The sequence below is a fragment of the Mesorhizobium sp. M1004 genome (assembly GCF_040318795.1).
In the GTDB taxonomy this organism is placed as follows: Bacteria; Pseudomonadota; Alphaproteobacteria; order Rhizobiales; family Rhizobiaceae; genus Mesorhizobium.
The window spans coordinates 111,743-335,314 of record NZ_JAMYNB010000003.1 but is presented as its reverse complement, the minus strand read 5'-3'; the positions used below and the strand labels follow the sequence as shown (position 1 = coordinate 335,314).

The 223,572-nt window shown below is 62.5% G+C and carries 217 protein-coding genes, 1 tRNA gene, 4 pseudogenes and 1 riboswitch (2 of these 223 only partly in view); of the genes and pseudogenes, 95 read left to right on the top strand and 127 right to left on the bottom strand.

Annotation, left to right across the window (positions count from 1 at the left end; genetic code table 11):
* Positions 1–1,048, bottom strand: partial view of a S8 family peptidase gene (locus tag NKH54_RS08550; protein WP_353028034.1) — the 5' portion only. The gene continues 992 nt to the left of window position 1, outside the view; only the first 1,048 of its 2,040 coding nucleotides appear in the window; it begins with the start codon at positions 1,046–1,048; its stop codon lies beyond the left edge, outside the window.
* Positions 1,049–2,082: 1,034 nt separating this feature from the next.
* Between NKH54_RS08550 and NKH54_RS08545 the strand changes: the two genes are divergently transcribed.
* A complete protein-coding gene (locus NKH54_RS08545) occupies positions 2,083–3,240 on the top strand; it encodes a patatin-like phospholipase family protein (RefSeq protein WP_353028033.1) in 1,158 nt (385 codons plus the stop codon).
* A 518-nt stretch (positions 3,241–3,758) separates the two neighbouring features.
* Here NKH54_RS08545 and NKH54_RS08540 read toward each other — a convergent pair.
* The 15 genes from NKH54_RS08540 to NKH54_RS08470 form a co-directional block, all read right to left on the bottom strand.
* Entirely contained in the window at positions 3,759–4,307 is a 549-nt protein-coding gene (locus NKH54_RS08540) for a hypothetical protein (protein WP_353028032.1), read from the bottom strand.
* A gap of 80 nt (positions 4,308–4,387) precedes the next feature.
* Positions 4,388–5,278, bottom strand: coding sequence for a hypothetical protein (locus tag NKH54_RS08535; protein WP_353028031.1), 891 nt, complete (start codon positions 5,276–5,278; stop codon positions 4,388–4,390).
* Positions 5,279–5,323: 45 nt separating this feature from the next.
* The gene (locus NKH54_RS08530) at positions 5,324–6,118 is read right to left on the bottom strand and encodes a M15 family metallopeptidase (RefSeq protein ID WP_353028030.1); all 795 of its coding nucleotides are present in this window, start codon (positions 6,116–6,118) and stop codon (positions 5,324–5,326) included.
* A 42-nt stretch (positions 6,119–6,160) separates the two neighbouring features.
* On the bottom strand, positions 6,161–7,312 hold the full coding sequence (locus NKH54_RS08525; protein WP_353028029.1) for an N-acetylmuramidase domain-containing protein: 1,152 nt from the start codon (positions 7,310–7,312) through the stop codon (positions 6,161–6,163).
* 15 nt (positions 7,313–7,327) lie between these two features.
* Positions 7,328–8,116, bottom strand: a complete 789-nt coding sequence (locus tag NKH54_RS08520) for a hypothetical protein (protein ID WP_353028028.1) — start codon at positions 8,114–8,116, stop codon at positions 7,328–7,330.
* Between the two features lie 184 nt (positions 8,117–8,300).
* Positions 8,301–9,326, bottom strand: coding sequence for a PASTA domain-containing protein (locus NKH54_RS08515; RefSeq protein WP_353028027.1), 1,026 nt, complete (start codon positions 9,324–9,326; stop codon positions 8,301–8,303).
* Positions 9,327–9,473: 147 nt separating this feature from the next.
* The gene (locus tag NKH54_RS08510; RefSeq protein WP_353028025.1) at positions 9,474–10,097 is read right to left on the bottom strand and encodes a glycoside hydrolase family 25 protein; all 624 of its coding nucleotides are present in this window, start codon (positions 10,095–10,097) and stop codon (positions 9,474–9,476) included.
* A gap of 682 nt (positions 10,098–10,779) precedes the next feature.
* Complete coding sequence (locus tag NKH54_RS08505; protein ID WP_353028024.1) at positions 10,780–11,436, bottom strand: acyl-homoserine-lactone synthase; 657 nt, start codon at positions 11,434–11,436, stop codon at positions 10,780–10,782.
* Between the two features lie 83 nt (positions 11,437–11,519).
* A complete protein-coding gene (locus tag NKH54_RS08500) occupies positions 11,520–12,242 on the bottom strand; it encodes a LuxR family transcriptional regulator (RefSeq protein WP_353028023.1) in 723 nt (240 codons plus the stop codon).
* Positions 12,243–12,356: 114 nt separating this feature from the next.
* Complete coding sequence (locus NKH54_RS08495; RefSeq protein ID WP_353028022.1) at positions 12,357–13,178, bottom strand: alkaline phosphatase family protein; 822 nt, start codon at positions 13,176–13,178, stop codon at positions 12,357–12,359.
* A gap of 371 nt (positions 13,179–13,549) precedes the next feature.
* The gene (locus tag NKH54_RS08490) at positions 13,550–13,816 is read right to left on the bottom strand and encodes a hypothetical protein (RefSeq protein ID WP_353028021.1); all 267 of its coding nucleotides are present in this window, start codon (positions 13,814–13,816) and stop codon (positions 13,550–13,552) included.
* 600 nt (positions 13,817–14,416) lie between these two features.
* The gene (locus tag NKH54_RS08485) at positions 14,417–15,670 is read right to left on the bottom strand and encodes an adenylate/guanylate cyclase domain-containing protein (protein WP_353028020.1); all 1,254 of its coding nucleotides are present in this window, start codon (positions 15,668–15,670) and stop codon (positions 14,417–14,419) included.
* Positions 15,667–16,056, bottom strand: a complete 390-nt coding sequence (locus NKH54_RS08480) for a response regulator (RefSeq protein ID WP_353028019.1) — start codon at positions 16,054–16,056, stop codon at positions 15,667–15,669. Before NKH54_RS08480 ends, NKH54_RS08485 begins: the two co-directional genes overlap by 4 nt.
* Positions 16,053–20,150, bottom strand: coding sequence for a GAF domain-containing protein (locus NKH54_RS08475; RefSeq protein ID WP_353028018.1), 4,098 nt, complete (start codon positions 20,148–20,150; stop codon positions 16,053–16,055). Before NKH54_RS08475 ends, NKH54_RS08480 begins: the two co-directional genes overlap by 4 nt.
* Positions 20,151–20,588: 438 nt before the next feature.
* The gene (locus tag NKH54_RS08470; protein ID WP_353028016.1) at positions 20,589–20,852 is read right to left on the bottom strand and encodes a DUF1127 domain-containing protein; all 264 of its coding nucleotides are present in this window, start codon (positions 20,850–20,852) and stop codon (positions 20,589–20,591) included.
* Positions 20,853–21,020: 168 nt separating this feature from the next.
* Here NKH54_RS08470 and NKH54_RS08465 point away from each other — a divergent pair, with 168 nt between their 5' ends.
* The 3 genes from NKH54_RS08465 to NKH54_RS08455 all read left to right on the top strand — a co-directional run bounded on the left by NKH54_RS08465 (position 21,021) and on the right by NKH54_RS08455 (position 24,253).
* Complete coding sequence (locus NKH54_RS08465; protein WP_353028015.1) at positions 21,021–21,725, top strand: winged helix-turn-helix transcriptional regulator; 705 nt, start codon at positions 21,021–21,023, stop codon at positions 21,723–21,725.
* 339 nt (positions 21,726–22,064) lie between these two features.
* Positions 22,065–23,249 (top strand): acyltransferase family protein, encoded by a 1,185-nt coding sequence (locus tag NKH54_RS08460; protein WP_353028014.1) that lies wholly within the window; start codon positions 22,065–22,067, stop codon positions 23,247–23,249.
* 125 nt (positions 23,250–23,374) lie between these two features.
* Positions 23,375–24,253: a YihY/virulence factor BrkB family protein gene (locus NKH54_RS08455; protein WP_023830230.1), complete on the top strand. Its 879-nt coding sequence runs from the start codon at positions 23,375–23,377 to the stop codon at positions 24,251–24,253.
* Positions 24,254–24,447: 194 nt separating this feature from the next.
* On the opposite strand, the gene NKH54_RS08450 is transcribed toward NKH54_RS08455, so the two are convergent.
* The 3 genes and pseudogenes from NKH54_RS08450 to NKH54_RS08440 all read right to left on the bottom strand — a co-directional run bounded on the left by NKH54_RS08450 (position 24,448) and on the right by NKH54_RS08440 (position 26,056).
* A complete protein-coding gene (locus tag NKH54_RS08450) occupies positions 24,448–24,615 on the bottom strand; it encodes a hypothetical protein (protein ID WP_023834013.1) in 168 nt (55 codons plus the stop codon).
* A gap of 527 nt (positions 24,616–25,142) precedes the next feature.
* Complete coding sequence (locus NKH54_RS08445; RefSeq protein ID WP_023731577.1) at positions 25,143–25,460, bottom strand: YMGG-like glycine zipper-containing protein; 318 nt, start codon at positions 25,458–25,460, stop codon at positions 25,143–25,145.
* Between the two features lie 199 nt (positions 25,461–25,659).
* A pseudogene (locus NKH54_RS08440) lies at positions 25,660–26,056 on the bottom strand (type II toxin-antitoxin system HicB family antitoxin).
* Between the two features lie 114 nt (positions 26,057–26,170).
* On the opposite strand from NKH54_RS08440, the gene NKH54_RS08435 reads away from it, so the two are divergent.
* On the top strand, positions 26,171–27,775 hold the full coding sequence (locus NKH54_RS08435; protein WP_353028013.1) for a recombinase family protein: 1,605 nt from the start codon (positions 26,171–26,173) through the stop codon (positions 27,773–27,775).
* Positions 27,769–28,611 (top strand): plasmid partitioning protein RepB C-terminal domain-containing protein, encoded by an 843-nt coding sequence (locus NKH54_RS08430; RefSeq protein WP_353028012.1) that lies wholly within the window; start codon positions 27,769–27,771, stop codon positions 28,609–28,611. Before NKH54_RS08435 ends, NKH54_RS08430 begins: the two co-directional genes overlap by 7 nt.
* Positions 28,612–28,629: 18 nt before the next feature.
* On the opposite strand, the gene NKH54_RS08425 is transcribed toward NKH54_RS08430, so the two are convergent.
* From NKH54_RS08425 to NKH54_RS08410, 4 genes are all read right to left on the bottom strand, one after another.
* A complete protein-coding gene (locus NKH54_RS08425; RefSeq protein ID WP_353028011.1) occupies positions 28,630–29,505 on the bottom strand; it encodes an SOS response-associated peptidase in 876 nt (291 codons plus the stop codon).
* A gap of 239 nt (positions 29,506–29,744) precedes the next feature.
* The gene (locus NKH54_RS08420; protein WP_353028010.1) at positions 29,745–30,578 is read right to left on the bottom strand and encodes a thermonuclease family protein; all 834 of its coding nucleotides are present in this window, start codon (positions 30,576–30,578) and stop codon (positions 29,745–29,747) included.
* Positions 30,579–30,767: 189 nt separating this feature from the next.
* On the bottom strand, positions 30,768–32,270 hold the full coding sequence (locus NKH54_RS08415) for a winged helix-turn-helix domain-containing tetratricopeptide repeat protein (protein WP_353028009.1): 1,503 nt from the start codon (positions 32,268–32,270) through the stop codon (positions 30,768–30,770).
* Between the two features lie 441 nt (positions 32,271–32,711).
* On the bottom strand, positions 32,712–33,620 hold the full coding sequence (locus NKH54_RS08410) for a LysR family transcriptional regulator (RefSeq protein ID WP_353028008.1): 909 nt from the start codon (positions 33,618–33,620) through the stop codon (positions 32,712–32,714).
* Positions 33,621–33,752: 132 nt separating this feature from the next.
* On the opposite strand from NKH54_RS08410, the gene NKH54_RS08405 reads away from it, so the two are divergent.
* Positions 33,753–34,532, top strand: coding sequence for an alpha/beta fold hydrolase (locus NKH54_RS08405; RefSeq protein WP_502898697.1), 780 nt, complete (start codon positions 33,753–33,755; stop codon positions 34,530–34,532).
* Between the two features lie 82 nt (positions 34,533–34,614).
* Positions 34,615–35,172 (top strand): carboxymuconolactone decarboxylase family protein, encoded by a 558-nt coding sequence (locus NKH54_RS08400; RefSeq protein WP_353028007.1) that lies wholly within the window; start codon positions 34,615–34,617, stop codon positions 35,170–35,172.
* 350 nt (positions 35,173–35,522) lie between these two features.
* Here the strand turns inward: NKH54_RS08400 and NKH54_RS08395 are convergent, their stop codons facing one another.
* The 10 genes from NKH54_RS08395 to NKH54_RS08350 form a co-directional block, all read right to left on the bottom strand.
* The gene (locus NKH54_RS08395; RefSeq protein WP_353028006.1) at positions 35,523–36,341 is read right to left on the bottom strand and encodes a DUF5681 domain-containing protein; all 819 of its coding nucleotides are present in this window, start codon (positions 36,339–36,341) and stop codon (positions 35,523–35,525) included.
* Positions 36,338–37,726: a site-specific DNA-methyltransferase gene (locus tag NKH54_RS08390; RefSeq protein ID WP_353028005.1), complete on the bottom strand. Its 1,389-nt coding sequence runs from the start codon at positions 37,724–37,726 to the stop codon at positions 36,338–36,340. Before NKH54_RS08390 ends, NKH54_RS08395 begins: the two co-directional genes overlap by 4 nt.
* 1,247 nt (positions 37,727–38,973) lie before the next feature.
* Entirely contained in the window at positions 38,974–39,384 is a 411-nt protein-coding gene (locus tag NKH54_RS08385; RefSeq protein WP_353028004.1) for a TadE/TadG family type IV pilus assembly protein, read from the bottom strand.
* Positions 39,374–39,814 carry a TadE/TadG family type IV pilus assembly protein gene (locus NKH54_RS08380; protein WP_353028003.1) on the bottom strand — a complete coding sequence of 147 codons (441 nt, stop codon included), beginning with the start codon at positions 39,812–39,814 and terminating at the stop codon, positions 39,374–39,376. Before NKH54_RS08380 ends, NKH54_RS08385 begins: the two co-directional genes overlap by 11 nt.
* Before the next feature lie 4 nt (positions 39,815–39,818).
* Positions 39,819–41,024, bottom strand: coding sequence for a pilus assembly protein TadG-related protein (locus NKH54_RS08375; RefSeq protein ID WP_502907485.1), 1,206 nt, complete (start codon positions 41,022–41,024; stop codon positions 39,819–39,821).
* 375 nt (positions 41,025–41,399) lie between these two features.
* Entirely contained in the window at positions 41,400–42,386 is a 987-nt protein-coding gene (locus tag NKH54_RS08370; RefSeq protein WP_353028001.1) for a methyltransferase, read from the bottom strand.
* Positions 42,387–42,622: 236 nt separating this feature from the next.
* Positions 42,623–44,014: a chromate efflux transporter gene (chrA, locus tag NKH54_RS08365; RefSeq protein WP_023711692.1), complete on the bottom strand. Its 1,392-nt coding sequence runs from the start codon at positions 44,012–44,014 to the stop codon at positions 42,623–42,625.
* On the bottom strand, positions 44,011–44,829 hold the full coding sequence (locus NKH54_RS08360; RefSeq protein ID WP_353028000.1) for a chromate resistance protein ChrB domain-containing protein: 819 nt from the start codon (positions 44,827–44,829) through the stop codon (positions 44,011–44,013). Before NKH54_RS08360 ends, chrA begins: the two co-directional genes overlap by 4 nt.
* Positions 44,830–44,969: 140 nt before the next feature.
* Complete coding sequence (locus NKH54_RS08355; protein WP_023714996.1) at positions 44,970–45,758, bottom strand: 3-hydroxybutyrate dehydrogenase; 789 nt, start codon at positions 45,756–45,758, stop codon at positions 44,970–44,972.
* Between the two features lie 348 nt (positions 45,759–46,106).
* Positions 46,107–46,643 carry a TetR/AcrR family transcriptional regulator gene (locus NKH54_RS08350; protein WP_023693712.1) on the bottom strand — a complete coding sequence of 179 codons (537 nt, stop codon included), beginning with the start codon at positions 46,641–46,643 and terminating at the stop codon, positions 46,107–46,109.
* A gap of 149 nt (positions 46,644–46,792) precedes the next feature.
* On the opposite strand from NKH54_RS08350, the gene NKH54_RS08345 reads away from it, so the two are divergent.
* The gene (locus NKH54_RS08345; protein ID WP_023693711.1) at positions 46,793–48,097 is read left to right on the top strand and encodes an efflux RND transporter periplasmic adaptor subunit; all 1,305 of its coding nucleotides are present in this window, start codon (positions 46,793–46,795) and stop codon (positions 48,095–48,097) included.
* The gene (locus NKH54_RS08340; protein ID WP_353027999.1) at positions 48,094–51,177 is read left to right on the top strand and encodes an efflux RND transporter permease subunit; all 3,084 of its coding nucleotides are present in this window, start codon (positions 48,094–48,096) and stop codon (positions 51,175–51,177) included. The genes NKH54_RS08345 and NKH54_RS08340 overlap by 4 nt, the downstream gene beginning before the upstream one ends.
* A 165-nt stretch (positions 51,178–51,342) precedes the next feature.
* Here the strand turns inward: NKH54_RS08340 and NKH54_RS08335 are convergent, their stop codons facing one another.
* Positions 51,343–51,804 carry a L,D-transpeptidase gene (locus tag NKH54_RS08335; protein ID WP_353027998.1) on the bottom strand — a complete coding sequence of 154 codons (462 nt, stop codon included), beginning with the start codon at positions 51,802–51,804 and terminating at the stop codon, positions 51,343–51,345.
* A gap of 333 nt (positions 51,805–52,137) precedes the next feature.
* Here NKH54_RS08335 and NKH54_RS08330 point away from each other — a divergent pair, with 333 nt between their 5' ends.
* Both NKH54_RS08330 and NKH54_RS08325 read left to right on the top strand, forming a co-directional pair.
* Entirely contained in the window at positions 52,138–52,470 is a 333-nt protein-coding gene (locus NKH54_RS08330) for a hypothetical protein (protein ID WP_023670061.1), read from the top strand.
* 33 nt (positions 52,471–52,503) lie between these two features.
* Positions 52,504–52,674: a hypothetical protein gene (locus NKH54_RS08325; protein ID WP_023670062.1), complete on the top strand. Its 171-nt coding sequence runs from the start codon at positions 52,504–52,506 to the stop codon at positions 52,672–52,674.
* 71 nt (positions 52,675–52,745) lie between these two features.
* On the opposite strand, the gene NKH54_RS08320 is transcribed toward NKH54_RS08325, so the two are convergent.
* On the bottom strand, positions 52,746–53,450 hold the full coding sequence (locus NKH54_RS08320) for a response regulator transcription factor (protein ID WP_023701370.1): 705 nt from the start codon (positions 53,448–53,450) through the stop codon (positions 52,746–52,748).
* Positions 53,451–53,544: 94 nt separating this feature from the next.
* Here NKH54_RS08320 and NKH54_RS08315 point away from each other — a divergent pair, with 94 nt between their 5' ends.
* Both NKH54_RS08315 and NKH54_RS08310 read left to right on the top strand, forming a co-directional pair.
* Positions 53,545–54,273, top strand: a complete 729-nt coding sequence (locus tag NKH54_RS08315) for a response regulator transcription factor (RefSeq protein ID WP_023701369.1) — start codon at positions 53,545–53,547, stop codon at positions 54,271–54,273.
* 225 nt (positions 54,274–54,498) lie between these two features.
* The gene (locus NKH54_RS08310) at positions 54,499–56,589 is read left to right on the top strand and encodes a PAS domain S-box protein (protein WP_352511850.1); all 2,091 of its coding nucleotides are present in this window, start codon (positions 54,499–54,501) and stop codon (positions 56,587–56,589) included.
* Between the two features lie 235 nt (positions 56,590–56,824).
* On the opposite strand, the gene NKH54_RS08305 is transcribed toward NKH54_RS08310, so the two are convergent.
* Complete coding sequence (locus NKH54_RS08305; RefSeq protein ID WP_023683947.1) at positions 56,825–57,205, bottom strand: hypothetical protein; 381 nt, start codon at positions 57,203–57,205, stop codon at positions 56,825–56,827.
* A gap of 503 nt (positions 57,206–57,708) precedes the next feature.
* Here NKH54_RS08305 and NKH54_RS08300 point away from each other — a divergent pair.
* A complete protein-coding gene (locus NKH54_RS08300; RefSeq protein WP_353027997.1) occupies positions 57,709–58,911 on the top strand; it encodes an aromatic ring-hydroxylating oxygenase subunit alpha in 1,203 nt (400 codons plus the stop codon).
* A 15-nt stretch (positions 58,912–58,926) separates the two neighbouring features.
* Here NKH54_RS08300 and NKH54_RS08295 read toward each other — a convergent pair whose 3' ends face one another.
* Positions 58,927–60,339 (bottom strand): aminotransferase, encoded by a 1,413-nt coding sequence (locus tag NKH54_RS08295; protein ID WP_353027996.1) that lies wholly within the window; start codon positions 60,337–60,339, stop codon positions 58,927–58,929.
* 291 nt (positions 60,340–60,630) lie between these two features.
* Here NKH54_RS08295 and NKH54_RS08290 point away from each other — a divergent pair, with 291 nt between their 5' ends.
* The 3 genes from NKH54_RS08290 (at position 60,631) to NKH54_RS08280 (ending at position 63,534) form a co-directional block, all read left to right on the top strand.
* The gene (locus tag NKH54_RS08290) at positions 60,631–61,548 is read left to right on the top strand and encodes an ABC transporter permease (RefSeq protein WP_023701363.1); all 918 of its coding nucleotides are present in this window, start codon (positions 60,631–60,633) and stop codon (positions 61,546–61,548) included.
* The gene (locus NKH54_RS08285) at positions 61,545–62,369 is read left to right on the top strand and encodes an ABC transporter permease (protein ID WP_023670071.1); all 825 of its coding nucleotides are present in this window, start codon (positions 61,545–61,547) and stop codon (positions 62,367–62,369) included. Before NKH54_RS08290 ends, NKH54_RS08285 begins: the two co-directional genes overlap by 4 nt.
* 91 nt (positions 62,370–62,460) lie before the next feature.
* Positions 62,461–63,534, top strand: a complete 1,074-nt coding sequence (locus tag NKH54_RS08280; protein ID WP_023690124.1) for an ABC transporter ATP-binding protein — start codon at positions 62,461–62,463, stop codon at positions 63,532–63,534.
* A 40-nt stretch (positions 63,535–63,574) separates the two neighbouring features.
* Here NKH54_RS08280 and NKH54_RS08275 read toward each other — a convergent pair whose 3' ends face one another.
* The 5 genes from NKH54_RS08275 to NKH54_RS08255 form a co-directional block, all read right to left on the bottom strand.
* Complete coding sequence (locus tag NKH54_RS08275; protein ID WP_353027995.1) at positions 63,575–64,870, bottom strand: flavin monoamine oxidase family protein; 1,296 nt, start codon at positions 64,868–64,870, stop codon at positions 63,575–63,577.
* On the bottom strand, positions 64,867–65,943 hold the full coding sequence (locus tag NKH54_RS08270) for an extracellular solute-binding protein (protein WP_353027994.1): 1,077 nt from the start codon (positions 65,941–65,943) through the stop codon (positions 64,867–64,869). The genes NKH54_RS08275 and NKH54_RS08270 overlap by 4 nt, the downstream gene beginning before the upstream one ends.
* A gap of 116 nt (positions 65,944–66,059) precedes the next feature.
* Positions 66,060–67,142: an ABC transporter substrate-binding protein gene (locus NKH54_RS08265; RefSeq protein ID WP_353027993.1), complete on the bottom strand. Its 1,083-nt coding sequence runs from the start codon at positions 67,140–67,142 to the stop codon at positions 66,060–66,062.
* Between the two features lie 53 nt (positions 67,143–67,195).
* Positions 67,196–67,858 (bottom strand): transcriptional regulator BetI, encoded by a 663-nt coding sequence (gene betI / locus NKH54_RS08260; protein WP_353027992.1) that lies wholly within the window; start codon positions 67,856–67,858, stop codon positions 67,196–67,198.
* A 27-nt stretch (positions 67,859–67,885) separates the two neighbouring features.
* The gene (locus NKH54_RS08255; RefSeq protein WP_353027991.1) at positions 67,886–68,686 is read right to left on the bottom strand and encodes a class I SAM-dependent methyltransferase; all 801 of its coding nucleotides are present in this window, start codon (positions 68,684–68,686) and stop codon (positions 67,886–67,888) included.
* A 201-nt stretch (positions 68,687–68,887) separates the two neighbouring features.
* Between NKH54_RS08255 and NKH54_RS08250 the strand changes: the two genes are divergently transcribed.
* The 4 genes from NKH54_RS08250 to NKH54_RS08235 are packed head-to-tail and all read left to right on the top strand — an operon-like array spanning position 68,888 to position 73,585.
* Positions 68,888–70,507: a phytoene desaturase family protein gene (locus NKH54_RS08250; protein WP_353027990.1), complete on the top strand. Its 1,620-nt coding sequence runs from the start codon at positions 68,888–68,890 to the stop codon at positions 70,505–70,507.
* Positions 70,494–72,059 carry a phytoene desaturase family protein gene (locus NKH54_RS08245; RefSeq protein ID WP_353027989.1) on the top strand — a complete coding sequence of 522 codons (1,566 nt, stop codon included), beginning with the start codon at positions 70,494–70,496 and terminating at the stop codon, positions 72,057–72,059. The genes NKH54_RS08250 and NKH54_RS08245 overlap by 14 nt, the downstream gene beginning before the upstream one ends.
* Positions 72,060–72,110: 51 nt before the next feature.
* Positions 72,111–73,337: an aminomethyl transferase family protein gene (locus tag NKH54_RS08240; RefSeq protein ID WP_353027988.1), complete on the top strand. Its 1,227-nt coding sequence runs from the start codon at positions 72,111–72,113 to the stop codon at positions 73,335–73,337.
* A gap of 2 nt (positions 73,338–73,339) precedes the next feature.
* The gene (locus tag NKH54_RS08235) at positions 73,340–73,585 is read left to right on the top strand and encodes a hypothetical protein (RefSeq protein ID WP_023690115.1); all 246 of its coding nucleotides are present in this window, start codon (positions 73,340–73,342) and stop codon (positions 73,583–73,585) included.
* Positions 73,586–73,588: 3 nt separating this feature from the next.
* Here the strand turns inward: NKH54_RS08235 and NKH54_RS08230 are convergent, their stop codons facing one another.
* From NKH54_RS08230 to NKH54_RS08215, 4 genes are all read right to left on the bottom strand, one after another.
* Positions 73,589–74,647, bottom strand: a complete 1,059-nt coding sequence (locus tag NKH54_RS08230; RefSeq protein WP_352498123.1) for a dipeptidase — start codon at positions 74,645–74,647, stop codon at positions 73,589–73,591.
* Between the two features lie 249 nt (positions 74,648–74,896).
* Complete coding sequence (locus tag NKH54_RS08225) at positions 74,897–75,196, bottom strand: GNAT family N-acetyltransferase (protein WP_023730787.1); 300 nt, start codon at positions 75,194–75,196, stop codon at positions 74,897–74,899.
* Entirely contained in the window at positions 75,189–75,821 is a 633-nt protein-coding gene (locus NKH54_RS08220; RefSeq protein ID WP_023730788.1) for an alpha/beta hydrolase, read from the bottom strand. Before NKH54_RS08220 ends, NKH54_RS08225 begins: the two co-directional genes overlap by 8 nt.
* 4 nt (positions 75,822–75,825) lie before the next feature.
* The gene (locus tag NKH54_RS08215; protein ID WP_352712581.1) at positions 75,826–76,758 is read right to left on the bottom strand and encodes a VOC family protein; all 933 of its coding nucleotides are present in this window, start codon (positions 76,756–76,758) and stop codon (positions 75,826–75,828) included.
* A 217-nt stretch (positions 76,759–76,975) separates the two neighbouring features.
* Here NKH54_RS08215 and NKH54_RS08210 point away from each other — a divergent pair, with 217 nt between their 5' ends.
* Positions 76,976–78,514: an alkaline phosphatase family protein gene (locus NKH54_RS08210; protein WP_031197104.1), complete on the top strand. Its 1,539-nt coding sequence runs from the start codon at positions 76,976–76,978 to the stop codon at positions 78,512–78,514.
* Positions 78,515–78,632: 118 nt separating this feature from the next.
* On the opposite strand, the gene NKH54_RS08205 is transcribed toward NKH54_RS08210, so the two are convergent.
* The gene (locus tag NKH54_RS08205; protein WP_023715017.1) at positions 78,633–79,937 is read right to left on the bottom strand and encodes a PRC-barrel domain-containing protein; all 1,305 of its coding nucleotides are present in this window, start codon (positions 79,935–79,937) and stop codon (positions 78,633–78,635) included.
* Positions 79,938–80,193: 256 nt separating this feature from the next.
* Here NKH54_RS08205 and NKH54_RS08200 point away from each other — a divergent pair, with 256 nt between their 5' ends.
* Positions 80,194–81,114 (top strand): diacylglycerol/lipid kinase family protein, encoded by a 921-nt coding sequence (locus NKH54_RS08200; RefSeq protein WP_023701350.1) that lies wholly within the window; start codon positions 80,194–80,196, stop codon positions 81,112–81,114.
* Positions 81,115–81,140: 26 nt separating this feature from the next.
* Here the strand turns inward: NKH54_RS08200 and NKH54_RS08195 are convergent, their stop codons facing one another.
* Complete coding sequence (locus tag NKH54_RS08195) at positions 81,141–81,368, bottom strand: hypothetical protein (RefSeq protein WP_023683960.1); 228 nt, start codon at positions 81,366–81,368, stop codon at positions 81,141–81,143.
* A gap of 112 nt (positions 81,369–81,480) precedes the next feature.
* Here NKH54_RS08195 and NKH54_RS08190 point away from each other — a divergent pair, with 112 nt between their 5' ends.
* Positions 81,481–83,040: a sensor histidine kinase gene (locus tag NKH54_RS08190; RefSeq protein WP_353027987.1), complete on the top strand. Its 1,560-nt coding sequence runs from the start codon at positions 81,481–81,483 to the stop codon at positions 83,038–83,040.
* A 57-nt stretch (positions 83,041–83,097) separates the two neighbouring features.
* Here the strand turns inward: NKH54_RS08190 and NKH54_RS08185 are convergent, their stop codons facing one another.
* The 3 genes from NKH54_RS08185 to NKH54_RS08175 all read right to left on the bottom strand — a co-directional run bounded on the left by NKH54_RS08185 (position 83,098) and on the right by NKH54_RS08175 (position 84,783).
* Complete coding sequence (locus tag NKH54_RS08185) at positions 83,098–83,559, bottom strand: hypothetical protein (RefSeq protein WP_353027986.1); 462 nt, start codon at positions 83,557–83,559, stop codon at positions 83,098–83,100.
* A gap of 11 nt (positions 83,560–83,570) precedes the next feature.
* Positions 83,571–83,897, bottom strand: a complete 327-nt coding sequence (locus NKH54_RS08180) for an ElaB/YgaM/YqjD family protein (protein WP_023670092.1) — start codon at positions 83,895–83,897, stop codon at positions 83,571–83,573.
* Positions 83,898–84,021: 124 nt separating this feature from the next.
* The gene (locus NKH54_RS08175; RefSeq protein ID WP_023670093.1) at positions 84,022–84,783 is read right to left on the bottom strand and encodes a Crp/Fnr family transcriptional regulator; all 762 of its coding nucleotides are present in this window, start codon (positions 84,781–84,783) and stop codon (positions 84,022–84,024) included.
* Between the two features lie 279 nt (positions 84,784–85,062).
* Here NKH54_RS08175 and NKH54_RS08170 point away from each other — a divergent pair, with 279 nt between their 5' ends.
* Positions 85,063–85,440, top strand: coding sequence for a response regulator (locus NKH54_RS08170; RefSeq protein ID WP_023693686.1), 378 nt, complete (start codon positions 85,063–85,065; stop codon positions 85,438–85,440).
* 56 nt (positions 85,441–85,496) lie between these two features.
* Here NKH54_RS08170 and NKH54_RS08165 read toward each other — a convergent pair whose 3' ends face one another.
* Together NKH54_RS08165 and NKH54_RS08160 are read right to left on the bottom strand one after the other, a co-directional pair.
* On the bottom strand, positions 85,497–86,048 hold the full coding sequence (locus NKH54_RS08165) for a sigma-70 family RNA polymerase sigma factor (protein WP_023670095.1): 552 nt from the start codon (positions 86,046–86,048) through the stop codon (positions 85,497–85,499).
* 3 nt (positions 86,049–86,051) lie between these two features.
* Positions 86,052–86,255 carry a NepR family anti-sigma factor gene (locus tag NKH54_RS08160; protein ID WP_023670096.1) on the bottom strand — a complete coding sequence of 68 codons (204 nt, stop codon included), beginning with the start codon at positions 86,253–86,255 and terminating at the stop codon, positions 86,052–86,054.
* A 212-nt stretch (positions 86,256–86,467) separates the two neighbouring features.
* On the opposite strand from NKH54_RS08160, the gene NKH54_RS08155 reads away from it, so the two are divergent.
* From NKH54_RS08155 to NKH54_RS08130, 6 genes are all read left to right on the top strand, one after another.
* On the top strand, positions 86,468–87,262 hold the full coding sequence (locus NKH54_RS08155) for a response regulator (protein ID WP_023670097.1): 795 nt from the start codon (positions 86,468–86,470) through the stop codon (positions 87,260–87,262).
* A gap of 219 nt (positions 87,263–87,481) precedes the next feature.
* Positions 87,482–87,649: a DUF1328 domain-containing protein gene (locus tag NKH54_RS08150; protein ID WP_023670098.1), complete on the top strand. Its 168-nt coding sequence runs from the start codon at positions 87,482–87,484 to the stop codon at positions 87,647–87,649.
* A gap of 160 nt (positions 87,650–87,809) precedes the next feature.
* Positions 87,810–88,844, top strand: coding sequence for a sensor histidine kinase (locus NKH54_RS08145; RefSeq protein WP_023711673.1), 1,035 nt, complete (start codon positions 87,810–87,812; stop codon positions 88,842–88,844).
* A 129-nt stretch (positions 88,845–88,973) separates the two neighbouring features.
* Positions 88,974–89,150, top strand: coding sequence for a hypothetical protein (locus NKH54_RS08140; protein ID WP_023683964.1), 177 nt, complete (start codon positions 88,974–88,976; stop codon positions 89,148–89,150).
* A 142-nt stretch (positions 89,151–89,292) separates the two neighbouring features.
* A complete protein-coding gene (locus tag NKH54_RS08135) occupies positions 89,293–89,619 on the top strand; it encodes a hypothetical protein (protein WP_023670101.1) in 327 nt (108 codons plus the stop codon).
* An 82-nt stretch (positions 89,620–89,701) separates the two neighbouring features.
* The gene (locus NKH54_RS08130) at positions 89,702–89,944 is read left to right on the top strand and encodes a YMGG-like glycine zipper-containing protein (protein ID WP_023670102.1); all 243 of its coding nucleotides are present in this window, start codon (positions 89,702–89,704) and stop codon (positions 89,942–89,944) included.
* Positions 89,945–89,983: 39 nt separating this feature from the next.
* Here NKH54_RS08130 and NKH54_RS08125 read toward each other — a convergent pair whose 3' ends face one another.
* The 4 genes from NKH54_RS08125 to xylF all read right to left on the bottom strand — a co-directional run bounded on the left by NKH54_RS08125 (position 89,984) and on the right by xylF (position 95,097).
* On the bottom strand, positions 89,984–91,630 hold the full coding sequence (locus NKH54_RS08125; RefSeq protein WP_352762175.1) for a CHASE domain-containing protein: 1,647 nt from the start codon (positions 91,628–91,630) through the stop codon (positions 89,984–89,986).
* 155 nt (positions 91,631–91,785) lie between these two features.
* Complete coding sequence (locus NKH54_RS08120; protein ID WP_023683966.1) at positions 91,786–92,583, bottom strand: ATP-binding cassette domain-containing protein; 798 nt, start codon at positions 92,581–92,583, stop codon at positions 91,786–91,788.
* A 12-nt stretch (positions 92,584–92,595) separates the two neighbouring features.
* On the bottom strand, positions 92,596–93,912 hold the full coding sequence (locus NKH54_RS08115; RefSeq protein WP_353027985.1) for a sugar ABC transporter permease: 1,317 nt from the start codon (positions 93,910–93,912) through the stop codon (positions 92,596–92,598).
* Between the two features lie 144 nt (positions 93,913–94,056).
* On the bottom strand, positions 94,057–95,097 hold the full coding sequence (gene xylF / locus NKH54_RS08110; RefSeq protein WP_353027984.1) for a D-xylose ABC transporter substrate-binding protein: 1,041 nt from the start codon (positions 95,095–95,097) through the stop codon (positions 94,057–94,059).
* Positions 95,098–95,363: 266 nt separating this feature from the next.
* On the opposite strand from xylF, the gene NKH54_RS08105 reads away from it, so the two are divergent.
* On the top strand, positions 95,364–96,599 hold the full coding sequence (locus tag NKH54_RS08105) for an ROK family protein (RefSeq protein ID WP_023683969.1): 1,236 nt from the start codon (positions 95,364–95,366) through the stop codon (positions 96,597–96,599).
* A gap of 30 nt (positions 96,600–96,629) precedes the next feature.
* Here the strand turns inward: NKH54_RS08105 and phoB are convergent, their stop codons facing one another.
* From phoB to NKH54_RS08070, 7 genes are all read right to left on the bottom strand, one after another.
* Positions 96,630–97,319, bottom strand: coding sequence for a phosphate regulon transcriptional regulator PhoB (gene phoB / locus NKH54_RS08100; RefSeq protein WP_031193203.1), 690 nt, complete (start codon positions 97,317–97,319; stop codon positions 96,630–96,632).
* A 16-nt stretch (positions 97,320–97,335) separates the two neighbouring features.
* The gene (gene phoU, locus NKH54_RS08095; protein ID WP_023670109.1) at positions 97,336–98,040 is read right to left on the bottom strand and encodes a phosphate signaling complex protein PhoU; all 705 of its coding nucleotides are present in this window, start codon (positions 98,038–98,040) and stop codon (positions 97,336–97,338) included.
* A 41-nt stretch (positions 98,041–98,081) separates the two neighbouring features.
* On the bottom strand, positions 98,082–98,906 hold the full coding sequence (gene pstB, locus NKH54_RS08090) for a phosphate ABC transporter ATP-binding protein PstB (protein ID WP_023670110.1): 825 nt from the start codon (positions 98,904–98,906) through the stop codon (positions 98,082–98,084).
* 17 nt (positions 98,907–98,923) lie between these two features.
* Positions 98,924–100,240, bottom strand: a complete 1,317-nt coding sequence (gene pstA / locus NKH54_RS08085) for a phosphate ABC transporter permease PstA (protein ID WP_023683971.1) — start codon at positions 100,238–100,240, stop codon at positions 98,924–98,926.
* Positions 100,237–101,697, bottom strand: coding sequence for a phosphate ABC transporter permease subunit PstC (pstC, locus tag NKH54_RS08080; RefSeq protein ID WP_023701343.1), 1,461 nt, complete (start codon positions 101,695–101,697; stop codon positions 100,237–100,239). The genes pstA and pstC overlap by 4 nt, the downstream gene beginning before the upstream one ends.
* 96 nt (positions 101,698–101,793) lie before the next feature.
* Positions 101,794–102,822 (bottom strand): substrate-binding domain-containing protein, encoded by a 1,029-nt coding sequence (locus NKH54_RS08075; RefSeq protein WP_023670113.1) that lies wholly within the window; start codon positions 102,820–102,822, stop codon positions 101,794–101,796.
* Positions 102,823–103,319: 497 nt separating this feature from the next.
* Complete coding sequence (locus tag NKH54_RS08070; RefSeq protein ID WP_198025491.1) at positions 103,320–107,882, bottom strand: PAS domain-containing hybrid sensor histidine kinase/response regulator; 4,563 nt, start codon at positions 107,880–107,882, stop codon at positions 103,320–103,322.
* A 188-nt stretch (positions 107,883–108,070) separates the two neighbouring features.
* Here NKH54_RS08070 and NKH54_RS08065 point away from each other — a divergent pair, with 188 nt between their 5' ends.
* Positions 108,071–108,427 carry a hypothetical protein gene (locus NKH54_RS08065; RefSeq protein WP_353027982.1) on the top strand — a complete coding sequence of 119 codons (357 nt, stop codon included), beginning with the start codon at positions 108,071–108,073 and terminating at the stop codon, positions 108,425–108,427.
* 118 nt (positions 108,428–108,545) lie between these two features.
* Here NKH54_RS08065 and NKH54_RS08060 read toward each other — a convergent pair whose 3' ends face one another.
* Positions 108,546–109,457, bottom strand: a complete 912-nt coding sequence (locus tag NKH54_RS08060; protein ID WP_023754145.1) for a DUF2865 domain-containing protein — start codon at positions 109,455–109,457, stop codon at positions 108,546–108,548.
* A gap of 292 nt (positions 109,458–109,749) precedes the next feature.
* On the opposite strand from NKH54_RS08060, the gene NKH54_RS08055 reads away from it, so the two are divergent.
* Positions 109,750–109,965: a hypothetical protein gene (locus NKH54_RS08055; protein WP_023696431.1), complete on the top strand. Its 216-nt coding sequence runs from the start codon at positions 109,750–109,752 to the stop codon at positions 109,963–109,965.
* Between the two features lie 135 nt (positions 109,966–110,100).
* Here NKH54_RS08055 and NKH54_RS08050 read toward each other — a convergent pair whose 3' ends face one another.
* From NKH54_RS08050 to NKH54_RS08025, 6 genes are all read right to left on the bottom strand, one after another.
* Entirely contained in the window at positions 110,101–110,361 is a 261-nt protein-coding gene (locus NKH54_RS08050; protein WP_032887139.1) for a UCP034077 family protein, read from the bottom strand.
* A gap of 55 nt (positions 110,362–110,416) precedes the next feature.
* Complete coding sequence (locus NKH54_RS08045; RefSeq protein ID WP_023670119.1) at positions 110,417–111,292, bottom strand: glutathione S-transferase family protein; 876 nt, start codon at positions 111,290–111,292, stop codon at positions 110,417–110,419.
* A gap of 25 nt (positions 111,293–111,317) precedes the next feature.
* Positions 111,318–111,899, bottom strand: coding sequence for a VOC family protein (locus NKH54_RS08040; RefSeq protein WP_023670120.1), 582 nt, complete (start codon positions 111,897–111,899; stop codon positions 111,318–111,320).
* 595 nt (positions 111,900–112,494) lie between these two features.
* Positions 112,495–112,569: transfer RNA gene (locus tag NKH54_RS08035), tRNA-Glu, on the bottom strand.
* Between the two features lie 92 nt (positions 112,570–112,661).
* Positions 112,662–113,069 (bottom strand): VOC family protein, encoded by a 408-nt coding sequence (locus tag NKH54_RS08030; protein WP_353027981.1) that lies wholly within the window; start codon positions 113,067–113,069, stop codon positions 112,662–112,664.
* Positions 113,070–113,082: 13 nt separating this feature from the next.
* Positions 113,083–113,463 carry a fimbrial protein gene (locus NKH54_RS08025; RefSeq protein WP_353002787.1) on the bottom strand — a complete coding sequence of 127 codons (381 nt, stop codon included), beginning with the start codon at positions 113,461–113,463 and terminating at the stop codon, positions 113,083–113,085.
* A 26-nt stretch (positions 113,464–113,489) separates the two neighbouring features.
* Here NKH54_RS08025 and NKH54_RS08020 point away from each other — a divergent pair, with 26 nt between their 5' ends.
* The gene (locus NKH54_RS08020) at positions 113,490–114,509 is read left to right on the top strand and encodes an RluA family pseudouridine synthase (protein WP_353027980.1); all 1,020 of its coding nucleotides are present in this window, start codon (positions 113,490–113,492) and stop codon (positions 114,507–114,509) included.
* A 188-nt stretch (positions 114,510–114,697) separates the two neighbouring features.
* Entirely contained in the window at positions 114,698–115,609 is a 912-nt protein-coding gene (gene rpoH, locus NKH54_RS08015; protein WP_023670124.1) for an RNA polymerase sigma factor RpoH, read from the top strand.
* A gap of 303 nt (positions 115,610–115,912) precedes the next feature.
* On the opposite strand, the gene NKH54_RS08010 is transcribed toward rpoH, so the two are convergent.
* The 4 genes from NKH54_RS08010 to NKH54_RS07995 all read right to left on the bottom strand — a co-directional run bounded on the left by NKH54_RS08010 (position 115,913) and on the right by NKH54_RS07995 (position 118,430).
* Entirely contained in the window at positions 115,913–116,785 is an 873-nt protein-coding gene (locus NKH54_RS08010; RefSeq protein ID WP_502907494.1) for an MBL fold metallo-hydrolase, read from the bottom strand.
* A 144-nt stretch (positions 116,786–116,929) separates the two neighbouring features.
* A complete protein-coding gene (locus NKH54_RS08005) occupies positions 116,930–117,589 on the bottom strand; it encodes a peroxiredoxin (protein WP_023670126.1) in 660 nt (219 codons plus the stop codon).
* Positions 117,590–117,779: 190 nt separating this feature from the next.
* Complete coding sequence (locus NKH54_RS08000) at positions 117,780–118,145, bottom strand: cell division protein ZapA (RefSeq protein ID WP_023670127.1); 366 nt, start codon at positions 118,143–118,145, stop codon at positions 117,780–117,782.
* A 12-nt stretch (positions 118,146–118,157) separates the two neighbouring features.
* Positions 118,158–118,430, bottom strand: coding sequence for a DUF4164 domain-containing protein (locus NKH54_RS07995; protein WP_023670128.1), 273 nt, complete (start codon positions 118,428–118,430; stop codon positions 118,158–118,160).
* Between the two features lie 273 nt (positions 118,431–118,703).
* Here NKH54_RS07995 and tkt point away from each other — a divergent pair, with 273 nt between their 5' ends.
* The 8 genes and pseudogenes from tkt (at position 118,704) to NKH54_RS07955 (ending at position 128,484) form a co-directional block, all read left to right on the top strand.
* Entirely contained in the window at positions 118,704–120,695 is a 1,992-nt protein-coding gene (gene tkt / locus NKH54_RS07990; RefSeq protein WP_023715027.1) for a transketolase, read from the top strand.
* Between the two features lie 155 nt (positions 120,696–120,850).
* Complete coding sequence (gene gap, locus NKH54_RS07985; protein WP_023683984.1) at positions 120,851–121,861, top strand: type I glyceraldehyde-3-phosphate dehydrogenase; 1,011 nt, start codon at positions 120,851–120,853, stop codon at positions 121,859–121,861.
* Positions 121,862–122,067: 206 nt separating this feature from the next.
* Positions 122,068–123,954 carry a potassium/proton antiporter gene (locus NKH54_RS07980; RefSeq protein ID WP_353027979.1) on the top strand — a complete coding sequence of 629 codons (1,887 nt, stop codon included), beginning with the start codon at positions 122,068–122,070 and terminating at the stop codon, positions 123,952–123,954.
* 145 nt (positions 123,955–124,099) lie between these two features.
* Positions 124,100–125,302 carry a phosphoglycerate kinase gene (locus tag NKH54_RS07975; RefSeq protein WP_353027978.1) on the top strand — a complete coding sequence of 401 codons (1,203 nt, stop codon included), beginning with the start codon at positions 124,100–124,102 and terminating at the stop codon, positions 125,300–125,302.
* Positions 125,303–125,423: 121 nt separating this feature from the next.
* Positions 125,424–126,449, top strand: a complete 1,026-nt coding sequence (locus tag NKH54_RS07970) for a class I fructose-bisphosphate aldolase (protein ID WP_353027977.1) — start codon at positions 125,424–125,426, stop codon at positions 126,447–126,449.
* Between the two features lie 173 nt (positions 126,450–126,622).
* Positions 126,623–127,361 (top strand): annotated as a pseudogene (locus tag NKH54_RS07965) (DUF899 domain-containing protein).
* Between the two features lie 63 nt (positions 127,362–127,424).
* A complete protein-coding gene (locus tag NKH54_RS07960) occupies positions 127,425–128,138 on the top strand; it encodes an SGNH/GDSL hydrolase family protein (protein ID WP_353027976.1) in 714 nt (237 codons plus the stop codon).
* A gap of 121 nt (positions 128,139–128,259) precedes the next feature.
* Positions 128,260–128,484, top strand: coding sequence for a hypothetical protein (locus NKH54_RS07955; protein WP_156933971.1), 225 nt, complete (start codon positions 128,260–128,262; stop codon positions 128,482–128,484).
* A gap of 9 nt (positions 128,485–128,493) precedes the next feature.
* Here the strand turns inward: NKH54_RS07955 and NKH54_RS07950 are convergent, their stop codons facing one another.
* Positions 128,494–128,655: a hypothetical protein gene (locus NKH54_RS07950; RefSeq protein WP_023683991.1), complete on the bottom strand. Its 162-nt coding sequence runs from the start codon at positions 128,653–128,655 to the stop codon at positions 128,494–128,496.
* A 204-nt stretch (positions 128,656–128,859) separates the two neighbouring features.
* Between NKH54_RS07950 and NKH54_RS07945 the strand changes: the two genes are divergently transcribed.
* The 3 genes from NKH54_RS07945 (at position 128,860) to NKH54_RS07935 (ending at position 130,469) form a co-directional block, all read left to right on the top strand.
* Positions 128,860–129,030: a hypothetical protein gene (locus NKH54_RS07945; RefSeq protein ID WP_023670139.1), complete on the top strand. Its 171-nt coding sequence runs from the start codon at positions 128,860–128,862 to the stop codon at positions 129,028–129,030.
* A 182-nt stretch (positions 129,031–129,212) separates the two neighbouring features.
* Positions 129,213–129,623: a hypothetical protein gene (locus NKH54_RS07940; protein WP_031199867.1), complete on the top strand. Its 411-nt coding sequence runs from the start codon at positions 129,213–129,215 to the stop codon at positions 129,621–129,623.
* A gap of 126 nt (positions 129,624–129,749) precedes the next feature.
* A complete protein-coding gene (locus tag NKH54_RS07935) occupies positions 129,750–130,469 on the top strand; it encodes a helix-turn-helix transcriptional regulator (RefSeq protein WP_023683994.1) in 720 nt (239 codons plus the stop codon).
* A gap of 63 nt (positions 130,470–130,532) precedes the next feature.
* Here the strand turns inward: NKH54_RS07935 and NKH54_RS07930 are convergent, their stop codons facing one another.
* The 3 genes from NKH54_RS07930 to NKH54_RS07920 all read right to left on the bottom strand — a co-directional run bounded on the left by NKH54_RS07930 (position 130,533) and on the right by NKH54_RS07920 (position 133,028).
* Positions 130,533–131,225 (bottom strand): DUF1013 domain-containing protein, encoded by a 693-nt coding sequence (locus NKH54_RS07930; RefSeq protein ID WP_023670142.1) that lies wholly within the window; start codon positions 131,223–131,225, stop codon positions 130,533–130,535.
* 326 nt (positions 131,226–131,551) lie between these two features.
* Positions 131,552–131,692, bottom strand: coding sequence for a DUF1127 domain-containing protein (locus NKH54_RS07925; RefSeq protein WP_023670143.1), 141 nt, complete (start codon positions 131,690–131,692; stop codon positions 131,552–131,554).
* A 325-nt stretch (positions 131,693–132,017) separates the two neighbouring features.
* The gene (locus NKH54_RS07920) at positions 132,018–133,028 is read right to left on the bottom strand and encodes an NAD(P)H-quinone oxidoreductase (RefSeq protein ID WP_032893124.1); all 1,011 of its coding nucleotides are present in this window, start codon (positions 133,026–133,028) and stop codon (positions 132,018–132,020) included.
* A gap of 136 nt (positions 133,029–133,164) precedes the next feature.
* Between NKH54_RS07920 and NKH54_RS07915 the strand changes: the two genes are divergently transcribed.
* From NKH54_RS07915 to NKH54_RS07905, 3 genes are all read left to right on the top strand, one after another.
* Positions 133,165–133,359: a DUF1192 domain-containing protein gene (locus NKH54_RS07915; RefSeq protein WP_023670145.1), complete on the top strand. Its 195-nt coding sequence runs from the start codon at positions 133,165–133,167 to the stop codon at positions 133,357–133,359.
* A gap of 96 nt (positions 133,360–133,455) precedes the next feature.
* Positions 133,456–134,694: an MFS transporter gene (locus NKH54_RS07910; protein WP_023683997.1), complete on the top strand. Its 1,239-nt coding sequence runs from the start codon at positions 133,456–133,458 to the stop codon at positions 134,692–134,694.
* A 32-nt stretch (positions 134,695–134,726) separates the two neighbouring features.
* The gene (locus tag NKH54_RS07905; protein WP_023822283.1) at positions 134,727–134,990 is read left to right on the top strand and encodes an ArsR/SmtB family transcription factor; all 264 of its coding nucleotides are present in this window, start codon (positions 134,727–134,729) and stop codon (positions 134,988–134,990) included.
* Positions 134,991–135,019: 29 nt separating this feature from the next.
* On the opposite strand, the gene NKH54_RS07900 is transcribed toward NKH54_RS07905, so the two are convergent.
* The 5 genes from NKH54_RS07900 to NKH54_RS07880 all read right to left on the bottom strand — a co-directional run bounded on the left by NKH54_RS07900 (position 135,020) and on the right by NKH54_RS07880 (position 137,837).
* Positions 135,020–135,484 (bottom strand): SRPBCC family protein, encoded by a 465-nt coding sequence (locus tag NKH54_RS07900; RefSeq protein ID WP_023670148.1) that lies wholly within the window; start codon positions 135,482–135,484, stop codon positions 135,020–135,022.
* Between the two features lie 16 nt (positions 135,485–135,500).
* On the bottom strand, positions 135,501–135,875 hold the full coding sequence (locus tag NKH54_RS07895) for a nuclear transport factor 2 family protein (protein WP_032893136.1): 375 nt from the start codon (positions 135,873–135,875) through the stop codon (positions 135,501–135,503).
* Positions 135,876–135,898: 23 nt separating this feature from the next.
* Positions 135,899–136,225: an ArsR/SmtB family transcription factor gene (locus tag NKH54_RS07890; RefSeq protein WP_023699361.1), complete on the bottom strand. Its 327-nt coding sequence runs from the start codon at positions 136,223–136,225 to the stop codon at positions 135,899–135,901.
* 5 nt (positions 136,226–136,230) lie between these two features.
* Complete coding sequence (locus NKH54_RS07885) at positions 136,231–136,887, bottom strand: glutathione S-transferase family protein (protein ID WP_023683999.1); 657 nt, start codon at positions 136,885–136,887, stop codon at positions 136,231–136,233.
* Positions 136,888–137,003: 116 nt separating this feature from the next.
* Positions 137,004–137,837: an alpha/beta fold hydrolase gene (locus NKH54_RS07880; RefSeq protein ID WP_023727309.1), complete on the bottom strand. Its 834-nt coding sequence runs from the start codon at positions 137,835–137,837 to the stop codon at positions 137,004–137,006.
* A 115-nt stretch (positions 137,838–137,952) separates the two neighbouring features.
* On the opposite strand from NKH54_RS07880, the pseudogene NKH54_RS07875 reads away from it, so the two are divergent.
* The 3 genes and pseudogenes from NKH54_RS07875 (at position 137,953) to NKH54_RS07865 (ending at position 139,399) form a co-directional block, all read left to right on the top strand.
* Positions 137,953–138,479, top strand: a pseudogene (locus tag NKH54_RS07875) (winged helix-turn-helix transcriptional regulator).
* A gap of 79 nt (positions 138,480–138,558) precedes the next feature.
* Complete coding sequence (locus NKH54_RS07870; RefSeq protein WP_023684002.1) at positions 138,559–138,792, top strand: hypothetical protein; 234 nt, start codon at positions 138,559–138,561, stop codon at positions 138,790–138,792.
* 175 nt (positions 138,793–138,967) lie between these two features.
* Positions 138,968–139,399, top strand: coding sequence for a GlcG/HbpS family heme-binding protein (locus NKH54_RS07865; protein ID WP_023690074.1), 432 nt, complete (start codon positions 138,968–138,970; stop codon positions 139,397–139,399).
* Positions 139,400–139,521: 122 nt separating this feature from the next.
* On the opposite strand, the gene NKH54_RS07860 is transcribed toward NKH54_RS07865, so the two are convergent.
* The 4 genes from NKH54_RS07860 to NKH54_RS07845 form a co-directional block, all read right to left on the bottom strand.
* Positions 139,522–139,923 carry a hypothetical protein gene (locus NKH54_RS07860; RefSeq protein ID WP_023670154.1) on the bottom strand — a complete coding sequence of 134 codons (402 nt, stop codon included), beginning with the start codon at positions 139,921–139,923 and terminating at the stop codon, positions 139,522–139,524.
* Between the two features lie 193 nt (positions 139,924–140,116).
* Positions 140,117–141,064 (bottom strand): agmatinase, encoded by a 948-nt coding sequence (locus NKH54_RS07855; RefSeq protein WP_023693659.1) that lies wholly within the window; start codon positions 141,062–141,064, stop codon positions 140,117–140,119.
* 198 nt (positions 141,065–141,262) lie between these two features.
* Positions 141,263–141,445 (bottom strand): 50S ribosomal protein L32, encoded by a 183-nt coding sequence (rpmF, locus tag NKH54_RS07850; protein ID WP_008834724.1) that lies wholly within the window; start codon positions 141,443–141,445, stop codon positions 141,263–141,265.
* A 153-nt stretch (positions 141,446–141,598) separates the two neighbouring features.
* Positions 141,599–142,306, bottom strand: a complete 708-nt coding sequence (locus tag NKH54_RS07845; protein ID WP_050587122.1) for a biosynthetic peptidoglycan transglycosylase — start codon at positions 142,304–142,306, stop codon at positions 141,599–141,601.
* Between the two features lie 132 nt (positions 142,307–142,438).
* On the opposite strand from NKH54_RS07845, the gene NKH54_RS07840 reads away from it, so the two are divergent.
* A complete protein-coding gene (locus NKH54_RS07840; protein ID WP_023693656.1) occupies positions 142,439–143,356 on the top strand; it encodes a polyprenyl synthetase family protein in 918 nt (305 codons plus the stop codon).
* Between the two features lie 97 nt (positions 143,357–143,453).
* On the opposite strand, the gene NKH54_RS07835 is transcribed toward NKH54_RS07840, so the two are convergent.
* Positions 143,454–144,455: an NADP-dependent oxidoreductase gene (locus NKH54_RS07835; RefSeq protein ID WP_023702756.1), complete on the bottom strand. Its 1,002-nt coding sequence runs from the start codon at positions 144,453–144,455 to the stop codon at positions 143,454–143,456.
* A gap of 68 nt (positions 144,456–144,523) precedes the next feature.
* Entirely contained in the window at positions 144,524–145,339 is an 816-nt protein-coding gene (locus NKH54_RS07830) for an oxidoreductase (RefSeq protein WP_353027974.1), read from the bottom strand.
* A 102-nt stretch (positions 145,340–145,441) separates the two neighbouring features.
* On the opposite strand from NKH54_RS07830, the gene NKH54_RS07825 reads away from it, so the two are divergent.
* Positions 145,442–146,026, top strand: coding sequence for a TetR/AcrR family transcriptional regulator (locus NKH54_RS07825; protein WP_023702758.1), 585 nt, complete (start codon positions 145,442–145,444; stop codon positions 146,024–146,026).
* Between the two features lie 114 nt (positions 146,027–146,140).
* Here the strand turns inward: NKH54_RS07825 and NKH54_RS07820 are convergent, their stop codons facing one another.
* From NKH54_RS07820 to NKH54_RS07795, 6 genes are all read right to left on the bottom strand, one after another.
* The gene (locus tag NKH54_RS07820; RefSeq protein WP_023702759.1) at positions 146,141–146,998 is read right to left on the bottom strand and encodes a sigma-70 family RNA polymerase sigma factor; all 858 of its coding nucleotides are present in this window, start codon (positions 146,996–146,998) and stop codon (positions 146,141–146,143) included.
* Positions 146,998–147,471, bottom strand: coding sequence for a carboxymuconolactone decarboxylase family protein (locus NKH54_RS07815; protein ID WP_023673089.1), 474 nt, complete (start codon positions 147,469–147,471; stop codon positions 146,998–147,000). The genes NKH54_RS07820 and NKH54_RS07815 overlap by 1 nt, the downstream gene beginning before the upstream one ends.
* A 98-nt stretch (positions 147,472–147,569) precedes the next feature.
* Positions 147,570–148,628, bottom strand: a complete 1,059-nt coding sequence (locus NKH54_RS07810) for an ABC transporter ATP-binding protein (protein WP_023754132.1) — start codon at positions 148,626–148,628, stop codon at positions 147,570–147,572.
* 56 nt (positions 148,629–148,684) lie between these two features.
* On the bottom strand, positions 148,685–150,889 hold the full coding sequence (locus tag NKH54_RS07805) for an ABC transporter permease (protein WP_353027973.1): 2,205 nt from the start codon (positions 150,887–150,889) through the stop codon (positions 148,685–148,687).
* 91 nt (positions 150,890–150,980) lie between these two features.
* Positions 150,981–152,006 (bottom strand): ABC transporter substrate-binding protein, encoded by a 1,026-nt coding sequence (locus NKH54_RS07800; protein WP_023748323.1) that lies wholly within the window; start codon positions 152,004–152,006, stop codon positions 150,981–150,983.
* A 61-nt stretch (positions 152,007–152,067) separates the two neighbouring features.
* Positions 152,068–152,901 (bottom strand): inositol monophosphatase family protein, encoded by an 834-nt coding sequence (locus NKH54_RS07795; RefSeq protein ID WP_050588586.1) that lies wholly within the window; start codon positions 152,899–152,901, stop codon positions 152,068–152,070.
* A 218-nt stretch (positions 152,902–153,119) separates the two neighbouring features.
* On the opposite strand from NKH54_RS07795, the gene NKH54_RS07790 reads away from it, so the two are divergent.
* From NKH54_RS07790 to NKH54_RS07780, 3 genes are all read left to right on the top strand, one after another.
* Positions 153,120–154,139 (top strand): LacI family DNA-binding transcriptional regulator, encoded by a 1,020-nt coding sequence (locus NKH54_RS07790; protein ID WP_084569953.1) that lies wholly within the window; start codon positions 153,120–153,122, stop codon positions 154,137–154,139.
* A gap of 36 nt (positions 154,140–154,175) precedes the next feature.
* Positions 154,176–154,361 (top strand): hypothetical protein, encoded by a 186-nt coding sequence (locus NKH54_RS07785; RefSeq protein ID WP_023754130.1) that lies wholly within the window; start codon positions 154,176–154,178, stop codon positions 154,359–154,361.
* 85 nt (positions 154,362–154,446) lie between these two features.
* Entirely contained in the window at positions 154,447–156,789 is a 2,343-nt protein-coding gene (locus NKH54_RS07780; RefSeq protein ID WP_023684019.1) for a response regulator, read from the top strand.
* Here the strand turns inward: NKH54_RS07780 and NKH54_RS07775 are convergent, their stop codons facing one another.
* The 6 genes from NKH54_RS07775 to NKH54_RS07750 all read right to left on the bottom strand — a co-directional run bounded on the left by NKH54_RS07775 (position 156,790) and on the right by NKH54_RS07750 (position 162,073).
* On the bottom strand, positions 156,790–157,542 hold the full coding sequence (locus NKH54_RS07775) for a Stf0 family sulfotransferase (protein WP_023684020.1): 753 nt from the start codon (positions 157,540–157,542) through the stop codon (positions 156,790–156,792).
* A gap of 80 nt (positions 157,543–157,622) precedes the next feature.
* Complete coding sequence (locus NKH54_RS07770; protein ID WP_031199373.1) at positions 157,623–158,753, bottom strand: sterol desaturase family protein; 1,131 nt, start codon at positions 158,751–158,753, stop codon at positions 157,623–157,625.
* Between the two features lie 172 nt (positions 158,754–158,925).
* Positions 158,926–159,477 carry a chloramphenicol phosphotransferase CPT family protein gene (locus NKH54_RS07765; RefSeq protein WP_353027972.1) on the bottom strand — a complete coding sequence of 184 codons (552 nt, stop codon included), beginning with the start codon at positions 159,475–159,477 and terminating at the stop codon, positions 158,926–158,928.
* A 14-nt stretch (positions 159,478–159,491) separates the two neighbouring features.
* Entirely contained in the window at positions 159,492–160,349 is an 858-nt protein-coding gene (locus NKH54_RS07760) for a transglycosylase SLT domain-containing protein (RefSeq protein WP_353027971.1), read from the bottom strand.
* A 3-nt stretch (positions 160,350–160,352) separates the two neighbouring features.
* Positions 160,353–161,606, bottom strand: coding sequence for a flavodoxin-dependent (E)-4-hydroxy-3-methylbut-2-enyl-diphosphate synthase (ispG, locus tag NKH54_RS07755; protein ID WP_353027970.1), 1,254 nt, complete (start codon positions 161,604–161,606; stop codon positions 160,353–160,355).
* A 287-nt stretch (positions 161,607–161,893) separates the two neighbouring features.
* The gene (locus NKH54_RS07750; RefSeq protein ID WP_023684024.1) at positions 161,894–162,073 is read right to left on the bottom strand and encodes a YdcH family protein; all 180 of its coding nucleotides are present in this window, start codon (positions 162,071–162,073) and stop codon (positions 161,894–161,896) included.
* Between the two features lie 239 nt (positions 162,074–162,312).
* Between NKH54_RS07750 and NKH54_RS07745 the strand changes: the two genes are divergently transcribed.
* Positions 162,313–162,516: a YdcH family protein gene (locus NKH54_RS07745; protein ID WP_023673103.1), complete on the top strand. Its 204-nt coding sequence runs from the start codon at positions 162,313–162,315 to the stop codon at positions 162,514–162,516.
* Positions 162,517–162,540: 24 nt separating this feature from the next.
* Here NKH54_RS07745 and NKH54_RS07740 read toward each other — a convergent pair whose 3' ends face one another.
* Positions 162,541–163,356 carry an IclR family transcriptional regulator gene (locus tag NKH54_RS07740; RefSeq protein WP_353027969.1) on the bottom strand — a complete coding sequence of 272 codons (816 nt, stop codon included), beginning with the start codon at positions 163,354–163,356 and terminating at the stop codon, positions 162,541–162,543.
* 155 nt (positions 163,357–163,511) lie between these two features.
* On the opposite strand from NKH54_RS07740, the gene NKH54_RS07735 reads away from it, so the two are divergent.
* The 8 genes from NKH54_RS07735 to NKH54_RS07700 all read left to right on the top strand — a co-directional run bounded on the left by NKH54_RS07735 (position 163,512) and on the right by NKH54_RS07700 (position 169,978).
* Positions 163,512–164,342 (top strand): transporter substrate-binding protein, encoded by an 831-nt coding sequence (locus NKH54_RS07735; RefSeq protein WP_023673105.1) that lies wholly within the window; start codon positions 163,512–163,514, stop codon positions 164,340–164,342.
* Positions 164,343–164,411: 69 nt separating this feature from the next.
* Complete coding sequence (locus tag NKH54_RS07730) at positions 164,412–165,077, top strand: amino acid ABC transporter permease (protein WP_023693641.1); 666 nt, start codon at positions 164,412–164,414, stop codon at positions 165,075–165,077.
* 1 nt (position 165,078) lies between these two features.
* Complete coding sequence (locus NKH54_RS07725) at positions 165,079–165,729, top strand: amino acid ABC transporter permease (RefSeq protein WP_023754124.1); 651 nt, start codon at positions 165,079–165,081, stop codon at positions 165,727–165,729.
* 4 nt (positions 165,730–165,733) lie between these two features.
* Entirely contained in the window at positions 165,734–166,528 is a 795-nt protein-coding gene (locus tag NKH54_RS07720) for an amino acid ABC transporter ATP-binding protein (RefSeq protein WP_353027968.1), read from the top strand.
* A 117-nt stretch (positions 166,529–166,645) separates the two neighbouring features.
* Complete coding sequence (locus NKH54_RS07715) at positions 166,646–167,107, top strand: RidA family protein (protein WP_023673109.1); 462 nt, start codon at positions 166,646–166,648, stop codon at positions 167,105–167,107.
* Between the two features lie 20 nt (positions 167,108–167,127).
* The gene (locus tag NKH54_RS07710) at positions 167,128–168,333 is read left to right on the top strand and encodes an aminotransferase class V-fold PLP-dependent enzyme (RefSeq protein WP_353027967.1); all 1,206 of its coding nucleotides are present in this window, start codon (positions 167,128–167,130) and stop codon (positions 168,331–168,333) included.
* 74 nt (positions 168,334–168,407) lie between these two features.
* The gene (gene purE, locus NKH54_RS07705; protein WP_023706267.1) at positions 168,408–168,905 is read left to right on the top strand and encodes a 5-(carboxyamino)imidazole ribonucleotide mutase; all 498 of its coding nucleotides are present in this window, start codon (positions 168,408–168,410) and stop codon (positions 168,903–168,905) included.
* Positions 168,902–169,978, top strand: coding sequence for a 5-(carboxyamino)imidazole ribonucleotide synthase (locus tag NKH54_RS07700; protein WP_023733032.1), 1,077 nt, complete (start codon positions 168,902–168,904; stop codon positions 169,976–169,978). The genes purE and NKH54_RS07700 overlap by 4 nt, the downstream gene beginning before the upstream one ends.
* 38 nt (positions 169,979–170,016) lie before the next feature.
* Here the strand turns inward: NKH54_RS07700 and NKH54_RS07695 are convergent, their stop codons facing one another.
* On the bottom strand, positions 170,017–170,445 hold the full coding sequence (locus NKH54_RS07695; RefSeq protein ID WP_023806507.1) for a lysozyme inhibitor LprI family protein: 429 nt from the start codon (positions 170,443–170,445) through the stop codon (positions 170,017–170,019).
* A 242-nt stretch (positions 170,446–170,687) separates the two neighbouring features.
* Here NKH54_RS07695 and ykgO point away from each other — a divergent pair, with 242 nt between their 5' ends.
* The 4 genes from ykgO to NKH54_RS07675 all read left to right on the top strand — a co-directional run bounded on the left by ykgO (position 170,688) and on the right by NKH54_RS07675 (position 173,264).
* The gene (ykgO, locus tag NKH54_RS07690) at positions 170,688–170,813 is read left to right on the top strand and encodes a type B 50S ribosomal protein L36 (protein ID WP_006327841.1); all 126 of its coding nucleotides are present in this window, start codon (positions 170,688–170,690) and stop codon (positions 170,811–170,813) included.
* Positions 170,814–170,926: 113 nt separating this feature from the next.
* The gene (locus tag NKH54_RS07685) at positions 170,927–171,508 is read left to right on the top strand and encodes a tetratricopeptide repeat protein (protein WP_023684032.1); all 582 of its coding nucleotides are present in this window, start codon (positions 170,927–170,929) and stop codon (positions 171,506–171,508) included.
* 179 nt (positions 171,509–171,687) lie between these two features.
* Entirely contained in the window at positions 171,688–172,752 is a 1,065-nt protein-coding gene (locus NKH54_RS07680) for an alpha/beta fold hydrolase (protein ID WP_353027966.1), read from the top strand.
* A gap of 5 nt (positions 172,753–172,757) precedes the next feature.
* A complete protein-coding gene (locus NKH54_RS07675) occupies positions 172,758–173,264 on the top strand; it encodes a hypothetical protein (RefSeq protein WP_023822298.1) in 507 nt (168 codons plus the stop codon).
* Here NKH54_RS07675 and pyk read toward each other — a convergent pair.
* Positions 173,222–174,667, bottom strand: a complete 1,446-nt coding sequence (gene pyk, locus NKH54_RS07670) for a pyruvate kinase (protein WP_023690053.1) — start codon at positions 174,665–174,667, stop codon at positions 173,222–173,224. The genes NKH54_RS07675 and pyk overlap by 43 nt on opposite strands.
* A complete protein-coding gene (locus tag NKH54_RS07665; protein ID WP_023737012.1) occupies positions 174,664–175,152 on the bottom strand; it encodes a DUF1036 domain-containing protein in 489 nt (162 codons plus the stop codon). Before NKH54_RS07665 ends, pyk begins: the two co-directional genes overlap by 4 nt.
* Positions 175,153–175,397: 245 nt before the next feature.
* Here NKH54_RS07665 and NKH54_RS07660 point away from each other — a divergent pair, with 245 nt between their 5' ends.
* The 3 genes from NKH54_RS07660 to NKH54_RS07650 all read left to right on the top strand — a co-directional run bounded on the left by NKH54_RS07660 (position 175,398) and on the right by NKH54_RS07650 (position 177,847).
* Entirely contained in the window at positions 175,398–176,195 is a 798-nt protein-coding gene (locus NKH54_RS07660) for an N-formylglutamate amidohydrolase (RefSeq protein ID WP_023737013.1), read from the top strand.
* 12 nt (positions 176,196–176,207) lie between these two features.
* A complete protein-coding gene (locus tag NKH54_RS07655) occupies positions 176,208–176,516 on the top strand; it encodes a DUF1244 domain-containing protein (protein ID WP_023673120.1) in 309 nt (102 codons plus the stop codon).
* 155 nt (positions 176,517–176,671) lie between these two features.
* A complete protein-coding gene (locus NKH54_RS07650; protein WP_023737014.1) occupies positions 176,672–177,847 on the top strand; it encodes an MFS transporter in 1,176 nt (391 codons plus the stop codon).
* On the opposite strand, the gene NKH54_RS07645 is transcribed toward NKH54_RS07650, so the two are convergent.
* Positions 177,811–178,719 (bottom strand): LysR family transcriptional regulator, encoded by a 909-nt coding sequence (locus NKH54_RS07645; RefSeq protein WP_023737015.1) that lies wholly within the window; start codon positions 178,717–178,719, stop codon positions 177,811–177,813. The two genes, NKH54_RS07650 and NKH54_RS07645, sit on opposite strands and share 37 nt — an antisense overlap.
* 94 nt (positions 178,720–178,813) lie before the next feature.
* Here NKH54_RS07645 and NKH54_RS07640 point away from each other — a divergent pair, with 94 nt between their 5' ends.
* The 5 genes from NKH54_RS07640 (at position 178,814) to NKH54_RS07620 (ending at position 183,845) form a co-directional block, all read left to right on the top strand.
* Positions 178,814–179,770 (top strand): SDR family oxidoreductase, encoded by a 957-nt coding sequence (locus NKH54_RS07640; RefSeq protein WP_023826705.1) that lies wholly within the window; start codon positions 178,814–178,816, stop codon positions 179,768–179,770.
* A 177-nt stretch (positions 179,771–179,947) separates the two neighbouring features.
* Positions 179,948–180,808, top strand: a complete 861-nt coding sequence (locus NKH54_RS07635; RefSeq protein ID WP_023822300.1) for an FAD binding domain-containing protein — start codon at positions 179,948–179,950, stop codon at positions 180,806–180,808.
* Positions 180,808–181,290 (top strand): (2Fe-2S)-binding protein, encoded by a 483-nt coding sequence (locus tag NKH54_RS07630; RefSeq protein ID WP_023822301.1) that lies wholly within the window; start codon positions 180,808–180,810, stop codon positions 181,288–181,290. The genes NKH54_RS07635 and NKH54_RS07630 overlap by 1 nt, the downstream gene beginning before the upstream one ends.
* Positions 181,287–183,551: a xanthine dehydrogenase family protein molybdopterin-binding subunit gene (locus NKH54_RS07625; protein WP_353027963.1), complete on the top strand. Its 2,265-nt coding sequence runs from the start codon at positions 181,287–181,289 to the stop codon at positions 183,549–183,551. Before NKH54_RS07630 ends, NKH54_RS07625 begins: the two co-directional genes overlap by 4 nt.
* Before the next feature lie 48 nt (positions 183,552–183,599).
* Positions 183,600–183,845 carry a MoaD/ThiS family protein gene (locus NKH54_RS07620; protein ID WP_023712829.1) on the top strand — a complete coding sequence of 82 codons (246 nt, stop codon included), beginning with the start codon at positions 183,600–183,602 and terminating at the stop codon, positions 183,843–183,845.
* Between the two features lie 276 nt (positions 183,846–184,121).
* On the opposite strand, the gene NKH54_RS07615 is transcribed toward NKH54_RS07620, so the two are convergent.
* The 9 genes from NKH54_RS07615 to NKH54_RS07575 form a co-directional block, all read right to left on the bottom strand.
* Positions 184,122–184,964, bottom strand: a complete 843-nt coding sequence (locus NKH54_RS07615) for a DUF3618 domain-containing protein (RefSeq protein ID WP_023752871.1) — start codon at positions 184,962–184,964, stop codon at positions 184,122–184,124.
* The gene (locus NKH54_RS07610) at positions 184,961–185,353 is read right to left on the bottom strand and encodes a phage holin family protein (protein WP_023693628.1); all 393 of its coding nucleotides are present in this window, start codon (positions 185,351–185,353) and stop codon (positions 184,961–184,963) included. Before NKH54_RS07610 ends, NKH54_RS07615 begins: the two co-directional genes overlap by 4 nt.
* Entirely contained in the window at positions 185,350–185,958 is a 609-nt protein-coding gene (locus NKH54_RS07605) for a hypothetical protein (protein WP_023713683.1), read from the bottom strand. The genes NKH54_RS07610 and NKH54_RS07605 overlap by 4 nt, the downstream gene beginning before the upstream one ends.
* Before the next feature lie 530 nt (positions 185,959–186,488).
* Positions 186,489–186,905 carry a DOPA 4,5-dioxygenase family protein gene (locus NKH54_RS07600; protein ID WP_353027962.1) on the bottom strand — a complete coding sequence of 139 codons (417 nt, stop codon included), beginning with the start codon at positions 186,903–186,905 and terminating at the stop codon, positions 186,489–186,491.
* A 347-nt stretch (positions 186,906–187,252) separates the two neighbouring features.
* Positions 187,253–187,411, bottom strand: a complete 159-nt coding sequence (locus tag NKH54_RS07595; RefSeq protein WP_023702789.1) for a DUF3309 family protein — start codon at positions 187,409–187,411, stop codon at positions 187,253–187,255.
* A 96-nt stretch (positions 187,412–187,507) separates the two neighbouring features.
* Positions 187,508–190,678 (bottom strand): efflux RND transporter permease subunit, encoded by a 3,171-nt coding sequence (locus NKH54_RS07590; RefSeq protein WP_353027961.1) that lies wholly within the window; start codon positions 190,676–190,678, stop codon positions 187,508–187,510.
* A 65-nt stretch (positions 190,679–190,743) separates the two neighbouring features.
* On the bottom strand, positions 190,744–191,922 hold the full coding sequence (locus tag NKH54_RS07585) for an efflux RND transporter periplasmic adaptor subunit (RefSeq protein ID WP_023713273.1): 1,179 nt from the start codon (positions 191,920–191,922) through the stop codon (positions 190,744–190,746).
* 520 nt (positions 191,923–192,442) lie between these two features.
* On the bottom strand, positions 192,443–193,573 hold the full coding sequence (locus tag NKH54_RS07580) for a patatin-like phospholipase family protein (protein WP_023827629.1): 1,131 nt from the start codon (positions 193,571–193,573) through the stop codon (positions 192,443–192,445).
* Positions 193,574–193,946: 373 nt separating this feature from the next.
* A complete protein-coding gene (locus NKH54_RS07575; protein WP_023708562.1) occupies positions 193,947–195,035 on the bottom strand; it encodes a citrate synthase/methylcitrate synthase in 1,089 nt (362 codons plus the stop codon).
* Positions 195,036–195,128: 93 nt separating this feature from the next.
* Between NKH54_RS07575 and NKH54_RS07570 the strand changes: the two genes are divergently transcribed.
* Positions 195,129–196,268, top strand: a complete 1,140-nt coding sequence (locus tag NKH54_RS07570) for a citrate/2-methylcitrate synthase (protein ID WP_353027960.1) — start codon at positions 195,129–195,131, stop codon at positions 196,266–196,268.
* Here NKH54_RS07570 and ftrA read toward each other — a convergent pair.
* The gene (gene ftrA / locus NKH54_RS07565; RefSeq protein ID WP_502907493.1) at positions 196,265–197,257 is read right to left on the bottom strand and encodes a transcriptional regulator FtrA; all 993 of its coding nucleotides are present in this window, start codon (positions 197,255–197,257) and stop codon (positions 196,265–196,267) included. The genes NKH54_RS07570 and ftrA overlap by 4 nt on opposite strands.
* Before the next feature lie 89 nt (positions 197,258–197,346).
* Here ftrA and NKH54_RS07560 point away from each other — a divergent pair, with 89 nt between their 5' ends.
* Both NKH54_RS07560 and NKH54_RS07555 read left to right on the top strand, forming a co-directional pair.
* The gene (locus NKH54_RS07560; RefSeq protein WP_027050807.1) at positions 197,347–197,766 is read left to right on the top strand and encodes a rhodanese-like domain-containing protein; all 420 of its coding nucleotides are present in this window, start codon (positions 197,347–197,349) and stop codon (positions 197,764–197,766) included.
* A 220-nt stretch (positions 197,767–197,986) separates the two neighbouring features.
* Entirely contained in the window at positions 197,987–198,289 is a 303-nt protein-coding gene (locus tag NKH54_RS07555) for a GNAT family N-acetyltransferase (RefSeq protein WP_348530005.1), read from the top strand.
* Positions 198,290–198,338: 49 nt separating this feature from the next.
* Here NKH54_RS07555 and phaR read toward each other — a convergent pair whose 3' ends face one another.
* Positions 198,339–198,953 (bottom strand): polyhydroxyalkanoate synthesis repressor PhaR, encoded by a 615-nt coding sequence (phaR, locus tag NKH54_RS07550; RefSeq protein ID WP_023685813.1) that lies wholly within the window; start codon positions 198,951–198,953, stop codon positions 198,339–198,341.
* 302 nt (positions 198,954–199,255) lie between these two features.
* On the opposite strand from phaR, the gene NKH54_RS07545 reads away from it, so the two are divergent.
* Both NKH54_RS07545 and phbB read left to right on the top strand, forming a co-directional pair.
* On the top strand, positions 199,256–200,440 hold the full coding sequence (locus NKH54_RS07545; RefSeq protein WP_023673832.1) for an acetyl-CoA C-acetyltransferase: 1,185 nt from the start codon (positions 199,256–199,258) through the stop codon (positions 200,438–200,440).
* Positions 200,441–200,568: 128 nt separating this feature from the next.
* Positions 200,569–201,294, top strand: coding sequence for an acetoacetyl-CoA reductase (gene phbB / locus NKH54_RS07540; RefSeq protein WP_353027959.1), 726 nt, complete (start codon positions 200,569–200,571; stop codon positions 201,292–201,294).
* Positions 201,295–201,343: 49 nt separating this feature from the next.
* Here the strand turns inward: phbB and NKH54_RS07535 are convergent, their stop codons facing one another.
* Positions 201,344–202,594: an FAD-dependent oxidoreductase gene (locus tag NKH54_RS07535; protein WP_353027958.1), complete on the bottom strand. Its 1,251-nt coding sequence runs from the start codon at positions 202,592–202,594 to the stop codon at positions 201,344–201,346.
* Positions 202,595–202,676: 82 nt separating this feature from the next.
* Here NKH54_RS07535 and NKH54_RS07530 point away from each other — a divergent pair, with 82 nt between their 5' ends.
* The 5 genes from NKH54_RS07530 (at position 202,677) to NKH54_RS07510 (ending at position 209,456) form a co-directional block, all read left to right on the top strand.
* Positions 202,677–203,258, top strand: a complete 582-nt coding sequence (locus NKH54_RS07530; RefSeq protein ID WP_023693613.1) for a TetR/AcrR family transcriptional regulator — start codon at positions 202,677–202,679, stop codon at positions 203,256–203,258.
* Between the two features lie 635 nt (positions 203,259–203,893).
* A complete protein-coding gene (locus tag NKH54_RS07525; protein WP_353027957.1) occupies positions 203,894–207,394 on the top strand; it encodes a helicase-related protein in 3,501 nt (1,166 codons plus the stop codon).
* A gap of 75 nt (positions 207,395–207,469) precedes the next feature.
* Positions 207,470–207,856: an RNA-binding S4 domain-containing protein gene (locus tag NKH54_RS07520; RefSeq protein ID WP_023673663.1), complete on the top strand. Its 387-nt coding sequence runs from the start codon at positions 207,470–207,472 to the stop codon at positions 207,854–207,856.
* 253 nt (positions 207,857–208,109) lie between these two features.
* Positions 208,110–208,448, top strand: a complete 339-nt coding sequence (gene fdxA, locus NKH54_RS07515; protein WP_353027956.1) for a ferredoxin FdxA — start codon at positions 208,110–208,112, stop codon at positions 208,446–208,448.
* A 426-nt stretch (positions 208,449–208,874) separates the two neighbouring features.
* Positions 208,875–209,456, top strand: a complete 582-nt coding sequence (locus tag NKH54_RS07510; RefSeq protein ID WP_023673664.1) for a CarD family transcriptional regulator — start codon at positions 208,875–208,877, stop codon at positions 209,454–209,456.
* A gap of 197 nt (positions 209,457–209,653) precedes the next feature.
* Here NKH54_RS07510 and NKH54_RS07505 read toward each other — a convergent pair whose 3' ends face one another.
* From NKH54_RS07505 to NKH54_RS07495, 3 genes are all read right to left on the bottom strand, one after another.
* Positions 209,654–210,421, bottom strand: coding sequence for an amino acid ABC transporter ATP-binding protein (locus NKH54_RS07505; RefSeq protein WP_023673665.1), 768 nt, complete (start codon positions 210,419–210,421; stop codon positions 209,654–209,656).
* Positions 210,418–211,098, bottom strand: a complete 681-nt coding sequence (locus NKH54_RS07500; protein WP_023752863.1) for an amino acid ABC transporter permease — start codon at positions 211,096–211,098, stop codon at positions 210,418–210,420. The genes NKH54_RS07505 and NKH54_RS07500 overlap by 4 nt, the downstream gene beginning before the upstream one ends.
* Before the next feature lie 137 nt (positions 211,099–211,235).
* The gene (locus tag NKH54_RS07495) at positions 211,236–212,009 is read right to left on the bottom strand and encodes an amino acid ABC transporter substrate-binding protein (protein ID WP_023707253.1); all 774 of its coding nucleotides are present in this window, start codon (positions 212,007–212,009) and stop codon (positions 211,236–211,238) included.
* Between the two features lie 397 nt (positions 212,010–212,406).
* Here NKH54_RS07495 and NKH54_RS07490 point away from each other — a divergent pair, with 397 nt between their 5' ends.
* Positions 212,407–213,264, top strand: coding sequence for an RNA polymerase factor sigma-32 (locus tag NKH54_RS07490; protein WP_023693606.1), 858 nt, complete (start codon positions 212,407–212,409; stop codon positions 213,262–213,264).
* A gap of 96 nt (positions 213,265–213,360) precedes the next feature.
* Here NKH54_RS07490 and NKH54_RS07485 read toward each other — a convergent pair whose 3' ends face one another.
* The 4 genes from NKH54_RS07485 to thiB form a co-directional block, all read right to left on the bottom strand.
* Positions 213,361–214,767 (bottom strand): M48 family metalloprotease, encoded by a 1,407-nt coding sequence (locus NKH54_RS07485; protein WP_245260137.1) that lies wholly within the window; start codon positions 214,765–214,767, stop codon positions 213,361–213,363.
* 330 nt (positions 214,768–215,097) lie between these two features.
* Positions 215,098–215,862 (bottom strand): thiamine ABC transporter ATP-binding protein, encoded by a 765-nt coding sequence (thiQ, locus tag NKH54_RS07480; RefSeq protein WP_031208755.1) that lies wholly within the window; start codon positions 215,860–215,862, stop codon positions 215,098–215,100.
* The gene (gene thiP, locus NKH54_RS07475; RefSeq protein ID WP_023693604.1) at positions 215,859–217,457 is read right to left on the bottom strand and encodes a thiamine/thiamine pyrophosphate ABC transporter permease; all 1,599 of its coding nucleotides are present in this window, start codon (positions 217,455–217,457) and stop codon (positions 215,859–215,861) included. The genes thiQ and thiP overlap by 4 nt, the downstream gene beginning before the upstream one ends.
* 220 nt (positions 217,458–217,677) lie before the next feature.
* Complete coding sequence (gene thiB / locus NKH54_RS07470) at positions 217,678–218,685, bottom strand: thiamine ABC transporter substrate binding subunit (RefSeq protein WP_023752858.1); 1,008 nt, start codon at positions 218,683–218,685, stop codon at positions 217,678–217,680.
* Positions 218,686–218,728: 43 nt separating this feature from the next.
* Positions 218,729–218,843, bottom strand: a riboswitch (TPP riboswitch).
* A 162-nt stretch (positions 218,844–219,005) separates the two neighbouring features.
* Between thiB and NKH54_RS07465 the strand changes: the two genes are divergently transcribed.
* The 4 genes and pseudogenes from NKH54_RS07465 to NKH54_RS07450 all read left to right on the top strand — a co-directional run.
* Positions 219,006–219,665 (top strand): thiamine diphosphokinase, encoded by a 660-nt coding sequence (locus NKH54_RS07465; RefSeq protein WP_353027955.1) that lies wholly within the window; start codon positions 219,006–219,008, stop codon positions 219,663–219,665.
* A gap of 1 nt (position 219,666) precedes the next feature.
* A complete protein-coding gene (locus NKH54_RS07460; protein ID WP_352765329.1) occupies positions 219,667–221,487 on the top strand; it encodes an ABC-F family ATP-binding cassette domain-containing protein in 1,821 nt (606 codons plus the stop codon).
* Between the two features lie 54 nt (positions 221,488–221,541).
* The gene (locus NKH54_RS07455) at positions 221,542–221,784 is read left to right on the top strand and encodes a type II toxin-antitoxin system CcdA family antitoxin (RefSeq protein ID WP_023709715.1); all 243 of its coding nucleotides are present in this window, start codon (positions 221,542–221,544) and stop codon (positions 221,782–221,784) included.
* A pseudogene (locus NKH54_RS07450) lies at positions 221,784–221,984 on the top strand (CcdB family protein); the annotation flags it as partial. The gene NKH54_RS07455 and the pseudogene NKH54_RS07450, both read left to right, overlap by 1 nt.
* 126 nt (positions 221,985–222,110) lie before the next feature.
* On the opposite strand, the gene NKH54_RS07445 reads toward NKH54_RS07450, so the two are convergent.
* Positions 222,111–223,572: the 3' portion of a hypothetical protein gene (locus NKH54_RS07445; protein WP_353027954.1), read on the bottom strand. Its footprint extends 197 nt past the window's final position; the window shows 1,462 of its 1,659 coding nt (coding positions 198–1,659); the start codon falls outside the window, past its right edge; its stop codon occupies positions 222,111–222,113.

Below are 223,572 nucleotides of genomic sequence, written 5' to 3'. Positions count from 1 at the left end.
AATCGAGCGTTCGCATCACCCGGGAGCGTTTGAGCCGGACGAGCATCTCCGCAGGACCATAGGCCTCCACTGCATGGTTTCCATCGGCGCTGCGGGCCGCGTCCAGTTCAGCCTGCGTTTCAGGTACCGACAAGTCTAGGAAGCCCCTATGCGTGGCATCGATCCCGCCATCGATGATTGCAAAGGTCAAATCGCGAGTCGATATGTCGAAGACGCGTTGCGCCGCGTCGGCCTTTACCGTGCGCCGTGAGTCGAACAACATCGGCTGAGCATTGCGATTCAGGTTGAGTGCGTAGACATGCGGCTCGCGCAGCGCCTTGCGGAGGGTCCGTTCGTCACCGGCCTGGTCGACGTTCTGCGCCGGGTCGCGCTCGAAATCGGCATCGGCCCGCAAATACCCTCCGAGTTCGGCCGAGAAGGCGCGCTCGAACGGCATGAGAAGGAAGAGGAGATCCTGCGCCTTCGGCTCATCGCGGTTGGCCGAAAGTTTCGTAGGAATGTCCGCAGTGCCACCGTCGCTTCCCGGAATGACGTGATCGTCGATGTCTTCGTTGGGCTCCCGCCCCGAAAGCTTGGCGAACCGCTCTACGGTTGCGATCAGCGCGCGGGCCCTCGATATATCGGCTTTGCGCAATCCCTCGGCGAGGCCGGCTATTGCAGCCAGCCTGAAATACTGGATCGCCCAGTTGTGCGACTTCAGGAGGATCGCTGACAGCGGGTCGTTCCTGTCCCGCATTTCGAAATAGGACTGGTAGCTGGTCTCGTGGTTCCAGAAGTCATCGCTGAATTTCTGCCACCAGTCCGTCATGGGGATCACGAGCTCGACGATGGCGGCGAGATTGGCACGGGCGACGACGAACCCGGCGTTGAGCCCGATCCAATCCACACGTACACTCTCCTTGCCCGTACCCTCCCTGAGATAAGCGGCAATCTCGCCCGCCGAGGCACCGCTCCAAGGGGTGAGCAGCACGTCGACCTTATCGTCAGGCGGCTCGCTCTGTTCATAGCCTGCCTTAGCCGTGAGGTAGGCGATGCGGATCAACTTCATCCATACATCAGACGCAACCGGACTATCCTGAGTGCGCCGAGCATGGCCAAACGTCTGCGTTACGAACCGACGGATTGTCTCCTCGCTGAGTGCCGGCCACGAAGCACGCGATGGCCCCGATGCTGGCGGCTCGCCCGGCGGCGTCCCATCGGGCGGTTCAGGTGGCAACGCATCTAGGGCGGGGACGCGCTCGGAGGGCGGCATATATGTGTTGGGTGGCAGATCAGGGCTGGCCGCAGGGACCGCGGGCTCAGGGACGAACTCGGGCGGTAACGTCTCTGGATTCGGCGGCGGCTCAGGATTGGGCAGGGGAGGCGCAGATGCCGAAGGAGGTCCCGGCGAGTCACCCGTTTGTGACTGAGAGTGAGCCGCGCGGCGACGCCTCTTGGCTTTGGTCGCGGCTGATCGCTTGCCTCGTGTCTTCGTTGTCTTGTCGCTTGGCGACTTAGCCATGTCCCCCTCCCATTGCCAAACGCCTCTTCTGACGACCGCGCCACGATCCTGGCTCGACCGGAGTTTGGCGGTGCGTCGTCAGAGCTTCAGCGTCACGTCCTGCACGCCGAGCTTGATCTCCACGTTCTTCGAGGCCTCGGGCGTCTTGCCGCCGCGGTTGAAGAGTGCCGAGCGCATCCTCGGCATTCTCTCCAGCCGTTGTGTTTTCCCGTGCAAGCAGACGCTGTAAATTCGCCAGCTTCGGCGGCCGCCACTGCAATCAATCCTTGATCTATCCTTACAGCTTCATCCAGGAAGCAGCATTTGTAAAGCACAGGAAATTGGTGCAGGCATCGATTTTTTTGAAACAAATGGCGATCGCTTGAACAGTTTTGCCGCACCAAGAATTCCTCGGCGGCTGCTGAAGTCAGGAATCGAGAAGTTTTGAACGGGTTCCCCGGGTTGTCCGGCGATCGCCTGGTGATGCTTGGGGCTTGGAAGCAATGCAGATCCGCCTGGGCAGGCGAGGCTTTTGATCGCGCCTTGCCCTTTCTGGCATCTGCAGGCGATAGTGTCGGTCGCACGTGAGCGAGGGGTACAAAATGTCGGGAATTGTCGGTGGAGCGCCGGGCGTAACCTCGGCCGCGAGGAAGACTCCGATCGACGGCGAGAAGCTGGAGGATCTCGTCGGCCTTTGCATGTCAGGCGGAGGCTATCGCGCCATGCTGTTCCACGCCGGAGCGGTTTTCCGGCTGAACGATCTCGGCCTGCTGCCAAAGCTCAATCGCGTTTCCAGCGTCTCGGGCGGCTCCATGACCGCCGCGGCGTTGGCGCTCGCCTATCCGAAGCTCAGCTTCAACGCGGCCGGCTGCGCCACCAACCTCGCCCAGGAATTCCTCAAGCCGGTGCTGAAGCAGGCCGAGGATTCCATCGACGTCGCGTCCGGTTTCGCCGGCCTCAATCCGTTTGGCTCGGCCTCCGACCAGGCGGCCAAAAGCTATCAGCGGAACTTGACCGGCAGCGCGCGGCTGGCGTCACTGCCGATCGCGCCGACCTTCGTCTTCAACGCCACTAACTTGATGACCGGCAACACCATGCGGTTCCGGCGCGACTATATCGCCGACCATGCCATCGGCCTCTTCGACAACGTCGACTTGCCGTTGTCGCAGGTGGTCGCGGCGTCGGCGTCGTTTCCGCCGTTCTTGTCCCCGACCACGATCGATCTCAAGAGCGGGACGCTGCGGGCCGACAAGCGCGGGGCGCTCGCCTGCCCACCTTTCACCGAAACGGCGGTGCTCACCGACGGCGGCGTCTATGACAATCTCGGTACCGAGACGGTGTGGAAGCGGTGCCGTACCGTGCTCCTGTCCAACGCCGGACGGCCGTTCGACAACCAGCCGGACCCGAAGGAGAACTGGCTGCAGCAGTCGCTACGCGTCGTCGACATTTCGATGGACCAGTCGGAAGACCTGCGCGAGCGCATCATGGTGCATGCCTATCAAGTCGGTGCGCGCAACGGCGCCATGTGGGGTCTGACCACGGGGCTGCTCAAGGCCGAGGACCGACCGGCGCTGCTCACAGAGTCGGAGGCGGAGGAAGCGAGCCGGGTGTCAACCCGCCTGTGGAAGGTACCGAAGAAGACGCAGGCGCTGCTGCTGAAGGCCGGCTATGGGCATGCGGCGTCGCGCATTCGCGCCTATTACGGGCCGGAAAAGGGCGGACCGGCTGACGTTCCCGACGGCCAATGGCCGACTCCGTGATTGGCCGTAGATGAATATCCAACTGAGTGAACAGGTGCAATATGCAGTCCATTCCGGGCGAACGGCCACCCTCAGCCGCCGAATGCGACACGACTTCGTCCCCACAGACACGGTTATAGGGTCATGATGAGAAGTTCGTCGCCCGCCGAGCGCGTTCAAGATGCGTGCGCGGGTTGCGGGCGATAGTCCGCCGGCCGGCGTCCTCCCGTGTTGTTCCATTTCATAGCTGGCCGTGTCCGCAATCGCTAATCGCGTCGGAGTGCTGATCCGTTGAGTATTGTTCAAGGCCCGTCGAAATCAGTGGCCCTCGCGGGTGGCGTTGTGCCGCACCCAAGCGCATGCGCCCCAGTGGCCCATGCAGTTACGGTGAAAATCGTCAGGCGAGTGCCGTTCACCAGCAGTCCCCTGCGCCTCAACAATCCCAGGTGCCTCATAAAGACGCAGCGATGTCTGAGAATGCTGAAGCTGGATCCGCGACCACTGCTCTATTTGCTGCGGCATGAGGACGTCCAAAAGCTTCATTTAGGTCCTGTACACGTGACAAGATCCATTGAATAACCGCATTTATTTCCACCGTACGTATTGTACCTGTTTACCGTGGATGAGTTGCAGCGTGCGCTTGCCCAAGCCCCAACATCGCTATAGCAGTATAGGTAAACATCGTGCTGCTGACACCTGCTTTCGTATTCGCCTGAACACACTTTATACGTTACAGTTGGAAGCACAGGTTGCGGCGGTTCCGGTTTCGGCTGCGGTTGCGGCGTGGCGAGAAGCAAATTTTTTGAGAGACAATCGAACAACTTGAGCGCCACACCACGCTCTGGTGGCGGCATTCGCGCTAAAAAGGGACCTACCGAACTGAAGTCGCTGCGTGTTTCTACGTCGGAATACGTGTCTAGGATAGATTTTGCCAAATCATCGCTGAGCTTGACCTCAGCGATCTGAGCACAGGCTTGTACGATGGCGTCGGCCTGATCAGCGGGCAACTCCTGGGCAACCGCCACCTGGTCGAGCATCGACAGCAACGTCAGAATGGACCAGAACGATGAACTAAATTTTGTACTCATCTGCCTCTCTTGCCTTCTCGACAGGTGCAACACTCTAATTGCGGTTCGGATTCAATTAAGGGAGCAGTTGGCTTTTATGCTTAAGACTTTACGCCCTCATCGGCAGTAGCCAATGGTGGAACTGAAGGTGACGGTCCGTGACCGAACAAACTCTGAACGGCATCCGTCATATGATTTAAGATAAGGATTACAGTCGATGTGCTGAACCCAAGAATAAATGGTGCTAGCAAGAGTACGCCTTGGCCTATTAAATCCAGGCTGGTTTGACTACCTTGCGTCGTGTTGGACTGTATTGGACCAAAAACCAGAAAAGATATGGTATAAAAAAAATTAAATAGACCGTTATAACCAAATGGAAATATGAGAACCAAAGCAAATAACGCCCCGATGATCACGCGAAGCGATAGAAGGGCGTTGTTAGTTATATCAAAGGTAATATCATTCTGAACTGACAAAGCATTCATTCCGATTGATGCAATCGCACCAAGAGATCCGAGAGAACCCGTCCAAAATAAGTAAAAAGCTACATAAACCAGAACCTGCCACGAGAAATTGAATACACCAACAATAGTTATTGCCGATATAACAATCAGGCATAAAAACACGACTGGCAAAATAACTAGATTTCGCGGTGTTTTAATCAAGAGAAATCGTCTTCGTAGCATTGGTGGCAATATACTATAAACAAGCTGAGTCTGCCGTTCAACTTGGTTCCACTCCTCAATTGTCGGCATTCTTCCGTCAGCGTGAAAATAGAGAACATGTAGATTCCCCATCTCTAGCGCTGCTGAAGCTGCGGTCGACATCGGAATAGCCTCTTGATATAAAAAATTCCGAAGACGCTTAAGCCGGTCAACGTATTCAAAGAACGAGGCGTCATTCACTGCAAAGTTGGGATCCCTACCTGTGCAGCTGCTGGGTTCTTTCTGTGACTGTCCGGGTATGGGATCTGCTTGCGTTGTCTCAACCATCGTGGACGTCCCTCGAGATGTCGAAGTAAGAAAAAACAAAACAGGTTAAACGATGCCAGCTAGCTTGTGCTTCCCTTTCGCTGCGAGTTGGGCGGCCATTTCAGGGCGGTACTCCCAATGCCAGGGTTCGCCGCTTACCGTACGAATAAACCCGAATTTTGGGCCGTTCTGACTCAACCAGTCATAAACAGGATTGCCTTGGAAGCCCCCGACGTTTAGGTCGAAGGCCTGACCATGCTGGTGATTAGAAAATCCAGGTCGCGCAGCCGTCGCAAATCCTGCTTTGTGATTTTTGAAACCTTCGTACAGATACGCTTGTTCGGCATAGGTTCGGAAGCCACTCCGCAACGCCACTGTGACCTTGGATTGTTCGGCGGCTGCAACGAGCCTGAGATATGCCGGCAATGTCTCGAGCGTAATCTGTTCCACCTCGAGCGTGCTGTCGACAATGTTCACCAGTTTTTTCTGCCCGACGAAGTTTCCTTTTTCCCAAGCCGCCGTAGTGCCCCTTGGATCATTGTCAGTGGGGTCGACTTCGCCGAGAATTTCATTGACAAACCGGCCCCTCAGATTGCGCGACGACGTCCACCCGATTGTCGTGGGAGGGTTGGCGTCGGTCGCAGCTTGAACATATACAACTCCATTGGGGCCGATGCGGGTTCCAAGCACCCGGATTTTAGTATCAACCGGTATCCGCTTGAAATCTCCGACGTTTCCGCCGGCTAATGCGGCCTCAGAGGCAGACAAAGTGACGAAGCTGAGCAAGTCGTCGTCCCTCCGAATGCGGGCATCTGGGTTTTCCACCACAAACGTCTTGTCAAGATAGCTGCTGGTGGTCATTGCTTCCTCCGATTGCGCATAGGTAGCACCGCACCCGCAATGTCACAGAACTGGTACTGCGGCCCCAACGGCGGCTTGAGCGTCCTTGGACAATGCGGCCATGGTCAGATCATCCAGCTGGTCAGAGGCTGGCAAACCGATCTTGGTCCTGTATTGATTGAGCGCAGACTGAGTACGTTTGCCCCAAATTCCATCAATGGTGCTGGGATCATAGCCAAGATACATCAGGTAAACCTGAGCCGCTCGGACGCGCAGGTCTGGCAAAGCACCCGAAACGAGTTTTGCGTACCAGCTGCGCAGGTGCTCGTCGTAGTTGTTTTTCCAATATGCGGGACCGTTGTAGCCGGTGGCAAAGGACTTCCAGTCATGTGCCGCCAGCGCACCAGCGAGATCGGAGGCGAGGATCTCCCTAACGCCGGCCAGGAGTTGTTCATCCTCTGAATAAAACATCTGCTTGACCATTACTTGTGGTGTGGCGAATCCGAGGCGCTTGAAGTTAGCGCCTAAGGTTTGAGCAATACCCCAGCTGGCGCTTTGCAAGGCCGCAGACTCGTCCAAGGCCGCCGCTTGCTTCAAGCGAGCATATTGATGCGCACCGCTGGCGCCGTAGTTTCCGGCCTCAGGCGAGCTGATGTCCGGATGGGCCACGTCGAATTTGCCTTGTGTCAACCGATGGAAAATGTGCTGCTCGTAAAGAATTTGGGGCGAGCCATTGGCCCAAAAGCCGCAATAGGGTGGATCGGTTTCGGTAAACAGAACAGCCCAGATTTCGGCTGCCTTTACAGCGAGCTTCTGGCAGGCATTTTCCAATCCGGCTTGGGTAAGCGGGATCGCTGCACCGGTCGGAACGATGGGATTGGCGGCCGGCGCCGCTACCGGCCCTGGGGCCACAGGCGCAGACGGCAAACCAACCAGTACAGCTTTCAGGTTTGCTGTAGCTGCCGCAAGAGCGGGCGCCAAGTTTGCGAGGGGTGACGATTTGCCGGAATCTATGACCGCCTGAACGGCAGCCGCAGCATCGCGTACCTTTTTCGCGGCATGCGTCCAATCGTCATCCACTCGCTCCTCGTAGATCGCAAACAGTGCATCGTATTGAGCAATCAGTGCGTCCCTGTCGGGTGGCACTGGCGTTTGGTTGATGCGCTCTTGCAATGCTGCAAGGGCGCGGCTCATCGTGTCGGCCAGTTCGCTCATGTGACCTCCGAGGTATCAAATTCCGCTGCGTCGCAACGCTACGAGGCTCTGTCGCGCGGCGCTCACGTTAGCCTTCAATTGGGCGCTAGCATCGACAAGAGCCGCTAATGTGATGGGATTGCTGGGGCGATCGAAGGCGACGATCAATTGCGAGAAGGTTGAGTCTAGCTTGTCGATCAGAACCACGTAATTCGCGACGGCGACGCGATATTCTTGCAGTCTCTCGTAAGGTGCTCGCGTACGACGCAGATCCAAAGTCAGATATTCGTACATTGCAGGCGCGCCATCCCTGAGCGCGGCGAGAAGATCGTGCACGGCCTTCGCTCCGCCTACCGCCATGTGCCGCGCCTCCGCGACGTTGGCCGCAGCGGTAATCCGATCAAGAACGGGGAGCAAAGCCTTGGCGACGACCGCGACCTCCGGGGCGCCGGCTATGGCCGAAATATTGGCCGCCAACGTCTCAGCCTGGGCGTGAACGGCGTTAATTCCGGAGCCGTCAACCAGACTCTGCAGCAAATTTGCATAATCTTGAAGTACAGTTAGGCCCTTGCGATAATTTAGAGCGGCAGGCGTTTCGCTGATGGTTGAAACATAGTAAGCGTTGTTTAGCTCGAAGACTGGATCCTTTGCGTGGAGCCGCGAATATCGAGCCTTTTCAGCGACATTTATTTCATCAACGAGCGCATCCGCCGCAGAATTTACGGTATTCACTGCAGATACGAACGCCTTTGTCTCCTGAAGAGGCGGCGTCGCGCAGCCCGCTAGGCATAGAACAAGAACAAGAGATGACGCAGCATAGTGCATGCAAAACATTCCCTAGACTCGAAACCCAAAGGTGCCTCGCGTCAGCGAGTGTATAGGCCAACCATTTACTCCGAACAGAAAACCAAACCTCACCGCAGGCCTCAGCGCCCGCATGCGCTAGGCGACAGCTTCAGTACCGCAACCGCATCCGACTGATCATGCCTTTTGTCCTCTCTCGGCAACCTCATTGTATTTGCAGTTCCAATATTTCCTGCGAGGAGCCTTGGGGAGCAGCACTGTCTGTAGCCTTAAATGTGAATTGGGTCCTGGCTAAGGGCACTGTTGGGGTACCACTGATCTTTCCCGCGTTAGCGTCCAATACGATGCCATCTGGCAAGTCGGGAGAAACCGACCATTTAAGTGGCGGCGTTAATCCGGTCGATTCCAAAGTTATGGCCGGATAGGGGATCCCGACGGCGCCTCGCGGTAGCATCATCTTTAGTGCCGATACGCGCTGCTCAGTTGGAGGCTTCTCAGTATCGGGGGTAGAACCAAAGTAAAAACCAACAATCGTTCCCAATACCCCAATCAGAATTGTAAGAATTTGCTTTCCGCGGTCAAATCTCTTGTCTGCATCCGCCGTTTCATTTAACATAATTGTTGAAATTGCGATGATCATGGCAATTCCAACAGTCGCAACTGCTATTAGGAACGTAATTAATCCCCTCGCGAACTCTTTACGTGAAAGATTTGTCAGAAAACTTTCCGACCATATTCCCCATACAAGTAAACCAACTACGATAAGAGTGAGCATCGAAAACAATACAGTAGGTATATATTGAGTAAAATTTGGTTCCGGTCCAGAAGATATCTCAAGCGTGACCACCGATCCCGATGGCGCCGTTGCCCCGGCAGGCGGATTTGTTGCTAAGATACCGCCGGTCGGAACCAGATCAGTGTGTTGATTTTTGACGGCGCCGACTTGTAGACCGATACCTTTCAGAGCTAATTCCGCGGCGGGTCGCGTCAAACCGGACACATCCGGTACGGCGACCTGCGCTGCCGGTCCGGCCGACACTACCAGATCCACGGTCGAACCCGTAGCAACTGACGAGCCCGCAACGGGGTTCATCTTGCTGATCCCGCCGGACGGTACCGTTGAACTGGTCGCGGTCGTCACTGTGCCAACAACCAACCCCGCGCTCGTCAACTGCGCTTCCGCTTCTGCTTGGGTCAAGCCGGACACGTCCGGCACCTGCACGTCAGCCATATTAGTCAAATTCCTCAAAGGTAAGGCTGGAATTGAGATCAACCTTTCGGCGGCGACCAGCTTCCCTGGTAACTGGGTCACTCGTGCCCAAGATTGCAGGCAAGCATTGCAGTTGTAGCCCAATAAGGCCGTTGCAAACTGGAGTCCTTAAGAAGATTCTGTTTCCCAGAATTCCCGCAGTTTTGGTTCATCTCCATTGAACATATCGCGGTCAGAACGACCGATTCCACGAACGGTATGGGGTTCAGGGCCAAACGCGCCATCAGTATACTGCCACATTGTCCAAGCCGGCCAATTTGGAGGAACTACTGGGGTCGGACCGTATTGAGCCAACCAGAACCAACATTGCGCTAAAACAGGGTCAGAATTGGTGCCAAGCAGCTGTTTAATGTAATGGCCGGAATACAAACCGGGGAAGTGGCCAGTCTTTTCACGGACGTGAGTGACAAAGGCTCTGGCCTCTTCCAGGCTCATGCTGGGGCCAGTTGGGTTTGGTTCGAGATCGAGGACCAAAAGTCCTGTGGTTCCAACTACGCCGAGAAAATTCTCTGCTTGCCTGACTCCATCGCTCCCCGTACCGAAGTGGTACGCGCCCCATAGTAAATTGGCAGCCGCCGCCCGCCCGCGATTCCTAGCATAGGTCGGATCGACGCCCGTCTGTCCCTGGGTCGCCTTTTGTATGACTCCAACGATCCCGTCAGTTTGAGCGGTGGCCAAATTGACGTTGCCATTGTGATGCGAAATGTCGATTACGCCGTTGAAATTAGGCATTCTCCCGCTCCCAATTGGCCTAAGCTACTCGTCCGGTTGAATACCGATAACGTTTTAAGGCTCGCCGTCGATAACAACCCAAGCGTTGTCGATAGGTTGTCCGTTATGATGGGGAAAGGCGGTCCCCGCGAATGTTTGGAGGTCAGAGATAGCCGCAATAACTCGATCGCGGCTGTCAACGAAGGGTATGTCAGTATTACCGCTCGCTAGGGCGCGAGTCAGATTGATGCAACCGATACTCGCCAGAAACCCGTGGCCAGGATGGACGAGTATTTCCGAACGGTTTCCCGTCTGGCGCAACTCCAGTCCAGGCTTGGGTGTTTGGTCAGAATCGTTGCTAATCAAGTAGCCCAAAGTGACATAGTGTGAGCCTGCCTGAGTGGCCAAGGGATATGTCCCTGCCTCAACCCTTCGGCCATTTCCTGCCACCTTATTGTCGCCTGGGCCCTTGGTTTCGACCGTAGTGCCTTTGAGCGTCTCTTGGGAAACCCCGTTGTGATAGATTTGGTAAGTGCCAATAGTGCGTCTTCTGCCCTGCCTTTGCTGAACATTCTGTCGGACTATATGTAATTCCCATCCATTTCCTACAATTGGCATATGCTCCTCCCCTCCCTTTGATACTCGCTGCCATTGGTTCCTTTCCGCAGATAGTGGGATTCGAACTGTCGGTTCGCGTGGAGCTCTAGGCAACCTTGCTGAGTTTGTGAGCGGTTTCGATGAACGGCAATTGCAACCCTCGACGAACCAGCAGGGAATGGTCGATCCCAAGGATTCTGCGGACACTGGCGAGAGCCGCCTCATCCACCTCGATGTACGCGACGATGTACCATTCGCCGTTTTCTTCCCGCGCCATGCCCATCGGCTCGGCCCGCCATTTGAGCGCTCCGTGGTGCGGCATGAAATAGGTTTCCTGGATGCCGCCTACTGCGCTGAGGCCCTCGTCGAGCGCATATTCCATCACCGCGCAGCACAGCTGCGTAAGGGTGCCGCGCAGCCCGGTCGAGCGTTTGTCGGTGACCACGTAGGTGCGTGTCCATTCGGCCCAGTCGGGGCGCCTCGGAACGCCCGATTTTTCGCACATATGAGGAAAGACTTCCGAGACCATATGCGGTTCGCTGGTTGGGATCAGCCGCGCGGAGGTGACCACGCGGCCTTCTTCGATACCAAGCAGGTATGTGGCTGCCTCCGTATCAAATTGATCCAGTTCGCGACCATCCGGGCTCTCTGGACGCCAATGTTTTTGATGCACGAAAAAGTCGTGGCGCCGACGCAGGAACTCGTCGAATTCGCTTTCATAGAGATGCTTGTTCAGCGCATTGACGACATGGGCTTCTATCATAGCGCGATCCCCCGATCGTTCTTGGAGGGATAGTCGCAGTCCCGCTAATATACGTCACCTGTCCGATCGGACAGTTGACGCGCTCAGGGATGAATCAAGCGCCTGCGCACCGCTTCAACAACAGCCTGCGTGGTTGTCGCGACCCCAAAAGCTTCCCGAGCTCGCGTAGAATGCCATTTGACGGTGCGCTCAGTCAGGCCAAGAATCTGAGACGTTTCCGACGAGGTCTTGCCGGCCGCGGCCCACAAAAGGACCTCTTTCTCCCGATCGGTCAGGGGACCTTCATCCCCCTCATCGTCATTTGACAAAGCCTGGATCGACATGCCGGCATATACCGCCATGGTAACCAGTTGCACTTGTTGGCGGGACGACAGACTGCATCGCTTCGCGGGAGACGCAAATGACAGCACGGATTGCCAATGGTGGACGCTTAACATCGGTACGGCGAAACCGCTGCAGATGCCAAACTCCGTTGCTTCGCCTGCAACTCGTCGAGAGCCTTCGGTATTAGACCATTTTGCTGGTACGTCAGACCAAAGAAACGGCTTCAAGGTTTTCGCCGAATAGATGCAGACGCCATCGACAGCGGCATGTTCGGCTTCGACATAACGCTCGAACCACCCTGCGGGCCAGCCATTCAGTTCGACCATCGGCGCAAGCTTCTGCCCACCGAGAGGAACGCCGCTCAAGATGAGGTGTTCGAAGCCGAGATTTCGCACGGTCTCCAGTAGGTCGCCCAGCAGCGGCCCCGTTGCCGTGTGGTTTCTGCAGCGCTCGACAAAATCAAAAACGTCTGCATCGATCATGTATGCGATCCCTGCGTGGCACCAACCCATATAAGTCTAGCCTGAATTAGGAGATCCGAATACAGGATTTACAGAAATGTTCTCACGCGTGGAGCACTGCAGCTGCCTTAGAGACTAGTGCCGGCTCCAACCACTGCCGATCGCCTTTCTGACGACGCTGGCGCCTAGAGGAGGTATGCTCTCTATATCTTCGATAGTCCTCAGGACTGTATAGTGGTCGATTAATTCGGAGTAACGCCCGGGATTGACTCCAAACCCATAGAATACAGTAAATATGTGATTTTCATTATGATAATCATCCTCATCGAACGTCACTATCAACAGACTGTTATTTTTCCTCGACCAATTGGCGTAGCCACCCAGGTGATCTTTCAGCCAGGTATCGGCCTGCTTTATCGTGCCATCGTGCATGTCATGTTTGAGATTGGGGATCACGAAGCTAACGGATGGCAGCCTCGCATAGTCGTACGGGAAGTCAGTCAAAGACTTCTCAAATCCCTTTGCGTCTGCAAACGACTCCCAAGGATTGTGTTTTCGCGGCGATCCGGCTTCGATATAACCCGCAAATGTCTTGCCATGGGCACGAAGACGAGCGGCCAAGTTCGGCCCAGCAAAGCTGTGCATGCCATCGTCATGGACCCCATGTGTCAAACCGCTGAAGAGTGCGAAGTAATTGGGTTGGCTGGGATGAGCGACGCCATAGGAGTTCTCAAAAATAGCGCCACCCTTCGCTAGTTTTCCCAAATAGGCAGCCGATCCTGCCTGAGAAATCTGATCAAAGGAGTGGTTCTCCAGGATGACGACGACGACGTGGTCATATTTCGGGGGCCGGCTCGGCGAAGCGACAGCATTACCAGCGGCGCTCAGCGCGATGCTGATCGTTAGGACAACTATAGAGAACCGTTGAAGTGAAGGGTACCCACTCTGCTCGCACATGGAATTCCCTCTCGATGATCCCGGTCGACGAGGCGGAAATGTTGCTATGCATTGCCATTCATCTCGCGGTTCTCTTCGACCGAGCTAGCACGCAAGTAGGCGATTGTTTCCAGCCACTCGCGAAACACTATCCGAATAAGATGTGACCTGGCAATTTTCCTTTCGGCAGCAATGGAGCTGAGGACGCTCTCAGTCGCCGGTTCCAACGGTAAGGCGCCGACATTTCTGGGCAGAGCGCCGATGCCGCGCAATCCGCCCGTCTGGGCTCGCACCAATCTTTCCGGAACTTCGCTCGTGTTTGCAGCGCAACGGCTGTCAGTTCTTTAGCGTCAGTGGATGTGAAAAGATGTTCATGCCAGGTATGCCCTCCATCATTCGAACGCGAAGCCCCGCTCCTCGAAAAACTCTCGTGCGGTTTCATCGAAATGACCGTCGGCAATCGCATCGAGGTCTAGATGGCCGCCTCCCACAGCTGCCTGCAGGTCACGCATCAAGGTAAGCTTCTCCACCGCCCACCCGAGGCTGGGAAAGAGCTGCCCGCGCTTGAATTTCTTACCGAGCTTGCGCCAGGTCGAATACACCTCCTTGAGGAGCCACCGTAGGCGATGGCGAGAATACAGGTCGACCTTGTAAACCATCGGAAAGCCTTAGTCTTGGTGGCAAAGACCGGTTGATCATCCTTGCAATCTCGTAGGCTGCTCCGGATCCCAATCGCGGATCGTCGTTTTTTGGGTTGGGCCTAAACCGCTCATCCAGAGCCGCCTGAAGAATGAAGGCATGCCGATGGTCAACAGTGTCCTGCGTCTGCTTAGCGCTTTCCTCATCGAACGGCCCGATGATGCGTGCGCCGGTCTCGTCGTCGAGGACGATGTCATCGGGGTGCGGTCCTATAATAGGTTCGCTCTCACCGTTTGCCTTTGCATCGGCAATGAGCTCACGGGCAACCCGTTGGTAGGTCCGCCAATAATCGCGAGATTCCCTGATCTCTCGAGCCTTGACTTCGTCGGCCGTTCGCAACCAATCACCCAATAGGCCTTGAGAGCGAGCATCGCCATTTAGGGCGTTTGCATACACCGAGTGTACAAACGCCGCCCGCGCGGGAACTTGCGTGACCTTGCCACCCTCGCGCATAGAGCTGTCTGCCGGAAAAGCGCCTCATGTCGGCCATTGAGGACACCCGTGAAAGCAGACGTTGCCGGCGACGAAGCTTACGGTCGCGGTCGCGACAGGCGCAAAGATCAGTCTAGGCTGATCCGCGTTCCCTTGGCGCCGTTGAGCAGCCGCTTGAGATGGAAGCTGGCGAGCTGGTCGTCCGGACATTTGCCGATCTGCGCGGCGAAAGCCGTAAGCGCGTTTGCATCGCCGGCCTCCAATCTGCCGAAGGCTTCGAGATAGCTCGCCGTCGAAGGATCATCATACTGCTTTGACGACAAAGGCTCGAACGCGCGCAGCGCCTCAGCCCTGCCGCGCAGCATCAGATCGCCGACCGGCCGTCCACGGAAGCCGTCGACCATTGCGGCCGCGCTCCCGCTGACGCAGATACGCGTGCCCAACTGCTTGTTGGCGCTTTCCAGCCGCGCCGCGATATTGATGGTGTCGCCATAGGCCGTGTAGTCGAAGAAGCGGCCTCCGCCGAAATTTCCGACCAGCGCTGGACCTGCATGGACGCCGATGCGGGTCGTACCGACCGCGACGCCCTTGTCGCGCCAGCAATCGCGGAACGATTGCGACAGCGCGTCGAGCTCGAGCGCGCAGGCAACCGCGCGCGCCGCATGGTCCTGCTGCTCGCCAGGCGCGCCGAACAGCACATGCAGCGCATCGCCGACGATCTTGGCGACGGTGCCTTCATGCGCGAACACGACGTCGGTCATGCCGGCCAAATAGTCGTTGAGGAGCGCGCCTAGCGTGGCAGGGTCGATCGTCTCCACAAGCGTGGTGAAGCTGGTAATGTCGGTGAACAGCGAGGCGACCTCGCGCCACTGTCCGGCTAGCGCCAACCCGTCGGCGTCGCCGGCCAGCCGCTCGGCCAGATTGGGCGAGAAGTAGCGCGACAGCGATGCATGCGCGCGCTCCGCGACCGCTTGCCGTCGATGCGCCTCGTGCAGCACCTCGCGATGCTTCAAGGTCTTGGCGATCGTGGTCTCCAGGTCGGCAAAGTCGATCGGCTTAGTGATGAAGTCGAAGGCGCCTCGGTTCATCGCGGTGCGGATGTTGGCCATGTCACCGTAAGCGGAGACGATGACGGTCGAAAGCTGCTGCCCCTCGGCCTGCTGCAGCTTCTCCAGCAGCGACAGGCCATCCATACGGGGCATGTTGATGTCGCACAGCACCATGTCAATGTCGCTGTTGCCGTCGATGACGGACAGGGCGTCCACACCATCGCTGGCGAAGAGAAAAATGACCGCACCATCGCGGATCTGACGCCGGAACTTCTGTACGATCAAGACCTCAAGATCGGGCTCGTCGTCGACCACGAGGATGCGCGCCGTCACGCCACCATTCCCAGCCGCGTTTCGATCTGTTGCCTGAGCGTCGCAAAGTCGATCGGCTTGGTCAGCAGCGCTTCGGCGCCGTTCTCCAACGCCTTGCGCTTGGTTTCGGCGTCGCCATAGGCGGTGATCATGATGACCGGGACGTCGGGCCGCAGCACCTTGATCTTCGGCAGCAGCTCGAGCCCGCTCAGGCCGGGCATGTTGATGTCAGACAGCACCAGGATCAATGTCACCCCTTCGGCGTGGTCGATCTGCTCCAACGCATCGATCGCCGATTGCGCGAACTCCATGGTGAAGCGGCTGGCTCGGATGTCGCGGCGGAACTGCTGGCGAAATAACGGCTCGACGTCGGGCTCGTCGTCGACAACCAGAATGAGGAGGCTCATGCTTCACCTCCCGATTTTGCGAGCGAGGCGGCAGCGCGCGGCAGCACAATCCGGAACTCGGTGAACTCGCCTGGCTGGCTGTCGACGTCGATCGTGCCGGCATGCTGTTTGACGACGATGTCGTGGCTGAGCGACAGGCCGAGCCCGGTGCCCTCGCCGGCTGGCTTGGTCGTGAAGAATGGATTGAACATCTTCTCCTTCACCTCCGGTGGAATGCCGATCCCGTTGTCGCGGATCCTGATTTCGACACGGTCACCGAGACTTCTGGTCACAGCGGAGAGCGTCGGCTCATAGCCCGTACCATTCGTCGCGGCGCTCTGCTTGGCCGTTGCATAAAAGCCGTTGGAGATGAGGTTAAGAAGCACCCGCGTGATCTCCTGCGGGTAGAGATCGACATCTCCCGCCTGCGGGTCGAAATTCCGCGTCAGCGTGATGTTGAATCCTGGCTTTTCGGCGCGCGCCCCGTGATAGGCAAGGTTCAGGCTCTCCTCCACGACGGCATTGATATCGATCGGACGATGATCTCCTGAACCCGCGCGCGAATGCAATAGCATGTTCTTGACGATGGAATCGGCCCGCTTGCCATGCTGGACCACCTTGTCGAGATTGCTCTTGAGCATGCCTGTCAGCTCGGCAACCTCTTCGCGGACGGATGCCTCCAAAGGCGCGCCGGCCAGCACACTGCTCAAATCATCGATGAGTTCGCCGGAGAGCGCTGAGAAGTTGTTGACGAAGTTGAGCGGGTTCTTGATCTCGTGGGCGATACCGGCGGTCAACTGGCCGAGTGAGGCGAGCTTCTCCGTTTGCACGAGGCGGTCCTGCGCGGTCCTCAGATCTTCGAGCGAGCGTGACAATTCGCGGGTACGCGCCTGCACCTCGTCGAACAGCCGGACGTTCTCGATCGCTATGCCGGACTGGTCGGCAAACGTCTCGACGAGCTCGATCTGCCTCGGCGTGAAGTCCCGTACCTGTGACCGCGTCAGCGCGAATACGCCGACCGGCGCGCCTTCGCGCAAGATCGGAACGCATAGAATGGTCCGGTAGCCGCCGAGCTTCTGAAGCTGCGTTGCCCCGTAGTCCGGGTCGGCGAGCACGTCCGAAACGTGGACGGCACGGGCTTCGAGGGCCACCCTTCCAGTGATGCTGTCGCGACTAGGGGCAAAGGGATTGGCTTTGGCGAAAACCGCGGCTTCAGGCAAATTGCCGTACTCGGCCGACCACCGGTAGAGATCGCCGTCGCGTTTGAAGATGACGCTCGTGTCCGCGTCGCACAGCTTGGCCGCTGATTCCACCAGCGTGTCGAGAACCGGCTGCAGGTCGAACGTAGAGCGGCTGATCGCCTTCAGCACGTCGGCCGTCGCCGTCTGCTGCTGCAGCGACTCGCTCAATTCCGCCGTGCGCGTCTGCACCTCCTCGAACAGCCGCGCGTTCTCGATGGCGATGACAGCCTGATCGGCGAAAGTCTCGACTAGCTCAATCTGCTTTGGCGAGAACGGCCCGGGCGCCTTGCGCATGACCAGAAGCAATCCCATCAGCTCCGTGCCGCGCAGGAGCGGAACGCCGAGGATGCAGCGAACGCCGCGCTGCCGCGCCACGTCGGTGAAGGTGAACTCGGGATCGGCTTCGAAATCCGGTACGTGAACGGTTTTCTGTTCCAGCAGAACGCGCCCCGACACGGATCCGCGCCCCGGCTGGCGCATGATCTTGGTATGGGCAGGGGCCGCTTCCGGATCTCGGCTGAAGGTCGTGGTCCACTGAAATCCGTCGTCGACCAGACGATAGAAATCGGCGATGTCCGCGTCGCAGAGGTGCGCGGCGGACTCTGCCAGGGTGTCAAGGACGTTCTGCAGGTCGAAGGCCGACCGGCTGATGACCTTGAGCACGTCTGCTGTCGCTGTCTGCTGCTGAAGCGACTCGCTTAGCTCCGCGGTCCGCGCCTTGACCTCATCAAACAGGCGGACATTTTCGATGGCGATCACGGCCTGGTCGGCGAAGGTCTTCAGAAGTTCGACTTGCTTAGCGGAAAGAAAGCCCGTCTCAGCACGCCCGACTGCTATGCAACCGATGGGCAGGCCGTCACGCAGCATCGGCACGGCGACAGCACTGCGCAGGCCCGAAAAAGCCGCCGCGGCGCGATGCGTGAATTCACTATCCAAGGTGAGGTCAGGGATCTGCGCCACGTCAAGATATAGAATTGCCCTTTCGGCAGCGCTGCCGCGAGTAGGTGCTACGGGAAAGGTATTGCGCACGATCTCAACGCTTTCTTCGGTGATGCCGTGATGCGCGACGAAATGCAGAAGCTTGCCGTCAAATCTGTAGACAAAGCAGAACTGTGCTTCGCACAGACGGGCGGCGCTTTGCGCGATCATATTAAACACTGGCTGCCCATCGGTGGGCGAGCGGCTGATAACGCTAAGCACATCGCTGGTCGCCGTCTGGTACTCCAGCGCCTCTGTGGCCTCCCGTGTCCGCTGCTGCACCTCCTCGAAAAGGCGGACGTTCTCGATCGCAATTACGGCCTGGTCGGCAAAGGTCTGGACAAGTTCGATCTGGCTATCGGTGAAGGGCCCGGGTTCAGGTCGCGTCATTGCGAAGACGCCAATTACCGATCCTCCGCGCATGAGCGGTACACAGAGCACAGCCGAATAACCTCCGAGTCGCGGAGCTTCGGGAAGGCCATGTTCTGTGTCCTTTGTAACATCCGGAATATGGACGACTGCCTTGTCGAGTGCTGTTCGGCCGACCCAGGATTGTCGGCTGATCGGACTCGGATTCGCCTCTTCATACGCGCGATACTGCGGAGTTTGGTCGTAGCCTGCCGCAAGCCGGAAGACATCGCCTTCGCGCATAAATATGCCAGACGTTTTCGCACCGCAGAGCCTCACCGCAGAATCGATAAGTGTCTGCAGGACGCTCTGCAGGTCGAACGCGGAGCGGCTTATGACCTTGAGCACATCCGCGGTCGCGGTCTGCTGCTGTAATGCTTCGCCAAGTTCGGCGGTGCGAGCCCGCACCTCTTCGAAGAGCCGCACATTGCCGATCGCGATGACGGCCTGGTTGGCGAAAGTTTTGAGCAGGCCAATTTGGCTCTCGCTAAAGGGCCGCGCCTCGATGCGCCGGATCATAAGCGCTCCGATTGCTTTTCCTTCCTGCAACAGCGGAGTGGCGAGAATCGCGCGAAAACCAAGACGTTGAGCCATCATTCGGCCGGTTGCAAACTCCTCTCCAGCGATGGTCAAGTCGTGAACGTGGACCGGCACCCGATCCAATACGGCGCGGCCGGTAACGATGTCGCGCGCGACCGGGAAGCCAGCACTGTCAACCGGAATCGGTCCGTGATGCGCTCCCACAGCCAGCCTGTCGGAGCGCAGCAGATAGATCGTTGCGTCATAGGCGTCGCAGAGCCGAGCGGCACTTTCAGCGACGGCGTCCAGCACAGGCTGAATGTCCGTGGGAGACCCGGCGATCACTTGCAATATTGCGCCCGTCGCTGTCTGCTGATCCAGCGACTCGGTCAGCTGACGATTGTGCCCCTCGACTTTCTCGAACAGCCGGGCATTCTCGATGGCGATCACGGCCTGGTCGGCGAAGCTCTCGACCAGTTCGACTTGACGCGGTGAAAATAGCCCGATCGTCCGCCGCGCCATGCCGAATACGCCGATGGTCTCCTGACCCCGCTTCAGCGGGACTGAAAGTACTCCGCGGAAACTGCCGATGATTGCGGCCTCAGGCCTTTCGTATTCCGGGTCTTCAAGCGCGTCCGCCACATGGATCGTCAATCCCTCCAGCGCGGCGCGGCCCTGGAACGTCCCTCGTCCCACGAGATGTGGGTTGGCCCGTTCGTATGCATGCAGCTCAGCAGCCTGCCCGCCGCCTGCCATGAACCGCAACGTATCGCCAACGCGCAACGTGATTGCGCCCATGTCCGCCCCGGCCAGGCGTATAGCCGAGTCGACTAGTGTCTGCAGTACCGGTTGGATGTTGGTCGGCGATGCGGCGATCACCCTGAGGATCGCACTCGTCGCATTCTGCTGTTCAAGGAGATTGGCGACCTCAGCGGTGCGTACCTGATTTTCTTCGCGCGCCGCTGTCAACTCGGATCGGAGCGAGCTGATCGTGATCTCAGAGTCGGAGTCAGGCCCTCCCACTGAGGTGCTCCTGTTTTTTCTCTGCTCAGTGTCGGCTTTGGCCAGCCCAGCGTCAAGTTTGTGACCTGCAACGCCCGTTTGCGATGCAGCGCGGCACCTTGGCAATGCACCTGAGCGCAGGCTTTCGGAGCTATTGCAGATAGGGGATACGTCCGAGATGGGGTCGTAGGCGGAGTGCCAGCTTCTTTGCACCTTGTTCTACAACCAGTCGATCAGCTTTCGGCTCAAAAAATCTACCGGTCAGCAATGCGCTTTAACTCGACCAGAAAGTTCAATTTTGCGGCGGCCCGCGGTTGCGCCTCAAAATCGTTGTTAAAGAATGGCCCCTAATTCGGCTGATAATTGCCGCCCTCAAGCGGCCTCAGCCCGCGGGGCTTTCCCTTCTCACCAATTTCCCGTCTGGTTCTGCGCTGCACTCTTAAGCGCGAAAGAGGCGGATGTATCGAAACTGTCGGCGCAGGCCGCTTCGACGTCCGCTTCGGTCAAGCCAACGTCCCGCAGAAGGAAGTTGGACAGGTGACCGAGCCCACGCTTTATGTTGCGGCGGGTCCTCCACTCACGGACAAGGGCCAGCAGGCGTTCGAGCGGAGGGTCAAGGAAAGTGCCCGGCAAGCGGCGTGCGGTCTGGCCTATTGTCGTTTGCGTCATGTTACGCCAAGTCATGGTGAACCTCCGTTGATCGGGAATGCGAATGACGATGACGTGACGGCAGAAGGCGAGAAGGTACCAGGGCAGCTTCGGAAGCGTTCCGCTTCAGATTGTGAACTGGCCTCAGACCTCCGAAAGGCCTAACCTGCGGCAAAGGAGCGGTCGGCCATGACGCGACGGCCTTACGGACTGGTCTGCCCGATCTCGCACGCCTGCGAGTTCCTGGAGCCACGCTGGACAATCCAAATCCTGACCGAGCTCTGGAACGGCTCGACCCGCTTCAATGACATTCGCAAGGGGGTGGGCAACGTCTCGTCCGCCCTCTTGTCGAGGCGGCTCAAGGAAATGGAAGCGTTGGGCCTAGTCGAGCGCGTCGAGGACGAGGCGACGGGCACCATCAGCTATTTCCGTACCGAAAAGTCGATAAGGCTCGAGCCGGCGATGAACGCGCTGGCGGAATGGGCGCAGTGCAACATCGAGGCGGAGATCGCGCTCGCCGACGTGGATGTTTCGACCCTCATGTGGGCCGTGCGGCGAAAGATTGACCTCGCTGAACTGCCGCGGCGGCGCGTCATCCGCTTCCATTTCCGCGACGATCCCCCACCGAGGTATCCCCATTACTGGTTTGTGGTCGAGCCAGGCTCAGACTTGCCCGAGCTATGCTCGCTCGACCCCGGCCGGGACGTCGATCTTTACGTCGAGACCGGCGTTGTTTCGCTGGGAGCCATCCTGGAGGGCCGCTCCAGCATTGAGCGTGAGAAAGAGAGGGGCGGCCTTTTCCTCATCGGCGACCCCGGCCTCGCGCGAAGCATGGACCGTTGGCTGCGAATCTCGGTCTACGCGGCGCTTGAGGGAATCGTCCAGCTTCCTTGAAAGCCATGTTTGGAGTGCAGCCTTATGCAACCCGGCCCGAAAGAGAAAGCCGTTTGGGCTTGCCTCAAAAGCTATAACGCTATCATCTGTTGTTTATTGCTGTGCACTGAAAGCCGCCAGTCCGCATTCGGCCCCCATTCTAGACCTTTCCTGGCGTCCGCTTTGCGCCTGATTTCGGTCGTTCGGGGCGCGCTGACGGTTTCCTGAAAAGGTGCCTGTCCGTTCAGCCTATTGTCTGGCGAGGAGATCGGCACAATTCGGCATCCGCCATCGTAGCCGTAATTCGTCATCTCTCACCGGGTTGACAATCGCTCCTCAGGCGCCATGCTGCAGTGCAACATGGCTAGCTACGAAACCAGCATCATCAAGTCGTCGCGCATCGTATGCCTGGACGGGCTTCGCGCGCTTGCGGCGATCTGGGTGCTGGTCGGGCACTGCCTGCTTTTGACCGGCTGGCAAATTCCGATCGTCGGCGAGCCGGATCTCGGCGTCGACCTGTTCATCATGCTGTCCGGCTTCCTGATGGTGTTCCACTATCAGCTGCGCCAGGAAAAGGAGCCTTGGCAAAGATCGGAAACCTGGCTCAAATTCTGGACGCGCCGCTATTTCAGGATCGCGCCGCTGTTCTATGTCATGCTTTTCCTGGCGCTGGCGCTTGGCCCCTATCTCTACGATTGCAGGATCATCATCGACGATTTCCTCTCCAGATCGCACCAGGCGCCGGAACGCTACCTCGACGGCAGCCTGAAGAACATCGTCGCTCATCTCACGTTCCTGTTTGGGCTGGTGCCGAACCTCGCCTATCGCACGCCGCTGCCTGACTGGAGCCTGGGGCTGGAGATGCAGTTCTATGCCGTGTTCCCGGCCGTCATGCTGCTGGTGCGCAGGCTGGACTGGATCAGGAGCGCCCTTGTGGTCGCGGCGGCCGGCTGCGTCATCGTGTTTGCGATGCGGCTGTTGTCGATCCATTTTCCGATGCCGTCCTTTCTGCCGCTGAAGATACAGATATTCCTGTGCGGGATGCTGCTGGCCGGAGTCGTGCATCAGAGCCGACCGAGGCCGTTCCTCTATCTGGCATTGGCCATGCTTTTGGCGGCGCTGCCCTTTGGCGGCGACCAGGGGCTGGGCAAGCTTCTGGTGCGTGAAGCGCTTGTGGCGGGCTTCTTTGCGCTGGTTCTCTACCGCATGCTGCCTGGAAGGGCGGGAATGTTGGCGCGAGCGATCGCCGTGACGCTCAGCAGCCGGTTCTTCCACCTGATGGGCGAGCTTTCCTTCAGCATCTACCTGATCCATCTGCTGGTGCTGCAGCCCGTCGCGGCGTTCGTCATCAGTGAGTTCGGCCACGAACTGTCGGCGCCGCTGCGCTTCGCCATCGTCGTTGCCGTTGTGCTGCCGACGGTGACGTTGCTGTCCTGGATCACCTACACTCTGATCGAGGTCCCCGGCCAGAAGGCGGGCCGCTTCGTTGTCCAGCGCTTTGGCCGGAAAATTGCGCAGGTGCTCGAAAAGACCCCGGCGGAGTAGGGCGCCAAGCGCGGCGCATAACCACTGACGTTGCCTGCTCCCCCTGAGGGCGTTAGTAGCCCGCAACCGGAACATCACATGTGCTGGTGCATTGCTAGTGAACGCCAATTCGACTGGGGCGCAAAATGCATCGCGCGATCACAAATGCATGGGCAATGGTGCGAGAAGCCGTCGTTGGGTTCGTCAACGACAATGCTCTCAGCCATGGCGCGGCGATCGCTTTTTATGCCACAACATCGTTGGCGCCAATTCTGCTCATCGTGGTTGCAATTGCGGGTCTCGCATTCGGTCACGAGGCAGCCCAAGCGGCATTGTCCGCCCAAATCACAGGGATGATGGGTACAGAAAGCGCAAATATCCTGCAAACCGCACTGAAGAGCGCATCCGAAAAGCCATCCGGCGGCACCTGGGCGGCGGTGATTGGCATCATCACCTTGCTTGTGAGCGCTTCCGGGGTCTTCGGCGAAATACAGCAGTCCTTGAACATGATATGGAAGGTCGAAGCGCAGGGCAGTTCGTTGTCGCGCCTGGTGCGCGCACGTGCGGTAAGTCTGGGACTGGTCACCGCACTTGGCTTCATGTTGCTCGTCTCTCTAGTCGCGAGCGCGGCGATTTCGGCCCTAGGCAACCTCATCAACGCACAGTTGCCGTTCGGGACACTTGTCCTGGCCGTTATCAACGCGGTCGTTTCTTTTGTCCTCCTCGCAGCTATTTTCGCCGCTATCTTCAAGATCTTGCCTGATCGAACCCTGGAATGGCGGGATGTCTGGATTGGCGCTGTTGTAACCGCTGCCCTGTTCACGCTCGGGAAATCGCTTATCGGTTGGTATATAGGCTCCAGCGCGGTCGCGGCCTCATATGGGGCCGCCGGTGGGCTGCTCGTCATCCTGCTGTGGGCTTACTACTCGGCGGAAATTTTTCTTTTTGGTGCGGAAATCACTCGCGCCTATTCCATTCGACACGGCAGCAGGTCCGATCTGGATGCTGTGCTTCACAGTGCTTGACTGCAACACATGCCACTAACTACCAAATCGACTAGGCGCGCGGCGCACCGGCCGGGGCTTCGCCACATCACCCATCGGCGCCGCATCACCGAGCAGGGCACGCGAGCTGGATACGGTCGACACCATATAATGAGTGCAAGTGCGCTGGTTGGTCAAACCATGAGGGTCACAGTTTGAGTTGCGAAAGACGCGGTTCAGCGGCGACGCGGACGGCGCTTGCGTATCGGCTTTGTACTCGCGCGCCTGCCGTCCGGCGCCTTCTTGGCGGCAGCGGAGCGGTACAGGTTCATGAGGTCAATCAGGAGCCGAACAATGGCAATCGCAGTTGCAGCATCGAGCCAGCCCGCAATGCTTTTGAGCATCGGGATTGTTCTCCAAGCTTACGACGTGAAAGCGGTCGAAGGACCGGGGCGGCAGTGCTCCTTCGCCTGGTTTAGGCGAGGACTGCCACCCATTCGTTGTGGCACTCAGTTGCCAAGCAACATGACATGAAAAAGGCCTCCGAAGGAAGCCTTTGGATGGTGTGAGCGAGAATCTCCACCTAACAAATTATCCCACATTTTGTGCATGCAGCGCAAGCCGTTCGCTTGACCAAGGCGCGCTTGGCGACTTGATGCTGCTTGGCAGCGTGACCGTCACCCCGGCTCTTCGGCCGCAGCCGATGGTCGCTGTCGACACTTTCAGCAGCCGCAATGCGATGTCATTGTTGGCGCCGAAAACCACCGCTTCACGGCGCCTCCGCGAAATGGATACTTGCAAGCACCAAGCGCAAGCTCATGAGGCAGAGGGTGTCGGAGCGGGGTCTCATAGTGTGAAACGCCGAACGGATCCCGGGTCCCTGGAAGGGCGGCAGCAAAGGTTAGAGAGCCGCACTTCCAGGGAGGCTGGATCAATAGTCGTTGTTGTAATAGCGATCATCGCAAGGCGCCGTGTAGATCCGGCCGCGGCGGTCCTGGTAGCGGCAAAGCTGTTCGCCGCGGCGCTGCGGCGTGGTCGACTGGCCGATGACAGCGCCGAGCAAGGCACCGCCGGCGGCACCCACGACCGTGCTTTCGGTGTTGCCGCCCAGTGCTTGGCCGGCGAGGGCGCCGACACCGCCGCCGATGAGTGCGCCTGTGGTTGCCCTCTGCTGCTGTTCGGTCTGGGTCGCGCAGCCTGCAAGTGCTGCAGTCATGAGCACGGCGCCAATAGTTTGTCTGATCATCATCTTGGAACTCCTTTGGAGCCCCAAACGCGGATCGGGGCGAATGGTTGCCAGTTGCTGGCGCAATGCGGCCAAACGGCGGCACGCCCGCTCACGAAATGAGACGTGGTTTCTCGGGCCTTGAAGACAATGGTTGCCAAAGCTGAAACGCCTTGCACGAACCGGGCGATCGCGCCTCGGTTTGAATCCGCTTGAGGAGCAGCTACGCTGCCTCGTTGCGCATCGCCTTTTGCGCGGCGGCGATCAGGAATCCAGATCGGCTGTAGCCATGCCGTTCCGCATATTGATCGATTGAGGACATCTTCCGGGATGGTGACGTTGACGCGCACGACCTTCTTCGCCTCGGCTTTCAGGGCAACCAGGACGGCGACCCGGTTGAGATTGTCCTTGTCCGACATAACATCTTCCAGGGATGATGACTCGGGAATGGCTTCGCCATCCTCGACAAGGCCTTCGAGATGGAAGGCCAGGGCCTCTTCGGCCATGGCGCGGGCGTCGGCCAGGTTGGTGCCGGCGGTGGCCACGCCCGGAAAATCGGGAAAGGATACGCCGAAGTCGCTGTCCGCTTGCTTGTGGATCAGTCCGATATAGTGACGCACGGGTCGGTTCCCCCAAGGAGCGGCTTCGAGGCTCGATCAGACTATCGAGCCATTCGACACAAACTGTCGAGGTATTCCTAATGGGACCGTAGGAAGCTGCCTAGTAGGTTGGGCATGCCCCAGGCAGACATTGCCTGGGCAACGGTCGAGAGTGTGGGGAAAGTGCCAAAGTTAGATGGCGGGAACCAGACTGTGCCTAGAGTTCGCGCCGCGCAGTACGTGCGCATGTCGACGGAACACCAGACCTACTCGATCGACAACCAAGCGGATGCCATTCGCGACTATGCCGATATCATGGCTTACGACATTGTCGCCACTTACGAGGACCTCGGTCGCAGCGGTTTAAACCTTGGAGGGCGCCCCGGTCTTCAGAAGCTGTTGGCCGATGTCGAAAGTGGGCGAGCCGATTTTGAGACGGTTGTGGTCTATGATGTAAGCCGTTGGGGGCGTTTTCAGAACATTGATGAAAGCGCAGCCTACGAATACCGATGCCAGATGGCCGGCGTCCGTATCGAATTTTGCGCCGAGCAATTCGCAAACGACGGCAGCATCGGGTCAGACGTCCTCAAAGCAATCAAACGGAGCATGGCTGCCGAGCAGAGCAGAATGCTCTCGCAAAAAGTCTTCATCGGCCAGGCGAGATTGATCCGGCTGGGCTTCCGGCAGGGCGGGAAGGCCGGCTTTGGCCTGCGGCGCTTGCTTGTCGATCAACACGGCCGCTCAAAAGGCATCCTTTCATCCTACGAATACAAGAGCCAGCAGGCGGATAGAATAGTTCTGGTGCTCGGCCCGCCTGACGAGATTGCGACAGTGAAGTGGATTTTCAGTCACTTTGTCAGAACACGCAAGACAGAGCTGGAGATGGCAAGACTGCTCAACAAGCGCGGCGTGCTCAGCGATTTGGGGCGACCATGGACGCGGGAATCCGTGCACTCGGTGCTGACCAACGAAAATTACATTGGCAACAGCGTCTGGAACAAGCATTCGGCCCGGCTGAGAAGCCATCAAGTCCGAAATCCCCCGGAACAGTGGGTGCGGGTGGAAAACGTCCTGGAGCCGATCGTCGACCGCAAACTGTTCGACCGGGCGCAGATCGTGCTCAAGACCATCTATCGCCACATGACCAACGACGAGATGCTGGCCGATCTTAGGGCACTTCTGGCTCGCCGTGGCGCCTTGTCGTTGGCCATGATCGACGCGGATCCCGGGTGCCCGCCGGCCCAACGCTACCAGTGGCGTTTTGGAACCATTGTCAAAGCCTATGAACTGATCGGATACGAGCCATCCAAAAACTACCGCTTCATCGGCGTGAACCGGCACCTGGAATCAATGAGGCTGCAGATTATCCGGGATCTTGTGGGCGCGATTGATAAGCAGGGCGGGGTTGCTGCCCATGACATGGCGATGGACCTCCTGCGGATAAACGAGGAGATCACGGTGGCGATTACAATGGGCCGATGCAGGGTTTCCGGCTTCGGCTATCCACGCTGGTTTTCCAAGGCCGATAAACGGCCACTACCCGACATTTTCGTCCTGATCCGTATGAATCCCGGCGACCTGACCATTCGGGACTATTTGATTGCGCCTGCCCACGAGATCGCGGGTAAATCGGAACTGCATGCCATCAATGGGATACCGCTGGACAGCTATATTTTTCCCACGCTCGACCCCATTATCAGGTTGGCAGAGCGAGAGCCTGTCGGAGGCGTGGCTTGGTAGTCAAGCGCTTAGCCAAGGACGCCGCCTACCGTGCGTTGGAAAACGGTGGCGACAGACATGCGAGCAATATTGTTGCTGGCGCATTAGGGTCCAAGAAGAGGCTTCGTTCACACGAATTTTTGGCGACCTACGATACGGAATGCAAACGCATGCGCGATTTCGTAACGCAAGCGGCAAAGTCTGAACAGAGCCTAGACCGGATAGTAGCGGCGCTCCACCTGATGATGCGCGACAAGCAATTCTGCGCCACGCTGGTGTCCGAGGGCTTCAGGACAATGCCAAGCCTACTGGCACATAGGTTGCGTGGCGCGACCCGCGAGCCGCAAATGTTCTGCTCTCCCGGAAAACCCGCTTCCGAGACAGGCGAGAACCGGAAAGCCGTTAACGGAATTTGCCCTGATGTCCTCGACCTGCTTCGGGACGCGCCGGTAAAAACAAAAATCTTCGGGTTGCTCCAGAAGGTGCTGCCAGCCAGGCAATTGGAGATTGCCCGGCTGATGGTGGCGATGGACCGGGTCAGGATCACCTACGCGAGACTACTCGTCGCTCTGACACCGCAAGCCCTGCTGGTCGAGGGTTTTAATCTCTCAACGATCACCACACAGGCGGAAGACCAGCGCGGCGCGATGGTGCTCGATGTCGGCGCGGTAAGCCTTGCGGTTCTCAGCGCCGCGGAACGTCATGGCCAGGTGGGCCTGGAGCTTGTCGCAGCCAACCGCTTTTTCGACCAGTTGATGGATAATTCCAGAGTGGTGCGGTATCTCGCCCGGACCTTTCCGGGGCATTTTGAAGAGTTTCACAGCTTCTCGATGCCATGCCTCGAACAGGGGCGCTAGATGGTCGGACGTCAACTCCTATAGAAACCGATAGCCGTCGCCGGGACGCAAACAACAGAACCAATGTGACTTCTGTCTATGCCTCGAAAAGCCAACCCCGCCGAGCTTGCCGCAGCCAGAATGCTCGCAAAGCGATTTTCGATCGGCTCTCGGCCGCGCGGAATCGCTGTCATGTCTTCGGCAAGCCGGCCCGGTTCGTTGCTCATAGCGGGTTGATCGGCCCAAGAGGCCGGGATGGTCGTTGGGCAACTTGTTGACGGCGCTGGTGTTCACCTCACGCCCAACGCGATTGAACTGCAGCTGACCGTCGATGTCGTGGCTGAGAATGTCCTTGAGGCTGTCCTTGGGCGTCGCCGGGTCCAGCCGGGCGTCATAGTAGGCCGGGTCGAGAATGAGAGGCTGCCGATCATGCAACTGCTTCATCGGTTCTGCGGCAGGCTCGGTGATGATGGTGCAGCTGGTTATGTCGAGATTGGAATTGTAAGCCCAAAGCCCGGCGAACGAGAAAGGCGCGTGGCCTGGCTGGTAGATGTGCCAAGGGTCTTTCTTGCCGTCGGCTGGCGATATCGTCCACTCGGAGAAGCCATCGGCAGGGATCAGGCAGCGCTTGGACTTGTAGGCGTCGCGGAAGGCGGGCGCTGTATCGATGCCCTCAATCCTCGCATTGAACATAGCCGCCTTGGGCATTTCCTTTGCCCAGAAAGGGACCAGCCACCAGCGCCCTTCACGGAGCCTGTGGTTGCCATCCTCACCGGCAGTGACGAATGGGACATCCTGAGTCGGCGCGATGTTGTACCGGGGCTCGTCGTTGCGGCCCGTCTCCGCCGGCGCAGTCAGGCGGTAGAGCCGGTGGATTTCCGACCACGACAGATATTTGGTGTAACGTCCGCACATCGCTCTGCCTCAGTTGCGCAGGAGTTCAGGCACGCTGAGCGGGCCAAGGTCGGAATTCTCCTATACTCGTCGCTGCGGCGCCAGACGCCGCGTATCTTGGCGGCGGTGACCGATTGATTGCCTTCGCCAGTAGCCTTGCGGAAGGCTCTGGGCGACCACAGAGTTCCCCTTGGTGTGCGCCGTGGAGGCAAAAAGGGCAAAGTCGACGGCGATCATGCCATGTCCCTCTCACTGCGGACTTAGCAAAGGCTCTCGCAAGGAATGCCGTCCTTGTCGCGGTCGAGCTTGCCGCCCCAAGAGCAGTTGGCCAAATACCAGTTCGCCTCGTTGCATGAGCTGATCTGGGGACAGGTTCGCCGTGGCTGACAAGAATAGCTCTGCGCCACCTGCCCATTACGCATGATACCGAGTGGTTGTTTTGCTGACGGCCTGGTGGTGCCGTTCGCATGCTCTGCGCGCCAATCCCATGGCGCCTGAAACGCTCCAGCCCACAGACCGACCTTCGCCGCCTGGGCCTTCGCCTGCTGTCTTGCGTAGGCTCCGTGGCTGTAGCGCGGCCAATCTAGTGCCAAGCCCCGCTCGACAAGCCAGCTCTGGACGTTGCGACCGTCGGCGCGATCGCAATCCCCAACAAGCCGGCCGTACCGGTCTCGGTTAACAAAGCTGCAATACAACGGACGCGATGCAGCCAGGAACTCGTCCAAGGCTTGGGCAGCATGGCGCCCGCAGGCGTATTCGAAGCCCTTAGCGTCTTCGCAATATTGCTTACTCTCGGGCGCATCGATGCCGTTGAAGCGGATGCGCTGTCCGTGGATCTCGATCGTGTCGCCGTCGATCACAGACGCGACACCGGCGATCGGCGCCGGCTTCGAGCCGAACCAATTCGATGCATTGATCTCTGGCAAACTTTCGCTGTGCTGGATGGCGGTTTGCGCGACCAGAGCGCCAGCCGCTACCGCAGTCACCAAAATCAGGCGCCGCGGCACATTCGCCCATCGGTGCGCACGGCTATGCTTGGCACCGGTTCGCTTTCGCCAGCGATCAGATCGATTGTCGTATCGGTATTTGTCCACGCCCTCATCCCCGCAGAGAGGATGCGACTGTTTCAACGAAGAGTCCAGAAGACGAGACGCGCGGAATGCTAGCCCCGAAGCCGATGCGTGCCGACGCCCCCTCGACTTCGATCTCGGTTAAGGGGGTTCGATGACCTGTTGGGGTGCATTCGGCTGTCGGGCCTGACCGGCGCGCTCCCGAAGGTGCGTTCACGCGGGAAAACCGGCCATTCTGAAGCCTGACGTGAAAAGCTCGAGGTCGACTTGGTGGGCGAACGGGAGACGTGAAATCAGCCGGATAGTCAGGTCGTGTTTCCTTATCAGTGCTTCCTGAACTTCAGCACGCGCCTTCTGCGTCTCGCCCAAATGAGCGTACGCCGCTGCGAGAAAGGCATGAATGAAGAATTGGTCGCCGGCCTTCTGATACGAACCGACGGCCTCCGAGTACCTTCTTAGCAGAAAGAGGGAGCTGCCCTTCACCTCCCAGAACCATATTGGAGGTAACGGGTCGCGCAGCAGCGCAGATTCAAGCACGTTCAGCGCGCTCTCGGCCCGGCCGCCGTAGTTGAGCCAGCTTGCGTAGTCCCCCGCTATGTTCACGTCCAATGGGTTTAATGAGCGCGCTTGCTCGAAATGCACTCCCGCGTCGCTGTGCTGGCGCATGTGCGTAAGCACCAGGCCCATGCTCTGGTGACAGACGCCATCGCTCCTGTCGAGAGCGAGCGCCGTTCGTGCCGAGTCCCAGGCGTTCTGTAGCGTCCGCGGATCGTTGTCGTACCAAAATCTGCCGACGAGCGCCTGCGCGAGGAAGGCGTGGCCTTGAGCGAACGTCGCATCGAGCTCGACACACCGGACGAATAGGGGCTCGGCCATGTCCAGTTCATACCGGTAGAACTGTGCGCGCCCCTGCAGGTAGCAGTCGTATGCATCCCAATCGGCCGGAGGCTTGCGTCTGGTCCTGCTCGTCGAATCGGCCTCCGCCTGGCCTTCGACCATCGAGGCGATGAGAGCCGCAACCTCGTCTTGCAATGCGAAGATGTCGTCGAGGGCCCTGTCGTAGCGTTGGGCCCACAGGTGGGTACCGGTGGAAGCGTCAATCAACTGTGTGGTGATCCGAATGCGATCACCGAGCTTTCGTATGCTGCCTTCGACGAGGTAGCGAACTCCGAGTTTGCGATGGACTTCGGCAATGTCCAATGCCGGATAGCGAAACTGAAAAGATGAATTCCGCGCGATGACAAGGAGGGAGCGGAACCTGGCCAGCTCCGTAATTATGTCCTCGGTTATGCCATCGCTGAGATACTGCTGGTCCTGATCGCCGCTCAAATTGGCAAAAGGCAGGACCGCAATCGACGGCTTGCCGGACCCTGGTATCGGTCTGCGGGATGCGCTCGCCACCGGCTCGACAGTCCCGGTGAAGCGGTAGCCGACGCGAGGCACCGTGGCGATCCACTCGCCGCCGTTGTCAGCCGGACCGAGTGCCTTTCTCAGTGTCGCTATTTGGACCGTAAGGTTGCCTTCCTCAACGGCGGTTCCCGGCCAGGCAGCGTCCATCAGTTCGGCCTTGGTCAGGATCTCGCCGGGCCGGGCCGTAAGCGCAGCAAGCAGCGTCAGCCCACGATGCCCAACAACGATCGGGATCTGCTCTTTCAGGAGCGTCCCGACGTCGGGATCGAGTACGAACGGACCAAAAGCGATGCGTGTCCCCTGCATCTGGGCATATTAGACGTTCCGGCGGTTTTCGGAACAGTGTCGGCACCCCTTTAATCCCGGGGTCGCTTTCGAGGCCTATGCCCAGAACGCGGCCACCTGTCCATCGATTAGAAGATAGCGATCGGGCGCTGGCCGCTGCGCGCGAATGTCCGGAGTGGCTACCCCGACTGCGTATTGGCCTGCGCCGCTGATCAGAGATAGGGAACCGCAGAACTGACCGGAGCAAGGCTGGCGGTAAAGCATCGATATTGCTGTTGTGAATCTAGGGATTTTGGGAGGTACTCCCCAGCTTCGGAGAAAGATGGGCATTCGGAGAGCAGTTTGGGTGGGAACGTTGTGTCCGCTCTCCCCAGCTTTCGGCCGCACATCCCGCAAACGCCGGGCTTCCGGGAAGCCATGAAGGGATCGGAGAATGGTTAGGACCTCGAAGGTGGTAGAGGATCAAGAGTTCGAACCCTCCGACAACATCTGCTTTTTAAAGAAATCAATAAATTTCCGCGTCTTCAGCGGCAGGTAGGCGCGGGAAGGATAAGCGACCCATACGGCACTCTCCTGCGCCCCGACGCTGATCTTCCAACCAGGGAGGAGTTGGACAAGCCTTCCGCTCTTGATGTCCTCATCCACCGACCACTCCGGCAGCAGCGAGATCCCGACGCCGTCGCGTACCAACTGGCGAAGCGCCAGTGTGTTGCTGGTCCTGATCTTCGCCGGCACGGTCAATTCGATATTTTCGAGATCCCGCCTGAACAGCCACAGCGGCATTTGAGGTGAATTCGTGGTCGGCAAACAGACATGCGCACCAATGTCTTCTGGCCGATCGACTGGAGGCACTGAAGACAGATATTCTTTCGACGCCACCAAACGACGCTCGATTGTCTTTAACTTGGAGACGATGAGGTCGCCGGTCGGACGCGGCCCGAGACGCAAGGCGACGTCGACCTGCTGGGCAACGAGGTCCACCAAAGCGTCCGAGAGCAGCAGATCAATTTCAATGCGCGGGTACTGCGCGCAGAATCCGGCCAGCAGTGGCGCGACGACCGCTTCGCCGTAGGCGTTTGAGGCTGTAACGCGCAACATGCCGCTTGGCTGTTCGACGGTGGCAAGCGCTGCTTCGCGGGCCGCCGCAACCTCGTCCACAATAGGCAGGATGCGAGACAGGAAAATCGCTCCGGCCTCCGTCAACGACAGTTTCCGGGTCGTTCGCTGGAACAGTCGTGTCCCAAGCTGTGCTTCCAGTCCAGCTATCCTGCGAGACAATGTCGATGCCTCGCTGGCTTCGGCCCGCGCCGCAGCCGCAATGCTGCCAAGTTGAGCGACGCGGCAGAATGTCTTGAGGTCGTCAACGTCCATTCATGCAAAATTGGCATGAATATCATGCCAAATACAAGCATTATCTCTCAGTCATCATCGTTTATATCGATACAACGACAGATAGCCGAGCCTTCCAAGGAGAGATCTATGAAGTGTGAAATCAAACGTGTCCTGTTCGGCTGGCCGCTGGCGGTGACGGCAGTGGCTGCGTTTTTGCTCGCCTCTGGGGCGACCGAAGCCGCGTCCAGCAAGCCCACCATTGTTCTGGTTCACGGTGCGATGGCAGACAGTTCGTCTTGGAATTCAGTGATCCCGATTCTCTCTCGCGATGGCTACACGGTCGTGGCAGTAGCGGACCCGCTTCGAAGCGTCTCTGGCGATGCCGCAGCCGTTGCCAGCGTGGTGGAGAGCATCGACGGGCCTGTTGTGCTGGTTGGCCATTCCTATGGCGGGTCCGTCATCACAAACGCCGCGCTTAACGGCAAGAATGTCAGGGCGCTGGTCTATGTCGCCGCATTCGCGCCTGACAAGGGCGAGAGCGCCTTCGCTTTGATCAGCAAGTTTCCGGGTAGCGAGCTTGGCGCGGCTCTGGCCAAGCCAATTGCGCTCCCAGATGGCAGCCTTCAGTTGAGCGTTGATCCGGCAAAATTTGCCGGACCCTTTGCCGCCGACCTGCCTATGGAGCAGGTGACGCTGATGGCTATTACGCAGAGACCTGTTGCCGAGACCGCGCTGAAGGAAGCTTCAGGCGCGGCCGCCTGGAAAACCCTTCCGTCGTACTTCGTCTACGGCGCGGCCGACAAAAGCATCCCTCCGGCTCTGCACGACTTCATGGCGAAGCGTGCGCACGCGCGCGAAGTCGTGGTCGTGCAGGGTGCATCGCATGTTGTCATGCTTTCTCATCCGGCAAATGTTGCTGAAGTGATCGAGGAGGCGGCGCAGGCCCATTGAGCGATCACCGTCACCTGAGAATTCAGGTCTCTACCCCATTTGCGGCGCCAAACTGCGCCCAATTGCCATCAAGGACAGACACATGACGAACTTTCCCATTCACTCCATCGAAACGGCGCCCGGACCTTCCAGGCCGGCACTTGAGGCACTGAATTCAGCCTTCGGCTTCATTCCAAATATCGCCGGCACGATGGCAACCTCGCCTGTGCTTATCGGCAGCTTGACCGACCTCTTCGCGCGGGTACATGGCGGGAGCTTCAGCGAAGCGGAGATCCAGATCCTGCTTTTGACAAATGCAGTCACCAACAAGGCAGAGTGGGCTGTGGCCTTTCACTCCTATCTGGCGATTGCCGAGGGGGTCGGCGCTGAATCTGTCACCAGCATCAGAGATGGCGCTCTACCTGTGGACGCCAGGCATGCGGCTCTGGCGAAACTCACGCGTACGCTTATCGAGAGGCGCGGTGGGCTCAGCGAGGTGGAAAAGCGCGAATTCCTCGATGCGGGTTTTGATGAGAGCCGGTTGCTGGAGGTGGTCGCCGTTCTTGCGGCGTCTACGATAACCAACTACACGTCCAACATCACCCAACCGCCGCTGGAGACGCCATTTCAGCCGCATGTCTGGCAGGCAGGTAGGGGCTGATCCGGACAGTAGGCGGTCGTGCCGGGCGCGTTCGACGCGCGCGGAGGCAAAGACCATGTAACGCTAGGACCGAGTAAATTTGCCACGCGGCCGTCATCGAGCTTTCCATGTCGCGTGATCTAATCTCAGCTATGCCCAGGTGGCGTTCATCAATCAGCTGATGGTCGGTTTCAGACGTTCGTCTGCCGACCCTTTCGTCTGCTATCATTCTTCGGCGGCCAAAAGCCGACCTTCCGCTTCCGGCCCCATGCAGCCATTCCAGAACGGTGGCCTAGCACCGCTGGAACGTGCAGAGCAAATGACGGACACGCGGCCTAGCCATGTGCATCCTTAGTCTGAATTGACAGATACTATGACGCCCACGGGAACTTGAGCTCGACCTCTCCCCCCCAAAGATCGCGCGTCTCCACAAACCCCCATGGTCGCACTTTCTCTAACAACTCCTCGGAGCTTCTCTTCAGGTTGTTTATGACTTTGATGTCGTTTTGAATGTTTCTAGTGAGGCGCTTTCGTCGGGTCGGACGGCTTTCGGCTTCAAGCGCTTCCTCAGAGGCCGCAAGTCGGTTCTTGATGAATTGCACCATTTGGCGCGAATCGTCTCGGTATTCTTCATAGGCAGCGATCGATTGGGCTTTTTCCTCCTTGGTCCAAGGGCCAGCAAACCAAATCTGGTTGTTGCGGATATCGATTGTGATCTGGTCGGGATGGGGGATGATTTCCGGTAGGTCTTTTAGGCCAAGTCGAGCACGTCGCTCGAGTTCTTGCTCCGCCCAGATTTTGTAGTCTATGAATCCTGAAAGGTTTTCGCGTTCAATTCGGGCCTGCTCCTGCTGGGCAGCATGCAACAGTTCGGTAGCTCGGCGCTGGGCGTGTACGTTGCCCTTGAGAGCATTGATGCCAATCGCGCGCACTACGGCCCGTGCGACCGATAGCTTGATCGAGCGGCCGCCGTCATTGATCTTGATGGAGCGCTGAGCTTCCTCCAACACGATGGATGTGAGGTCGCTATCCTTCACTTTGTTTTTGGAACCACGCGGGCGACCGGCGGGATTGCCGGACCGACCCGGTTTGAATTTTCTCTCGGCAGGCGGCTTGGCATAGCCGACCTCATAGTGCCGTTCTGGCTTCTGTGAAGAAGGCTCGCCACCTCTGTTGCTTCCCTTCCTCATTGTGCTGCCTCCTGGAATCTAGAACCGGTTGATATGCCATCGATTAGGCGGATTGCTTCGTCCTTAGCGTAGACCTCCCAGCGTCGGATGATGCGCTCGCAATAGATCGGGTCGAGCTCGCACAGAAAGCCGCGCCGGCCAGTCTTCTCGGCAGCAATGAGCGTCGAGCCCGAGCCGCCGAAAATGTCTAGGATGATATCCCCGCGGCCAGAGCAGTCCTTGATCGCGTCGGCGATCATCTGAACCGGCTTAACCGTTGGATGAAGCGCAAGCTCGTCCATTCGGCCGGCCTTCAAAGTGTTGACGCCCTTGTACTGCCAAACGTTGGTTCGATAGCGCCCGTGCTGACCAAGCTCGAACGTGTTGATGTGCGGCGCCTCGCCATTCTTGAAGGCAAAGATCAGTTCATGGCGAGAGCGGTAGAATGTTCCCATTCCGCCATTGTCCTTTGCCCAGACGATCAGGTTCTTCAGGTCGGAATAGACACCTTCGCCGGCCTTGAGCATTTCACCCATATGGCGCCAGTCCATGCAGATGAAGTGAATTGAGCCATCGCAGGAGTGACGCACGAGATTGCGAAACGAGGCGCCTAGGAAGTCGGTGAACTCAGTAGAGGTCATCTCGCCCGAAGCCATCGCAAACTCGCGATGCTTCGTCTTTCCCGAACCGCCGACGTGTCCCTGGATCTCCACGTTATAGGGCGGATCGCTAAATACCATTCTTGCGATTTCGCCATCCATCAGGGTGGCGATCACCTCAGCGTCGAGCGCGTTGCCACAGACCAGACGGTGCCGGCCAAGCTGCCAGACGTCGCCTAAATAACATCGCGAGGCTTCTTCGAGCGGAGGTAAGGAGTCGTCTTTGGGGTTGCCTTCTTCCTCTGGGATCAGCCCTTCCACTAGGTTGTCGATCTCAGCGATCGAGAAACCGGTGATCTCGGCGCCGAAGCCAAGGTCCACATCGACATCCAAGAGCGCTTTGAGTTCTTCGGCAAGCAAGTCTTCGTCCCAGCCTGCGTTGAGAGCCAGCTTGTTGTCCGCCAGTACGAAGGCGCGCTTCTGCTGCGGCGTCATCGTGTGCAGCATGACGCAGGGGACCTGGTCCATTTTGAGCAGCTTGGCTGCCTCGACCCGGCCATGACCGGCTAGAATAGTTCCCTCCTCATCCAGCAGGATCGGGTTGGCGAAGCCGAAGGTTGTGATGCTGTCGGCGATCTGTTTGAGCTGTTTGCGGGAGTGCGTCCTTGCATTGCGCGCATAGGGCGTCAGCGATGCAATCTGGCGGTATTCAATCTGCAGTCCCTCGTTGTGCGTTCTAGTGCCAGTGGGTCGTTCTCGCTCTCCATCACGAGGGCTTAACTTACATGTTCTATTCTTGTTCGACATGCGTAATCCTTTTGTTCACACATTGTGTAAGGTCCGACCGACACTGGCTGCGCAAAGCGTGGTGGCGGCTCTCGGCGCCGCGAATAAGGACGCGCCCACGCCCGGCAACTAACAAATGTCTTGGGGTGATTCGTTTTATCGCGTCGAGATCGTACTATTTCTGTCCCACGATCTAATCACTCACACACTAAACGGCGCTGAGTTGAAGGCGACCAATTTGCGTCAACGGCTGTCAGAACGGTTCTAGCCGAGATGCGAGATAGCCCGCTTCGCGAAGGTCGAGGGACTGCAGGGATTTCCGGAGTTCCTCGCAAAGGCAATCAAGGACGCTGTCGTCGCCGTCCGATCCCATGTGCCGAGCGGCCCGATGCTCAAAGAAGAGACAAAGCCATAAGTCCTTAGCGCTTCCACGCCAAGGCGAACGGCCGTCCCGGACATCTGTGGCGATCGTGCGGTGCATACGAGCGAGCTCATCAAACCCGCCGGCTTCCTTGTAGCCATTCAAGAAATGCGCAAAGCGCGCCGACTCACTCCAGAGGAAGGGATGCGGTATTCGGGAGAAATCCCCAGCTAGCGACCGTCGCTCCCAATCTTCCAACTTGTCGTCCAAGTGTGTTGTTACCGCCGTTATCCTGATGAAGACGTTCGCTCTGGTGCGGGACGACCGCAAGTCCTTTTTGCAGGGTTTTGGTGACTAGGTCCACGACCGGAGAGACTCGAACGCCTGGCGATAATCAAATTCCGCAGCTTCGAAAATTTCAGTTTATTGGGTCAGCGATAGGTTTCGGAGGATCTAGTTTCTGTTGTCGGTTCCCTGCTACGAAAAGGGCACGCGTTAATTATATCCACCTGATTTTATTAAACTAAACAGCAAAATGGGGGGCGAGGCAACGTCGCTAAGGGAGAAAATCACTGTAATTTCCCTGTAAACAGGCAGAGACGGGTTCGCCTCAGACTGCGTCCTTCACCAGCAAGATCAAAGGCTTGGTGACTGAGATAGCCTGTCGGCATGTTGCAGCACTGATGGACTGGTTTTCGGTGATTTTCACGGACGCGACCAAGCAAGCAGCCTAACTTTAGTTCCATAGAAAAGTCCATCCCTGAGGTCTCAGGAGCGAGCTTTAAGCATCTACAGCCGCGAAGAGAATCGACCTCTTGCAAGTACAATTCCAGATCGAGCGATGGTTCCCAGTCGATCCGTTACGGTCTGAGTTCGGCGCCGCCAACTCAACCAAGCCGGCCGTATCCTAGCTGGCAACCAGGGGCACCGTGACGGTCGTGGCGTAATTTATCGGATACTGGTCGAAATACGGGAAAGCGATGACGAAGGCATAGCTGGCGGTCAGATGCGCCATCTTGAAACCGCCGCTGGCAGGGTCGGTCGCGATCGTCACAATGACGTTCTTCAGACCCAGGTTCACCAATTTCTGCGTGGCGATGGCCTGGATGTCGCTCTGCGAAAGCGTGTTGTTCAGCTGGAGCGCCCGGGAAGAGGTTTCCAGTATATAGCGGACGGTCGACACGGCATTCATGGCCCAGCCGAAGGCGAAGATTCCGAACAAAAGCATGACCAGGAAAGGCGCGATCAAGGCGAATTCCAGCCCGGCTGCGCCGGAGCAGTCACGGCGCCACCTGGATCCGATCCTTTCAGCGGACACGGATCACCTGCTGATGACTGATCGCGCGCGGGTCCGGGAAGACACCGAAGTTAAACGGGGGCACCCAGGTGCCCGTCGCCGTGATCTGGACGAAGACGGTCGGCAGCTTCGTTCCGCCGCAAATGGTGGTCGCATCCACGACCGTGGCGCCGCACAAATAGGAGCGGACCAGTACGACCGCGGCGTCCTCGGGCTTGTCGTTCCAGCTCGAAAGCGCGACCGCCTGCGTTCCGGTGTCATTGGACGCGCCGGCCATTACGAGATTGGCCGCGGTTTTAACGCCCGCGCGCATCTGCAGGTAACTCGTCACGTAGGACCAGCCGTCGGCGATGCCGAGGCAGACGAGGCACAGGATAGGCAGCAACATGGAAAACTCCACGGCAGCTATCCCGGATTTGTCCCGGACAATGCGCAAGGTCCGCCCACCCATCCGGCTACTCGACGAGCTGAACGGACTGCGTCGCCGGAATGTCTTCCATCCCTAGACTGGTGCAGTCCTGCTTGATGGTGGTACTGCCGGACCATTGGATGGTGTCGGCGACCACCTGAGTGCAGCCACCGTTCCCCGAGAAGTTGCCAAGGTAGTTGACCTGCTGCCTGGGAAAATAGATGGCGCCTGTCAAAAGCGAGTCCGCGGTGCCATTGAAGGTGCTCTGCGCCGCAGTCCCGGTCCTGTCGCCGTAGAACAGCACGCCGGAATAAGCTCCGGAGGTAGGCGCGCTCAGCGTCACTTTGGCGTTGCCGTTCATGCTGACGGTGTTGCTGCCTGCCATGAAGATGGTTACGCCGCTGCCCGCGACGACCGCGTTGGCGTTGACCTTCATACCACCCTGCACGACGTAGACGCCGGGCTGCAGGGTGACGTTGCCGCTGAGGCTCATGCCGCTGCAGTAGGTGCCAGGCTGGAGTGTTTGCGACGTCTTGTTGCCGTTGACAGACTTGCACGGGTTGCCGGCTGTCGGCGTCGCCAGGCCGGAGAAAGGATCGGCTGCCGGCAAGGCCTGGGTGATGTTGGACTTGCAGACCGTGGTCGCTGGATTGTTCAGCACCATGCCGCCGACGGTGATCAGGCAGTCGGCCTTGAGCACCGCCGAGCCCTGTGTCTTTATGGCGTCCGAGGCAATCGAGTCCGACATGACCGAACAGCCGGTGAGGTTTACGGTGGTGTTGCCGGAAAAGAGCGCAGCCTGGGAGGCCGACTGACTAAGCGCCAGCACGCAAGCCTTGGAGGCGTCATTGATCAGCGCCACCGCCCTTGCCTGTTCGGCAACGGGCGCCTGGTTGAAAATCGCCGTGAAGTAGCGATCGAGGTTCTGCTTGACGATGACCTCCACCGCCTTCTTTGCGGTGTTCGGGCCGGACAATGGCGGCGTGTTGACCTGGATCGTGCCCGGCGTGGCAAAATTGTTCGAGGTCGCGGACTGCGTGGCGGCGGCGATGATGGTCGGGTTATCGGAACCCGCGACTTTCTCGAGCGCACCGGCATAGGCCGCGGCATCGGCAACGGCCTGCAGCTTGAGGCTGCTGTAGTACCAGAAGGATGTCTCCACACCGAGGCCGGCGCCGCCAACCACGACCGGCAAGGTGAAGGCAACGATGACGGCAACGTTACCGTTCGTGGCGCGCGTTGGGCGGCCCAAAGCAAACCAAATCCGGGTGAACGCGTTGGATGCCATATGTATTAGAAACCACGAATAGATAAACGAATGTCTAAAAACTCCATTCCGATTCGACGTAGTCGAACGTGCTAGGCGCAATTGCAGCGACCGCGCATCATCCTGTCGGAGGTACCGCCCCAGAATCGATGAATGCGAAATATGCCGCTATCGCGAACTTTGTTGTCGACCAAGTGACATTTAAATGCCCCCTCTGCGAAGAAGCTATCGACAAGACAGAGGACACCGCGCTGCCCGGTAAGGGGAAAGATCGGCTCACGCCGCCTCAGGAACTTTGTGCAATCCGTCCGGGGCTGGCTTTGAGTGCCACACGCCCGAAACCAACCACTCCAGCCACGTTCAGTCCGTGAGGCGCCCACGAAACAACGTGGTGCCGTCGGTCAGCTGCGACCTGGAAATATCCCGGAACCCAGCCTCGGCCATCCACCCGCGATACTGACCTTCCGTGTACGATTCGCCTGCGCGGTAAAGGTTCAGGAAGGTGAGATTGAGAAAGACACCCTGAGGCGGGCCGAGACGGTCGTCATCGACGACACCCCACCCCGCAATTGCGATCTCGCCTCCTTGGGTGAGGCAACGCGCCGCGTTCAGGATCGAACTGCGCGCCTGGTCCGGCGGCAGGACCTGGACGACGGCCTTCAGGATTGCCAAGTCATGCCGGCCGGTCGATGGCGCGACCGTTATGTCGCCTTCTTCGACAACCACATCGCCGGCACCGTATTCCGACAGGATCGCTGGTGCGACCGCTGCGACCGTCGGGAGTTCCATCAAAGTCGCCGCAATATGCGGCCATCGCTCGCGAAGTCCGACCAGAATGGTCCCGGCGCCGCCGCCGATGTCGATCACCGAACGGACCGCCGAGAGGTCCAGCTCACGGGCCAGATTCCGGCCGAAAATCACCCCTCCCGGTGCGAGCATGCGGCTGAAGGCCGCTGCGGATTCTGGCCCCGCTTCGGAAAAGTCGTGCAGCGCGGCCGGCCGGTTCTGCCGCAGCGACTCTGCGGTCAAAAGGTCGGCTCCCCAGAGTTCGCGCAGCAGCACATGATCGCCGCCGCGATAGGTCGGCTTGGACGCGTCGAGAAACTCCGACGATTCGGCTCCGTTGCGAAACTGACCATCCTCGAACTCGAGGAGACCGATGCTGGCGAGCGCGTAGAGGAGCCGCGACAGACGAGCGGGCTCGACTTTGAGCGCTGCCCCAAGGCTGTCGGCAGTCGCAGCATCGCCGCCGAGCCGGGTGAAGATGCCAAGGTCCAGCCCGGCACGAAGCGCCAAGGCAGGGGGCACCCCTGCGATCAGCTTGTCGATCCGATCGGAATCCACCATGTCATATCCCGTTGTGCGATCCAGGATCGACTTTGAACAGCTCGGCCAACCTCGTCAAATCAGTTCACCAGCGCGTCGCTCTCCACGTCGAACAGGTTCAGCTTGGCGGTATCGGGTTCGACATAAAGGGTATCTCCGGGGCCGGCGCTGATCCTACCAGCGCCCGCGACCGTTGTGCGCCGCCCCGGCATACCTCAAAAACCGGCTGTGATGATGGCTGGCCGCGCCTTCGAACGCTACGCAGGCAAGGCCAGCAGCGCCAGTCCGGCCAGCGCCGAGCCGGCCAATGTCGGCAGCATGCCGATCCTCAGTTTCAGCATGGCGACCATAGCGGCTGCCGCCAGCAGCGCGGCACGCCAATCCAGCGACGACAGCACCGGCACCTCCATGCCCAGGCCAACGCGGTGCACCGCGCCGAAGACGACATGAAGTGCGAACCACAGCGCAAGGTTCATCACCACGCCGACGACAGCCGCTGTGATCGCACTCAGCGCCGCCGACAGTGCCTTGTTGCCGCGCAGCGCCTCAATGTAGGGGGCACCGAGAAAGATCCAGAAGAAGCACGGCACGAACGTCACCCAGAGCGTCAGCAATGCGCCGAGCGATCCGGCGACAAGCGGTCCCATCGCACCGGCGTGACGATAGGCGGCGACGAAGCCGACGAATTGCAGCACCAGGATCAATGGTCCCGGCGTCGTCTCGGCCAGGCCAAGCCCATCGACCATTTCACCCGGCGCCAGCCAGCCGAACGAGGTCACCGCTGCCTGCGCGACATAGGAGAGTGCGGCGTAGGCGCCGCCGAATGTGACCACCGCCATCAGGCTGAAGAAGCCGCCAAGCTGTGCCCAAACACTGGCAGGGCCGGTCAGCGCCAGGATCAGTACGACCGGCCCGAGCCAGATCGGCAGCCAGATCGCGATGGTGCGCGGCGCGTGCCATTTCGTCGGCTTGGTGTGAGCGAGTTCGCCGCGTTCGAACATGACGTCGACGGCGCCCCTGACATCGGGCAAATTGTCCTTGCCGCGTGCGGCTGCGGAAAAACGCGCCGGTGCCAAGCGGTTGCCGATCCAGCCGGTTAGCCCTGCAACCAGGATGATCAGCGGAAACGGCAGCCTGATGACATGAATGGCAAGGAACGCGGCCACCGCGATCGCCATCATCACCCGGTTCTTGAGCGCCCGTTTGCCGATGCGGAGGACCGCCTCGACGACGACGGCCAGCACCGCCGCCTTGATGCCGAAAAACAGCGCCTCGATGACGGGCGCATCATTGTAAAGCACGTAGAAGATGCTGAGGCCCAGCATGACAAACGCACCGGGCAGCACGAACAGGATGCCGGCAACGAGGCCGCCGGCGGTCCGGTGCAGCAGCCAGCCGATATAGATGGCGAGCTGCTGTGCCTCGGGGCCTGGCAGAAGCATGCAGTAGTTGAGCGCATGCAGGAACCGCTGCTCGCCGATCCAGCGGCGATCCTCGACCAATTCCTTGTGCATCAGCGCGATCTGTCCGGCCGGCCCGCCGAAGGAGAGCAGGCCGATCCTTGCCCACAGTTTCGCGGCTTGGCGGAAGGTCGGGACGATCGGAGCCTCGGTAGCCTGTGCATCGTCGTCCGCGGCGAGGGCGCTCATGGCGCTTTGCCCGCGCTGGGCCAATTGTGGGTTTCGTCAGTGGCATCGCGGCACCATCTGAAGAACGCATCGTAGAGCAGCATGCCGGCATCAAGCTGTTCGAGATCGTCGCGGAACATGCGCGACAGCCCGAGCGATGCAGCGAGGAACCCGGCCGCGTGCGGTACGAGATCGAGGCGCGCCGTATCGGCTGCACGCACGATCAGCGCAAGGCGATCGAGCGCTTCGGACTGCAACCCGAACTCTTCGATCATCGTGTCGAAGGTGCAGCGCTCGCCGCGATGGCTCCAGAACACGTCGTCGATGTCGAAGGCAACCGCCCCAAACCGATCGGCGGCCGCCAGCACTTCAGACGGCTCGACAAACAGGAACACCGCCGAGGGATCGACGAAGCGGCGGATCAGCCAGGGACAGGCGATGCGGTCGACCTTGGGGCGGGCACGCGTCACCCAGACCGTGCGGCCCTTGTCGTCGCGGGGCGGTATCTTGTCGGCCTTGACCAGAACCCCCTTGGCCGCCTGCCACGCCTCGAAGCCGCCTTCAAGGGATTCGGCAGCAATGCCCTCATGGCGCAGCCATGCGGCAACGCCTTGCGAAAGCTTCAGCCCCTTCTGGCAGATGACGACAGCATGAGCCCCCGTGAATTCGGCAGCCCAGTTCGAAACAGACTTGAAGTCGCGCCGGCACGAGGCCGGAAGCAGGCGCGGATCGGCGTCGTAGTCTTCGTCGATGCGGACATCGACAAGAACAGGCGCGTCGGACAGACCGACAAGGCGGGAAAGCTGCGCTACGGTGATTGCGGTTGTTGACGGCATGGCGTCCACCTCCAGCGTGAGAGTTTGGACGCGATCATTGGGCTGACGCCTCACGGGGTCGTCGCGAAGGAACCCCTTGCCACAATGCTGGATTGATCCTTCGCCTTTGTCAAGGAAAGAGCGGCGCCGGGGGACCGCGCCTACTGCGCCGTCCAGCCGCCATCCATCGGCAAGGTGGTGCCGGTGATCTGTCTGGCTGCGTCAGAGCACAGGAACAGAGTCAGCGCGGCGAGCTCCTCGACGGTGACGAATTGCTTCGTCGGCTGCGCTGCCAGCAGCACGTCGTGCTTGACCTGTTCCTCGGTCATGCCGCGCGCCTTCATCGTGTCGGGGATCTGTTTTTCGACCAGTGGCGTCCAGACATAGCCGGGCGCGATGGCGTTGACGGTGATGCCGTCCTGCGCGACTTCCAGCGCTACCGTCTTGGTCAGACCCGCTATGCCGTGCTTGGCCGAGACGTAAGCCGACTTGAACGGCGAGGCGACCAGTGCATGCGCCGACGCGGTGTTGATGATGCGGCCCCATTTGCGCGCCTTCATGCCGGGCACCACGGCCTTGATCGCGTAAAAGGCGGCAAGCAGATTGATGCGGATGATGGCTTCCCACTTGTCGTCGGGAAACTCCTCGATTGGCGCGACATGCTGTATCCCGGCATTGTTGACCAGAATGTCGAGGCTGCCCAAGGCCTGCTCGGCTTCGCGCACCATGGCGGTCACCGCTGCGCCGTCCATCATGTTGGCGCCGGAGTAGCGGCACTGGACGCCGAAATCCTTCTCGATGCCGGCGCGCTCCTGTTCGATCGCCGCGGCTTCGCCAAGGCCGTTGATCGTGACGTTGGCGCCCTCGGCGGCAAGGGCGCGGGCAATGGCCAGGCCAATGCCGCTGGTCGATCCGGTGACGAGCGCATTCTTCGAAGAAAGGGAACCCATGGAGATCTCGCGACTGTTGGGAGGGACTACAAAGACACATAGTTTGTGCGCCGCAACATGACAACGCCATAACCATATGCCGGCGCTGTTACAGCCCTAAAACGCGCTTTGCCGGCCTCGCCGAGCGCCGTCTCAAGGCTGACCACGTCAAGGCTGACACGGCAGTGTTATGGTGCGGCGCAACATAGTCGGCCGCGCATTCGCGCAGTCATTCCTGAACCATCGATCCAACGAATAAGGGGGCTGTAGCTTGAAATCGCCGATGTCGTGATGCGTGCCTATGCCATGCCGCTCACCAACCGTCCTTTCCGCCCGGCCCGTATCGCTTCTTAGATCCGACGCCTTGAGCTATCCCGCAATCTCCAGCAGGGCCGATACCAGCAAGCGGCGTTCGTCGGCGGAAAGCACGTCGGAATCGAAGAGGTTCATGCTGCGCAGCCCTTCGATGGCCAGAAAGCAGACCAGCAGCGTCTTCAGGTCCGGCGTCTCGCTCTTCAGCCGCTGCAGCAGCTGCGACTTGAAGGCTTTTATCGGCGTCAGGAAATCCGGATCCTCGGCGATCGCCGAGAATATCCACGAAGCCGTCGGCTTCGGCTCCTCGCAATCATCCGCCGAGAGCCGGATATAGGTGGCGAGCAGGCTCTCGCCGCTGGCGCCGGCGACACGGCCCGATTCCAGCGCCAGCTCGAACGCGCGCAGGTAATTCTCCACTAGGCCCTGCATCAGTTTGGCCTTGGTCGGAAAGTTATATAACAGGCCGCCTTTCGACACGCCGGCGCGGCTGGCGACGGCGTCAAGCGACAGGCTGCCGGGACCGGTCTCGCGTGCGACATCGGCGGCGGCGGCGAGTATCTTGTCGCGCGAATTTGCCCTTTGGGTCTTCATCGATCCCTTCCCCCGCACCAGCCTAGGCGGAATTGACAAGACCGTCCAGACGGTACAGTAAGTTCGCCGTCATTTGTAATCGGGACCTGGCGTCGATAAGTGTCCCGCTATTCGGCTATTTTGCCGGACATCGGCCGAGGGGACAGTTCGTGAAGCGCTTCATCTCTATCACCGCAATTCTGCTTCTGCTCGCTCTGGTGTGCGTCGGCGTTGTCGGCTTCAACCTGTTCCGCGACAACGCTATCAAACAGTATTTCGCCACCATGAAGCCGCCGGCGACGACCGTATCGACGGTTGTCGTCAAGCCTTCCGACTGGACGCCGGGGGTCGAGGCGATCGGCACGGTACGCGCCGTGCGCGGTGTCGACCTTACCGTCGAGACCAGCGGCATCGTCAAGGACATCCTTTTCCATGCCAACCAGAAGGTGCCGGTCGATTCGGTCCTGCTGCAGCTCGACGATGCCGTCGAACGCGCGGATCTGGTCGCGGCCAAGGCGCAGTCCGTGTCCGACAAGACGGCGCTCGAACGCGCGCTGGAGCTGCAGCGGCGCGGCGTCGGAACGGATGCCACGCTCGACACCGCTCAAGCCGCTGCATCGGCCTCCGCCGCGCAGGTCAACAAGCTGCAGGCCGTGCTCGATCAGAAGCAGCTGACGGCGCCGTTCGCCGGCACCGTGGGCATCCCCAAGATCGACCTCGGCCAATATCTCTCGCCCGGCAACGCAGTGGTGACCTTGCAGGATCTGGACACCATGCGGGTCGATTTCTCGGTACCCGAACAGCAGCTGCCGCTGCTCAAGATAGGCCAGGCGGTGCGGCTCGGCCTCGGCGGCACCAGCGGCGGCGCCGACATGCCGTTTGCCGGCTCCATTCGCGGCATCGATCCCAAGATCGACGCTTCAAGCCGCCTGGTGTCCGTCCGCGGCGAGGTCGCCAACCCTGACGGCAAGCTGACGCCCGGCCAGTTCGTCCAGGTTCGCGTCGAGCTGCCGCAGGAGAAAAACATTCTGTCCTTGCCGCAGACGGCATTGACGTCGAGCCTCTATGGCGACTTCGTCTTCGTCGTCGTTCCGGCGAAGCCGGCGGAAGGCGCCCCAGCCGCGAAACCCGAGGAAAAGCCTGCTGCAGGGGCCGACGCAGCAAAGCCGGCGGCAGATGCAAAGCCGGCAGACGCGAAACCGGCTGCCGAAGACGCCGCGGCGAAGCCCGCGGACAAGCCGGCTGTCGACCCCGCGAAGCCCGCGGCAGAACCGGAAAAGCCGGCGCTCGTGCTGTCGCAGGTGTTCGTGAAGCCCGGCCGCCGCAACGACGGCATGGTCGAGATCATCGAGGGCATCAAGGCCGGTGACGAGGTCGTCACCGCCGGTCAGAACCGTCTCTTCAACGGCATGTCCGTCGCTGTCGACAACACCATTGACCCCAGCAAGTCGGCTAACCAGCAGGCTCAGCAATGAACTTTTCCGACATCTTCATTCGCCGGCCGGTCCTCTCCACCGTCCTCGCCTGCATGATCCTGCTCCTGGGTTTCCAGGGCATCTTCAACCTGTCGATCCGGCAGTATCCCAAGGTTGACGAGACGGCGATCACCATCACCACCGCCTATCCCGGCGCCAGCGCCGACCTGATCCAGGGCTTTATCTCCGCCCCGATCGCGCGGGCCGTCGCCTCGACCGAGAACATCGACTACGTCACCTCGTCCAGCCGGCCGTCTTCGAGCACTGTGGTCGTCCAGATGAAGCTCGGCTCCAATCCGGATGTCGCGCTCACCGAGGTCCTGTCGAAGGTGCAGGGCGTACGCGGCACCTTGCCGGATGCATCCAAGGATCCGGTCATCGTCAAGGGCACCGGCCAAGAGTTCGCGATGATGTACATCTCGATGCAGAATCCGAACATGAGCAAGGAGCAGCTCACCGAATATATCGAGCGCGTCGTGCGGCCCCGCATGTCGACGGTCGAAGGTGTCGCCGACGTGCAGATCTTCGGCGCCGAGGAATATTCGATGCGGGTCTGGATCGACCCGGTCAAGCTTGCTGCGCGTGGCGTCACCGCCGCCGAAGTGCTGGCGGCGATCAACAACTCCAACTTCCTGTCGGCGCCCGGCAACACCGAGAACGAATATGTCGTCTCCTCGATCACGGTTCGCTCGACGCTGCAGACGCCTGAGGCCTTTGCCGAGCTTCCGCTGCGCTCGACGGACGGCCAGGTGGTGCGCTTGCGCGACGTGGCGCGAGTCGAGCTTGCCGCCGAGAGCACCGACACGAGGGTGAGCTTCAATGGCAAACCCGGCACCTTCCTCGCCATCTTCCCGACGCCGGCCGCCAACCCCCTGACAACGGCGGAGGCGATCCACAAGATCGTGCCTTTGATTCAAGAGACGCTGCCGAAAGGCATGACCATCGAAATCGTCTACGATTCCACCGAACAGATCAGCGCCTCGATCGATGAAGTGTTCAAGACCATCGCCGAAGCCGTCGCCATCGTCGTCGTGGTCATCCTGTTGTTCCTCGGCTCATTCCGCTCGGTGATGATGCCGATCGTGACCATCCCGCTGTCGCTGGTCGGCGTCTGCTTTCTTTTGTTTGCGGTCGGCTATTCGATCAACCTTCTGTCGCTGCTGGCCATGGTGCTGGCCATCGGCCTTGTCGTCGACGACGCTATCGTGGTGGTGGAGAACATCCATCGCCACATGGAGGAGGACCACATGTCGCCGATGCAGGCGGCCTTCAACGGCATGCGCGAGATTTTCTCCGCCATCGTGGCCATGACCATCACGCTCGCCGCCGTGTTCGCGCCGCTGGCCTTCACCGGCGGCCTAACCGGCGCGCTGTTCCGCGAGTTCGCGGTGACGCTCGCCGGTTCGGTGGTGCTGTCCGGCCTCATAGCCGTCACCATCACGCCGATGATGGCGGCGCGTCTGCTAAAGACGGGATCGCACAGTCGCTTCCAGCGCGTCGTCGACGGAACCTTCAGCCGTGTCGAGCATGTCTATGAGCGGGCGGTCACCGCCTCCTTGAGAAATCGACCGGTGACGCTGCTGATGGTCGTGGCGCTGGTTGCGCTCACCGGCTTCATGTTCACCAAGACCTCGAGCGAACTGGCGCCGGAAGAGGACCAGGGCTTCCTCTTGTCTATCGTGACGGCACCGCGCTACGCGACCTCGGACTACACCGAGACCTACGTCAACCAGATCCTCGGCCTGGTGAAGGACATTCCCGAAACCAGGGCGCAATTCTCCGCCGTTGCCTTTGGCGGAGCCACCAACGGCGCCTTTGTCGGCTTCGCCTTTAAGGATTGGGCCGAGCGCCAGCGCAACTCAAAGGAGCTTCAAGCCGATATCCAGGGACGCCTCGGCAAGGTGGCCGGCGTCGAGGCCTTCGTCTTCGCGCCGCCGACGCTGCCGGGCTCCGGCGGCGGCCTGCCGATCTCCATGGTGGTGCGCTCGACCGGTGGTTCCGCCGAGGTCTACGAGGCGGCCGAGCAGATTAAGAACAAGGCGCAGGCCTCCGGCCGCTTCATCGTCGTGCAAAACTCGATGTCCTTTGACGCTCCGCAGGTGACGGTGACCATCGACCGCGACCGCGCGGCGGCTCTCAACCTGCCGATCGCCGACATCGGCCAGACGCTGACGCTGCTGGTCGGCGGCGCCGAAGTGGCTCAGTTCGACCGCGACTCCAACAGCTACGACATCATCCCGCAGGTGCCGAAGGAATTCCGCGACAATCCCGAGAAGCTCGGCGAATATTTCGTGCGTAGCGTGACCGGCGAAATGGTGCCGCTTTCAGCGGTGGTGAAGATTTCGACCAACGCCGCGCCGGCCGCGATCGAGCAGTTCAACCAGCTGAACTCGGCGACGATATCAGCGCTGCCGCTTCCCGGCGTCACCACGGGCGACGGGCTGCAGACCCTGGAGAACCTTGCCAAGGAGAGCCTGCCCGATACCTTCTTCATCGATTATTCCGGCCAGTCCCGGCAGGAGAAGGAGCAGGGCAACACGATCCTTATCGCGTTCGCAGCCGCCGTAATCGTCATCTATCTGGTGCTGGCGGCGCAGTTCGAAAGCTTCCGCGACCCGCTGATCGTCATGATGGCGGTGCCACTGTCGATCTTTGGCGCCATCGTGCCGCTCAATCTGGGGCTTGGAACGCTCAATATCTACACGCAGGTCGGCCTGATCACACTGATAGGTCTGATCACCAAGCACGGCATTCTTCTGGTCGAGTTCGCCAACCAGCAGCGCGAGTTGCATGGCATGAGGCGGCGCGATGCGATCGTCGCCTCGGCCAAGGTGCGCTTGCGGCCGATCCTGATGACGACAGCGGCGATGGCGCTCGGCGTCGTGCCGCTGATCGTGTCCAGTGGTGCAGGTGCGGCGGCGCGCTATTCGATGGGCCTCGTGATCTTCACCGGCATCCTGGTCGGAACCATGTTCACCCTGTTCGTGGTGCCGATGTTCTACACCTTCATCGCCAGCAAGGACCTGCCGCACCACGCCGAAAAGCCAGACCCGAAGCTGATGCCGGTGCACGCGGACTGAGCGCGAACGGCGTCAGCGAACAAACGAAAAGAGGCCGGAAATTTCCGGCCTCTTTTTTTGACTGGATTGATTTACCGCGAAGCCCCGATGGAGCTCCAAGGCGGGAACTTGCGGTGCGGCATGACCTGTCCGGCTGCGCTGCACCATCGCTCCAAACGCAGTCTGCTACTTGACGATGACGATGCTGGTGTTGGTCGGGCCGAAGGTTTCGACCAACTGGTAGAAGTCGGCGGCATTGTCGGGATGCAGCCGCACGCAGCCATGCGACGCCGGCCGTCCCAGCCGCTTGATGGCGTTGGTCGCATGCACGGCGTAGCCGCCGCTGAAGAAGACCGAATGCGGCATCGGCGCGTTGTCGTATTTCTTCGAATGCCACATCTCGTGCATGCGAGTCGGCTTGAACGAGCCGGTCGGCGTGACATGCGCACTGTCGCCGGTCGAGACCTTCCAGGCGAAAGTCGTCCTGCCATCGACCAGCACTTCCATGGTCTGCTGCGACAGCGAAACACGCGCGACGATCTGGTTAGCCGCGGCATGGGCGGTGCTGTTGGCGGCGCCAAGCAGAAGCGCGGCGCCGGCAGCGGCGGCGGTGACGTTGATGAGTTTGACGGAAATGGCTTTGTACATGATGGCTCCCCTTTGCCGGCCCGGCCGGCGTCAATTCGATGGCCGCTTATCCCTGCGTCATGTTTCAGGCTGATTTCGGTTGACGCTCGTTTGTGTTTCGAATCTGTTTCCTCGGGTTAACAAGCAAGGTGGACAACAAGGAGCGTGCTCCCGTCTTCGCTGCGCACTCCCGATCACGCACCGCGCCCCCAAACGAAAGTGCTGATGTCCTTATATGAAAGAAGATTGGCTTCGCTCGAAACCGACTTGCAACAAAGCGCGGCCTGGGCGGCATGATCTGGTTACAGGCTCGCGGCACAGTCATCCCAACGAGAACAGCCGGCGCCAACGAAAATGAGCATCAAATCGACCACCCTATCCTGGCTCTTCAGGATAAGCATCGCCGCATTTGTCGTCGGCGGCATCGGCACAGTAGCCGGCACCCCGATGACGAAACTGGCGGTGATGAATTCGGGTGAGATTTCGACGCTGCATGCCGCGCTGTTCATAGCCTTGGTCTGGATTGTCTCCAGTCTGCGCATCAACCGTCTCAGGGCCCTCTGGCGGGTCGGCCTTGGGTTGAAGTGGATGCGCGGCCCCTCCGGCAACTTGCTGCCGAGAGGACCGAAGGCCCGCGTCGCAACGGGGGGCTCCGTGGGCGACGCGGGCACTTCGGGTTTATCCTGAAGCACCCGCGGTTCTGATTTTTGGGGACAACCGATGAAGACGAAATCTGCAGCCTCCGTGCTTTCGGTACTGCTCTATGCACAAGGCCTGCTCGGCTTTGCCGGTCTCGCCACGGTTCTTCTGAAGGACCGCGCGCATGCCGCCAGCGAAATCGTAGTCGCCAGCGAATTGCCGTCGGGACCATCGCTTCTGGTGGTGCGCTGACGCCTATGCATGGCGTCCAAGATTGCGCAGCTTTTTTGGGCGAGCCGAGGAACAATCCAGCCTCCCAACCCTCAGTCGGCGCGCTGCGTCGGCGGGTCGAACCGGTAGCCTGCGCCGCGTATAGTTGTGATGGTTTCGGTGTCGAGCTTGCGGCGCAGCCGCACGATGCGCGAATCGATCGAGCGGTCGAAGGCATCGGCATTTTCGGCGGGCGCCGCCGCAATGATGTCGTCGCGCGTCAGCACCTTGCGCGGGCTGGCCAGAAACAGCCTGAGCAGCGCCACCTGGCCCGGCGACAGCTGTTCTTCCGTACCCGAACGGTGCATGACGATGGCCGACCGCAAATCGACGGTGGCATTTTCCAGCACGATCAGTTCCTGGGCGGACCTGCCGCGCCGCGTCAGCAGGCCGCCGATGCGCGCGGCAAGCTCCCTGACATTGAGCGGACTTTCGACGACATCTGCGGCGCCAAGCTCGAGCGCCAGCACCTTGTCGACCAGATCGGCCGGCCGGCAGATCAGGATGAAATCCGGCGCCGCCTTCCCGTCCGCGCTCTGGCCGCCGCCATAACGCCTGAGCAGGTCCCGCCCCTCCGCCTGGCTGAGGCTGTCGCCGACGATGACGATATCGATGCCTCCGGCCGAAAGCAGGGATTCAGCTTCCCAGGGCTGCCGCGCCTCGCGCACGTCATGGCCGCGCCGGTCGAGATGATCGGCAAGATCGCCGGCCACCACATCGGCGACGGAAACCAGCGCGATGACGGATCGTGCAGCCATGTTTTTCTTCCCGTTCCCCCGCAACCGGATATGAGTGCTGGACATCATGTTTATACCCAATCTACTTTCCGCTGAAAGCGGGAGCGAGGCCATAGTGCGGGCACGGATTGTCATCGTCGAGGACGAGCCCGATCTCCGGGACGCGGTCGCCGAGTATCTCGGCGCCAACGGCTACGATGTGACCCAGGCCGGAAGCGCGGCCGAGGCGCGCGCCTTGCTGGAGACGGAACCGTTTCATTTGGCCATTCTCGACATCGCCATGCCGGGCGAGGACGGACTGTCGCTCGGCCGCTGGCTGCGCTCGAAAATACCGGTCGGCATCATCTATGCCACGGCTGCCGGCACCGCACTCGACCGCATTGTCGGGCTGGAGCTTGGCGCCGACGACTACATCGTCAAGCCCTACGAGTTGCGTGAGGTGCTGGCTCGTGTGCGCAGCGTGCTGCGCCGCGTTCCGCAGCCGAGCCCGCCCCAGGCGGCGAAGACACAAGCCGATGGCGGCCGCCGCCTGACCTTCGGCCCGTTCCAGGCCGACCTCGACGGCAGGCTTGTCACCGGCGCCAACGGCGCCGTCATCGACATGGCCAAGAGCGAGTTCGATGTGCTGGAGGTTTTCCTGACCCGCGCCAACCGGCTGTTGACGCGATCGGCGATCTCCGAGGCGATTGGTTTTGTTGAGGATCCTGAATCGTCGCGCGCCGTCGACATTCGCATCATGCGGCTGCGCAAGAAGATCGAAACCGATCCGGCCAATCCGAAATTTTTGCGCACAGTGCGCGGCGAAGGCTATATCTTCTCGCTGCCGACCGGTGACGGGCACTAGAGCAATTACAGGAAAAGTGTACGCGGTTTTTCCGCCCGGAATTGCGTAAAAACAAAGAGATAGAGCGCTTCTCCGTTTCCGTGAAACGGTGAAACGCTCTAGCAATTCCAGGAACAGTACGTAGCGATTTTCCGTTCGGGATTGCATTGAAACATGGAGCGTTTCACCTTTTTCGTGAAATGCTCCATAGCTGCCTAATCCGACGGCCCTTTACTGATGGCTGACATGACCGCTGAACCAGCACCACGCATGGACCCGCAAGGCGCTCGCCAGAGCGCCGCGATGACGGCTGTGCGAGTCGTCCGCCGGTTGCGCGATGCCGGCGACTGGCAGCGCGAGATGGAAACCATCCTCGAAACGCTCTGCAGCGCCATGAATTGCCAGCGCGGCATCCTGTTCAGGCTGCGCGAATTGCCCGGCCAGGGCTTCGCCCAATCGGTCGCCGCCTACTGGATCGATCCTCGCTTCGGCGGCGAACTGGCTTCGCCGACGGTGATCATGCAGTCGATCGTCGATACCGATCCGCTGCTGGAGCGGATTGGAGAGGACGAGCGGCAAGGCAAAATCTTCGCCGGCCATACGCGCGATCTCGACGGGTTCCTCAGGGCCGATTTCGAAAAGCAGCACATCAAGTCGTTCCTGTCGGTATCGGTGTTCGCGCACGGTCATCTGTGGGGCACGTTCGCGGTCAATGACTGCCTAAACGAGCGCGAATGGACCGAAGAGGAAGAGGCGACGATGCACATCATCGCGCTCGCCATCGGCGACGCCATCGAGCACTCGCCGTCCGACGCCCATGCCAGCGAAGTCATCCGCCGCACCATGCTGCAGGCGTCGCTCGACGCCATCATCGTCATCGACGAGACCGGCTCGATCATCGAATTCAATCCGGCCGCCGAAAAGATGTTCGGCTATCAGCGCAGCGACATCCTCGGCAAGGACCTGCTCGATACCGTGGTGCCGGAATATTACCGCAAGGGCTATGTCTCGGGCGCCGAATACATGTCTGGCCGCGGCGCGCCGATGGTTGGCCAGCGGCTTGAGACCGTGACACAGAATGCGGCCGGCGAGGTGTTTCCCATCGAATTGACGGCGACCGAGATGCGGGTGGCCGACCGTCAGCTCATCTTCGGTTCGATCCGCGATCTGCGCGATAAGCTGCGCGCCGAAGAAGAGATCAACCGCCAGCGCGAAAAACTGCACCAGAACGAGAAGATGGCGGCGATGGGTTCGCTGCTGGCCGGTGTTTCGCACGAGCTCAACAATCCGCTCGCCGTGGTCGTTGCTCAGTCGACGCTGCTGCATGAATTCGCCACCGACCCGCAGACCAAGGTTCGCGCCGAGAAAGTGCGCGCCGCTGCCGAGCGCTGCGGCCGCATCGTCAAAAGCTTCCTGTCGATGGTGCGCCTGCATCCGGCGGCGCAGGCCGAGACCGATCTCAACCAGGTGATCCGCGCGGCACTCGAAGTGACCGCCTATGGCGCACGCTCGAGCGGCATCATCATCGACACCGATTTCGCGCCCGGCCCGCTGCTGGCGATGGCCGATGCCGACCACGTCACGCAGGTGGCCGCCAATTTCCTGATCAACAGCCAACACGCTCTGGCCGGTATCGGCGGCGACCGCCTGATCAAGGTGCGGACATTCCGCAGCGATCGCGGCAACCCCGGGTTTTCGGTCGAGGACAACGGACCGGGCATTCCCGAGGCGATCCGCAGCCGCATCTTCGAATCCTATTTCACCACCAAGCCGGTCGGCGTCGGCACCGGCATCGGCCTGTCGATCTCGAAATCGATCGTCGAGCGCCACAACGGCAATATCTGGTTCGAGGAGGTGCTGCCGCGCGGCGCGCGCTTCGTCGTCCAGCTGCCGGTAATCACCGGCGGCGCGGCAGCAGCCGGCGACAGCCCGGCTCGTTCCAGCGGCTTGCGCTATGCGCTGATCATCGACGACGAACCCGACGTCGCCGGCTCCCTCTCCGACATCCTGGAACTGATGGGTATCAAGTCGCGGGTTGTGCCGGCCTGGACGTCGGCGGCGGCGACCTTGACCGGCCACATGCCGCCAGACATCGTCTTTTCCGACTTGCGCATGCCCGGCACCAGCGGCATTGCCATCTACCGCGAATTGCTCGCCGACAACCTGGCGCTGGCCAAACGCTTCGTGCTGGTCACCGGCGACCTGATCGGCGCCAAGGCCGAGATCGAAGCCTTGCCGGCGCCGCAGCGCCCGCAAATCCTGGAAAAGCCGTTCTCGACGCTGGACGTCCGCGGCGTACTCTCGGCAATAGCCGACCAGGTCGCCGCCGCCGGCTAAGTTTTCGAAAGCACCCACGTAGGGTCTATCGAGATTCGGGTCAGGCCGAGTCGAGAATGGTGGTTCCCGAGAACCGGAGCGGAGCGTACTTGAAGTACGCGAGCACCGGAAGCGCAGGGAACCTCCATGCGCAGGCCGGCCTCACCCGAATCTCGATAGACCCTAAAAAAGAGGCTCCCGACCGAGGGAAGCGGCGGGAGCCAAGAACGAGCGCGGGAGGAAGCGCTCGGGAGGTTCAGAAAACGTTGGGTGTCGTGGTCAGCGGCGCTGCGTTGGCGATCATGCGGACGGCACGCGCCTTGTGCACGCCGGACTGGGCGGCGATGACGCGCAGGCACTCCGCGCTCTCGGCGCCCCAGGCCTGACCCTGGCAGGCAAAATCGATTTCCGGCTCCGGCAGCCGGGCGGTCTTGATGGTGGTCGGCGCGCCCTGGACAACATTGGCCGGCGGGTTGAGCGAAGCAAAAGCCGGACCGGAAGCCGGTGTCAGGAACATGACGGCCAGAGCGCAGGCGCCCAGCATGGAGAACATCGCAACCGGATGGTCGCTGGCGCGCTGACGCAGTGCCAGTTTGGCGCGTCGTTCGTTGCTGGTGATCTCGACTTTCGTATGCATTGCTGCTCCCCTTCGTTTTCTTATGAAACGAACCTAAGCGCGCCTGGTAACGGGCGAATGATGCGCTTGGCTTGCCCGCGTAACAGGTTTGAAACAAGAAATTCGGGCATATCCGGACAGATCCGGTCATGTGCCGACGGCAAGATGCGTTTGCGAAGCTGTTTCATGCGGGCAATCAAATGTTGACGACAGGCGGGCCGCGAACGCACCAAGCCCGCTTCCTGTCGGCCGCACTATGAACAAGCTCACACTGCGGATCGAATTTGCGGACGCCAGGTATTTTCGTCTCGGAGCGGGCCGTGTTTGCAAGCTCGGCACGGCCAAATCCGCATGCCGGACAGCTATTTCACGCCCCCGGTTAACGCCCGGATATTCCGGGATTTTCTGGCTTTCAGCTGGTCCTGTTGTGCCGACTTGAAAAGTTGTGATTTCTACAAGCCGTTGCATTTCAATGTAAAATATGGTTTTATTGAATGAGTATTCAATAAAAGAAGAGCTTTTTTATGAACCCGCATCTCCGTGACGTGGCGATCCCCAATGATTGGGACCGGCGGGGTCTGCCGGGCTGGAGTTATCACTCCGACGCGCTTCTCGAACTTGAGAAGGAATACGTCTTCCGCAACCATTGGCAGATCGCCGGCCATGTCTGCGACGTGCCGAATGCCGGCGACTATCTGACTATGGATGTGGTCGGCGAGCGGGCGCTCATCGTGCGCGGCAACGACGGCGTCGTGCGCGCCTTCAACAACATGTGCCGGCATCGCGGCAGCCGCGTCGTCGCCGACAGCCAGGGCACCTGCAAGAACGCGCTGGTCTGCCCGTTCCATGGCTGGGTCTACAATCTCGACGGCACGCTGCGCGGCGCCGCCCGGCCGCGCTCCTTCCCCGAGCTTGACAAGACCGAATTCGGCCTGATGCCGCTCGACCTTGAGATATGGATGGGCTTCATCTTTGTCCGCTTTCGCAAGGGCGGCCCGCAGACTTCGGTGGCCGAACTGTTGAAGCCGATCGAGGCCGAGATGGCACACTACAACGTGGCCGAGATGGTGCCGTCCTGGGGCATCTGGACACAGAAAACGCCGGTCAACTGGAAGTCGGTGCGCGACGTCGACAATGAAGGCTACCACGTCGCCATGGCGCATCCGGCGCTGCAGGATCTCTACGGCTCGACCTATTTCGACGAGCCGTTCATCAACGGCGTGTCGCGCTCGTTTGCCACCTACAATCCGCATGCCGGCCGGCGCTGGAGCGTGCGCGAATACATCAAGCTCACGCCCGATGCCTCACACCTGCCGGAGCATCTGCGCAGGGCCTGGATCTATTACGGCATCTTCCCCAACAACGCGCTGTCGATCATGCCGGAATCGGTGCAGTTCTATCAGGAGTTCCCGCTGTCGACCGGCGAGACGCTGCTGCGCGGCGCCATCTACCGCTACCCCGACGAGACCCGGGAACAGGCGGCCGCCCGCTATCTCGCCTACCGCATCGACCGCGATACCATGAACGAGGACGTGCAGCTTTCCGTCTGGTCAAACGAGTCCATGATCTCGGAGGCCTTCGAGGGTTTTTATCTCTCCGACCTCGAATACGGTGTGCGCACCCACCACGACCATCTGCGCAAGCAGATCCCGGTGCTGGGCCTGGAGACGGCGCCGGAGGAGAAGGACATGTGGAACCTCAATGAGGCTATGCGCTCGCAGGTGTAGGGGCGGAACTGCCAGTCACCCCTGCCACACGCCCTCTTTGCGCAGATCATCCATGGTCCGCGAAATGCCTTCGCGCAGGATCGCCACCATGTCGTCGATCTGCTCTCGCGTGATGATCAGCGGCGGCGACATCACGCACATGTTGATCAGCGGCCGGACCAGGAGGCCGAGTTCGTGGCAATGCGCGTCGATGCGCTTGCCGACATCCTTGTCGAGCTGCAGCGGATCCTTGCTTTCGCGGTCGGCTACGCACTCGACGCAGCCCATCAGGCCCATGCCGCGGACTTCGCCAACCAGCGGCAGTTCCTCCAGCGTCTTCAACTGCGCCTGGAAATAGGGCGCGACATCGCGCGTGTGGGCCAGCACGCTGTCTTCCAGGATATCGAGGTTCTTCAGCGCCACCGCGCAGCCGATGGGATGACTGGTATAGGTCAGGCCATGGCCGAACATCGCATCGGGATGGTTGGAACGGCGCATTTCCTGAAGCAGCCGCTCCGAGATGATGACGCCGCCAAGCGGGAAATAGCCTGATGTAACGCCCTTGGCGAAGGTGATCATGTCGGGGTCGATGCCGAAGCCACCGCCGGAGGCAAAGACATGGCCGAGCCGCCCGAAGCCGGTCACCACCTCATCGGAGATATAGAGGATATCGTTGTCCCTGCAGATTTCGCGAATGCGCTTGAGATAGCCATCCGGCGGCACGACGACGCCGCCGGATGCCTGCACCGGTTCGCCGACGAAAGCACCGATCTTCTCTGCGCCGACGCGGGCGACCGTATCGCGAAACTGCTCGACCAGGAAATCGCAGAAGGCGGCGATGTCAATGCCTTTCGGCCGCCGGAACGGGTCTGGCGAGGACAGTTTGACGACCAGATCGTCGGCGCCGTCCATCCAGTCGCGGTCGCGCGGCCGGCCGTTGAGCGAGGCCGACAGATAGGTCGAGCCGTGATAGGCGCCGCCGCGGCTGAGGATCAGCTTTTTTTCCGGCCGCCCGCGCACATTGTTGTAGAACTGCATGAAGCGCAGTGCCGTCTCGACAGCCGACGATCCGCCGGTGGTGAAGAAGGTATGGCTGAGATCGCCCGGCGCATGATCGGCGAGGCGCTTGGCGAGCTCGGCCGACGGCGCATTCATCGTATACCAGGGCGTGTTGTAGGACAGCATCATCGCCTGGTCGTACATCACCCTGGCCAGCTCCTCGCGGCGGTGGCCGACATTGATGCACCACATGCCGGCCGGCCCGTCGATCAGTCGCTTGCCTGTTACATCGGTGATGTAGATGCCATCGCCCTCGCCAATCAGCGCACGCGCTTCATTGCCGACCGAGCCGGCATAAGGCCAGGGCTGGATGAGATGGCGCTTGGCCAGCTCGACCGCATCGCCACCGTCAGCCATTTCCATCGCTCTTAGGTCTCTTGCAGCCGCCATCATTGCCTCGCATCGTCTGAGCGTAATTTCACCGGACAGAAAGCGAAGCGCCAAGGGCAGGAAAGCCGGCATTCTTCACTTCATTTTGAATGTCCGTTCAATCAATATTACAGAAATAGCGCTTGATTTCAATGCACGGATGCGCTCATGATGAAAGAAAGCCGGCAAGCTTGGAGCGCAACCAGCAAAGCGCGCTCCGCAAAATTGGGAACAGGCAGCCGGCCCGGTCAATGGGAGCATCATGGCGGAACAGTTCGAGCCAGCAACCGAGATCACGCCCGGGTCGCTGCAATGACGGTAGCTGCCGAAGGGGTGCCCACGCGACGCATGACGCGAGCAAGGCGAAACGCCCTTCTGCAGTCCGAATCCGTCCAGGGCCTTGCCCTGATCAGCCCGACCTTGGTCTACGCTTTGATCCTGCTGCTGGTGCCGATCCTGGTGGTCTTCGCCCACTCCTTCTGGACGCAGAACTACCTCACCATCGACCATACATTCACGCTGGAGAATTATCGCATCGCGCTGACCGAGCCGATCTACCGCGATCTTCTGTGGCGCTCGCTCTACATTTCCCTGACGGTGAGCTTTTTCACCGTCATCCTCGCCTATCCGATCGCCTATTTCATCTCGTTCCATGGCGGTCGCCACAAGAGCCTGTGGCTGTTCCTGATTACCATCCCGTTCTGGACCAGCTATCTCCTGCGCGTGATGTCATGGAAAGTCATCCTCGGCTATAATGGCGTGCTGAATTCCGGCCTGATGGGCCTCGGCATCATCGACGAACCATCGACCGCGCTACTCTACAATTCCAGCGCCGTCATCATCACGCTCACACACGCCTGGGCGGCCTTCGCCATCCTGCCGATCTTCGTTTCGCTCGAGAAGGTCGACCGCACCTTGGTCGAGGCTGCCACCGATCTTGGCGACGGCCCGCTGCGCTCCTTCCTGCGCGTGACGCTGCCGCTGTCGGCGCCGGGCGTCATCTCGGCCGCTCTCATCGTCATGATCCCCACCGTCGGCGACTACGTCACCCCAAGGCTGGTCGGCGGCAAGGATGGCGTGATGATCGCCAATGCCATCGAGTCGCAGTTCCATAAGGCCTCCAACTGGCCACTCGGCGCGGCATTGTCCGTGACCACCATGCTGGTCGTGACGCTGATGGCGGGCGCCACCGTGCTCATCATCCGCGCGCTGCAGAGGCTGGCGCGATGACGGCGAGGCGGCGCCTTTTTCCCGGCGGCTGGCTGTCCGCCTACGCCTTCCTCTACGTCGTCTTTCTCTATCTGCCGGTGATCTTCCTGCCGATCTTCTCGATCAACACCGCGCCGACGCCGAAATTTCCTCTCACCGGCTATACGCTGAAATGGTACCAAGACCTGCCGAAGACGCCGGCGCTGCTTGACGCCGCCTGGAACAGCCTGATCGTCGGTATCTCGGCATCGGTGCTGGCGACGCTGCTCGGCATCCTCGCCGCCCGCTCGATCACCCGCTACCGCTATCCCGGCCGCCGCACTATCAATGGCCTGATCATGGCGCCGCTGGTGCTGCCGGAAATCATCCTCGCCATCTCCATGCTGCTGGTCATGCTGCAACTGGGCTTAAGCCTTTCGCTGTTCACCGTCGTACTCGGCCATGTCCTGATCTGCATTCCCTATTCGATGACGGTGCTGACCGCCGGTTTCGAGGGCTTCGACCGCAGCCTCGAAGAAGCCTCCGCCGATCTCGGCGAGAGTGCCTTCGGCACCTTCCGGCGGGTGACGCTGCCGATGGTGGCGCCGGCGATCATTTCCAGCCTCCTGGTCTGCTTCACCATCTCGCTCGACGAGTTCGTCATCGCTTTCTTCCTGACCGGCACCGAGACGACGCTGCCGATCTATATCTGGGGCCAGTTGCGCTTTGCCGCCAAGCTGCCGGGTGTGTTGGCGCTGGGCACGCTGCTGCTGGTTGCCTCTTTCGTTTTGATGACCGTTGCCGAGATCCTGCGCCGCCATGCGGCCAGACGCACCCAGAGCGAGGGAGGCCTCTATGCCTGAGCAGTCCCGGGCCGAACGGCCTCAGGATGAGCCATCCAAGCAAGATAAGTCCGAGCGGGCCCAATCTGATCGACCCCAAACCGACCGAGCAATGATCGAAATCCGCAGCGTTACCCGCAGCTATGGGGCGTTCAAGGCGCTCGACGACGCCTCGCTGACCATCAAGGAGGGCGAATTCTTTTCGCTGCTCGGCCCTTCCGGCTGCGGCAAGACCACGCTGCTGCGCATGATTGCCGGTTTTGACAACCCGACCAGCGGCTCGATCTCGGTCGGCGGCCAGTCGATGGAAGGCATCCCCGCCAACCGCCGGCCGACCAACATGGTATTCCAGAGTTATGCCATCTTCCCGCATCTCAATGTCGAGCAGAATGTCGCCTATGGGCTGAAACGGCTCAGGCTGGGAGGAACGGAAGAAAAGCGCCGCGTCGAGGAAGCGCTGGCGCAGGTGTCGCTCACCGGCCTCGGCAAACGCCTCGCCACCGAGCTTTCCGGCGGCCAGCGCCAGCGCGTGGCGCTCGCCCGCGCCTTGGTGATGCGGCCCAAGGTGCTGCTGCTCGACGAGCCGCTGTCGGCTCTCGACAAGAAATTGCGCGAGCAGATGCAGGTCGAACTGCGCCGCCTGCAGCAGGCGGTCGGCATCACCTTCGTGCTGGTCACCCATGACCAGTATGAGGCGCTCGCTATGTCCGACCGCATCGCCGTAATGTTCGGCGGCAAGATCGCCCAGGTCGCCTCGCCCAAGGAAATCTACCAGCGGCCGGTCAACCGCCAAGTCGCCGATTTCCTCGGCGGCATGAATTTCGTAAAAGCGCAGATCATAGAGGAGAATGCCGCCTCGCTGGTCGTCGACACGCTGGGCTTCGGCCGCGTCAGGACCGACAAGCCGAAGGCCTTCATGCGCAATGGCGGCGGCGCCACTCTGGGCATCAGGCCGGAGCGATTGCGCGTGCTGTGGGACAATGCGACGGCGAAATTCGAAGTGGCCGGCAAGGTGGTCGAACGCCACTATTTTGGCGAGATCACCCACCTGATCGTCGAGATACCCGGATTGGAAAAGCCACTGTCGGTCACCGAGACCAACGACTTCGGCGCCGACGATATCCCCGTCGGCACGTCGGTCCGCCTCGGCTACGATCCCGAGGCCCTGGTGGCGATGGCGGACTGAGCATGATCCCGAAAAGTGGGAACCGATTTTCGGAATAAGATCATGCTCCACTAAGAATTTTAAGTTCCGTCGCGATCTGTTTGGCTGCGATCCGCCCCATCACGATGGCGCCTTCGACATAGCCCGGGAATGACGGCGACAGTTCCGACGATGCTAAATGAACCGGGGCAGCGCCGGCACGGATCGTGCGCTCGGCATCCCGTGCCGTCACATCGACAATTAGGTCGCTGTAGGCGCCGCCGCTCCAGCGGTCATCGATCCAGTCGCGCTGGCTGAAATCGATAATGCCGGCCGCCTCCGGGCCAAGGGCATCAACGAGCCTTGCCGTGACTTCCGCACGCAGCGCCGCGTCCGCGAGCGGACGCCAACGCAACGCCAGTGGTCCGCCGACGAAGACGACCAGCGCGGCATGTTGCGCATCCTTGCTGGCGTCACAGGCGAACAGGCCCGGCAGGTCGCGCCACATCACCATGCCGCACAGGTCGCGCTCGCGCCAGAACGGCGTGGGATAGCGCACCAGGATCTTGATCACCGCACCGCTTTCCCAGACGCCGAGCGCCTTTGCGAGAGCCGGCGGCAGAGCGGGCGCGAAATCCAGCTTCGCGGCCGTCGCCGGCGGCAGCGCGACCAGCACTTTTCGCGCTTCGATGGAGCTGCCTGCCGAGACGGCACGAACCCCTTGCGGGCCGTGCTCGATGCGCGTAACCGGCTCGTTCAGCCAAACCCTGTCGCCGAGATCTCCCGCCATGTCCTCGGCCAGCGACTGCATGGTTTCGAGCAGCGAATATTGCAGCTCGGGCACCTCGTTGGTGATGCGGCGGTCATTGTCGATGAGGTACCACAGCGGCACCTTGTCCATCGCCAGGCACCACAGGCCTTCGATCATCGAGCGGAAAGCCGTCTTGGCGTCAGTGGGATCATGCTGGCGTTCGAGCCAGGCGGCAGCGCTCATGCCGGCGATCGAGGGATCGTCCGGCTCGATCGCATTCATCCGCTCGCGGATTGCCATCGCGCCATGATAGGTCCGTTCGGCCTCTTCGACCGACAGCGATGGATGGGTGATGAAATCGCCATTCACATAGGTTTCGACGAAGGCCTTGCCACGGGACGCGGCCAGCGCCGTCACCTCCGGCATGTCTTCGCAGAAAAACTGGCCGCCGCTGTCGATGCGCTCGCCAAGCCCGTTGCGAATAGCCTCGACCCTGCCGCCGACGCGGTCGCGTGCTTCGAGCAGCACGACATTGATGCCGGCCTTTCTCAGCTCAAGCGCAGCCGACAGGCCGGTGAAACCGGCGCCGACGATGACGACATCGGTTTTTTCAGTCCTGTCGCTCAATAGCCGGCCTTGATCTTCTCGAATTCCGTGACCATGCGCTGCTTGAGCTCAGGCGGCACCGGCTGCTGGAACAGCGTCTTGTCCAAGAACTTGTCGAGATTGTCGAAGCCACGGTCGCTCAGCACCTGATGGTCGATCGCGGCCATCCCGGCGCTGTTGCCGTGGCCGTAGCCGAAGGTCTTGACCAAGTAATCGGAAACGGCATGCGCGTTGACCGCACTGAGGAAATCATAGGCATGATAGAGCTTGCCCGGCGCATCCTTCATCAGCACATAGCCGCACACCCAGGTGGATATGCCTTCCCTGGTGTCGCGGTTCATGGCGATCGGCATGCCTTGGCCCCTGAGCGTCACGAAGGTCTCATTCCAGCCCCAGACGAGGTCGACCTCATTGCCGGTAAAGGCCTGGTTGAGGTCGGTGTCGTCGGTCCAGTAAAAGCGGATGTTCTTGTGGACGTCACGCAGGAAGGCGGACGCCTCCTGGAACTGCGCGTCGGTCATCTTGGTCCAGTCCTTGAGGCCGATGACCAGGCTGGCCAGCGCATAGGCGTCATCGACATTGTCGCCGATGGTGACGCGGCCCTTGAATTTTGGATCGGCGAAAATCTTCAGCGACTGCGCTTCCTCCGCCGTGACCTTGTCGGTGCGGTAGAGCAGCGAAGTGTTGCCCCAGTCGAACGGCATGAACCAGGCCTTGCCGTCGGCGGTGACGGCGAGATCCTTCATCGCCATGATGCCGGGATTGAGATCCTTCCAGCCGGCGATCCGGGAGGTGTCGAGCGGTTGCAGAATGCCGGCCGCGCGCCACTTGGTCACGCTTTGCGAGCAGGGGTGGGCGATGTCGGCCTTGAAGCCGGCGCGCATCTTCTGGAACGCTTCCTCCTCGTCGCCGAAGAAAGCAAAGGTCGGCTCGGCGCCGTATTTGGCGGTGTAGTCGGGGTGCAGCAACGGATCTTCATAGCCTGACCAGTCGAACACGACGAGGTCGCCGCCGCCTTCGGCATAAGCAAGCACGGCGCCGGCGCCGACTGTAAGAGCAGCGGCAAGGGCGAGGCGGCGAAGCATGGAATTCATGGCGCGAAACTCCTCATCGCGAAAAGCGGCCGGGCGACGTTACGGAATTTCAGCGGCCTTGGCGAGACCGTCTGCCCGGCGCACTGACAGGCAGACGGAGGAGGCCGGACAGAGCTTTAGTAGCCTGCCTTGATCTTCTCGAATTCGGCGATCATCTTGAGCTTGAGCGACGACGGCACGGGCGATTGGAACAGGGTCTTGTCGACGAATTTCTGCACGTCGTCATAGCCCTTTTCTTTCAGGATCGCCGGGTCGACGCCGGCCATGCCCTTGGTGTTGGCCTGGCCATAACCCCAGTCCTTGACCAGCACCTTGGCGGTCTCGGGATCGTTGATCGCGTTGAGGTAGTCATAGGCCTTGTCGACATTGCCGGGTGCGTCCTTGAACAGCACGTAGCCGCAGACCCAGGTCGAGATGCCTTCGTCCGTATCCTTCTTGGACTTGATCGGCACACCGGCAGCGACGGATTGTACCGTGGCATCGTTCCATGCCCAGGCGAGATCGACCTCGCCGCCGCTCAGCAACTGCACGACGTCGGTGGTATCGGTCCAGTAGGAGCGGACATTTTTGTGCACCTGACGCAGGAAGTCGGAAGCCTGCTTGAACTGGTTGTCCGTCATCTTGGTCCAGTCCTTAAGCCCGATGGCAAGGCTGGCCAGCGCATAGGCGTCGTCGACATTGTCGCCGATTGAGACCCGCCCCTTGAACTTGGGATCGGCGAAGGCCTTCAGCGACTGCACATCCTTCGCGTCGATCTTGTCGGAGTTGTAGGTGAGCTGGGTGTTGCCCCAGTCCCACGGCATGAACCAGGCCTTGCCGTCCGAAGTGGTGGCCAGATCCTTCATCGCCATGATGCCGGGATTGAGATCCTTCCAGCCGGTGATCTTCGAGGTGTCGAGCGGCTGCAGCAGCCCCGCCTCACGCCACTTTGTCACGCTCTGCGAGCAGGGATGGCCAAGATCGGCCTTGAAACCGGAGCGCACTTTCTCGAAGGCTTCGTCCTCGTCGCCGAAGAAGGCGAAGGTCGGCGAGTCGCCGTTCTTCTCGACATATTTGGGGTGGAAGCTCGGGTCCTCATAGCCGGACCAGTCGAACACGATCAGGTCCTTGTCGGCGGCGACCGCAATCGCCGCGGCCGAACCAGCCAGCGTCGCCGTCAGCGCCAATGTCAGTGTCAGGCGTCGGGTTATTCTTTTCATGCTGTTCCATCCTCTTTGTCATTGCATTGCCGACTCGACTGGCCGGCTTCTGGTTATCCGTAGTGCTTGGGAAAGGCGGCTGCGAGGAACGCGTTGGCCGCTTGCAGCGCGGTTTCGCGCGTGGTGTCTTCGGTTCCCATCATCAACCGCAGCCACAGGCCTTCCAACATGGCTGACAGCACCAGCGCCATCACCTGCGGCTCATAGGCATAGCCGCCGCTCTGCTTGAGCGTCGCGCAGAGGTCGATGAAGACCTGCTGGTAATATGCGTCGCGGGAACTGCTCAGCGCCTGATAGACCGGCCGCGACTTGGCCTCGCCCCAGAAAGCGAGCCAAGCGGCGAGCTTGCGCTTGTTGCAGATCGAGCGGTCGAAGTCGGCCCAAACCAGAATCTGCAATTGGCGGGCTGGGTCATCACCGGCTTTCCGCAGGGCAGCACGCCAATGTGCCGAATACTCGTCATACATATACTGCAGGGTGGCGATCAGCAGCTTCTCTTTGCTCTCGAAATGAAAGTTGACGATGCCGCGCGACAGGCCGGCGCCATCGGCGACATCGGCCATCGTCGTCTCCGCGTAGCCGCGCTTGGCCAGCGAATCGATGGTCGCTTCGATCAGCTGCTGTTGCCTGACCTCCTTCGACGCCTTGCGGCCGCGTTTTTCCGGTTCGGTTTCTCCAGACGTGTCGGAGGATCGCTCTTCGCGCGCAGCTTTCATCGGTGCCGTCATGCTCCACATTGCCGGCTATCCCACGACAGCCGGCTTCCACCCGCGAAGATGAGTGGGACGGTGCTCGCCACTGTCAAGCACCTTCTTCATGGCCTCCCAGGTCTTGATGTTCTTGTCGATATAGGCCGCTCCGACCGCGGCTGCCGCCGTCCCGTAGAGCGGGCCTTTCAGCCTTTCCAGCTCGCCGCGCGCGACCTTGCGATACCAAGAATTGCGGTCTCTGACGGCGACATCGGCAAAGCCGGCGCTGCGCATCGCTTGCGCATAGCGTGCCGGCGAGGCCATGGCGAAGGACAGGCCTTCGGCCGCGACATAGGCCTTCATCTCAGATGACGGCTCGCCGTCATGGCCGATCAGCCAGTCGGAGGCGGCAAAGACGCCGCCCGGTTTCAGCACGCGGAAGATTTCGGCAAACAGCGCGTCCTTGTCGGGCACATGCAAAAGCGCGTCCTTGGAGAACACAACATCGAAGGCGCCATCGGTGAAAGGCAGCGCTCCGGGCGGCGCCTGGACGAAGCTGGCGCGGTCTGAAAGCCCTCGTACAGCAGCCCGCTTTCTGGCCGCCTCGATCACCGGCCGCTCGATGTCGAAGCCGGTGGCATGAGCGGCACCGTGGCGCTCGACCAGATGCAGCGCGATGCCGCCGGAGCCGCAGCCGATGTCGAGGATCGTCTTGCCCCTGAGCGACAGCCCTTCGACTACCCGGTCGACCTCGTCTGGTCCGCCGGGCGACAGATAGCCCTCGCCCCACAGCGCCTCGAGGAAGCGGATCGCGGCGTCGTCATATTCCGGCTCGCCATCTGCCGTTTCGATCATCAGACCTTAAGTCCCGTCAGCCGAATTGCGCAGGTTCGAATGCCGGCAAAGCGTAGCGTATTAACAGGAAAACGCAATATCATTTGTTGAACATTCATTCAGAATGGCTGGACAGAATAGCCGCTGCCGTGCCAAATTCCGCGCATTCGGCGACAAATCACGCGAAAATGAAGGGTCGAGCACCATGAAGGCTGGGCGCGAATGAAAGCTTGGGATGCGATCGTCATCGGCGGCGGACACAACGGCCTGGTCAACGCCTGCTATTTGCAACGCGCCGGGCTCGACGTGCTGGTGGTGGAAAAGAACGACTGGGTCGGCGGCGCCGCCACCAGCCGCGAGCTGACGCCGGGCTTCCTCTACTCCAACTGCTCCTACGTCTGCTCGCTGTTTCGCCCCGAGATCATGCGCGACCTCGAACTGCCGCGTTTCGGCTTGCAGGTTATTTCCTATGAAGGCGGCGCCGTGTTCACCCGCGACGGCGACTACCTCGCCAACTACCGTGACCACGATGCGCACCGGCGCGAATTCGCCCGCTTCTCCAGGCGCGACGCGGAGGCCTATGACCGCTATTCGCGCGACGTGACGCGGCAGTGCCGTTTCATCCAGCCGCTGCTGATGCGCACCGCACCGGACCCGACCAGTCTCAAGCCGCGTGACCTCGGCGAGCTTCTCTATCTCGGCAGGAAATTCGCCGCCCTGTCATCAGAGGAAATGGCGCTGACGCTGCGCTTCTGGACCATGTCGATCTCGGAATTCCTCGACGAGTATTTCGAGACCGATGTCATCAAGGCGAACTTCGCCCTGTCCGGCATCATCGGTACCGCACTCGGGCCGATGTCGCCCGGCACAGCCTACGTGCTGCTGCACCATTATATGGGCGAGGTCGACGGCTCGGTCGGCGCCTGGGGCTATGCGCGCGGCGGCATGGGCGCCGTCGCCAAGGCGCTCGCCGGTTCCTTCAAGGCGTCCGGCGGCACCATCCGTACCGGCGCCGAGGTCGACCATGTGCTGGTGAGCCGAGGCAAGGCCAAGGGCGTGGTGCTGGCTGGCGGCGAGGAGATTTACGGCAAGCTCGTCGTCTCCAACGCCGACGTCAAACGCACATTCCTGAAACTGGTCGAGGAGAAGGAACTGCCCGACATTTTCCTGCGGCGGGTCAGGAACTTCAAGATCCGCGGCTCCTCCGGCAAGGTCAACATCGCGTTGGATTCTCTGCCGGAATTCCCGGCACTGCCGAAGGATTCACCCGTTTATCGCGGCGACATGCATTTCACCGATTCCATGGAGCGCATGGAGCGCGCCTATGACGACTGGAAGGCCGGTCGCTGGTCGGCCGACCCATTCCTCGACATGGTCATCCCAACGACGCTCGACCCGACCATGGCGCCGCCGGGCAAGCATTTCATGAGCTGCTTCGTGCAGTACGCGCCGCCAAAGGTGAACGGCCGCGACTGGACCGATGCCGACCGCGACGGCTTCGCCGAAAGCGTGGTCGCGCAGATCGCGGAATACTCGCCGGGCTTCCGCGACCGCATCGTTCACATGGAGGTTCGCACGCCGCGCGAGATCGAAGCCGAGGTCGGCCTCACCGAAGGCAACATCTTTCAGGGCGAGCTGACTTTCGACCAGCTGCTGTTTAACCGTCCCGTGCCGGGCTACGCGCAGTACCGTTCGCCGATCGGCGGGCTCTATATGTGCGGCTCCTCGACCCATCCCGGCGGCGGCGTCATGGGCGCGCCCGGCCGCAATGCGGCAGCCGAGATCCTGCGCGACCTCGCCAAATCGACCTCCCATATGAGCCCGGCCCATGACGTCATTTGATGCCATTATCATTGGCGGTGGCCACAACGGCCTTGTCGCTGCCGCCACGCTGGCCAAGGCCGGCCGCAAGGTGCTGGTGCTGGAAGCCGCTGGCGATGTCGGCGGCGCCGCGCGCACCGAAGAGTTTGCGCCGGGTTTTCGCGTCTCGTCGATCGCACATGTGCTGAACCACCTGCATCCCGACGTGGTGAAGACACTGGAGCTGGAGAAATACGGGCTGCAGGTCACCCGCGCAGACTTCATGCCGTCGGTTGCCTTGTCGAAGGACGGCCCAGCGCTTGTCCTGCATGGCGCCTATGGCGAGGTGCTGACCGGCTCTAATCCATCCGAGCAGGCGGCCTGGGAGGAATTGCGCGCGCAACTTCTGCGCTATGCCGGCATCCTGAAACCGTTCCTGTCGCGGCGCCCGCCCGATCTCGGTGGCATGTCGCTGCTTGAAACCGCAGCGCTCGGCCAGACGGCCGTGGCGCTGAAAAAGCTCGGCAAGGAAGACATGCGCGACTTCCTGCGCGTTCTCCTGATGAACGTCGCCGACCTGCTCGACGAGCAGCTTGCCGATATCAGGCTGAAGGGCCTGCTTGCCTTCGACGCCACGCTTGGCAGCCACCTCGGCCCGCGTTCGCCGACCTCCCTGCTCGGCCTCTACTATCGGCTGGCCGGCGAGACCGGCGGCAAAACCGGCGCGCAGATGCTGCCGAAAGGTGGGATGGGTGCGGTCGTTGCCGCCATTCGCGCGGCGGCGGAGAAAGCCGGCGTCACCATCCGCACTGCAGCGCCCGTGGCCAGAATAGTCGTCGAGAAAGGCCGCGCCCTCGGCGTGACCCTCGACGGCGGCGAGGTGCTGCACGCCAGAACGATCGTCTCCGCCATCAACCCGGCGACGACCATGCTCGATCTCGTCGGCCCGCGCGAGATCGACACGGGTTTCGTGCGCAAGGTAAAGAACATCCGCATGAAGGGCGACGCTGCCAAACTCCATCTGGCGCTCGATCGGCCACCGCAATTTTCCGGCGTCGACGCCGATAATCACAAGGGCCGTCTGGTCATCGCGCCCTCGCCCGACCATGTCGAGCGCGCCTTCAACCCTTCGAAATATGGCGAGTTCTCAGCCGAACCGGTGATGGAGATCACACTGCCGTCGCTCTCCGACCCGTCGCTCGCGCCAAGTGGCGCCTGCGTGCTGTCGGCGATCGTGCAATACGCGCCTTATGCGCTGAAAGAGGGTTGGGAAGCCGGCAAGCCGAAATTCCTCAAGGCTGTTATGGCGCAGCTCGAAGCCTACGCCCCCGGTATCGGCAAGTCCGTGCTGCATGCCGAGCTTTTGACGCCAGCCGATATCGAAGCCAACTACCGCATGCCGGGCGGCCACTGGCACCACGGCGAATTACAGGCCGACCAGATGCTGATGTCGAGGCCGTTCTCTGGCTGGTCGGGCTACAACACGCCGGTCGACGGGCTGTTCCTGGCCGGCGCCGGTTCGCATCCGGGCGGCGGCGTTTCGGGTGCTCCCGGTTTGAATGCGGCGCGGCGCATCATCGCGGTGAAGGGATGATCGGATGTTTCAGCCAGTCAACGCCGCACTCTACGGCGAAGGAATGCCGTCATGACGAGTCCGATCAACAACGCCGCCCACCCCACAGCGCAGTCGCATTTCCGCACACTGCGTCTCGGCACGCCGTTCCAGCCGCGCATCGATGCGCTGGCCAAAACTCAGGACTGGTACAATTGGGCCGGCTATCGCGCGCCGCATTCGCTGTGGGACGAGGAACTCGAATATTTCGCCATCCGCAGCCAGGCGGCTTTGTTCGACATCTCGCCGATGACCAAATACCGCATCGAGGGGCCGGATGCCGAAGCCTTCCTCGATCGCGTCACGCTGCGCGATGTCACCAAGCTGAAACCGGGCCGCGTCCACTACACCGCATGGTGCGACGACGAAGGTTTTGTCCTCGATGACGGCACGCTGTTCCGGCTGTCGCCGACCCGCTTCCGCCTGTGTTCGCAGGAGCGGCACCTGCCCTGGCTGCTGGACAGCGCGACCGGCTTCGAGGTGACAGTCGAGGAAGAGACTGGAAGCGTCGCTGGTCTCGCTCTGCAAGGCCCAACCTCCTTCGCCGTGCTGCACGAGGCGGGTTTCGCCGGCGTTGAAAAACTCAAAGTGTTCGATCTCGCCGAATTCCCGCACGATGGCGGCACTATCACCATCTCGCGCACCGGCTTCACCGGCGATCTCGGCTACGAACTGTTCGTGCCGGCCGAAAAAGCGCTCAGCCTCTGGGACCGCCTGATGACGGCAGGCGAACTGCGCGGCATCCGCGCCATCGGCTACGCCGCCCTCAACCGCGCCCGGCTGGAAGCCGGCCTGATCGTCGCCAATGCCGACTTCACCACCGCAGACCATGCCATTCGCGCCGACCGTCTGCGCATGCCGGACGAGTTCGGTCTCGGCTTTATGGTCGACCTGGGAAAAGGCCATTTCAACGGCCGCCGCGCCATCCTCGAAGCCCGTGCCAAACGCAGGCTGCGCCACATGCTGGTCGGGCTGGAGATCGAAGGCAACATCCCGGCCGAGCACGCCATCGTCTACCACAAGAAGCATCAGGAGGTCGGGCTGGTCAGCGCCGCCATCTGGTCGCCGATGGCCAAGCGCAATATCGCCATCGCCTCGCTGACGCGTCCCTATGGTGATACGATGGTGGAAGACCTCTGGGTCGAGATCTACGCCATGCGCGAGTTGCAGTACCAGAAGCTGATGAAGCGGGCCAAGGTGGTGGCCCGTCCTTTCATCAAGCTCGACCGCCGCACCGCCAATCCGCCGGCGGATTTCTGATCATGGCCGACGAACCGGATGATGAGACGGAAGCCGCCGAACAGTGGCAGCTGGTCAACACGCCGCTCGGCGAAAAATGGTCGGGTCGTACCCGCTATGCCGCCGCCATGTACTTCTACAAGCGCGGCGAAATGAGCGCCGAGACGCTCGAAGTCTACCGCATCTGCGCGCGGTTGGACTGGGAGAACCCGCTGCCGATGATCAGGGATCGCGGCGGCCAGGATTGGCTGAAGCGCATGGGCGCTTAAGCCTCAGCCTATGGTTCTTTCGAGAACGCTCAGCCAGTTGCGATAGGCGATCTTCTCGATCAACGCGCGTCCGAAACCGCGCGCGGCCAGCGCATCTATCAGCTTCGGCAGACCGGCAACGTCGCCGATGACCGCCGGGATCATGGCGCCGTCGAAATCGGAGCCGAGACCGACGCCGTCCTCGCCCAGCGCCTGCAGCAGCGAGTCGACATGGCGCACCATGATGTCGAGGCTGGTGTCCGAGTTCATCCGTCCGTCTTCGCGCAGGAAGCCGGTGGCGAAGTTGAGCCCGACCATGCCGCCGGTCTCGCGGATAGCGCCGAGCTGCCAGTCCGTCAGGTTGCGCGAATGGGTGCACAGCGCATGCACGTTCGAATGGGTGGCGACCAGCGGCGCATCGCTGAGTGCGGCGACATCGCGAAAGCCCTTTTCGTTGAGATGCGACAGGTCGACCATGATCTTGAGCTGATTGCAGGCCTTGATCAGCGCCTTGCCGGCATCGGTCAGCCCCGGTCCGGTATCGGGCGACGACGGAAAGCGGAACGGGACGCCGTGGCCGAAGGCGTTGGGGCGGCTCCAGACAATGCCGAGCGAGCGCAGGCCGGCTTCGTAGAGCACGTCGAGCAAGGTAAGTTCGGGATCGATCGCCTCGACGCCTTCAATATGAAACACCGCCGCGATCGAACCTTTCGCCATCGCCTCGCGAATGTCACCGGCACTGCGGCAGACGGTCAGCGCCCCCGCTCGCTCCAGCCGAAACAGGATCGAGGCCATGCCGATGGTGGAATTGAGCGCATCAGCGCGCGGCAGTTCCGGCGGCAACGGCTCATTGTCGCTCGGCGCCGGCGGCACCGCAGAGCGTTTGCTCTTCTCGACCGGCGGTGGAAAGATCGCGAACATGCCGCCGGCAAAGCCGCCCTTCTTGGCGCGCGGCAGATCTATATGACCGCCCTGCGTCCCCTCGATGAACAGCTTTTCGACGTCTGTGTCTTTCGACTGGTACAGTCGCAGCAGCGTGTCGTTGTGGCCGTCGAAGACGGGGACGAGATCGGATTCGGTCATCAGGAAGCCATTCGGTCAGTTGGCAGGAGCGGACGAACCGCAGCGAACTGTGTACTTAGGCAAGAAGGCCGAACTGCGCAAATGCCAGAGAGGCGTTCGCTCTTGTGGCTGAGCGACTCCGACCACCTGCCGGTCCCCGCTGCTTCGCAGCGTCCCGGCGTTCGCCGGCCTTTCATCATGCCACCGGCACGATGAATTCGCCTGCGGCGAACCGGCTGCTCACCCCACAAGGGGGGAAGGGAAAAAGGTCTATTGCTTCAGCACATCCGCCCATTCCGGATGGCGGCGGAACTGGGCGTTGGCGAAGGGGCAGAGCGGGATGATCTTCTTGCCCACTGCCCGCGCGTCCTCGACGGCGCGTGTGACAAGCCGAAGGCCGGCGCCCTGGCCGCGAAACACGTCCGGCACTTCGGTGTGATCGATGATGATCTGGTGCTCGCCGACCTTGGTGAAGGTCATTTCCGCCTCGGCGCCACCGGGCCTGCGCAGGACATAACGTCCCTTCGAGCCGCGGTCCTCGAGTTCGATCTCAGGCAATTCGTCAGGCATCGCTTGCTCCTTCAACCGGCGCATCGGCAAAAAGCCGCCTCGACGCTTCGATCTCGTTTGGTCGAATTTCGTGGCCGCCATCGTGCCACTCCACTGTGACATCGGCGCCATCGGCGCGCAAATAGGCCTCCAGCCGGGATGTCAGGTTGGGCGGGCAGATCGGGTCGCGCTTGCCGGCGGTGACCAGGATGCGGCGTCCGGCAAGGCTGCCCTGCACCTGCGGTTCGAACGGGATCAGCGGGTGCATCAGCACCGCCGCATCGAACAGCTCGGGCGCGGCGAACATTACGGACGCCAGGATGTTGGCGCCGTTGGAATAGCCGAGACCCAAGACCGAAGATGGCCTTGCCGCTGCCACCTGCGCCTTGATGAAACCGGCCATCTTGGCGGTCGCCCGCGCGAGGTCGTCCATGTCGTAGACGCCCTCGCCGGTGCGGCGGAAGAAACGCGCCGCACCATGCTCGGAAACATCGCCGCGCGGCGATACGATCGTCGCCTGTGGCGCGAGGTCGCGCCCGAGCGACAGCAGCTGGCTCTCGTCCGCGCCGGTGCCGTGAAAGACGAAGAGCAGCGGGCCGCCGGGCGAACCCGGCAGCGCCTTATGGATGTAAGCTTCCTTGCTCATCGTCTCAGCCTTCCAGCTTCTGCAGATGCTCTTCAAGATAGGGCCGCAGATGCTGGTGCTGCGTCGGCAGTTTCAGGGCTTCGCCGAGATGGGCGGTGTCCTCGTCGCGGTCGAAGCCCGGCTCATTGGTAGCGACTTCGAACAGCACGCCGCCCGGCGTTCGGAAGTAGATCGCCCAGAAATAGTCGCGGTCGATCACCGGCGTCACGCCGTAACCCGTATCGATCAGCGCCTTGCGCACTTCGAGCTGCTTGGCGCGGTTCTCCACCGCGAAGGCGACATGGTGGACCGAGCCGGCGCCGAGATTGGCAAAGCCCGCCGTAGGCAGCGATTCAATATCGACGACGTCAGCGCCGTTGCCGTTCTTGATGGCGAGCCGGCTGACATTGCCGGACTTGTCCACTTGCTCATAGCCCATGAACTTCAACAGCTCTTCCGTGGCGCCACCATCCTTCAATCTGAGGGAGACCGAGTGGAAGCCGCGTATCGCCTCATCAGCGGGAATGCCGCCTTTCAACCATGGCGCGCGGCTGTCCGCTTTGTCTTCGACCAGCGCGAAACCGTCGCCGTCGGGACCGGCGAAGGCCAGCCGCTTCTCGCCGAACGTCTCTTCGCGGGAGACACCCGCAACGCCTTCATCGGCGAAGCGCTTTTCCCAATAGCCGAGCGTGCCGGCCGGCACCGAATAGGCCGTGGTCCCGACCTCGCCGACGCCGTGGCGACCCCTGGCAATGTCCGGGAACGGAAAATAGGTCATCACCGAGCCGGGCGTACCGTGCTCGTCACCATAATAGAGGTGATAGACATCTGGCGCGTCGAAGTTGACGGTCTTCTTGACCCGGCGCAGGCCGAGCTTGTGCGTGAAGAAATTATTGTTCTGGCGCGCATCGCCGGCCATCGACGTCACGTGATGCAGGCCCTTGATCTGGTCGAGCATTGTCTTGCTCCTTCCCTTCGGTTTGCGGCTCTTGCCGCTGTCCACGCCTATATGAGGGGCCGCCTGGCAATGGCAAAGGCGGCAAACTCAGAATGGACTGTATCCCAATAGTGAACAGCAGGAAATTTTCGTTCACCATTTAAGCAAGACTGACAGGCTTGCGCTGCCGCCAAATTCCGGTTCATTGAACGTCTTCCCGACGTGACAGGATAGAGCATTGGCCGCGAAAAGCAGACGCCCGAACATCCTATTGATCTCCTGCGACCAATGGCGGGGCGATTGCCTGTCGGCTGCCGGCCATGCCGTGGTGAAGACGCCGAATGCCGATGCGCTCGCCGCCGAAGGCGTCCTTTTCATGCGGCATTACGGCGGCGCGGCGCCCTGCTCGCCGGCCCGCGCGTGCCTCTACACCGGCCTCTACCAGATGAACAATCGCGTCTGCCGCAACGGCACGCCGCTCGACGCCCGCCACGGCAACATGGCGCTTTCGGCCCGCGCCCTCGGCTATGATCCGACTTTGTTCGGCTACACCGACGTCTCGCCCGATCCGCGCACGATGGCGCCGGGCGATCCCCGGCTGAAAAGCTATGAGGGCGTGCTGCCCGGCTTCAGCGTTCGCCAGTTCCTGCCTGAGCATCAGAAACCATGGCTGTCATGGCTGAAGGCACGTGGCGTCGACACCAGCGCGGGCTCTCCCGGCATTCACCGCCCCGTGGGCGGGGAAGCGGGCGACGCCGTGACCAGCGCGCCGCCTGTCTATTCCAGGGACGAGACGCCGACCGCTTTTCTTGCCGGCGAATTCATTCGCTGGCTGGACGAACAGGATTCGCCATGGTTCGCGCATGTCTCCTTCATCAGCCCGCATCCGCCCTTTGTCGTACCGCGGCCCTACAACACGCTGTATGATCCGGCGGACGGACCGCCCTTCCGCCATGTCGAGACTTGGCAGGCCGAGGCGCAAAGGCATCCCTATCTGGCTTACGACCTTGGTCGCCAGAAGCGGAGAAGCTTCCGCCCCGGCACCGACGGCCACGTGCGCGACTGGGGCGACGACAACATCCGGGCCATCCGCGCGATCTATTACGGCATGATCTCGGAGGTCGACGCGCAGCTTGGCCGCATCTGGCAAGCGATCAAGACGGCGAATGCATGGGATGACACCATCATCGTGCTGACTTCGGACCACGCCGAGATGATGGGCGACCATTTCATGCTGGGCAAAGGCGGCTTCTTCGACGGCAGCTATCACATCCCATTGATCGTGCGCGACCCGCGTCACGGCAATGCAGCCGGCTCGACCGTCAACCACTTCACCGAGGCCGTCGACATCTTCCCGACCTTGCTCGATCTGCTGGACGCCGACGCCCAGCTGCATCTCGACGGCCGCTCGCTAAAACCGTTCCTGCAAGATGAACCGCCTAAGGATTGGCGCGACGCGGCGCATTGGGAGTTCGACTTCCGCTCGATTGCCAGCGGTGAGGCCGAACGGCATTTCGGCATCGGCTCGCGCCAGTGCAACCTCGCCGTCATCCGTACGGAAAAATTCAAATACGTGCATTTCGGCGGCGGCCTGCCGCCGCTGCTCTTCGACATGCAGAAGGATCCGGGCGAACTGGCCAACGTTGCCGCCGACCCGGCCTATCTCAGCGTGCGGCTTGAATTTGCCGAGCGACTGCTTGCCTGGCGCGCCGAGCATCTTGACCAGTCGTTGGCGCTTGCAGAGCTGACGGACGAAGGGGTGGTGGATATGTGGTAGGCAGTAGGCAGTAGGCAGTAGGCAGTAGGCAGTAGGCAGTAGGCAGTAGAATGTTCTGGCGGCCTGATTGCCTCGTCACTCGGTTTCGCCTACTGCCCAATCCCTACTGCCTATTCCCTTACTGTACCATCATCCGCTGCTGGTCGCGCTTCTCGGCATAGCTGCCCTTGTCATACGCAGCCTGCGCCTGCAGCTGCTCCTTGGTGAAGTTGGTGTAGAGATATTTGTTGCCGTCCTTGTCGGTCATGAATTTGAGCTTGTCCATGCCGACCGCGACCTCCTTGGCGCCGATGCCTAGAAAGCCGCCGACATCGATGATGACGGCATCCGGCTTGCTGTCGGGCGTGAGCACGACGTCGCCGATCTCGCCGACCTTGGCGTCGTTGGCGCCATAGACGGTGGTGCCCTTCAGGTCGTCGCCTCTGATGTTGCCGACCGGCATTTCGGTCAGTGTCGACTTGTCGATCGCTGCCGTTTGCGTCGGATCGGTGGCTTTTGTACCGGCCGGAGCTTCCGCGGTCTTGTCCGCTGGCTGAGCATTGTCAGCCGGTGCAACGGCCGTCGGGGCAGCGGGAGCAGTCGGCTGCGTTGCGTCGGAGGTTGTCGTCACCGGCGCCGGATCATAGGGCTTGCGGTCGAAATCAGGCTGCGCCTGCAGTTCCTCCTTGGTCGTCTGCGCCACCAGCCAGCGATCGCCGTTCTTTTCGGCCCACCGTGCCTTGGCGAAATCATAGGTGACGTTCTTTTCACCCATGCCGAGGAAGCCGCCGACGCCGATCACCAGCGACTGCGCCTTGCCATCCTTGGTCAGCACGATGTCATTGACGTCGCCGATATTCTGGGCATCGTCGCCAGTGCCATTGTAGACATTCTCGCCGATGATGTTGGTTGCGAGATTGCCGTCAGCGCGTTTCACCGCCGGTTCTGACGGCGCGGCGTTGAGATCAACCGGCTTCTGCGGGTCGTTCTGCGCCGTGGAAGCAGGCGCCGGGGCCGGATCGTAAGGCTTACGGTCGAAGTCGGGCAGCGCCGTCAACGCTTCTTTCGTCGTCTCGGCGACGAGCCAGCGATCACCATTCCTCTCGACCCATTGCAACTTGCCGTAGTCGAAGGCGACGTTCTTGCTGCCTATGCCGAGGAAGCCGCCAACGCCGATAATGGCGGATTTCGCCTGGCCGTTTTCATCGAGGACGACGTCGCTGACGTCACCGATCTTCTGCGCATCGTCGCCAGTGCCATTGTAGACAGACTCGCCGATGATATTGGTCATCAGCGCGCCGTCGGCCTGTTGCGGCGCCGGCGCGATGGTAGCAGGGGCTTCAGCCGGCGCTGGGGTCGTCGCCGGGGTCGTCGTTGACTGCGCAAACGCACCGGTAGCGATCAGCGTTGCCAGTGCGGTCGTCGCGAACAGTGTGCGGATCATGATTAAGTCTCCTCTTGCGTGATCTCATGTGCGCCGCAATCGGCAAACCACTTGCCGGGAGACCGAAGGCGGCGCCTCCAATGGGATCACAACGTTGTGACAAGGCGCTTGTTCCGAAAAAACGGGAGCATCGAAATACTCTGGGCAAGTCCGCGGAATCGCCCGACATTCCCACCCGGCCGATGGAACCTTTCCCAAGCTTGCCCGTTTCAGCCTGCGGCTGGCATTCCGGCCGCTAAAGAATACGGAGTGGGGCATGCGATTTGCAGCGGTGCTGAACCGGGACGGCGGCACCTTGCGGACCACCGATCTTTCAGCGCTAACCGACCGGATGCGCCAGACGCTCGAGGCGGCTGGTCACTCCATCGAGATCGACATCGTCGCCGGCAAGGAGATTGTCGCGGCGCTCGACAAGGTCGCCGCGCGGCGCGACTTCGACGTCGTGCTGGCCGGTGGCGGCGACGGCACCATTTCGGCCGCCGCGGGGCGGCTGATGAATGGCAAGAAGGCGCTGGCCGTCCTGCCTGCAGGAACAATGAACCTGTTCGCCCGCGGCCTTGGAATTCCGCAGACCATCGATGGCGCGCTGAAGTCCTTTGCCGACGGCGAGATCATGGCGGTTGATATCGCGAGCGCGAATGGCCGGCCGTTCGTGCATCAGTTCTCGATCGGCCTGCACGCCAGGATGGTGAAGCTGCGCGACAATATGGAATTCGCCTCGCGCCTGGGAAAGATTCGCGCTTCGGCCAAGGCCGCCTGGACTACGATCAACAATCCTCCCGCCATGAAGGTGACATTGACGGTCGGCGAAGCCGAGATCGTGACCCGCATCAGCGGCATCGGCATTTCCAACAATCTGTTTGGCGAAGGCCATCTGCCTTATGCCGACAATCCTGCCGGCGGCGTGCTCGGCATCTATGTCACCGTGGCGCGGCAGCGTGGCGAGCTGGTCAGGGCGCTCTTCGACATGGCTCGAGGCAGGTGGCGCGACAGCGATCATGTCGAAACTCATCAGGCCGACAAGGCAATCGTGAAGATCCATACAGGGAGCAAGAAATTCGGCGCCGTCATCGACGGCGAACTGGTCAAGCTGGAGCGCGAAACGACAATCCAGATCCACCCTGGCGCACTGAACGTCCTGGTTCCGGCGCAAGCCGCCCAGGCGAAGGCCGCCTGATGCGATTACGAATGACGCGGAAAACCCTAGCCGCCCGACTGCCCCTCGCCGGCTGGCGCGCTCTGGTTGGCCGGCGCGCTCTGGCCGGTGGGCTGCCCCTGGCTTTCAGGGGTATCTGGATCGATCTTTTGGCCATAAATCTCGGCCGCTCCCCAAGCAATGAAAGCCAGGAGCAAAGCGGCGACCAATATGCGCAGGCCGTGCCAACCCCACCGCCCCTGACGGGCTTTGTTTTCAGGGGCGATCTTGGTCATCGGCGGCGTTCCTATCGTGCAACCGGCATGGTGGATAAAACCATCGCTGGCGAAACATGGTGGGGTAACGATTGCTTGCTACAAAAGTTCCGGCGCGCGACGGCCGCGCAAGATGCGCGCCACCGCGGGTGGGGGCTTGGTGGATAGCAAGGTGCCGAAGCAGGTTTGTTTGCCGGTTGAAGTCCGCCGCGCCGTGGTGGCGCCGGAGCGGCTTGCCGTACTGCACGGGCTTGACGCGATCGACACCGACTCCGATCCCGACTTCGATCGCATCACCGGCCTAGCCGCCGCCGTGATGCGGGCGCCGATCGCGCTCGTCACGCTGCTCGACACCGAACGACAGTGGTTCAAATCCTGTGTCGGCTTCAACGAGACCGAAACCGCGACCGACATATCGTTCTGCGCCCATACCATTGCCGCCGGCGGAGAGCCGATGGTGGTGCCGGATGCCAGCATCGACCCTCGCTTCTCCGGCAACCCGCTGGTCACTGGCGAACACCATGTCCGCTTTTATGTCGGCGCGCCGATGGTGGTCGCCGGCGCGCGCGTCGGCACGGTGTGCGTGCTCGACCGGGAGCCGCATGAATTTCCGTCCGCTGCCGCGCTCGATCATTTGAAATCGCTGGCCAGCCTCGCCGCCAGCCTGTTTACCCTCAAGGACGCCACCCGCAGCGGCGCCATTGCCACCGCTGCTTTGGCGCAGGAGGAAAAGCGCCGAGCCATAGCGCTCGACGCCGCCTCGCTCGCCAGTTGGGCCTGGGATATCCGCACCGACATGATCGAATGCGACGTGCGTTTGTCGGAGCTGTTCAACCTGCCCCGTTCGAACCGACTGCGGGCGCGCGACATTCTGGCCGCCATCGACCCGCGCGATGTCTACCAGACCGAGACGCGCTTTCGCGATGCCCTGACCGGCAGCGATGACTATTTCGGCGAATACCGGGTCAAAGGCTTCGATCCGCCGCGCTGGATAGTCACCCGCGGCCGCGTCATCGAGCGCGACGGCGAAGGCAAGCCGACGCTTATCTTTGGCGTCAACTACGACATCTCGGAACGCAAGCTCGGCGAGGACCGGCAAAGGCTGCTGCTGCGCGAGCTCAACCATCGGGTCAAGAACACGCTGGCGACGGTGCAGGCGCTGGCGACGCAGACCGTTCGCCACGCTCGCCGCCCAAGCGAATTCCTGGAAGCCTTCGGCGCCAGGCTGCAGGCGCTGGGCGCTGCCCATAACCTGCTGTCGGATCGCGAATGGCGCGGCATCGGTATTCGCGAACTGATGCAGATCGAGGTCAAGCCGTTCGATTCCGCAGAACGGCCGCGCATCGTGATCTCCGGTCCGGAGCTGCTGCTTTCGCCTGACCAGGCGGTGGGGCTCGGCCTGATCATGCACGAACTGGCCAGCAACGCGCTGCAATACGGATCGCTGTCGGTTGGCTCGGGGAAGGTCGATGTCGACTGGAAGGCGGCGGGCAAGAAAGGCGCGCGCCGCCTTGTGCTGACCTGGAGCGAAAGCGGCGGGCCGAAAGTCGACCCGCCGGAACGCCAGGGCTTCGGCTCTATCCTGATCCGCCGCAGCCTAGCCAAGGTTTTATCGAGCGAAGTGACCCACGAATTCCGCAGCGAAGGCGTGTTCGCCGAAATATCGATGCCGCTTGAAGATCTGCCGGCTTAAAGCAATTTCAGAAGTGCGAAGCGGTTTTCCCGGGAACAGCGTATCAGCGCGCGCGCTTTAGTCGGCTTCGCTGTCCGGATCGCCCCGGTCCGGCTTGACGTTCTCACGGTAGATGGCATAGGCCGCGAGCGCGATCATCGGGCCGAGAATGACGCCCTTCCCGCCTTTCCCCTTGAGCAAGGCCGGCAGCACGGCAAGCGCCGCGGTGATACCGAGCGCCTTCAGGTCGGCATTGCGCCTTCGCGCACGTCGGCGCGCACGCGTTCCAGCCGCAAGTTGATGAATGAGCACGATAAGCCCGGCCAGTACCAGGAAACCAGCCGCGAAGCCGAGACAGGCGGCCATCGAGCCATAACGGTCAGCCGCCCAGATGTAGGCCGCCCCCTGGAGAAACCCGAGGCCGCACAGGGCAGCGACGGCGGCGAACCCGTAGACGATTGCCGCCGTGCGCGCGCGGCGCATGGCGGCAATGGCTTCACCCGAGGCCAAGGCCGAGATAAGCGGTGCCAGCATGCCCATCTCTGTCGAAACTAGCGCCGGGCAAGAAGCGCAAACAGGAAGCCGACGCCGGCCGCGATCGCCAGTGAAGTAACTGGCTTCTCGCGCACATTGGCCGTGATCTGGGCCTCAAGATCCTTGGCGTTGCCACGCAGGCTGTCGAAGACGGCTTCACCCTGGGCGCGCAACTGGTCGACGCCTTCGGCAGCAGCGCGCCGCGCCGTGCCGTAACCATGTTCGCCGGTCTTGGCCAATTGCTTGGTCAACTTTTCGATATCCGCCTTCAACTGCCGAATGTCGGCTTCGAGGTCGGCGTTCGTCTGACTTTCGTTGGCGGTTTTTCCTGCGGCAGTTGCCATTCTAAACTCCTTGCGTTTGCTTGGCTTCAAACGCCCGACACACGTCATGGTTCCGAAATCGGAGACCGTATCCATGAAAGGGTGTTTGCAAGTGCGAGTCCAGCCCCAGATGGAGGCCTGCCTGTCAGATCAGCGGCCGACGGCCTTCGCTTAGGCCCTCCCAGCGCGCGAGATCCTTCAGCCCCTCCCCGTCGATCACTTCGCAACCGCCGTCGCGCCAGGCGATCAGCTTGCGATCGATGAGCTTGCGGATCGTCTTGTTGGTGTGGACCAGCGACAGGCCGAGCGTATCGGCGACATGCTGCTGGGTAATCGGGATTTGCACCGGCGCCTTGCCGTTGAGCCCGACTGCCGCCGCGCGGCTGGCGATGAAGGCAATGAGATAGGCGGTGCGCTCGACCGCCGTACGCCGGCCGACGCTGAGCAGGTTCTCGTCCAGCATGCGCTCCTCGCGCGACGCCAGCCAGGTAATGTCGTAGGCAAGGCCCGGATGGTTGCGGTAGAGCTCGTGCAGGTTTTCACGCTCGAAGACGCACAACAGCATGGGCGACAGCGCCTCGACCGAGTGCTGCATTTCGCCCATCAGGCTGCCCTGCAGCCCGATAAGATCGCCGGGCATGGAGTAGTTCAGGATCTGGCGCCTGCCGTCCGACAATAGTTTGTAGCGGAAGGCCCAGCCCGAAAGCACGGTGTAGAGATGAGCACTTTGGCTGCCTTCGACCAGCACTGTGGCGCCCTTGTCGACGGCCAGTTCGCCCTTCTTGAACATGCTGACATAGGCAAGCTCCTGCTTCTCGAATTCCCGGAACACCGGCAATGGCCGAAGCGGGCAGATCTCGCATGGGTACTGACGGCTGGAAAACGAACGACCATTCTGGCCAGACATTTCGATCTCTCTTTCGAAAGTCTCTTGCCAGAGACTGAGTGCTACGCCTTGCAAGGCCGCGGTTCCGCTGCCGATGGCATGTCTTTTTTAAATGACAGGATGGCAAATAGCGATCATGACTCGCTACACTCCACTGAGGCGAATTCGAAGCTCGCTTTTGGAGTAGAGCCGGTGGGCGAACTTTTCGGATTAAGGCCTGACCGATCCCCCCAAGGTCCGCGATGCGGTTGACTGGAGTCACTGTACCCGATGCTGCAAGAATTGAGGAGAGATTGCCAAGTGCCGCCATTGCTTGAGGGATTGCGAATTCTTGTCTTGGAGGATGAATTCCTGATCGCCATGGATGTCGAGCAGCTTTGCCGCGACCATGGCGCGAGCGACGTAGTGATTGCCCGCGCTCTGGCCGAGATCGATGAGCAGAAGGTCGTTGGCGAGTTCGACGCCGCTATCGTGGACCTCATGCTGGGCGGAACGTCCACACTCGATTTCGCCGCGCGGCTGCGCCAATCGGGCCTGCCGTTTGTCTTTGCCTCCGGCTATTCGGACCCCGATGAGATCAAAGGGTCTTTTCCCGGCATCCGCCTGGTCACCAAGCCTTATTCGGGGACCGATCTCGTCGAGGCTCTGGCGGCGGCCTGCGGCCGCGCGCCAGTCTGAGATATCTTCGATGCGTATGTGTAAAGAGCCCAGGCCCGCAAACGGGGCCTCCGCCGTCAGGCAGCGTTTGAACCCGTCACCTGGGACGAGATCGCGTCCGGCCCGTATTCGTCTTCGCCGGAGATTTTGAGGATCTCCTGCAACCGCGTGCGGGCCCGGCTGACCCGGCTCTTGATCGTTCCGACCGCACAGCCGCAGATTTCGGCGGCCTCTTCATAGGAAAAGCCTGAAGCGCCGATGAGGATGATGGCTTCGCGCTGGTCCTCGGGGAGTTGCTCGAGCGCGCCGCGGAAATCCTTGAGGTCAAGCTGGCCGTGCTGAGCCGGATGAACGGCAAGCCTGGCCGTCATGATGCCGTCGCTGTCCTGCACCTCGCGGCCGCGCTTGCGCATCTGGGAATAGAACTCGTTGCGCAGGATGGTGAACAGCCATGCCTTGAGATTGGTGCCGGGCTGAAAGCTCTCATGCTTGTCCCAAGCCTTGACCAGCGTCTCCTGCACCAGATCGTCGGCCTTGTCGGCATTCTGCGTCAGCGACACGGCAAAGGCCCGCAGGCTCGGGATCGAGCCGAGCAGGTCGGTCTTGAACCCTTGTGAGACAGCTGCCATGCCTCAGTCCTTCTTCTGTGCAGGTTCGGCCTTTTCCAATTGGCTGAGCAACTGGGCAAAGCGATCCGGCACATTGTCCGAGACCAGCTCGTCATAATATTGTTTGAGTTTGCGGCCGATTTCCGAATTCGCCCCGAGCGGGTCGCCGGAATTGGCCCGGCGCCTGTCAGCGGCGCCAGCCAGCGTTTCTTTATTCATGTCCTTCATTTCGCCCTTAAATCCAGCGCCCCGAGCCGCCCCATTACACAACGCAAAGCGGCCCCCTCGTCTGGTTGCCCATCGCACCACAAACGTCGCCCGTACGGTTTCGTTCCACAAGTCTCGGAACTTTTTCGCAAAACCCGCGTTTGGGTGTTGGGGCTTGCAATCAGCTTGACCTGCAATCTATGCAATCACGTCATCTGAGGGAGACGTCTACCATGAGCCTTTCCGCAACCATCGCTCCGCACCTGCCGTTCCTGCGCCGCTTTTCACGCGCCGTATCCGGATCGCAGGAGAGTGGCGATGCGCTGGTCGCCGCGATGCTCGAAGCCATCATCGCCGACGTCGACATCTTCCCGCAAGCGTCAAGCGACCGCATCGCGCTCTACAAGGTATTCGCCAAACTGTTCACCTCCATTGCCATCCGCGTTCCGCAGGAGCAGGCACAATCGGCATGGGAGCAGCGCGCCGCCGCCAATCTGAACGCCATTGCGCCACGGCCACGCCAGGCTTTCCTGCTGGTCGCGGTCGAAGGCTTCGGTGAAGACGAGGCAGCTGAAATTCTCGATGTCGACGCCAAGGAATTCTCCGAACTGCTTGCCCAGGCGAGCAACGAGATCTCTCGCCAGGTGGCGACCGATGTGCTGATCATCGAGGACGAGCCGCTGATCGCCATGGACATCGAGGAAATGGTCGAGAGCCTCGGCCACCACGTGGTCGGAACCGCGCGCACCCATACCGAGGCGGTGGCGATGTTCGGCAAGACAAGGCCGAAGATGGTGCTGGCCGACATTCAGCTTGCCGATGGCAGCTCGGGTATCGATGCGGTCAACGAAATCCTGTCGTCGACTTCGGTGCCGGTAATCTTCATCACCGCCTTCCCCGAACGTCTGCTGACCGGCGAGCGGCCTGAACCGGCCTTCCTCGTCACCAAGCCGTTCAATCCCGACATGGTCAAGGCGCTGATCAGCCAAGCGCTGTTCTTCGACCGGCAGGCCAAGGCCGCCGCGTGAAGTAGGGCCTTCAATCTCCAACTTTTCGCCGCCTCGCAGCGTTGCCGGCACTGGCGATCGCCTAGCCCGGCGATCGGCGGCTGCCCGTCGCTCCGTATGGGGCGCACGCGCGTGAATCAACTCGCATCCGGCCTCTTCCAAAGACCTTCTTTTTCGGCAAATGGTGGAACAAACAGCAATCACTCACGTTCTTGATTCAGTATCGGAAGGAGACAGATCATGCTCTACTGGGCGCTCGTATTTCTCGTCGTGGCGATCATCGCCGGCGCGCTTGGTTTCGGCGGCATCGCCGGTACCTCGGCCGGTATCGCGCAAATATTGTTCTTCATCTTTCTCGCCTTCCTCGTCATCTCGCTTCTGGCCGGCCTGTTCAGACGGGCATCGTAGGAGCGGGCGAACACTGGAAGCCGCACCCCTCAAACGGTTTCCAGCCACCGCCGGGCGATGTCCTCCAACGGGACATCGTCCGGCGGACCTTTTCTGGGGACCTACTCAGGAACTGAGTCCAAGTGAATCGTTCGGTCCTGATCAGGTGGACAGGTGATTGATGCGTTCCATTGGCGGAGGCGAGAGCGGACAGGGCGACGAGGTGATCGCACTGCACCCGGCTGAAAGCGGAATGCAGCTTGGCCGGGCCTTGCTTCACGCTCTGCACAATGCCGGCATTTCCGTCCTCTATCAGGATCGTGAATTGAAGACTGTATGGGCCCGCAACATGCGTGCGCCGTGGGTTTCCGACACAGCCGACAGCAACGGCGCGTTGCCACCGGCGCAAGCTGAGCAAATCGCCGCCGCCAAAAGCAATGTGATCGCTTCCGGCAATCCGGAACGCCTTGAACTGAGTGTTCCCACCGGTGATGGCATGCGCTGGTTCCAGGTATGGGTCGATGCCGATCGGGGCAATCGCGGCGACGTGCAGGGCGTCGTCACCACGATGGTGGAAACCACCGAGCAGAAACGCCGCGAACAGACGCTGAAGACGCTGTTGCGCGAAGTCAGCCACCGCTCCAAGAACCTGTTGGCCATCATCCAGAGTATTGCCACCCAGACCGGCCGCTATTCCGAGACACCCGACGATTTCCTGAAGCGCTTTCGCGGCCGCCTGCAGTCACTGGCTTCCTCCCAGGATCTGGTAACGTCGTCGAACTGGCGGGGTGCAGCACTTCGCGAGCTTATCCGCGGCCAGGTCGTTCGCTACGGCGCCGATCCCGCGCAGAGCCTGCGCTTCAATGGCGTCAACCCCTACCTCAATCCCAACGCGGCCATTCATATTGGACTGGCAATGCACGAACTCGCCGTCAATTCATTCAGCTACGGCGCCCTGGCGCGGCCGGACGGCTTTGTCGAGGTAACCGCCGATCTGTCGAACGTCGCAGAGGCCGCAGACAAGCCGGCTTTGTCGCTGACCTGGGTCGAGGCCATTGTCGCCAATGATAACAGGCGCACCGAGAAACGCTTCGGCAGCGTTGCCCTCGAACGTGTCGTGCCGGCATCGCTGAACGGCACGGCGACGCTGGAGATCACCAGTGACCGCCTCGAATATCGCCTCGTCGTTCCGCACGGCAATTTCGAAACCGAATGAGCGGCGGGATTCCTTAACCGGCTGTTCACCATAAAATCCGATGCTGTGGTTCCCAGAGATTGCTGGATCTTGACCGATTCAACCGATGTTTCGGCCGCAGCCTGCAACGCGAGTATGGGAGGAATGATCATGACGGTTGCCGATATGAACAGGCTGGAGCAGGCCGCCCGGGTGTCGATGAGCGGCTTTCAGGATCCTGACGCTTCAGCCTCGCCTTTGCAGCACGCCTGGCATCCCTTGCTTCGCGTCGCCGCTGTCGCGCTCGTCGCCGCTGTTGTGCTGATCGTGGCGTCGCAATTGGTCTGAGCCAGATGCTCAGGTTCACGCTGCTCCCAAGCAGCCTGGCTCAGAAACTGTCCAGCTCGTAGCCGACCAATTATTAACGCCCCTTTCGGCACAGGAACTTTGACGGCTGTGGACCGTTCTTATGGCGAGAGGACGTGTCGCCGTGGAACACATCGCCGCTTTGCTTTTGGTAATTGGCTGTTCGAACAACATGACCGAATGCCGTGAACTGCCGGTGCCGGTCAGTGTTTTCGAAACCGCCGAAGCATGCACGGCAGAACGTCCATTCGCTGCCGGCGACGTGCAGGGTCAGGCCGAGCACGTCGTTGCCAAATGTCTTACGGTCGACCCCGCGCTGGAAGATGATTACGACCAGATCGTCTGGAACGTGCGCCCGGACGGCACCCTCGACGCGTCTTTGCAGATTTCCAGTGTCGTGGTCGCGTCGAACGCCACGCGCCGCGAAAAAGACTCTCTTAGCCAACAATAAGATCGAGCGGGCAAAGGCTGCTGTTTTGTGCTAAATAGCGGCTGGAGCTTACTAAAGTGAGGACAAAGTGAGGAGAGATTCTATGCGGAAATTGATTATTGCCATGGTTGCGGTGGTCGCCGTCAGCGGCTGCAGCACGACCGAGCAGGATGTCGGTGTCGGCGCCGGTGTCGGTGCTTTGGCCGGCGGACTGATCGGCGGCGGCAAGGGTGCGCTGATCGGCGCAGCCGTTGGCGCCGGTTCCGGCCTGCTGGTGCGCAACCTGCGCAACGGCTATTGCCAGTATCGCGACAATCGCGGCCGGCTCTACACCGCTCGCTGCTGATTCGCTTCAAAAGCGTCAGACAATCGCGACGGAGACCGGTCAGCCGGTCTCCGTTTGTTTGCCTGCATGAGGCGGCGGGATCCTGATTTCCACCGTAAGCCCATCGACGCGAAAATCTCGGGCAATCGTGCCGCGCAATTCCTGCGTGACATTGAGGTCGATCAGCTTGGTGCCGAAGCCGGTCTTCGCCGGCGCTTCGAGTTCCTTCTGCCCGGCCTCGCGCCAGTTCAGAACCAGCATCCGCTCGGACCCGCGCCCCTCGAACGACCAGTTGACCTTCAGCGCACCCACGGAATTGCCGGCCTCGCCATATTTCAGCGCATTCGTCGCCAGCTCGTGAAAGGTCAGGCCAAGCGCCTGCGTCGTCCTCTCGTCGAGAAGCACCTGAGGCCCTGACAATATCCCTTCCGGAAGCTCCTTGCCGAACACCTGGCCGAGCTCGATGCGCAGCAGGTCGCCAAGATCGGCCTTCTGCCAGCGCGAACGCGTCAGCATATCCTGGGAAGCCGCCATTGCCTGGAGGCGGGCCGAGAAGGAAGTTGAGAACTCCTTCACGTCGGTTGCTTGCGCTGCCGTCTGGCGCGCAATCGCCAGCACCCGCGTGATCGAATTCTTGATCCGATGCTTCATCTCCTGCAGCATCAAATCCTTTTCGAGCAGGCTTTTTTCCGTCGTTTCATGCAGCAGCGACTTGGCGTCGTAGGCGCGCTCCTGGTAGCGGGCCACCAACGCGATGGCGCCGGCCAGAAGCAGGCCGAACAGCCCGAGCATGACCGGAATGGCGCGCGAGGACGGTTGCGAAAATGCACTTGTCGGCCGAAACAGCACCGTCCACGGCCGACCGGCGACGATGATCTTGCGCGTCACCAACAGCCTGTCGCCAAAGCTCGCGGCCGGCGGCGTTTCGGACTGGAACAGAAGATTGTCGGCGTCCGCCGTGCCGTCATAGACCGCGGTGTTGACCGGCAGCAAAGGCGTGCGGCTGAGCGCGGTCTGGAGCAGGTCGCGGGCGCGGAAGGCCGCGTAGAGAAGGCCTGATGTCGATGATCTGGACGCATTGATACCATCCGGCGCGGTTTCTACATTGAGCCTGACGAAGACCAGGAAGCCGGTAAAGGTCTGCGCCGCGCCAGTATCCTGGCCGAGCTGGACCAGACCGCTTGCGTGCTGTGCGTCATCGGCCAGCGCTTTTTCGATCGCCTCGCGCCGCACCGGCTCGGTGAACATGTCGTAGCCGATGGTGGATTCGTTGGCGGGGTCGAGCGGCTCGAACAGCACGACGGGCGTGCGCCATGGCTGTGTCGTGTCCGGATAGACCGTGTGGGCGGCGCCGCGGTCGCGCAACATGTCGCGCTCGACCGCCGCTTCGTCACCGGTCTTGGCCAGCCTGAGATAGCCGATGCCGCGCAGGCCGGCGAAATTGTTATCGACATTGAGGGCGCTGAAGAAGGCCTTGAATTCGCTACCTGAAATCTCGCCATTGCGGGCGTCGAACAGCGCCTGCGTCGAGCGCAGCAGTGACAGATGCAGATCGATACGGCTTTCGATGCGGTTGAGCGCGTCGTCGGCCGTCGCCTCGAACTTGATGCGCGCCGCTTCCTGGGTGGCGAAATAGGCGAAGCCCGCCATCGTCAGGCTGATCAGTGCAACGGCAATGAAGGCAAGGATCGGGAAAAACTTCTTCAACGCAGGCCCACGGACGGTTCGGGAACCTTTATGGGCAAGTCGCGGCGGCAAGACAATGGCGCGGCCAAGCCATAATGACGGCTGGCATATCACGTATATTTAGCCGGCTTATCGGTCGAACATCGGTGAAGATGAGAGCCGATGATATCGTGGTCTCAGGCCGCGATCTTCAGCGCACCCGGACCGGGAATGGCGCCGGGCGGACACTTTCCCAGGATGATCATGCCGAGCACTTCGTCCTGCGTCACATCGGTGGTGAGCGCGGTGCCGACGACCTGGCCGTTCTTCATTACGCAGACTCGGTCGGCAAGCTCGAACACGTCGTGAATGTCGTGGCTGATCAGGAAAATGCCGATGCCGTCGGCCTTGAGCTGCTTTACCAGTTCGCCGACCTGCGCCGTCTCCTGCGGCCCAAGCGCGGCCGTCGGTTCGTCCATGATCAGGATGCGGGCGTTGAACAGGATGGCGCGTGCGATCGCCACCGACTGGCGCTGGCCGCCCGATAGCTTGATCACGGGCTCCTTGAAGCGCTGGAAGCGCGGATTGAGCCGGCCCATCACCTTGCGCGCCTCGGCCTCCATGGCGACATCGTCGAGTGTCCCCCACGCGGTCATCAGTTCGCGGCCGAGGAAGAGGTTGGCGGCAGCGTCGACATTGTCGGCCAGCGCAAGCGTCTGGTAGATCGTTTCGATGCCGTATTTCTTGGCGTCGCGCGGATTGGAGATCGAGGCCTCCTGGCCGTTGACCAAGATCTGGCCGGCATCGCGCTTGTAGGCGCCCGACAGGATCTTGATCAGCGTCGACTTACCGGCGCCGTTGTGGCCAAGCAGCGCCACCACTTCGCCCGGGAAAAGATCGATGGACGCATCGTCGACGGCGCGAATGCCACCGAACGCGATCGAGATGTTGCGCATGTCGATCAGTGGCGTACCGGTGGGAGCAGTTTTTTCCATAATCGTTCCTCCCTAGACGCGCTTGCGGTAGACGGTGTCGAGCCAGACGGCGATGACCAGGACAGCGCCAACGACAATGCTCTGCAGCGGCGAGTCGATGCCGAGCAGCACCATGCCGGATTGCAGCGACTGCATCAGAAGCGCGCCGAGCATGGCGCCCATCACCGTTCCGGCGCCGCCCGCGAGCGACGTGCCGCCGATGACAGCGGCCGCGATCACCAAAAGCTCGTCCAGTGTGCCCAGCGCATTGGTTGACGCATTGAGACGGGCCGACGAGATCGCCGCGCTGATTGCAGCCAGCACACCCATGATCATGAACACCTTCATGGTCACCCAGCGCGTGTTGATGCCGGCGAGTTCCGCTGCCTCCGGATTGCCGCCGATGGCGAAGACATAGCGGCCGAAACGCGTGCGCTTGGTGATGAACGTCATGATGATGCCGACAATCACCGCCATCAGCACCGGTATGGCGATGCCATGCGCGATGAACAGCCCGCCTTCGGGAACGGTGATGCCGTTCTGCTGTGCGTACTGGCGCACGATGCCGATCGGCCATGGATAGGAATTGGCGATCCACACGGCGCCGAGGATGGCCGCGCAAGCGACCACGCCAAGCAGGGTCTCGGCCCAGACGGGGCGCAGTGGAAAGCTGAAGCGCTTGCGCTGCGAGCGACCGTTGAGCAGCGCGAAGGCGACCGCCGCGCAGGCGACGATGCCGACGATCCAGCTGGCAGCGGCGCCAATCGAGCCGCGTGGTCCGCCGCCCATCAGCTGGAAGGTGGCGTCGAGTGGCGCGACCGTGCGCCCGCTGGTGATGAGCCATGCCATGCCACGCCAGACCAGCAGGCCACCAAGCGTCACGATGAAGGCCGGAACCTGCATATAGGCAATGATGAAGCCCTGGAACGCGCCGATCAGCAGACCAAGCACCACGCCGGCGGCAAGCGCGACGATCCAGAGCCAGGGGTTTCCAAGCTGGAAGCCGATGACGCGAATCAGGAATTCGGCCTGTGCCACGCCCATGATCATGCCGATCACGCCTTCGACGGAGCCCACCGAAAGGTCGATGTTGCGCATGACGATGACCAGTACCATGCCGGTCGCCATGATCGCGACCGAGGACGTCTGTACCGACAGGTTCCAAAGATTGCGCGGCGTCAGGAAAAGCCCACCCGACAGGATATGTATGCCGACCCAGATGACCAGCAGCGCGCCGACCATGCCGAGCATGCGCGTGTCGAGCTCGGTCGCTCTCAGGAACCGGGCGGCCGCGCCGAGTTCAGACGCTCGTGCCGTATCGGCCTGCGGATTTGAGGTCGTGTCGGTCATGATGTCCTCCAGCGGCTTGCCGTCTGGCGCGGATGCCGGACCACAGCCTAGAAGTTTGCCGCCGATGGCGGAAACACACAATTCTCGTAGAGAAAACGCCGCGGGTTGACAGCCGCGGCGCCTCATTTCTTCAAGTCGTCGAGATCAGTTGCAAGCCGCGACGCTGCCGGCGGCGACGCCCGTGCAGACTTCGTCCTTCTTGATCCAGCCGGCGTCGATGACGACGTTGAGGTTGTCCTTGGTGATCGCGACGGGGGTCAGGAACAGCGACTTGACGGTGTTGCCGCCAGGCGTGGTGAAGTCCTTGGCGCCGGCAATGTCGCCGGTCTTCTTGCCATCGGCAAGCTGCGAGGCGATCTCGGCGGCGTTCTTGCCGAGTTCGCGCGCGTCCTTCCACACCGACACCGTCTGCGTGCCGAGCGCGATGCGGTTCAGAGCGGCATGGTCGCCGTCCTGGCCCGAGACCGGAACCGTTCCGGCAAGGCCCTGCGCCGTCAGCGCGGCGACAACGCCGCCGGCTGTGCCGTCATTGGCCGCAACCACGGCATCGACCTTGTTGTCATTGGCGGTCAGGAACTGTTCCATGTTCTTCTGGGCATTGGCCGGCAGCCAGCCATCGGTATAGGCCTCGCCGACATTCTTGATCTTGCCCGAGTCGATGGCCTCCTTGAGCACTTCCATCGAGCCCGAGAACAGGAAATCGGCATTCGGATCCGAGCCAGAGCCCTTGATGAAGACATAGTTGCCCTCGGGCTTCGCCTTGAACACTTCGCGGGCCTGCATGCGGCCGACTTCCTTGTTGTCGAAGGTCAGGTAGAAGACGTCCTTGTTCTCGATCAGGCGGTCATAGCCGACGACCGGAATGCCTTCGTCCAGCGCCTTCTGCACCGCCGGGCCGATGGCCGAGGCGTCCTGCGCCAGGATGATCAGCGAGTTGGCGCCCTGCGAGATCAGGCTTTCGACGTCGGTCAGCTGCTTGCCGGGATTGGACTGCGCGTCGGCGGAAATGTACTTGTCGCCGGCAGCCTCGATCGCCGTTTTCATCGCCGCCTCGTCGGTCTTCCAGCGCTCTTCCTGGAAGTTCGACCACGACACGCCGATGACCTTGTCCTTCGCCTGCGCGACCGAGACCAGCGCCAGCGACATGGCGACGCCCGCCAGCATGGCGGCTGCAAATTTGTTCATTATAACCCTCCCTGCGCCGCGCACGGCGCGACAAAACCGGCCCGAAGGCCTGCACACAGAGGCTCCATTTTTTCGAGCCTCGAAAAAATACTGGTTCAATGATAAGGCACTGTCAACATCGATTATGATGGATTCTGATGGCGTTGCCGAATTTTTTCGAGCTCCGCAATAAACAATGACAGGGCTGCCGGCGTCTGCCAATATTTGGCTGGTGCCGTCGAACGCCTTCACTATCATGAGGCGCGAGGAGGCCGGGAGGAAAACAAATGTCGGTTGGGATCCGCCACGACGATCTGCGCCGTCGCAACCGTGCGATGGTGATTTCGGCCGTGCGCCGGGCCGGCCAGCCGTCGCGGACCGAGATTGCGGCGACCACCGGCCTCAGCCATTCGACGATATCGGCAATCTCGTCTGATCTAATTCAAGAAGGCATCCTGATTGAAGGCAAGCCTGGCGAGACCGGCTCGCTGAAACGCGGCCGGCCGCAGGTCGGCCTTGGCCTCAACCCGGAAGCGGCGGCGGTCATGACCGTGGTGCTGTCGCTGAACTTCCTCTCCGTCACCGTCATCGACTATGCCGGCCAGGTGGTCGCGGAAGAACAGCGCCGGCTCGACACGCTGACCATGCCGCGCGACGAGCTGATCGGCGAATGCGTAGCAATCGTCGGGCGGCGTCTCGCGGACCCGGACCTCGATGTCCAGAGCATCGCCCGCATTGCCATGGGCATCCAGGGCATCACCGATTCGCAGGCGCGGGCCATGCTGTGGTCGCCAATCACGCCACTGACCGACATTGCCTTCGCCGACATGTTGGAAGCGGAATTCGGCATTCCTGCCACCATGGAGAACGACTGCAATATGATGGCGGTGGCCCTGCAATGGCGCCAGCCCGAGCGCTACCGCGACAATTTCATCGCGATCCTCTTGTCGCACGGCATCGGCATGGGGCTGGTGCTGAAAGGCGAACTGTTCACCGGCACCCATTCCTCGGGCGGCGAGTTCGGCCACATGATCCACCGTCCGGGCGGCGCGCTCTGCCGCTGCGGGCGGCGCGGCTGCGTCGAGGCCTATGCCGGAAACTACGCCATCTGGCGCAGCGCCAAAATGATGAGCGAAGATGCCGAGCCGGTCGATATCGGCGACGCTGATATGCGCGCACTCGCCGCGCGCGCCCGCGAAACCGATGGCCCGGAGCGCGAAGCCTATCGCAAGGCCGGTGAGGCGCTCGGCTTCGGCCTCGGCAGCCTGTTTGCGCTGATCGACCCGGCGCCTGTCGCCATGGTTGGCGTCAGCGCCGCCGCCTTCGACCTGATCGAGCCGGCATTGCGCGAAGCGATCGCCCAGACCGCCGGCGGCCAGCACTCGAAGTCGATCTCCTTCGACACCGAGCCCAACGAGCTGCCGCTGATCCGCGAAGGCTGTGCCATGCGCGCGCTCGGCTTCGTCGATCAGGAGATTTTCGCGCCGGGCATTCAGGCCAAATCCGGCAAGCATGTCGCCTGAATGGCCGGCAACGGCGCGACGCGCAGCATCCTAGTCTTCCCTGATCGCGTAGCCGGCGCCGCGAATGGTACGGATGACATCCGGCATGCGGCCGTTGTTGACCGCTTTGCGTAAGCGCCCGACATGGACGTCGACGGTTCGCTCGTCGATGTAGATCGTCTCGCCCCAGACATTGTCGAGCAGCTGGCTGCGCGAGAACACGCGGCCGGGATGGCGCATCATGAATTCGAGCAGCCGGAACTCGGTCGGTCCGAGCCTGATCTCGCTCTTCTTGCGGTAGACACGGTGCGACTCGCGGTCGAGCACGATGTCGCCGACCTTGAGCACGCTGGACAGCACTTCCGGCTTGGCCCGGCGCAGCAGCGCCTTCACGCGCGCCATGAACTCCGGCGTCGAGAATGGCTTGACCAGATAGTCGTCGGCACCGGTGGACAGGCCGCGCACGCGATCGCTTTCCTCACCGCGCGCGGTCAGCATGATGATCGGCAGCCGCTCGGTTTCGGGCCGCACTCTAAGCCGCCGGCAGAGCTCGATGCCGGAAACAGCGGGCACCATCCAGTCGAGCACCAGGAGATCGGGCACGTTTTCCTGCAGGCGGATCTCGGCCTCGTCGCCGCGTGTCACCACCTCGACGTGATAGCCTTCGGATTCGAGGTTGTAGCGGAGGAGCACGCCTAGCGGCTCCTCGTCCTCCACGACCATGATGCGTGGCGCGATCATAGGCAGTTCACCCTCATCAGGCCGGCGTGGCCATCGCCGTCTCGTCCTGCTTCGGACGATTGGCGGGCAATTGCTGGCCGGTCAGCACATAATACGCATTTTCGGCGATGTTGGTGACATGATCGCCGATGCGCTCAAGATTCTTGGCGCAGAACAAGAGATGCGTGCAGGCGGTGATGTTGCGAGGGTCTTCCATCATGTAGGTCAAGAGCTCACGAAACACGGACGTGTATTTGACGTCGATGCGCTCGTCGTCATTCCTGAGTTTTGCAAGAGCTGCCGCATCGGTGGCGGCATATTCCTCGACGACGCCTTGCACCTGGATCAGCACCAGCTGCGCCATGGCATCGATGGAGTGCGAGAGGTCGCGCGGCGTGACGCTCAAGCCCACGGTGCCGACGCGTTTGGCGATGTTCTTGGCGAGATCGCCGATGCGCTCGAGGTCGCCGGCCATGCGGATCGAGCCGACCACGGCGCGCAGATCGTTGGCCATCGGCTGGCGCTTGGCGATCAGCGTGATGGCGCGGTCGTCCAGTTCGCGCTGGCGCGCATCCATGATGGCGTCGTCGGAAACGACACGCTGTGCCAGCGCATTGTCCGAATTGAGCAGCGCCCTGGTCGAGCCGCTGACCATCGAGCCTGCCAGATCGCCCATGTCGCGGATCAGCTTGCTGATCTGCCCGAGCTCTTCATCGAAGGAGGCGACGGTATGTTCACCCATGATCTTGGTCCTCGTGCCTGAAAATTCACCCGCCGGACGGCTCAGCCGAAGCGGCCGGTAATGTAGTCCTGGGTGCGCTTGTCGTCGGGGTTGGTGAACATCTTGTCGGTGGCGCCCTCCTCGACGAGATAGCCGAGATGGAACATCGCCGTGCGCTGCGACACGCGCGCCGCCTGCTGCATCGAGTGGGTGACGATGACGATCGTGTAGTTCTGGCGCAGTTCGTCGATCAGCTCCTCGACACGGGCGGTGGCGATCGGATCAAGCGCCGAGCAGGGCTCATCCATCAGGATCACTTCCGGCGACACGGCGATGGCGCGCGCGATGCACAGGCGCTGCTGCTGGCCGCCGGACAGGCCGGTGCCGGGCTCCTGCAGGCGGTCCTTGACCTCGTTCCAGATCGCCGCCTTCTTCAGGCTCTGCTCGACGATCTGGTCCATGTCGGACTTGCGCTTGGCCAGCCCATGGATGCGCGGGCCGTAGGCGACGTTCTCGTAGATCGACTTCGGGAACGGATTGGGTTTCTGGAACACCATGCCGACGCGTGCGCGCAGTTCGACGACATCGATGTTCTTGTCGTAGATGTCGTCTTCATCGAGCGTGATCTTGCCGGTCACCCGCGCCGAATCGATGGTGTCGTTCATGCGGTTGAGGCAGCGCAGGAAGGTCGACTTGCCGCAGCCGGACGGGCCGATCAGCGCCGTCACCTGGTTCTGGCGGACGTCGAGATTGACGTCGAACAACGCCTGCTTCTCGCCGTAGAAGACGCCGACCTTGTCGCCGCGCATCTTGATGACTTCGTTCGACTTGGCGTTCATTTTGTCGCCCACTGCATTTTCAAGGGACTGTTCGGTCATGATGTTCATACCAAATTGCCTTTTTTCTACCAGCGCCGCTCGAACCGGCGCCGAAGCACGATCGCGGTGATGTTCATGGCCATGAGGAAGACGAGCAGGATGATGATGGCGCCGGACATGCGCTCGACAAAAGCGCGCTCAGCCTCGTTTGCCCACATATAGATCTGCACCGGCAGCGCGGTCGCCGGATCGAAAGGCGTCGTCGGATAATCGGCGACGAAAGCGACCATGCCGATCAAGAGCAGCGGTGCTGTCTCGCCGAGCGCACGCGCCAGGCCGATGATGGTGCCGGTAAGGATGCCCGGAGCGGCAAGCGGCAGGATGTGGTGGAACACCATCTGCATCTTGGAGGCGCCGAGGCCGAGCGCCGCCGAGCGGATCGACGGCGGCACCGCGGCAAGGGCGGCGCGCGTGGCGATGATGATGGTCGGCAGCGTCATCAGCGTCAGCACCAGGCCGCCGACGAAGGAAGCCGAGCGCGGCATGCCGAGGAAGTTGATGAACACGGCAAGGCCGAGCAGGCCGAAGACGATCGACGGCACCGCCGCGAGATTGTTGATGTTGACCTCGATCAGGTCGGTGAAGCGGTTCTTCTTGGCGAATTCCTCGAGATAGATCGAGGCGGCGACGCCGATCGGCAGCGCCAGCAACAGCACGATCACCATCATGTAGAACGAGCCGATGATCGCCACGCCCATGCCCGACGTTTCGGGCCGGCTGGAGGCGCCATAGGTGAACAGGCCGGTGTTGAAATGCTCGGCCATCACGCCGTCGGCTTTAAGCTTGTTCATCCAGTCGATCTGCTGGTTGGACACCTTGCGGCGCGCTTCATCGACGCCGAGGTCGATCTGACCCTTGAAGGCCGAGTCGAGGTTCGCGGCAGCCAGGATGTCGACGTCACGCGTCCTGCCGATCACCGACGGATCGGCGGAGACGATGTCGCGCAGCTGGACGCGGGCGCCTTCCGACAGGAAGCCCTTGAGCTTCAGCATCATCGGCTTGTTGGCCGGATCGATGCCGAGCTTGGCCACCAGCGCGTTTTCGGCGAGCTTGGGATAGTTCGCCTTGATCAGCACGGTAGGGTCGGTGGCGCGCTTGCCGGAGGGATCGATCACCTTCTCGTCGAAGGTCACCGGCAGCGTCACGGTCGTCTGCCAGAAGGCGGTGTAGCCTTTCGAGACGATGGTGATCAGCATGATGGCCAGGAACGCCAGGCCCACCGAGATCGCAATCACGCCATAGATGCGGAACCGGCGTTCGGCGGCATAGCGCGCCTTCAGCCCGATGTCGCGGCGCGGACGCGCGACGGCACCCGCCATCGTGTCCAGGGGGATGTCGGTCATTCGTACTGCTCCCGGTACTTGCGCACGATGTAGAGGGCGACGATGTTCATCACCAGCGTCAGCGCGAACAGCGTCAGGCCGAGCGCGAAGGCGACCAGCGTCTGCGGTGAGTTGAACTCGAGATCGCCGGTCAGCTGGTTGACAATCTTGACGGTGATGGTCGTCATCGCCTCGAACGGATTGGCCGTCAGATTGGCGGCGACGCCCGCCGCCAGCACGACGATCATCGTCTCGCCGATGGCGCGCGACGCCGTCAACAGGATGGCGCCGACGATGCCGGGCAGTGCCGCCGGCAGGATCACCCGCTTGATCGTCTCGGAGCGCGTGGCACCGAGGCCGAGCGAGCCGTCACGCATTGCGCGCGGCACCGCGGTGATGATGTCGTCGGACAAAGAGGACACGACCGGGATCAGCATGACGCCCATCACCAGGCCGGCGGTGAAGATGCTCTGGCCCTGGATGAAGGGAGAGCCGCCGGTGAGGGCTGCCGAGAGGTCGCGCAGGAACGGTCCGAGCGTGACCACGGCGAAGATGCCGTAGACGATGGTCGGGATGCCGGCCAGCAGTTCAAGCGCGGGCTTGACCACCGACCGGACGCTGCGCGAGGCGTATTCGGACATGTAGACCGCCGACATCAGCCCGACCGGCACTGCGACCAGAAGCGCAACGGCGGCGATGTAGAGCGTGCCGGCCAGTAGCGGGATCAGGCCGAACTGACCCTGGCTGCCGCCGGAACCGGCGGCGGCGAAACGCGGATCCCACACCGTTCCGAAGAAGAAGCTCATCGGCGACACGCTCTCGAAGAAGGTGATGGTCTGGAACAGCATCGACAGCACGATGCCGACCGTGGTCAGGATGGCGATGGTCGAGGCCGCAAGCAGCCCCCACAGCATCAGCTTCTCGACGTTGTTGCGCGCCCTGGCGCGCGGCGCGATCTGCCTCAGCGCATAGAAGGCGCCGGCGACCGACAGCGCGAAGGTCAGCACGGCGCTGAACAGGCCGAGCCGGTCCTGGACCTGGTTCGCCTCGACCGCGATCGGAATCATATAGTCCTGGGTGTCGCTGGCCAGTGCCACGCCCTTGGCGGCGAGCAGCGGCTGCAATTCGGCGAAAGTAGCGGGAAGTGCGGTATCGCCATCGAGCCGGCGCAGGCCCTTGGCCAGGCTCTTCACCAGGCTGGCGTCGAGCGCTTCGCTGGCCACCTTTGTGTCGGCGGTGCGCTCGGGCAAAGCGGCATGGATATGCCGGTCGAGATAGAAGGAAGAGCCGATATCCCAGACGGCGAGCAAAAGGACGGCAGGCAGGACCGCGATCAGAAAGGCCCACCAGCCATGATAATGCGCGCGCGAATGCGGCTTGACCTTGCCGGTATCCTGCGCCGCGGCGCGCTGGCGGCCGATCACAAAAGCGACCACGCCTATGGCAATGACTATGGCGAGTACGAGCAAGGACGACATCACCCACCCCAGGGAAAATTCAGATCGCCGCCGCCGTTGCGGCAAGCGGCGAAATCAGGGCGCGGATTTGGTCCGCGCCCTGATCCGGTCGGTTGATTACATTGTCTTTCCGGCGGCGAAGGCGTCGCGCTGGCCCTGACGTTCGGCGTCGGGAGCGGAAACCAGGCCGTACTGGGCGAGCGGGCTTTCCGGGCCGATCATCTGGTCATCAAGGAAGAACTCGACATATTCCTTGAGGCCGGGAACGACGCCCAGATGCGCCTTCTTGACGTAGAAGAACAACGGCCGCGACACGGGGTACGTGCCATCGGCGATGGTCTGCGTCGAAGGCACGATGCCTTCCACGGTAGCGACCTTCAGCTTGTCGGCATTGTTCTCGTAGAAGGCGAGGCCGAACACGCCAACGCCGGTCTTGTTGGAGTCGATGCGGGCCAGCGTCTCGGTGTAGTCGCCATCGATGTCGACAGCCTTGCCGTCCTTGCGGATGGCGATGCAGGTCTTGCCGATTTCCTTGTCGTCGGCGATGCCGGCAGCCTTCAAAGCGGCCTTGTCGCAGCCGGCGTCGAGCAGCTTGGTCTCGAACACTTCACGGGTGCCGTGCTTCTCACCCGGGATATAGGCGGCGATATCCCAGTCGGGCAGCTTCGGATTGACCTGGTTCCACTTGGTGTTCGGGTTGTCGACCAGCTTGCCGTCGACCACCAGCTTGGCGGCGAGCGCCTTGTAGATGTCGGCGGGAACCAGCGCCCAGTCCGGACCCTTGATGTCGGTGGCAAAGACGATGCCGTCATAGCCGATGCGGACTTCCTGGACGTCCTTGACGCCGGCGTCGGCGCAGGACTTCAGCTCGTCCTTCTTGATCGGGCGCGAGGAGTTGGCGATGTCGATCGTGTCTTCGCCGACGCCCTTGCAGAACTCCTTGATGCCGGCGCCGCTGCCGCCGGACTCGACCACCGGGGTCTTGAAGTTGGTGAAGGTTTCGCCGAACTGCTCGGCGACGATCTTGGCGTAAGGCAGCACGGTCGACGAACCGGCGACCTGGATCTGGTCACGCGCAGCGGCGACACCGGACGATGCGGCGAACGCTACCGCCACGGCCGATGCCGTAACGAGGAATTTCTTCATGTGGCCTGCTCCTGTTCGGAAGATGGTCTCTTGGCGCCCTCTTCAAACCGGCGCCCGCTGAGGCCAATAGCCTTCGATTATTACAGTCGCATGACAGTTTCGTGTCAGCCCGGTAACGTCGCACAGACGCCTCGTGAGCCGCAGCCTTTAAGCCGGTTTGTGGGGATGGAAGTTGCCGCTGGAATCAGACGCTTGCGCGATTCGTGCTGGCATCAAGTCCCGGCAGATCGCAGGCCGCGATGCCGAGAAAGAAAAACCGGACGGGAGCGCGTTGCCCGTGGCCAGAGCGAATTTTGGCCGAGCCATCGCCAAAAACAGGTCCGTTGGGGTAGATTCGACGCTGTTTCTTGTCGGCGGTCGCTTGCTCCCGCCCGTAACTGAATGAGCGGTTTCGTTGCGACCATTGTCCTGACTGGGCGCCAGCTTTGATATGGTGCGATCGCACCATAGCCTTGGCTGTTGCGGCGCGGCCGAATCCCGGCCGGCGCCGCAGGTTGCTATCCAGCGTCTCGTTGGGCTTCGCCTGATATGCCGACCCAGCGCTCGACCTTTTCGAGCAGCGCCCTGGGGCTGATCGGCTTGGGCAGATAGTCGTCCATGCCGGCTTCCAGGCAGCGCTCACGGTCGCCCTTCAAGGCATGCGCGGTGACGCCGACGATCGGGATATGCATACCCGTATGTTCTTCCAGCCGGCGAATTGCGGCGGTGGCCTCGAGCCCGTTCATCTCCGGCATCGAGACGTCCATCAGGATCATGCGCGGATTAAGCCGGCCGAAGGCATCAAGCGCCTTGCGGCCGTTGCCGACGATTTCGAAACTGTAGCCGGTTTCGCCGATTATCTGGGTGAACACCATCTGGTTCACTTCATTGTCCTCCGCAACGAGGATGTCGAGCCGACGTTCATCCCCGGCGGCCCGGGCGCGGGCACGAACCGGCGGCGGTTGCAGCAGGGCGCGTTCCGAGGCAGCGAGCGGCGGCTTTGCCGGCGACGGTTCGTTCCTGCCGCCGCCGGAACCGCTGCTTGCCGCCGGCAGCACACGGCCGTCTGTGATATTGTGATGGTGCCGCTGGATGGTGGCGACCAGCGTTTCCAGAAGCACCGAGGAACGCGCCGGCTTGATTAGCTGGGCGTCGATGCCGAGATCGCGATAGCTGGTGTTGGCGAGCGACTGGTCGACCGAAGTCAGCATGATGATCGGCGTGTCGGCCAGCCCTGCGGTGCTGCGCACGACGCGCGCCATCTCGGCGCCGCTCATCCCCGGCATCTGATAATCGAGCACGACGCAATCGACCGGCACGCCGTAGGCAGCCGCGGCGACCAGCACCTTGAGCCCTTCGGGTCCGCTTTCGGCGGCGCAGGAATCGAAGGTCCATGACGCCATCTGCTCGCTCAGGATCGATCGGTTGACGGCATTGTCGTCGACGATCAGCACCCGTGAGCCGGTCACGTCGACCGGCATGATCCGCCGTCCGGTCTGTTCCTCGGCCCTGGGCAATGTCACGGTGAACCAGAAGGTCGAGCCCTTGCCTTCGGCGCTCTCGACACCGATCTCGCCGCCCATCAACTCGACCAGCCGCGAGGTGATGGCGAGCCCGAGCCCCGTGCCTTCGTGGCGTCTGGTCGACGAGGTGTCGGCCTGACTGAATTTTTCGAAGACGAGCTTCAGTTTCTGCTGCGGAATGCCGATGCCGGTGTCGGTGACCGAAACGGTAAGCTTTGTCCCCGTCGGCCCCCTTTGTCCGGTCACGTCGACCAGCACGTGGCCTTCGTCGGTAAACTTCACCGCGTTGCCGACCAGATTGGTGACGATCTGCCTCATGCGACCGACATCGCCGACGAACAGGCTTTCCAGGCCCGGCTCGACGCGCACGATGAGCTCGAGGTCCTTCTCCTTGGCGCGCGTCGATATCAGCGTCGCCACATCCTCGATCGCTTCGGGCAGGTTGAAGGGCGCAGGGTCGAGCACCAGCTGTCCGGCATCGATCTTGGAGAAGTCCAGTATGTCGTTGATGATGGTCAAGAGCGCGTTACCCGATTTGACGATGATGTCGGTGAACGTCTTCTGCTTGGGATCGAGGTCGGATTTGGCCAGCAACTCGGCCATGCCGAGTACGCCGTTCATCGGCGTGCGGATCTCGTGGCTCATATTGGCCAGGAATTCCGACTTGGCGCGGTCGGCCAGTACGGCGCGCTGGCGCGCCTCGCGCAGTTCGGCCTCGCGCAGCTTCAGTTCGGTGATGTCGGTGGTCGACCCAATCAGATAGAGCGAACCATCGGACGCGATCATCGCGCCCTTGCGGGCGAACTGGTGGCGCACGCTGCCGTCGGCAAGCGTCACCGTTTCCTCGATCTCCTGTGTATCGCCTGTGCGCAGCACGGCGAGATCGCTGTTGACGAAGGCTTCGCCGTCCTCGCCGAAAATCTCGATGTCCGTCTTGCCGATCGCGTCTTCCCTGCGGAGGCCGGTGAGGTCGCACCAGCCCTTGTTGACGTAGAACTGCCTGAGGTCGGAGCGCTTGGCGTAGATCGACACCGGCACGTTGTCGATGAGATTGCGGAACACCTCGTTCTCGCGCATGCTCTCTTCCAACGCCTGCTCGCGCGCCTTGACGTCGGTGATGTCGGTGCTGGACCCGACCAGGTGCACCGACCCATCGAGCGCCACCAGCCGGCTCTTGCGCGTCATCAATTGCCGCACCGTGCCGTCGCGATGGGTAACGGGCTCCTCGATCTCGCGGCCGCGGCCGGTGACGACGACCTGGGTGTCGTCATGGGTGTAGGTTTCGGCGTCGTCTATGCCGAAAAGCTGGAGATCGGTTCGGCCGATGACCTCCTCCTTGGGGATGCCGGTCAGCGCGCACCAGGCCTTGTTGACGAATTCCATGCTCAGATCCTGCGCCTTGATGAAGGCGGCGACCGGCAGTTCGTCCATGACGTGGCGGAACAGGTCGATCTGGCGCATGCTTTCCTGCAGCGCCTTTTCGCGGCTCTTGATCTCCGAGATGTCGACGCGCACGCCGATGAAGGTGCCGTCCTCGGTGCGCATATCGTAGACCTGATACCAGCGGCCGTCGGGATTGCTCCGTTCGTAGGAGGAGTTCGGCAGGCGGTAGCGGGCGAGAATGGCATCCAGCCAGATGTCTCGATCGCCGTCATAGAGCTTGTCGGTCTCCGGATCGCCACTGAAGCGGAAATATCCCACGGAATGTCCAAGTTCCAACGCCTCGCGGAAGGTGCGGCCGGGCTGCCATGCCGGTTTCAGCGCCGGCAGCGTGTCCTGCAGCTTGCGATTGGCAAAGATGAACTTGTCGTCGCGGTCATAGATGATGACGGCCGCCGGCAGCGACTCCAGCACCGTGGCGAGGTTCTTGCGCGCGTCCTCGGCCTCGGTCTCGCGGCGCTTCATGTCGGAAATGTCGAACAGGAAACCGGCGACATAGTTGCGGCCACTGGGCATGCCGACGCGGTTCTTGCGCACGATGCGCGAGCGGCTGGCGCCCTCGGCGTCGAAAGTCTCCTCGACCTCGTAGGGCGTGCCGGTCGCCAGCACGGCGCGTTCGCTGTCTTCGAATTGCGCGGCGTCCTTTTGCTTGAGGAAGTCGCCGCCGGGCCTGCCCAGCATCGCTTGCGGGCTCTGTCCGAACAGTGCCGAAAACGCCTCATTGACGAAGACGAAACGCAGATTGTCGTCCTTTACGAAGATCGGGTCCTTGACGCCGTTGATCACCGCCTCGGCCAGCCGCGATTTCTCCAGCGCTTGGGCGAGTTCAGCCTCGCGATCCTTCATGTTGGTGACGTCGACATAGGAGATCAGCCTTTTGCCGCCGGCGAGCGGCGCCAGCGAGGCAATCAGCGTACGGCCGTCATTGCGTGGCAGTTGCCTGGAGCCCACCAGGCCGGCCGAGATTTCTGCTTCGCGCTCGGCGATGTGGTCCTGCCATTCCGCATCGTCAGCACCGTACGGGTCCATATCGCGGCTGGCCTGCATCAGTTCGCGGAAGCCGCAGCCGATGCCGGCGCGCCGGGGATCGATTTCCCAGAAATCATAGAAGGCGCGGTTGATCACCTCCGCGCGCATGTCGGCATCGAGGACGAGCACGCCGATCGGCATCTGGTCGACCATCGTGCGAAGATTGGCGAAGGTCTCGGTGATCTTGGCGTTGGCACTCTCGATCTCGGCGTCGCGACGCTTGAGCTCGGAGACGTCGTAGTAGGTCAACAGCCGCTTGCCGCCGGACAACGCCGTCACGGAGAACATCATCGTCCTGCCATTGGCATGGAGAAATTCGCGTGGCGCAACCGAGCCGGCGCTGATCTCCTCGATGCGGGTGGCGAGGTAGTGCTGCCACTGCTGTCCATCGAGATCGCCGTAGATGCCGTTGCGGCGGTTGAGTTCCATCAACAGGCTGAACGGCGCGCCGACCGTGACGGCGCCGTCGGGGATCCTGGAGAGCTCGCGATAGGCCTTGTTGACGATGAGCGTGTCGAACTTCGCGTCAAGCACCACGACGCCCATATGCATGGCATCCATTGTCCGCTCGAGATCGGCGAGGTGCTGCGTAGCCTCGCCGGCCGGCGGATCGCTCTCGTCCTGCCGCAGTTCGTCCAGCGCACCGGCCAGTGCCGTGACGTTGCGGCCGATGCCGCGATAGCCGATGAATTCGCCTTCGCCGTCGAACCGCGGGGAACCGGTGATCGAAACCCAGCGGCAGCCGGGACGGCCGCCCTTCAACTCATAAACAAAGTCGCGAAACGGCCGATGCGCCTGCAGATCCTCCAGATGCGCGGCGGCGTGTCGATTGCCGTGCACCATCTGCTTGAGGAAATCGAAGCGGAAACGGCCAAGAATGCTGGCGGGATCGATGCCGGTGGCGGCCTGGTAGTTCTCCGAAAGCCAGGAAAAGCGCAGCTCGGCGTCGGTCTCCCAGACCCAGTCGGCGCCGGCCCCGACCAGTTCGCGCAGCGCTTCGGGCGAACCCCCGACGGACGTATCCTCGCCGTTCACCACCCCTTTTAGGGAACCGCGTCCGCCACGTGTTCCAACAGTCCCGTCAGCCATCCCGTTCCCACCCCGAAAGCCAAGGCCGAACCCCCTCAGCGGTTCGCCGGCGGAATGTGCCCGAGAAGCATTAATGATCCGCTAACCATAACCAATCCAGACTGCGGCCAGAGCCACATTGCCCTGCGGTATTCCGCCGGTTGTCGGCGGAACCCCGGCCGGGCTATAAGTCAGCGGGGGTGTTGCTGATGACCGGTTGGATCGTGCCTTGTTTCCTGTGCCTGGCGCTGCTTGCGGGCAGCGGCTGCGCACGCAGCTATGACGGCACGGTGGTGATCCCGAAGCCGCTCGATATCAGGCGGGTCTGGGATCGCGATCCGTCGCAGACTGAGGCCAGCCAGATGCAGGCGGCAGCCGGTGTGTTTCCGACGCCACCGCCGCAGGAACCCTACCGGCCCGCGGCACGCAGGCACACGACACAAATAGCTGCGCCAAGGCGGCACGTCAGGTCCAGGCCGCCCAGCATGGCTTCCGAACCGGCCAATCCGCTCACCTGCAAGAATGTCAGCGAACCCGGCAAACGCTACAGGATGGTTTGCGAATAGCTGGTACTAGAGCAATTCCAGGAAAAGTGTGAAACGGTTTTCCGTCCGGAATTGCGTAAAACAAAGACATAGAGCGGTTCGCCGTTTCGGTGAAACGGTGAAACGCTCTAGGCGCAGGTTACTCCGCCGGGAAGAAAGCCGGCCCGACCACCCTGACCGGCCGCGAGCCGGCCAATGGCTCGACCGACTGTCGCTGGGCGGCGCCCCTGGCCTCTGCAGCGTCTGCGCCAGGCTGGAGAAGTTGCGCCACGGTGCCAAGATCCGGCTTCGCTGACGGCAAAGGAATGATCGCGTTGGCCATATTGGCTGGCGTCACCGTGCGCGCTCTCAGCTCGGCAACGCGCCGGTGATAGCGCTTGAGGTCGCAGGCCCTGAAGTTCGCATCATTGCGATATTTGAAGGCCGTCGGCAGGTCCTTGTAGGATGTGCGCGTATCGAGCGCGACCATCTCTTCGGTTTCAAGGCTTGGGTCACTGAGCGTGTATAGGTCGACGCCGGCATCGTCGCAGATGTAGCGGCACTGATCGACCATCTCCTTGGCATCGCCGCCTTGCACGAACTGCGATTTCGGCGCCGGGAAGAAATAGCCGTCCGAGAGACGAACGCAAAACAGCATCGAATTGCTGCCGATCATGGCGCCAGCCGGACGCTGTCTTTGTTGCCCGGCGGCGGGCGTGCAGCCGAGCGCGACGAGCCTGGCCTGCAGTCCGGACGCATCCCGGCGCGAAATCGCGGCGCCGGCGATCTGGCGTTGCACCTGTGTGCGGCTTTTGGCGAGGTCGGCGCAAGCATTGAAGAAGCCCCCCACCGCACTTTGCGCCGTGCACCGGCGTTGCCTCTCCAGCCCCTGGATCGCCGCAAGCTGGCGACGTAGCTGCGCAAGCTCGGAGCTGATCCCGCCGCTGCGGCCGGACGGTGCCAGCTGGCTCCTGAGCGCGGCGCATGGATCGGCAAGGGAAGCCGAAATGCCGAGGACGCTTGCCGCTACCGACACCAGTGCAAAGGTCACGACAAGCCACAAACGCATCATCGGCGACACCTGGTTCCTTGTACCCCTGTGGAGCCGATCGCCGCTCCAGCCGATTGAGCCTCAATGCGGGAGGTAAGTCTAATTCAAGAGACGCCAGCAACCGCCAGGTATTTTATGCCGAGTGTATTATGCCGGTTCCTGTAAATTCGCTATTACACTTTTGTTTCAAGATGAGACGAAGCCAGGCTCGGGCGAGCCAGGCCGCCCGCAATCATCGATCCCGCGTTATCGGGCCCTTGCGGATGAAACCTTTCTCCGGTGTCTCGCGTTGTGTCGGGCAAAGGAGACGAAGATGTCTATTCACTTCACTGTCTCTGGCCTGACCAGGAACCTGTTCCACTCGCTGGGGCTGGACCATGAGCGGGCGCCGAGAGCGCTCGATCCCGAACAGAGCCTGTTGCTGGAATGCTATCTGGCCGGACAGATTCCGGAATCCGCCTGGGCCGACTACGTCTTCGAGACGCCGGAACTGCAGCGGCATGTCGATATCAGACGCCTGCACAACTGATCAGAGCAACTTCAGGAAAAGTGTGAGTCGTTTTTCCGGGAAAAGCGCGTAGCGCTTTCCCCTGGGAATTGCGTCAAGACAACGAGAGAGGGGGTCGCCGTTTCTGTGAAAACGGTGAAACGCTCGCCCGCTCGCCTACTGCTTGGGCGAAGCGAATTGCACGGTGAAGACATTGCCCGCGACGCCTTGCGCCAGCGTCGGCGAGAAGCTCAACGGCAGGCACTTTTGCAGGGCAGTGGTTGCGGCGTCGACGAACGACTTCCTGGTATCCGCATCGCCATCGACCTTGATCCTGATGTCAGACTTTACGGCATGAGACGGGCCTGATGGCGCATCGGCGAAAAGCAAAAGGCCGGCATTGCGCCGACCTTTCCCTTCACCCTTGCGCCAGTACATCCGTGGTCGCGCGGTGCCTTCAATAGACAGCGTTCTGGTTAATGAATCCTTAGCTTTACGCGCTGGCCTGCGACTTCACATAGGCGATGTAGCCGCGCACGTCGCCGGCCGGCTCGGCATAGGCCTTGCCGAGTTTCTTCTCCATCGCCGCGACATACTCCTTGGCCCATTTTGGCAGCGCATAGTCGATGACGGCCAGGAACTCCAGCGTCGATGCCAGGCGTATGTCGGCGATCGACGGGTGCTTGCCGCCGATGAACGGCTTGCCGTCCCTGAAGAAGGAGTGAAACACCTCCAGCGGCTCGGCAATCGCCGCCATGGCGGCCTTCTGCGCCTCGGACTTCTTCTCCGGATGAGCGTCGCTATGGCCGACCTCGCCGGCATAGTGCGGGAAACCCAGCGCCGGATAGGTGGCGCGCGCCACATAGGGGTAGAGCGTGCCGATCAGGTAGAACATGGCGCTGTCGACCATCGCCCGCTTGGCCGGTGCCTTGGGATAGAATTTCTCCAGCCCGTGCTTGTTGGCGAGATACTGCATGATGGCACAGCTCTCCCACAGCACGCCGCGCGGCAGCCCCTTGTCCTCGATCATCGGCGTCAGATGCGCCGGATTGCGCGCCATATATTCCGGCGACCGCGTGTGGCCCCAGGCGTCGGTCTCGGCGGCGTCGAACCCGGCTGCACGGGCAAACACCCGGACGGTCATGTTGTTGACGCTCGGCTTCAGCATCGAGAGCTTCAGCGCCGGTTTTTTCGCCGCCTTGACCTTCGGCGCGGATTTCTTGGCAGCCGGCTTTGTCGCGGCTTTCGCGGCCGGCTTCGCGGCTGCCTTAGGCGCGGCCTTTACGGCCGCCTTTGCGGCCGGCTTCGCTGCCGCTTTTGCTGCTGGCTTGGCCGCTGGTTTGCCAGCGCTCTTAACTGTCTTTGCCATTATGGTCCTCCCCTTTTTCTGGCCGTCAGTATGGATTCTTCGGCGTCCGGTCGTCCGACAAGGTCGCGCGCGACCGTTCGACCAGCGTCTGGATCGCGTCGGCAAGGTGCACTTCGGCGATGTTGTAGTCGCCGCGCGCAACGCGCAGCTTGTGCGCCTGCATCAGCACATCGGCGTGGGTGAAGCCGGCCGGCGGCTCAAAGCGATAGGACGCCAGCTCGATCAAGAGGCCGAGCGGATCCTCGAAATAGATCGAATCCATGAAGCCGCGATCCTTGACGCCGCTGTGCTTGATGGCGCGCTCGTCGAGCCGGGCGACCGCCTGCAGGAAGGTCACGCGCGACACCGAGAACGCAATATGATGGACGCAGCCCGGTTCGGTGGGCGTGCGCCGCTTGACCGGCGTGCGGCTCTCGTCGGTGAAGACGGTGATCAGCCTGCCGTCGCCGGGATCGAAATAAAGATGGCTTTCGCTTGGCTTGTCGAGGTTGGGCTGCTCGAAAATGAACGGCATGCCGAGCACGCCTTCCCAGAAATCGATCGAGGTCCGGCGGCCGGCGCCGACGAGCGTGATGTGATGGACGCCCTGCGACTGCAATTTCTGCATCGGTGTCCTCCTCCCCGACCCTCGCCTATGTTCTCCGGCGTCTTGCGCGCCGCAAAGAGCCCTTTGGCTAGGCTTCGTACAATGATGCTAGTGCAATTGGCAGCGCCGCGCCAGAAGCTCGCGGAGACTGCCGGCGCTGGATGGTGAAAGAGGCTTAAGGTTGCATGACCTGAGGCTACGCAACGGCTCTGAGTTCGGCCTCCGCCAGCGTGCCCAGGCCCGCGCATTCGGCGCATGCCATGGTCTGCCCGGGACAGCCGGCCCGATGCGTACCTTGCGGGCAGCAATGCCCTTTCGACTCACGCCATTTCAAGCAATCGAAAACCTGCCCGCTGCCGTGACAGCACGGGCATATCATTTTTGCCGAATTCATGCCTGCTATGCCAAACCAAATCCGCGTTGCCGCAGATGCTATCCCCGCACCGCAAGTAACAGAGATCGCTACGTGTTCAAGCGTCGCGGCCTGACTTAAATTGGGTGTATTCGGGTGCGCGGACTTGCCGAATTTCGCTGATGCCGCCGACCCTCGCGGTCACACGCGATCCGCGCGGCTGCTGCCCGAAATTTTCGATGATGCGGAAGGAAAGTCGTTGTTTGGTACGCCCAAGGGGAATCGAACCCCTGTTCCCGCCGTGAGAGGGCGGTGTCCTGACCGCTAGACGATGGGCGCGTTCAAGAACCGGCGATATAGGCTGACGGTTTGGAAAAAGCAACTGGGCTTCGAACCGCCGGACCGCTTCTGTGCAATCTCGGTTTGCGGACTTAGCGTTTCGGCTCGATCAGGTCCCACAGATTGCCGTAGAGATCGGCGAAAACCGCCACGGTGCCGTAAGGCTCATGGCGTGGCGTTTCGTGGAAATCGACGCCGTTTTCCAGCATCGTCGCATGGTCCCTGGCAAAATCATCGGTTTCGAGAAACAAAACCACGCGGCCGCCGGTCTGGTCGCCGACGCGGCTTTTCTGCACATCGTCCAACGCTTCCGCCAGAAGCAGCCGCGGGCCTTGCCCGGCCGACGGCGTCACCGTCACCCAGCGCTTGCCGTCACCGAGATCGATGTCGTCGCAGAGCGCAAAGCCAAGCTTGCCGACATACCAGGCAATCGCCTCGTCATAGTCGGCGACGACGAGCGTGATGGTTCCGATGCCGCGATGTTCGGCAAACCCGGTCATTGTTTCGGCCCGGCTATTTGTTGCGGATGGCGAAGCGGCCGATGATACGGCGCTCGGCGATGTCGTAGACGAAGACGGTGCGGCTGCCGTCGCTGAGCTCGGCGTCGATCGAAATGCGATTGCCCGACAGAGCCTGGCTGATCACCTTGGCTCCGACCGGGAGCACTATGTCGGCCGCGAGCGGCTCGCCGGGCGGAACTGGAATGTCGTTGGCGAGCGGCGGGTTCGCGGGCGGCGCTTTGCGCGATTTGTAGACAATGGCCGCGATCACCACCATAAGGGCCAGCAAAAGCAGGCCGAGATTGATGGCCATGAAACGGATGAGCCTGCCGCGCACCTTTTCGATCTCGGGATCGAGCGGCTTTTCTTCTTCATCGGCAACGGGCCGGGCCATGGCAGAACTTTCCGGAACTTTTTTCGATGAGCGCTCATAGCGAAGAGACCCGACAATTCATAGAGGCCGGCACCGATGCTGCCGGCCAGCGCCTCGACCAGTGGCTGGCGGGCGCCCTCGGGCCTGACATGTCGCGCAGCCGCGTGCAGATGCTGATCAAGCAGGGCGCGGTGTCCATCGACGGCAAGCCGGTCGACGAGACCAAGCGCAAGATGAGTGCTGGCGAGCGCGTATCGGTCGTCATGCCCGAGCCGGAACCGGCCGAACCGCAGGGCGAGGCCATCGCGCTCGACGTGCTTTATGAGGACGACGAGTTGATCGTCATCAACAAGCCGGCCGGCCTCGTCGTCCATCCCGGCGCCGGCAACTGGACCGGCACGCTGGTCAATGCCCTGATCCACCACTGCGGCGACAGTCTCTCAGGCATTGGCGGCGTCAGGCGGCCGGGCATCGTCCATCGGCTGGACAAGGAGACCAGCGGCGTCATGGTGGTGGCCAAGACCGACCGCGCCCACAAGGCGCTGTCGGAGGCCTTTGCCGACCACGGCCGCACCGGCGACCTCGAACGTGCTTATTTGGCGCTGGTCTGGGGAATCCCGTCGCGGCCGGCCGGAACGGTCGATGCGCCGCTTGGCCGTGCCGCCGACCGCGTGCGCCGCGCCGTCGTGCCGGAAGGCCGTGACGATGCCCGCCACGCCGTGACCAATTTCACCGTCAAGGAGCGTTTCGGCGAGGGCCAGCAGGCGTTCGCCACCGCCAGCCTGGTCGAATGCCGGCTGGAAACCGGCCGCACCCACCAGATCCGCGTCCACATGGCCCATATCGGCCATCCCGTCATCGGCGACCCCGATTACGGCCAGGCCTTCCGCACCAAGGCCAACCGGCTGCCCGAGCTGCTGAAGGGTCAGGTCAAGGCATTTTCCAGGCAGGCTTTGCATGCATGGCTCCTTGCATTTCGGCACCCGGCTACCCATTTATCGATGAGGTTCGAGGCGCCGATACCGGGGGACATGGAGGAACTCGTCGGCGGCTTCCGCAAGCTCTGAACCAGCCAGCTAAAACCTGAGCGGCATTGTTCACTTCAGCGTGACACACTGTTTCGTGTTGAACAAATGCCTGTCTTTTCTGGTTTTGTTCCTATATAAATCAGTTGTCGCGGGCGAGCCTTTTGGTGCTCGCGTCACATGCCCGCCGCGTTTCGGGGGCATCACTCCAATAGAGAGGGGGCGCAATCATGGCCCAGTCACTACCCAGTATTGTTTCCGGCGAAGGCGGCCTCAGCCGCTACCTGGAAGAAATCCGCCGCTTTCCCATGCTTCAGCCGCAGGAAGAGTACATGCTCGCCAAGCGCTACGCCGAGCATGAAGACACTTCCGCTGCGCACAAGCTCGTCACCAGCCATCTTCGGCTCGTCGCCAAGATCGCCATGGGCTATCGCGGCTACGGCCTGCCGATCGGCGAAGTGATCTCGGAAGGCAATGTCGGCCTGATGCAGGCCGTCAAGAAATTCGAACCCGAGCGTGGCTTCCGCCTCGCGACCTACGCCATGTGGTGGATCAAGGCCTCGATCCAGGAGTACATCCTGCGCTCGTGGAGCCTGGTCAAGATGGGCACGACCGCCAATCAGAAGCGCCTGTTCTTCAACCTGCGCAAGGTGAAGGGCAAGATCCAGGCGCTGGACGATGGCGACCTCAAGCCCGACCAGATCACCGAGATCGCCACCCGGCTGAACGTGTCGGAAGCTGAAGTCGTGTCGATGAACCGCCGCCTGTCGGGCGACGCGTCGCTGAACGCGCCGATCCGCGCCAGCGAAGGTGAATCCGGCGAATGGCAGGACTGGCTGGTCGATGACCACGAAAGCCAGGAAGACATGCTGATCGAGCAGGACGAGCTGGAAAACCGCCGCGGCATGCTGTCGGGCGCTCTGGCCGTGCTCAACGATCGTGAGCGGCGCATCTTCGAGGCCCGCCGCCTCGCCGAGGAGCCGCTGACGCTGGAAGAACTCTCGTCCGAGTTCGACATCAGCCGCGAGCGCGTGCGCCAGATCGAGGTGCGCGCCTTCGAGAAGGTGCAGGACGCGGTCAAGGCCGCCGCCAAGCGCCAGATGCAGGCGCTGCGCACGATCGAGGCGCAGCCCGCGGCGTAAAGCTGGGTTCGGTTACGAAACAAAAAGCGGCGCCAGGAAACTGGCGCCGCTTTTTTGTGGGTCCGCTGGTGGTTGGCGAAAACCGGGCGACAGCCAATCTCCCTCCTTGAGGGGGAGATGTCCGGCAGGACAGAGGGGGCGTGACGGAACGCCGCCTTTTCGTGCTAGCTACCCCCAACCGAACCAGCTCGATCACACAGCTAAAACCATTAGACGGGTCGGCGGGACAGCACCCCCCTCTGCCCTGCTGCCGGGCATCTCCCCCTCAAGGGGGGAGATTAGCTGTTCACCGACAGCACCCTCTCACAAACCATCAAGCGGAAACTTCAGATACCGCCTTCCATTGGCCTCCGGTTCCGGCAGCCGTCCACCATTCATGTTGACCTGCAGCGCATGCAGGATCAGCCGCGGCATCGGCAGTGTCTTGTCGCGCGCTTCGCGCAAGTCGACGAACTCGGCTTCGCTGCGCGCCGCAACGAGGTGGATATTCTTTGCCCTCTGCTCGGCGACCGTGCTCTCCCAGCACGGCTCGCGGCCGCCGGCCTGATAGTCGTGGCCGACAAACACCCGCGCTTCGTCCGGCAGCGCCAGAATGCCCTGGATCGAATGCCACAGCCGCGCGGCACTGCCGCCGGGAAAGTCCGTCCTTGCCGAGCCGCTGTCGGGCATGAACAGCGTGTCGTGGACGAAGGCTGCGTCGCCGATGACATAGGTGATCGAGGCGAGCGTGTGGCCGGGCGAGAACAGCACCTTGACCGGCAGGTTGCCGATCATGAACGTTTCGCCTTCCCCAAACAGCCGGTCCCACTGCGAGCCGTCTGCGGGGAAATCCGGCCAGTTGTAGATCGCCTTCCACAGCGCCTGGACTTCGACGATCCTGTCGCCGATCGCCGTCGGCGCGCCGGTCCTTTCCTTGAGATAGTGCGCCGCCGAGAAATGATCGGCATGCGGATGGGTGTCCAGGATCCACTCGAGCTCCAGCCCGTTTTCGCGGATAAAATCCAGCAAGGCGTCGGCATTCTTCGTCGCCGTCGCGCCGGATTTTTCGTCGAAGTCGAGGATCGGGTCGATGACGGCGCAGCGTCTCGTCACCGGGTCGGTGACGACATACTGGATGGCGCCGGTCGGCTTGTCGTAGAAGCCGGCGACCTCAGGTTTGGCCGAAGCGATGTCCAATGTCCGGCCCCCCTGCCCCTTGCCGACAGGAACCGTTTTCTCCGTCGGGTTGAACAAGAGCATGGTCATCTGGCAAAGCGCGCCGGTCAAGCACGCCTTGCCACAAATAGGACTGAAGCCCGAAATAGCTCCGACGGAGAAAACCTAGGCTGACGGCTGCTTGGTCTTCCTGAGATAGGGCAGGATCGTCTCGAAAGCGCCAAAACGCTTGACCGCATCTTCGTTCGAAACCGCGGCGGTGATGATCACATCCTCGCCCTGCTTCCAGTTGGCCGGCGTCGCCACCTGGTGCTTGGCGGTCAGCTGCATGGAATCGACCGCGCGCAGGATCTCGTCGAAGTTGCGGCCCGTCGTCATCGGGTAAGTCAGCACCAGCTTGATCTTCTTGTCCGGCCCGATGACATAGACCGAGCGCACCGTGGCGTTGTCGGCCGGCGTGCGGCCTTCCGACGTCTCGCCGGCGCCCGCCGGCAGCATGTCATAGAGCTTGGCGACCTTGAGGTCCTTGTCGCCGATCAGCGGGTAGTTCACCGTCTGGCCGGTCGCCGTCTTGATGTCGGCCTGCCACTTGTCGTGGCTCGCAACGGGATCGACGGAAATGCCGATGACCTTGACGTTGCGCTTCTTGAACTCGCCTTCGAGCCCCGCCATCGTGCCCAGCTCGGTGGTGCAGACCGGGGTGAAATTCTTCGGATGGCTGAACAGGATCGCCCAGCCGTCGCCGATCCAGTCATGAAACTTGATCGGCCCTTGCGTGGTCTCGGCGGTGAAGTCAGGCGCGATGTCGTTGATACGAAGGCTCATGGCATTATTTCCCCAGCAACAGATTTCGTCAGGAGCGGCCGTGGACGGCGTCAACGCTCCGGCATTCCCGCATCTTAGCGCAAAAATCGCGGCTGCAGGACAATAGGAAACTATTATTGGCGACGGAACGAGCACTTTCGTTCTACGGACCGACGTTGGGCCGACAATCTTTCGTTTGTGCGGGGAAGGCTCAGGCCTTGTTGACCGCCAGCGACGTGGCCAGGTCTTCCATGCGCTGGGCGAGCGCGCCGAGCGCGCTGGTCAGCACGGTGTCGTTCTTGTCGGCCTTGGTCAGCGCTTCGTCGCGAGTCTTGCGCAGCGTCTGCACTTCGGTCTCCATGCCCTTGACCCGCTTCTGCAGCTCCGAAAGCTCGTCCATCACCATGATGCCGGCCATCACCGTCAGCCGCTGGTCGCCGATCTCGCCGAACGAATCCTTCAGATGCGAGACATAACGGTCGAACCGCTCGGCGAGGTCGATCAGGTGCTCTTCCTGACCCTCGTCGCAAGCCATGCGATACTGCTTGCCGTCGATGGAAACCGTGACCTGTGCCATGGCCTGCAGCTCCTACCTGTCCAGCACCGCGCGGATGGTTTCCATGGCGGTCACCAAGCGGCGCGACACTTCCTTGTTGGCATCTTCCAGCCGTTCGGCGCGGGCTTCGGAATTGTCGAGTTCCTGCGCCAGCCGTGAACGGTCGGCGTTCATGCGCTGCACCTCAGCCTCGGCTTCGGAATAGTCGCGCTCGTGCTCGAGCTTGGCCGCGACGGCGTTTTCCAGCCCCTCGATGGCCTTGCCCAGCCTGTGGATGACTTCCTTGAGTGTGGTTTCGCCGGTCATGGCCTTCGTCCTGTGCCCTGCCCATCACCGAATCGCTTCGCGTTCAGAACGCGTTAACAAGGAAACATTAGGCACCGGGTGAAGGCAACGTCAACAAAGCTCTCGCGACTGTCCCCCGCTAACGCTAATGTAGGTCGCCCCATAAGGTCTCAAAGCCATCACAAGACCGGCAAATGTGCAGCCGATTTGTTGACTAAAAGCCCGTGGCTGCTATGTGTCGCGCACTCTTTCCTGGGCTCTGCCAAGCCCACAAATTCCCACCCCGGAGGTACCATGACGTCGCGTGAACAACATGACCGGATGGCCAATGCGATCCGTTTTCTCTCCATGGACGCCGTCGAGAAGTCCCAGTCCGGCCATCCCGGCCTGCCCATGGGCTGCGCCGACATCGCCACAGTGCTGTTCACCCGCTTTCTGAAATATGATCCGAAGAACCCCCATTGGCCGGACCGAGACCGCTTCATCCTGTCGGCCGGCCATGGTTCTATGCTGCTCTACTCGCTGCTGCATCTGACCGGTTACGAGGACATGACCCTCGACCAGATCAAGCATTTCCGCCAACTGGGTTCCAAGACTGCCGGCCATCCCGAATACGGCCATGCCACCGGCATCGAGACGACGACCGGCCCGCTCGGCCAGGGTCTCGCCAATTCGGTCGGCTTCGCGCTCGGCGAGCGCATCATGAACGCCGCCTTCGGCAACGACCTCGTCGACCACTACACCTATGTGCTGGCCGGCGACGGCTGCCTGATGGAAGGTGTTTCCCAGGAAGCCATTGCGCTGGCCGGCCACCTCAAGCTCAACAAGCTGATCGTCTTCTGGGACAACAACAACATCTCGATCGACGGTCCGGTTTCGCTTGCAGACAACACCGACCAGGTCGCCCGCTTCCAGGCCTCGGGCTGGAACGCCAGTCACATTGACGGCACCGACCCCGAGGCGATCGCCTACGCCATCGAAGCCGCCCGCCATTCCGACAAGCCGACGATGATCGCCTGCAAGACGACCATCGGCTTCGGCGCCCCGACCAAGGCCGGCACCAACAAGGCCCACGGTTCGCCGCTCGGCGCCGACGAGATCGCAGGCGCGCGGAAATTCTTCAACTGGGACTCGCCGCCCTTCGAAATTCCGGCCGACATTCTCGACGCCTGGCGCACCGCCGGCAAGGCCGGCGTCAAGCCGCGCACCGACTGGGAAGGCCGCCTGGCCAAGGCCAAGCCTGAGTTGAAGACCGAGTTCGAGCGCCGCCTCGCCGGCAAGCTGCCGTCGAATTTCGATGCCGTCATTGCCGACTACAAGAAGAAGCTGTCGGCCGACAAGCCGAAGGTCGCCACCCGCAAATCGTCGGAAATGGCGCTGGAAGTCATCAATGGCGCGGTGCCGGAAACCATCGGCGGCTCTGCCGACCTCACCGGCTCCAACAACACCAAGACCAGCCAGACCAAGAACATCACGCCGGACGATTACGGCCAGCGCTATGTCCACTACGGCATCCGCGAGCATGGCATGGCGGCCGCCCTCAACGGCCTGACGCTGCATGGCGGCCTCATCGCCTATGGTGGCACCTTCATGTGCTTCTCCGACTATGCCCGTCCGTCGATGCGGCTGGCGTCGCTGATGGGCATCCGCTCGATCTTCGTCATGACCCATGATTCGATCGGTTTGGGCGAAGACGGCCCGACCCACCAGCCGGTCGAGCACCTGGCGGCGCTCCGCGCCATCCCCAACCACAATGTCTTCCGCCCGGCCGACGCGGTGGAAACCGCCGAATGCTGGCAGATCGCCATTGAATCGGAAAAGACCCCGTCCACCCTGGCGCTGACCCGCCAGAACCTGCCGACGGTGCGCACCGAGCACTCGGCCAGGAACCTCAGCAGCCAGGGCGCCTATGAACTGGCCGCGGCGAGCGGCGAAGCGGCGGTGACGATCTTCGCCACCGGCTCCGAGGTCGAGATCGCGCTCGGCGCCCGTGATTTGCTTGAAAAGCATGGGCACCCGACCCGCGTCGTCTCGGTGCCTTGCTTCGAACTGTTCGACCAGCAGAGCGACGCCTACCGCAAGGAGACGATCGGCAACGCGCCGATCAAGATGGCGATCGAGGCCGGCATCCGCCAGGGCTGGGATCACCTGATCGGCTCCGACGGCATCTTCATCGGCATGACCGGCTTCGGCGCTTCCGGCACCATCGAGCAGCTCTACCCGCATTTCGGCATCACCGCCGAAGCCGCGGCCAAGGCGGCGGAAGCCCGCCTGCACGGCAAGTAAGATCAGGGTCAGTCCCGCGCACCTCCAAGGCGGATTCGCGGGGCTGGACCAACCTAATCGATTTAAATTCGGCCTTCTGCGGCTGGATTCTTGTGCCATCCGCCGCTATGAAGCTGCGGACCCATCTGCCGCCTCCAGCTCCCAGGGAGAGTAAAATGACCGTCAGAGTTGCCATCAACGGATTTGGCCGCATCGGCCGCAACATCCTGCGCGCCATCCATGAATCCGGCCGCAAGGACATCGACGTCGTCGCCGTCAACGACCTCGGCCCGGTCGAGACCAACGCGCATCTGCTGCGCTATGACAGCGTGCACGGCCGCTTCCCGCACGAAGTGTCGGTCTCGGGCGACCAGATCACCGTCGGCAAGGAGACCTTCAAGGTCACCGCGATCAAGGACCCGGCGCAGCTGCCGTGGAAGGAGCTCGGCATCGACATCGCGCTCGAATGCACCGGCATCTTCACCGCCCGCGACAAGGCTGCCGCGCATTTGACCGCCGGCGCCAAGCGCGTCGTCGTCTCCGCGCCTGCCGAAGGTGCTGACCTCACCGTCGTCTACGGCATCAACCACGACAAGCTGACCAAGGACCACATCGTCATTTCGAATGCGTCCTGCACCACCAACTGCCTGGCGCCGCTGGCCGCAGTGCTGCACGAGACCGTCGGCATCGAAAAGGGCATGATGACGACGATCCACTCCTACACCGGCGACCAGCCGACGCTGGACACCATGCACAAGGATCTCTACCGCGGCCGCGCGGCTGCCCTGTCGCAGATCCCGACCTCGACCGGTGCGGCCAAGGCGATCGGCCTGGTGCTGCCCGACCTCAAGGGCAAGCTCGACGGCATCTCGATCCGCGTGCCGACCCCCAACGTCTCGGTTGTCGACTTCAAGTTCATCGCCAAGCGCGCCACCACCGTGCAGGAGATAAACGAAGCGGTGATCGCTGCCTCCAACGGCAAGCTGAAGGGCATTCTCGGCGTCACCCATCATCCGAATGTGTCGATCGACTTCAACCACGATCCGCGCTCGTCGATCCTGGCGCTCGACCAGACCAAGGTCATGGACGGCAACTTCGTTTCGGTGCTGTCCTGGTACGACAATGAGTGGGGCTTCTCCAACCGCATGGCCGACACCTCGGTCGCCTTCGGCAAGACCATCGCCTGACCTGAAGGCATCGTCTCGCAGCTTCGAACGCCCGGCTGTGCCCGGGCGTTTTTCGTCAGCGCGCCGGGCAAGGCGCGCCGAGCCGCCAAACGCCGGAAAATCAGCGGCATAAGGCAAAAAGCCATCCTTGCGCCTTGCACCGGCCATGCCTTCGCCCCACTCTCCCGTGAATCGGTAGAAAGAGGAATTCGAGGGGCAAATCACGGATGGAGCATGCGATCTATCTCGTCACGCTAGTCGGCACAGCGCTAGTCGTCGCCGCAGCGTTCTCGAGCCTGATCGCCTTCCGCTTCGGCGCCCCGTTGCTGCTGCTCTTCCTCTGCATCGGCCTCGCCAGCGGCGTCGATGGTCTCGGCATCGAATTCGACAATGCGCGCGTGGCATATTTTGCCGGCTCGCTGGCGCTGGCGGTCATCCTGTTCGATTCCGGTTTCGGCACGCCGCTCAACGCGCTGCGCCAGGCGGCCGGACCGGCGGTGTCGCTGGCGACCTTCGGCGTAATCCTGACCACTGGCCTGTTCGGCGCCGCCGCCTATTACCTGCTCGACCTCAGCTGGCTGGAATCCTTCCTGCTCGGCGCCGCGGTCGCCTCGACCGATGCGGCGGCCGTCTTCTTCCTGCTACGCGCCGGCGAGATCAATCTGCGCGAACGCGTGCGCGCGACACTGGAAGTCGAATCCGGCACCAACGACCCGATCGCCATCTTCCTGACCATCACGCTGGTCGAGATCATCGCCGCCCACGCCAATCCCGAGACCCATGTGCTGGTCACCGACCTGATCCTCGGCTTCCTGCTCAATATGGGGCTCGGCGCCGTCGTCGGCGTGCTTGGCGGGCTCGGCATCGTGCGCCTCGTCGACCGGCTCAACCTTGACCATGGCTTGCTGCCGATCTTCGTGCTGACCCTGTCACTGATGGTGTTCGCCGCGGCCGGCGCCATTGGCGGCTCGGGCTTCCTGGCGGTCTATCTCGCCGGGCTCATTGCCGGCAACTCCGACATCCGCGCCGTCACCATCCTGAAGCGCTTCCAGGACGGCATGTCGTGGCTGGCACAGATCATCATGTTCCTGATCCTCGGCCTGTTCGCGACACCCTCGCAGTTTGCGGCGATCATGGTGCCGGCGGTGCTGCTCGGCCTATTCCTGATGTTTGTCGCGCGCCCTGTCGCCGTCTGGCTCTGCCTGATCCCGTTCCGCCTGCCGCGTCCCGAGATCGCCTTCGTCTCCTGGGTCGGCCTGCGCGGCGCCGTGTCCATCCTGCTTGCCATCACCCCGCTGCTCGGCGGACTGGAGAACGGCCGCACCATCTTCAACGTCGCCTTCATCATCGTGCTGGTATCGCTGGTGGTGCAGGGCTGGTCGGTCGGTCCGCTGGCGCGCCGGCTCGGCCTGATCGTGCCGGCGAGGCTCGGGCCGCTCGACAAGGTCGAACTCGAACTGCCGGGCTCCGCCCATCACGAACTGCTCGCCTACCGCGTGGCGCCCGGCAGCCCGGTGGCGCGCGGCGAGCGTATCCCGCGCTGGGCACGGCCCTCGTTGGTGCTGCGCGACGGCCGCTCGATGCGTTTCCAGGACATGGGCCGGCTCGCGGCCGGCGACCAGGTTTATATCTTCGTGCCCGACCGCTATCCGCGCCTGCTTGACAAGCTGTTTGCCAGCCGCGCCGTAGTCGACCCCGAGGATGCCGACTTCTTCGGCGCCTTCGCCGTCGATCCCGCCCGCTCGGCCGCAGAGCTCGAGGCCGCATACACTCCGGGATTGAGCGAAGCCGAGCAGAAGCTCACCGTCGGCGCGCTGGTGACGGCGCGGCTCGGCGGCCATGCCGAATATGCCGACCGGGTGCTGATCGGCCCGATCGAATTGATCGTCCGCGACGTCGACGACAAGGGCAAGATCACCGGTCTCGGCCTCTCTTTCGAGCCGACCGCGCCGGTGGCGCGGGTTCCGGTGTTCCTGAGCGCCGGCGAGATCGGCGATCGGGTCTCCGCCTTCATCCGCAACTGGCACAAGCCGACCGAGACGCAGACTGCAGAGGCGATAGCCAATGAGAAGGCCCTTGAGCCGACGGCGGAAAAGATAACGACCGAAGGCTGACAAGCGATCCGTTCACGCTGACGTCCCGCATCATCACGACAGCCTTCGCCTTGATCTCAAAATTTAGCTCGCACCCCGGCTCAAGCCTTGCATCGTCATCGATGCGAGGTATGGTCCCGGCGATTTTTCACGGAAAGGTATCAGCATGGCCGCCTTCAAGACACTCGACGATATCGGCAATATCAGCGGCAAGCGCGTGCTGGTGCGCGTCGACCTCAACGTTCCCGTCGCCGACGGCAAGGTCACCGACGCCACCCGAATCGAACGCATCGCACCGACCATCGCCGAACTGTCCGGCAAGGGCGCCAAGGTCATCCTGCTCGCGCATTTCGGCCGCCCGAAGGATGGTCCCTCGCCCGAATTCTCGCTGGAGCCGATCGCCAAGGCTGCCGCGGAGGTGCTTGGCCGCCCCGTCGGCTTTGCCGGCGACTGCGTCGGCGACACGGCGGGCAGTGCGGTCGCCGCCATGAACAAGGGCGATGTGCTGCTGCTGGAAAACACCCGCTTCCACAAGTCCGAGGAGAAGAACGATCCTGATTTCACAGAGCGGCTCGCCGCCAATGGCGATATCTTCGTCAACGACGCCTTTTCCGCCGCCCACCGGGCGCACTCCTCGACCGAAGGCCTGGCGCGGCTGTTGCCGTCCTATGCCGGCCGCACCATGCAGGCCGAGCTCGAGGCGCTGGAGAAGGGGCTCGGCAATCCGGTCCGCCCTGTCGTCGCCATTGTCGGCGGCGCCAAGGTGTCGACCAAGATCGACTTGTTGATGAACCTGGTGAAGAAGGTCGACGCGCTGGTGATCGGCGGCGGCATGGCCAACACTTTTCTCGCCGCGCGTGGCACCGCTGTCGGCAAGTCGCTGTGCGAGCATGACCTTGCCGCGACCGCCAAGCAGATCATGATCGAGGCCGCCGAAGCCGGCTGCGCCATCATCCTGCCTGTCGACGGTGTCGTCGCCAAGGAATTCAAGGCAGGCGCGGCCAGCGAGACCGTTGCCATTGCGGATGTCCCGGCTGACGGCATGATCCTCGATGTCGGCGAAAAGACCGTGAAGACGATCGGCGAATGGATCGACCGCGCCGCGACCCTGGTCTGGAACGGCCCGCTTGGCGCCTTCGAGATCGAGCCTTTCGACCACGCCACGGTGGCTGCGGCAAAGCACGCGGCGGCCCGCACCAGGGCCGGCAAGCTGGTCTCGGTCGCCGGTGGCGGCGACACGGTGGCCGCCCTCAATCATGCCGGCGTCGCCGACGACTTCACCTATGTCTCGACCGCCGGCGGCGCTTTCCTCGAATGGATGGAAGGCAAGCCGCTGCCCGGCGTCGACGTGCTGAAGAAACAAGCCTGACCGGATCGGGGGCGCAAAAACGGACGCCAGGAACTTTCAATTCGATTCGAGCTTTCCGATCCCATTCCTTTGGCGGTAGACTTCCGTTACGCGCGGAACGTACCCCCTTAGGAGAAGAAAAATGAGCGAACGTCTCGAAGACATTGCCGCCGCGATGGTGGCCGGCGGCAAGGGCCTGCTGGCCGCCGATGAGAGCTCCGGCACCATCAAGAAGCGCTTCGACGTTATCGGCGTCGAATCGACCGCCGATAGCCGCCGCGACTACCGCGAGATGATGTTCCGCGCCAAGGACGCGATGACGAAGTACATCTCCGGCGTCATTCTCTACGACGAGACCATCCGTCAGAAGGCTGCCGACGGCACGCCTCTGGTCGACATCATCAAGGCGGCGGGCGCCATCCCCGGCATCAAGGTCGACGCCGGCGCCAAGCCGCTGGCCGGCTTTCCCGGCGATACCGTTACCGAAGGCCTCGACGGCTTGCGCGAGCGGCTCGCGGATTATTACAAGCTCGGCGCCCGCTTTGCCAAATGGCGCGCGGTGATCGACATCGACAGCGGCAAGGGCGTGCCCTCGGCCAATTCGATTGCCTCCAATGCCCATGCGCTGGCCCGCTATGCCGCACTTTGCCAGGAGGCCGGCATCGTGCCGATCGTCGAACCGGAAGTGCTGATGGACGGCGCGCACGACATTGACACCTGCTACGACATCTCGAAGGCAACGCTGATCAAGCTCTATGACGAGCTGCATGCGGCGCGCGTTGTGCTGGAAGGCACCATCCTGAAGCCGAACATGGTGCTGGCCGGCAGGAAATCAGGCAAGGTGAGCAGCCCCGAAGAGGTCGCGGAAAAGACCATAAAACTGTTTCGCGAAACCGTACCGGCAGCGGTGCCGGGCATCGCCTTCCTTTCGGGCGGGCAGTCGGACGAGGAGGCTACCGCCAACCTCAACGCCATCAACGCCATCGGGCCGCATCCGTGGAAGCTGACCTTCTCCTATGGCCGCGCCTTGCAGGCCGCCCCGCAAAAGGCCTGGAGCGGCAAGGCATCGAACGTCGCCGCCGGCCAGGCCGCCTTCACCCATCGTGCCCACATGAACCATCTGGCGGCGCTGGGACAATGGACGGCGAGCCTCGAACAGGCCGCCTGAGCGCAGTCCTCCCGTTGTCATACAACCCGGGCCGATGCGCCCGGGTTTTGTTTATGCAAAGCCCGGCTTGGACGGAGTTCGTTCATCCTTATCTACCTTTCGGCAAAAGCTGACAGCGATGTCGGTTTCTGCCCACCCCAAACGTCCTTGGGTGAACAGACAGGGAGAACTTCATGACTCGCAACAAGGTGGTTTCGCGTGAAGACTGGTTTGAGGCGCACAAGGCATCTGGCGCGCGAGAAGGAATTGACACGGTTGCGTGAGCGCATCGCCGCCGAGCGGCGTGAACTGCCCTGGATGAAAATCCGCAAGGACTATGTCTTCGAGACCGAGCAGGGTCCGAAGAACCTGGCCGGACTGTTCGGCGCCAACAGCCAACTGATCGTCTACCACTTCATGATGACGCCAGGATCGAACCATCGCTGCGAAGGCTGCTCCTTCCTTGCCGACCATATAGACGGCGCCGATCAGCATCTCAGGCACCACGACGTGTCGCTGGTGGTGGTTGCGCGCGCGCCGCTGGCGGAACTGCTGCCTTACAAGCAGCGTATGGGCTGGAAATTCGACTGGGTGTCGTCCTACGCCTCGGATTTCAACTTCGACATGCAGGTCTCCTTCACCGACAAGCAGATCGCGGGCGGCGACACCACCTACAATTTCGAGACGCGTCCGCGCACGTCAAAGGACCTTCCCGGCACCAGTGTTTTCTACAAGGAAGAGAACGGCGACATATTCCTTACCTTTATGTCGCGCGCCCGCGGCGGCGAGGCCCAGATCGGCACTTACGACTATCTCGACATGACACCGAAGGGCCGCGGCGAAAATGGCCCTTATCATAGCCTGATGGACTGGGTGCGGTTGCATGACGAATATCAGGACAAGCAGGCGGACAAGCCGAACTGCTGCGACTAGAAGCTCGTTCACCTCAGGCGAAACTTGCGCTAAGGCTGCCGCTGATCTCTAAACGGTATCGCCATGCGCTTCCCGGCCCTTCTTACCTGGCTCGCCTACCCCGTTTATGTCTGGCAGGGCCTCGGCGTTCGCCGCCGCACCACCCGCATGCTGCCGGCACAAGGGCCGGTCATGCACGAAATATCGGGCAAGGCGCCGGCCATCTCGCTGCTGGTGCTGGGCGATTCCTCGGCCGCTTCCGTCGGCATCGGCAATTCCGAGAACGGGCTTGCCGCGCAGCTTGCCATGCTGGTCGCACAACGAACCGGCCTTGCCGTGCGCTGGCGCGCCGCCGGATTCAACTCGGCAACGTCGGGCCAGATCCGCGACCATGTGCTGCCCAATCTGTCGGCCGATCGGTGGACGCATATAGTGCTGGCCATCGGCACCAACGACACCAAGAATTTCCACTCGGTGCCGCGCTTCAAGAAAGAGTTCGGCGGCCTGCTTTACGCGCTGCGCGCCAAATGGCCGGAGGCCCGCGTCGTCTGGTCGCCGGTGCTGGAATTCACCCGTGCGCCGGCCATGCCGCCGCTGCTCGGCAAGATACTCGAAATCCGCGCTACCGCAATGAACCGCATGGGCGAGCGCCTCTGTTTCGAGCGCGGCGCCGTGCCGGCGCCACGGCTGCCGATCACCAACCCTGAGGCCGGCTTTGCCTCCGATGGCTTTCATGCCTCGGAAGCCGGTTACCGCGCCTGGGCCGAACATCTGGTCGGATGGGTGCTCGCCGATTGACCTGAGGGGGCACAAGCTCGGACTGGTGGGCTTCAGAGAACTGACGTGAGTGTTTCCAAATACTGTTGATTGCAGCCTGCTTCCAATGGATCTGAGCCAGAATATCATCCAGCAGCAATGGATGAGCTACGGCCTGGATTCCGAAACCGGCAACGACACCTGCACGCTGACCGGCAACCGCGCCGAATCGAGCAAGCATGTCATTCCGGCCGGCCCGGCCAACGCCACGCCTTTTATTGCGGCGAACCTGCCGGAATTCATGACGACGCGCGGTGGCGATTACTTCTTCGTGCCCAGCCTCAACGCCATCCGGATGATTGCCATGGGAACGGTGGACCCGACCTGACCCTCAAGGCTATGCCCAGTGCCCCAGCGCACCCGCCAGCGCGATGGCCGCCATGGCGATCAGGGCCAGCTTCCAGAAATCGCCGCGCCGCTTCAGGCCCGGCCAGCCGAGCGGCTTGATCAGCTGAATGGCCATCATGCCGATGATGACGAGCGCGAGGAGTTTCGACATGCCCGCCTTTGAGCAGCATCGCGACAGGCTGTCAAAGCGGTTCTTGCATGGTCTCGGTCGACTTGGCCATTCCTGACAAAAGGCTCGTTTCCGAACCGACCGCCAAGCACCTCGCAGCTTTCTTCAACGAGCTGACATGCTCCTGACAGACTGCTGTCAGGAGGGGTATGCGATAGTGTCTCCATCAGAGAAGAGGAGATGGTCATGAACAGCTTTGGTATTTTGAACAGCGTACAGCACTATGTCGGCAAGATCCGCACGATGCGCAATGAAGTCCGTACCCAGCGCTTCCTGAACTCCTTGCCGGCGGACATCCGCAAGGACATTGGCTGGCCGGATATGTATGAGGGTCACAGCCGCATTCGCGAGATCTGAGGCGTTTTACATGACAATGCTTGGATGCGGACCCCGCAACGCCCGGATCATTGACATGGACCCCCGGGCGGCGACGCCTTGGGCTGGCGCAAAGACTTTTGGCGCCTGCTACGGACAATGCTGAAGGCTCCTGACAGAATGCTGTCAGGAGCACCATGCCATAAACGTGTCAGGAGACATGAATGGTGAAAAGCTGGAACGACAGGCTGAACACGCCGGGCGTCAACGGCGTGAAGCCGACGCCACGCACAATGGGCGACGTCGTCGAGGGCCAGCCGATGCTGGTGCCGACGGCCCGTCAGGTCGATGATTTCATCCGCACGATCCCCAACGGCCTCGAGATGGATGTACGCGCCTTGCGCACCGCGCTCGCCATCGAGCATGGGGCGCAAGTGACATGTCCGGTCACCATCGGCTATCATCTGCGAACCGTCGCCGAAGCCGCCAATGAGGATCTCGAACGCGGCATGACGCTGAACGATATCACGCCGTACTGGCGTGTGCTCGACGTGAACACGCCGACAACGAAGAAGTTGTCCTTCGGCGCGGAATTCGTCGCCGTGCAGCGCAAGCGCGAAGGACTTAAACCATAATGCGTGTCGCCCAAAAGTGCGCAGCGGTTTTTGGGAGAACGACAAGCATAAAACAGGACATGGATGTCACCCGGAACCGGTTTTGGGACCATGACATTCATAGACAAGCAGCCGAGGGACCATACGATGCGACGTGCCGACAGGCTCTTTCAGATCGTGCAGCACCTGCGTGGCGGCCGGCTGGTCACCGCCCAGAAGCTCGGCACATGGCTCGAGGTTTCCGAGCGGACCATCTACCGCGATATCGCCGATTTGCAGTCGACCGGAGTGCCGATCGACGGCGAGGCCGGCGTCGGCTACATGATGAGGGAGGGTTTCGACCTTCCGCCGCTGATGTTCACGCGTGACGAAATCGTCGCGCTGGTCGCCGGCGCCCGCATGGTGCGGGCCTTTGGCGGCGCGGCCATGGCGCGTGCGGCCGACGAGGCGCTGGTCAAGATCGGCGCCGTCCTGCCCGACGCCGAGAAGGACCGCATCGCCCGCACCGAGATCCACACGCCGATGTGGGTGGTGAGCGACGCCGCGCGTGAGGCGATCGACGTGATCGAGCGCGCTGTCGAGAAGCGACAGGTGCTGACCATCGACTACCGCGACGAGGCCGGCCGCGGCACCGGGCGTGACATCCGTCCGCTCGGTCTGTGGTTCTGGGGCAAGGTATGGACGCTGGTTGCCTGGTGCGAGATGCGCGACGATTTCCGCGCCTTCCGCATCGACCGCATCGCCTCGGTGGTCATCGCCGGCCGCATCTTCAAGCCTGAGCGCGGCAAGCAGCTTGCCGACTTCTACCGCGCCGTCGAACGCTCGGAGGACTATGGCATGACGCCGGACCGGGCGGCGCGCAGCTGAGACTTCGATAATCATTGAAAAAGCCCGCTCCAAGCGGGCTTTTTTGATGAACTGTCGCAAACCTTACTCGTCGTCCGCATCTTCCTTCTTGGACTTGAGCGCCGAGAGCTTGGCGAACACGGCGTTTGCGTCGAGCTCGGCATCCTCGTCCTTCGGCTTCTCCGGCGCCGGCACCAGGCGCTCGGTCACGGCAGCCGGCAGCAGCGTGTCGCCGACAGGCTGCGCCTGCTCGCGGCCGCGCGAGGCGCGGTTGACTTCCATGTCGAGGTCGATCTGCGAAGCGAGACCCAGCGTCACCGGGTCCATCGGCTGCAGATTGGCCGAATTCCAGTGCTTGCGCTCGCGGATCTGTTCGATCGTCGACTTGGTCGTGCCGACCAGGCGCGAAATCTGCGCGTCCTTCAATTCCGGATGGTTGCGGACCAGCCACAGGATGGCGTTGGGCCGGTCCTGGCGCTTCGACAGCGGTGTGTAGCGGGGACCCTTGCGCTTGGATTCCGGCACCCGCACCTTGGGGTCGGACAGTTTCAGGCGCTGGTTCGGATCCTTCTCGGCGCGCGCGATCTCGTCGCGGGTCAGCTGTCCGGTCATGATCGGATCCATGCCCTTGATGCCCTGCGCCGATTCGCCGTCGGCGATCGCCTTGACCTCGAGCGGATGCAACCCGCAGAACTGCGCGATCTGCTCGAAGGAAAGCGCGGTGTTGTCGACCAGCCAGACGGCGGTCGCCTTGGGCATCAGCAGCGTATTGGCCATTTCAAAAATCCTTCTCGTTCGCCCGCGTTCCCGCGCGGGCGGTGGTTTAGAGCCACCAAAATGGGAAATTCGCGGCCTGTATAACCGCTCCGCTGCCGTTTCGCAATGTTTTTGGCGCAGGGCGCAGCCGTCGGACACCGGACAGCGGGGGAGGCCAGGAGGACCTCGGCTCCGGCGATCATTGATGCCGAGTTGTACAGGGGGTCCAAAACGACAAAACCCGCCGGACAGGGTCCAGCGGGCTCGGAACCGGCGACGGGATACCGTCTGCGGCGGCTCTTGCTTCTGCCGCGTGGTCAGGCCTCATCGGCCGACCAGGCTTCGAATTAGATGGCTTTGCGGGCAATCCTCTCGATGTCGCCGCGGCTGATGCCGAGGTCGCTGAGCTGACGGGCGTTGAGCTTGTTCAGCTCGCGCACGGTTTCGTTGTACATACGCCAGTTACGGAAAGCGCGGATCGGGTTCATGGTTGTCCTCCAGTTGTTGGATCAAATCGTTTCGATGACGCTTAGATAGGCAGTGCTGCCCACGAATTGAACAGACGTCTTTGCATAGCCGCAATGCAAATGCTGCATTGCAGCATTAAGCTTCTGTTCATCTTGCCGACAGGCTGAGCGCGGAGCATGGGGCGAGATTCAGGCCAGGCCGAGCCGAGAATGGCGGCTCCCGAGAACCGGCCTACGCCGGCCGTAGCCTTAACTGCCGCAACCCTCATGAGGGCTTCGGCCGGCGAAGGCCGGAAGCGCAGGGAGCCGCCATTCGCAGGCCGGCCTCACCTGAATCTCGCCCCATCTAGCCGACGTCGAGAACGATCTTGCCTATATGCTCGCCCTCTTCCAGGCGCTCATGCGCCCGCCAGGCGTCGGTCAGCGGGAAGATCATGTCCATCACCGGCGCTACCTTCCGGGTGCCGAGCAGCGGCCACACCTGTGCTTCCAGTGCGGCGGCGAGCGCCGCCTTGAACTCGACCGTGCGAGGCCGCAGCGTCGAGCCGGTGTGGGTCAGCCGCTTGACCATGATTTTCGAGAAATCGGCGCTCGCCACCGCGCCGGCCTGGACGGCGATCTGGACGATCCTGCCCTCGACCGCGGCGGCCTCGTAGTTGCGCGCGATATAGTCGCCGCCGACCATGTCGAGAATGACGTCGGCCCCCTTGCCGCCGGTCGCATCCTTGACCGCCGCGACGAAATCCTCCTCGCGGTAGTTGATCGCCCGGTCGGCGCCGAGCTTCAGGCAGGCGTCGCATTTTTCCTTGCTGCCGGCGGTGGTGACGACATAGGCGCCGAAGGCCGACGCCAGCTGGATCGCCGTGGTGCCGATGCCCGATGAGCCGCCATGGACCAGCAGCGTCTCACCCTTTTTCAGGCCGCCGCGCTCGAACACATTGTGCCAGACGGTGAAATAGTTTTCCGGAACCGCGGCCGCCTCCGTGTGGGTGAAGCCGGCGGGCAGCGGCAGCACGCTGCCGGCATGAACCTTGACATATTCGGCATAACCGCCCCCCGGCGTCAGCGCGCAGACCCGGTCGCCGATGCGCCAGCGCGATATCTCGTCGCCAAGGGCGGCCACTTCGCCCGATGCCTCGAGACCGGGCAGGTCGGAAGCGCCGGGCGGCGCCGGATAGGCGCCCTTGCGCTGCTGCACGTCGGGGCGGTTGACGCCGGCCGCACGCACCCGGATCAGGATTTCGCCGGGACCAGGCACCGGCACGTCGCGCGTTTCCGGTTTCAGCACCCGCGGCCCGCCCGGTTGCGAGATTGCAATGGCCGTCATCGTGGCTGGAATTTTATGTCCGCTCGCCATGAAATTTCCCGTCTCGGTCCGCCGGCTGCCAGCTTCTTGCCGGCTGTTTGCATCTACGCCCCTGCCCTATGTATGCTGATTGCCGGATCAGGCAAATGGCCAAATCAGCCCCAATACTGAATAGGGAGGAGCGACGATGGCGATCTTCGACGACGAACCCAAGAAGAAAGCCCGCCCGCATGAGATCGGACAGGATCTGTCGCTGCTTTCGGTCGGTGACCTGACCGAACGGATCAGCATCCTGCGCGAGGAGATTGCCCGGCTCGAAGCCGAGCTCCAGACCAAGGGCAGCACCAAATCGGCGGCCGAAGCCCTGTTTCGCCGCGGCTAGTTTTCGCGTTAGTTTCGGCGTTGAGCATCCGCCGCCGAAAAGCCCGAATGCGCCTGTCTTCAGACCCCGCCACCGAATCTCCAGACGGATCAAACAATGTTTGCAAGCTACAGGCCGATCCTCTCGCTGCTTCGCGGCACCGCTTTCCTGCTCGCGGCTTCGGGATTGCACGGCCTGTTGTTGCCGTTGCGCGGCCAGCTCGAAGGGTTTTCGACCGCATCGCTCGGCCTGATGGGCACGGCCTGGGCCGGTGGCTTCGTCACCGGCTGCTTCTTCGCACCGCGCCTGGTGCGCCGCGCCGGCCACGTCCGGGCGTTCGGCGCCTTTGCCGCTTCGGGCGCCATCGTGGCGTTGCTTACCGGCCTGATCATCGACGAATATGTCTGGATCCTGCTGCGCGCCTTCACCGGCTTCACCATGGCCGGAGCCTTCATGGTCATCGAAAGCTGGCTGAACGAGAAGGCCACCAACGAGAACCGCGGCACCGTCTTCGGCCTCTACATGATGGTCACCTATGCCTCGATCATGGGCGGCCAGATGATCGTTGCCGGCGGCGACGTCAGATCGGCATCGCTGTTCATGATCACCGGCATATTGTTCTGCCTGTCGCTGATCCCGACCGCGGTGTCGTCGGCTTCGTCTCCCAAGCCTTTGCAGGACGTCAAGCTCGACGTCAAAGGTCTCTACGCCAACTCGCCGGTGTCGGCGATCGCCTGCCTGTTGGTCGGCATCGCCAATGGCGCCTGGGGCACGCTTGGCGCCGTCTACGGCGCCCGTATCGGCATCTCCACCGCCCAGATCGCACTGATGATGAGCCTTGTCGTTATTGCCGGCGCGGCCATGCAGCTTCCGGCCGGACGCCTCTCCGACAAGACCGACCGCCGTTTCGTGCTGGCGGGCGCGGCTTTCGGCGCCGCACTGTTCGCCATCCTGATCTTCCTGTTCGAACCGCGTTCCGCCGTCCTCGTCATTGTCTTCGCCGCCGCCTACGGCGCCTTTGCCTACACGCTCTATTCGATCGCCGTGGCGCATGCCAACGACCACGCCCGATCGGAGGATTTCGTCAAGGTCTCGGGCGGCCTGCTGCTTCTGTATGGCTTCGGAACCATGATCGGGCCCTTGCTGGCTGCCGCCCTGATGGGCTGGCTCCGCCCCGAAGGCCTGTTCCTGGCCACCGCGCTGGCGCATCTCAGCCTCGCCGCCTACACGCTGCTGCGCATCAGCCGCCGCGCGCCGGTGCCTATCGAAGACCGCGACGCCTTCAAGACCCAGCCGGCCGATCGCTCGGTCACCCCTGAAGCACTGCGGCTCAGAAAAGCGGAAGCCGACGGTTGAGATTTGAAAAGCTTTGCCCCACAAGTATAGGCATGATGTTTTCTGACGCCTTCATGGCGATTGCCGACCCCAACCGGCGCTATCTTCTGGAAGAGCTCCGGCGTGGCCCGAAAACCGTCAACGAACTGGCTTCGGGCCTGCCAGTCTCCCGCCCGGCCGTGTCCCAGCATTTGAAAGTGTTGCTGGACGCCGGTCTGGTTCAGGCCAAGGCCGAGGGCACGAGGCGGGTCTATACAGTCAGCAGTGGCGGCTTCCTCAAGCTCAATATTTGGCTTGATCAGTTCTGGGAAGCATAGGCCGCGATTCCAGCTCGCCTCCCTGGCTTTCAAGTGTCCGTTGCCAGCGCCTTGCCCAGCGCATCGAGCAGGAATCCGGTACCATGCTCGCGCGATGACGGTGTGTCGTGCCCATCGAGAAACGCGCCCTGCTCGGTGAGCACCAGACGCGTGCCCGTGCCTTCCGGGCGAAGCTCAATTGTCGCCAGCGAAACCGAGATTCTGACATCACCGAACAGCATGTCGTAGCTGTAGACGATGCGCTGGTTGGGCACGATGTCCTGATAGGTGGCGGTATAGGTGTGGATCGGCCCGTCCTTCGGCCCGCCGGCATTGACCTCCTGGCCGCCGACGCAAAAATCCATTTCGTGCCTGTGGGTCATCGGGTTGTCGGGGTCGGCGAACCAGCGCCGCTTGGCGGCCGGATCGCTGAGCGCGAAATAGACTTTCGCCGGCGCAACTGGATAGAGGCGCTCGAGGACGAAGGTGGAGTGGACGACGGATCGTTCGGCCATGGTCGGGTCCTCTTGGTCAGCTTGATGGTTTCTGCGCGACGAAGACGCCGTCGCGATAGGACGCGCCGAAATAGACTTCGACGGCGCGCAACCTGTCGCCATGGAACAGATGCAGTTCGGTGTTGCGGAAGGTCTTTCCGTCCGCCGTCTCGCAGCGATAGAGGACAAAGGCGGCGTCCTCGTCCTCGCATATCCGCTCGATGACGATCGAGCTGAAGGCCGGGCTGTCCGGCCAGCAGCGCTCGAAATAGGTCGCACGGTCGATGGCGTCGTCATAGGGGCTGGTGAAGGTGAAATCGTCGGCGAGCACCGCCGCGACGGCAGCCTTGTTATTCGCCTGGTAGGCGGAAAAATAGCCGCGGATCAACTCCGCTCTGCTTTTGCCGGGCATGGTCATTTCTCCTCTGCTTCAGGTCATTCGGTCCCGGCGAGAAAATCGCCGAGCCGGTCGAGCCGACGCTCCCATGTCAGCCGCCGTTCGTTGATCCAGTGTTCTGCGCTGCGCAGCGCCTGCGGCGCGATCTGGCAGGTGCGCACGCGGCCGAGCTTTTCCGAGCGCACCAGCCCGCTTGCTTCGAGCACGTTGAGATGCTGGACGACGGCCGACAGCGACATCGCCAGCGGTTCGGCCAACTGGCTGACCGAGGCCGGCCCACGCGACAGCCGTTCGACCATGCTGCGCCTGGCCGGGTCTGCGAGCGCCTGGAACATCAGGTCGAGCTGGGCGGGATCGTGCAGCATCGCGATCAGCCGTTATTGTAGGGAAAGAACTTGAAGTAGGGCTGCGCCTCCTCGACCACCCGGGCGAAGGACGGCCGCTTGAGCAGGCGGTCGTGGTAGTGTTTCACGGCCGGATAGCTGTCGCCGAACGGCTCGACCTTGTTGGCGTAGAACAGCGCCGGCGAGGCCGCGCAGTCGGCCATGGTGAAGGTGGGGCCGGCCGCCCAGATTTTCGAACGCATCTCCTCCTCGATGATCGCATAGGCGTTGCGCAGTTGCGCGCGCGCTTCCTCGACCCCGAACGGATCGGTCTTGTCCTGCGGGCGCAACCTGTCGCCGACGATCTTCTGCATCGGAGCCTGCACGTAGAAATCGTAGAAACGGTCGGCCTGGCGGACCTGGAGAGCAAGGTCGGCCTCGGCCGGGATGAGCTCGACCGGCCCGGGATAATGCGCGGCCAGATATTCGATGACGATGGTCGATTCCAGCACCGTGCGATTGCGTGCATCGTCACGCAGCGCCGGCATCTTGCCGGTCGGCGACACCTTCAGGAATGCTGCCCGCGACTGCTCGTCGCCGAGGTCGACGATAACCGGCGTGAAGGGCGTGTCGTTCTCGTAGAACGCAATCAGCGGTTTCCAGCAGAACGATGCCAGCGGATGGAAATGGAAGGTCAGGGACATTTTTTGCTCGTCTGTTTGTGGTTCGCCGATGCTGGAGCGGTGCCAGCCTGCGCCGACACTGAAGCAATTACTTAACTATTTCCGTGAGGCGAATGTGTCAAGGTTCCAGACTGCCTTCAGGGTTTGGTATGCGTGACGATGGCGGCAACGATCGTGCCCCAGTCGTCGGGATGCAGTTCGTGGCCACCGCCTTCGACGCGGACAAGCCGCCCGCCGGCAACAGCGTCGGCAAGGGCTGCGCCATGCTCGACCGGAAAGATCGGATCCGATGTCCCGTGAATGACGAGCAGCGGAACCTTGATCTCGCGCAGGCGTCCTTTCAGATCCTCGCAGCTCTTCAGCATGAAATGGTTAGTCGCGCTCAGGAAGCCGCCGGATCGGTCGTAGTCCCGTTCGACGAACGCCCGCATCGCCTTCTCGTCGAAGGGATGCGCGGTGCTGGCGATCGCACGCGCATCCTTGACGACGAAGCCGACCACCTGGTCGCGGTTCGACCAGTCGACTCTGGCGCCATCGGCCGAGTGCTCCATATAGGCTTCGGTCGTTCCCGGCAGCTGCGATGTGTCGATCCCCACCGGCGAACTGCTGATTACGGTCAGCGAGATGACACGCAAGGGATGTTTCAACACCAGTCGTTGCGCGATCATGCCGCCCATCGACATCCCGATCACATGCGCCTTGCCGATGCCGCAACTGTCGAGGACGCGCACCGCATCGTCCGCCATGTCGTCGAACGTATACGGCGGCTCGCCCGGCGTATATTTGGTCGACAGGCCGGTGTCACGATTGTCGTAGCGGATCACGAAGTGGCCTTCGCCGGCGAGCTTTTTGCAGAGCGCCTCCGGCCACCAGAGCATCGAGGCCATGGCGCCCATGATCAGCAGAATGGCTGGATCTCCGGGATCGCCAAACGTCTGGGAGACGATTTCGGGTGCTGCGGCCCTTGTCATGGGACTCTCCTCCTATCGGCCAATCAAAGGCCAATCAAACTGGTTGCATTTTGCAATCGGTTGCACGATAATAAAACTGATACGATAATGCAACCGGTTTTTTGAGGAGAGTCGGATGAAAACCGAACACCGCTCGGGATGCCCTATCAATCTGTCGCTGGAAGTGTTCGGCGATCGCTGGAGCCTGATCATCCTGCGCGACATGATTTTTGGCGGCAAACGCCACTTTCGCGAACTGCTCAACGGCTCGATCGAGGGCATCGCTTCCAATATCCTGGCCGACCGGATGAAGCGGCTGATGGAACTCGGCATGCTGACCAAGGCCGACGACCCCTCGCACAAGCAGAAGGCGATCTACAGCCTGACCGAGATGGCCATCACGCTGGTGCCGATCATGGCGCATCTCGGCGCTTGGGGCCGCGTCTGGCTGCCGGTGAGCGAGGAGCTTTCGATCCGCGCCGAGCTGCTGGAGAAAGGCGGGCCGCCAATGTGGGAGCAGTTCATGGACGAGTTGCGCCACGACCATCTGGGCACGCCTGTCGCCACACCCGCGCAGCCTTCCGTCCGCGCTACATTGCAGGCCGGATATGAGGCGTGGTAGCCCGCAAGGCGTCGAGCGGCATCGAGGCCCCGGCCGCTTGACCAACTTATTTCCCCATTATCAGGCCGGCTCTGCTATCAAGGGGCTGAAAAACATAATTTACGGGATTGGATAACGCTCTTGGTCGAGAACTCTAAGGATACTGCCCGCGCCAGGGCAGATATGCGTTTCAAGAAGCAGGAAGAGGCAGCCACGGTGCGGCAAAAGGCGATGGCGGAGTATGTCGCCGAGGCCGACGCCCGCCAGGCCAAGACCAACAAGCTCCGGGCATTGCGCCTTGCCAAGGAAGCGGAAGACCTCGCCAACGCCCCTGCCGTTCCGGTCAAGAAAGCGCCCCGAGCCAAGAAAAAATAGCGCGGCCTTCTTCATCGACGCCCGATCTGGATGCCGGCGGATCGTATCGGCCATGTGCCACGATCAGCAATGCCCGCCATTTCCGCTTTCCCACGCGAAGCAATTTCAACCGCAACCGGGATTTCGCATCCCGCATGTCAGGCGATGATTGACGCGTTTTGATCAGGAGACAGCCATGACCGCACTGACCCTCGAAAAAGCCAAGCACATCATCGACGCCGCCTTCGCCAAGGGCGCCGAGCTGAAGCTCAAGCCGCTCGGCGTTTCCGTGCTGGATGCCGGCGCGCATCTCGTCGCCTTCCAGCGTCAGGACGGCGCCTCGTTCCTGCGCCCGCAAATGTCGGCCGGCAAGGCCTATGGGGCGCTGGCCATCGGCATGGGCTCGCGCCGTGTCGAGGCTTTCGCCAAGGAGCGGCCGCATCTCGTCGCCGGCATTTCGGACGTTTCGGGTGGACGCGTATTGCCGGTCGTCGGCGGCGTGTTGATCCGCGACAAGGCAGGCGCCGTCATCGGCGCCGTCGGAATTTCGGGCGATACGTCGGACAATGACGAGGCCGCCGCCATCGCCGGCATCGAAGCGGCGGGCTTCACCGCCGATCCGGGCTGAGGGGGAGCTTCGTCATCCCAGGGCGAAGCAGGAGCGAAACTCCGTCGCGAAGACCCTGGGATGACGACCAGAAAGAGCAGCCACGCCAATCGCGAACGGATGCGACCATCCAACGAAGGCGGCTAGTTCAAATTTATGTCTCTACTCGCCGACCGCATCGACACCGAAAACCCGGCCAGCACATCGAACAGGGCGATCACCATCAGCGTGAAGAAGACGGAGTGCGCCGCGCCCTTCACCAGCAGGAACTCGACCAGGAACGCCACGAAGACCAGCGTCGACAACAGATGGTCCATGATCGAAGCGTTCGTGGTGCGCACCGACTTCACCATTTCGAGGAACAGGAAGATCAGCCCGATCACGACCATCAAGTCGCCGAGCGTCATCGAAAACACTCCGCCCGACATCATGCTGAACGAGAAGATCTCGGTCGCCCACGGATCGTCGCCGCTGCCGAATATTCCGAGGAGTCCGAGATTGTAGGCCACGAAGGGCACGATCAGCAGCGGGATGGCACCGAACATCAGGCGTCTCCTCTAGCAATTCCAGGAAAGCGGTTTCCCAAGGAATTGCCTAAACAATGGGGGCACCTTCTGTAGAATGCCCCGCAGGCACGCCGTCAAGATTTTTCGCTAGCGCCCGCAAACACGGAAAAAGACCGCGCGAAACAACCCTGTCAGCCACAGTTGCCCCGGCTGACCACCGACACGCCGGGATTCAGCGCTTGAACTGGCCTGTCCGCACGGCGGCGCCGATAGCGTTGAGGATGAAAAGGCCGGCGGTCATCGAGGTGATCTCGTTGACGTCGCGCGCCGGCGCGATCTCGACGATGTCGATGCCGACGACACGTCCCTTGGCGAACAGGCCCTTGATCAGTTCGATCGTCTGCCGGTAGCTGATGCCGCCAGGCGCCGGCCCTTCGACCGCCGGCATGACAGCGGGATCGAGACCGTCGGCATCGATGGTCAGGTAATAGCGGCCACGGTCCGGGATGCGCTTGAGCAGCGCCGCCGTACCGATATCCTGCCATTCATTGGCGGTGACGATGTTGGAGCCGTAGGCGCGGGCCGCCTCGACCTCCTCGAGCCGGGCGCTGCCCTGGCCGCGGATGCCGAGCTGGAAAATCCCGGCTATATGCGCCATCTCCGAAGCGCGGCGGATGGGGCTGGAATAGCCTTCCCTGACCCCGTTGACATTGTCGCGCCAGTCGAGATGGGCATCGATCTGAACCAGGGTGATCGGCCCTTCGTCGTCAAGCGCCCGCAGGATCGGGATTGGAATGCCGTGATCGCCGCCAATGGTGATCGGCAAGGCGCCGGCGACGCGGATCTTGCGGATCGCCGTTTCGGCCAACCTGTAGTGGCCGCCGGCGGCATCGCCGGGAACATCGCCGACATCGACCACCTTGACGTCCTGCCCGTCGAACAGGGTTCCGCCAATGTCGAAATCATAGCGGTCGAGCCCGAGGCTGATGCGCTGCGAGGCGCGCCGCACCGCGGTCGGCGCGTTGGTCTGGTCGTTGACCAGCTCGTCGATCGTGTAGGGACTGCCGTAAGGCATGCCGATGATGGCGACATCCGCCTTCAGCGCATCGAGGTCCTCGACCAGCGGGAAGTTCATGAAGGTCTGGAAGACATCGCGGGGTGCTGTGGTGAGCTTGGTCATGCGGTCCCTCTGAAGCCGGTCGATCATCGCGCGGAAGCGCCGCGACAAGGCATGCGGACTCAATACAGCACCGCCGCCGCAGCTTGTATCGCCACGGACGCCCGGTCTTTGGCATAGTTGGCGGCGCGGCGCACCAAACGCAAAAAAAACCGGCCAATGGCCGGTTCTTTTGGCATTCAAACCCTTCGAAAGCTGGTCTCAGCTTTCCTTGGGCGTCAGCACCTGGCGACCGCGATACATGCCGGTCTTCAGGTCGATATGGTGCGGGCGGCGCATTTCGCCGGAATTCTTGTCCTCGACATAGGTCGGGGCCTTGAGAGCGTCGGCCGAGCGGCGCATGCCGCGCTTGGACGGAGAGGTTTTTCGTTTCGGAACGGCCATGGATATGCTCCACTACATGGTCAAAATGCCCCGATAGCCCTCGTGAAAGGGCCGCGTCAGGGCCATAATCTGAGAAAGTCGGGTGCCTATACACGCCCTGCGCCGTTTTGGCCAGCACCGTGGCGATTTTTTTTGAACTGGCAGCGGTTCTACCTAATCAAGACAACCGACATACGCGCCCGAACGGCCGGCGCGGCGTTCGATCAGCGACGCCAGCCGCCGCAGACCCGGACCGGGCTTGGCCGGATTGCGGGCGATCGGATTGGGCAGCGAGACGGCCAGCAATGCCGCCTGCCGCCGCGACAGCTGTTTGGCCGAAACGCCGAAATGGTGCTGCGCCGCCGCCTCGATGCCGTAAATGCCCGGCCCCCATTCGGCGATGTTGAGGTAGATCTCCATGATCCGCCGTTTCGACATCACCGCGTCGAAATAGACGGCCAGCGGCAGTTCGACCACCTTGCGCACCGAGCCCAGCGGCCGCGACCACAGGAAAAGGTTCTTCACCGTCTGCATGGTGATGGTCGAGGCGCCGCGCGTCGCCTCGCCGGCCAGCGCATCGTCGACGACGCCGCGCAATTCGCCGAGATCGATGCCGCGATGGAAGCAGAATTGCCCGTCCTCCGACATGATCACCGAATTGGCCAGCACCGGGGACACATCGTCGATCGACACCCAGCGCCGGTCGTAACCGGAGAAGGTCGCGAGGTCTTTGACCATCAAGGTCGATATCGGATGCACGAAGGACGGCAGATAGAGGAAGGTCAGCACAATGGGTATCGCCGCCAGCACGACGGCGACGACCAGGCCGCGCCGTGCCAGGCGCTTCAGACCGGCGCGGTTCACGCGCCTTGGTCGCGCCATCTCAAACCCTTCGGTTTCATGATCGACGATCGGTTCCGTCAAGCCGCCCCCACCCGCGCCACTCTCCCGCCTCCGGCATAATGGCGCGAGGCTTCTTGCGCAACGTCTGAGTGTCGGCTACCGCTCCCGGCCATGACGAAAGACGAGCAATTGGCCTTTGAGGCCGCACTTCTGGGGCGGGCGGCGGCGATCGAGGCCGGGCTCAGGCTGCTGCTCGACGGCCGCACGCTTGCCGGCGAGATCGCCCGACCGGAGCGTCTGATGGCGGCCATGCGCCATGGCGTGCTGAACGGCGGCAAGCGGCTGCGCCCCTTCCTGGTCATGGAAAGTGCCGCCCTTTTTGGCGCCGATGGCGAGGCGGCGATGCGCGTGGCGGCGGCGCTCGAATGCGTGCATTGCTATTCGCTGATCCATGACGATCTGCCTGCCATGGACGACGACGATCTGCGCCGCGGCCAGCCGACCGTGCACAAGGCCTTCGATGAAGCTACCGCCATACTTGCCGGCGATGCGCTTCTGACGCTTGCCTTCGATGTCCTCGCCGATGAGGCGACGGCGCTGCCGGCGGAGCGCAGGGCGGCGCTGGTGCTGGCGCTGGCGCGCGCGGCTGGCACCGGGGGCATGGTTGGCGGGCAGACGCTCGACCTCGAAGCCGAGCGCAACAGGCCGGACGAAGCCGGCATTATCCGGCTGCAGGCGATGAAAACCGGCGCGCTGATCCGCTTCGCCTGCGAAGCCGGCGCGATCATTGCCGGCGCCGCACCGCAGGACCGCGACCGGCTGGCCGAATTCGGCTCGGCGGTCGGGCTTGCCTTCCAGCTTGCCGACGACCTGCTCGACCTGACCGCCGATGCCAGCCAGATGGGCAAGGCGACCGGCAAGGACGCAGCCGCCGGCAAGGCGACGCTGGTGGCGCTGCATGGCGCGAACTGGGCGCGCAGCCAGCTCCATGGGCTGGTCAAGCAGGCCCATGAATTGCTCGAGCCTTACGGCGGACAGGCAGCCTTGCTGAAGGCAGCGGCAAGCTTCGTTGCAATCCGCAACAACTGAGGTTTGGGCGATCGGATGCCGAACCGTTTTCGGAATTTGTCGGCCTTGCGCTGCCTTGCTTTGGTGTCTCTCAAATGCCCCAAAGCAACTGGGCGCGCTATCTGACCTTGACGACGACCTTGCCCTTGGCGCGTCCTGTTTCGACGTAAGCCAGCGCCTCATTGGTCGCTTCAAAAGGAAAGACCCTGTCGACGACCGGGCGAATCGCCCCATCTTCGATGAGGGACGTGATTTTGCTCAGTTGCTCACCTTGCGCCGACATGAACAGGAACGAAAATCCCACGCCCCGGCGCTTGGCTTTGGTCCTGATACCACGGCTCAGCAGCCGCAGCAGCAGCCTTAGCACCACGTTCAGTCCCTGTTTCCTGGCAAATTCGGGATCCGGAGGACCGGAAATCGAGATGAGCTTCCCACCCGGTTTCAGCACAGTCAGGGATTTCTCAAGCGTCTTGGCGTCCTGGCTGTTCAGGACGACGTCGTAGCCCGACAGGATTTTCTCGAAGTCGTCCTTCCTGTAGTCGACGACGACATCGGCGCCGAGATCCCTGACCAGATCGTTGCTTGCCGCGCCCGCTGTTGTCGCAACGATCGCGCCGAGGTGCTTTGCCAACTGGATGGCGAATGTCCCCACGCCGCCGGAGCCAGCCTGGATGAAGATCTTCTGGCCTGTCTTCAGACCCGCCCTCTCGATGAGAGCCTGCCAGGCGGTCAGACCGACCAGCGGGATCGAGGCCGCCTCTTCCATGCTGAGGTTCGCCGGCTTCAGCGCCACGTCGGCTTCATCGATTGCGATGAATTCGGCGAATGTCCCGATCCGGCCGTCGCGCGGCCGCGCATAGACGGCGTCGCTGGGTTTGAATTTGCGGACTTTCGAGCCCACCCTGACAACCCTCCCGGCAACGTCGTGACCGAGGATGAAGGGCCGGCGATAGGGAAGGACGAGTTTGAATTCGCCGGTCCTGATTTTGGAATCCAGCAGGTTCACCCCGGCGGCATGGACCTCGACCAGGACGTCATTGTCCAGCAGCTCCGGCTCCGGCATCTCGGCCAGCCGCAAAATGCCTTTCTTGTTATATTTATCGACAACGAATGCCTTCATGGCAGTGACTTTCTGAGAGTGTCCGTTGGTGTGCCGTTTGTGTGTGAAATTCTCCGTCCCACCGTTGTTCAGACCGGCAGGCGGAACTGCTTGCGCAAGGTCTTGTCGAACATCCCCGCGGGGGCGAAGCGGCGCAGCAGGCTGACCTGGCGCGCTGCCTTCCCTGCGGTATAGCGCCGTCGCGGACGGGCGTCGGTCGCTGCCTTGACGACCACATCCGCCACCACTTCCGGCCGATCGGCTTTGGGCATCACATCGGCAAGCAGCGCCTTGAGACCGGCGCGCGCCTGATCGTAGTCCTTCAACAGGGAATCCGGCTCGATGCCGTTCTGGTCGAAGACGGTGCGCACGAATGCCGGCTCGATGACCGAGACGCGAATGTTGAAGGCGCGAACCTCATGATCGAGCGATTCCGAATAGCCCTCCAGCGCGTGCTTGACCGCCGAGTAGTGCGCTGAGTATGGCGCAGGCACCAATCCTAGAATCGAGCCGATGTTGACGATGCGCCCTTGGCCGCGGCGCCGCATCGACGGCAACACCGCATTGGTCATGCGCATGACGCCGAACAGATTGACGTCGAACAGAACCTGCACCTGTGCGACCGAAGATTCCTCGGCGCCGCCAAGCAGGCCGACACCGGCATTGTTCACCAGCAGATCGATACGACCGGTCTGGGCCAGCACGGTTGCAACGAGGGCGCTGACGGACTCCCCGTCGGTCACGTCGCAGGTCAGCATGGACACCTTAGCCGGGCCGTTGGCGGCCTTGCTGCGGCTTGTCCCGAAGACGGTATACCCCGCCCGCGCCAAGGCCTCGGCAGTGGCGCGGCCGATGCCCGAAGAGGCTCCGGTCACGACTGCGGTTCTTCCCGAAAGGGTACTCATTTGATACTCCACAGACATGAGGGCTAGCTTTTTGCCGTTGATTGAGTTATGATCGTAATATCACATTACACCTATAATGCAATAGCAGAAAGGAAGAGCGCCATGCGCTACGAAAAGGGCCGAAAGGAAGCCTCTCGCGATCGCATCGTCGAGGTCGCAGCCCAGCGTTTTCGCGGTGACGGCATCGCCGCGTCCGGACTGGCAGCCATCATGGGCGACGCCGGACTGACGAACGGAGCCTTCTATCCGCATTTCCAGTCCAAGGCGGAGCTTGTGCGTGAAAGCCTTGTAGCGGCACTGGAGAGCCAGTCGCAGCAACTGCAGGAGGTATTGGCAGCCGGTGGTCCGGAGATGGGCATAGCGGCGTATCTGTCAGCTGAGCACCGGGACAATCCGGGAGCCGGCTGCGCGTCGGCCGCCCTGTTGCCGGAACTCGCGCGTCAGCCGCCCGAAACGCGCCAAGTCTATACCGAACGCTTGCTGGTTCTGGTGCGCCAGTTGTCTGCAGTACTTCCGCAGACCAAGGACCCGGAAGCCGCCGCCCTGGGCGTTTTTGCGACCCTCATAGGCACGCTTCAGCTGGCCCGCGCGGCAGCGGGGACGGAATTGTCGGATCGCATCCTTGCGGCAGGAGCAGACGCCGCGCGCAGCCTGATCCAGCCACGTGACGGCGAGAAGGCATCCTAGAGGTCGGTGGCGGCAGCGGCAAAGGGCCCTGACATCGTCCTGCGGGTCGCACACAGGAAAGGCCGGCCTTTGGAGGCAGGCCGAACCGCTATTTCGCCCGATTCAATCTCAGGTCTAGTGCAGATGCCTGAGCTTGTCGGGATTGCGCATGACATAGACGGCCGCGATCTTGCCGTCCTCGATGTCAAGCGCGGTGGTCTGCAATTCGCCATCGGCCTCCCGCGTGACGAACCCCGGCAGGCCATTGACGAAGCCGACGCGCACCAGCGTCGAGCGATTGTCGCGCAGCCAGGCCGCGACTTGCGCGTATTGCTTCATGACGGCGTCGAAGCCCAGCACCGGCGCCAAAGCCGCCGGACGCTTGCCGCCGCCATCGGCATGAGCGCTGACATCTTCCGTCAGCAGCGCGCCGAGCGCCTGCATGTCGCCGCTGCGCGATGCCGCGTAAAAGGCTTCGGCGATCTCCAGGCCACGCTGCTTCTCCACCTTGAAGCGGGGCCGCGCCTCGCGGACATGGCCCCGTGCGCGAGCGGCAAGCTGGCGGCAGGCGGCTGAATCGCGCTCGATGGCGGTCGCGACCTCCTCGAATTCCAGCCCGAACACATCGTGCAGGAGAAAGGCCGCCCGCTCGAGCGGCGAAAGCCGCTCCAGCGCCAACATCAGCGGCAAGGTGACATCTTCAAGATCGTCCTCTTCGACGATCGGCTCGGGCAGCCAAGGGCCGATATAGGTCTCGCGCTGGCGCCGCGTGGATTTGAGCTGGTCAAGGCAAAGCCGCGTCACCGTGCGGCGCAGGAACGCTTCTGGCTCACGAACCTGCGAGCGGTCGGTCCCCATCCAGCGGATGAAGGCATCCTGCACGACATCCTCGGCGTCGCTCACCGAGCCCAGCATGCGATAGGCGACCCGCATCAGCTTCGGACGCAGCGGGCCGAAGCCCGCTGCCGCGTCGTCGGGTGCCGTCGCCGTCATCAGGCCGCCTTGGCGCTGGCGCGTATCGTTGCTGCGTCGGTGTAGAGCCCGAAGCCAACGGCGATGCGGTTCCAGCCATTGATGATGTTGATCAAAACGGTGAGCTTCACCTGCTCCTCCTCGGTGAAATGCGCCTTAAGATCATCATAGGCGCTTTCGCGGTCCTGTCCTTCCGAGAGGCGCGTCAGCGCATCGGTCCAGCCGAGCGCAGCACGCTCGCGGTCGCTGTAGCAGGGCGCTTCGCGCCAGGCCGGCAGCAGATAGATGCGCTGCTCGGTCTCGCCATTCTCGCGCGCTTCGGTGGCATGCAGATTGATGCAGTTGGCGCAGCCATTGATCTGCGACGCCCGAAGCTTCACCAGCTCGTTGAGGCTGTGCTCGAGCCCGGCGGCGACGGAGAGTTCGGTCGATGCGCGCTGCCACTGCTTGATCAGCGCAGGGGCGGCGGCGAAGAGGTCGATTTTGGCAGTCATGATTGCAGTCCTTGTGTTGGGTACGCCATCATGACGAGGCAGGTCCGGCCGGTGTGACATTCAGGCTGGATTTTTTCGAAGGTGCTTTCCCGGCGCGTTCAATCGTCTTTGATCAGCACGATCTTCGCCGGATCGAAATCGATCCCGACCATCGTCCCTTCCGCCACGGCGGGTGTGACATCAGGCGATGTCGCGAACAGTTCGACCGCCGGATCGCTGATCGCGATGCGGTATTCCATGTGGTCGCCGAGATACGAGCTCTTGACCACCCGGCCCTTCATGGTGCCCGCTGGCTGGCCGGGCAAGATGCGCACGGCATTCGGGCGCACAGCGAGCATCGCCGGCCCCGGAGCGTTACCGCGACCCGGCATGTCGAGCAGCAAGGGTCCGACCTTGACCCTTGCACTGGTCGCATTGCTGGAAAGCACCTCGACGTCGAGCAGATTGGCGTCGCCCATGAAGTCGGCGATGAAACGGTTGGTCGGCTCGTTGTAGAGGTCGCGCGGCGTGCCGTCCTGGGCGACGCGAGCGGCGTTCATGACGATGATGCGGTCGGAGACGGCGAGCGCCTCTTCCTGGTCATGCGTCACATAGACCATGGTCAGTGCCAGATCCTGCTGCAGGCCGCGGATTTCGTCGCGCACCCGCCGGCGCAGCTTGGCGTCGAGATTGGACAGCGGCTCGTCGAACAACAGCACCTTCGGCTCCAGCACGATAGCGCGCGCCACCGCGACGCGCTGCTGCTGGCCGCCGGACAATTCGCTCGGCTGGCGTTTCTCGTAGCCGGACAGGCCGACAAGCGACAGCTTTTCGGCGGCGCGCTCGGCTGCCTGCGCCTTGCCAAGCCCCATCGCCCGCAGGCCGTAGCTAACATTCTCCATCACGTTCATATGCGGAAACAGCGCATAGGACTGGAACACCATGGAGACATCGCGCTCAGCGGCGGACAGCAAGGTGACGTCCTTGTCGTCGATCAGGATGCGCCCGGTGCTGGTCTGTTCCAGTCCGGCGATCAGCCGCAGCGTCGTCGTCTTGCCGCAACCCGAGGGCCCGAGCAGCGTCACCAGGCTGGCCGGCGCGATGTCGAAGCTGACATTGTCGACGGCGATCACCGCGCCGTATTTCTTGGTGACGCCCTCGAACCGCACGGCCGGCATGTCCGTGACAACCGGGGCAGCATTCTTCGCCGTCTGATCCACGCCGCTTCTCCCCATCAGATTGCCGCCACGACGGCTTCCGGACCCGCACGGCGCCGGCCGAGCCGGCGTTCGCCGACCAGCAGCTGGATGCCGATGAGGATGACCATCATGACAACGATCATCACCGCCGAATAGACAATCGCGATGCCGTATTCGCCGACATCTGCGCGCCCGACAATGTAGACCGTGGCGAGATTGAACCGGCCGCTCGCCAGGAAGATGACGGCGCTGACCGCCGTCACCGCGCGCACGAAACTGTAGATCATCGCGGTCACGATCGCCGGCTTCAGGATCGGCAGGATCACCCGCCGCAAGGTAGCAAAAGACCGCGCCCCAAGCGTCAGCGATGCCTCGTCCAGGCTCTTGTCGATCTGTCCGAGATTGGCAAGCCCGGCACGGATCGCCACCGGCATGTTGCGGAAGATGAAGGAGATGACGATGATCAGCCCGGTGCCGGTCAATTGCACCGGCGGCACGTTGAAGGCAAGGATATAGCTGACGCCGATCACCGTGCCGGGAATGGCGAAACTCATCATGGCCAGGAACTCGAACATGGTACGCCCGGCGAAACGCTGCCGGTCGAGCAGATAGGCCGTCAGGATGCCGAGCGCCGCGGTGAACGGCATCGCCACCAGCGCCAGGCCGATGGTCATCAGCAGCGACGGCCAGGCCGAGCCGCTGAAAAACCAGCCATTGACGCCTTTCTCGATCGAAAAGGCGGTGAGGAAATACTCGAGCGTCGGCGTGTTGTCGCGCCCGATCGATTGCACGAAACCGCCGCCCAGGATGATGCCGTAGACCACGATGGTCAGAACCAGCCACGGAACGACGGCGGCGTAGCAGCCGATCCGCAAGGCCTTGGGCAGCGTCGCCGGTACACCGCCATCGCCCTTGCCTGCGACGGTGACGTAGCTGCGGCTGCCGATCCAGCGGCGCTGGATGACGAAGGCTGCCAGCGTGAACATCAACAGCACGATCGCCAGCACCGCCGCGCGGCCCTGGTCGTGCGCCGCACCGACCACTGCAAAGAAGATGTCGGTCGACAGCACGTTGAAGTTTCCGCCCAGCACCAGCGGATTGGCGAAATCGGCCATGCTCTCGATAAACGAAATCAGGAAGGCGCTGGCCAGGCCCGGCCGGATCAACGGCCAGGTGACGGTGCGAAACGTCCGCCAGCGACTGGCGCGCAAGGTCTGCGACGCCTCCTCCATGCTCGGGCTGACCCCTTGCAGCACGCCGACCAGAACCAGGAAGGCGATCGGCGTGAAGGCCAGCACCTGCGCGATGGTGATGCCGGCCATGCCATAGATCCAGCGGCTGCGCGGAATGCCGAGATGCACCGACATGAGGTTGGTGACGATGCCGGCGCGGCCGAACAGCAGGATCAGCGCCAGGCCGATGACGAAGGGCGGCGTGATGATCGGCAGGATGGACAGGCCGCGCAGCAGCCATTTGGCCGGCAGCTTGGTGCGAAGCGCAATCAGCGCCAGAGCCAGCCCAAGCGCCGTGCAGAAAAAGCCGACGAGGACTGCGATCGCCACCGTGTTCCACGCCACGCCGCAGGAGCCCTCGCCATAGAGGCAGCGCAGGCTCCATATGTTGGCGCTGAAGATCTTTTCGACGAACAGCGCCGGCACGACATTGCCGTCATTATCCTTGATGGCCGAGGTGAGGATCGACAGCAGCGGATAGGCAACGAACAGGATCAGCGAAGCAATCACGATTGAGAGCGAGCCGACGACGAAACGGTCGCCCTTGCACCAGCCGCGCGCGGCGAGCGCCTCGGCGATGAACATCAGCATCGCCACGGCATAGAGCGCCGCACCCCAGCCGAGCCCCGGCTGTATCGGTCCCGGCGTGCCGGCGACCTGGGTAAGCAAGCCAAATCCCCAGCCCGAATGGATGATGGAAAAGCCTTCGATGGCCAGCCACAGCAGGCCCGCCGCGCCTGCAATCGCAAGGCTCTTGGGTTTGTTGCGCGCCACCAGCCAGCTCGCCAGCAGAAGCGGCAGGACAAGCGGCAACAGCCAGGGCCGGCCACCGAGCGCCAGTATGATGGCCGGCGTCGCATCCGTCGGCTGTGCCAGCCAGTCGAACGACAGGAAGCCGCCTTCGACCTTGTACCAAGGCAAGAGCACGATGCTCGCCCACGCGGCCATTACCCAGGCGAGCGCGCTGCGTCCAGGAGCGGAACTGACCATGGAACCGGCCGCGGCCATTCAATGTCTTTCTGTGCCAAAGGATGGTGCGCCGGCTGCCGCGAAGGGCGCCGGCGATCAGAGATGCTAGAGTGAGCGCAAAAGAACGCGCTCAGCCGCCGTTGCGAACCTCGTCGGTGAACTTCTTCAACAGCCGCTTGCGTTCGGCGGACGAGCCATATTTGGCGAAATCGTAGTCGATCAGCTTGATCTTCGAGAGGTCCGGCGCCTCGGGCGGCACCGGCGTGGCGGTGTTCGACGGGATCTGGAAGCTGCCGTTCGGCGCCGCGAGCTTCTGCGCGTCCGGGCTCAGCGCCCAGTCGTAGAATTTCTGCGCCTCTTCGGCATGCTTGGCGCCCGTCACGATGCTCATCGAACCGATCTCGAAGCCGGTGCCTTCGCAAGGCGACACCACCTTCACGGCAGGGTTCTGTTTCGCGGCATTGATCACGTCGTGCTGGAAGGAGATGCCGATCAGCGTCTCGCCCTTGCCGACGGCGAGCGCCGGCGCGGCCCCTGCCTTGGTGTATTCGGCGATGTTCTTGTTGAGCTGCTTGAGATAGTCGAATGCCTTGTCCTCGCCCATCAGTTGGACGATGGTGGCAAGCATAGTCCAGGCCGTGCCCGATGAATTCGGGTCGGCCATCTCGATCTCGCCCTGGAATTCCGGCTTGACCAGATCGGCCCAGCACGCCGGAGCGGTCAGCCCGCGCTGCTTCAGATCTTCCTCATTATAGCCGTAGCCGAGCGCACCGAGATAAATGCCGACCGTGCGGTTCTTCGACCTGTCGGCCTGCTTCAGCGCCCAGTCGCGCAAGTTTGCCAGTTGCGGCGACTTGTATTCCTGGGTGAGGCCCTCTTCCGCCGCCTGCAGATGCGGGTCGCCGGTGCCGCCCCACCAGATATCGGCTTGCGGATTGTCCTTCTCGGCCCGGAGGCGGGCGTAGATTTCGCCGGCGCTCATGCGGGTCATGTCGACGCTGACGCCCGTCTCCTTCTGGTAGGTGGTCGCCATCGCCCGGCACCAGGCCTCGTCGACGGCGCAATACATTGTGAGGCTGCGGTCGGCCGCCTGGGCGGCACTCGCCAATCCGAACATGGCCAGCGCCGCGCCAAGGCCAAGCCAGGCGGCGCGCAAGCCTTGCTTACTGTCAAATGTCTTCATCGATATTCCTCCCTGTCTTCTCACTGGAAACGATCTACCCGTCGTCGAGCGGCACTCCGATCACCTGGGACAATGTCGCCGCAACACCGGGTGCTGCCGCAAGCACGGGATTGCCCTTCGCCATGCCATCGCCGTCGAGGAACCGGTTCACCCGGCCGCCGGCCTCCTCCACCAGCAGCAATCCGGCCAGGCAGTCCCACGAATTGATGTGCAGCTCGGCATAGGCATCCGAGCGGCCGTCGGCCACATAGGCCAGCCCAAGCGCTCCGGAGCCGGAGCGCCGCACATTGGCGCCGAGTGCCCAGACAAGGCTCACCTTGTCCAGATAGTCGCGATTGGGAATCCTCGGCGACCAGCCGAACTCGACAAAGGCGCGGTCGAACGCTTGCGTCGGCGACACATGGATCGGCGCGCCATTGCGCGTCGCGCCTTGCCCGCGACGGGCAAAGTACGTTTCGCCGACGGCCGGATTGGCAATGCCGCCGATCTCGCTGCGGCCGTCCTCGACGAAAGCTATCGAAATGCAGAAATGCGGAATACCGCGCATGAAATTGGCGGTGCCGTCGATCGGGTCGACGACCCACATGCGGGCAGAGCCGATGCCGCCGCCTTCCTCGCCCAAAAACCCGTCCTGCGGAAAAGCCTCTGCCAGCGTGGCGCGGATGTGCTCCTCGACCTTACCGTCGGTTTCAGTGAGAAAATCCTGCGGGCCTTTCATCGCCACCGGCTGGACGGCGCCCTGCCGGGCATAGCCTTCCATCGCCAGTTGCCCGGCCGTGACAAGCAGTTTCCGGCAGACCTCGGCACGCCTGTCCATCTCGGCCTTGGACAGCCGGTCCGCCTTCGGATGCGCCGCCGCCCTGCTCATGCAGCCGGTCCGGACAATCGCGCCCTCAATGCCGTCTTCGGCGAAATGGACAGGGTATTCCTCCGATGCCACTCTTGAGCCGGCTTGTATTGCACGGCTGTGCAAAGCTGTTGCATTCGGCCATGCCTGTCAAGTGCGGTGGGTGGCAATGGCAGAAGAGTTGCATTACATTGCACGGGCGTGCAAAGAATCACGAAAACAGCAGCGAGAGCGTTGGCTTGACGGTTCCGAGAATCCGCACCGGTTTTTCCAGCGCCCAGCAGGTTGCCGACCTCGCCGGGGTTTCACGTTCGGCGGTGTCACGTACCTTCACGCCCGGCGCTTCCGTTTCCGGGGAAACCCGCGAGCGAGTGATGCTGGCGGCCGAGCAACTCGGCTATCACGTCAACCATCTGGCTCGCGGCCTGATGCGGGCCTCGACCGGCATTGTCTGCCTCATCGTTGCCGATGGCGACACGCCCTATCATGCCCGCCTGCAGAAGGCGCTGACCCAACATCTGCGGGACGCCGGCAAAATGGCCATGGTGTTCAACACCTCCGGCCCCAGCCACCATGTCGACCAGGCGCTGCGCAACACGCTGAACTATCGCGCCGATGCGAGCATCGTTCTGTCCGGCTCGCCGCCGCAGTTGCTGATCCGCACCTGTCTTGAGAACGGCCAGCGGCTGGTGCTGATCAATCGCGATGACCGCTTCGACGGCCCGCACAATATCGGTGTGGACAACGCTGCAGCCGCAGAGGCAGCGCTGCATGCCTTCATCCGGGCCGGCTGTACCCGCCCCGCTTTGGTGACCTCGGCTGCCGGCACGCCCAGCCTGCTCTCCCGCGAAACCGCCTTCCTTACCGCGGCGCAGGAGGAAGGGCTGGAGGTGACCGTGTGGCGCGAGGGCCGCACCGGCTATGCCACCGGAGCCGATGGCGCCAGGCGGCTCTTTTCCGGCCGGCAGCGGCCGGATGCGGCGTTCTGCGTGACCGACCTGATTGCGTGCGGCTTTCTCGATGCGGCCCGCCACGAGTTCGGCATCAACGTACCCCGCGATCTCTGCGTCATCGGCTTTGACGACATTGAACAGGCCGACTGGGCCTCTTACCGGCTGACGACGTTCTCGCCGCCGATCGAGGAGATCGCCAGGCGCGCCGTGCGGCTCGCGACCGGCGCGCGGGAGGAGGCTGGCAGCCGCCTGATCTGCCATGCGCCCATGGTCTGGCGCAGCACGGTGAGGCCGGGCCAGGGCTGATGCGAAACATGTGTCGTCAAGACGGGAAACGTACTGATGTCCAAGAAAAAGGCCAGGAAGACCCGCCAGGCGGCAAGACCGGTGGAGATAACTGTAGGCCCCGAAATCCGGAGCATGATGCGCAAGTTCGGCCTGACCGAGGAAGAAGCACTGCGCATGATGCGCGAATGCGATGCCACCCTCTATGGCGCCAACTCCGGGCACGTGCAGCCAGGATCTTGACGGCCCGCCAGGCGCGAACGGAATTTTAATGTAAATCAAGCGTAATCCCGACCGTTAAAATGATGCGTATGTGTTGGGGTTGCGCATGCCGGAATATTCTTTCTTCATCCGCTCGATCCGGATCCGCTACATCTCGGGATTGCTCATCTTTGCGCTGGCTTCCACCGCGGTGATGTTTGCGCTCAATCGCGTCAATTCCTTCCGCCACGACATCGACGCGCTGAGCAGCAATCTCGTCGTCTTCACCCGCGACCTGCGCAACGCCTCCAGCTTTGCCGAAACCGCCAGCACGACCTGGCGCACCGAAACCCGTGACGGCCTTGCCGCCGCCGCGCGCGGCCATTCGCAACGCCTGACCAGCGAGATCGAAACACTGTCCGCGGAGTTGGCCGCGATCAAGCCGAGCCTATCGGCCAAAACGCTGGACGAACTCTCGTCGGCCGCCGTCAACGGCGACCTGTTCTGGTCGTCGCGCGACATCGTGCGCAACTTCAACCTGATGTCGGCGGCGCAACAGACCGACGAATGGAGTTCGCGCGAAATCCTCAACCAGAACGACCTGTTCGTCCAGCCGATGCTGGTGCGTGTGCGTACCGCCATGGATGGCGAACGCCATCTGGCCGACGCCTCCAGCGACAGGCTGCTGTTGTGGGCAAGCGGCCTTCTGTTCGCGGTTCTTGCCATCGTTGCCCTCTGGATCTTCCGGCCGATGGAAAAGGCGATCCGCCGCGCCTTCACCGAATCCGCCGCATCCTTGTTCAAGGCCGAAGCGGCCGACCGCGCCAAATCGGAATTCCTGGCCAATATGAGCCATGAGATCCGCACGCCGATGAATGGCGTGCTGGGCATGGCCGAACTGCTCGCCAAGACCGAGCTTAACGCGCGCCAGAAGACCTTCACCGAAGTCATCGTCAAGTCCGGCAATGCGCTGCTCACCATCATCAACGACATCCTCGATTTCTCCAAGATCAATGCCGGTCAGCTGACGCTCGATCCTGCACCCTTCCGGCTTGCCGAAGCGGTCGAGGACGTGGCCACACTGGTGTCGGCGCGCGTCGCCGAAAAGAACCTCGAGCTGATCGTGCGTGTCGACCCGCGCCTGCCTGCCCATGTCGTCGGCGATGCCGGACGGTTTCGTCAGATCGTCACCAATCTGCTCGGCAATGCGGTGAAGTTCACCGAGAAGGGCCATGTGCTGATCGATGTCGGCGGCGAGGTGGTCGACGGCATCGTCCAGCTCAAGGTCCGCGTCGAGGACACAGGCATCGGCATTCCTGCCGAGAAGCTCGAGAACGTGTTCGAGAAATTCGCGCAGGTCGACGGCTCGTCGACGCGCCGCCATGAAGGCACCGGCCTCGGCCTTGCCATCGCCGCCCGCCTCATCGACCTGATGGGCGGCAAGATCGGCGTCGAAAGCGAGATCGGCCGCGGCTCGGTGTTCTGGTTCGCCGTGCCGCTGCCGGCGCATCAGCAGGACACGCGCAACGAGATCGTGCCGGTCGATGTCACCGGCGCCCGCGTGCTGGTCATCGACGACAACCCGGTCAACCGCGAGATCTTGCTGGAGCAGCTCAGAAGCTGGAGCTTCGACTGCGCGGCCGCCGAAAGCGGCGCCGTCGGCCTCGCCTTTCTAGACCGGGCCAGCCAACTCGGTGCTGCGGTCGACTGCATCATCCTCGACTACCAGATGCCCGGCATGAACGGCGCCGATGTCGCCAAGGCGATTTCCGCCGACAGCCGTCTCTCCGCCATCCCGGTGGTGCTGCTGACCTCCGTCGACCAGGTCGATTTCGGCAAGATGGTCATCGATTTCGGCATCGCCGCGCATCTCACCAAGCCGGCGCGCTCGGCCATCCTGCTCGGCACCGTCATCTCGGCCATCCAGAAAGCGCGGGCCCAGATCGGCAAGGCCCAGTTCGTTCGCGAGCCTGTCGTTCCGCAGGCGGCACCCGTGACGCCACCCGCCTTCACCGTCATTCGCGGCCCGGCAATTCCGGCGGCCACAGTGCCTGAATCGATCGCCACGCCAAACGGCCCGATCGATATTCTGATCGCCGAGGACAATGACGTGAACCAGCTGGTGTTCGGCCAAATCCTCAATGGGCTTGGCCTCAGCTACCGCATCGCCAGCAATGGCCGCACGGCCGTCGAGATGTACCGGGCGCTGCGGCCGAAGCTGATCCTCATGGACGTCTCCATGCCGGAGATGAACGGCTACGAGGCGACCCGCGCCATCCGGGCGGCGGAGGCAGCGAGTGGCAATCACACACCAATCATCGGCGTCACCGCGCACGCACTGAAGGGCGACCGCGACAAATGTATCGAGTCCGGAATGGACGACTATCTGCCTAAGCCGGTGTCGCCCGACCGCCTCGGCAGCAAGATCGGCACATGGCTCAGCGAAACGGTCGCGGTAAAGAGGGCTTGATCAAATCGCCGCGTCCAGACGATAGCGGCGCATCCAGTCCAGACTAATTTCGTCCGAGAGCTTGGCGACGCCCGGCTTTACGTCGGCGGCATTCGGCGCCGGAACGCCCAGGGCCTTGCAGATGGATGCCAATGCCGCTGCCGGATCGCCTGACAGGCGCTCATAGCCGATGCGCAGCGGGACGATCCCCTGCTCCGCGAACCAGACGTTCCAGCCCGCGTCATAGGCTTCGAGTTCGGCAAGCTCGCGCTGGATCCGCTTGAAATCGTAGCGGGGTTCCTGCGGCGGTGCGACTCGTTCGATCTCGGTTCCGTCGGGCGCGATGTGCCAAAGCCCGGTCTGCTCGGCCTTGATCAGCGACACCGCCTGCGCCAGCTTGTTTTCGCGCGAAAGATGGATGTAGAGGACCCGCCCGAAGGCCTTTTCAAAGCGTGCTTTGTCCGATGGCAGGTCTGGGTAGATCCGGTCGAGGATTGCCGAGAGTTCATCCAGGTTTTCCCGCATCAGGCGCAAGCCGAAGACGCCCGTTCCGCCCCTTCCCGCGCTGATTGCCGCACCGAGATAGGCGAGGTCGAAATCATGCGCGCTCATCGTCTCGGGATGCGGCAATTTCCACTCTTCGGCCCATTCCGCCTTGTCCTGCCGCCGGTAGAACGAGTGCGGATCGCCGGCTGTTTTCGTCGAGGCCAGAAGGCCGCACAGCAAGGTGCTTCCGGTTCTCGGCGTGCCGCAGATTACGTAGCCGTCACGCATCTCGGGGCTCTGTCGCTTGTCATGGATTGGGCTAACCTCGCCAGGCGCGGTGACACGCGCGCTTCGCGAAGGACTCCAGTCTAGCCGCGCCGGAAGGGATAGAGGAATTGCTGCCAGTATCCGTTCGGAACGGGATGTCCGTGAATGCCGTAGCCGTTCGGCCAGCGCCCTTCGGGCATATGGTGGGTACCGAACAGCCGGTCGAGCAGCGGGAAATGGATGGCGAAGTTTACGTCGATCGCTTCTTTCTCGAGGCCGTGATGCCAGTGGTGGTAACGCGGCGACACCAGCACCTTTTCGACTGGACCGAAACTGGTTCCGATGTTGGAATGGATGAAAGACGAATAGACGTAGACGATCAATATATACGTCTGGATAGCCGATTCATCGAACCCCAGCACGAACATCGGGGTGGCCGTCAGGCTGCGCAGCACGATGATTTCCAGGAAATGCATGCGCGCACCGGCAATCCAGTCCATCGACTTGGCGGAATGGTGCACGGCATGGAACTTCCACAGCCAGGGAATGCGATGAAAGGCCCGATGCACCCAATACTGGGCAAGGTCGGTCAGGAACATTACCGCCAGCAGTTGCACCAGCCACGGCAAGTCGTGGACCCAGGCGCGCACCGAACCAAGGGCGCCCTGTGCATTGACGAAGTTGGACGGCGCCAAGGTCAGGTAGGTCAAAATCTGCACCAGCAGCGATGAGACCAGATAGTAGAACAGGTCCTCGCGCCATTCGTCGCGGAACACGGTCTGATCCTTGTTGCGCGCGAAAAGACGTTCGAGCGGAACGAACAGCACACCCATGAACAGGGCGTTCAGGATGAAGAAATCAAGCCCGAAGAACACCCCTTCGATGTGCAGTTGATGTCGCACCGGAAGCATGCCGACCAGCGACGCCAGCAGCACAGTGAACATGGCTGCCGCGCCGAGCGTCTTTTGCCTGCGCAGCGTCATGCTGAGGATCGCCAGGATATAGCCGGAGATGAGGACGAAATAGAGCACCGGCTTGAAGAACAGCATCTGGTGGATGGGGGCCAGATCCGGCATCGATGTAAGCGACGGGTAGCGCAGCACGATGACCATCAGCAGGGCGGTGACCCCGGCAAGCAAGCCAATCGAGCCGGACAGCCAGCCAGAACCGAACGGCCGTTTGGCGCGCGGCGTTTCAAGTTCACTTACAACGCGTCTAAGGAAATTTGCCAACCCCCTATGCCCCCGCCTTTTTGACGATCGCAAAAGCTCTCGTCGAGATATCGACCTCTTTTGCTACAGCAGGGCTCATTAATATTTAATCGCCACGACCCTGCACATGACGGGTGACTATCGCTTTTGGGCGATTGGAAGAGCTATGATTGCAACAAAAGAACACCGGCCACTATAGTCGGAATCTTTCCTGGATGCGACGGGCGCATTCAAGCGGCGTCAGCCGGCTGGTGTCGACTTCGAGGTCGTAGTCTATGCCGTTGTGGACGCGTCCATATTGCCAGCGCGCCAGGCCCGGCAGCCTGTCGGCGCGCGCGGCCTCGCGCGCTTCCAGCACCTCCAGCGGCGCCATGACGCCGACCAGATGCAGGTCAAAGCTCGACAGCAACTCGACATACTCCGCTATCTCTTCATCGAAGATCACGTCGTCGACGATGAGATTGTTGCCTTGCCCGGCCATGGCGGCGATAGCATGGCGCATGCCGCGCATGGTTCGTGCGCCGACCGGTCCGCTCCTGATCACCACCGACGGCCTGCCGTCTTCCAGCACCGTCTCAAAGGAAAACCCGTCGGCATGATCCTGCAGCGCCGGCGGCAGCATGTCGATGAAAGCATCCATCTGGACATGCAGGAAGGGCTCGGTGGCGATCGTTTGCAGCGCCCTGGCGATCGAGCTTTTGCCGGCGCTGCCGACGCCATTGAGCAGGACGATTTTGGCCGTCATGTCGCCCCCTCGGCCTATCGGTTGCGCACGACGATACAGGCGCCGCCGACGCTTTGCAGTTTCTGGCAGATGACGTTGGCGGCGGCGCGGTCGTCGACACCGATCCTGACGGCGTAGATGCCGCGTCGGCCGATCGGCGTGCGCACCCGGCTGACCACCGGGTCACGACCGGAAAGCAGCGCCGGAAACCGGCTCCTGACCCGCAGCCACTGATTGATCGCAGCTCCCCTGCGGAAATTGCCGGCCACCTGGACGCCCCATGGCTTCACATTGATCGACGCCATCGCCACGGTTCTCGACATGATCACCGGCAGCTTGCGGCAGGCGACGGCAAAGCTGGTTTTCCCGTCGAGCGGCTCGATCGTTCCGGCGTAGGCGCTGTCGGAGAACTTGTCGGCCGGTTCGCCCATGATGTCGAAGACGTAGCTCTCAGTCTCCATCGGCAGGAAACCGCCGGAACCCAGCCAGCGCGAAACGCGGCTCTCGCCGGCATTGTAGGCAGCCGCCGCCAGGCCGAGATTGCCGAAGCCGGTCTTCATTTCGGCGAGATATTTCGCCGAAGCCGGGATCGCCTGCTCGATGTCGAAAGGATCGGCCAGCCCGCGCATCTTGGCGGTGCCCGGCATGAACTGGGCGATGCCTTCGGCACCGACCGGGCTAACCGCATTGGGATCGAAGCGGCTTTCTTTCCAGATCAGCCGGGCGAAGTAATCCTTCGGCAGACCGTTCCGCTCGGCATGCGTCTCGATCAGGTCACAGACACGGCCGATCAATCGTTTCGCCGCCGAGCGCGATTGCGGTGGATCGGCAAGTGCCTGTCCGGCACTCAGCCCGCAGAGCAGGATCACACCGGCTTTGAGCAGCCCCCGCATGGCTCATTCGGCCGCGGCTTTGCGGTGCTGGCCAAACCGCCGCTCGATATAGTCGGCAACCATTTTTTCGAAATCGGCGGCGATCGACGGACCGCGCAGCGTCGCCGACTTCTTGCCGTCGACGAAGACGGGTGCGGTCGGCGTCTCGCCGGTGCCGGGCAGCGAGATGCCGATATCGGCGTGCTTGGATTCGCCGGGGCCGTTGACGATGCAGCCCATCACCGCGACCTTGAGGTTCTCGACGCCGGGAAATTTCTCCCGCCAGACCGGCATGTTCTTGCGCAAATCGGCCTGGATGTTCTGGGCGAGCTCCTGGAACACGGTGGAGGTCGTGCGACCGCAGCCGGGGCAAGCGGCGACGATCGGCACGAACTGACGGAAGCCCATGGTCTGCAGCAGTTCCTGCGAGACCTGCACCTCGCGCGTGCGGTCGCCATTCGGCTCCGGCGTCAGCGAGATGCGGATGGTGTCGCCAATGCCTTGCTGCAAGAGGATGCCCATGGCAGCCGACGAGGCGACGATGCCCTTGGATCCCATGCCGGCTTCGGTGAGGCCAAGATGCAGCGCATGGTTGGAGCGCGTGGCAAGCTCGGTATAGACTGCGATCAAATCCTGCACGCCACTGACCTTGGCCGACAGGATGATCTTTTCGCGGGCGAGGCCTATCTCTTCGGCCATTTCGGCCGACAGGATCGCCGACTGCACGATCGCTTCGCGGGTTACTTCCTGCGCCGTCAGCGGAAAGCCTTGGCGCTGGTTCTCGTCCATCAGCCGGGTGAGCAGCTCCTGATCGAGCGACCCCCAATTGACGCCGATGCGCACCGGCTTGTCATGCCTGATCGCCATTTCGACGATCGCTGCGAACTGGCGGCCCTTCTTGTCCTTGAAGCCGACATTGCCGGGATTGATGCGGTATTTGGCCAGCGCCTCGGCGCAGGCTGGATGGTCGGCCAGCAGCTTGTGGCCGATATAGTGGAAGTCGCCGACCAGCGGCACATTGATGCCGAGCCGCTCGAGCCGTTCGCGGATGCGCGGCACGGCGGCGGCGCTCTCGTCACGATCGACGGTGATGCGCACGATCTCGGAGCCAGCGCGATGCAAAGCCGCAACCTGCGCGACGGTTTGGTCGATATCGGCCGTGTCGGTGTTGGTCATCGACTGCACGACGACCGGCGCGCCGCCGCCGACGACCACGCCGCCGACATCGACGCCGACCGATGTCCGGCGCGCAAAGGGGGAGGAAAAATACCCGGTCATGCCGGCAGCCTCTTGATCACCCGAGCGACACACGTCCACGTCGACGCACGCTCAATCAGCTATCAGCGCATAGCGCTGAGGTTCGGGCATGAGGTGGAGGAGCAAAGATGGCTTGTCAATGGCGACAGACAAGCAGAGCCGCCAAATCGCAGCAGCGCGGCGACCCCACAGACGGGTTTCACCGGCCAACAGTATCGGAATCAGTAGCAAAAACAGGCCTCCGGCGGCATGTCGCCACCGGAGCGATAGTCACGCGCCAAGGCGGCGCGTCTAATCCTGGAAGGGCGTCAGTGTCTCGTCGGTTTCGCCTTCAGTTTTTCAATCTCGTCCTTGAGTGCCAGCTTGCGTCGCTTCAGATTCACGATTTCGAGGTCGTCGACCGATGGATGGTTCATCGCATCGTCGATCTCGCGTTCGATATCACCGTGTTTCCGCTGCAACTCATCAAGATGGGATGCAAGAGACATGATTGGTTCTCCCTTTCATGGTTTCCTCGATTGCAGCCGTCAAAGGCACGTCCACCGCAGGTCGCATCTGTGACGGCACCATGACAGTCTGCCACCATCCGGCTGCGATGTCGAATGCTGCGTGGTAGCATTCCACGACAATGTGATATGTGATATTGGCTGCGCGCCGGCGGCAATTGATGCCGCCCCCGCCCAATCATGCCCATTGCCGGGCGCCGCAGACATGCAGACGGTAGAGAATGTCCGACCAGGAAAAGGCCGATGTCCGCCTCGAATTTTCCCGCCTGAAGCAGGAGCATGCCGATTTCGACGCGGCCATCAATGCGATGATCGCCATGGGCTGCGACCCCTTGCAGATCCAGCGCATGAAGAAGAAGAAGCTTTTCCTCAAGGACCGGCTGATGGCGCTGGAAGACAAGATCATTCCGGACATCATCGCTTAGCCGACGGCCTCGGGGCCTAACTGCTCACCCCGCTATCGACAGCCGCGCCGCGCGATGGCGCAGCAACGTCAGCAATTCGTCGGTCTTCTCCGCTGAAGTGTCGATCGGCACCACCAGGCACATCGTCGCCTCGACCTTGCCGGCGGCCGCGAAGACAGGGGCGGCCAGGCATTTGGTGTAGGCGTCGACCAGCCCCGAAGTGATGCAATAGCCGGTCGTTCTGGCCGTCGCGATATCGGCAATGAAGTCGTCGAACTGCAGCCTGCGGCCGTCGGGCAGCAAAAGGTCGTCTTCCGAGACCATGTCCTGGATGGCGGCCCTTTCCAATCCGGCCAGAAGCAGCCGCCCCGATGCCGTCCATGGCAGCGGGATCTGCAGGCCGGTGGCCGAGCTGATGCGGAACGGCCTGGTGCCGGGGCTGGAATGGACGATGGTATAGCGCCCGCTTTGCAGCATGCACAATTCGGAGGTCTCGCTGGTCTCGCGCGACAGATTGTCGACCTCCTGCCGGCCCCGCCTAAGCAGGTCGTTGCCCCTCACATAGTCCATTCCATAGAGGTAGAGCTTCTTGCCGAAATAGACCCGGTTGCCGTCGCCCTCCATCTCCAGGAGACCCGCATCGACCAGCGAACGCACCAGCGTATAGGTGGTGGAGCGCGGCGCATTCACCCCCTTGGCGAGATCGCCAATGCCGATGGCGCGCTGCGTAGCATGCAGGAAGTCCAGGATCTCCAGCACCCGGTTGAGGCCCTTCTCGCGCGAGCCGGAGGTCTTGTCGGGCGTCGGGCTCTCGGCTGGACCAAGCTCCGCCCGATCCGTGAGTCCATTGCTATCTTGCATAACTGATTCCTGATGTTAGTATCTGTCTTGTATAGGATACATATGTCTATTGTAAGAGACAATTCAGGTCGGCGACACGTGTGTCTGTAGGGGAACTCAAACAACAGGAGGTCGCAGTGAACGACGCATCCAAGCGAGATTTTCTGAAACTGGGCATGGCCGGGCTTGCAACGGCGGGCGTGATGACCGCTGTCAGCGCCGAAAAGGCGGCGGCACAAGCCGCATCCGACAGCGTTCTGCGCACCGCGCTTGACCGCGGCAAGCTGATCGTCGGCACCGGCAGCACCAACGCGCCATGGCATTTCGAAAACGATGCCGGCGAGCTAGTCGGCATGGACATCACCATGGGCCGCATTCTGGCCAAGGGCCTGTTCGACGATCCGAGCAAGGTCGAGTTCGTCATGCAGGATCCGGCGCAGCGCATCCCCAATGTCACCACCAACAAGGTCGACATTACCATCCAGTTCATGACCATGACCGCGCAGCGCTCGCAGCTGATCCACTTCTCCAGGCCATACTATGTCGAGGGCGTCGCCCTGCTGACGCTGCCGACGGCGGAAAACAAGACCTTCGACAAGCTGCTCGCCGGTGGTTCGGCGACGCGCATCTCGATCCTGCAGAATGTCGATGCCGAAAGCTCGGTCCATTACGCCCTGCCGGAGGCGCAGGTGCTGCAGATCGACACCCAGGCCAATGTGCTGCAGGCACTGGAATCGAAACGCGCCGATGCCGCCGCTGTCGATCTTTCAACCGTGCGCTGGCTGGCCTCGCGCAACCCCGACAAATATTTCGATGCCGGCAAGAGCTGGTACTCGATGCTCTACGGCGCGGCCGTCAGGCAGGGCGACCTGGACTGGCTGACGTTCGTCAACCAGACCTTCACCATCGCTATGTTCGGCCATGAGACCGCACTCTACGACGCCGCCTTCAAGGACTATTTCGGCCAGGAGCCGCCGGCCCGCCATCCGGGTTTCCCGGTTGTCTGACAAGTGCTGGCGGAAGGGTTAGCCCTTCCGCCTTATAGGTGGCATCCCCTTGGTTATTGCGGGAGACGCATGGGCTATACGCTCAACTTCAACCTGATCTGGCGCCATTTCGACAAGCTGTGGGGCGGCCTTCTGCTCAGCCTCGAGCTTGCCGTGATTTCGATTGCCATCGGCGTCGTCATCGGCCTGGTGCTGGCGGTCTGGTATGTCTCGGCCGGACGCGTGGTGCGCGCCATCATTGCGGCTTACGTCGAATTCATCCGCAACGTGCCGCTGATCCTGCTCGTCTATCTCGTCTTCTACGGCCTGCCGACGGTGATCGACGTCGCCTACGACGCGCCGACCTCGTTCGTGCTGACGCTGTCGGTCTATAGCGGCGCCTATCTGGTCGAGGTGTTCCGCTCCGGCCTGGAAGCCGTGCCGCGCGGCCAGCTCGATGCCGGCAAAGCCATCGGCCTGACGCCCTGGCAGCGGCTGGTTCATGTGCGCCTGCCGACCATGCTGCGCATCACGCTGCCGGCGCTGTCCAACACCTTCATCTCGCTGTTCAAGGACACGTCGATCGCCTCGGTGATCTCGGTGCCCGAGCTCACCTTCGGCGCCCAGTGGATCAACTTCAACACCTTCCGCATTGTCGAGGTCTATCTGGTGACGACGGCGATGTACCTGGTGACCGGCTACACCCTACTCTTCGGGCTGCGGCTGGTCGAACGCCGGTTCAGGGCTGCGCGCTGACATGCTGAGCCAGATCCTCTACGCCGTACCGTTCCTCGCCCAGGGCTTCGCCATCACCTTGTGGGTGTCGCTGCTGGTCGTGGTGCTGTCGCTGATTGCCGGCGTCGCGCTCGGCGTCGGCCTGGTCTACGGCCCGGCGCCGGTGCGCTGGGCCGTGCGCATCTTCTCCGACACCATCCGCGGCATCCCGATCCTGGTGCTGATGTTCTTCGTCTATTACGGCCTGCCGGCCATCGGCCTGCATCTGCAATCCTTCTCGGCGGCGGTGTTGGCGCTCACCTTGTTCAAGACCGCGCAGGTCATTGAGTATCTCCGCGGCGCCGTCGGCTCCATTCCCAAAGGGCAGTCCGAGGCGGCGATGGCGATTGGGCTGACTTTTCGCCAGCGGCTCACCTACGTCATCTTTCCGCAGGCCTTCCGGCGCTTCCTGCCGCCCTGGATCAACGGCGTCACCGATGCGGTCAAGGGCAGCGCCCTGGTCTCGCTGCTCGGCATCACCGACCTGATGCAGGCGATCAACCAGGTCATCGGCCGCACCTATGAGGCGATGCCGCTCTACATCCTCGGCGCCTTGATCTATTTCGCCGTCAACTATGCGCTTTCCTACGCCAGCCGGCGGCTGGAACGGCGCTTTGCCTTCATCCGGGACTAGCACGATGGCCACAAGCTCGAACGACAATGCTGCCCTTCTCGACGTTGCCGGGGTCTCGAAAGCCTTTGGTTCGGTCGAGGTGCTTCGCGCGGTCAGCCTCAAGGTGGACAGGGGCGAGGTGGTCACCGTCATCGGCCCTTCCGGCAGCGGCAAAACCACCCTGCTGCGCTGCGTCAACTTTCTCGAAAGCTACGACTCAGGCTCGATCAGAATCGACGGCAAGGAGGTCGGTTTTCGTGAGGTCGGCGCGCGCAAGCGGCGCAGCGAGCGCGACCTTGCCAATATGCGCGCCGAAACCGGCATGGTGTTCCAGAGCTTCAACCTGTTTCCGCACCTCACCGCCGCCGGCAACATCATGCTCGGCCTCACCAAGGTGCGCGGCAAGAGCAAGGCCGAGGCGCGCCAGATCGCCGAGCATTGGCTGAGCCGCGTCGGCCTCGCCCACAAGGCCGACAGCCTGCCGGCGGAACTCTCCGGCGGCCAGCAGCAGCGCGTCGGCATAGCGCGGGCAGTCGCCATGGAGCCGAAGATCCTGCTGCTCGACGAGATCACCTCCGCGCTCGATCCCGAACTGGTCGGCGAGGTGCTGGCCGTTGTGCGCAGCCTGGCCGAAGACGGCATGACCATGGTGATGGTCACGCACGAGATGGCCTTTGCCCGCGACGCTTCGAGCCGCATTGTCTTCATGGCCGATGGCGGTGTCAGCGCTGTTGGCCCGCCGAAGGAGATCCTTGCCGAAGAGACCACCAATGAGCGCCTGCGCTCTTTCCTGGCGCGCTTCCGCGCCTCGCATTTCTGACATGGGCGGCCCAAAGCAATTCCAGGAAAAGTGTAAGCGGTTTTCCCGGGAAAAGCGCGAAGCGCTTTGCCTTGGGAATTGCGTAAAACAACAGGCCGGCCCAAGGAGAATTCTTACATGACGCCTTACATCCGGCTCGCCGAACTCGGCCTGACGCTGCCCGAGCCGCCGACGCCGATCGCCAATTTCGTCACCCATGCGGAAAGCGGCCGGCTGATCTTTCTTTCGGGTCAAGGGCCGTTGCGCGCCGACGGCACGCTGTGCACCGGCAAGGTCGGCGAGGACGTCACCGTCGAGCAGGCCTATGAGCATGCCCGCCTCACCGGCCTCAACCTGCTCGCCGTCATGCACGCCGCCGCCGGCGATCTCGGCCGCATCGTGCGCGTCGTCAAATTGCTCGGCTTCGTCAATGCGACGCCGACCTTCAGCGACCACCCGAAAGTGGTCAATGGCTGCTCGGACCTGTTCGCCAGCGTCTTCGACAAGATTGGGGGCCATGCCCGCTCGGCGATCGGGGTCGGCTCGCTGCCTGGAAACATCACCGTCGAAATCGAAGCGGTCGTCGAGATCGCCGCCTGACCGTCAAGGGATTGCTGAACATGAAAACCTATTCCGACACCGGCTCCAACACCACGATCCGTGAACGACTGGGACTGAGGCCGATCATCAACGTCTCCGGCACGATGACGACGCTCGGCGCCTCGATCATCGTTCCCGAGGCGATCAGCGCCATGGCCGAGATCGCCTCGCAATGGGTGGAGATGGACGATCTGCAGCGCGCCGCAAGCGTGATCACCGCCCGCCTCACCGGCAGCGAGGCCGGCTTCATCACCGCCTGCTGCGCCTCAGGCATCACAATGGCGATCGCCGGGGCGATGACCGGCACCAATTTGCTGGCGATCGAACGGCTGCCCGACGATACCGAAGGGCTGAAGTCCGAAGTCGTCATCCAGCTCGGCCATATCGTCAATTACGGCGCACCGATCGACCAGTCGATCCGCGTCGCCGGCGCCAAGGTCATTCCGGCTGGCACGGTCAGCGTCACGCAGGATTATCATGTGCGCGAGGCTATCAACGAGCGCACGGCGGCGGCGCTCTACGTCGTGGCGCACCACACCGTGCAATACGGCATGCTTTCCCTCGAGGAATTCTGCGATATCTGCCACGCCAGGGGCGTGCCGGTGATCGTCGACGCGGCTTCCGAATATGATCTGCGCAGCTTCCTGGCGCGCGGCGCCGACATCGTCGTCTACAGCGGCCACAAATTCCTTTCGGGGCCGACCAGCGGCATCGTCGCCGGCCGCAAGGATCTCGTCCGCGCCGCCTATCTGCAAAACCGTGGCGTCGCCCGCGCCATGAAGGTCGGCAAGGAAAGCATCGCCGGCACGATGGCGGCGCTCGAAGCCTGGGAAAAGCGCGACCATGCCGGCATCCGCCGACGCGAGGAAGCGGCGCTTCATCTGTGGGAGGACGCACTGCAGGGCCTGCCCGGCATCGTAGCAAACATCATTCCCGACCCGACCGCCAATCCACTTGACCGGCTGCAGATCTTCGTCTCGTCCGAAAGTCGCTTCAGTGCCGCCGGCCTCGCCTCGGCATTGGCGGCAGGATCGCCGCCCATCATCGTGCGCAACCACGAGGTCGAGCGTGGCCATTTCTTCCTCGACCCGTGCAACCTGCACCCAGGCGAGGCCGAGATCGTCGCCGAACGCCTCCGCGCCGTGCTCACCGCGGCCGACAGGCCGGCGGATGCGATGAGACAGCCGCGAAAGGATTCATCCGGCGCCCTGCGCTGGCCGGACTAGGCTGCGGCGGCCGCCATCCTTGCGGGCCAGCCCGAATTCCGCTAAGGCGCGCCTTTACCGCCGGGAGCATGCGCTTGACCGACCACCGCGCCGACGTCGCCATCATCATGGGCAGCCAGTCCGACTGGGCGACGATGCGCCACGCCGCCGAAACGCTGGAGGCGCTGGGCATTCCGCACAAGCGGCTGATCGTCTCCGCCCACCGCACCCCGGACCGCCTCTATGATTTCGCCAAAGGCGCCAAGGCGGCCGGCTACAAGGTGATCATCGCCGGCGCCGGCGGCGCCGCCCACCTGCCCGGCATGACGGCGGCGATGACGCCGCTGCCGGTGTTCGGCGTGCCGGTCGAATCGAAGGCGCTGTCAGGCCAGGATTCGCTGCTCTCCATCGTCCAGATGCCGGCCGGCATTCCGGTCGGCACGCTTGCCATCGGTAAGGCGGGTGCGGCCAACGCCGCCCTTCTGGCGGCCGCCGTGCTGGCGCTACACGACGAAGAACTTGCCGCCCGCCTGGATGCCTGGCGCACCGCCCAAACCGCCAGGGTCGCCACCGAACCGACGGACGCGCCGTGAGCCTGCCCGCGGGATCGAGCATCGGCATCATCGGCGGCGGCCAGCTCGGCCGCATGCTGGCTGTTGCCGCAGCGCGCCTCGGCTACCGCACAATTATCCTCGAACCGCAGGCCGATTGCCCGGCGGCTCAGGTCGCCAACCGCCAGATCACCGCCGCCTATGACGATGCGGACGCCCTTGCCGAACTGGCGGCAGTCAGCGCCGTCGTCACCTACGAATTCGAGAATGTGCCGGTAGCGGCTGCCGGCGCGCTCGCCGCCAAGGTCCCGGTCTATCCGCCGCCCAGGGCGTTGGAAGTCGCCCAGGACCGGGTGGCGGAGAAGCTATTCCTTAACAGCATCGGCATCAGGACAGCGGATTTCCGCTCCGTCGACAATGACGACGAACTGACGGCGGCGCTGAGAGAGTTCGGTGGCAGCGGCATCTTGAAAACCCGCCGCATGGGCTATGACGGCAAGGGCCAGCGCGTCTTCCGCAACATGGAGACGGGCGGCTTTGCCGGCACATGCGAGACCATGGGCAATGTGCCGCTGATCCTCGAATCCTTCGTCGCTTTCGAGCGCGAAATCTCGGTCATCGCCGCGCGCGGGTTGGACGGCGCGGTCGCCGCCTACGATCCGGCTGAGAACGTCCACCGCGACGGCATCCTGCATACCTCGACCCTGCCGGCCCAGATCAGGCTGGAGACGGCGGCGACGGCACAGGGGTCGGCAGCGAAAATCCTGTCGGCCCTCGACTATGTCGGCGTCATCGGCGTCGAGTTCTTCGTTCTTGCCGATGGCACGCTGCTGGCCAACGAAATGGCGCCGCGCGTGCACAATTCCGGCCACTGGACGGAAGCCGCCTGCATCGTTTCGCAATTCGAGCAGCATATCCGCGCCATTGCCGGCCTGCCGCTGGGCAACCCTGGCCGGCATTCAAACTGCGTCATGGAAAACCTGATCGGCGACGATGTGCTGCGCGTACCCGCTTTGCTCGCCGAGCCCGATCTGATGCTGCATCTCTACGGCAAGGCGGAAGCGCGCCCAGGCCGCAAGATGGGCCATTTCACGCGCATCAGCCGCCGTAGCTAAGCCATTCCGGCACTTTGCGCGAGGGCGTGGCTCGAGCCCTATTGCAGCTCGTCGTTCAGATCTCCGTCCTCGTCGGGGCTGGCGCAACTCGCATCGCCTTCCCTACAATTGGCGCCCGCGGTGAGCTGTTTGATGCGCTGGTCCGTCAGTTCGGTCAGGCATTGTGAAACCTCCATCGGATGGATGGAGCCGCCCTCGCTGTCTGTCGTCGTATAGGCGCATTCGGCGTCGCGGAAGGCGATCCAGGCGCGTTGCGCGACCTGCAGCAGCTTCCTGCCCTTGTCGTCGTTGCGACTGACGAGATCCTTGTAGGCCTGGTTGAGCTTGGCATCGGCCGCCCGATAGTCCTCGCCGGCGCAGATGTTCATCATCTGCTGGCTGTCGTCGTTGCGGTCGCATTCCTGCGCCTGCGCGATGGAGGCGGCTGCCAGAACGGCAAGGCTCGCGGACACAAACAACAGGCGCATAGAGGTCTCCAAATCGGCTTGCGGGTGCCGCACCATTCCAGCCCGCCTTCGGCCGCGCAATGGCGTGGAGCCGAGATGGCGGATATTTGATGGCCAAAGCCATTCTCGGCCTCTATCCAGCACGCTTGCGGTTGACACGGGCAAGGCTCCTCGTTTATGAGCCACCGCAAGTTCAAAGGCGCGCTTTTCAGGCGCGCCTTAATAATTCGGCCCGGACAGGGCCCAGACCGACGGGCAAGACCATGAAGATCAAGAATTCGCTCAAGGCGCTGAAGGCGCGTCACCGCGACAACCAGCTGGTTCGCCGCAAGGGCCGCGTCTACATCATCAACAAGACCGCTCCGCGCTACAAGGCGCGCCAGGGCTGAGTGTTCGGCCGGGGGCTCGTTGCCTCAGTCCATATGATGGTAATTGCCTGGTTTCAGGCACTTTCACGCTAATTTCAGTTTGACGATCCGCCGTCCGGGGTTAGATTCCGGTGATGCGGATTCTTTTTGCATTTTTGGCCACCCTCTTTCTTTTCGGCGTCGCTCCGGCGTCGGCGGACGATCCGCCGGCAAAGCCGCCGGTTGCCCTGACCAGGGAAGCCAGGCTCGACCAACTGTTTGCCGAGCTGAAGCGCGAGCGCAACGAAAAGGCGGCCGAGCGCATCGCCGGGCGCATCTGGGGCGAATGGTTCCAGTCCGGCAGCGCCTCGATCGACCTGATGATGCAATGGTCGCAAAAGGCGATGGACGACCAGAAGTTCGACGTCGCCCTCGACTTCCTCGACCAGGTCGTCATCCTGCAGCCAAAATATGCCGAAGGCTGGAACCGGCGCGCCACCGTCCATTACATGATGAAGAATTTCGGGAAATCGATGTCCGACATCGACCAGACGCTGCAGCTGGAACCACGCCATTTCGGCGCGCTTTCCGGCCTGGCCCAGATCATGGCCGCCACCGGCCACAAGCAATCGGCGCTCGAAGCCTGGCAGAAGGTGCTTACCATCTATCCGATGATGCGCAGCGCCCAGGACCAGGTCGCGGCAATTTCGGAAGAGCTTGCCGGCGAAGGAATTTGATTAGGCAGTAGGAATTAGGGATTAGTCAGTAGTCAGTAGTCAGTAGAGAAGATTGGTCGAGACCCCACCTCCCTACTCCCTACTCCCTACTCCCTACTCCCTACTCCCTACTCCCTACTCCCTACTCCCTACTCCCTACTCCCTAGAACTTATCCCCCTCCACCCCCGTATCTCCGCGCATGAACCTCATTTACGCCGCCTGTGCTTTGCTCCTCGCGCTCGTCTTTGCCCTGGCCGGTGTCACCCGCGCCGGCGCGTGGCTGATCGAGTGGCGGAACCCGCCGGCCGGCGAATTTGCCGACATCGACGCCACCCGCATCCACTATGTCCACGTGCCGGCGCCTCAAAATGCCGAGCTGCCGGCGATCGTCTTCATCCATGGCGCCAGCGCCAACCTCAGGGATCAGATGCTGCCGATCAGGCCTTTGCTCGAAGGCCGCGCCGAGATGGTCTTCCTCGACCGGCCGGGCTTCGGCTGGTCGGCACGCGGCCCCGGCAATGAGAGCCCGTCGGGGCAGGCCGACACCATCGCCAGGCTGATGGACCGTCTCGGCATCCACAAGGCGATCATGGTCGGCCATTCGTTTGGCGGCGTGATCACCGCCGCCTTTGGCCGCGAACACCCGGAGAAGACGCTCGGGCTGGTCTTTCTGTCGCCGGTCAGCCACCCCTGGCCGGGCGGCGCGACCGCCTGGTACTACAAGCTGACCGCCACCCCCATCATCGGCTGGCTGTTCTCGCAGACATTGACCTATCCGGCAGGCACGCTGCAGATGGACAGCGCCACGGCCTGCGTGTTTTCTCCCAACAAGGTGCCGGAAGGCTATGTCGGCAATGCCTCGATTCCGCTGGTGCTGCGTCCCGGCGCTTTCCGCGCCAACGCCATCGATGTCGCCGGCCTCTACGACTATACGCTGAAGGCCGCGCCGCATTACCGCGACATCACAGCGCCGACGATCGTCATCTCGGGCGATCGCGACAAGGTGGTCTATGCCTCGATCCATTCGGTCGGCCTGGTCAGGGACATCCCCGGCGCCGAACTGATCTGGGTCCACAATCTCGGCCACAAGCCGGATTGGATCGCCTCCGACCTCGTCGTCGGCGCGATCGAGAAAGTCGCCGGCAAGGTCGTCGACCTGCAGGCAATGGCAAAAACCGTGGAAGCACGCATCGCCGGCGATGCGTACAATGAGGGGCGATGCCCCGACATCACAGTGCCCGACGCGGAACTGGCCCCGACCTGATCGCAATGTATGTCCTGAAACACGGCGTCAAGAGAAACCCGGAGAAGCGATGGGCGTTGCCGGACCGCATCTTCTTCGGCTATGGCGCGTGCGCCATTCTTGCTGGCGCCTTTCTCGAGCATGCTCCTCTGGAAGGATTCTACGGCGAACGGATCATTCCTGGCGAGGGCTTTTCCGGGAACCATATTTACGCGACCAACGGCGTGATCGCGTTCGACTACCACGGCTATTCCGCCCGCGAGCGGCTTTTGGAACACCACAAGAGGGGCTGGGCGTCGCGCAATCCCGGGTGGCACTGCACGATCGCCACGGTCGATTTCGATCTGCTCGACACAGTCGAACTCAACCGGCGAAAGATGCTGGGTCCGGACCAGTACCTGCACCACCCCGTTCCCCGGGCTCGCCGCTTCCTTCGGCGCATCGATCACGCCGAAGGTGCGGCAAGAGCGCAGCGAACTGTGACGAGGTCTCAGCCTATGTTGCGGGTGGCCTGCACGTCCGATCCGACATAGGCGATGCGCAGCATGTTGGTCGAACCCGGCGTCCTCAGCGGCACGCCCGCCGTGATGATGACGCGGTCGCCCGGCTGGCCGAACCCCTCTTCGAAAGCGATGCGGCAGGCGCGATCGACCATGTCGTCGAGGTCGCTGGCGTCGGGCGAGACGACGCAATGCGTGCCCCACAAAAGCGACAGCCGCCGCGCCGTGTTGAGGATCGGCGACAGCGCGATGATCGGCACTTGCGGCCGCTCGCGCGCGGCGCGCAGGCCGGTGGTGCCCGACGCCGTATAGGTGATGATCGCCGACAGTTTCAGCGTCTCGGCAATCTCGCGGGCGGCGAGCGAAATGGCGTCGGCGCCGGTTGCTTCCGGTTCCGAGCGCTGCGCGTTGATGATGCCGGCATAGGTCGGGTCGGTTTCGACCTTGGTGGCGATGCGGTTCATCATCGCCACCGCCTCGACCGGATAGGCGCCGGCAGCGGATTCGGCTGAAAGCATGATGGCGTCGGCGCCCTCGAACACGGCGATCGACACGTCGGAGACCTCGGCGCGGGTCGGCACCGGCGCGGTGATCATCGATTCCAGCATTTGCGTGGCGACCACCACCGGCTTGCCGGCGCGGCGCGCGGCGCGCGTGATCTGCTTCTGGATGCCGGGCACCGCTTCCAGCGGCATTTCCACACCGAGATCGCCGCGGGCGACCATCAGCGCGTCGGAGAGTTCGATGATTTCGGCCAGCCGGGCTACCGCCTGCGGCTTTTCGATCTTGGCCATGATAAGCGCCCGGCCGCGCGCGATCTTGCGGGCTTCCGCCAAATCCTCCGGCCGCTGCACGAACGACAGCGCCACCCAGTCGACGCTTTCCGCCAGCACCGCATCGAGGTCCTTGCGGTCCTTTTCGGTCAGCGCACCGACCGGCAGGTCGGTGTCGGGCAGGCTGACGCCCTTCTTGTCGGAAATGGTGGTGCCGGCGACGACCGCGCAGGTGATCGACTTGCCGTCGCTCTTCACCGCCCTGAGCTCCAGCTTGCCGTCGTCGATCAACAGACGGTGGCCGGCCTCGACCGAACTCAGGATTTCGGGATGCGGCAGGTAGACGCGGGTCGACGTGCCGGGCTCGGGATTGTTGTCGAGGGTGAAGGTCTGGCCCGGGGTCAGCACCTCCTTGCCGTTGGCGAACTTGCCGACGCGCAGCTTCGGTCCCTGCAAATCGGCCAGGATGCCGATCGGACGGCCGACCTTTTCCTCGACCGCGCGGATGCGGCCGACCAGCGTGCGCATCAACTCGTGATCGGTGTGGCTCATATTGATGCGGAAGACATCGGCGCCGGCTTCGAACAGCTTCTGCAGCATCTCCTCGGACGAGGAGGCAGGACCGATGGTGGCGAGGATCTTGACCTTGCGGCTACGTCTCATTGACTGTTTGTTCCCGGGGCGGCTGGAGCGCCTCCCGTTGTGGACTCATCGGTCAGCTGGACCATCCAGCTTGCCTGCTCGCCCGTGTCATATTCCTGGAATCCGGCGCGCTGGAAGCCCCGGGCGACGCAATCGGTAACGCCGGCAATCTTGAATTCTTTTTCGGCCACGCACATGTTGATCGGGCCATCCCAGCGCCCGCCGCGCTCGGCGTCTTCTGCATAAAGATAGTAAAACCTCGATGACAGCGGACCTTCGATCAGCGTCTTGCAGCTCGATCCTTCAATGTGCCACCACCCCTCGGTGATCCAGCCTGCCTTGGCGCGGTAGCCGATGCCAACGCCGACCAGGTTCTGCGTGGCGTTGCAGACGCGGAAATCGGCGCGGGCAGGCGAAGCCGCGACCAGCGCGGTGAGCCCTAGCGTCAGGGCCAGGAGCGGCACGGCAAAGGCGGTGCGCGCACGCGGCCTGCCGGCGGAACCCATCCCGAAACCCCTCAATAACGTCATCTGCATCTCTCAAACCCCTTTTCGGAAAAGTCCGGGCGCATGTCAACGCGCCGTTCTGTCCAATTCCAATCGATTTAGAAAGGCCCCCGACACGCGATCTGCCGCACGTCACAGGTTTTTCGCAGAAACCGTGGCTAAACAACGGCATTGCGCAACAGTCCTCTTCGTGGGAATGACGATACCACCCTCCCCGGAAGCCAGCGAACAGACCTTTCCAGCCAATGACCCGATCCACAGTTTTCGCGCCTTTCGATATCGTCGAAGGCGACCGCAAGCGAGGCATCGTGCTTGTCGCCGACCATGCCCGCCGCGACCTGCCGGAGGAGTATGGCAGTCTCGGCTTGCCGGCGGCGGAACTCGATCGCCATATCGCCTACGACATCGGTGTCGAGACGGTGACGCGCGAACTGGCCGCAGCGCTCGACGCGCCGGCGGTGATCGCCAATTTTTCGCGGCTGCTGATCGATCCCAATCGCGGCGAGGACGACCCGACGCTGATCCGCCAGCTCTATGACGGCACTGTCGTGCCGGGAAACTACCCTATGGCGCCGCAAGAACGCGAAAGGCGGCTCGACGGCTTCTACCGGCCTTATCAGGACGCGGTCGGCGCCATGATCGCGTCGGTGGCGCACGCCTCAGGCAAAGCGCCGTTCATCTTCTCCGTACACTCCTTCACCCCTGTCATGCAGGGCTTCATCCGCCCTTGGCATGTCGGCATATTGTGGGACCTCGACGACCGCGTGGCGCGGCCGCTGATCGACATGCTGGCGCAGGATAAAAACCTCGTCGTTGGCGACAATGAACCCTATGACGGCGCTTTGCGCGGCGACACCATGTTCAAGCACGCCATCGTCAACGGCTTTGCCCATGCGCTGATCGAGATCCGCCAGGACCTGATATCAGACCGCAAGGGGGCGCTGGCCTGGACGGAACGGCTGGCGCCGATCGTTGACGCCATCGACCGCCGTCCCGATATACATCAGGTGAAGATGTTCGGCTCGCGCACCGGGCCGCTGTGAGGATCCAAGGCAATGACCGAACTCAGCGATGACCAGAAACGCGATTTCGAGGCCGCGGCCTTCCGCCGGCTGGTCGATCATCTGCGCGAGCGCAGCGATGTGCAAAACATCGACCTGATGAACCTCGCCGGCTTCTGCCGCAACTGCCTGTCGAACTGGTATCGCGAAGCGGCCGAGGCTGAGGGCGTCGATCTCGGCAAGGATCAGTCGCGCGAAATCGTCTACGGCATGCCCTATGCGCAATGGCAGGCGCTGAACCAGACCGAGGCTTCGGACGCCAAGAAAGCGGAGTTCGAGGCAAGACGGCCGAGGGATCACTGAAGTAGCGCGCGGTTCACAGGATTGACGTCGGCGGGACAGCGCCTAACGGTTTCCCCTTAGATGTGGCCCACAAGCTTTTCGCAGCCAAGCGCTTGACGAGAAATTGAATCGATTTAATTTGCCGCGCAAAGCCATTCCTTGACCGGATTCGAACCATGGACGCGCAAGACACCATGCAGAGCGCCATTCGCGGGCGATGGGCCGTAGCCGCGATCTTCCTTGCCAACGGATTCCTGACCGGCAGCTGGGCGCCGCAGATTCCGGTGTTCCTGACCCGGCTCGACATCTCGAAATTCACCCTCGGTCTGCTGATCCTTCTGTTCGGCGTCGGCGCGGTCGCGGCCATGAGCTGGTGCGGCCATCTGATCTCCAGGCATGGCTCGCGCACCGTGCTGCGCTGGTTCGGCCTTTGCGGCAGCCTCGGCCTGCTGATCGTGGCGCTGGCGCCCAACGTGCCGCTGGCGGCGATCGCCATGATCATCTTCGGCGGCTCGATCGGCGGCATGGATGTCGCCATGAACGCCAATGCCGTGGTGGTCGAGCGCCGGCTGTCCCGCGCCATCATGTCGTCCTCGCACGGCTTCTGGAGCCTCGGCGGTTTCGCCGGTGGCGGTCTGGGCGGTTACGCCATCCAGACTTACGGCCACCTCGCGCATGCGGCTGTAGTCACGATCATTGCTTTTGCCGTCATCGCCGTGGCGGTCGGCTACCTCATCGCCGAGGACAAGCCGCAGGCCGCCGAGCATCATAAATTAACGCTGCCGGCCAACCCGCTGGTCTATCTTGTAGGGCTGATGGCGCTGCTGACGATGATTTCCGAGGGCGCCGTGCTCGACTGGGCAGCGCTTTATCTCAGGCAGGAGCTCGGCGCCGACCTCGCCATCGCCGGCCTTGCCTACGCCGCCTTCTCCGGCGTCATGGCTGTCATGCGCTTTTTCGGCGACGGCGTGCGCAACCGCTTCGGCGCGGTGGCGACGCTGCGCGGCTCGGCGGTGGTCGCCGCCGCCGGCATGCTGGTCGCCGGCCTGTCGCCTTCGCCCTGGATCGCCATCGCGGCTTTTGCTCTCTGCGGCTTCGGCATCGCCAATATGGTGCCGATCATCTTCTCGGCCGGCGGCAACCAGGAAGGCATGTCGTCGGGCACCGGCATGAGCGTGGTCACCACCATGGGCTATTCCGGTATATTGGTGGCGCCGTCGGCGATCGGCTTCGTCGCCGAGCATTCGAGCTTCGGCCCGATCTTCGTCGCCATGTCGGCGCTGCTGATCGTCGTGCTGTTGATGGCCGGGCTCGCTCACCGCGCCGAATTCGCGGCCGCCCCCGCCGAATAGCGCTTCAGCTCCTCATAGAGGAAATCCGCGACGCGGCGGATGCGCACGCTGGTGCGCACGTCACGATGCATGGCAAGCCACACCGGCAGGCTGGGCAGTGGCAGGCCGGGCAGCAGTTTTTCCAGCAACGGGTCGCTGTCGGCCAGCGGCTCCTGGCCAAGACCGACGCCGTTTCCCGCCCGCAGCGCTTCCCACAGAACGATCTGGTTGTCGGCCCTGAAGCGGAAGCTGCTTCGGGTGACGGGGATGCCGGCTTGGGTAAAGCCCCGGATCATCTCGTCGCTGCGGTCGAAGCCGATCAGCGGGTGGTCGAGAAGATCGGCGGGCTTGAGCGGGCGGCCGTGCTGGTCGAGATAGGATTTCGCCGCGCAGCAGCAGAGCTTGATATCGCAGACCTTGCGCGCCGTCAGCTCGTTCTGCGCCGGCTTGACCATGCGGATGGCGATGTCGGCATCCCTTCGCAGCAGGTTCTCGACCTGGTTCGAGGCGACGATCTCGACCTCGATGCCGGGCTCCTCGATGCCGAGCCGCGCCGTCATCTTCGGCAGCACATAGGCCGCCACCACCTCGCTGGCGGCAATGCGCACCGTGCCTTCGATCGCCTCGACCGAGCCCAATGCCAATAGTGCGAACGCGCTCGCCTGCTCGCTCACCGCTCTGCCGCGTTCGAACAGCGTGGCGCCTGCTTCCGTCAGCGCATAGCCGCGCCGCCCGCGCCGGAACAAGGTGACGCCCAACGCCTGTTCGAGCTCACCGATGTGACGCCCGAGCGTCGGTTGGCTGGCCGACAGTTTGCGCGCCGCGGCCGACAGGCTGCCGGTCTCCGCCACGGTGACGAAACTCTTGATCAGGTTCCAGTCGATATCTTCCATTCAATTATGAATAACAAAGCTGCATCCCTAGTCAATTTTCATTCGCATATGGAGGCATCATATTCGCCGTGCAAACACAAACACGGAGAAGAAAATGACCAAGATCGCAATTCTGGGGGCCAATGGCCGGCTCGGCCGCGTGGTTGGCAAAGCCTTCATCGACGCCGGCTTCGATGTCCGCGCCGTCACCCGCACCGGCAAGGTCCCGGCCGAACTCAAGGGCGCCACCGCCGTCGCCGGCGATGCGCTCGACCGCGAGGCGCTGATCCGCGCCACGCAAGGCGTCGACATCATCTTCAACGGTCTCAACCCGATCTACACCGATTGGAGCAAATGCCTGCCGATGGCGGAAAACGTCGTGGCCGCCTGCCATGCCAATGGCGCGCTGCATCTCTTCCCCGGCACTGTCTACAATTACGGCTCGCCGATGCCTCAACTCGTCACCGAAGACACGCCGTTCCGCCCAACGACCGAGAAGGGCCGCATCCGCTGCGCCATGGAAGCGCTGTTTCGCCGCGAGGCCGATGCCGGTCGCGTCCGCACCATCATCCTGCGCGCCGGCGATTTCTTCGGCGGCACCGGCAGCGGATCATGGTTCGACCTCGTCGTCGCCGCCAAGATGAACAAGGGCGTCTACACCGCGCCTGGCCCTGCCAACCTCGTGCACGAATGGGCCTATTTGCCGGACTTCGCCATCGGCTTCGTCGGCCTGGCGCGTAATCAGGGCAAGCTCGGCTTCTTTGAGGCGCTCAACTTCCCCGGCCACGCCGTCACCGACATGGACATAAAGGCCGCGGCCGAGAAAGCGTTGGGACGTCCGCTGAAACTGACCTTCATGCCGTGGTGGGTGCTGCGCGCCGGCAGCCCGTTCGTGGCGATGTGGCGCGAGATCGTCTCGATGTCCTATCTGCGCTTCGAACCGCACCGGCTCGTGTCCGACCGGCTGGAAGGCATCATCGGCGAAGTCCCGCACACCCCGCTGGACGAGGCCGTGGCCGAGGCCTTGAAGGACATCGGCATCAGCCTCGACCGTGCAAAAGACGCCGCTTAAATGCATGTCGCCCAGAAGTGCGCGCGGTCTGGGACAACGACATGCATCAAAACAAAGACTTTAGACAAAAATCTCTCTCGCGGTGCTGGCCCAATCGCTGGAAATCAGCAACCGGATGGTCATTATGAGGAGACTGTTTATAACGGTCGGCGAGATCACCATCACCAAGGGGAGACGATGCGTTACATACGTCCGCTTTCAATCGAAGATGCCGTTGGCCAGCTGGCCGGCGCTTCCGGTACATCAGCCATTCTCGCTGGAGGCAGTGACCTCCTCGTTCGGATGAAGGGCGGGTTTGTCGATCCCGACCTGATCGTCGACATCAAGGCGATCGAGGGCTTGAGCGAGATCAGGGAGACGGCCGACGGCTTCAGCATCGGCGCCACCGTCCCCTGCGCCGTCCTGGGCGAGAGCTCGGTTCTGAAGAAGGCCTGGCCCGGTGTCGTCGAAGCGTCGAAGCTGATCGGCTCGAAACAGGTCCAGGGCCGCTGCACCATCGTTGGCAATCTGTGCAACGCATCGCCGGCCGCCGACAGCGTCCCGGCCTTGGTGGCCGCCGCCGCCAAGGCCGTGGTTGCCGGCCCCTCGGGCAAGCGCACCATTCCGGTCGAGGCTGTGCCGATCGGGCCTGGCAAGACCTCGCTCACCAAGGGTGAGATCGTCGAGGCGATCCTGCTCGACAAGCGCGCGCCGCGTTCGGGCGACGCCTACCTCAGATTCATCCCGCGCACCGAGATGGACATCGCGGTGGTCAGCGCCGGCGTGAACCTGACGCTCGACGAGCATGGCGTCATAACAGCCGCCCGCGTCGCGCTCGGCGCCGCGGCCCCGACCGTGCTTCTGGTGGAAGAAGCAGCCGAGGCTCTCATCGGCAGGAAGCTGGATGAGGCGGCACTTGAGCGGCTCGCCAAGGTCTGCGCCGGGGCCTGCCGCCCCATCGACGACAAGCGCGGCACCATCGAGTTTAGACGAAAAGTTGCGGGCGTGCTGGCCGGACGGGCCGCGACGACCGCCTACGCACGCGCAGGAGGCAAATGATGGCCGGTGTAGCAGTTTCAACGACAATCAACGGCGACAGCGTCGAATACCTTTGCCAGCCCGACGAGACGTTGCTCGACGTCCTGCGCGACCGGCTCGGGCTGACCGGCGCCAAGGAAGGCTGCGGCACGGGCGACTGCGGCGCCTGCTCGATCATCCTCGACAACCGGCTCGTCTGCTCGTGCCTTGTGCTTGGCGCTGAAGCCGAAGGCCGGCATATCGAGACCGTCGAAGGCATGGCGCATGGCGATCAATTGCATCCGCTGCAGCAGAAGTTCCTCGAGCATGCGGCCCTGCAATGCGGCATCTGCACGCCGGGCTTCCTCATCGCGGCGAAGGACCTTTTGGCCAAGAACCCCGATCCGACCGAGGAAGAAATCCGCTTCGGCCTCGCCGGCAACCTCTGCCGCTGCACCGGCTACGACAAGATCGTGCGCGCGGTCCAGGATGCGGCCAATGTGATGAAGGGAGCGCACGCATGAACTTCGATCCACGCTTTTCGGGCCGCAAATTCTCCTCCGTCGGCACGCGGCCCATCCGTCCCGACGGCGTCGACAAGGTGACCGGACGCGCCCGCTACGGCGCCGACTTCAACATGGCGGGACAGCTGGTCGGGCGTGTCCTGCGCAGCCCGCATGCGCATGCCAGGATCCTCAAGATCGACACTTCGAAAGCGGAAAAGCTCGCCGGCGTGAAAGCGGTGATCACCGCCGCCGACCTGCCCGATCTCACCGATGGCGATGCCGCCATGTACGACGTCCTCGACAATTGCATGGCGCGCGGCAAGGCGCTCTATGACGGCCACGCCGTGGCCGCGGTCGCCGCCGTCGATGCCCGCACGGCCAGGCAGGCGCTGAAGCTCATCGAGGTCGAGTACGAGCTGTTGCCGCATGTCACCGATGTCGACGAGGCGATGAAGCACACCGCGCCGTTGATCAACGACACGATCTTCACCGAGGGTCTCGAGGAAAAGCCGGTAAAGCCGTCCAACGTCACCAAGCGCAGCCAGTTCGGCCATGGCGATGTCCATCAGGGCTTTGGGCACGCCGATGTCATCGTCGAGCGCTCCTTCAAGACCGAACAGACGCATCAGGGCTATATCGAGCCGCACGCCTGCGTGGCGAGCGTCTCGTCCGACGGCACCGCCGACCTCTGGGTCTGCACGCAGGGCCATTTCGTCTACCGCCAGCATTGCGCGCAACTGCTCGGGCTGGAAGCCTCGAAGCTGCGCGTCACCTCCTCGGAGATCGGCGGCGGCTTCGGCGGCAAGACCCATGTCTGGGCCGAGCCGGTGGCACTCGCTCTGTCGCGCAAGGCAGGAAGGCCGGTGAAGCTGGTGATGACTCGCGACGAGGTGTTCCGCGCCTCGGGCCCGACCAGCGCCACCTCGATCGACGTCAAGATCGGCGCCCGCAAGGACGGCACCATCACCGCCGCCGAAGCAACGCTGCGCTACACCAGCGGCCCCTATGCAGGCACATGGGCCGAGATCGGCGCCATGACGGCGTTCGCCTGCTACAAGCTCGACAACGTCCAGACGGTCGGCTTCGAAGTGCTGGTCAACCGGCCGAAGACAGCCGCCTATCGCGCGCCCTCCGCGCCGATGGCGGCATTCGCGGTGGAAAGTGCAGTCGATGAGCTGGCCAAGGAACTCGGCATGGACCCGGTCGAGTTCCGCATCAAGAACGCCGCGCAGGAAGGCACAAGGTCTTCCTATGGCCCGGTCTACGGCCCGATCGGCATCGGTCCGACGCTGGAAGCGGCCAAGCACCATCCGCACATGAAGGCGCCGCTGGGCAAGAACCAGGGACGCGGCATGGCCTGCGGCTTCTGGTTCAACTTCGGCGGCCAGACCTGCGTGGATCTGAACATCGGCATGGACGGCTCGGTGTCGCTGGCCGTCGGCACGGTGGACGTAGGCGGCTCGCGCGCCTCGCTGTCGCTGGTGGCGGCGGAGGAGCTCGGCATCGACTATGCCCAGCTCAAGGCGGTGGTCGCCGACACGTCCTCGCTCGGCTACAATGACATGACCGACGGCAGCCGCGGCACCTTCTCGTCGTCGATGGCGACCATCTCGGCCGCCCGCAACGCCATCAAGATCCTGCGTGAGCGCGCCGCCCAGACGTGGGACATCCCCGTCGACGACGTGGTCTGGGAAAACGGCCACGCCATCGCCAAGGGCGAGAAATACGGCAATCTTGCAGCACTCTCGCTGAAGGAGATCGCCGCCGCGTCCGGCAAGACCGGCGGGCCGATCGCCGGCCACAGCGAGCTCGTCGCCGACGGCGCCGGCGTCTCCTTCGCCACCCATATATGCGACATCGAGGTCGACCCCGATACCGGCTCGACCAGGGTGATCCGCTACACGGTGATCCAGGATGCCGGCAAGGCGGTGCACCCGACCTATGTCGAGGGCCAGTACCAGGGCGGCGCCGCGCAAGGCATCGGCTGGGCGCTCAACGAGGAGTACATCTACGGAAAGGATGGGCGTCTCCAGAACGCCGGCTTCCTCGACTACCGCATCCCGGTCTGCTCGGACCTGCCGATGATCGACACGCAGATCCTCGAGATACCCAATCCCAACCACCCCTATGGCGTGCGCGGCGTCGGCGAAACCTCGATCGTGCCGCCGCTGGCAGCGATCGCCAACGCAGTGTCGAACGCAGCCGGTGTGCGCATGACCCACATCCCGATGTCGCCGCCAAGGGTCCTCGCCGCGATCGAGGCGGAACGGGGAGCATGAGGGGGCTAAAGTGCGCAGCGGTTTCGGACACGCTCCAATGAGGCTCTGATGGTCGAAGTCACGCTCTGGGGCGCGCTCGGCCAGCTCGCCGGCGGCCAGAGCAAGGTCGAGGTCGAAGCCAAGGACATAAGGGAGCTGTTCAGGAAATTGGCTGAACAGTATCCCGGCATCGAGCCCTGGATCGAGAAGGGCATCGCGGTGGCGATCGACGGGACCATCTATCGCGATACGTGGTCGAAGGAACTGCCGCAGGGGGCGGAGATTTTTCTGCTGCCGCGGTTGGCTGGGGGGTGACGGGGGGTGTCGCCCTACGTCCCAGAGCGGACCGGCATCCTCGGTCTGCGAACTTCAAGTGCAATGTCGGTCCTCGCCTAGATGCCAGTTTTGCTGACCGCGTCTTATCGGCGGCGGGTTGGCCAACAATCCAGAGAACCTGATCCGCTGGATTACTATCGGCAAGGGACATCAGTCCGCACACGGCTCTGAAGTGACTCGAGCGGGTCACCGTTTGACGGACAACACCGGCCCCTTTCTGGAGAGGCCGGCTATCGTTGATCCAGGATCATCAAGCTAGGTTTGGCGCTGAGACGTATCGGAAATTCGTTCGCGCACGGCATGCTCGGTCTTGTCTGCTGTGGACTTCACGATCTCGCCGAGCTGATCGGCTATCGTGTCTGCTTCCATATCTTGCCGGCCAGCTTCCTGCTTGATGGTCTCATAGGCGTCGGCGGCGACCTGCTTGGCCTCATCGAGGCCCCTGTCGAGCAAAGTTTCGGCGGAATCGCGAAGCTTGTCGCCATAGGCGCCTAGTTGCTCGTCCTCCGTTGCGGTATGGGGCAGCATTGCACCTATAGCGGCGCCGATGGCGAGACCGACGGCCGCTACGGCCAAGGGTTGATCCTCCAACAGATCTTGCGCGGAGCGGCTGGCTTTCGCCGCCATGTCCCCAGTCGTCGAGCTTGCATTGGCAGCGCTTCCCGTCAGACCCGCCGCAGCGGCTCTTGCGGTGCTCGATATGGTGTCGCCGACGCTGGCAGCGCTCGAGGAGAGCGATTCCGCGGCGTCGGAGAGCGTGCCGCCCAAGCCGCCGCGCTCCCCTGCTACATCATGTCGTCCTGGCGCTGAAGGCAATGGATAGCCAGCCGAACGGTGGGCGGTGTTTGAGGTACCGCTGCCGAACATCAGCCAGGCCAGACCTGCGCCCACCATGGTGACCGGCAAAGGATTGTCTCGGACCTGCGTTCTGAGATTGCTGAGCATGGCCGCGCTCTCCCCTCCCGAGAACAGCCCGGTGAACTCATCCAGCAATTGTCCAGGCGTCATCTTGCCTCGAATGGATTCGGCGGTCTCCATCACCCGAGCGCGAGCAGCCTCGGCCTCGCGTTCAAGTTCGGCTGCGGATTTCTCGTTCATCTCACCTGTTCCTTAATCGCGCTCGCGTCGCGCTTGAGCTGTCCCTGGGTCCGGTCGGGGGTAAGTTCCGAAGGCGCCATGCTGGCCGTCCCGGTCCGCAGCAGGATGACGCCGAGGACCGCCACGACCACACCGACCAGCAGGGAAGACCACCCCGCGCCAAGCCCCGCCCGCGTCAGCGCGATAATGAGCGCCTGCAGCAACACCAAGAGCGCGGCGAGCAGGCAAATCGCGCCGCCCAGCACTTCCGCGGCACCTGCGCCGGCTTTGGTAAGCTTTTCAGAGAGCTCGGCCCGAAACAACCTCGCCTCGGTTTGCACCAGAGTGGTGACATTCTGGGCCAAATCGGTGACTAGCCCGGCAAGGCTGGGATTGTCCTGGTTGTTCATCTGTCCTGCTCCGCGATCTGCGTGGCCCCATCATCGCCGACCACGCCAAAATCTTGTGGACGATCAGCGGACCAACCCTGTGGCTGATCGGTGTGTGATCTGAGGCCTCCCGGAGCGGCCTCAGAATCGGGCGTTGCCGGCGGAGAAGCCTTGATGAACCGCCCGAGAGCCAATCCGGCCAACACCGATCCCGCAAGCAGGACACCGGGATTTTGCCGGCCGAAGGACTGCACGTCATCAAGGACTTGGCTAAAGGGCTTCTGTTTCAAGGACGATGAAAGCCGCTCAAGGCCACTGGCAGCATCCAAAGCGAACTTCGATGCGTTCCTTTCATCGTTGCTGGCAAGGTGATCGCTGGCCGCTCGCAGTGCACCACCCAACGCCGCCAAGCTCGATCCGATGTCGCGCTGCGCCTCCTCCGCCTTGTCGGAGATGACCTGCGTGGCTTCAGATGCATAGTCGCCAGCCTTACGGGTCACCTCGTCCCGCGCGTCGTGAAGCAACTCGCTGGCACGCTCATTTTCCTGGCGAAGTCTTTCGGAGACGTCGCTTTTCGCCTTGTCGAATTCGGTGGGCTGTCCGCCCTGATCCTTCTCATGCTGCATGAGGCCACCTAGTGAAAACCGAGGAAGGAGAGGACCGCGAGCACGACGACGATAAGGCCGATAAGATAGATTACACTGTTCATGTGCACGTCCTCCGTAGCTTTCCAACTTCGACGAACCTGCGATGTTCCGTAAGTGAGAGCATTTATCTCAGCCGAAACGAAGAGCTTCGTCAGGCACGCACCCAGTCACCAGTGAGTTGCCCTGTCCCTCGTGCGGAGCGCCAGTTGCTCCGTCCGAACGGGTGCGCCCGACCCTGCGGGAACGAGTGCCGGCTGCCTCCTCTATTGCAATCTTTGCCTATTCGGCGACCCCGCCTCGGCGTACCGGCGACCAAGGAGAACTCTCCCTTGCCATCAATTGACGGTCCATCGCTCCAACGGCCCCGCGCTGGTTCGGCACCTTCGACGAAGCAATGATGAAGGCATAGGATACGGCTTGAGGGGCAAAGCGGCTTGTCATGCATGCCTGAGCTAGGCTACTGGCGAACGCGTCTCCAAGGCCAAGTCTCTACTTTGCAGAACGCCTCCCTACGCCCCCAGCGTCGGCTCCGTGTTCACCTCCAGCGCCTCTTCCGCTTCATCCTCTTCACCCAGCACCTCGCCATGAACCCCCAGCGGCCGCCCGATCCAGATCGGATCGACCAGATGGTCGCGCTTGGGGTTGGTGGTGTTGGGGTGGATGAGGATGCTCAGGCCGCCATGGTTCAGCATCAGCCAGGGAACCAGCGATGCGAAGATCTCGGTGGCGAAGGAGACCTGGTACATGGCCTGCTCGTGCGGGCCGACCGGCTCGTCGCGCCAGTTGCCCAGTCGAACGCGGAAGCGTTCGCCGATGCGCAGACGCAGCCATTCGGCCTGCTGCCGCTCGGCCTGCCCGTCATAGTAGACGTGGGCGTGATAGCTGGCGATTTCGGCGAGGGGTCTTGGCGGGCTGGCGGTGTTCACCTTGATGGCTCCCTCGGTGATTGTGGTGAGCGCAGCGTATACGCAAGGGAGCGGGGTGGCCAAGGGGGCACAGCGTGTGCTCGTCATCTCGATTTCGGGCCAATCGCATTGGGAGCTCCCCCACTCCGTCTCGGCTTCGCCGAGCCACCTCTACCCCCACATTCGTGGGGGAGAGGAAATGCTAACCGCCGAGGTCGCTGCCTTGAAAAGCTTGGCATTTCCTCTCCCCCATGGACATGGGGAGAGGTGGCCGTGCAGCGGCCGGAGTGGGGGCTGGCACCGCCGTGTGCTTATTGCCAGCGCTTCATCGGGAGAGGAAACGCTAATCTCCGATATCTCAGCCCCGATCAAACCCTGCCCATCAGCACTAGGATCAGCAGCACCACAAGCACAACGCCGACTATTCCGGACGGCCCATAACCCCAGGAGCGCGAATGCGGCCAGGCCGGTACGGCGCCGATCAGGATCAGGATCAAGACAATGATGAGGATGGTGCTGACGGTCATTAAGAGTCCCTCGCCTTGCTGGTCGGATACGAGGGGACAATGCAAAAGGCCGCCCGGTTGTTCCGGACGGCCTTTTGTCTGACTGGTCGAATGCAGCTATTCCGCGGCTTTCGGGAAGGCGATTGCCGGCTCGTCGAGCGGACCCGGTCTCGGCCCCATAGGCGCATCGGGCTTCTTGTCGCGGCCGAACAGCCGGCGGAAGAACGCGTAGAAGCGGCTGTTCTTGCTGCGCGTGAAGATCATCAGCATGGACGGCGTCACCACCAGCGTCAGCAGCGTGGCGAAGGACAGGCCAAAGACGATCGCCGAGGACAGCGAAATCCACCATTGCGTCGACGGCGCGTTGATCGTCGTCTCGTGATGGAAGATTTCCAACCCGAGACCAAAGGCGATCGGCAGCACGCCGAGGATGGCCGATACCGCCGTCAGCACCACCGGGCGGGCACGTTCGCGGCAGGTCTGCAGCACCGCCTCCATCTTGTCCCAGCCCTCTTCGCGCAGCCGGTCATAGGTGTCGATGAGCACGATGTTGTTGTTCACCACCACGCCGGCCAGCGCGATGACGCCGATGCCCGACATGACGATGCCGAAGGCTTCGCCGGTCAGCAGCAGCCCCAGGAACACACCGATCGTCGCCATGACCACGCAGGACAGCACCAGAAGCACGCTGGTGAACTTGTTGAACTGCATCAGCAGCACCAGGAAGATCAGGAAGATCGCCGCGCCGAAGGCCTTGCCGAGGAAGGCGCTGGCTTCGGCGCTGTCCTCGTTGGAGCCGGCGAGCTTCCAGCGTATGCCGTTGTCGAGCTTCATGTCGGTGACCGCCTTGGTCACCTCCGCCTGCACCGCCGCAACCTGGTTACCGGCGGCGACGTTGGCCTGGACGACCACGGTGCGCGCGCCGTCGATGCGGTTGAGGATGCCGACGGTCGGCTCCGGCTTGCGCACGACGAAGTTCGAGATCGGCACCGAGCCTTGCGCAGTCTGCACCCTGAGCTCATCGAGCGTCGACAGCGTGCGCCGGTCTTCGGGCAGGCGCAGCCTGATGTCGACGGCATCGTCGGCGCCGGCGGGCCTATATTCCGACAGCTTCAAGCCATTGGTCACCAACTGCACCACGGTGCCGACCGCGGTCGGGCTGATGCCGTACTGCGCCGCCTTGGCGCGGTCGACCTCGAGCGCCCAGTCGACGCCGGGCGGCGGCAGACCGTCGGACACGTCGATGACGCCGGGCACCTTGGCGATGCGCGCCGCAACGGCGCGGGCCTGGTCGTCGAGTCCCTTGGGATCGATGGCCGAAAGCCGGAGCTGGACCGCCTTGCCTGTGGGAGGACCGGCCTCCGGCACGCGCACCTCGACATCGACGCCGGGAATGCCGGCCATCACGGTGCGCAATTCGTCCAGGATATTGTTCGCCGATTTGCGCTCGCGCCAGTCGATGAACTCATACTGGATGACGCCGACGACGTCCTCCGGCACATCTTGTCCGCCGCCTTGCGTCTTGCCGACGCGGGTGTAGACCGACTTCACGCCGGGCCAGCCGAGCAGCCGGTTTTCGGCGATCTTGGTCGCCGTATCCATTTCGGCCAGCGAGAGGTTGCCGCGGGCATGCACATAGAGCAGGCCGTAATCGGGTTCGACGCTGGGGAAGAACTCGACGCCGGCGCCATATTTCGAATAGGCGAAACCGACGCCGGTCAACAGCACGGCGGTGAGCACCAGCACGGTGATGGGGAAGCGCACCGCCTGCTTGACCAGCGCCATGTACCAGCCGTCGCGATTTTGTTCCTCGTGATGCTCCGGCGCCTTGGCGAAGAGCGCGCCCAGCGTCGGCGCGAACACCAGCGCATAGAGCATCGAGGCCGACAGCGTGACGATCAGCGTGATCGGCATGTATTTCATGAAGTCGCCGATGATGCCGGGCCAGAACAGCAGCGGCGAGAAGGCGGCGATGCGGGTCATCGTCGCGGCGATGACCGGACCGGCCATGCGCTTGGCGGCAAGCGTGAAGGCTTCCGCCTTCGGCATGCCTTCGCCCATGCGCCGTTCGGCGAATTCGGTGACGATGATGGCGTCGTCGACCAGCATGCCGACCGCCAGGATGAGGCTGAACAGCACGATCATGTTGATCGTGTAGCCCATCATCGCCAGCAACAGGATGCCGATCAGGAAGGATGACGGAATGGCAAGTCCGATCAGCAGCGAAGCACGGCCCGACAGCGCATAGAGGATGACGATGAACACCAGGATGACGGCGATCATCACGTGGTTCTGCAGGTCGCCCAGCAGCTGGTTGACGAAGACCGACTTGTCCTGCGTGTAGGTGATGTTCATGCCTTCCGGCATCGTCTTGACGTAGGCGTCGGACACTTCCCGCACCTTGGCCAGCGTGTCGATCAGATTGGCGCCGATGCGCTTCTTGACTTCGATGGCGATGGCCGGCTTGCCGTTGAGGCGAGTGATGGTCGTGGCATCGGCGAAGGTCGAACGGATGGTGGCGATGTCCTTGGCCTGGACGACGGCATTGGGTCCGGCGACAACCGGCAACGATGCGACATCCTCGGGCGTTTCGATCAGCGACGGCACCTTGACCGCGTATTTGCCTTCCGAGCCCTCGATGTTGCCGGCGGCGACCAGGCTGTTGGAAGCGCCGACCGCGCCGATCAGCTGGTCGAGCTGCAGGCCGTAGGAGGACAGCTTCATCGGGTCGATGACGACTTCGACGAGATCGTCGCGCGCGCCTTGTATAGTGCCCTCAAGAACGCCCGGCACTTCCTCGATGCGGTCGCGCAGTTCGCGCGCCGCCGCCGTAAGCACACGCTCGGGCAGATCGCCGGACAGCGTCACGACCAGGACGGGAAACTCGGAAATGTTGACCTCGGTAACAACCGGTTCCTCTGCCGCTTGGGGCAGGTCAGCCTTCGCGTCCTGAACCTTCGAGCGTGTATCAGTCACCGCGGTGTCGACTTTTATAGACGGCAGAAACTCAAGGAAGACAAAGGCACCGCCCTGATAGGCGGATGATTTCATCTCCTTTAACCCCTTGAGACTCTTAAGCTTTGCCTCCAGAGGCCTAAGCAGAAGTCTTTCAGCGTCTTCGGGCGCGATGCCTTGATAGGCAACATTTATATAAACATAAGGGGTAGGAACGTCGGGTTCCGCTTCCTTCGGTGTCGACTGATAGGCGACCCAGCCCGCCAGCAGCAGGAAGACCAGCACCGCAATGGTCAGCCGGGCATTGTTGATCGCGAGTTTGACGATATCCATGGCCTGTTCTCAAGATTTCAGGAGCCGCATGGCGGCCGGTTGTCCCCGCCCGGGGCCACCCGGCGCTACTGCGTTGTCGCTTCGCCCAACAGTTTCTGGATGGTCGCCTGGTCGGCCTCAACCGGCTTGACGACGTCGCCTTCCTTGACGAGTTCCTGGCCGGCGACGATGACGCGGGCATCGGCGGGAATGCCGCCAAGCACCAGGCCCTTCGGCGAGTCGTCAACGAGGTCGATCGGGAAGAACACCACCTTGTTGTCCTTGTCGACGGCACGGATGCCAAGGTCGCCCTTGTCGCCCAGCGTCACCACGGAGCGCGGCAACATGACGGCATCGGTCGGCTGCGCGCTGAGCGAAATCTCGGCCGTCATGCCCGCCGGCACGGAGCCATCGGCATTGGGCACGGCAATCTCGACGCGGAAGGTGCGGGTCGCCGACGAGGCGTCGCGGCTGATGTAGCGCACCGTGCCTTCGACGGTCTGGCCGCTGACCAGCCGCACAGCAGCCTTGTCGCCGAGCTTGAGATAGCCGAGGTCGCGTTCGCTGACTTCGCCGCGCGCAATCACCGGATCGAGCTTGAGGATGGTTGCCACCTCGCCGCCCTGCATGATGGAACTGCCGAGCTCCACCGGCACCCGGTCGATGACGCCGTCGAAGGGCGCCTTGACCAGATTGCGCTCGAGTTCGGCCTGCGCCGTTTCCAGCTGCGACTGCGCAGCGGTCAGGTTCGAACGCGCCGTGTCGAGCTGCAGCTTGGGCAGATTGCCGGTCTTCATGAGCCGCAGCGATGCGTCGAGTTCAGCCTGGCGCTGCGCGACGAGCTGCCTGGCACTGTCGACCATCGAGATCTTTTCTTCGGCCGCCAGCATCAGCACCAGGTCGCCGGTCTTGACGTGATCGCCCTGCTTGACCGGCAGCTTTTCGATGACGCCGGCGACGCGCGTCGCCAGCACGGCGCGCTTGTCGGCCTCGGTCAGCCCGGAAATGCGGATGGCGCGGGCATAGGTCTTGCGCGGCGGCGTCACCACCGCGACGGTGCGCAGCGGCGCCTTCGGTTCGGCCTCGGCGGTCTTGGTTGCATCCGGTGCCTTGGCCTGATCGCCCGGCTTGGCCTGATCGCCTGCCTTGCCAGCACCTTCGACAGCGGCGCTGCCGACGGACGAGAACGCGCCTGTTCCCATCCAGGCGGCGAAGCCGATGAGCACGACAATAGCGGCAAGCTTGTGAAACCTGATCTTCGGCATCATTTTTTTCCACTGCGGGGTTCGGCCAAGTCGTTATCCAACAGGGTGTCCGTCGTCTAACAGCTACCGTGTCTTCCAACTCGAGCGCGTCGCCGATATGGGTGCGCGCCAGGCCGTGTTCAATTTGCCGTGAACGGCGAAGCCGCGCTTCTACATCAAAGTTGCATCGCAATACAGTCGAAAAGTTGCAGGAACATTGTGCCAGGCGATGTAGTGTGGCCAACGGGAAACGGTTTTGTCAGCGCCCCGTCAGGCGGCGGAACCACAGTCTCGGAACCATACGGGTGTTGGAGGCGCTTTGTTTTCAAGGCGTTTTGAGCACTGACATTCTCCTGTGCCTGCACTAGTTTTTGAGGCTCAAATGTGGGCGCGACCTGCGTAGCCACTCAGTGAATGGCAGCAGGCGTCAGTATGATTTTGTATACCGTCACACGCAACGGTTGTTCCGGGACGGAGAGTCATCGGCGCTACTCCGATTTGCCGAACACTTCGCTGATCGTCTTGATCGATCCGGGCGGACTCAGGCCCGCCGGCGTTCCGCCTCCGGCTTCTTGCGGGCGGCGAGGAATTCCTTCACCCGCCGTCCCGGTGCCGGCCCGCGCACCGGTTTGAAGCCGTCATCGAGTTCGCCGGAAAGGTCGAGCGTCGGCCGCTTGCCGACCGCGTCGTAATTCTCCTCCAGCCAGTCGCTGGCCGCTATACGGCCAAGGTCTCTGAGATAGCTCAGGAAGGCCCATTCCGCATTCACCTTGGACGACGCCGACAGATCCTTGAACGCCTCGTCGGCATCGATGCGGTGCATGCGGATGTCGCGGTATTCGCCAGGCGGCAGCCGGCCGGCGGCGATCAGTTCCTTGACGAAGGCGATCGAGCGGAATTCGTTCAGCAGCCCGGCATTGAAGGTGATCTCGTCGATGCGGTTCTGGATTTCGTTGGCGCTTTTCGGCGTGCCTTCGCGCACCACCGGATTGATCTGCACCAAAAGCACATCCTCGGTCGCCGCCGTCTTGAAGAACGGGAACAGCGCCGGATTGCCGCCATAGCCGCCATCCCAATAGGGCACGCCCTTGATCTCGACGGCGCGGAACAATTGCGGCAGGCAGGCCGAGGCCATCACCGTGTCGAGGTCGATCTCGCCGTCGGAAAAGACGCGCAGCTGGCCGGTCTCGACATTGGTCGCCGAAATGAACAGCTCCATCGACTTGCAGGCGTGAACATTTTTGAAATCGATCTCCTGCTCGACCGCGTCGCGCAGCGGGTTCAAGCCCAGCGGATTGGCGACATAGGGCGAAAACACTCGGGACATGGTGTCGAAGAAGAAATAGCCGGGCGTGTTCTCGATCGACCAGTTGCCCCAGGCGACGTCCCACGGCATGCGCTGCACCGGGCTGAAGCGGCCCTTGGCCGCCACCGCGCGCCAGAAGTCGTCGAGCTTTTGCCGTGCACCCTCGACGCCGCCGCGCACAAAACCATCGGCCAGCGCCACCGCATTCATCGCGCCGGCGCTGGTGCCGGACACGGCTGAAATATCGAGCCTGCCATCCTCCAGCAGCCGGTCGAGTACACCCCAGGAGAAAGCCCCGTGCGAGCCGCCGCCCTGCAGCGCGATGTTGATCTTTTTCGTTTCCTCCGCCTTGCCGTTTTTGGTCATGGCGTTCCTGTTCGGTTTGGTCGCTGCTGCCTCATTCCGCCCGGAAATCGGGCGGGTTCGAGGGCAGCGGACTTATATTGCAGTGCAGCATATAAGGGATGACCAAGGCAAGAACACGAACACGGTCGCGTGATCACATGAAATTTTGGTCATGGGGAATGGTCCTCCACGCCGAGGTCTTCGCCCTACGAATACCCCCACCCTTGATCCCTCCCCACAAGGGGGAGGGAGACTTGGTGGACGCTGATCTCAGCAAACCACCGACGTTTCGGCGGCGCGCGGCAGCTTCCCTCCCCCCTTGTGGGGTCCGAAGGACGGGCGAGACCCGTGGCTCGCCTCGGCAGGCTAGGGTGGGGTCATCTTCGCAAAAAATTCAAGCGACAAGCTTCGGCACCGGCCCGACATAGCGCGACTGTGGACGGATCAGCCGCCCTGTCGTCTGCTGTTCGCGCGCATGCGCGATCCAGCCGGCGACACGTCCGGCAGCAAAGACATTGCTGAACGCCTGTGGCGGAAAGCCCGCCGCCTCAAGCACAAGCGCTGTGTAGAACTCGACATTGGTCTGCAACGAGCGCTGCGGCTTGGCGATCCGCAGCACTTCGAGCGCCGTCTGCTCGACCTGTTCGGCGAAGGCCAGCCGGCGGCCGGCTTCGCCCTCGCTGCCGAGCTGCCGCACGACGGCTTTCAGTACATCGGCGCGCGGATCGCGCACGCGGTAGATACGATGGCCGAAACCCATGATGCGCTCGCCATGCGCGACCTTCTCGCGCAGCCAACCGGCCGCGTCGCCATGCGCCTGGATTGCATCGAGCATCTCGATCACCGGGCCGGGCGCGCCGCCGTGCAGCGGCCCCTTGAGCGCGCCGAGCCCGGCCAGCACCGACGATGTCAGCCCGGCCAGCGTCGATGCCACGACGCGGGTGGCGAAGGTCGAGGCGTTGAGGCCGTGATCGCAGACGGTCACCAGATAGGTGTCGAGTGCCCTTGCCAGCGCCGGCGACGGGATGGATCCCTCGAGCATCCTCAGCATGTCGGCGGCATGATCGGCCTTCGCGTCAGGTGCGATCGGCTGCTCGCCACGCGCCAGCCGCAGCAGAGCCGGCGTCAGCACAGCGGGCGCCGCGATCAGCCGCAAGGCGTCCGTCAGCGTCTCGCCATCCGGCAGCAGCGCCATGCCGGCGCGCATGGCGCTATAGATCTCAAGCGGTGCGAGCAGCGGCAGCGAGGGCGCAAGCCGCTCGAACACCTCGACGCGAGCCTTGCCCAGCCTCGCTGCCAGTTCGGCATCGCCGGGAAGGCCGTCGAAGAAGCCGTCGAGCAACAGGCGAACCACTTGCGCATAGCGCCAGCGTCCCGCCAATTCCGGCAGCGAATGACCGCGGATCGTCAGGCGGCCGCCAAGGCCATCGACATCGGAGAGCACGGTCTCCGCCGCCACCACATCATCGAGCCCGTTCGCCATATCTCATCTCCTTGCAGCTTTTCTGCATGGGAGATAAGGGTTAGGCTGCGCCTCGATCAATCTTGATCAATATAATCAATGTATGGGCTGAAAATGTCCGAATGGCTGTCGCGGGAAGAGGCGCTGGAAAGGCTCAAGGTGCGGCCGCAGACGCTTTACGCCTATGTCAGCCGTGGCCGCATCGGCATGCGGCCGGATGAGAGCGACCCGCGCCGCAGCCAGTACCGCGCCGACGACATCGCCGCACTGGCGACCCGCCGGGCGCGCGGCCGCAGTCCCTCGGCCATCGCCGAGAGTGCGATCGCCTGGGGCGAACCCTCGATTGCAACAGCAATTTCGACCGTTCTGCACGGGAGCCTCATCTACCGAGGGCAAGACGCCGTTGCGCTCGCCAAATCGGCGACGCTGGAGGAAACCGCCGCTCTGCTGTGGGCCTCGGCCGAACCGGTGACGTTCAAAGCTCCGTCACCTGAAGCGCCTCATCCAGTCGGCCGCGCCTCGGCCTTTGCGCAGCTTGCCATGCTTGCAGGCCACGGGCGGCCTTCGCTAGGACGCAGCGCCGCCTCGCTGTGCACCGAGGCCGCGCGCACAGTCGGAGCGCTGGCGCAGTCGCTGGGCGCTGAAGCCGGCACAGCGCCCGTCCATAAGCGCCTGGCGCAGGGCTGGTCGGTGGATGATGCCGGCGCGGAAGCGATCCGCTGCGCCCTCGTCCTGCTCGCCGATCATGAACTCAACGCATCGACCTTCGCCGCCCGCGTCGCAGCGTCCACAGGCGCCTCGCCTGCCGCATGCCTGCTGGCCGGCCTGGCAACGCTGTCCGGCCCGCGCCACGGTGGCGCCGGCGAAGCGGTGATGCAACTGGCTGAAGATGCAGCAGCCCACGGCGCGGATGCGGCGATCCGGCGCTGGCTCGGCCATGATCGGCCCTTGCCGGCGTTCGGCCATCCGCTCTATCCCGACGGCGATCCCCGTGCCACCGCACTTCTGGAAGTCATCCCTGTCGACGAGACGCTGCAACAGCTGCAAAAAGCCGCCATGGCGGCGGCCGGTGCCCAGCCCAACATCGACTTCGCCCTGGCCGCACTAACGCGCGGCCTTGGCTTGCCGCGCGATGCACCGTTCCAGCTGTTTGCGCTCGGACGCAGTGTCGGCTGGGCCGCGCATATGGTCGAACAGATCATTAGCGGCAGCATCATCAGGCCGCGTGGCCGCTATGAGGGACGCGTGACTTAAGCCGACCTGGCCGTGTTCCCGAACCGCGCACGGTACGCGACGGGCGTCGTGGCGAACTGCTGACGAAAATGATGCCGCAGCGTGCCTGCCGCGCCAAAGCCGGCAGTCTCGGCAATCCGTTCGATCGGCATGGCGGTGTCTTCCAGCAGCGTGCGCGCCCGCGAAAGCCGTTCCGACAGCAGCCAGCGCGCCGGCGTGACGCCGGTTGCGGCCGCGAACCGGCGCAGGAACGTCCGCTCGCTCATACCGGCAAGCTCGGCCAAGATGGCGACGGGATAGTCGGCGGCAATATCGGCGCGCATCCTGTCGATCAACGGTCCAAGCCGGCTGCGCTCATGTGGCTCGGGAACGGAACTCTCGACATACTGCGCCTGGCCGCCGTCGCGATGCGGCGGCACGACCAGACGGCTCGCCACCATGTTTGCAGCCTTGGTGCCGAAGTCGCGCCGAACCAGATGCAGGCAGAGGTCGATGCCCGCGGCACTGCCTGCCGATGTCAGCACATTGCCCTCATCGATGTACAAAACGTCCGGAATCACGGTGATGTCGGGGTACATCTCCGTCAGCTTCTCGCTGTAGCGCCAATGCGTGGTCGCTCTTTTGCCCGCAAGCAGGCCGGCGGCGGCAAGCACGAACACGCCCGAACAGATCGAAAGAATGCGAGAGCCGCGCTCGTGTGCCTTTCGAAGCGCCTCGATCAGCGCCGGCGGCACCGGAGCCTCCGTTCCGCGCCATCCCGGTACGATCACCGTGCCGGCCTGGCCGATCAGATCGATCCCGCCGTCGGCAACAATACGCACGCCGCCCAGCGCGCGCATTTCACCGGTATCAATACCGGCAACCGCAAAACGGTACCAATCCTCACCCATTTCCGGCCGGGGCAAGGCGAAGATCTCAACCGCCACGCCAAACTCGAACGTGCACAGCCCGTCATAGGCAACGGCAACGACAAGAGGGTTGGCAGGGCGCGGATTGGCAGAGGATGGCATGATCTTGACGATATATGGCAAAGCTGCCAGCTGCAATCGCCCTGCTTCCTGTCTTATCTCTCCGTCGCATCAGCAATGGAGATACGAGGATGAGCCACGTGACAGACATTCCGGCGGCATCGCCGGATATCGCCCGCGACCATTTTCTGCGCCGGCTTTCCGTCGAGACCGACTGTTCCGACGTCGCCGCCGCAATGCGTGCCGGGGAGCCGGACTTTGTTCTCCTGCATGTGGTCGGTTCGCCGGAAGCCTATGGACGCCGCCATGTGCCGGGCGCGCTGCATCTGCCCCACCGCGAAATATCGGCCGAGCGGATGGTGCAATGGCCCGAAAAGACGCTGTTCGTCGTCTATTGCGCGGGACCGCATTGCAATGGCGCGGATCAGGCGGCCTTCAAGCTGGCCAGCCTCGGTCGTCCCGTGAAGATCATGATCGGCGGCATAACCGGTTGGCAGGACGAGGACCTTCCTTTCGCTTCAGGCAAGGAGCCCGGTGTCTTGCACGCGTGAGGCCAAGGCCAGGCTGCGCGGCAGCGTCCACGCGATATGGTCGGGCTGGAGTAAGCATGCAAAGGCGATGGTTAGAATTCGTCCATTCGTGCGCGAGGATGTCGGTGCGGTGCTCGCCCTCATGCGGGCGCTAGTCGTCTTCGAGGGTTATGACGACAAGCTTCGCGTCACCTAAGCGAACCTCATCGAGCACGGGCTGGGACCATCGCCCCGGTTCGGCGTGTTGGTGGCGGAGCGCGAGGGCGTGATCGTCGGCATCGCCGTCCACTACCTCATCCCCTGGACCTACGACCTGAAGCCGGTTGTCTGGCTGAAGGAACTCTACGTCACTGAAGCGGCGCGCGGGATGGGGGTCGGCCATGCGCTTGTTGAACAGCTTCGCCAACACGCCATCGGCATCGGCGCATCGGCCATCAAATGGACGGTGCTGAAATCCAACATACCGGCGAAGGCATTCTACCGCTCACTCGGCGGGCAGCCCGACGAATATCTGGGAATCGTGGCAACTGAAATCGACCCGTGAGGCAAGGCCCAGCCGGGTTGAGCCGGTTCAGACCATTGCCCGGCCGCCTCTACGACATGGTGTCAAGCTTGCGCTGCATGGCGGCGATCTGTTGCTTCAGTTCCTGAAGGTCGTCGCCGCTCTTTTCCGGGACATCCTTGCGGGCCGGCTCGGGTGCAGCCGCGGCCGCAGCATTTGTGGCGGCGGTCGGGAACGGCGTGAACAGGCGCATCGCGTTCTGGAACATTTCCATGTTGCGGCGTGTCTGCTCTTCCAGCGCCTTGATCGGAGTGGCGATCTTCATTACATCCAGCGGCGACTTGCCGATCGCGCCCTTCATCTGCTCGCGGAATCGCTCCTGTTCCTTGGAGAAGGCCATCATCGACTGTTCGAGGAAGCTCGGCACGATCTGCTGCATCTGGTCGCCATAGAAAGCGATCAACTGGCGCAGGAACGGGATCGGCAGCATGTTCTGCCCATCCTTGTTCTCCAGTTCGAAGATGATCTGCGTCAGCACCGGATGGGTAATGTCGTCACCGGTCTTGGCGTCCTGGACGGTGAACTCCTCGCCCTTCTTGACCATCTCGGCCAGATCCTCGAGCGTGACATAGGTGCTGGTGCCGGTGTTGTAGAGCCGGCGATTGGCATATTTCTTGATAATGATAGGGTCGTCTTTCGCGGCCATCAGCATCCTCCCGGGACACCGGCGCGCCTGAGTAAGCCGCCGGTAACGATTGCGCCATTTTTAAGGATATGCGCAAAAGCTCTATAATTCCAAGCGCTTTGTGCAGTGCGGCATCATTTATTGCTGCATGGCCGGCCAATTATGCTGCGCAGCAAAGGTTGGGCGATCCCGCCGGCCGCTCACGCCCTGCTTGCGGCGCTTGGCCGGCATGCCCATTTCCGGTTTGACTTGGGGTGTGGAACGGGCAAGAAAAGTCCCAACAAGCCCCCAAGAACACGACACCTCGAAGTCTGGAGAGAAAAATGTCCGCTTCCAATTCAATCGTCGTTGCCAGCGCCGCACGCACGGCTGTCGGCTCTTTCAACGGCGCCTTCGCCGCCACCCCGGCGCATGAACTTGGCGCCGTCGTCATCAGGGAGCTTTTGGCGCGCGCCGGCGTCGAGCCGGGTGAAGTCGACGAGGTCATTCTCGGCCAGGTGCTGACCGCCGCGCAGGGCCAGAACCCCGCCCGCCAGGCGTCGATCAATGCCGGCCTGCCCAAGGAGACCACCGCCTGGGGCCTCAACCAGGTTTGCGGCTCTGGCCTGCGCGCCATCGCGCTCGGCATGCAGCAGATCGCCGCCGGCGACGCCACTGTGATCATCGCCGGCGGCCAGGAATCGATGTCGCTGTCGCCGCACGCCGAGCACCTGCGCGCCGGCGTCAAGATGGGCGACTACAAGATGATCGATACCATGATCAAGGACGGGTTGTGGGACGCCTTCAACGGCTACCACATGGGCAACACCGCCGAGAACGTCGCCCGCCAGTTCCAGATCACCCGCGACGACCAGGACCAGTTTGCGCTGGCCTCGCAAAACAAGGCCGAGGCCGCGCAGAAGGCCGGCAAGTTCAAGGACGAGATCGTCGCCTTCACGATCAAGGGCAGGAAGGGCGACACTGTCGTCGACCAGGACGAGTACATCCGCCACGGCGCCACCATCGACGCCATGTCCAAGCTGAAGCCGGCTTTCGACAAGGACGGCACCGTGACCGCCGCCAACGCGTCGGGCATCAATGACGGCGCCGCCGGCGCGCTGCTGATGAGCGAGGCTGAAGCCACAAGGCGCGGCATCACCCCGCTGGTGCGCATCGCCTCATGGGCGACGGCCGGCGTCGATCCGGCGATCATGGGCACCGGACCTATTCCCGCCTCGAAGCGGGCGCTCGAGAAGGCCGGCTGGTCGGTCAAGGACCTCGACCTTGTCGAGGCCAATGAAGCCTTCGCCGCGCAGGCCTGCGCCGTCAACAAGGGCATGGGCTGGGATACGTCGATCGTCAACGTCAATGGCGGCGCCATCGCCATCGGCCATCCGATCGGCGCGTCGGGCGCCCGCGTCTTCAACACGCTGGTTTTCGAGATGCGCCGCCGCGGCGCCAAGAAGGGCCTTGCCACGCTGTGCATCGGCGGCGGCATGGGCGTCGCTCTGTGCGTGGAAGCGCTGTGAAAGAGAAGTGAGTAGTGAATAGGGAGTAGTGAATGGGGAAGAAGGGGCAGCGCGGCGGGATATCGATCCCTACTCGCTACTCCCTACTCCCTATTCCCTTCTTCCGACAAAGGGAGGAAGAACTTTCAATGACCAAAGTAGCGCTCGTCACCGGTGGATCGCGCGGCATCGGCGCCGCCATATCGATCAGCCTGAAGAATGCCGGTTACACCGTTGCAGCCAACTATGCCGGCAATGACGAGGCAGCGGGGAAGTTCAGCGCACAAACCGGCATCAAGGCCTACAAATGGTCGGTCGCCGACTACGACGCCTGTGCCGCCGGAATCAAACAGGTCGAGGCCGATCTCGGCCCGGTCTCGGTGCTGGTCAACAATGCCGGCATTACCCGCGACGCCATGTTCCACAAGCTGACGCGCGAGCAGTGGAAGGAAGTCATCGACACCAATCTGTCTGGCGTCTTCAACATGACGCATCCGCTGTGGGGCGGCATGCGCGACCGCAAATTCGGCCGCGTCATCACCATCTCCTCCATCAACGGCCAGAAAGGCCAGGCCGGCCAGGTCAACTATTCCGCCGCAAAGGCCGGCGACATCGGCTTCTCGAAGGCGCTGGCGCAGGAGGGCGCGCGCGCGGGCATCACCGTCAATGTCATCTGCCCCGGCTACATCGCCACCGAGATGGTCAAGGCGATCGACGAGAAGGTGCTGAATGAACGCATCATCCCGCAGATCCCGGTCGGCCGCCTCGGCGAACCGGAAGAGATCGCGCGTTGCGTCGTCTTCCTCGCTTCCGAAGACGCCGGCTTCATCACCGGTTCGACCATTACAGCCAATGGCGGCCAGTACTTCGTCTGACGTCATGCCGCACTCGGCAACGCGCCGATTCGCCTGACCGTCGCAACTGTCAGGCGGCGAGCTTCAGCCCTGATTTGGCCTCAGGCTTGCTGGCGGCAATTAAGCCAGGCGCCTTTGCGGGCGCCGGCAGCCGGGCGTTTGAGGCCCGACTGAGACCCGACAGCTTCAGCGCAATGCGACGCTTCACGAACGGCAGAAGATTCACCAAGGAAAGCGACAGGTTGCGGACGAACCGCTTCGCCGGATCATGGGCAAGCGCCATCTCCGTCATCTTCCCCGCAAGATCGAGCACTTCCTGAGCCGCTGGGCGGCGCAGCTTTTCGTATAGGTCGAGTTCCGTCGCCGAGCGAATGCCGTTCACCACATCGCCAAGCAACTGGCCAAGCACGACCGCGTCGATGATGCCGGTATTCATGCCCTGCCCACCCGCGGGACTGTGTACATGCGCGGCATCGCCCATCAGGAACAGCCGGTCCTTGCGATAGGCCCTGACCAGACGATGATGCACGCGAAAGCGCGAACTCCACGTCAGGTCGAGCACGCGGGCTCTTGTCGTGGTTGGCCCGCGGCTATCGAGCAATGCCTGGATGTCGGCGGTGCCGGGCTTTTCCGGCGCATCCTTCATCGTCGCGACGACGCGGTACGAGCCATCCGGCAGCGGCGCCACCACCACCAGGCCCGCCGGTGCGAAAAACAGCGACACTTCGGCCGGTCCTACAGGCCAGTCCAGGCGAACGTCGGCCAGCACAAACGAACCATCATAGGCCTCGCCATCGAACTCGATGCCGGTCGACTTGCGCACCAGGCTCTGCATGCCGTCGGCTCCGACGACGTATCGCGCCGAGATGAGTTTTTCGTGGCCCTGCTCGACCACTGTCACGCGCGCGCCGTCACTGTCTTGAGCAACGGCCACAGCCTCGACCTCGCGATGAATGACGCCACCCAGGACCGCGATCCGTTCAGCGAACACCTGCTCGGTCACGTTCTGCGGCAGCATCATCAGGTAGGGATGCTTTGACGGCAGCTTGCCGAAATCGAGCTTGAGCAGCACCCGGCTCCGATCGCGGATGGCGAAATCGTCGAGATTCACGGAAAGCTCACTCAGCCGCTGCGTGAGGCCGAGCGGCTCCAGTGATTCCAGCGTTTGCGCATGGATGACCCCAGCGCGCGACGTTTGCAGACCCTGCGTCAGTCTGTCGATCAGCACGTGATCGACGCCAGCTTGATGCAGCGCGATTGATAGCGCCATACCAGTCGGGCCGGCGCCAATGATAAGGACTTCCGTTGTCTCAGGCAGCATTCCCCGTCTCCATTTATCAACACGTGTTGACTTCTAGTAAGTTGGATTGCATTTGTCAACGGCTGTTGGCATATGAATCTGGATGAACGAGAAGCAGCCGAACAAGCAGACCAAGTCGGACCGAACACGAGCCCAAATCCTTGAAGCCGCACGCCGGCTTTTCTCCGAGCACGGCTATGACGGCACCTCAATCCGCGACGTTGCGGCGCAGGCCTCGATCGATCCGGCCATGGTGATCCGTTATTTCCACAGCAAGGACGAGCTGTTCGCCAGGGCCGCCGTCGTGGACCTCCAACTGCCGGATCAGCGGATAGACCCTACCGCCATCGGTGAAACGCTGATCAGGCGCTTTCTGGTAAACTGGGAAGGTCAGGCCAACGGGCCAGGCATGATAATCCTGCTACGCTCGGCTGCGTCGAACGAGCACGCGGCCGAGAAGGTCCGCGACGTCTTCGCCAACCAGGTGAGGCCGATGGTTGCATCGATAGGCGACCCAGCGGACGCCGGACGGCGCGCCGGGCTGGTTGCCAGCCAGCTGCTGGGCCTGGCGACCTGCCGATATCTGTTGCGGCTTGAGCCCGTCGTCGCCCTGTCGCATGAGGAAATCATCCGGAATGTGGGACCGGTGTTGCAACGTTATGCAACAGGCCACGACGCGGCCTGAACCGGCGGGCACCGAGTGCTGTCGCGGCGATTGACCCGTTCCGGCACGCAAAGATTAACGATTTCCAGGCGCCCTGTGCAAAACCCGGTTCGCAAGCTGTGAATTCTCGATGGACAAGCTGTGGACAACACAAGATGTTGGGGTGAACAAACCAGGAAAATCCCGCGATCGCTGATTCGTCACCGATTCGTTCCGACTTTGAGCGGAACGTTAACGACCAAGGCCGGAAACCACCGTCAAATGGTTAAGGCCGATTAAGAAAATTCAGCAATTTCATAATGTTGGCCGAGGCGTATCGGATCACGACGATGCCCCGCCGGCAAAGGTTAACGCCAATGGTCGCCTTGCAGGAATCGGGCCAGTTTCCGCGATTCAGCATATGGTGAGACTCAGGCTCGCAAAATCCACATGTAGCCGTGAACAAAAGCTGAATCTGCCGGAGTCACTGATTCGTCGCCGATTCGTTCCAGACTCGTTCCAACTGTTAATTGAGACCTCAAAGACGAACCGTGGGACTGCCGGCCGGAACATTCCGCTTTCGCTTCGCGCCTGAAATCCCTATGTGTCGCCTGTCATACGCGCCATGCGAGGCGCGCTCCCGACAACACGATGCAGAAAGCCTCATCTCCAGGCCGATGAACATCCAGCCGAAACACACCGAGCCGCTGATCCTGTCGGGCCGCGACGTGACTGCCGTACTGGGTCCGACCAACACCGGCAAGACCCATCTCGCCATCGAGCGCATGGTGGCGCATGAGAGCGGCATTATCGGCCTGCCGCTCCGCCTTCTGGCGCGCGAGGTCTATGCCCGCGTCTGCGAAAAGGTCGGCGCCCACAAGGTGGCGCTCATCACCGGCGAGGAAAAAATCCAGCCGCCCGGCGCGAAATATTCGGTCTGCACCGTCGAAGCCATGCCGCGCGAGACCGACGTTGCCTTCGTCGCCATCGACGAGGTGCAGCTCGCCGGCGACCTCGAGCGCGGCCATATCTTCACCGACCGAATCCTGCACCTGCGCGGGCGCCAGGAAACGCTGCTGCTCGGCGCGGCCACCATGCATGGCATCCTGCAAAAGCTGCTAAGAGGCGTCTCGGTGGTGACGCGCCCTCGCCTGTCGCACCTGGCCTATGCCGGTTCGAAGAAATTGACCCGCCTGCCGCGGCGTACGGCGATCGTCGCTTTCTCCGCCGACGAGGTCTATGCCATCGCTGAGCTGATCCGCCGCCAGCAAGGAGGAGCGGCGGTCGTGCTCGGCGCGCTGTCGCCCCGCACCCGCAACGCCCAGGTGGCAATGTTCCAGGCAGGCGACGTCGACTATCTCGTCGCCACCGACGCCATCGGCATGGGCCTCAACCTTGATCTCGATCATGTCGCCTTCGCCCAGAACCGCAAATTCGACGGCTACCAGTACCGCAACCTGACGGCGGCCGAGCTCGGCCAGATCGCCGGCCGCGCCGGCCGGCATCTGCGCGACGGCACCTTCGGCGTCACCGGCCAGGTCGATCCGCTGGACGAGGAACTGGTCAAGCGCATCGAGGGGCATGAGTTCGATCCGGTAAAGGTGCTGCAATGGCGCACCGCGCATTTCGACTTCGCCAGCCTCGACGCCCTGAAGCGCTCGATCGAGACCAACGCGCCGGTCGAAGGCCTGACGCGGGCGTTGCCGGCGGTCGATGCGCAGGCGCTCGAACATCTCTCCCGCGACGAGGACATCCGCGCGCTGGCTACCAATGCCAAGCGCGTCGCGCTGCTGTGGGAAGCCTGTGCTCTGCCGGACTACCGCAAGATCGCGCCGGCCCAGCACTCCGACCTGATCGCCTCGATCTACACCGACCTCGCCAAACACGGCCATGTCGACGAGAACTACATGGCCGAGCAGGTGCGCCGCGCCGACACCACCGAAGGCGATATCGACACGCTGTCGCACCGCATTGCGCAGATCCGCACCTGGACATTCGTGTCCAACCGGCCGGGCTGGCTGGCCGATCAGGCACACTGGCGGGAAAAGACGCGCGAAATCGAAGACAGATTGTCGGATGCGCTGCATGAGCGGTTGACGAAACGGTTTGTAGACCGCAGGACTTCCGTCCTCATGCGGCGCCTTAGAGAAAATACAATGCCTGAAGCCGAAATCAGTCCTACCGGAACCGTCCTTGTCGAAGGCCATCATGTCGGCGAGTTGCAAGGGTTCCGCTTCACCGCCGACCAGAGCGCCGGCGGCGAAGACGCCAAGGCCGTGCGTACGGCAGCGCAAAAAGCGCTGGCCGCCGAGTTCGAGGCGCGTGCCGAACGCTTCGGCGCCTGCGCCAATGGCGACCTTGCGCTCGGCTCCGACGGCACGCTGCGCTGGATCGGCGCGCCGATCGGCACGCTGGTTGCCGGCGAGGACGCGCTGAAGCCGCGCCTGGTGCTTTTGGCCGACGAGCAGTTGACCGGCCCCGCCCGAGACAAGGTCGCCGCGCGCGCCGAGCGTTTCGTCAATTTCCAGATCGAGTCGCTGCTGAAGCCGCTGGTCGACTTGAAGAATGCCGAGCAGATCGCCGGCATCGGCCGTGGCATCGCCTTCCAGCTCGTCGAGCATTTCGGCCTCATCAACCGCCGCGACATCGCCGAGGAAATGAAGTCGCTCGACCAGGAGGGTCGCGCCGCCTTGCGTCGGCTCGGTGTGCGCTTCGGCGCCTACCACGTCTTCGTGCCGGCGCTGATCAAGCCGGCGCCCGCCGGACTGATTACGCTGTTGTGGGCGCTGAAGAACGACGGCAAGGACAAGCCGGGCTTTGGCGACGTGGTGCACGCACTGGCTTCCGGCCGCACCTCGGTGGTCATCGATCCTGCTTTCGACAAGAGCTTCTACAAGCTTGCCGGCTACCGCAATCTCGGCCGCCGCGCCGTGCGCATCGACATTCTGGAACGGCTGGCCGACCTGATCCGGCCTGCGACCAACTGGAAGCCCGGTCTGGGACAGCGCCCGGACGGCGCCTATGACGGCCAGTCCTTCATGGTGACGCCGCCGATGATGTCCATCCTCGGCGCCACCGCCGACGACATGGAAGAGATCCTGAAAGGTCTCGGCTATCGCGCCGAGCCGAAGCCGCCGGCAGAGGTCAAGGCGCGGCTGGAAGCACAGGACAATGCCGCGCGCGAAGCCGCGGCGGCAAAGCTGGCGGAAGCGGCAGCGAAGGCCGAGCAGGCCCAGACGGCGGAAGCCGCTGCAGGCGAAGCTGTCGCTGAAGCGCCGACCGACAGTTCGGAGCCGGATGCGGCTTCCGCCACTGAGGTTGCGGCTGAGGAGCCCGTTGCCGAAGTCGCATCGGAGGCTGTTGCAGACGCTCAGCCGGAAGCGCCTGCCGAGGGTTCGGAGCCAGCTGCGGCCGTTGAAGCTACCGCCGAGGTCCCAGCCATCGACGAAACAACTGCAGAGCCTGCAGCGCAAGAACACGCTCCGGCCGTTGCAGAGGCTGACGACACTGTCACCGAAAGCGCCGACGCTTTTACCTCCCCCTCGATGGGGGAGGTCGCGGCGCGAAGCGACGCGGGTGGGGGTGACAGCGCTGACGAAACCGATAGTGCAGACCGCGTAGCCGATGCAGGTGCAACCACCGACGCCGGCGCTGCCCCCACCCCGGCGCTGCGCGCCGACCCTCCCCACGAGGGGGAGGGTGGAAGCGCCGAGGCCGAAGCCCCAAAGCCCATCTTGCTGTGGCGGCAGGGCCGTTTCGAGCAGCGCCCGCGCCATCGGCAAGACAACCGCAGAGACAATCGCCCGCGTAACGGCCAGGCTAGCCGCGCCGATGCGCCGGCCGACGCTGCCGGCGGACAGCCGGCACCGGGCGAACGGCCGGCCTATCAGGGCCGGCGCGACCAGCGCGACGGTGCCGCCAAGCCACGCTTCGACCGTTCGAAGTTCAAGCCCAAGCCGCAGGCCGAGGGCGAACAGCGCCGCGACGGCAAGCCGCAAGGCGAGCGTCCGCGCGAGGGCCGGCCTGACTGGAAAGGCGGCAGGCCGGAAGGCAAAGGCGGACCGCAAGGCGCCAAGCCGGCTTTCCAGGCCAAGCCACGCGAGGAACGCCCTGCGCGCTTCGATCCGGACTCGCCCTTCGCCAAGCTCGCCGCCTTGCGCGACCAGCTGAAGAAGTAAGCTCTGAGCATGATCCCGAAAAGTGGAACCGGTTTTCGGACAAGATCATGCTCCAACAAGAAATAACTCACTGAGATGGTTGCTGAAGGTCGTCAGCGCATCGACAAGTGGCTGTTCTTTTCGCGCGCGATAAAATCGCGCTCGCTGGCGGCCAAGCTGGTTGTCGCCGGACGCGTCCGCATCAACAGCGACAAAGCAGCGCAGGCCTCCGATCTGGTCAAGCCTGGCGACGTTTTGACCATTACGCACGAGCGCCGTATTTTCATTTGGAAGGTGCTTGGCACCGGCGTGCGGCGCGGTCCGGCCGAGGAAGCGCGCACGCTCTACGAGGACATGTCCCCGCCGCCGGCGCCGAAAGGCGAGGCTGTTGCCGATGCCATTCCGGCGCTGCGCGACGCCGGCAGCGGCCGGCCGACCAAGAAAGAGCGCAGGCAAACCGACCGGCTGTTCGGCGAAGACTGAAGCCTTGGCCGTCTGCGCCATGCCGGCGGTCTGGAATTTCATTCCGGACACGCGGGCCCCGCCTGCAATGGCTGCCCTTGCAAGCGGCAGGCAAAGGCGTTACCTCACCAAAAAAGCCGCCGCATCGGCCCGAAAATCGGAAATCGATTTTTCGGAAGGCACGATGCGCAGATTCAAAGTGTCAGAGCGTACTTTGTGCGTCCAATTGGACGCACGTCGCTCTAGCAAGAACGGGACGTCCCGGAGCCGACCAATGACCTATGTCGTGACCGACAACTGCATCAAATGCAAGTACATGGACTGCATCGAGGTCTGTCCGGTCGACTGCTTCTACGAGGGCGAGAACATGCTTGTCATACATCCCGACGAGTGCATCGACTGCGGCGTCTGCGAACCGGAATGCCCGGCCGATGCAATCAAGCCCGACACCGAGCCGGGCCTCGACAAATGGCTGCAGGTCAACACCGAATACGCCGAGAAATGGCCCAACATCACCGCCAAGAAGGAGCCTCCGGCAGATGCCAAGAGCTTCGACGGCGAAGCCGGCAAGTTCGAGAAATATTTCTCCGCCGAGCCCGGCGCAGGCGACTGAGCACATGACGCTGAAATCGGAATCGATTTCGGAAAGGGTGATGCGCAAAGCAAAAAAGTGTGGCCTATTGGATCGTCATAACGCTGCGTAACGCGCCTCATACATTAACTGCCTTGACAGGCGGCGATGTCGCTCGACCTTCGCGTTTGCAGCAAAACCTTGATTCTTCCGACTTTTTGTGCTACACCAGTTGAAACATGCCGGTGACACAACGTCGATTTATGGCGCAAGCGCCCCAAATCACTGAAAGGTGAAATCCCCAATCGGACCAGAGCGATCTGGGCCAGGCAGTCGCTATGTATGCGGTTTGCCGGTCCCGGCTTTTTCCGATGGGTTCATCTGTTGTGCGGCTAACGATCGGTGTCCCCGGTCGCATGCGTTCGGACCGGCAGGCCGCCGGTGCCACAACAAGGAGTTCAGGGCGTAATGGCAACGATCACCCCGCAGAAGAAGTCCACCTCGGCACGCCACGGTTTCAAGACCGGCGAGTACATCGTCTATCCGGCACACGGCGTCGGCCAGATCGTCTCGATCGACGAGCAGGAAGTTGCGGGCCACAAGCTGGAACTGTTCGTCATCGACTTCCAGAAGGACAAGATGCGCCTGAAGGTTCCGGTCGCCAAGGCGACCTCCATCGGCATGCGCAAGCTGTCGGAAGAGGATTATGTCGAGCGCGCGCTGAAGGTCGTGCAGGGCCGCGCCCGCGTCAAGCGCACCATGTGGTCGCGCCGTGCGCAGGAATATGATGCCAAGATCAATTCGGGCGACCTGATCTCGATCTCGGAAGTCGTGCGCGACCTCTACCGTGCCGACAACCAGCCGGAACAGTCCTATTCCGAGCGTCAGCTCTATGAGGCGGCACTCGACCGCATGGCGCGCGAGATCGCGGCAGTCAACCGCATGTCCGAAACCGAAGCCGTGCGCCTGATCGAGGTCAACCTCAACAAGGGCCCGAAGCGCGGCGCCAAGGCCGACAATGAGGAAGCCGAGCAGGAAGAAGCTGCCTGATCGCTTTCACCGTCGAATTCATGAAAAACCCGGCCTTGTGCCGGGTTTTTGTTTTTACCCCCTTGTGGGGTTCCAAGGACGGGCGAGACCCGTGGCTCGCCCAGGCAGGGTCGCTGCGAAGCAGCGAGGATGGGGGACGACACCAGACCGCACCCGGACCTTCCGTCCGACCTCTTCACAAGGGGAACGTAGAAGGCTCAGCCGCCGGCTTCCTTCTCCGCCTCCTGCTTCAGCGTCGCAATAAAACGCTTGGTCCGTTCCCGCTCCGGATTGCTGAACACCACGGTGGACGGCCCCTTCTCGACGACGACACCAGCATCGAGGAACACCACCTCCTGCGCGATCTTGGAGGCAAGGCGAAGGTCGTGCGTGGCCATCACCATGGTGGTGCCTTCGCTGGCGAGCTTTCCGAGCACGTCGACCACTTCCTGCGCCAGTTCCGGATCGAGCGCCGAGGTCGGCTCGTCGCAAAGCAGCACTTTCGGCGACGGCGCCAGGGCGCGGGCAATGGCCACACGCTGCTGCTGGCCGCCCGACAGCGTTGCCGGCCAATCATCCGCCTTGTGCGCCATGCCGACCTTCTCGAGCAGCGCCAATGCCCGCTCGCGCGCCTTTGCCGTCGGCCATTTCAGCACCGTCACCAGGCCTTCCATGACGTTCTCGATCGCGGTGCGATGCGGGAACAGCTGGAAGTTCTGGAACACCATGCCGGTCTGCAGCCGCAGGCGCTGGATGTCGCGGCTGGGTATCTTGATGCCGGGACGGAATTCCAGCGTCTCGTCGCCGATGCGCACCATGCCCGAGGTCGGGATCTCCAACAGGTTGATGCAGCGCAGCAGTGTGCTCTTGCCGCCGCCGGAGGGGCCGACAAGCGCAGTGACGCTGCCTTCGGCAATGGTGACAGTCACGCCCTTCAGCACCAGATTGTCGCCGAAGCGCTTTTCGATGTCGGTGAGGCCGATCATGAGCGCGCCTCCAGGAAGCCGCCATAGCGGTTGAGCCGCTCCTCCAGCCGCGTCTGCAAGGCCGAAAGCACCGAGCTCATCGCCAGATAAAGGATCGCCGCCTCGACATAGAGGATCAGCGGTTCATAGGTGGTGGCGACGATGCGCTGCGCCGCCTGGAACATCTCCGGCACAGTGATGGCGGCGGCCAGCGACGTATCCTTGACCAGCGAGATGAAGGTGTTGGACAGCGGCGGCACGGCGACGCGGCCGGCTTGCGGCAGGATGGTGCGCCGCATCGCCTGGCTCCAGGTCATGCCGATCGAATAGGCCGCCTCCCACTGGCCCTTCGGCACCGAGCCGATCACGGCGCGGATAATTTCCGAACTGTAGGCGCCTATGTTGAGGGTGAAGCCAATCAGCGCCGCCGGAAAAGCGTCCAGCAATATGCCGACCGAAGGCAGGCCGTAAAAGATCAGGAACAGCTGCACCAGAAGCGGCGTGCCGCGAAAGATCCAGACATAGAAGCGGGCCACGGCAACCAGAGGCTTGGGACCGAACAGCCGCACCAGGGCGACAACCAGGCCGACGAACAGGCCGAGTGCGAACGATAGCAATGTCAGCGGTACGGTGAAGATCAACGCCGCCCACAGCAGTGTCGGCAACGAGTCCAGCATCAGGTGTAGCCAGTGCGGCACGAACGGCTCCTCCTTCACAGACCGCCGCGGTGACGGCAGTGCGATTGTGTGCTTCTCATATCATGCGAAAAACGGCGAGCCGTCAAAGACGGCCCGCCGCTATTGGTCATTGCCGGCAAACCGCCGGGAGATGGTCTTTACTGCGAGACATCCTGGCCGAAATAGGTATCGGCGATCCTCTTGTAGGTGCCGTCGGCCTTGATGTCGGCCAGCGCCTTGTTGATCGCCGCGACCAGCTCCGGATCACCCTTGCGCACGATGACGCCGGAATAGTCGGCGTTCTCTTCCTGCGCGGCGATCTTCACATTGGCGTCCGGCTTGTGCTTCTTGAAGTCGAGGAAAGACAGGCTGTCATTGATGGTGGCGTCGGCGCGGCCGGTGAGCAGCAGCTGGATCGACTGGTCGAAGCCGTCGGTGCCGACGAGTTCGGCGCCGTTGGTCTCGGCGAGCTTGCCGAAATTCGATGTCAACGACTGTGCCGACTTCTTGCCCTTGAGGTCGGCGAAGGTCTTGATGTCGGTGTTGTCGCCGCGCACGATCAGCACGGCCTTGGAGGCGATGTAAGGATCGGAGAAATCGTACTTGGCCTTGCGCGCGTCGGTGATGCCGACCTCGTTGATCACGGCGTCGTAGCGGTTGGCGTCGAGGCCGGCTATCAGCCCGTCCCATTTGCCTTCGAGGAACTCGACCTTGACGCCGAGCTTGTCGCCGATCGCCTTGGCGATCTCGACGTCGAAGCCGACCAGCGCGCCGGAAGCATCATGATAGGTGAAGGGCGCATAGGTGCCTTCGGTGCCGACTTTGAGGGTGCCGGCCTGCTTGATCTGGTCAAGATTGGCGCCGGCATGGCCTGATGTAACAGCCAGAACCTGAAGCGTTCCGGCGACGATGAGCGAATTGAGCCATTTCATTTCTGTGTGATCCCGTCCTTGGCCGGTGTCCGGCGCTTGTGAGAGCCGGAAACTGACAGATACAGCGCAGCAAAATAAGGAACCAGATTTCAAAAAAACGACGATCCAGAAATCAGATTCTCAAAGCAGCTCGGATCGGTGCCAATAGTCCCGATCTGCGGTGTCGATGCGCCCTGTCGGACCGCACAAAACAACCGCCATCGGCGGCGGAACCAATCCCCGGTGTGGCACGTTCATGGCTTGTTGTAGGGCGCCGCGTTTCCATTTCAAGAACCCTTGGCTGCGCTAGGCCCGAAGCAATTCCAGGAAAGTGGGAAAGCGGTTTCCTTCGGAATTGCGTCAAACAGAGATAACGGCCGCCAGGCCGTCCGAAAATGTCCGGGAGCAGGAGCGCGGCATGATCGAAGACACGGCAGGACGGACCATGGTCCGCACGGCAATGAAAGCCCCCTACCTCGAGCGCGATGAGGAACATGTTCTCGCCTTGCGCTGGAAGGAGGACCAGGATCAGCAGGCGCTGCATCAGATCACCGTCGCCCATATGCGGCTGGTCATCTCCATGGCTTCGAAATTCCGACATTACGGCCTGCCGCTCGGAGATCTGGTCCAGGAGGGCCATGTCGGGCTGCTGGAAGCAGCCGCGCGTTTCGAGCCGGAGCGCGAGGTGCGCTTCTCGACCTATGCGACATGGTGGATCCGCGCTTCGATGCAGGACTATATCCTGCGCAACTGGTCGATCGTTCGCGGCGGCACCTCTTCGGCGCAAAAGGCGCTGTTCTTCAACCTGCGGCGCCTGCGCGCCCGTCTTGCCAATGGCGCCGAGCCGATCTCTAACGCCACGCTCTACCGCGAAGTCTCGGTAGCCCTCGGCGTCTCCGAGGCCGATGTCGAGAAGATGGATTCCAGGCTTTCAGCACCTGACTCTTCGCTCAACGCACCGCTCGCCGATGAGGCCGGTACCACCGAGCGGATGGACTTCCTGATTTCGGACGATCCATTGCCTGACGAGGTCGCCGGCGACACCATCGACGTCGAACGGCGCCTGATGTGGCTGAAGACGGCGCTCCGCGCGCTCAATGCCCGCGAACTCAGGATCATCGAGGAGCGTCGGCTGACAGACGAAGGTGCGACGCTTGAGGCGCTCGGCGAGACGCTCGGCATTTCCAAGGAGCGTGTCCGCCAGATCGAGGCCCGCGCCATGGAAAAGCTCAAGCTCGCGCTGGTCAAGCAGAACCCCGAATTCATGGCAGCGTGAGATTGCCAGGAACAGGGGTACCGCCCCGAGTTATCTCAGAAAAGTTATCTCAGAAAAAAGCACTACGAAGGCTGGGGTTTCTGACGAAGACCGGCGCTATCTGTCCGTGACGATCTTGACCTTGTCGCCGGCCGAAACCGAGGCGCCCGGCGACATCGCGTTGAGCACGCGGAACAGATCGAGCTTGCGGTCGACGCCGACCATCTGCGCCGAAAGTGTGCCCATCGTCTGCCCGGCCTGTACCGTGACGACGCGGATATGCAGCGGCTTCAGTGCCGCCTTCTCGGCGGGGCTGAGCACGCGGAACGAACCGCTGACCGAGCGTGCCACCGGATCGAGTGTCGTGCTGGCCGAGGGGGCCGCTGTCAAAAGCCGGTAGACCTGACCGCCGGCGCGGATCACCGCAATGTCGAACTGCCAGCCATCGGCGCCGGCGTGCGCGGTCGCCGCTTGGTTGCCGTCGATCGTCTCCTGGCGCACACTGGTCTCGTCGAGACCGGCCACCCAGCCGCTTCTGATGTAGTCGGTCAGCGCACGATCCTTGTCGATCGACACACCGTCGAAGCGGATCGCCATGTCGCCGGGACCGGTCGCCGTCACTGCCGCCGCCGAATTGTCGATGATGAAGCCGTCGGGCACCGTGAACGAAACGCCGAGGCCCGGATGCAGGAAGGTCTGGCCGCGCACATAGCCCTCTTCCGGCGTGTCGCCATAGAGCAGGCCGTCTATCCCGGCCAGGAAGGAATCGCGGTCGCGGGTGCCGATGCCCGGCGCGCCGAACTGGCGGGCGTGGCGCTGCGCCAGATCAATTCGCTGCGGCGTGTTGGGGTGCGTGGCCAGGAAGTCGAGGCTGGCGTCGGTGGCGCCGCTGATCGAGCGGAAATCGGTATAGGCCGACATCGACTGCAGGAAACGCCCGGCGGCATAGGGATCGTAACCCGCCTCGCCGATCGACTTGATGCCGATCGCGTCTGCCTCCAGCTCCTGGTTGCGCGAGAACTGCGCCAGCCTCAGCTTGCCGCGGATCAATGCCTGCTTGGCGGTCGGGCTGTCGCCCAGCACATCGGAGACCACCTTGGTCGCCAGGCCTTCCTCGGCCTCGAGCTGCTGGCGCTGCAAGCCGTGATTGGCGGTGACGTGGCCCATCTCATGCGCGATGACGGCGGCGAGTTCGGCCGAATCATTGGCCAGCGCCAGCAGGCCGCGGGTGACGTAGAGATAGCCGCCCGGCAGCGCGAAAGCGTTGACGTTGGGCGAATTGAGGATGGTGATGCGATAGGTCTGGGTCGGATTGGCCGACACCACGGTCAGGCTGCCGACAACCTTGGCCACCATGCGCTCGAGCTTGGGATCGGAATATTCGCCGCCATAGGTGGCAAGGATGCGCGGATGTTGCGCCTTCGCCAGTTCGGCAAGCTTGCTGTTGGCGGCGACATTGTCGACCGTGATCGGCTTGTCGGAAGGCTGGAAGCCGGATTCCTGCACTTCGGGAGGCGTGAACATCTGGCAGCTGGCCAGCGCCACGGCAAGGCCGGCCAGCGCGAGGAAGCGCACCAGCGGTCTGCGTTTCAAAGTGTCAGTGCCGGTCGGCAGCACGGCGTTCCTTCAGCTCTCGGCGCATGATTTGGACCGGGGTCCGCGCCAGCGAAAAATCGGTTTTCGTTGGCAATCCTGCACACATCAAAAAACCTACAGCGTTTACGCATCCGGCCGGGTGCGGCGCTGTAGGGGCAAATCACGGCTCGTGCCGGACCAGTACTAAGCGGACCTAGCCACATCGACTGGACCATGGCAAGCAAGCGCCACATCACCTGTAGCCGGTTTGGTCGTAAATTATGTCCGCTTCCGGGCAATATCGCGTGATCCGCCCGAACTTGCGCCGATATAGCGCCGAAACGCTTCAGGGCCAGTGCCGTCGAAAAAATCGGCGGCAGGTCCCGTCGCGGCAACCCTGCCATTGTCCAGAAAAACCATCTGCTCGCCGATACGGCGAGCGTCTTCCGGCTGATGCGTGACGAACAGCACCGTCATCGCCCGCTCGGCATGAACGCCGGCCACCAGGTCGAGCATGTCGTCGCGCAGTGCTGGCCCGAGCGAAGCGAACGGCTCGTCGAGCAGCAGCACTGGCCGGTCGCGCACCAGAACGCGGGCGAGCGCCACGCGCTGCCTTTCGCCGCCGGAGAGTTCGCGGGGCAGGCGCATTTCCTTGCCGGCCAGGCCGACGCGGTCAAGCGCCTCGGCGATTGCGGCGCGATCGGCGTCGGTCAGGTTGAGCGATGGCGAGCGGCCGAGCCCGACATTCTTCTCCACCGAGAGATGAGCAAACAGATTGTTTTCCTGGAATACCATCGATACCGGCCGCGCCGAAGGCGGCTCGGCGCCGACATCGGCGGCGCCGATCAGCACACGACCGGACTCCGGCGTCTCGAAACCAGCCACCAGATTGAGCAAGGTCGATTTGCCCGAACCACTTGCCCCCATGATGGCGGTGATCTTAGATGTATCGAATTCGACATCGAACAGGAATGACGTTTCGCCATAGCTGAACGAGACCTTGTCCAGCCGGACAGTCGTGCCTTTCTCCACAGCGGACGTCACGATCTCTCTCCCCGTCCCAGCCAGTCTGCCGCGACCACCAATGCAAGGCAGACCGCCCCGAGCAGCAAAGCCAGCCCGGCAGCATCGGCCGTGCGATAGCTGCCCATGCGCGCCAGCAGGAGATAGGGCAAGGTCTGCACCGAATCGCTGCCGAACAGCGCGATGACGCCGAGATCGCCGAGCGACAGCGCCACGGCGAAGGCAAAGCCGGTGGCCAGCGGCCGCCGGAGCGATGGCCAGTCGACCAGAAGCAGCCGGTTCCAGCCCGCAATGCCGAGCTGCGCGCACAGCTTTTCGTGGCGCTCGCTGGCCGCATCATAGGCCGGGCGCATCGCGCGGATGGCAAAGGGCATCGCCATCACCGCATTGACGGTGACGACCATGACCGGCGCGATGGCAAAGACATCGCTGACCGTGCGCAGCAGGAGAAACCAGCCGGCGCCGATGACGACCGGCGGCACGACGAGGACGAAGCCGGCGCCGGTGTCGGTGGCATGCTCGAGCAATGAACGGGCACTGGACCGGCGGCGCAGCGACAATGCCCGACGCGCCATGATCAGCGACAGCGACAGCGCCACCGAAAGTAGCGCCGCCGAGAAGGCGAGACCGGCGCTGGTCAGCGTCGCCTGACGCACGGCACTCTCGCCCGCCAACCGGCCGAGATCGGCGTCGAGGCCGGACGCGACGGTGGCCGCCATTGGTCCGGCGACGAACAGCAAGGCGAGCACGATCAGGACGGCGTTGAACGCTGTTTCTGCTTTGCCGGCCAAGTGATAGCGGCGCGGCGCGACAGGCAAATTGGCGTCGCCGGTCACATTGGCGCCGAGCCGCGTCAGCGCCAGCATGACGGCAAAAGTCAGCGCGATCTGCAGCACCGTCAGCGTCACCGCTCGCGCCGGATCGAAGTCGAAACGCAGCGCCTGATAGATGGCGACTTCCAGCGTCGTCGCCGCCGGCCCGCCGCCGAGGATCAGCACGATGGTGAAGGAGGTGATGCAAAGCATGAAGACAAGCCCGGCGACGCCCGGCAGCGCGGCGCGCAGCACCGGCCACTCGATCAGCCGGAAGGCTGGCCTCGCCCCCATGCCGAGCTGGCTCGCCAGCCGCCATTGATCGGCCGGCACCGTTCCCAGCGCTTCGAGGAACAGCCGGGTGGCCAGCGGCAGGTTGAAGAAGACGTGGGCGACGAGGATGCCTGGCAGCCCATAGATGTCGGGCCAGCTCTGGCCACCGATCGCGGCGAAATAACCGGCGCGGCCATAGAGCGCCAGTATGCCCAGCGCTGCGACAATCGCCGGCAAGGCAAGGGGCACAGTAAACAGCTGCAGGATGAAGCCGCGTCCGAAGAAGCGCGGATGCCGCGACAGCGCGCGGGCGACGAACAGCGCCGGTACGACGGAAAGCAGAGTCGAGAGCGCAGCCTGCCAGAGCGTGAAGCGGACAACGCGCACGAGATAGAGGTCAAAGGCGGACGCGGCGCCGGAAAGGTCGTGCGCGCCTTCCCGGATAAGGCCGGCGAAGGCGCCACCGATCAGCAGCGCGATTGCCGCAAGCGCGACAATGCCGGCCGTGATGCGGGGGTCAGAGCGTTGCACTCTTTACCGGGCGTCGCGTTCCTTCGCGCCCCCCTCTGTCCTGCCGGACATCTCCCCCACGAGGGGGGAGATTGGCGGTTTTAGCGCTCCGCTCATTCCTGCAGCTTCGGAGATTGGCGAAAGTCAACGTAAAGGCCAATCTCCCCCCTCGTGGGGGAGATGTCCGGCAGGACAGAGGGGGGCGCCGTAGAGCACTCATCTTTTGACTATACAGCCAAATCTACTTGCTCATCACCGCCAGCCATTCATCCACCCAGGCCTTGCGATTTGCCGCGACCTCTTCCGGGCTGAACAGCAAGGTCTTCGCCGGCTTGACCAGCCTATCAAAAGCCGGATTGAGCGGCTTGTCGGTTTTCCCGGCCGGGAACATCCAGTTGGTCTCCGGAATGACATCCTGGAATTTCGGCCCGGTCATGAAGGCCAGGAACTTCGCCGCCAGCGGATTCTTCGCGCCCGTGGTGGTGATGCCGGCGACCTCGATTTGCAGATACTCGCCTTCCTCGAACGAGGCCGCCTGGTAGCGCCCGGTGTTCTCGGCCACCATGTGGTAGGCCGGCGACGTCGTATAGGAAAGCACCATCGGCGCCTCGCCCTTGGTGAACAGGCCGTAGGCCTCGCTCCAGCCCGGCGTCACCGTCAGCACTTTGCCCTTGAGTTTCGCCCAGGCTTCCGGCGCCTTGTCGCCATAGACCGACTTGACCCACAGCAGCAGGCCGAGGCCCGGCGTCGACGTCCTCGGATCCTGGATGACGATCTTGTCGGCGGCATCGCCCTCGACCAGTTCCTTCAGGCTCTTCGGTGGGCTCTTCAGCTTTTCGGTGTCGTAGACGACGGCGAAATAACCATAATCATAGGGCACGAAAGTGTCGTCGCTCCAGCCGCCCGGCACGTTGTTTTCAGCCACCGCGCCATGTGGGACAAACAGGCCGGAAGCCTTGGCTTCCGCGGTGAGGTTGGTGTCGAGACCAAGCACGATATCGGCCTTGGTCGAGGCACCTTCGAGCTTGACGCGGTTGAGCAGCGCGACGCCGTCGGCCACCGAGACGAAGTCGACGCTGCAGCCGCACTCGGCCTCGAATTCCTTCTTCACCTGGGGGCCCGGACCCCAGTCGGCAGTGAAACTCTCATAGGTATAGATCGTGAGTTTTTCCTGCGCGGACGCAGAGCTTGCCAGTAGCGAAACAGCAAGCCCCAGCGCTGGGACAAGACGGGACAAAAACATGCGCATCGGCGCCTCCTTCATTCGTGTTGAAAGGAATTGAGGCGTCGGGCTGTCCGAAGCGTCTAATCCCTCCGCCGGTACAAACCGGATCAGGTTCAGCGGGTTGGCGAGACTGCCTCTCAGCCGGTCCGCGAAGATCGCGTCCGGCACCCCGTTAGAGCGTTTCGACACATAGGCCCGGCCAAGGTGCCACGCAAGTGGAAGTTTGCCCGAGCATGATCCCGGAAAGTGGAATCCGTTTCCGGAAAAAGATCATGCTCCAACAAAGCGTGACGGTGCCGCTCGGCCTTCCGTTTCGTCGGCGGGGCTGGTAAGGGCCAGCGGATATGAGCACATTCACCATCCTGCTTGGCGGCGATCTCGTCCGCACGCCGCGGCTCGACCGCCAGGTCGCGGGCACGCGCGTCATCGCCGCCGACGCCGGCATCGGTCATGCCCGCCTGCTCGGCGTGATGCCGGAGCTGTGGGTCGGCGATTTCGATTCCGTGCCGGCGGACCTGCCTGCCGATCTCGCCGCCGTGCCGCGGGAGGTGTTTCCTCCCGAAAAGGACAAGACCGATGGCGAACTGGCGATCGCGGCGGCATTGGAACGCGGCGCCACCAGCCTGGTGCTGGCCGGCGCTTTCGGCGGCAAGCGCGCCGACCACGCCTTCCTCCATCTGGCGCTCAGCCTGCGGCTGGCCGAGGCCGGCACAAAATTGCTGTTGACCAGCGGAGCGCAGGAAGGCGCCCCTCTGCTGCCTGGCAAGGCCGGCTTCGACTATGCCGACGGAACGCTGTTTTCGGTGCTCGGCTTTTCCGATCTTTCGGGCCTCACCGTGTCCGGCGCGAAGTGGCCGCTCGACCATGTCGAGGTCGTGTTCGGCTCGTCGCTGACCATCTCGAACGAGGTCAAGTCCAACACGACCGGGGGCGGCCTCGAAATCGCGCTCGGCCATGGCCGCGCGCTGCTGCTCGCCCACCCCTACCCCTTGCCTGAAAGCTGACATGGCCCCGCCCCTTCTCAACCTCGACGGCATAAGACTGACCTTTGGCGGCACGCCGCTGCTCGATGGCGCCGAACTGACGGCGTCCGCCGGTGACAAGATCGCGCTCGTCGGCCGCAACGGCTCCGGCAAGTCGACGCTCCTGAAGATTGCTGCTGGTCTGATCGAGCCGCAAGACGGCGAGGTCTTCCGCCAGCCTTCGGCAACGGTGCGCTATCTCCCGCAAATGCCCGACATGGACGGCTTTGCCAATGTGCGCGCCTATGTCGAGGCCGGGCTTGGGCCTGCCGACGATCCCTACCGCGCCACATATCTGATGGAGCATCTCGGCCTCGCCGGCACGGAGAACCCCAACGATCTCTCCGGCGGCGAGGCGCGCCGCGCAGCACTTGCCCGCGTCATGGCGCCCGAACCCGATATTCTGCTGCTTGATGAGCCGACGAACCATCTCGATTTGTCGGTCATCGAATGGCTGGAAGAGGAGCTCGTCCGGACGTCTTCGGCGCTGATCGTCATCTCGCACGACCGTCGCTTCCTCGAACGCGTCTCGCGCGCCACTGTCTGGCTCGACCGTGGCCAGACCCGCCGCCTCGACAAGGGCTTTGGCCATTTCGAGGAATGGCGCGACCTTGTGCTGGAAGAGGAAGAGCGCGAACAGCACAAGCTCGGCCGCCAGATCGTGCGCGAGGAGCATTGGCTGCGCTATGGCGTGACGGCTCGCCGCAAACGCAACATGCGCCGCCTGGGCGAACTGCAGACCATGCGCCAGCGTTTTCGCGGCCATCGCGGCGCCGAGGGCTCGGCCACCATGGTGGCCAGCGACGCCGCCGAATCCGGCAAGCTGGTGATCGAGGCCAAGAACATCGAAAAGAGCTTTGGCGACCTCACCGTTGTCAAAAGCTTCTCGACCCGCATCCAGCGCGGCGATCGCGTCGGCCTTGTCGGGCCGAACGGGGCCGGCAAGACGACGCTGTTGAAGATGCTTACCGGCGAGATGAAGCCCGACGCCGGCTCGGTGCGGCTCGGCACCAATCTGGAAATCGCCACGCTCGACCAGAAGCGCGAGGCGGTCGATCCGGCCGAGACCCTGGCGCAGTATCTCACGGACGGGCGCGGCGAAAACCTCGTCATCAATGGCGAGCAGCGCCATGTCGTGTCCTACATGAAGGATTTCCTGTTCAAGCCGGAACAGGCGCGCACCCCGGTGCGCGAGCTGTCCGGCGGCGAACGGGCGCGGCTGCTCCTGGCGCGTGTTCTGGCGCGGCCGGCCAACCTTCTGGTGCTCGACGAGCCGACCAACGATCTCGACATGGAGACGCTGGAACTGTTGCAGGAACTTGTCGCCGGCTTTGCCGGCACGGTCATCCTGGTCAGCCACGACCGCGACTTCCTCGACCGCACCGTCACCAGCATCATCGCCCCGGACGGAGGCGGCCGCTGGATCGAATATGCCGGTGGCTATTCCGACATGCTGGCGCAGCGCGGCGGCACCCGGCTCGACGACCGCAAGGCGCGCGCCAAGGCCGAAGCCAGCGATGCGCCGGCGCCGGGCAAGAGCGAGCCGGCAGCGCCGAAAGGGCCGTCGAAGAAACTGTCGTTCAAGCAGAAATTCGCCCTGGAATCCTTGCCCAAGAAGATCGAGGCGGTAATGGCCTCGATCTCGCGGTTGGAAAACAACATTGCCGATCCCGCCTATTACGAACGCGACCCGGCCTCGTTCCAAAAGACCATCGCCGCCCTCGACAAGGAACGCGCCACGCTGGCCGCACTCGAGGAAGAGTGGCTGGAGCTGGAAATGCTGCGTGAGGAGATGGAGGGGTAGCATTGCTTGCGGTCTTTATGCGCGTATATTGTGCGCATGAAAGGAGGCATCTCCGTGCTTCAATCGACGCCAAAAACTCAGCGGGCCTCTGTCAACACGTCCATTGACTCTCAGTTGATCAAGGACGCCAAAGCGTTGGGCATCAACATCTCCCGCGCTGCCGAAGCAGGGATCGCGAAAGCGATTGCGGCGGAGAAAACGCGTCGATGGCAAGAAGAAAACAGGGAAGCCATCGAAAGCTCCAACGAATATGTCCGAAAGAACGGACTGCCATTGGCTAAACACCGGCCGTTCTGATGGCGCGTTACGATTTCTATCGGAGTACCGAGAGCGACGGTTATCTTCTCGACGTGCAGTCAGATATGCTTGAAGGGCTGAGCACGACGGTGGTCGTTCCTTTGATGCCGCCCGAAATTGCCCCGCTTCCTGGCCGCCGCCTGAACCCGACCTTCGCTATAAACGGCAAAGATCTTGTGATGGTCAAACAGTTTGTGTCGGCCTTCAGCGCGTCCGAATTGCGGATGCCAGAGGGAAACCTTTCTAGACATCACGACGACAATCGTCGCCGCCCTCGACATGCTGTTCCAGGGCTTCTGAGCGAAGGCAGCCGCTACTGCCGCCCGTCAACCTGCCGTCTTGGCCTGCCAGGCCTTCAGCGCCTCGTCGAACACCTTCTCGCCCGGAATGCCCTTTTCCATGGTCAGCAGCGCCCGGCGTCCGGTCTTGTAGACCACCGGCACGTCGATCCAGTCCTGGCCTCGAAGCAAGGTCATGTTGGCGTCCTCGTCGGCCTTGGTGTCGTTGAGCGCCACCAGGAAGAAGCCGTCGGCGATCTTGGCCGGAATGCCGATCAGCGGGCTGCCGGCATCCTGTTCCGAACTCTTCATGGCGACGCGCAGGATGTTGTCGACGCCACCGCCGTCAAAGCCCTCGGGCGTCAGGAAGATCATCTCGATGATGTGGCTGGCCGGCAGCGTCTGGTCGGTATTGCGGCGGATGGTCATGCGCAGCTGGATGTCCTTGCCGGGAATGGTCGCCTCGGCGCGGATCGCCGGCTCGGGCGGCAGGTCGCCGCCGGGCGATTCCTGCACCAGCGACCAGACGATGCTGCCGGGTTCGGCCGAACCTTGCGCGGTCGAGGTGCGTTCCTCGTAGAAGATCGCCTTCTGGCCGACCGCAACGGTGGGCGCGGGAGCGGCGGCCGCCGGCGCAGCGGGCGGCGTCCCGGCCGCGGGCGGCGTGGCGGCGGCATCAGCCGGTGCTGCCCCGTTGGCCGGCGGAGCGACGCCATCGGCGGGCGGCGTTGCCGGTGGCGTGGCGGAAGCGTCGGGCGCCGGCGTGGCGGGCGCGCCCGTGGCTGCGGCGTCGCCGGCCGGCGGGGTCGCAGGCGCTGGAGCCGCAGGTGGCGCTGGAGCCGGGGGTGGCGGTGTGGTCAGCGCGGCGACGGACTCGCCCTCGCCGATGCCGCTTTGACCGGCCGCGGGACCGGGGTCGGTTTCACCGCCTTCGGGCGACAGGCGCTGGGTGAACTTCGTTCCCTCGCCGGCAGCGGCCGGTGCCGGTGCATCGGCCGCGGGCTTGGCCGGCGCCGGCTTTACCAGCGGTTCGGTCGAGACCGTCTTGGTGTCGCCGCCGAGGCCCAGCATCGAGCCAAAGGCATCCTTGTTCAGCCAGATGCCATAGCCGCCGCCGGCGACCACCAGAAGCGCGACGACAGCCGCGATCAACCCGCCATAGCTGCGCCTGCGCTCGGCTGGGCGCAGGCGCTGGAACGTGTCCGCGACCGGCTGCTCGTCATTGGCGAACACATCGGCGCTGTCGTCGTCGGCGTCCAGCTCCACGGCTTGCTTGTCGATGGTTTCTGCACGCGCCGCAGGCGACGGCGGTGTCGGCGCGGGCCTCTGCCAGCTCGGCTCTGTCCTGGCGGTCGGCGCCGGCTGCACGGGTTTCGCCGGCTGCCAGGCCGGCGCAGGCGTGGCGGAAGGCTTTACATGATTGGACTGGTTCTTGTTGCGGTCTATGGAGGAGAAGATGTGCTCCAGCTCCGCCAGCGGATCGGATGCCGGCACCGCCCTGGCATAGTCG

What these genes read in the sequence shown, in the direction of transcription:
- NKH54_RS08390 (WP_353028005.1), bottom strand. Translation starts at nt 37,726, where the DNA reads ATGTCGAACAAGAATAGAACATGTAAGTTAAGCCCTCGTGATGGAGAG.
- rpoH (WP_023670124.1), top strand. Translation starts at nt 114,698, where the DNA reads ATGGCCCAGTCACTACCCAGTATTGTTTCCGGCGAAGGCGGCCTCAGC.
- NKH54_RS08325 (WP_023670062.1), top strand. Translation starts at nt 52,504, where the DNA reads ATGAAGACGAAATCTGCAGCCTCCGTGCTTTCGGTACTGCTCTATGCA.
- NKH54_RS08175 (WP_023670093.1), bottom strand. Translation starts at nt 84,783, where the DNA reads ATGTCTGGCCAGAATGGTCGTTCGTTTTCCAGCCGTCAGTACCCATGC.
- NKH54_RS08220 (WP_023730788.1), bottom strand. Translation starts at nt 75,821, where the DNA reads ATGAGCAAGGAAGCTTACATCCATAAGGCGCTGCCGGGTTCGCCCGGC.
- NKH54_RS07910 (WP_023683997.1), top strand. Translation starts at nt 133,456, where the DNA reads ATGTTTGCAAGCTACAGGCCGATCCTCTCGCTGCTTCGCGGCACCGCT.
- NKH54_RS07620 (WP_023712829.1), top strand. Translation starts at nt 183,600, where the DNA reads ATGGTCGAAGTCACGCTCTGGGGCGCGCTCGGCCAGCTCGCCGGCGGC.
- NKH54_RS08395 (WP_353028006.1), bottom strand. Translation starts at nt 36,341, where the DNA reads ATGAGGAAGGGAAGCAACAGAGGTGGCGAGCCTTCTTCACAGAAGCCA.
- NKH54_RS08245 (WP_353027989.1), top strand. Translation starts at nt 70,494, where the DNA reads ATGACGTCATTTGATGCCATTATCATTGGCGGTGGCCACAACGGCCTT.
- NKH54_RS07815 (WP_023673089.1), bottom strand. Translation starts at nt 147,471, where the DNA reads ATGACTGCCAAAATCGACCTCTTCGCCGCCGCCCCTGCGCTGATCAAG.
- NKH54_RS07665 (WP_023737012.1), bottom strand. Translation starts at nt 175,152, where the DNA reads ATGGGTTCCGCCGGCAGGCCGCGTGCGCGCACCGCCTTTGCCGTGCCG.
- NKH54_RS08225 (WP_023730787.1), bottom strand. Translation starts at nt 75,196, where the DNA reads ATGCCTGACGAATTGCCTGAGATCGAACTCGAGGACCGCGGCTCGAAG.
- NKH54_RS07590 (WP_353027961.1), bottom strand. Translation starts at nt 190,678, where the DNA reads ATGGATATCGTCAAACTCGCGATCAACAATGCCCGGCTGACCATTGCG.
- NKH54_RS07855 (WP_023693659.1), bottom strand. Translation starts at nt 141,064, where the DNA reads ATGACCAAGCTCACCACAGCACCCCGCGATGTCTTCCAGACCTTCATG.
- rpmF (WP_008834724.1), bottom strand. Translation starts at nt 141,445, where the DNA reads ATGGCCGTTCCGAAACGAAAAACCTCTCCGTCCAAGCGCGGCATGCGC.
- NKH54_RS07685 (WP_023684032.1), top strand. Translation starts at nt 170,927, where the DNA reads ATGCGGATTCTTTTTGCATTTTTGGCCACCCTCTTTCTTTTCGGCGTC.
- NKH54_RS08510 (WP_353028025.1), bottom strand. Translation starts at nt 10,097, where the DNA reads ATGCCTAATTTCAACGGCGTAATCGACATTTCGCATCACAATGGCAAC.
- NKH54_RS08380 (WP_353028003.1), bottom strand. Translation starts at nt 39,814, where the DNA reads ATGGGTGGGCGGACCTTGCGCATTGTCCGGGACAAATCCGGGATAGCT.
- NKH54_RS07980 (WP_353027979.1), top strand. Translation starts at nt 122,068, where the DNA reads ATGGAGCATGCGATCTATCTCGTCACGCTAGTCGGCACAGCGCTAGTC.
- NKH54_RS07655 (WP_023673120.1), top strand. Translation starts at nt 176,208, where the DNA reads ATGACCGAACTCAGCGATGACCAGAAACGCGATTTCGAGGCCGCGGCC.
- NKH54_RS07775 (WP_023684020.1), bottom strand. Translation starts at nt 157,542, where the DNA reads ATGCGTGACGGCTACGTAATCTGCGGCACGCCGAGAACCGGAAGCACC.
- pstA (WP_023683971.1), bottom strand. Translation starts at nt 100,240, where the DNA reads ATGACCGACATCCCCCTGGACACGATGGCGGGTGCCGTCGCGCGTCCG.
- NKH54_RS07660 (WP_023737013.1), top strand. Translation starts at nt 175,398, where the DNA reads ATGACCCGATCCACAGTTTTCGCGCCTTTCGATATCGTCGAAGGCGAC.
- NKH54_RS07810 (WP_023754132.1), bottom strand. Translation starts at nt 148,628, where the DNA reads ATGCCGGCCGTGCGGTTCGAGGGCGTCACCAAGAAATACGGCGCGGTG.
- gap (WP_023683984.1), top strand. Translation starts at nt 120,851, where the DNA reads ATGACCGTCAGAGTTGCCATCAACGGATTTGGCCGCATCGGCCGCAAC.
- NKH54_RS08160 (WP_023670096.1), bottom strand. Translation starts at nt 86,255, where the DNA reads ATGAAGGACATGAATAAAGAAACGCTGGCTGGCGCCGCTGACAGGCGC.
- NKH54_RS08435 (WP_353028013.1), top strand. Translation starts at nt 26,171, where the DNA reads ATGCCCCAGGCAGACATTGCCTGGGCAACGGTCGAGAGTGTGGGGAAA.
- NKH54_RS07805 (WP_353027973.1), bottom strand. Translation starts at nt 150,889, where the DNA reads ATGGCCGCGGCCGGTTCCATGGTCAGTTCCGCTCCTGGACGCAGCGCG.
- NKH54_RS07490 (WP_023693606.1), top strand. Translation starts at nt 212,407, where the DNA reads ATGATCGAAGACACGGCAGGACGGACCATGGTCCGCACGGCAATGAAA.
- NKH54_RS07715 (WP_023673109.1), top strand. Translation starts at nt 166,646, where the DNA reads ATGACGCCTTACATCCGGCTCGCCGAACTCGGCCTGACGCTGCCCGAG.
- NKH54_RS08115 (WP_353027985.1), bottom strand. Translation starts at nt 93,912, where the DNA reads ATGACCGACACGACCTCAAATCCGCAGGCCGATACGGCACGAGCGTCT.
- NKH54_RS07845 (WP_050587122.1), bottom strand. Translation starts at nt 142,306, where the DNA reads ATGGCGCGACCAAGGCGCGTGAACCGCGCCGGTCTGAAGCGCCTGGCA.
- NKH54_RS07635 (WP_023822300.1), top strand. Translation starts at nt 179,948, where the DNA reads ATGCGTTACATACGTCCGCTTTCAATCGAAGATGCCGTTGGCCAGCTG.
- NKH54_RS08540 (WP_353028032.1), bottom strand. Translation starts at nt 4,307, where the DNA reads ATGAGTACAAAATTTAGTTCATCGTTCTGGTCCATTCTGACGTTGCTG.
- NKH54_RS08165 (WP_023670095.1), bottom strand. Translation starts at nt 86,048, where the DNA reads ATGGCAGCTGTCTCACAAGGGTTCAAGACCGACCTGCTCGGCTCGATC.
- NKH54_RS07585 (WP_023713273.1), bottom strand. Translation starts at nt 191,922, where the DNA reads ATGCCGAAGATCAGGTTTCACAAGCTTGCCGCTATTGTCGTGCTCATC.
- NKH54_RS08320 (WP_023701370.1), bottom strand. Translation starts at nt 53,450, where the DNA reads ATGGCTGCACGATCCGTCATCGCGCTGGTTTCCGTCGCCGATGTGGTG.
- NKH54_RS07525 (WP_353027957.1), top strand. Translation starts at nt 203,894, where the DNA reads ATGAACATCCAGCCGAAACACACCGAGCCGCTGATCCTGTCGGGCCGC.
- NKH54_RS07595 (WP_023702789.1), bottom strand. Translation starts at nt 187,411, where the DNA reads ATGACCGTCAGCACCATCCTCATCATTGTCTTGATCCTGATCCTGATC.
- NKH54_RS08300 (WP_353027997.1), top strand. Translation starts at nt 57,709, where the DNA reads ATGAACCCGCATCTCCGTGACGTGGCGATCCCCAATGATTGGGACCGG.
- NKH54_RS08490 (WP_353028021.1), bottom strand. Translation starts at nt 13,816, where the DNA reads ATGGTTTACAAGGTCGACCTGTATTCTCGCCATCGCCTACGGTGGCTC.
- phaR (WP_023685813.1), bottom strand. Translation starts at nt 198,953, where the DNA reads ATGGCCGCGAAAGACGACCCTATCATTATCAAGAAATATGCCAATCGC.
- NKH54_RS07890 (WP_023699361.1), bottom strand. Translation starts at nt 136,225, where the DNA reads ATGCTGCACGATCCCGCCCAGCTCGACCTGATGTTCCAGGCGCTCGCA.
- NKH54_RS07730 (WP_023693641.1), top strand. Translation starts at nt 164,412, where the DNA reads ATGGGCTATACGCTCAACTTCAACCTGATCTGGCGCCATTTCGACAAG.
- chrA (WP_023711692.1), bottom strand. Translation starts at nt 44,014, where the DNA reads ATGAGCGCCCTCGCCGCGGACGACGATGCACAGGCTACCGAGGCTCCG.
- NKH54_RS08480 (WP_353028019.1), bottom strand. Translation starts at nt 16,056, where the DNA reads ATGAGCCTCCTCATTCTGGTTGTCGACGACGAGCCCGACGTCGAGCCG.
- NKH54_RS08370 (WP_353028001.1), bottom strand. Translation starts at nt 42,386, where the DNA reads ATGGTGGATTCCGATCGGATCGACAAGCTGATCGCAGGGGTGCCCCCT.
- NKH54_RS08305 (WP_023683947.1), bottom strand. Translation starts at nt 57,205, where the DNA reads ATGCATACGAAAGTCGAGATCACCAGCAACGAACGACGCGCCAAACTG.
- NKH54_RS08400 (WP_353028007.1), top strand. Translation starts at nt 34,615, where the DNA reads ATGACGAACTTTCCCATTCACTCCATCGAAACGGCGCCCGGACCTTCC.
- NKH54_RS07745 (WP_023673103.1), top strand. Translation starts at nt 162,313, where the DNA reads ATGTCCGACCAGGAAAAGGCCGATGTCCGCCTCGAATTTTCCCGCCTG.
- NKH54_RS07955 (WP_156933971.1), top strand. Translation starts at nt 128,260, where the DNA reads ATGAGCTACGGCCTGGATTCCGAAACCGGCAACGACACCTGCACGCTG.
- NKH54_RS07760 (WP_353027971.1), bottom strand. Translation starts at nt 160,349, where the DNA reads ATGCGGGGGCTGCTCAAAGCCGGTGTGATCCTGCTCTGCGGGCTGAGT.
- NKH54_RS07605 (WP_023713683.1), bottom strand. Translation starts at nt 185,958, where the DNA reads ATGCAGCATGAGAAGGATCAGGGCGGACAGCCCACCGAATTCGACAAG.
- NKH54_RS08045 (WP_023670119.1), bottom strand. Translation starts at nt 111,292, where the DNA reads ATGGCAAAGACAGTTAAGAGCGCTGGCAAACCAGCGGCCAAGCCAGCA.
- NKH54_RS08020 (WP_353027980.1), top strand. Translation starts at nt 113,490, where the DNA reads ATGAGCGCTCATAGCGAAGAGACCCGACAATTCATAGAGGCCGGCACC.
- NKH54_RS07465 (WP_353027955.1), top strand. Translation starts at nt 219,006, where the DNA reads ATGAGCACATTCACCATCCTGCTTGGCGGCGATCTCGTCCGCACGCCG.
- NKH54_RS07720 (WP_353027968.1), top strand. Translation starts at nt 165,734, where the DNA reads ATGGCCACAAGCTCGAACGACAATGCTGCCCTTCTCGACGTTGCCGGG.
- NKH54_RS07560 (WP_027050807.1), top strand. Translation starts at nt 197,347, where the DNA reads ATGAGCCACGTGACAGACATTCCGGCGGCATCGCCGGATATCGCCCGC.
- NKH54_RS07645 (WP_023737015.1), bottom strand. Translation starts at nt 178,719, where the DNA reads ATGGAAGATATCGACTGGAACCTGATCAAGAGTTTCGTCACCGTGGCG.
- NKH54_RS08075 (WP_023670113.1), bottom strand. Translation starts at nt 102,822, where the DNA reads ATGAAGAAATTCCTCGTTACGGCATCGGCCGTGGCGGTAGCGTTCGCC.
- NKH54_RS08235 (WP_023690115.1), top strand. Translation starts at nt 73,340, where the DNA reads ATGGCCGACGAACCGGATGATGAGACGGAAGCCGCCGAACAGTGGCAG.
- NKH54_RS08535 (WP_353028031.1), bottom strand. Translation starts at nt 5,278, where the DNA reads ATGGTTGAGACAACGCAAGCAGATCCCATACCCGGACAGTCACAGAAA.
- NKH54_RS07795 (WP_050588586.1), bottom strand. Translation starts at nt 152,901, where the DNA reads ATGAGCAGGGCGGCGGCGCATCCGAAGGCGGACCGGCTGTCCAAGGCC.
- NKH54_RS07610 (WP_023693628.1), bottom strand. Translation starts at nt 185,353, where the DNA reads ATGAACAACCAGGACAATCCCAGCCTTGCCGGGCTAGTCACCGATTTG.
- NKH54_RS08255 (WP_353027991.1), bottom strand. Translation starts at nt 68,686, where the DNA reads ATGATCGAAACGGCAGATGGCGAGCCGGAATATGACGACGCCGCGATC.
- NKH54_RS07570 (WP_353027960.1), top strand. Translation starts at nt 195,129, where the DNA reads ATGTCCGAATGGCTGTCGCGGGAAGAGGCGCTGGAAAGGCTCAAGGTG.
- NKH54_RS08415 (WP_353028009.1), bottom strand. Translation starts at nt 32,270, where the DNA reads ATGCAGGGGACACGCATCGCTTTTGGTCCGTTCGTACTCGATCCCGAC.
- NKH54_RS08500 (WP_353028023.1), bottom strand. Translation starts at nt 12,242, where the DNA reads ATGATCGATGCAGACGTTTTTGATTTTGTCGAGCGCTGCAGAAACCAC.
- xylF (WP_353027984.1), bottom strand. Translation starts at nt 95,097, where the DNA reads ATGAACAAATTTGCAGCCGCCATGCTGGCGGGCGTCGCCATGTCGCTG.
- NKH54_RS07925 (WP_023670143.1), bottom strand. Translation starts at nt 131,692, where the DNA reads ATGAACCCGATCCGCGCTTTCCGTAACTGGCGTATGTACAACGAAACC.
- ykgO (WP_006327841.1), top strand. Translation starts at nt 170,688, where the DNA reads ATGAAGATCAAGAATTCGCTCAAGGCGCTGAAGGCGCGTCACCGCGAC.
- NKH54_RS07680 (WP_353027966.1), top strand. Translation starts at nt 171,688, where the DNA reads ATGAACCTCATTTACGCCGCCTGTGCTTTGCTCCTCGCGCTCGTCTTT.
- NKH54_RS08000 (WP_023670127.1), bottom strand. Translation starts at nt 118,145, where the DNA reads ATGGCACAGGTCACGGTTTCCATCGACGGCAAGCAGTATCGCATGGCT.
- phbB (WP_353027959.1), top strand. Translation starts at nt 200,569, where the DNA reads ATGACCAAAGTAGCGCTCGTCACCGGTGGATCGCGCGGCATCGGCGCC.
- NKH54_RS07545 (WP_023673832.1), top strand. Translation starts at nt 199,256, where the DNA reads ATGTCCGCTTCCAATTCAATCGTCGTTGCCAGCGCCGCACGCACGGCT.
- NKH54_RS07675 (WP_023822298.1), top strand. Translation starts at nt 172,758, where the DNA reads ATGTATGTCCTGAAACACGGCGTCAAGAGAAACCCGGAGAAGCGATGG.
- NKH54_RS07575 (WP_023708562.1), bottom strand. Translation starts at nt 195,035, where the DNA reads ATGGCGAACGGGCTCGATGATGTGGTGGCGGCGGAGACCGTGCTCTCC.
- NKH54_RS07630 (WP_023822301.1), top strand. Translation starts at nt 180,808, where the DNA reads ATGGCCGGTGTAGCAGTTTCAACGACAATCAACGGCGACAGCGTCGAA.
- NKH54_RS08350 (WP_023693712.1), bottom strand. Translation starts at nt 46,643, where the DNA reads ATGAAGACCCAAAGGGCAAATTCGCGCGACAAGATACTCGCCGCCGCC.
- betI (WP_353027992.1), bottom strand. Translation starts at nt 67,858, where the DNA reads ATGAAAGCTGCGCGCGAAGAGCGATCCTCCGACACGTCTGGAGAAACC.
- NKH54_RS07945 (WP_023670139.1), top strand. Translation starts at nt 128,860, where the DNA reads ATGAACAGCTTTGGTATTTTGAACAGCGTACAGCACTATGTCGGCAAG.
- NKH54_RS07510 (WP_023673664.1), top strand. Translation starts at nt 208,875, where the DNA reads ATGGCAACGATCACCCCGCAGAAGAAGTCCACCTCGGCACGCCACGGT.
- NKH54_RS08150 (WP_023670098.1), top strand. Translation starts at nt 87,482, where the DNA reads ATGCTCTACTGGGCGCTCGTATTTCTCGTCGTGGCGATCATCGCCGGC.
- NKH54_RS07860 (WP_023670154.1), bottom strand. Translation starts at nt 139,923, where the DNA reads ATGTTCGGTGCCATCCCGCTGCTGATCGTGCCCTTCGTGGCCTACAAT.
- NKH54_RS08120 (WP_023683966.1), bottom strand. Translation starts at nt 92,583, where the DNA reads ATGGAAAAAACTGCTCCCACCGGTACGCCACTGATCGACATGCGCAAC.
- NKH54_RS08265 (WP_353027993.1), bottom strand. Translation starts at nt 67,142, where the DNA reads ATGAAAAGAATAACCCGACGCCTGACACTGACATTGGCGCTGACGGCG.
- NKH54_RS07900 (WP_023670148.1), bottom strand. Translation starts at nt 135,484, where the DNA reads ATGGCCGAACGATCCGTCGTCCACTCCACCTTCGTCCTCGAGCGCCTC.
- NKH54_RS07970 (WP_353027977.1), top strand. Translation starts at nt 125,424, where the DNA reads ATGAGCGAACGTCTCGAAGACATTGCCGCCGCGATGGTGGCCGGCGGC.
- NKH54_RS08105 (WP_023683969.1), top strand. Translation starts at nt 95,364, where the DNA reads ATGTCGGTTGGGATCCGCCACGACGATCTGCGCCGTCGCAACCGTGCG.
- NKH54_RS08240 (WP_353027988.1), top strand. Translation starts at nt 72,111, where the DNA reads ATGACGAGTCCGATCAACAACGCCGCCCACCCCACAGCGCAGTCGCAT.
- NKH54_RS08530 (WP_353028030.1), bottom strand. Translation starts at nt 6,118, where the DNA reads ATGACCACCAGCAGCTATCTTGACAAGACGTTTGTGGTGGAAAACCCA.
- NKH54_RS08525 (WP_353028029.1), bottom strand. Translation starts at nt 7,312, where the DNA reads ATGAGCGAACTGGCCGACACGATGAGCCGCGCCCTTGCAGCATTGCAA.
- NKH54_RS07830 (WP_353027974.1), bottom strand. Translation starts at nt 145,339, where the DNA reads ATGAGTACCCTTTCGGGAAGAACCGCAGTCGTGACCGGAGCCTCTTCG.
- NKH54_RS07750 (WP_023684024.1), bottom strand. Translation starts at nt 162,073, where the DNA reads ATGTCTCTTGCATCCCATCTTGATGAGTTGCAGCGGAAACACGGTGAT.
- tkt (WP_023715027.1), top strand. Translation starts at nt 118,704, where the DNA reads ATGACGTCGCGTGAACAACATGACCGGATGGCCAATGCGATCCGTTTT.
- NKH54_RS08230 (WP_352498123.1), bottom strand. Translation starts at nt 74,647, where the DNA reads ATGACCGAATCCGATCTCGTCCCCGTCTTCGACGGCCACAACGACACG.
- NKH54_RS07650 (WP_023737014.1), top strand. Translation starts at nt 176,672, where the DNA reads ATGGACGCGCAAGACACCATGCAGAGCGCCATTCGCGGGCGATGGGCC.
- NKH54_RS08280 (WP_023690124.1), top strand. Translation starts at nt 62,461, where the DNA reads ATGATCGAAATCCGCAGCGTTACCCGCAGCTATGGGGCGTTCAAGGCG.
- NKH54_RS07725 (WP_023754124.1), top strand. Translation starts at nt 165,079, where the DNA reads ATGCTGAGCCAGATCCTCTACGCCGTACCGTTCCTCGCCCAGGGCTTC.
- ftrA (WP_502907493.1), bottom strand. Translation starts at nt 197,257, where the DNA reads ATGCCATCCTCTGCCAATCCGCGCCCTGCCAACCCTCTTGTCGTTGCC.
- NKH54_RS08340 (WP_353027999.1), top strand. Translation starts at nt 48,094, where the DNA reads ATGAACTTTTCCGACATCTTCATTCGCCGGCCGGTCCTCTCCACCGTC.
- NKH54_RS07835 (WP_023702756.1), bottom strand. Translation starts at nt 144,455, where the DNA reads ATGAAGGCATTCGTTGTCGATAAATATAACAAGAAAGGCATTTTGCGG.
- NKH54_RS07530 (WP_023693613.1), top strand. Translation starts at nt 202,677, where the DNA reads ATGAACGAGAAGCAGCCGAACAAGCAGACCAAGTCGGACCGAACACGA.
- NKH54_RS08460 (WP_353028014.1), top strand. Translation starts at nt 22,065, where the DNA reads ATGGCTAGCTACGAAACCAGCATCATCAAGTCGTCGCGCATCGTATGC.
- NKH54_RS07780 (WP_023684019.1), top strand. Translation starts at nt 154,447, where the DNA reads ATGCCGGAATATTCTTTCTTCATCCGCTCGATCCGGATCCGCTACATC.
- NKH54_RS07640 (WP_023826705.1), top strand. Translation starts at nt 178,814, where the DNA reads ATGACCAAGATCGCAATTCTGGGGGCCAATGGCCGGCTCGGCCGCGTG.
- NKH54_RS07960 (WP_353027976.1), top strand. Translation starts at nt 127,425, where the DNA reads ATGCGCTTCCCGGCCCTTCTTACCTGGCTCGCCTACCCCGTTTATGTC.
- NKH54_RS08335 (WP_353027998.1), bottom strand. Translation starts at nt 51,804, where the DNA reads ATGTACAAAGCCATTTCCGTCAAACTCATCAACGTCACCGCCGCCGCT.
- NKH54_RS07735 (WP_023673105.1), top strand. Translation starts at nt 163,512, where the DNA reads ATGGCCGGGCTTGCAACGGCGGGCGTGATGACCGCTGTCAGCGCCGAA.
- NKH54_RS08055 (WP_023696431.1), top strand. Translation starts at nt 109,750, where the DNA reads ATGTCTATTCACTTCACTGTCTCTGGCCTGACCAGGAACCTGTTCCAC.
- NKH54_RS08040 (WP_023670120.1), bottom strand. Translation starts at nt 111,899, where the DNA reads ATGCAGAAATTGCAGTCGCAGGGCGTCCATCACATCACGCTCGTCGGC.
- NKH54_RS07460 (WP_352765329.1), top strand. Translation starts at nt 219,667, where the DNA reads ATGGCCCCGCCCCTTCTCAACCTCGACGGCATAAGACTGACCTTTGGC.
- NKH54_RS07935 (WP_023683994.1), top strand. Translation starts at nt 129,750, where the DNA reads ATGCGACGTGCCGACAGGCTCTTTCAGATCGTGCAGCACCTGCGTGGC.
- NKH54_RS08050 (WP_032887139.1), bottom strand. Translation starts at nt 110,361, where the DNA reads ATGTACTGGCGCAAGGGTGAAGGGAAAGGTCGGCGCAATGCCGGCCTT.
- NKH54_RS07505 (WP_023673665.1), bottom strand. Translation starts at nt 210,421, where the DNA reads ATGATCGGCCTCACCGACATCGAAAAGCGCTTCGGCGACAATCTGGTG.
- pyk (WP_023690053.1), bottom strand. Translation starts at nt 174,667, where the DNA reads ATGAGACGTAGCCGCAAGGTCAAGATCCTCGCCACCATCGGTCCTGCC.
- NKH54_RS07820 (WP_023702759.1), bottom strand. Translation starts at nt 146,998, where the DNA reads ATGACGGCGACGGCACCCGACGACGCGGCAGCGGGCTTCGGCCCGCTG.
- NKH54_RS07495 (WP_023707253.1), bottom strand. Translation starts at nt 212,009, where the DNA reads ATGAAATGGCTCAATTCGCTCATCGTCGCCGGAACGCTTCAGGTTCTG.
- NKH54_RS08505 (WP_353028024.1), bottom strand. Translation starts at nt 11,436, where the DNA reads ATGATAGAAGCCCATGTCGTCAATGCGCTGAACAAGCATCTCTATGAA.
- NKH54_RS07950 (WP_023683991.1), bottom strand. Translation starts at nt 128,655, where the DNA reads ATGTCGAAACTCCTCGCGCTCGTCATCATCGGCATGATGGCCATTCAG.
- pstC (WP_023701343.1), bottom strand. Translation starts at nt 101,697, where the DNA reads ATGTCGTCCTTGCTCGTACTCGCCATAGTCATTGCCATAGGCGTGGTC.
- NKH54_RS08130 (WP_023670102.1), top strand. Translation starts at nt 89,702, where the DNA reads ATGCGGAAATTGATTATTGCCATGGTTGCGGTGGTCGCCGTCAGCGGC.
- NKH54_RS08295 (WP_353027996.1), bottom strand. Translation starts at nt 60,339, where the DNA reads ATGGCGGCTGCAAGAGACCTAAGAGCGATGGAAATGGCTGACGGTGGC.
- NKH54_RS08330 (WP_023670061.1), top strand. Translation starts at nt 52,138, where the DNA reads ATGAGCATCAAATCGACCACCCTATCCTGGCTCTTCAGGATAAGCATC.
- NKH54_RS08310 (WP_352511850.1), top strand. Translation starts at nt 54,499, where the DNA reads ATGACCGCTGAACCAGCACCACGCATGGACCCGCAAGGCGCTCGCCAG.
- NKH54_RS07625 (WP_353027963.1), top strand. Translation starts at nt 181,287, where the DNA reads ATGAACTTCGATCCACGCTTTTCGGGCCGCAAATTCTCCTCCGTCGGC.
- NKH54_RS08410 (WP_353028008.1), bottom strand. Translation starts at nt 33,620, where the DNA reads ATGGACGTTGACGACCTCAAGACATTCTGCCGCGTCGCTCAACTTGGC.
- NKH54_RS08180 (WP_023670092.1), bottom strand. Translation starts at nt 83,897, where the DNA reads ATGGCAACTGCCGCAGGAAAAACCGCCAACGAAAGTCAGACGAACGCC.
- NKH54_RS08200 (WP_023701350.1), top strand. Translation starts at nt 80,194, where the DNA reads ATGCGATTTGCAGCGGTGCTGAACCGGGACGGCGGCACCTTGCGGACC.
- NKH54_RS07740 (WP_353027969.1), bottom strand. Translation starts at nt 163,356, where the DNA reads ATGCAAGATAGCAATGGACTCACGGATCGGGCGGAGCTTGGTCCAGCC.
- NKH54_RS08250 (WP_353027990.1), top strand. Translation starts at nt 68,888, where the DNA reads ATGAAAGCTTGGGATGCGATCGTCATCGGCGGCGGACACAACGGCCTG.
- NKH54_RS07535 (WP_353027958.1), bottom strand. Translation starts at nt 202,594, where the DNA reads ATGCTGCCTGAGACAACGGAAGTCCTTATCATTGGCGCCGGCCCGACT.
- NKH54_RS07520 (WP_023673663.1), top strand. Translation starts at nt 207,470, where the DNA reads ATGGTTGCTGAAGGTCGTCAGCGCATCGACAAGTGGCTGTTCTTTTCG.
- NKH54_RS07905 (WP_023822283.1), top strand. Translation starts at nt 134,727, where the DNA reads ATGATGTTTTCTGACGCCTTCATGGCGATTGCCGACCCCAACCGGCGC.
- NKH54_RS08190 (WP_353027987.1), top strand. Translation starts at nt 81,481, where the DNA reads ATGCGCGCCACCGCGGGTGGGGGCTTGGTGGATAGCAAGGTGCCGAAG.
- thiB (WP_023752858.1), bottom strand. Translation starts at nt 218,685, where the DNA reads ATGCGCATGTTTTTGTCCCGTCTTGTCCCAGCGCTGGGGCTTGCTGTT.
- pstB (WP_023670110.1), bottom strand. Translation starts at nt 98,906, where the DNA reads ATGAACATCATGACCGAACAGTCCCTTGAAAATGCAGTGGGCGACAAA.
- NKH54_RS08030 (WP_353027981.1), bottom strand. Translation starts at nt 113,069, where the DNA reads ATGACCGGGTTTGCCGAACATCGCGGCATCGGAACCATCACGCTCGTC.
- fdxA (WP_353027956.1), top strand. Translation starts at nt 208,110, where the DNA reads ATGACCTATGTCGTGACCGACAACTGCATCAAATGCAAGTACATGGAC.
- NKH54_RS08495 (WP_353028022.1), bottom strand. Translation starts at nt 13,178, where the DNA reads ATGTGCGAGCAGAGTGGGTACCCTTCACTTCAACGGTTCTCTATAGTT.
- phoU (WP_023670109.1), bottom strand. Translation starts at nt 98,040, where the DNA reads ATGGGTGAACATACCGTCGCCTCCTTCGATGAAGAGCTCGGGCAGATC.
- NKH54_RS08145 (WP_023711673.1), top strand. Translation starts at nt 87,810, where the DNA reads ATGCGTTCCATTGGCGGAGGCGAGAGCGGACAGGGCGACGAGGTGATC.
- NKH54_RS08425 (WP_353028011.1), bottom strand. Translation starts at nt 29,505, where the DNA reads ATGTGCGGACGTTACACCAAATATCTGTCGTGGTCGGAAATCCACCGG.
- NKH54_RS08005 (WP_023670126.1), bottom strand. Translation starts at nt 117,589, where the DNA reads ATGAGCCTTCGTATCAACGACATCGCGCCTGACTTCACCGCCGAGACC.
- NKH54_RS08360 (WP_353028000.1), bottom strand. Translation starts at nt 44,829, where the DNA reads ATGCCGTCAACAACCGCAATCACCGTAGCGCAGCTTTCCCGCCTTGTC.
- NKH54_RS08520 (WP_353028028.1), bottom strand. Translation starts at nt 8,116, where the DNA reads ATGCACTATGCTGCGTCATCTCTTGTTCTTGTTCTATGCCTAGCGGGC.
- NKH54_RS07880 (WP_023727309.1), bottom strand. Translation starts at nt 137,837, where the DNA reads ATGACAAGGGCCGCAGCACCCGAAATCGTCTCCCAGACGTTTGGCGAT.
- phoB (WP_031193203.1), bottom strand. Translation starts at nt 97,319, where the DNA reads ATGATCGCGCCACGCATCATGGTCGTGGAGGACGAGGAGCCGCTAGGC.
- NKH54_RS07710 (WP_353027967.1), top strand. Translation starts at nt 167,128, where the DNA reads ATGAAAACCTATTCCGACACCGGCTCCAACACCACGATCCGTGAACGA.
- NKH54_RS08465 (WP_353028015.1), top strand. Translation starts at nt 21,021, where the DNA reads ATGACGCGACGGCCTTACGGACTGGTCTGCCCGATCTCGCACGCCTGC.
- NKH54_RS07915 (WP_023670145.1), top strand. Translation starts at nt 133,165, where the DNA reads ATGGCGATCTTCGACGACGAACCCAAGAAGAAAGCCCGCCCGCATGAG.
- NKH54_RS08185 (WP_353027986.1), bottom strand. Translation starts at nt 83,559, where the DNA reads ATGGGCATGCTGGCACCGCTTATCTCGGCCTTGGCCTCGGGTGAAGCC.
- NKH54_RS08355 (WP_023714996.1), bottom strand. Translation starts at nt 45,758, where the DNA reads ATGGGTTCCCTTTCTTCGAAGAATGCGCTCGTCACCGGATCGACCAGC.
- NKH54_RS07825 (WP_023702758.1), top strand. Translation starts at nt 145,442, where the DNA reads ATGCGCTACGAAAAGGGCCGAAAGGAAGCCTCTCGCGATCGCATCGTC.
- NKH54_RS08060 (WP_023754145.1), bottom strand. Translation starts at nt 109,457, where the DNA reads ATGATGCGTTTGTGGCTTGTCGTGACCTTTGCACTGGTGTCGGTAGCG.
- NKH54_RS07930 (WP_023670142.1), bottom strand. Translation starts at nt 131,225, where the DNA reads ATGGCCAATACGCTGCTGATGCCCAAGGCGACCGCCGTCTGGCTGGTC.
- NKH54_RS07580 (WP_023827629.1), bottom strand. Translation starts at nt 193,573, where the DNA reads ATGACCAAAAACGGCAAGGCGGAGGAAACGAAAAAGATCAACATCGCG.
- NKH54_RS07785 (WP_023754130.1), top strand. Translation starts at nt 154,176, where the DNA reads ATGTCCAAGAAAAAGGCCAGGAAGACCCGCCAGGCGGCAAGACCGGTG.
- NKH54_RS07995 (WP_023670128.1), bottom strand. Translation starts at nt 118,430, where the DNA reads ATGACCGGCGAAACCACACTCAAGGAAGTCATCCACAGGCTGGGCAAG.
- NKH54_RS07885 (WP_023683999.1), bottom strand. Translation starts at nt 136,887, where the DNA reads ATGTCCCTGACCTTCCATTTCCATCCGCTGGCATCGTTCTGCTGGAAA.
- NKH54_RS07485 (WP_245260137.1), bottom strand. Translation starts at nt 214,767, where the DNA reads ATGTTCACGCCTCCCGAAGTGCAGGAATCCGGCTTCCAGCCTTCCGAC.
- NKH54_RS07615 (WP_023752871.1), bottom strand. Translation starts at nt 184,964, where the DNA reads ATGAACGAGAAATCCGCAGCCGAACTTGAACGCGAGGCCGAGGCTGCT.
- NKH54_RS08515 (WP_353028027.1), bottom strand. Translation starts at nt 9,326, where the DNA reads ATGGCTGACGTGCAGGTGCCGGACGTGTCCGGCTTGACCCAAGCAGAA.
- NKH54_RS07765 (WP_353027972.1), bottom strand. Translation starts at nt 159,477, where the DNA reads ATGACGGCCAAAATCGTCCTGCTCAATGGCGTCGGCAGCGCCGGCAAA.
- NKH54_RS08065 (WP_353027982.1), top strand. Translation starts at nt 108,071, where the DNA reads ATGACCGGTTGGATCGTGCCTTGTTTCCTGTGCCTGGCGCTGCTTGCG.
- NKH54_RS08205 (WP_023715017.1), bottom strand. Translation starts at nt 79,937, where the DNA reads ATGATCCGCACACTGTTCGCGACGACCGCACTGGCAACGCTGATCGCT.
- NKH54_RS07920 (WP_032893124.1), bottom strand. Translation starts at nt 133,028, where the DNA reads ATGGCGAGCGGACATAAAATTCCAGCCACGATGACGGCCATTGCAATC.
- NKH54_RS07695 (WP_023806507.1), bottom strand. Translation starts at nt 170,445, where the DNA reads ATGCGCCTGTTGTTTGTGTCCGCGAGCCTTGCCGTTCTGGCAGCCGCC.
- NKH54_RS07895 (WP_032893136.1), bottom strand. Translation starts at nt 135,875, where the DNA reads ATGCCCGGCAAAAGCAGAGCGGAGTTGATCCGCGGCTATTTTTCCGCC.
- NKH54_RS08455 (WP_023830230.1), top strand. Translation starts at nt 23,375, where the DNA reads ATGCATCGCGCGATCACAAATGCATGGGCAATGGTGCGAGAAGCCGTC.
- NKH54_RS07975 (WP_353027978.1), top strand. Translation starts at nt 124,100, where the DNA reads ATGGCCGCCTTCAAGACACTCGACGATATCGGCAATATCAGCGGCAAG.
- NKH54_RS08545 (WP_353028033.1), top strand. Translation starts at nt 2,083, where the DNA reads ATGTCGGGAATTGTCGGTGGAGCGCCGGGCGTAACCTCGGCCGCGAGG.
- NKH54_RS08270 (WP_353027994.1), bottom strand. Translation starts at nt 65,943, where the DNA reads ATGAATTCCATGCTTCGCCGCCTCGCCCTTGCCGCTGCTCTTACAGTC.
- NKH54_RS08195 (WP_023683960.1), bottom strand. Translation starts at nt 81,368, where the DNA reads ATGACCAAGATCGCCCCTGAAAACAAAGCCCGTCAGGGGCGGTGGGGT.
- NKH54_RS08070 (WP_198025491.1), bottom strand. Translation starts at nt 107,882, where the DNA reads ATGGCTGACGGGACTGTTGGAACACGTGGCGGACGCGGTTCCCTAAAA.
- NKH54_RS08155 (WP_023670097.1), top strand. Translation starts at nt 86,468, where the DNA reads ATGAGCCTTTCCGCAACCATCGCTCCGCACCTGCCGTTCCTGCGCCGC.
- NKH54_RS08450 (WP_023834013.1), bottom strand. Translation starts at nt 24,615, where the DNA reads ATGCTCAAAAGCATTGCGGGCTGGCTCGATGCTGCAACTGCGATTGCC.
- NKH54_RS08285 (WP_023670071.1), top strand. Translation starts at nt 61,545, where the DNA reads ATGACGGCGAGGCGGCGCCTTTTTCCCGGCGGCTGGCTGTCCGCCTAC.
- NKH54_RS07940 (WP_031199867.1), top strand. Translation starts at nt 129,213, where the DNA reads ATGGTGAAAAGCTGGAACGACAGGCTGAACACGCCGGGCGTCAACGGC.
- NKH54_RS08025 (WP_353002787.1), bottom strand. Translation starts at nt 113,463, where the DNA reads ATGGCCCGGCCCGTTGCCGATGAAGAAGAAAAGCCGCTCGATCCCGAG.
- NKH54_RS08445 (WP_023731577.1), bottom strand. Translation starts at nt 25,460, where the DNA reads ATGATGATCAGACAAACTATTGGCGCCGTGCTCATGACTGCAGCACTT.
- NKH54_RS07865 (WP_023690074.1), top strand. Translation starts at nt 138,968, where the DNA reads ATGACCGCACTGACCCTCGAAAAAGCCAAGCACATCATCGACGCCGCC.
- NKH54_RS08140 (WP_023683964.1), top strand. Translation starts at nt 88,974, where the DNA reads ATGACGGTTGCCGATATGAACAGGCTGGAGCAGGCCGCCCGGGTGTCG.
- NKH54_RS08290 (WP_023701363.1), top strand. Translation starts at nt 60,631, where the DNA reads ATGACGGTAGCTGCCGAAGGGGTGCCCACGCGACGCATGACGCGAGCA.
- NKH54_RS08470 (WP_353028016.1), bottom strand. Translation starts at nt 20,852, where the DNA reads ATGACGCAAACGACAATAGGCCAGACCGCACGCCGCTTGCCGGGCACT.
- NKH54_RS08215 (WP_352712581.1), bottom strand. Translation starts at nt 76,758, where the DNA reads ATGCTCGACCAGATCAAGGGCCTGCATCACGTGACGTCGATGGCCGGC.
- NKH54_RS07840 (WP_023693656.1), top strand. Translation starts at nt 142,439, where the DNA reads ATGACGAAAGACGAGCAATTGGCCTTTGAGGCCGCACTTCTGGGGCGG.
- ispG (WP_353027970.1), bottom strand. Translation starts at nt 161,606, where the DNA reads ATGACCGGGTATTTTTCCTCCCCCTTTGCGCGCCGGACATCGGTCGGC.